We start from the raw sequence: 230686 nt of genomic DNA on the forward strand, positions 1-230686 counted from the left end.
ACCGGGATTCGCTTCAATCAAAAATTAGCCGAATACCGCATCCAAAAAGCACAAGAATTGCTGAAGAAAAACTACAAAGTCTACGAAGTGGCAGCGATGACGGGCTTTAGTAATGCCCCCGAATATTTTGTTCAAACGTTCAAAAAGATTACCGGTATGACACCAAAGAAATTCTTGAAGCAGCAAGAAAAAGCACTTCTCTCTTAACGGTTCTTCTATCCGAAATGATTGTTTTGCTATTTCAACAAAAGAGGTAGTCCGCTCACATTCGTGAGCGAACTACCTCTTTGACTAACCAGTAATTGATGTCAAACAATTGATGCGACCGTGTTCGTTTTAAGAAATAAACATTTTTGTCTAGCTTACAGCGTAAAGACTTCCTTTAACTCCTGTGTCACTGGCGAATCATCCGGATTTGTTTCCATAAGTTCTGCCATGTAATGCCACCATTTTTGGTTGATCTCGGTTGCCGCTAACTGCTGCCAGCGGGTTTCATCTTCAATCTCAAGGTAGCCAAACAACGCAAGGCTTTCTGGATCTAAGAAAATCTGGTAGCTTTTCGCCCCGTGTGCTATGAGCTGCTCTTTTAGTTCTGGCCATAGTTCGCGATGCCGTTTTTCATATTCTGCTTCATAACCAGGATGTAGCTTCATCCGAATCGCTTTTTTGATCATCTTTGTCTGCTCCTCTCTTTATTACGTAAGGTGTTCTGCTTAACAAAATGAAACCAATAGTTCAGTAAATGCTAAAACTGTCAGTGATTGCCCGTAAGGCATTGCTGTAATCGCGATGTTTTTGTAGTACTCCAAGTCTTCTCCCATTCCAGTACCGATGGAAACATTTTGGACTTCTCCATCTTCTGCGACTTGTTCGATCAAACCGGCTAACGCTTTATAGGCAACATCTTCCCAAGCTTTGTCAATGTAACGCTTATGAACGGCTTTTAAAATCCCATAGGCAAAACCAGCCGTCGCAGAAGCCTCCACATACGAGCTAGGATCATCTAACAAGGTGTGCCACAGGCCACTTTCATCTTGCATTTCTTGCAAGGCAGTTAGTTGGTCTAAGAGGGTATTGATTAAGAAGCCACGTAACGCATCTCCTTCTTGCAAGTCGAGAATTTCAATGATCTCAGGAATCGCAATGGTGATCCAGCAGTTGCCTCTTGCCCAAAGCGCTTGTGCATAATTGTGGCGTTCTTCAAAGGTCCAGCCGTGGAACCAAAGCCCAGTTTTTTTATCCACTAAGTATTTGATATGGATCATAAATTGTTGTTTTGCTTCTTCGATATAAGCCGGACGATTCAGCAACATGCCAATTTTCGCCAAAGGCAAAGCGGTCATCATCAAGGTATCGTCCCAAAGCTGGTTGCGATTTTCTGGTCCATAGGTCGCATGCTGCAGACCATTTTCATCGGTTCGCGGCATATCATGCATGACCCATTCCGCCCATTGTTCAAGGTAAGGCAAGTAACGAGAATCTTTGGTGTCTTCATAAAGATACGCCATTGCCAAAAGCGGCGCCATCGTGTTGACATTTTTAGGCGGCGCGCCTTCTAACATCCGCTGCTCAAACCATTCTTCCACAACTTGGAGCGCTTTAGGATTTTTGGTGATTTGGTAGTTTTTATAAATGCCATATAGTCCCACCCCTTGCGGCCAGTTCCAAATCCCCCAGCTTTTATCATCAACGATCAAGCCGTCAAAGTCTAATAGAAATTCGCCATTATCATCCTTGATCGTCGTTAAATTTTCGATCATGCGATCAATTTTTTCTTCTACAACACGTTTTTCCACAAACAACTGTTCTAAAATCACCATTGGGTTCATCCTCTCATTTCTCTTTGATAGATTGATCGTAACACGCTTACATTTACACAAAAATAGCAGTTATTGACACTTTACTATCTATTCTTGTATGATAAAAACAAACGAGTACGAAAGGAGCCAATCATGGAGAAGCAAAGTGCGGATACGATGATCAACGATCGTTTTGAGGCCTTTCATATCAAAGACATCGTAGAAGAAAACAATACCCTTTATCATTACCATAGTTTTTATGAGATTCACTGTACCTTAAAAGGATCAGCGGTCTTCTTTATCGATGGCGGAGAATTCCCTCTAGAACCTGGTACGATCATCTTGATTCCTCCAAACGTCTTGCATCGAATCGTTCATCAAACTTCTGATTTTTTCGAGCGAACCTACCTGTATATCAATCCTAGTTATCTCGCTGCCCTCTCCACTACCCAAACAGATCTCACTGCCTGTTTTCGTAGCAACGGCGGTATCAACAGTCGTATTTTATCGATCGATGCCGACCAACTAGACCAGCTATTGCGTCCTTTACGCAAAAAAACGGATAGCAATTATGGCACCGACTTACTTTATCAAAACCATTTGATCGCGTTTTTGATTTCCATCAATACGATTGCCTATCAGGAAAAAGAACCGCTATTTTTATCCGACTCACTCTATAAAAATAAAGACATTTTGGCTGCTATTACCTATATCAATCAGCATTTGACCGCTGATCTCTCCTTAGATACCGTCGCCAAAGCCCTTTTCATGAGCCCATACTCGCTTTCAAGGACCTTCAAAAAAGAAACTGGCGTCGCCTTTCATGCCTATGTGGTAAAGAAACGACTCTTAAAGAGCAAAGAAATTTTACGTAAAACCAGAAGCGCCACCGCCACGTTCGAAGCTTGCGGCTTCAACTCCTATACCCATTTTTTACGCTGCTTTAAACAAGAATTTCAGCTGACACCAAAAGAATTTTTACAAGAAGAAGCCCAAAATCAGTTTGTCCGTTTTACGCATTTTGCAGGAAAAAAATAGCAAGCCGTTGCAAAGCGCCAATCATTGGCTCGTGAAAAAAGAGTTGCTGCTTCCCTTTCCTGATGTTAGATGACACAATACAAAAAGAATGACACGAGGAAATGTGTCATTCTTTTTGTATGCTATAAAACTTCCCCATTTGAAGCGATCACTTTTTTATACCACTCAAAGGATTTTTTCTTGGTTCGTTTCAAGGTGCCGTTGCCTTGATCATCTCGATCCACGTAGATAAAGCCGTAGCGTTTACTCATTTGACCGGTACTGGCTGCTACAAGATCAATACAACCCCAAGTAGTATAACCAAGTAGTTCCACGCCATCGATCATCACCGCATCTTTGAAGGCTTGAATATGTTTTTTTAAATAGTTGATCCGATAATCGTCTGCGACAAACCCGTTCTCATCAGGGGTATCGATCGCCCCTAACCCATTTTCTACGATAAACAACGGTTTTTGATAGCGATCATACAATTGATTCAATGAATTTCTCAGTCCTAACGGATCAATCTGCCACCCCCACTCAGTCGATGGTAGATGTTCATTTTTAATTGATGGAAAGAGATTCCCGGTCGCTTGCGCATAGTCTTCTGGATGGGCACTGACCGTTCGCGAACAGTAATAAGAAAAACTGACAAAATCAACAGGAGAAGCCGCTAAAATCGCCTCGTCTTCAGGTGTCATTTTGATCGTTAAGCCTTCTCGCTCAAATTTTTTCAAGGCATAATTGGGGTATTTGCCTCGGGCTTGCACATCGATAAAGAAATAGCCTTCGCGATCACGATTGATTGCTTCTTGGTAATCTTCAGGTCGGCAAGTATAAGGATAATGACTGCCGCCAGCCAGCATACAGCCGACTTTATTGGTCGGATCGATCTCATGAGCTTTTTTGGTTGCTAAGGCACTGGCGACTAACTGATGATGCGCTGCTTGGTATTTGATTTCTTGACGATTGTCCCCTTCTTTAAAGACGATCCCGCCACCTACAAAGGGCTGATGCAGCAAAATATTGATTTCATTGATCGTCAGCCAATATTTGACCAACCCGCGATAGCGCTGGAAGACGGTTTCCGCATAGGTCACATAGAAATCAATGAGCCGACGATTTTTCCAGCCCCCAAATTCCTTGATCAAATGCAGCGGAACATCGAAGTGGGCAATCGTGACCAATGGCTCGATTTGATGTTTTCTCAATTCTTTGAAGATTTTCTCATAAAAAAGCAGTCCTTCTTCGTTGGGCTCTTCGTCATTGCCATTTGGAAAAATCCTTGACCAAGAAAGTGACATCCGATACACTTTAAAACCCATTTCGGCAAAAAGGGTAATATCTTCCATATAATGGTGGTACATATCAATGGCCGTTTGGGCTGGATAAAAAGAATCTTCCTGCCATTCTAACATCTTCAACTCACCAGCAGCGACTCTTGCGCGATCAGGACCAGTTGGTAAGAGGTCGACATTTGATAAGCCACGTCCTCCTGCTAATACACCACCTTCTGCTTGATTGGCAGCCGTTGCACCGCCCCATAAAAAATCATCTGATAATCCCATGTTATTTCCTCCTAAACTTTGACCACAAGTACTTCCTCTTCTTTAGCTACCAAACCTTCTTTCACACGTTCGACTGCGGTATATTGTGGTGTATTGGTAACGATGATCGGTACTTGTGTGACATATCCTGCAGCTTTTATCTGCGGTACATCAAACGTCAGCAATCGCTGCCCTTTTGTAACTTTTTGCTCTGCTTCTACTAAAGCATCAAAATACTGACCATTTAGTTCCACTGTGTCTAAACCGACATGGATCAACAATTCGATTCCGGTGTCTGAAACCAAGCCAATCGCGTGTTTGGTAGGAAAAACAGCAGCGACTTTTCCATCAAAAGGCGCAATGACTTCACCGATGGGTTCATCGACCGCAAATCCTTTTCCGAGTGCTTCAGAAGCAAATGCGTCATCTTTGACTTGATTCAACGGAATCACGATTCCCGGTACAGGATTGATCAAGCCGGTATCTTCTAGTACTACTGCTTTCATCTCCGGAACATCAATTGTCACTTTTGTTTCATATTTGAAACTTAAGACATAGGTAACGGCCCCACTCACCACAGCTGCAATCACCAATGCGATAATGATGTTCCAAAAATAGCGCATCGTATCATCACCGATATATAGTAAGATTGCTGGGAGACCAGACGAACCGGTCGCAAAGCGATGCGTATTGGTCAAGCCAGCATACAAACCACCAGAAGCCCCACCAATCATTGCCGCAACCAACGGATATTTTTTGGGCAAATTGATGCCATATAAAGCGGGTTCGGTAATCCCCATGTAGGCAGTGATTGCCCCTGATACCGCCAACTGCTTAGTTTTTTTCTCTTTCGTACGCAATGCGACAACTGCTACTGCGGTTGCTTGAGCAATGTTTGAGACCAATGCCCCTGGACCAAAAATACTGTCATACCCAAGTTCTGCCATTTGCATCACCCCTAAAGGAGCAATCCCATTGTGCAATCCAAACATCACCATGATTGGCAAAAAGCCCCCAATCAAAACCGCTGGAACCCAGCTAGCATGGACACTTAAGAAGGTAAAGAATGTTGCCAAATAACCACCCAAGATACTACCGATCGGTCCAAATAGCGAGAAGGCTAATGTACCCATTATCAAGAATGTTAGCATCGGAACAAAAACCAGCTCCACTGATTTTGGAATCACTTTGTTCAAAAACTTTTCGACATACGATTGGAAAAAAATCACGATCAGGATCGGAATGACTGATCCCGTATAATTTGCTAATGTAAAAGGAATAACCCCAAAAAAGTGAACGGGTTCGCCTGCTGTGACCAAGGCACCCCAATTAGGATGCATCATCATAGCAGCCACTGAAGCCGCTAAAATCGGATTGCATCGCAATTTTTGTGCCACAGTGAAGGCCAGGATCATTGGTAAGAAGAAGAAAACACCATCTGCAAAAAGATTCAGCATGTAATAGGTTTGCGAATCAGCCGTGATCACATCAAAAACGATCAATAAAGCCAAAACTGCCTTAACCATTCCGGCACCGGACAGTGCGGGAATAATTGGTTGAAACGTTCCTGCCACAAAATCGATCACTGCAGCTGCTGGTCCTTTTTTCTCCCCAGGTTCCGACGCCCCTGATGATTGAAGCGAAACCAATTTTGTGACTTCTTCATAGACATCTTTGACATGTGTTCCGATCACGACTTGATGTACCCCTGCGTTATTGATGTATTTGGCAACCCCATCGAGCGCCTCTAGTTCTCCTTGATCTATACGCTTTTCTTCATTGACTTTAAAGCGCAATCGGGTTTGACAGTGATAGGCATCCGTGATATTTTCTTGTCCCCCCAGATACTGGACGATTTTTTTTGCTAATGATTGATAATTTTCACTCATACATTCCACCCCTAAATAAATTTCAAAGAAAATCTATGTTGTATGTGCTTACCGGTATAACATACTGTTCTTTCTGCCAGCAATGTACCATTTATAGAGAGCGTTTCCAATATATTTTCCCAAAGACGAAATGGATTTCATCTTTTCATTAAAAACCGCTCTTTTTTCGAAATCCATTCCATTAAAAGACCAAACATCGCCTTGACGAAGCCACTAGAAACAATGATATAATTTACTAGATGATTGTGTTACTTTTGATCTATCGCGATCATAATAGGCTTTTTCAACGTAATGGACCCACCAACCGAAAAAGAACGCCCCGATGATCCCGCAACAACGGATCAAACCACTGCTTCTTCCCCCAACCATTGAAGCAATCCTTACTGAATCAACGATTTGGTCTAGCCTGTTATGAACGGCTATTCTAGGTTGGATTTATAAAAAACAGGCGAAGGGAACGAAGAAACATGACAAACGCGAAACAAGCAATACCCCCAAAAACGATTCTCTTTCATGAAGAAGCTTTTCAAAAAACAGATCAAACGATCATTCGCTGGTTAGGAAACTCCGGTATTCTTCTAAACAGCCGTGGTACATGTATCATGGTCGATCCGGTCTTAGAAGGATTTGACCTGCCGTTACTGATCGATCTGCCAATCAAACCGGCGGCAGTCCCTCACTTAGATGCGGTATTGATCACCCATTCAGATAATGATCACTACGGCATTCCGACGATTGAAAAATTAGTCCCGGTTACCGATAGCTTCCATGGACCCAAATATGTTGCCGAACTTATGCAAGAGCACTTTCAAGTTGCTGCCCAAGGTCACGAAATCTATGATTCATTCACCGTTAAAAATTTGGAGATTTCTTTAACAAAGGCGTATCACCTTTGGCAAAATGAGACGACAAAATTTGACCGTGTCTTCCAAATTGAGGACTATTGCGGCTTTTGGATCGATACTCCGGATGGTTCCTTGTGGATTCCTGGCGATTCTCGTCTTTTACCAGAACAATTAGAGATGCCTCAACCAGATGCGATCTTGTTTGACTTTAACGACAACGCTTGGCATATCGGCTTTGAGAACGCCGTGAAACTGGCAAATACCTATCCTCATGCTGAATTGATCCTCTCCCATTGGGGAACAGTGGATGCTCCGCATATCGATGCTTTTAATGGGGACCCTGAAGCTTTGTACGATCGGATCGTCAATCCGAAACGGATTCGTCTAGTTGCTGCCGGTGAGCCGATCGAATTGAAATCAACCACTTCCAACAATTTAGAATAGGGAAAAAGGACCACACCGTTTTTGGTGTGGTCCTTTTATTCTTCTGCCATCTCTTTAAACGTCGTTTTGCGGCTCGTTTCTAAATAACGAGCGTTGCTGATTTTCATTTGGATATTCTCCTGATAATCGAGGGAAAAAATCTGAGCAAACAAAACCGTCAAAAGGAATTGAATCGATTCTTCTGTGGAAAAATTTCCGATTTTAGAATATAGTTTTTCTCGGCTAGCAATCGTCAAGACGATCGTCGAATAGTCCCGCAAATAGTTGTCCCCACCACTCGTAAGACTGATAATTGGCACACCATTTTTCAGCAATGTTTTCACATTTTTCATAGGATAGGTCTCTGAATTATTGCCAGAATAAGAGATAAGAATGGCACAATCCTGCGGGGTCAGCGTTTGGGAAATCAAGCCCGCTTCGTCCGTATCCGCAACAAAGGCTTTTTTATGAATCGTGTTTAAGTTGCGTTTAAACAGCTGCCCGAAATACGAATTTGGACTACGCCCATAGATGACAACGTTTTGAGCGCCATTGATGAGTCGAGCGGCTTGATTCAGGTCTTTTACCGTCATAAGTGCCGCTGTTTCTTTAATCGTCTGCATGCGCAAGTTCGCCAAGTTTTCAATGATTTCTAATGTGTCTGCCGCCTCACCAAAAGGGATATTCACATCGATCGTTGCTGAGCCATCATCAAAGTGTGCCAGTTCATGCACGAAGGCATACACAAATTCTTTCCAACCGGAAAAGCCAAAATATTTTGCAAAACGGACTAACGTCGGCTTTGAGGTATGGGTCAGTTTTGCGATTTCTTCCATAGTATACTCACTGACTTTTTCCCGATTGCCTAGTAAAAAATCACCGATCGTCCTTCTTGCATCATTTTGTTTAAACGCTGCTTCTTCAATTTTTTGAAAAAGATACATCTGGTTCTCCCTTCTGATTGCTGCTGTTAGTTTTACACGTCCCATTCATTCACGTTTCTTTCTATCTAAAAGCACTGAAAGTGATGAATTGAAGACAGAAAAGCGTGGAGCACGCCAGCGTATGCCTACCCTCGTTCAAAATACAAAAAGAATTTATTTCCCAAAAGGGCGATCATACCAATCAGACATAGCATGCCCCCTGATAAGATCATCTGCATCCCTGCTGTTTCATTGCCGCTGACTAGTATCAGCAAGCGTGATGCATAGGGTGCGAGCGTGACCCCTAAATTGTAAGCAACGATCGAGACGATCGTGCCAAACTTAGCTTCTGCTTCACCACCAGTCGTCAGCAAGTGGGTGAAAAAAGGCATGATGCTGCGAAAGGCAAAGCCTAATAATAAAGAACAACCCAAGAGTAGCCCCACTGTCTGCAATGGATAAGTCAAATAGATGCTGCTTCCTGCAAGCAATGCCGCAATGGGCAGCAACCAGCGATGTAGGCGACTGTATATCAAGCCAAAGGCATTGCCGGCGATAAATGCTCCCGTCGCAATGGCGGCAATCATGTTACTGCCTTCAGTGGCGTCCCCGATTCCTTTTTCCAATAACAATGGTGTGATCTGTAAATTGTAATTAATAAATAAGACAACGATTAGAAACAAGAGCACACCCAGAACGAATGATCGCTGTTTCCGTTCTTTTGAAACCGTGACGTTCGCCAATAACGTCTCATTAGTCACAGCCTGTGTTTCGTTTGGAATAAACAGCTGGACAAAGAAGAGACTGATCAGGGCAAAGCCATAAACCAAGAAGGACATTTCCCAACTGATTTTCACTAGCTGCCCAACCAGCAAAGTCATAAAGATACCACCTAAACCACCGACGGCACTTTCTAATCCAAGAGCTTTGGCTTTCTTTTGCGGCTCATTTTGAAACAGCAAACTAATCATTTGAATCGCCAAACGATTGAATAAGCCGATCCCGAAGCCAAGAATCCCTCGAGAAAGAAACAAGACGGGAAAGCTCCCCTGATACCATGCCGGCAGCGTGCCAAAAACCGCCACAATGACCAAGCCGGTGACCATCGTGTATTTTTTGCCGATCCTTTTTTCGATCATGCTGGTAGTAAAAATCCCCAGTAAAAGAAACAATGATGGAATCGTGGTCAGTAATCCAATGTAGACCGCATCAACTTCTGGAAAGCTTGCCGCAATCGCTGGGACATTGGCAGAAATCGCCGGTGCCGAATAGACGACCATTGCCACCGACAACAGTGCCAACAACTTCATAGAAAAAAATTTCATAATTACCCCTTTCCTTAAAAACACCTTTTCTTCCTTGTCTCGGAACCCAATAGCCCAAGATGACAAAGTGATCCTTTCACTACCTTATTATTCGCTAGATTGTCCTCGTTGACCAATGCTTAACGCGCTTGGGCTTTATGCTTGAAAAGCATTGGTCTTCTGTATTTTACTAGGTTTCTATGGCGATTGCTGGAACTCATTTATGTTTGTCTAAAAAAAAGAAACCTTGCAGTATGTTTTCTGCAAGGTTTCCTTCTTTTCATAAATCGACTGTAACTACTCAGAATGCTTTAGTGAATTGATTGCTGTAACTGTTCCATAACGTCTTTCGTAATTGTCTCAACGGTGATACCAAGTTCAGATAAAACGTCCGCTGCCTGGTAATTATCATAAAATTTCTTTTCTAAGCCATAGTTTTTGACGACAATCTCACGATCACCCAGGTAGCTGGCAATCATTTGTCCATAGCCACCCTCTCGTATGCCATCTTCCAACGTGACAACGAGTTTGTGCGATCGTGCCACAGCATCCAACAACTCTTTGTCGACCCCTGAAATAAACTTAGGATTGATCACCGTTGGCGTAATTCCATGTTGCATTTTCAATTGTTCTGCGATCTCTTCCGCTAGCGCATAAAAGTTCCCAACACCGACGATGGCTACCTGCGTGCCAGCTTGAGTCACTTCATTTTTTTGATCACTGTAGTCAGTAGAGACTGTCACTGCCATTTCGTTGACAGGTCCAACCGGTACCCGGATCGCAACTGGTGCGTTGGTTTGTTCCAGCGACCAATCCAACATTGCCAGATATTCTTCTTTAGAGGTTGGCGCAAGATAAATAAGGTTGGGAATATGTGCCAAAAATGGAATATCAAAAATTCCCAAATGGCTCTCGTCATTCATGCCGTGAATCGATGCACCATATACCAGAATCGTTCCAGGCAGATGATTTAAGGCCAAATCATGGGAAATTTGATCAAAACTACGTTGCATAAAGGTAGAAAAAACGGCCCAGACAGGTTTTGCTCCATTTTTTGCTAACCCAGCAACCATCGATACCGCATGTTCTTCTGCAATACCTACATCTACAAATTGTTTGCCTGCTTTTTCTCTTTGTTCCGGAGAAAAAAGCAGCATCGGTGTACCAGCGTTTACTGCCACGACTTTAGGATCTGACGCCATTTTTTCTAATAAATAATCCGTCGTTAAGCTATTGTACGTTACTTGATTGCCGCCAATAGAAATATATTCGCCGGTTTCTAAATGAAAGGGACCGCCTGCATGAAACTTTTCACGATTTTCTTCCGCAAACTTGAAGCCTTTGCCTTTGATCGTATGAATGTGTAATAAAACAGGATGATCAACATCTTTCACTTTTTCAAATAAAGCGATCAGTGCAGCGAGGTCATTTCCTTCATCTAAATAGTGGTACTCAAAACCAATCGCTTTGAACAGATTGTCTGCTACTTGCCCCTTGGTTTCCCGCAATGCCCGCAAATTCTGATACATCCCCCCATGGTTTTCTGCGATCGATTGGTCATTGTCATTGAGGATCACGATGGTATTGGTGCCTAATTCCACGATATTGTTCAAGCCTTCAAACGCTAACCCGCCTGATAGAGAACCATCACCAATCACGGCAACGACGTTATACGTTTCATTTTTTAGGTCACGGGCTTTCGCCACACCATTTGCCAACGAAACTGAGGTGGAGGTATGACCGACCGTAAAGAGATCGTGCTCGCTTTCTTTCGGATTCGTGTAACCAGAAACCGCACCATACTGCGCAGCATCAAGAAAGGCATGGGCGCGTCCCGTCAACATTTTATGGATATAGGTCTGATGGGACACATCAAAAATCAGCTTATCTGTGGGGGAATCAAAGACTTTATGCAACGCAATCGTCATCTCAACCATCCCCAGATTGGGGCCATTGTGCCCCCCATGGTGACTGATTTTTTCCAATAAAGCAGTTCGTGCTTCTACTACCAGTTCTTGAAGTTGCCCACTGGTCAATTCTTTTAACTCTTTGGGGCTTTTGATTTTATCTAATAACATGTACGTACCTCCTGTAGAAATGTTTGAATGGTTCGTGTGTTTACTCACAAGGAAAAAGACACGAAATCGAAATGAGTGGATCGTTCTCTAGAATGAAAAACGTGGCCATCGGAGCTAGACGCTCTTTTTAGAATTCCTGTCAAACCGAGAAATAGCAAGTTATCCTAAAGGGAAATCGTAATTTTTCTGAGTTTCAACAATCGCTGCTCATTTCTTCTATCTAAAAAGATACCACCTAGAGCTGACTTTAGGTCAAGCACTTTTTGTGAATTTATTCTATTTTGATCCTATCTTTACTGCGTGCCCGCCATAATGATACAAAAAAAGATAAGAAGCGCTTGCTTCTTATCTCGGGTTTTACTTGTTCAATGGTCATTCTTAAGAAACCTAAATTTTTTCATTGACCACTTATTCTTCTTTCTCTAAGCCAACAAGCACTCGCTGTTTACGGTTCGATTCTTCTGCAACAAAGTTTAAAACTGTTTTCAATTCGCTAGGCGTTGCCTTTTTCTGTAAGATCGAGAAGTTTCGATGATATTGTATCATGATTGTTTCTACTTTTTCTTTCTCAGTCATTGAGCTTCTCCTCCAATTCTTCCTTTGTGTATGTTAATGGCAAAGCGAACGATACATTGTCAACTGCCATCAACGTATGAGAATGGCGATTCTGAAAATCTTTTATAAAAATATTAACGGTCACATTTTCTTTATACAATTCCTTCATTTTAATCAAGTTATATCTTGATTGAAAAAAAGCATTTATAAAATGTTCTTTAGGAACAAAGCGTCCTTCTATTTTTTCACGTTGCTTCGTATAATTCCAAGCAATAAAAGGATCTTGATAGATATAATAGATAAGCACATCATAATTCTTTTTTAAGCATCGCGCAATATTTTGATCAGCTTTTTTAGTGGGTGAAACAAGAATCATTTATTGCGAGAAGTAAGATGGCAAAAATTTCTGTTAATGAACTATACGCAAAAAAACAGACTACATTTGTCATGCAGTCTGCTTTTCCAACTTTTTCTTTATTTAGTGTTTGTCCCACTGTTTTCCGAAAGATTGTTGTTGTGATTCGACATGTCCTCGATGGCCATATACAGGTATTTGATTCAATTGGTTTTCAATTACTTGAAACTCGGTATCTGTAAGCTGTACATCCCAAGCAGCTAGATTTTCCAAAATCCTGCCTCGATTTTTTGATCCAGGAATCGGCACTGCATTCGGGTACTTGTGAAGCATCCACGCCAATGAAATTTGGGCATTTGTCGACTGCTTTGCTTGAGCGACTTCTGCTAGCATATTTAAAATCGGTTGATTGGCTACGAGGTTTTCTTTAGCCAGCTGAGGGACGAATTTGCGAACATCATCCCCTTCAAAGGATGTATCTGGTGTGACTTTTCCAGATAAAAACCCACTAGCGATTGGTGAAAAAGGAACGACGGCGATCTCGTTCTCAAGACAATAGGGGAAAATCTCTCGCTCACAATCACGCTCAACCATTGAATAGAGATTTTGCACAGCACCAACGGGGGTAATCCCATGTGCTTTAGCAAGTGTCTCCACGGAAACTTGTGAGAGTCCCCATTCTCTGATCATACCTTCTTTGATCAATCGTCCCATCACATCAGCTATTTCTTCTAAAGAAAGCTGTTCATTGATTCGATGAAGATAATAGAGATCAACATAATCGGTGCGCAATTTTTCCATTGAAGCAATCAAATGGTTACGGATGGCTGTGTAAAGAGTTGTGCTTTCATTCACTTCTTTTTCGTCGAGATGATACTTGGTGGCAAGAACAACTTTGTTTCGAAAAGGCGACAGTGCTTTACCCACCAACTCCTCATTATGTCCAGAATAAAACATTTCTTTTCCATAAGCTTCTGCTGTATCAAAAAATGTACAGCCAAATTCGTAAGCTTTGCGAATAGATGCAATACTCTCTTTTTCTTCTGGCACCTTTCCATATCCGTGAGAAAACCCCATACACCCCATTCCGATTGGCGAAACTGCTAAACTTCTGATTTTTCTATTCTTCATATTATAATTCCCTCCTCCATCGATACTTTGTGTGCTCGCTAAGCTAGCTAAACTTTAGCATCTTCGAGTCACTCGAAGTCAAGGAGTTTCTAACAATCATTTTTCTTCCACCTTTTTTCTTTTTGAGGCTCTCAAATAGGAAGCTACTTTTCTCCACAAAATTATCTGTGCTATAATACGCGATATAAAAAGAAAATGATCTACAACAGTTTTTACTAATACGTTCAAACGACTTGCTTGACTTCAGCAAATTATGAAAGGCGTGACCAACATTTACTCTATCAAAGAAGCAGCCACGATCACTGAATTGTCTGAACACACGATTCGCTATTATACCGATATGGGTTTGGTTCCTAGTTTGATCAGGGACAAAAACAACAGACGGGTTTTTAATCAGACTTCCATCAATTGGTTAACTGGTATCAAGAATTTGCGCGAAACAGGCATGTCTTTAGAAGCCATTAAGCATTATATTTCGCTTTGCCTCCTTGGCGATTCGACGATCAAAGAAAGAGCCGACATCATTCAATCGCAAAAAGAAAAAGCGCTCGTTAAACTTACAGAAGCGCAAAAACGAGTCGCTTATTTAGAAAAGAAAAGCAATACCTATCAAGAGCTCATCAACCAGAAAACAGCTTCTAACGATCCATTGAATCCGGCAACTTGGGAGGAGGAAGCAGTATTGCGGAATAGAACTTGAATGAAGATATTTTACCAATGATTTGGATCAATAGACACTTAATTTTTTGATGATTATATTCGTATAGTGCTGAAATAGACTATTCATTACTAAAAAACTGCCATTAAACAGGATTCATTCCCTGCTTAATGGCAGTTTGCTTATTTCCGATACATCTTCAATTCCAAGAACAAATCATTATAGATGCCAAGATACTCAGCACCTAAGTTTTCATAGACTTCGAGGTGTTCCATCAATTCATCGGATGGATAGAACTGTTCGTCTTCGGTGATCTCGTCAGGCAGTAAGGCCATGGCTTCTTGGTTAGGTGTGGAATAGCCGATGTACTCTGCGTTTTGTGCAGCATTCTCGGGTTCCAGCATAAAGTTCAAGAAGGCATAAGCGCCGGCTTCGTTTTGTGAGGTCTTAGGAATGACCATATTATCAAACCACAAGTTGGAGCCTTCCGAAGGGATCACATAATGAATGTGTTCATTTTCGTACATCATGTCGGCTGCTTCCCCAGAAAATGTGACCGCAACCGATGCTTCTTCATTGGCCATGTACATCTTGATTTCATCTGCGACGATGGCTTTGATGTTTGGGGTCATGGTCCGAAGCTTATTGAATGCCTCTTGCAACTGATCATCGTCTTTGCTGTTTAGAGAATAGCCTAAGCTGTCCAAACCTAATCCCATTACTTCACGCGCGCCATCGATCAGCATGATGCTGTTTGCTAATTCGGGTTTCCAAAGATCGTCCCATTGGGTGATCTCACCTTCATCAAAGAATTTATCGTTATAGACGATCCCTAGTGTTCCCCAGAAATAAGGGATCGAATATTGATTGCCCGGATCAAAACTCAGGTCTAAAAAGCGAGGGTCGATATTGTCTAGCCCTTTGATTTTGCTGTGATCCAATGGTTTTAAAAGATTTTGTTCCATCATTTTCTCAATCATGTATTCACTCGGTATGGCGATGTCATAGGACGTACCGCCTTGTTGGATCTTCGTGAACATCGCTTCATTTGAGTCAAAGGTTTCATAATTGACTTTGTAGCCAGTCTCTTCTTCAAACTTACTGATCAAATCAGGGTCGATGTAGTCGCCCCAGTTGTAGATGTTGACGACCTCAGCACCTGCCATACCAGAGGTGCGTTCCAATTCACGGACACCAAAGAGCAAGATCAGGACGATCGCAACAATACCGATAATCAGAGATTGTAGTCGTTTCATCGCAGATTTGCCACCTCCACACGGCGGTTTTTACGTAATTTCTTCGCGCCGTTTTCTTTACTGATAAAGTAATAGCCTACCACCAGAATCATGGAGAATAAGAAGACAAGTGTGCTTAATGCATTGATTTCTAAACTGATTCCTTGACGTGCTCTAGAATAGATCTCTACTGATAAGGTACTAAAGCCATTGCCCGTCACAAAGAATGTCACGGCAAAATCATCAAGTGAATAAGTAAAGGCCATGAAATAGCCGGCGATGATGCCCGGTGTCAAGAAAGGCAAAATGATATTTTTGATGACTTGAAAATTATTCGCGCCTAAATCACGGGCAGCATCGATCATTGAATCGTTCATCTCTTGCAATTTCGGCAAGACCATCAATACCACGATCGGGATACTAAAGGCGATATGCGAAAGCAACACGCTGAAAAAGCCTAAGCTAAACCCACGGAACAAGTTGCCGATCATCGTAAAGAAAATCAAGAAACTGGCGCCAATGATGACATCTGGTGAAACCAGCAAAATATTATTCAAACTCAACAAGGCCGTTCTCGTTCGGCGCTTGCGGGTATAGTAGATGCCCATCGCACCAAATGTGCCAATGATCGTTGCCAGTAATGCTGATAAAAATGCCAGCATAAAGGTGTTCAACACGATGATCATCAAGCGGGTATCTTGAAAGACGGATTGGTAATGTTCAAAAGTGAAACCCGTAAAAGCATTCATGGTGCCTCCTTCATTGAAGGAATAGAAAATCAAATAAAAGATCGGCACGTACAAAAGAATAAAGACGACGATCAGATAAAGATTCGACCAGCGAAATTTTTTCATTTACGTTGCCCTCCTTTTTTCTTTTCTCCCGTAAACAACATCACGAGGAACATGGCGATGATCAAAATGACGCCGATGGTCGAACCCATGCCCCAATTTTGGGTAACGAGAAAGTGCTGCTCGATCGCCGTACCAAGCGTGATCACGCGATTGCCCCCAATCAAACGGGTCAACATGAAGAGGGAGAGCGATGGAATGAAGACGGCTTGGACGCCGCTTTTTACCCCGTTTAACGAAAGAGGGAAAATCACTCGTCGGAAAGTATCATAGCTGTTTGCCCCTAGATCGCGACTGGCACTGATCAAAGAGGGATTCATTTCTTCTAAGGCATTAAAAATCGGCATGATCATAAAGGGCAGTTCGATATAGACGGCAACCGTCAAAAAGCTGAAGTCAGTAAACAAAATCTGCTTTGGTCCAACCCCCATGATTTCTAGGAAGTTGTTGACACTGCCATGAATGCCGAAAATCCCAATAAACGCATAGGCTTTTAACAATAAGTTGACCCACGTTGGTAAGATGATCAACAGCAGCCACAAATCTTTGTGGCGCAGCTTAGTTAAGAAATACGCTGTCGGGTAGCTGATCACTAAGGTAATCAAGGTGATCAAAAAGGCATACCAAACCGAGTTTAAGGTCATGATCAAATATTTGCCAGAACCTAAGTAGCTTTGATAATTGACCAGCGAAAAGTTGCCGTTCATATCAAAAAAAGATTGGTAGATGATCAATAAGACTGGTGCAATAACAAATAGCAATAACCAAAAGACATAGGGTATCGCATAAAAACGACGCATTTTCGTCATTAGCTTTCCCTCCTAATCTTCGTAGCTCTCTAAACGAGCATCAAAATCTTCTTCGGACTCATTGAAACGCATGACGTGGATGTCTTCTGGTTCAAAGGAAAGACCGATCTTGCTTCCTTCAGTGGCTTTTCTTGTAGAGTGAACCATCCACTCGTTGCCTTGTTCGTCGTAACAAATGATTTCGTAATGCACGCCTCGGAACAATTGAGTATCCACTTCAACGACTAACTTGCCTTTCTCAACGGTCGTCAAATTCAAATCTTCCGGACGGATCACGATCTCAACGGCTTCATTCGGACGCATCCCGCCATCGACACATTCAAACTGCTTGCCGACAAACTCCACTAAGTTGTCTTCGATCATCGTACCTGTAACGATGTTGCTTTCACCAACAAAATCCGCTACAAAATGGTTGATTGGTTCATCGTAGATATCCACTGGCGTGCCACTTTGGACGATCTTCCCTTTGTTCATAACGAAAATCTCATCACTCATCGCCAACGCTTCTTCTTGGTCATGGGTGACAAAAATAAAGGTGATGCCTAGTCGCTGCTGCAATTCCCGCAGCTCGTATTGCATGTCAGTTCGCAATTTCAAGTCCAATGCGGACAATGGTTCATCAAGAAGCAATACTTTGGGTTCATTGACGATCGCTCGTGCGATTGCGACCCGTTGGCGTTGACCTCCTGACATTTCGCTGATTTCACGATTCTCATAACCAGGAAGTTGTACTAACCGTAACGCTTCTAAGACTTTTTTATTCACTTCATCTTTTGGTAATTTTTTGATTCGCAGACCAAATGCCACATTTTCAAAAACGTTCATATGTGGGAATAAGGCATAATCTTGAAAGACAGTATTCACTTGCCGTTGATTGGCAGGAACGTCATTAATTCTTTGTCCATCAAAATAAACGTCGCCTTCTGTTGCGTCCGAAAAACCCGCAATGATGCGTAAAATAGTTGTTTTTCCACAACCTGAAGGACCTAACAATGTATAAAAGCGACCTTCTTCAATATCAAAACTCACTTTTTTCAAAACTGTTTCATCATCATCAAATCGTTTCACCACATTGTTGAATGAAATTATTGTTTTTCCCACACTCTTTCCTCCTGTACTATAAATAAGAATCCGTTACGACTACGAGCACACGGCTTTTTTTGCCGGCGATATTTTTTAATTGATGCGGCTCAGTCGCCTGATAATAGATCGATTGGCCTTTACGAGCCTTGTACTGCGTTTCTCCTAACGACAACGCCACACTGCCCTCTAAGACATAGATAAATGTTTCTGCTAACGATGGTTCAAAGGTCTTGTATTCGCCGGCTTTATCAAAAGTCAGCAAGACTGGCTCCATTTCTTTTTCATTGGAATCGGGAATCAGCCATTTCAATTCATAGCCATTTTCTTCATCATAATAAAGCGTGCTGTCTTCTTCGCGATAAACCACTTGATGCTGCGCATTTTCTTCTCGGAAAAATTCCTCTGGTGTCACGCCTAAAACTTCTAAGATCGTAAAAAAAGTTTCCATAGAAGGCGAACTCAAATCACGTTCCAACTGTGAGATATAGCCTTTCGTCAAATCGGTCCGCTCGCCTAATTCTTCTTGGGTCAAATTCTTTTGAACGCGCAAATTGCGCAGCTTCTCGCCAATCTCCATGTTCATTCCCCCTTTTATTGACACAACTGCAAGTAAAAAAGTTTGCTATAAGTAAACTTCATGTTTAATTTCACTTTTTCTAGTATACAAATTATTGCAGAAAACACAAGCCTTTTTTCTGCATTTCTTTGAATTCTTTTCTTGCTGCTCAAAAAAAGGAGTGACGCTAAACGCTTGTGCTATAAAGGAAAGGATTGGCGGTCCCGTCATTTTCGCTTTTCACAGGTTTAAAAGAACAACTTCTATTTTAACGAAGAAAAGGTAGATTTAATAATGATCTGTTTTTACTGATTTTTTGATAAGAAGCCCTGCCTTTTCTTGCTTCACTGGTTAAAAAAATAAAACTTATGGTATTATGAGTACAAACCATCAAAGGAGTGTCTGAAATGATGAATTTCTCTACCTTTCGTGTCATGAATGAACCAAATTTTACTGCTTCACTCACAACTGCAACCCTTGACGAGCTGCCAGCAGGCGATGTGCTTGTCCGGGTTGATTACTCAGATGTCAATTACAAAGATGCCTTGGCAGCAAAAGAAAATGGCGGCGTGATCCGCACGTATCCGATGACGCCGGGAATCGATTTAGCAGGGGAAGTCGTGGACAGTCAGTCTGCTGATTTTGCCCCAGGCGATCAAGTTTTAGTGACTGGCTATGGCTTAGGGGTTTCTCACCCAGGCGGTTACAGTCAATTTCAACAGGTCCCGGCCGAGTGGCTCGTGAAACGTTCTGCTGGTTTTTCAGCGAAAGACAGTATGACCTATGGCACGGCTGGGTTCACAGCAGCTTTAGCGGTGCAAGAATTAGAGCAGCTGCACTTAGCAAAAGACGCTGCGATTTTGGTGACAGGTGCGAGCGGTGGCGTCGGCAGTGTCAGCATTGCCTTATTGAAAAAACTGGGCTATACAAATATAGTGGCGCTATCTCGTAAAACCGATGCGCAATGGTTGTTAGACCTAGGCGCAGCAAAAATCATCCGTCCGGATGAAGTGGTACCCGAAAAGGTCAAACCATTAGCAAAACAATCGTTTGCAGCGGTCATCGATACGGTTGGTGGTCCATTGCTTGCGGCAGTGCTTCCGCAAATCGCTTATGGGGGCGGTGCCTTCTTATGCGGCAATGCTGGTGGGATCAAAATCGAAACGACTGTCTTACCCTTTATTTTGCGTGGGATTCGCGTAATTGGGATCGATTCAGTCAATGTTTCCCATGAGATCCGCACGGCATTATGGGAGAAATTAGCGGGTGAGTGGAATGTGATCGATCAGCTTTACACGAAAGCCATCACTTTGGAAGACTTACCAGAAACGTTGGCAGCTTTATTAGCTGGCACGCACCAAGGACGGACGATCGTTGAGGTGTCACAAGGGCAATGAGAATTTTGATTACGGCTGGCGGTACTTCCGAAAAAATCGATGATGTCCGTGCAATCACGAATCATTCCACGGGTTCACTTGGTCAAGCGATTGCCAATGAATGGCTGCGGTACCTTGAGGTGACCATCGATTACGTTACGACGAAAACTGCCAAGCAACCGCCTACCGATCCACGAGTTACCTGTCATTTCATTGAAGGGACCACGGACTTGTTGGGGCAATTGACCGATTTATTGACGACCCATTCGTATGCTGCCGTGATCCACAGTATGGCAGTTAGTGATTTTACCCCTGCTGCTCATTTTTCAGAAGCAGCCTTTTATGAAGCAATCAACGATGCCCTACCGACTTATGACAACCAGGTCACTCCGGCATTGATGGCACACGTGCTCGAACAATCTGAAGCAACGGCAGGCAAAGTTTCTTCCAATACGGATCATTTGTTTTTAGTGTTGAAGAAAACCCCGAAAGTGATCCAAACCATCAAAGCATTACAGCCGACAACCTTATTAGTCGGATTCAAATTATTAGTAGCCGTCGCGGAAGACGAGTTGTTCGCGGTCGCACGAAAAAGTTTGCTGGCTAGCCAAGCGGATTATGTGTTGGCCAACGACTTGACGCAAATTTCAGGAAACCAGCATGTTGGCCACCTTTTGACACAAGAAGGACAAATCGGGACTGGTCGCACAAAAGCTGAGATCGCAACCTTGATCGTTGACACATTACGCAATGACCTGCGTGCTTAGCTAGATGTTTTTTTAGAAAAGGAGAAAGAATCATGAAACAAAAACACGTTCTGCTTGGCGTCAGCGGCAGTATCTCTGCATACAAAGCAGCCGACCTGACCAATGAATTAACCAAAAAGGGCTATGCAGTGGATGTCTTAATGACTCAAAATAGCACACAATTTATTACGCCTTTGACGTTACAGTCATTATCCAAACGCCCGATCCATGTGGATGTTATGCAAGAGCGCCAACCAGATCGGATCAATCATATTGAACTAGCCAAACAAGCCGATCTTTTCTTGCTCGCCCCAGCCAGTGCTAACAGTATTGGCAAGCTGGCGCATGGGTTAGCCGATGATTTGATCTCAACAGTTGCCTTAGCGTTGCCGTTATCCGTGCCCCGCTTGATTGCACCAGCCATGAATACCGTCATGTACGAAAACCCGATTGTTCAAAGAAATTTAGGGATTTTGAAAGAAGTCGGCTTCCAAGAGATTGAACCCCGTGAAGCGTTACTGGCTTGCGGTGATTTCGGCAGAGGCGCATTAGCAGCAACAGAAACGATTCTCGAAAAAGCATTGACTGCTTTGGAAGTACGGAGTGTCTAATAATGAAAAAAATATCAACTTTTGAACTTGTCTTAACAGCTTTCTTTTTAGGAATCTTGATTCTTTTAGCATCGGTACCCTTTCTTGGGTTTATTCCCTTAGGACCAATCAATGCGACAACGATGCACATTCCTGTGATCATCGCTTCCATTGTATTGGGCCCTCGGATCGGCGGCTTTTTAGGCGGCGCCTTTGGGATCATCAGTATGGTGCGTTCGACATGGATCATCACCCCGCTTTCTTTTGTCTTCTCTCCTTTCGTACCGATTTATGGGAGTGATCAAGGAAGTTGGAAAGCGATCCTCGTAGCGCTGATTCCCCGTATTTTGATTGGTGTCGTTCCTTACTTTGTTTATAAAGGCTGTCAAAAAATCTGGAAAAACAAACAGCAAAGTCTTTCGCTACTGATTGCTGGTGTTGCCGGAGGTTTGACGAATACGATCCTGGTAATGAACTTAATCTACTTCTTGTTCCAGCAAGAATATGCGGAGGTTGTGGGAAAAGCCGGCAATGCTGTTTACGCAGCGATTTTGGGTGTGATCTTCGCCCAAGGCGTGCCTGAAGCCATTGTAGCGGGAATCGCCACGATGGCAGTTGGAACCGTTCTTTTGCGCTTAGTCATGAACCGCAAAAAAAATCGAATCTAAAAAATAGCGACCGCCTAAAGTTAGCTTTTTGGCTAACTTAGGCGGTCGCTTCCCTTTTGAGTGACTCATAAACTTTGTGTCATCTGGAGTGCTTCGACAAGCTCTTGATACTGCTCTTGGGTCAAATACTCTTCATAAAATGTCAGATAATCATCGATATCTGCTTGGGTCAAATAAGGCAGCTCTTGCTTGATTTGCAGCAGCAGTTCTTCAAACTCCTCATCCGTCAGCATATAAGAAGACCAATCATCGGCTTCATCATAGCTATCCCAGTACTCATCATCATAATCATTCTCATCCCCATCGTCATAGCTGTCATCCCAGCCATAATCATAGGGAGAAAACAATTCTTCTGGGTCAATCAATTCTTCCGCTGTGGGAATCGCAACCGCAGTATCACTTTTCTTCCCTGTAAAAGTCACCGTGGCTCCGATAGTGGTTTGCAGCTCATCCGCTTGCACGAAGTGAAAAGCCATTTTCTGCTGATTTGTTTTCGTATTGACGGTCATAGCTAAGTCAAACTGTTCGACTTCTTCCAGCATCGCTTCTAATTCGGCGACTTGCTTTTGATCGGCGCCGTGTTCTTGGGCATAGGTTGCATAATCTGCCAATTCTTCTTTGGTAAACGTGTGGCTGATCGTATCTCCATCTCTTTTGAAAGCATCCGGTTCAAAGGTTTTCAAATAGTCTGCAAATGTCTCATTATGAAAAAGACTGTTCATGGTAAAGAGGTTTTCAGGCGCTTTTTCTGCTTCGGTTGTCCCCTCGCCGTCCTCTGCAAAAGTTTCTTCGCCAAAGTAAGAATCCAAGGTTTCTTGATCGATGCGCAGGTATTTGCCTTCATATTCCGCAGCGTCTGGATTTGTCCCATAACTGTCACTACCAAATGCGCTGATATACCCTTGCAGTGTTTCATAGATTTCAGCTGACACATACGCTTCTTGTTTTTCTGGATCGACGATCAGCTTGATCGGCAGCTCCTGACCGCCATAAGCAACTGCCAGATTGAGTAAAATCGCTTTGGTTTCTTTGTCCTGGACGAAATCCCCTTTAAATGACGAGCCGACTAACTGTGACATCAACATAGAGGCATACCTATCGGCTTCTTGACCGTATTCGCTGGTGCTACCCATCTCAAAGGTATCGATCGTCGCTTGGAATTCACCAGCATTCGTTGCTTGCTGATTCGTCAACTGTTCGGCAAACTGTTCTTGCGGTAATTTCGTACAGCCACCGAAAAGAAAGGCGAACCCAACAAACAAAATGATGCGTCCCCACTTTTTCATCCTGCTCACTCCTTTTCGTTTATTGTACCGAAGACTGCGAAAGCTTACAATCCTAAGCTCTTTTTATTAGCTCTCATGAAAAAAAGATTGCCCCGGGGGACAATCTTTTCGCTAATCTATTCTTCACCGATGATTCGGACTTCTGTTTCTAAGGTGACATCAAAAGTTTCTTTGATGACTTGTTGGATATGGGCAATCAGTTCAACGTAATCCGTGGCTGTTGCTTGATCGACATTCACGATAAAGCCCGCATGTTTTTCTGAAATTTGGGCACCGCCCCATTTCAGTCCTTGTAAGCCTGCATCTTGGATCAGCTTGCCGGTAAAATGACCGACTGGACGTTTGAAGACACTCCCACAAGAGGGGTATTCTAGCGGTTGCTTCAATTGCCGCAATTCTGTCAGTTCATCCATTCGCTTTTTGATTTGTTCTTGATCACCTTTTGTTAGATCAAAGCGACTGCTCAAAATGATCATCTTTTGCTCTTGCAACTTGCTATGACGATAAGCAAATTCCATTTCTTCCTTGGTATATGTCACGATTTGACCATCAGCCAGCAAAACGTCGCAGGACGCAAAGACATCTTGGATCTCGCCATCATAGGCGCCTGCATTCATAAAGACGGCACCGCCGACACTGCCGGGAATCCCGCAGGCAAATTCAAAACCAGTCAAGGATTCATGCAAAGCGACATAGGTGGTATCGATCAACTTTGCTCCAGCATCGACAATCAAAGAAGTGCCGTCTACCACGATTTGGTTCATTTCCGACAGCATGATCACCACGCCACGAATACCACCATCACGGACGATCAAGTTGCTGGCGTTTCCTAAGACGATCCAAGGAATCGCTTGTTCTCGGCAATAATCAAGCAGCTGTTTAGCCTCTTCTGCTGTTTTGGGAAAAGCCAAAATGTCTGCCGGTCCACCAGTTTTTGTATACGTATAGTTCAATAAGGGTTCATCTTTTAATAAGGCAATTTCAGGGAATTGCGCAATCATCAAGTCTTTATTCACGAGAAGGTTTCCTTTCACAATAAACATCTCACTTATTTTAGCATGTTCAAGGAAAAGTTGCTACCTCTGGTGAATCAAAGAAAAGCTTAATAATCGAATGACCTGATTAATAAAGAGTAAGCTTCAAAAAAAGTGTTTTGTTATTTCAGATAATCGTTCTTTCATCTCCGTTGTGACTTTATCGACTACTTCTAAGTTGCTGCGATGCAAGAGGTCCACACTGCGAATATGCTGACAAAGAATCGTCCCTTGAACTTTATTCTTTTGTGTTTCGGTAACTGTTTGAAACGCATTCGATCGAGCGAATTTTTCTTCTACATATTTTTTTGAGCTACTGATTGGCATCACTAAGACGGTATTGAAACTCTTGTTATAATAATCATTACTAACCACCACACACGGTCTTTTTTTTGCCATTTCATTTCCTTTGGTGGGATTTAAGTCAATAAAAAGAATATCTCCTTGTCTTACCATTCAATATTCTCCTCACCTAAATCTTCTCCAAAAAACATCTCACCTGTATCAAATTTCCCCGTTTCTTCTACGATCGCTAATTCTTGTTTCCAAAAATCTTCAAAGGAAGGTGCTGCTTTTTCGCCTGTTACCTTGATCTCGCCTTCTGGAGTAAATTCAAAAATTACCCGCTGATTCTCTTTTAAGCCTAACTTTTGCCGCACACTTTTTGGAATAGTTATTTGATTTTTCGAAGTCATTTTCGCTGAAACTTGCGCTTTGATCGTCATGTGAACTGCCCCCTTTTCAAAACGATTGTAACATAAAACGTAAGGAAAAGTAAGGATTTATTAATCCTTTTTCGTACCACAAACGAATTTTCTCTAGCATCCAAATTTAATCCTCATTCTTCCTCCTTGTTTTCCTTATTCCGCTCACTTGCTTTGCGCTTCTGGCTTTTTTAGGTAAAATGGGAGGCGTAGTGGAAAATAAGGAGGAGTCTTAATGAAATTTATTTCTTGGAATGTGAATGGTTTACGGGCCATCGTTAAAAAAAATTTTTCTGAAGTGTTTGAAGCCCTCGATGCTGATTTCTTTTGTTTACAAGAAACAAAGCTGCAAGAAGGTCAGATCGAATTGGATTTACCAGGCTATCATCAATACTGGAATTATGCGGAGAAGAAAGGCTATTCTGGCACGGCGATTTTCGCAAAAGAACCTGCGCTATCCGTCCGTTATGGATTAGGGATCGAAGAACATGATACGGAAGGTCGCGTCATCACGCTGGAGTATCCTGAATTTTTCTTGATTACTTGCTACACACCGAATTCCCAAAATGAATTGCGCCGCTTGGATTATCGCATGACTTGGGAAGATGCCTTTTTGGCTTACTTGACTGAATTGAAACAACAAAAGCCAGTGATTCTCTGTGGTGATTTGAATGTTGCCCATAAAAATATCGATATCAAAAACTGGAAAACCAATCAAAAAAGTGCTGGGTTTACACCTGAAGAACGGGAAAAGTTTTCAACTCTTTTGGCTGCTGGCTTTACCGATACGTTCCGTTATTTCTATCCAGATGCAGAAGGCATTTATTCTTGGTGGAGCTACCGTTTCAACGCTCGCAAAAACAATGCCGGCTGGCGCATCGATTACTTTGTCGTTTCGGATGACTTAAATGAGCGCTTGCTAGACGCCAAGATCCATACAGATATCATCGGCAGTGACCATTGTCCGGTGGAACTGGATCTCAACTAACCGTAGGAAAACTTCAGTTTTTCTTAACGTTTGTTCGCTTTTCATTCTTTGATTTTGTGCTAGAATGGCAATGAGGTGAGTCTGATGAATTTTATCGCAATGGACTTTGAAACAGCAAATTATCAAAAGCATAGTGCCTGTTCCCTTGCACTAGTCATGGTACAAGACAGCAAAATCGTGGGCGAATATTACACATTGATCCAACCGGAAACGGAATTTTTTTGGAAAAACATTCAAATTCATGGCATCCGTCCAGAAGATGTGCAAGAAGCGCCTAAGTTTCCTGACGTATGGAAACAAATCCAACAATATTATCAATTAAATAGTCTGATCGTTGCGCATAATGCTGGTTTTGATACCGGCGTTTTGGCGGGGTGTCTTGACTATTATGGGTTGTCACAACCAAACTATCTTTCCTTGTGCACGGTACGAACAAGCCGCAAACTGTATCCAGAATTTACGAACCACAAATTAAATACGGTTTGTGAGCAATTGCAGATTCCTTTACTAAACCACCATGATGCCTTGGAAGATAGCCGGGCATGTGCCCAAATCTTATTGCGTCAAGAAGAAGAATTTGGCATCGATCCATTAAAAAAATTGGTTTTAGTCAAATAAATAAGAACGTGCGTCCTAAAGTCAGCATTGCGCTAGACTTTAGGACGCACGTTTTCATTTAAGGAAGCATTCATTTCAGGTCAGGTCGATCCAATAATGACAGATTACAGCGCCATCTTCAGGATCAATGGCTTTTTCGGTTAGTTTACCGCCGTTATTTTCAATGACTTTGGCGGAGGCGCGATTGGCTTCTTCACAGGTTACTAACACGTTGTTCAAGCCAAATTGTTTGGCCTTTACCAATGACTGTGCCAGCATTGCCGAGCCGATGCCTTGCTTTCGATGATCTGGGTGCACCGAATACCCGATGTGTCCGCCAATTTGGCGCAAGTATGCATTAAGTGTCAGACGCAGATTCAAGAGACCGACCACTTTTTGATCTTGGATAGCCAGATAGGTACGGGCGGGAACGAATCCTTCTGGTACTGTTTCTGCTGTTTTAAAATCCGCCAATCCCTTTAGCCAGTCTTTGGCTGTCGGACTTTCTACAAGTCCTGCCCCACCATGGATGACTTCTTGATTCTTCTCGAACGCTTGCCGATACGCTTCGATTTGATCGCAGTCTGCGATCGTCGGTTCCCGAAACTCCATTTCCTTCACTCCTTTTTTATGATTCAAAAAGACGTGCCATCATCAAGACATCAACTTTTTGCCCCTCGCGGGTTTGCACTGCTTCTTTCATGCAGCCTTCTGTTAAAAAACCAAATTTTTGATACAGATGGATCGCTCGTAGATTTCTCGCTTGGACGGTCAACTCGATGCGGGTCAATTCGCCAACTTCTACTACCCAGTCCAGTAATTCTTCAATCAGGAGCGAACCTAAGCCCAAGCCCCAATAGTCTTTTAAAATCGAGATACCGATCTCCCCGACATGGGCTAATTGCCACTCTTCGTTGCCTTTGACTGATGCCATGGCGATCAATTGTTCTTGATCAAATGCCAACAACAGCAAATAGTCCTCCCGTTCATAGATAGCATCCAACTGTTCTGCCAATAGGGCTTCTGGCAACGCCAAGCCGCTTTCGTCCATTAAGAGAAAATCCGTTTCTTCTCCTAGCTGTTGACTGACTGCTAACACGGCTTTCGCATCAGCACCCTTAGCTTCTTTGATCTGTAATTGGATCTCACTCATGGGCTGCCTGCCATTTGGTTGTGATCCGTTGCAAAAAGGCGGTTGCTTTGGTGCCATATGCATGACATTTCACAAGACGTTTTTGTCCATCTGTATCATCTTTTTCCAAAATCAGTTCTAAATAATCCTCTGGCAGGGAGGCTTCTAAGAGATTGCCCCACTCGATCACACACAAGCCATCCCCTTCGAAATAATCATCCAGTCCTAAATCTTCTGCACCGTATTCCACCCGATAGACATCCATATGGTACAGGGGCATCCGCCCATTGGTATATTCACGAATGATCGTATAGGTCGGACTTTTGATCAGTTGCTCGATCCCTAACCCCAAGGCGATGCCTTTCGTCAATGTTGTTTTGCCAGCACCCAAGTCGCCCGTCAATACCAGATTATCCCCTGGCTCGGCTACTTCTCCAATGATTTTTGCAAATGCTGCGGTTGCTTCTAAGTCGTTAATGGTAAACATAGTCCCCATCCTTTGATCAATCTAATTTACTAGTTGCTAGTATAGCTTGTTTTTCAAGGAATTGTAAAGAAGGAGCTTAAGGAAAATTTCCCGACGACCACTGGATCGTTGATTCATATGGACGCCCCCTGCTTTGTTGCCCTCAACTTTCCAAAAGCAAAACAAAAAACTGACCCTCAACGGATCAGTTTTTCATAAGTGCAGCGATAGGCTGCTTATTTTTCCATTAATGTTTGTGCCGCAGTAATGATTGATAATTTGTAGACATCTTCTTCATTTGAACCACGGGACAAATCAGAGATTGGTTTGTTCAACCCTTGTAAGATTGGTCCAATCGCTTCAAAGTTACCGAAACGTTGGGCGATCTTGTAGCCAATGTTTCCTGATTGTAAATCGGGGAAAACAAAGACGGTTGCTTTACCTGCTACTTCAGATTCAGGAGCTTTCAATTGCGCAACTGCTGAGATATACGCAGCATCGAATTGCAATTCTCCATCGATTTGATATTCTGGTGCCAATTCTTTGGCGATTTTTGTTGCTTCAACGACTTTATCTACTTCCGGTGCTTTCGCAGAACCTTTCGTTGAGAAGCTTAACATAGCAACTTTTGGATCGATTTCAAATAATTCAGCGGTTTTCGCTGAGTCAACAGCGATTTCTGCTAGTTCTTGTGCATTTGGGTTTACATTAATGGCACAGTCTGAGAACAAGTATTTTTCTTGGTCACGACCACGAACCATTAAGAAAGCACCACTTGTACGGCTCACACCTGGTTTTGTTTTGATGATTTGTAAAGCGGGTCTTACTGTATCACCCGTAGAATGGATCGCTCCGGAAACCATTCCTTCAGTAATGCCCATGTAAGTCAACATTGTACCGAAATAGTTGACATCTTTTAAGATTTCTTCTGCTTGTTCTTTCGTTGCTTTGCCGTTGCGGCGTTCCACAAAAGCTTCAACCATTTCATCCCAACGATCATAATTTTCAGGATCTAAAATTTCAAAGTTTGATACGTTGATTCCGCGAGCTTCTGCTGCTTTTTCGATTTCAACCGGGTTACCGATCAAAACGGGTTCAATCAATTCTTCTGAACGTAGACGGCTAGCAGCACCTAAGATACGAGGATCTGTTGCTTCTGGAAAAACGATTTTGATATGACGACGCACGATTTTAAATTTTAAACTTTCGAATAATTCCACGGGTAAAGACCTCCAGTTTTTTTATACCCTTCCATTGTACAATAACTGCGAAAAAAAGAACAGATAAAAATCCTGTATTAGTCGATTATTTTAAATATCGTTACCTTTTTCACAAAATCATCAGTTCTAAATAATACAGTTTTACAACTGTGTTATTTTTTCCGGTAACGCCCAAGAAATCGGTTCTTCCCCTAATGCCAGCAACGCTTGATTGATCTTAGAAAAAGGCTTTGAACCAAAGAATCCTCGATGTGCCGACAACGGACTTGGATGAGGCGCTGTTATAATAATATGTTTGCTGGTATCTAGTAAAGCGGCTTTCTTTTGAGCGGGTTTGCCCCAAAGCACAAAAATGACCGGTTTTTCTCGTTGATTCAATTTTTCGATAATCGTATCTGTCAGCTGCTCCCAGCCATGCCCGTGATGTGAATAGGCTTGTCCCTCACGTACCGTCAATACGGTATTCAACAATAAGACCCCTTGCTGCGCCCATGGCACAAGATAGCCATGGGACACAGGTGCAATCCCTAAGTCATCGGCTAATTCCTTGTAAATATTGCGTAAGGAAGGCGGTATTTTGACCCCCGGCTGCACGGAAAACGACAGTCCGTGGGCTTGGTGAGGGCCATGATAAGGATCTTGACCTAAGATGACAACTTTTACGTCATGGTATGGTGTCAGTTTAAGTGCTTCATAAATATGATCCATCGCTGGATGGATCTTTTGCTGGGCATATTCTTGTTTCAAGAAAGCCCGTAGTTGTTGGTAATAGGGTTGCTCAAATGATTCCTGCAATTGTTCTTGCCAATCATTGTCCAATAGTCGTTTCATGGCGAATCTCCTTTGTTTTCTTCTAGGATAACAAATCCCTCCCCTTAGAAACAAGAATTACTCTTCGAAAGAAAAAAAATCCGTGATTTATGGTACACTATTTGTAGAAACGATTAAGAAAGGACGCTGACAATGATCAAATTAATTGCTTCTGATATGGATGGTACGCTTTTAAATGCCAGTATGCAGATTTCAGAAGAAAATATCCAAGCAATCAAATATGCCCAATCCAAAGGAATCGAATTTATGGTCGCAACTGGCCGTAACCGTAAAGAGGCATTGCCGCCGCTGCAAGAAGCCGGGATCGACTGTGCAATGATCACCTTGAATGGGGCCCAAGTCTATGACGAAGCGGGTAATTCATTATTTACTGTGCCGATCAGCCATGAACAAACTCGTTCGTTGATCGACCTACTAAAAGAAAACGACATCTATTTTGAGGTCTCAACGAGCAATGGGATCTATTCGGAAAGTCAGACACGTCGGATCGAAAATTTTGCGATCCATACGGCAGAAGCAATGCCCCATCTCACTCATAAGATGGCGATTGCTATGACAGCTGCCCGTTTAGAATTTTTACCGATCAATTATGTCGATGATTTCAGTGAGTTGTTTTCGATCGAAGAATTAGAATTTTTGAAAGTGATCTGCTTCCATCAAGATGGTGCGCGGGTATTGGGTCCTATCACGAAAATCATCGATGGGTACGGCGATTTAGTGGTGACTTCTTCTGGACAAAACAATATTGAGATCAACCACCGAAACGCGCAAAAAGGAATCGCAGTGGCACATGTCGCCAAAGATCGGATGATCTCACTGGCGGAAGTGATGACGATCGGTGACAACTTAAATGATGTAAGTATGCTGCAACTGGCAGGCGTTAGTTTTGCAATGGGAAATGGCGAGTTAGAGGTAAAAGAAGTCGCGAAGTATTTGACGGACACCAATATTGAGGCTGGTGTCGGCAAAGCAATCGTTCGGGCAATTGATGAAAATCTTTAAACCACGCAGCTTTTTGGGGATACATGAGGAGGCGTAAGTATGTCAGAATTTTTCATCCAAGATAGGCAACTTAGCAGAGTCACACGAACCATTGTCAAAGATGAAACAGGCAAATCACTATTTTTGATGGTGGGACGTTGGGGAACCAAGGGCGATGCCCTCTCCCTTTACCGTTTAAATGGGCAAATGGTCGCTAGTATCAAACAAATCAGCTTTACTTTTGGTACACGCTTTGAGATCTACAAAGACTTTGAGAAAGTCGGTACACTGCAAAAAATCTTTAACTGGCCAGGTGATTTCTACTATATCCAGCAGCTTCACTGGGCGGTCCACGGCGATATCTATAATCATCGCTATGGGATCCATCATTTCAATAAAAAGATTATGGAGATGGACAAAGCGACCTTGTTGACGGGGGATTATTATGTACTGGATGTTGTCGATGACCGGGATGCGCCGGTCTGCATCTGTATTGCGGCCGTCATGGATTACTGGCTGTACAATCGGCACCGCAAAAAAGACCATCCTCTTGAGCTTCGACTAACAAATGGAACCAGCTGAAAAATCAGCTGGTTCTTTTTTGCATATGGTCGTAAAGATGGCCACTGATCTCTCTTTGGGCCACGACTTCAAATCCGTGCTTTTCATAGAGCCGCTTCGCATGGGGATTTGCTCGGTCAACACTCAAGCCGATCACCTCATAACCATCTCTAGAAGCAATTTTCGGCAATGCTTCTAACAAGGCTGAGCCGACGCCTTTGCCCCGAAATTTCTCAGCCACACAGATGGTATCTAAGTACCATTCATTTGGTAAAGTCTCTTCATCGATAAACAGCTTCATGTCTTTACTCAAACCGTACTGTTCCAGCACTTTATCTAGAGGCTGATCGATCGTCGCCTCTTCTTTGTCTGGATATCCAAAGGCGACGCCAGCAACTTCTCCGTCGATCTCATTGACTAGCGCACGGCGAAAGCCGTAACGATAATCGGGTTCTAGCATGGCATCTGCCAATATCTCTAAGGTCTTGGCTTCTCCGATCTCTTTGACAAACGGCAATTCCATGTCCTTTAAAATGACTAAAACGAGTTCAGCCATGACAAAACGATCTTCTTCTTTTGCAAATCTTATCACGTTTTTTCCTCCTTGCTTCTATACATAGAATAACAATTCTCTCAAGAAAAACCAAGTTGAATCGACAAAGGATCAACACAAAGTCTTCCTTGTTTATTCATGTAATTCCAACGGCAAGCCGTCTGGATCTTGGAAAAAGGTCATCTTCTTATTGGTGAAGGTATCAAAACGAATCGGTTCGCACACAATCCCTTTAGTGGCTAACTCCGCTACGACTGCTTCAATATTTTCCACCGCAAAGGCCAAATGTCGCAAGCCGGCTGCTTCGGGAAAACTTGGTCTTGCTGGTGGTTTTTCCACCACAAACAGTTCTATTTCTGATTCCCCAAAGCGCAAGTCGATTTTTACATCTTTCTTTTCTGGGCGCGCATGTTCACGAATCACTTCAAAGCCTAATTTTTCTACATAAAACTCTTTGGTCTGTTGGTAATTACTAGCGATGATCGCCACATGATGCATTTTTGAAAACATTATTGCCACTCCTTTGTATTGGACTCCTCTCTCAGTTTAAAGCCTTTGGCTGCATTTTACTAGAAAAGACTGCCGAAGTTCTCCTCTTTTCATAAATGGTTTCTGTTATACTAGAAAGCGGAAGGTGATAAAAAAATGAAACTACTTTATATTTCAATCTCTGGAAATACCCGTGCATTCGTCAACCGCTTGTTGGCCTATGCAGATCAGCAAGACACACCGAGCACTTGGGAAGCCAAAGAAATTCATGACAATAGTGTCTTTGAACAAGAAGACGAACCTTATGTGGTTTTTGTCCCTACCTATTTAGAAGGTGGAAACGGCGTCGATAACGGCGATCAGGAGATCCTTACAGAAACCATGCGGGAATACATTGACTATGAAAACAACGCCGCTCTTTGCTTAGGCGTGATCGGCAGCGGCAACAAAAACTTTAATTATCAATATTGCTTGACCGCAAAGCAATATGCGGAACAATTTTCGATTCCGTTCTTAGCGGATTTCGAGCTGCGAGGCACGACCCAAGATATTGAACGGATCTATGCTTGTTTAAAAGAAATCGATCCTGCCCACAGCAACACTTAGCTTTAGCCAGCATTCATTAGCCATTAGGAGGACTTTTGCATATGGAACCACAAACGATGGTCATTTTGATCATACTCGCCAGCATTCTCATCTTGACCGCACTAGATATCTGGAATCGATACAAAGTACGCCGTTACGTTCGGCTTGCTTGGGGAAAACTTCCCCGTCAGCCCCGCTTTGATAAAGAAGCGAGTTTGAAAAAAGCTTGGCTGACTGAGAAGAAGTTTCACGATTTTGATAGCGAGGTCGATGACATCACTTGGTATGACTTGGATGGCTTTTCGTTGTTTGAGTCCATTAATCTGACGTTTTCCAGTGTTGGTTCAGAAGCGTTGTACCAGCAATTACGCAATTTCCACTTCAAGCCGGACAAACAGCTGACCAAATTGATCGACTTTTTTGCTGCTGACAGTGCCGCACGCGAACAATCCCAATATACGTTTGCTCGTTTAGGAAAACAAGATGATAATTTTTCGAAAGCCTACTTGGCCAATGAAGCGGCGCAATCGATCGGTTCTCTGCCGTTCTTTGTCTTTTTAGGTGTGCTGCCATTAGTCGGCATCTTGCTGCTCCTGCTGGGGATTGTCCAAGGCCTCCTGTTGACGTTGATTAGTGTCGTTTTCAATACGATCTATTACTCTATCAAAAAAGCCAAGCTGGAAACAGAACTGAACAGCATGCGCTATTTGGTTCAAACGATTGCCTGTGGCAGTCAGATCGCTAAAATCAACACGCCCCTCCAAGATGAGATCAAACAATCCTTGGCACCATTAAAGAAGATCACTCGTTTCGCTTTCTCGTTTCGTGCCAAAAACGGCAGCGAAGGAGACATGTTGTTTGAATACATCAATATCATTTTTATGCTGCCGTTTATTTCCTATCAAACGGTCACCACTACTCTGGCCAAACACCAACAAGCAGCCATCGATCTGTGGAATTTGCTGGGAAAATTGGAAGTCGCAGCCGCCATTTTAAATTTTCGCACGTATATGCCCATCACTTGCCTACCGACCTTCCAAACAAGCGGAGGTGTAGAAGCAACGGGTACGTATCATCCCCTTCTGAGTGAAGCAGTCATGAATGATGTCACTTGGAACCACAATACCCTTGTAACTGGCTCCAATGCCTCAGGCAAATCGACATATGTCAAAAGTGTCGCCATCAACTGTATTTTGGCACAAACGATCCAGACAGCAGTAGCTGAAACCTTTACGATGGTTCCTGGTCACGTCATTACCTCGATGGCTGTCGAAGATGATCTATTTGAAGGCGACAGCTATTTCGTGGCGGAGATCAAATCCATCAAACGCCTGCTAGATACCGTTGCCACGAAACAGCGCTGCTACTGTTTTGTTGATGAGATTTTAAAAGGAACCAATACGGTGGAACGAATCGCTTCTTCTGCCAGCATCATCCATTGGTTGCGAGCCTACCCATCATTGGCCTTTGTCGCTACCCATGATATTGAGCTGACTGAAATTTTGAAAAATGATTGCCGCAACATTCATTTTTCTGAACAAGTCACGGAAGATGACGGCATCTCCTTTGATTACAAGGTCAAATCCGGTCCTGCCTTGAGCCGCAACGCGATCGCCCTCTTAAAAGTCATGGGCTACCCTGAAACGATCGTTCAAGACGCCTACGCCGCCGCCAATGATTTTGATAAAAATCGTAAATGGCAGGAATTATAACTTCACACAAACAAAAGCGCCTTATCCCAGTGTCAGTCACAGGATAAGGCGCTATTTTATGTTTCATTTAGTCAAACAAACCAGTCGTTAAACTGTATTGCTCTCCTTGTAGCACATCATATTGGATCAAATTGTAGGCATCATAGATTTCTTGGGCTTCTTTATCCAACGCAAGAGTCGTCTGCCATTGTCCCTCTTGATAATATTGACCCAGTTCAAAAGCCGGCAACTCATCTTGCAAGGCCAACAACAACTGGTAAAACCCGCTGGTTGGTTGATCACTGGCTTCTAATAGGTTCGGCGCAAAATAAAAAGGACTTGTTACTGGTACATCTTCTGGCGCAAAATTCCCTTGCGAATCAACCATCAAAAATTCGGTTTCATGCAGGGCAGCCGTTTCATTTTGATCCTTGATCTCATCGTCATAAATGCCTGGTAAATGATCTCCCCAAAAGACGACCAGCGTTCGCCGATCCAGCTGCTCTAATTCAGCCACAAAGTTTTTCAACGCTGTACTGCTATAAGAGATATCCTGCAGGTAGTTTTCCAAAGAAGCCATATTGCCCGGACCGCTCGCTTGGTAATTCAACGTATCGTATTTGCCAGCATAAGGCATATGGGTCTGCATCGTCACTAAATGGACAAATTGCGGTTGCTGATCGTTTTCCAACAAAGCCAGCACTTCTTTGTAGGCCGCCTCATCAGAGATATAAGGATTATTTTCGATTTTGTCGGTATAGGTCATCGTATCTTGATCGATAAACTGTTCAAACCCCATCACCCCATAGACATCCTTGCGTTTGTACATCGATGTATCGTAAGGATGGATCGCCGTTGCCGTATACCCTGATTGTTCCAAGAAAGAAACCAAGGATGGCAGTTGCGTCAATTTCGGCACTAGCATCGTGTAAGGCGTTGTCATCTGTGGATTCAATAGGCCCATGGCAAAACCAGTCAACGCTTCAAACTCGATGTTTGCCGTACCGCCTCCATAATTTTGCGAAAGCATTTTTCCACTGATGGTTTGATCGGCGACGTGGTAATAGTCTTTCAACGGATCGCCGGTGATCGATAAGCCATTTAAATGGCTCGGGTCGGAAAAACTCTCGCTCATCACATAGACGATATTTGGTGCTTCACTTTCACGGTCTTGATTTTTCTCCGCCGCCTGTGCATTGTAGGTGTCCGCAATCGCTTGGATCGCTTCTTTTGAATACCCCTCAGGCTTCGTCATGGCATCTACCCGCAGGTTGTACAAAAACCCACCGATAAATCCCGTATTGTAGTAGTTCATTTTTTGTGAATACGGAATCCAGAGCGCCGTCTGATTGTAGGCTTTGCGTAAAAGGTTGTTGCTGTCGTTGAAGTGTGAAACATAGACTAAGCCCAGCGAGCATACGACCAGCACCGCTCCTCGCATCACTTGCAAACGCCGGTTTAATTTGCGGCTGCGATAGATACTCCAGCCGATCGCTCCGATCGCCACCAGAGCGAAGAGGATGGCTAAGAAAAAGGCGCCATTGCCGATCATAGTTCGTAGAAGGTCGAATTGAGTGACCATCTTTAAATCATCGGGATAGATTGGTTCTTGGCGATAGACCATCTTCGTGTGGTTGGCATACCCTAAGATTCCGATGACTACACTATAAAAGATGCCCCCAATCAGTACCGAACCTGCCAAGCTGGCAAACACCCCATACACCAGCAGTAGCACCCCACAAGCCAAGAAAAACTTTGCTGTATGCCACGAAAAGGCAAATTTCAAGGCTAATTCAACGGAAAGATTGTTTTGACACCATTGCAAATATAAATTACTGAAAATGATCAACAGGACGATGGCGATGCCTTTTAATGCGATCTTCAGATAAGGATGGCTATTTATTTTCACGAAGGAACATTCCTCCTTTTCTACACGTTCTAGGTACCCTCGTATTTTATGCTTTCAAGACAAGAAAGTAAAGCCAGGGCAAGAAGCTTTTGTTATTTTTAAAGAAAGCAACCCTCATAAAAAAGAGTCTAAGGTTTCTTGCCCCCTAGACTCTTCTTTCTATCCGAATGGAACTCAATCACTGGTTTCGTTTATTTCCAAAAATCATCAAAAATCGTGACTGGCAAGTGGCGTTTGTGTTGCGTTTTGTTCCACCAGTTTTCAATGGTTTGTTGGGCTTCAGCCGCAATTTCCTTGCCTTCTAAATAGTCATCGATGTCGTTGTAGGTCACTCCTAAAGCTGCTTCATCTGCCACTAAAGGTTTGCCATCTTCCAAGTCCGCAGTTGGGACTTTTGTATACAACGCTTCTGGCGCGCCTAAGTATTGCAAGAGTTGACGACCTTGGCGTTTGTTCAAACGAAACAGTGGTAAGATATCGGCACCGCCATCGCCGTATTTCGTAAAGAAGCCGGTGATATTTTCAGCAGCGTGATCCGTACCCAGAACAGCTCCTGCTTTTTCACCCGCAATGGCATATTGCGTAATCATCCGTTGACGGGCTTTGATATTGCCTTTATTAAAGTCAGAAACCGCTAAGCCTGCTTCTTCCACCGCTTGCACTTGGGCATCGACGGCGGCTTTGATGTTTACCCGCAGCTCAATATCTGGTTTGATAAATTCAATGGCTTTTTTTGCATCTTCTTCATCTGCTTGTTCCCCATAAGGTAAGCGTACCCCTATGAACTGATAGTTGGGATTCCCGGTTTCACTGCGCATTTCCTCCATCGTCAATTGCGCGATCCGGCCAGCTAATGTCGAATCTTGCCCACCACTGATCCCCAAGACAAACGTATGCAAGAACGAATTCTTTTGCAGATACGCCTTTAAAAAATCAATACTCTTACGAACTTCTTCTTTCGGGTCGATGGTCGGTAAGACTCCTAATTCTTTGATAATTTCTTGTTGCATGGTCATAGAAACGCCTCCTCTTATTTTTTGAAGCAGCTGACTGATCCTAGGACCAGCGCAGTTGCGGATTACAAAATCGCGCCATTGGTTTGTTTGCGTACTTTTTCAATCGTCCGCATTTTATGATCCCAACATTCTTGCGAGAGATCAACTGGGTACTTCTGTGGATTCAAATCACGTTTGTACTCATCCCAAAGGGAATCCAAGCAATTCGTCGCATAGGCTTTGACGTGTTCTAAGTCAGGTACTTGATACACTTGCTGGCCATCTACAAAGATATCTTGCAACAATGGTCGCGCATCAAAGTTCGTCACTGTTTTGTTGATAAAAGTGTGAACAGGATGGAACATGAACAGTTCGTCTGCTGCTTGCGGATTTTCTTCCCATAGCGTGACATAATCGCCTTCTGACTTGCCGTCCGATTTACGGGTGATCCGCCAGACTTGTTTTTTCCCAGGGGTCGAAACCTTTTCGGCATTGCTGGATAATTTGATGGTGTCGATCATTTCTCCCTGCTCATTTTCGATGGCAACCAGTTTATAAACCGCACCTAATGCCGGTTGATCGTAAGCGGTGATCAGCTTGGTGCCGACACCCCATACATCGATTTTCGCCTTTTGCATTTTCAAGCTTAGAATCGTATTTTCGTCTAGATCATTGGAAGCATAGACTTTGGCTTCCGTGAATCCCGCTTCATCCAACTGTTCACGGACTTTTTTCGAGATATAGGCCATATCGCCGCTGTCGATCCGCACACCTAAGAAATTGATCTTATCCCCCATCTCTTTGGCCACACGAATCGCATTTGGCACACCTAAACGCAAGGTATCATAGGTATCGACTAAGAATACGCAATCTTTGTGGGTTTGGGCATACGCCATAAATGCATCATAGTCATTGCCGTAGGATTGCACGAGGGAATGGGCGTGGGTTCCGCTGGCTGGGATGCCAAAAATCTTCCCTGCCCGCACATTACTCGTCGCATCCGCTCCGCCAATATAAGCCGCTCGGGTCCCCCAAATGGCTGCATCCAATTCTTGTGCCCGACGTGAACCAAATTCCAACAAGGGATCCGTGCCGATCACGGATTTGATGCGGGCCGCTTTCGTGGCGATCAAGGTTTGGAAATTGACCATATTCAGTAGCGCTGTTTCGATCAGCTGCGCTTGTGCTAACGGCCCTTCTACTTGAATGATTGGTTCATTGTTGAAGACTAAATCGCCTTCTAACGCTGAACGAACGGTACAAGCAAACTTGAACTCCTTTAGATACTCTAAAAAGGCTTCTGGGTAGCCGCCGATTTCTCGCAAGTAGGCAATATCCGTTTCTGAAAAGGATAAATCGTTCAAATAATCGATCAAACGTTCCAGACCGGCAAAGATCGCATAGCCATTTTCAAAAGGCATGTCACGGAAATAGCATTCAAACACCGCATTACGGTCGGCTCTGCCTAACTCCCAATAGGTTTGCATCATGTTGATTTGGTAGAGATCGGTGTGCAGCGTCAAGCTGTCATCTTTAAATAATTTCTGCATGTTCTTACTCCCTCTAGCTTACTTCTTCTCATTATAGCAAAAAAAACACAAAAGACAGAAAAACTTGTTTTTTCAAAAAAAAGTTGGGCTTTTGCCAGTACAAGGCAATCCATCTGAGAACAAATTGCTCCAAAGCATGGGTCAGCCTCCTACTTATTGCGCATTATTTGCGCGCTCGTATAAGGTCGCCCCTTTGTTCAACGTTTGATTGCTCTTGCAACGTGCATGTCCCAACTTCTTTCAACTAGTGTTCTTTCACAGGCAATTGAACAAGAATGACATCTTTTCTCGGTTTAGAAAAGGTGATGCCTCTTGCTTCCATTTCTTTACGAATATTGATATTGACGGTCACGTCTTTGCGATCGACCTTCAGCAAACGATGAATCGCTGTATCGACTTCTTCCCGACTGATTTTCTTTTTATTGTTGATCAATACTAAAGAAATCGTATCAAAACTATCCACATAGAGAATCTGCGTCCGATCAAGCGAATACAATTTATAGTATTTGATCGCTATTTTGTCGAATAGATACTTGGAGATGTTCGGGTAAAAAGTTTCCATATTTAGATTTTGGTTTACTGGGGTTTCAATCAACTTCATGCACAACATCCTCTCTCGAAACTAATTCTGTTAAAATAAAGCGGCCAACACCGCCGTCTTCCGCGCGCTCAATGGTTCGATCACAAACTGCTTTGATCGCTGGGCTGGCATTTGCTACAGCCAAAGAAACATCCACCGCTTCAAACATCGCAAGGTCATTTTCACCATCACCGATCCCGTAGCTTTTGGCAGCGGGAAAAGCTTCTAAAAAGCTACGGATCGCCGCACCTTTGGTCGCCAATGGATCAACGATTTCCAGTGTTTGGACAAAGGATTGAAAAATCGCTGCCGTTTCTGACTGGATCATCGCCCGCAGCCGTTCTCTTTTTTCGTCTGACGCTTCCATCAGTTCGATTTTGATGACCTTTATCTCTGGATGTTCCTTCATAAACTGCAACACGTCGTCTTTATGAAGGCATTCGTTGTAGAAGAACTCGTATTTGTAGTCAGCGATGATTTGCCCTCGCTCCCCTAACTCCGCGAGTAACTGCTTACGGCTTTCTTGAAATTGCGCTTCATACAAATGCGCTTGTGGGGAAATGATGCCATGGTCAGTATGTAAGAAATAAAAAACCGCTTCTGTCTCTAAGATACCAATCACTTGTGCCAATGTCTTATAGGGTAAGGTATGCGTCAAAACAGGCGCTTCTCCTTTTATCATCAGACCGGCGCCGTTTCCGAAAATCACATCGCAGGAAAGGCCTTCTTCCGCCATCATATCTTGAACAAGCTCAAATCCTCGCCCTGTGACAAACACAAAGTGATCCCCTTGGGCTTGCAAACAACGGATGGCTTCTTTATTGATCTCATGAATCGGGTGCCCCATTTCTTGAAACGTCCCATCAATATCAGAAAAAACTATTTGCATCTTATCTTCCTTTCTTTGTTATAATTATAGCACATTTTAAAAAACGCAAAAAAATTTTCTTGACTTTGTCGTTACGTCAACCTTTAGGATACAGGTGTAAGGAGGGAAAAGCCGATGGAATATACGATCAGTGCCTTAGCCAAACTGTCAGGAGTCAGCAGCCGTACCCTGCGGTATTATGATCAGATCAAGTTGTTACAACCGCAACGCACCAACTCAGCTGGTTACCGTATCTACGGGAGACAGGAAGTCGATCGCCTACAGCAGATTTTGTATTTTAAGTCTTTTGGGCTGTCATTAGAAACGATCCGCGGGATCTTGGATGAGCCGCAAGCATCGATCCAAACGGTCTTGTTGCAGCATTACCAACAGCTTTTACAAGAGCGAGCAGCCCTGGACAGTCTTTTGACCACCTTAGCGCAAACAATTGATTATTATGAAGGAGAAAAGACGATGACCGATCAAGAGAAATTCAGTTATTTTAAGAAACAAAAAATTCGTGAAAACGAAGCAAACTACGGTGCCGAGTTACGAGAAACCTACGGTGAGGAGATCATCGAAAAAAGCAACCAAAAGTGGCAGCAGATGACCCAAGTCAATTATCAAGCACTGACCGACAACGAAAACCGCTTATTACAGCTGTTAAAAGAGCTATTGACTGAAAAGGAAGGGAAACGAATCCCTTCTGACAAAGCCCAAATGGCTTTTGCTGCGCATCAAGCATGGCTTAAACAAGCAGCGCCCTTTTACTCAGCAGAATATCACCGATCTTTAGGGGAAATGTACGTTCAAGACGAGCGTTTTACCGCCTATTACGATCAAAAAGCAGGCGTCGGCAGCGCGCAGCTGTTGAAACAGATCATTGACCATTACACCAAATCCCATTAAAAAAACGATGCGCAAGCACTGCCCGCTCAGGGGCACTGTTTGCGCATCGTTTCGTCTATGCTATCGTTTGATGAACTCATAGGACATGCGATAGTTGCCGCTTTTTTCCATTATCGCCAATTGGACGGCAGTCTCCCCGCAAGCTTGCAAGTGATGATCGATCGTTGAAAGCTGTAGCAGCTCACTGATGTATAAATTGTCCCGTCCAATCACGAGCCATTCTCCCGGCGCCTGTGACTGGATCCCAGCAGCAACATGATCCCCATTGGTGAAAATCGCTTCGATCCCTTTATCTGCAAAATAAGCAGCTGCTTCTTTGCCATCTTCTTCCGTCAAACAATCCCAAAAGATCAAGTCTTCGGAAAAAGTCGAAAAATAGTCATGAGCCAAACGGACCGTGATTTTTGAATTGCTGCTGAGCTTGCGGCTACGTCCCAATGTCACGCCAATTTTCTGGATACCTTGTTCCTTAAAATACGTAAAGACTTCTTTGATCGATTCCTCTCGATCAATATAGGTGCAACCGTCAGTCAAATACGAGATATTCTCACAAAAGACGATGCGACCGTAAGAACGATAAGGCAATAAGGTTTCGATCGGATTCGCCCGCGAGGCAATGATCAAGGCATCAAAGCTTTTCGCCGCAAATTCTTGCAAATACGCTTCCTCTACTTGCGGATCATAGTTCGTGGCTAAAAGCGTAACCTTATAGCCCCGAGCAAACGCTGCTGTTGTGATGCCGCTCAACAAGCGATCGAAGTACGGATGATTGACAAATGGCAGAATCACACCAATATTTTGGGTTTTGCCAACACTCAATGCCCGCGCGGTGTAATTTGGAATATAGTTGACCTCTTTCATGACAGCCAGGATCTTACGACGCTTTTCTTCACTGACATACGGATTGTTATTAATGACTCGTGAAACCGTTGAGACCGAATAGCCAGTCAAGCGTGCAATATCCCGAATGTTTGCCATGACTCACTGCTCCTTAAACGAATAATTGTTCTTTCATATAGTCTATCACACTTAGCCCACATGTATAAAATTCATAGTAATCGTTGTGATGAATAAATCCGATGCGCTGAGACCCGAAGTGTTCATCACACGTCAAGTGACTGATCTCATCCACAGGAATTTCTACTAATCGTTCTTGAAAGAACCCTTTTGGCTTCGTCAATACCAGTTGTTGTCCATCAAAAGCCAACGTTACATAACAACATTCCGCACCATTTTTCTTCATGTATGTATTCATTTTTTCATCCCGCCTTCCTTTTTATAAATCAAGCATACTGTATGAAACGCGTCTCAGAGCAAGTCATTTGTTTCACTTTTTAACAAAAACCGTTCGACCTTCATGTGAATTACTTCGCATATTTTGCTTTTGTTGGTACAATAAAAAGAGAACAGTGCGAAAGGAAGCGCAATTTTTTAAGGAGGACCGCAAAGTGACATTAGAAGAAGCTTTTTTATTAGACACCTTGCGTTGCCGCTTCAAGTTTTTAAGAGAAGAACGCGGATTGAGCCCAAAAGAAGTATGCCAGCATCTCGATGTGTCTTACCCCGATTACACCTTATACGAAGCAGGCGATCGCTTACCCGATGTATTGACGCTGTTACACGCAGCTTCCCTCTATAATGTCTCTGTCGATTACTTACTAGGACAGACAGAACGACCAGAACGGTATTTATGCTAACAATCGACTTTATCGAAAAAACGATCAAATGGTCGTTTTTTCTTTTGCCTCTTTCCCACTTCTCATCGATTAGCAACAATTGTTATCTAATCAAATGAAAAAAATCAAATCATGCGGTTCTTCTTGAAAAAAAATGATAGAATAAACCATCATACATAGAAGGAGTTCAAACAAACATGACCTATGCACTAGAACTAACCGATTTACGCAAAGTCTATGCTACCGGCGTTGAAGCGTTGCGGGGCATAAATTTGACGGTGGAAGAAGGCGACTTTTATGCCTTGTTAGGCCCAAACGGCGCTGGAAAGTCCACCACTATCGGCATTATCACCTCTCTTGTCAATAAATCTTCCGGAAGTGTCAAAGTCTTCGGCTACGATTTAGACAAAGAATTGGTCCAAGTCAAACAACAGATTGGTCTAGTTCCCCAAGAATTCAATTTCAATCCCTTTGAAACGGTCCAGCAGATCGTGGTCAATCAAGCCGGGTATTATGGTGTTCCCCGCAACGAAGCCATCAAACGCAGCGAAAAATACTTGAAGCAGTCGAATTTGTGGGAAAAACGCAATGTTCGTGCGCGGATGCTGTCTGGCGGGATGAAACGCCGTTTGATGATTGCTCGTGCCCTGATGCATGAACCACGGCTATTGATTTTGGATGAACCGACGGCAGGTGTCGATATCGAATTGCGTCGGGAAATGTGGAGCTTTTTGCGGGAGCTGAACCAAAATGGCACAACGATCATTTTGACGACCCATTATTTAGAAGAGGCCGAAATGCTTTGTCGCAACATCGGGATCATTCAATCTGGTGAACTGATCGAAAACACCAGCATGAAGTCCTTGTTGGCAAACCTGCAATTTGAAACCTTTCTTTTTGATATCGCACCGATCAAACAAGCACCAACGATCAATGGGTATCCGATCCAAATGGAAGATGAACAGACCATTGCCGTTGAAGTCGCTCGGGACCAAGGCGTCAACGATCTTTTTGCTCAATTCAGCCAGCAAGGGATCAATGTCCTCTCCATGCGCAACAAATCCAATCGCTTGGAAGAACTATTTTTGAAAATCACCGAAGAAGCACACGAAGCGGAGGAAAACCATGTTTAGTCTTTATTTTACAGCCTTAAAAAGTTTAGCGGTCAAAGAGACCAACCGCTATCTACGGATTTGGGTGCAGACCCTCGTCCCACCCGTCATCACTACTTCCTTATACTTCATTATCTTTGGGAAAATGATTGGCAGCCGCATCGGCGAAATGGGCGGCTTTTCTTATATGGAATTTATCGTTCCTGGGCTGATCATGATGTCGACGATCACCAGCTCTTACTCCAATGTGTCTTCTTCCTTCTTTTCACAGAAGTTTCAAAAAAACATTGAGGAACTCTTAGTGGCGCCGGTTCCTACTCACGTCATCATTTGGGGCTTTGTCTTTGGCGGACTTGGCCGTAGTATCTTGGTGGGCACATTGGTGACCATCATTTCCCTTTTCTTCGTGCCATTACATGTGTATTCTTGGGTCATCGTTGTCTTAACCCTAGTCATGACCGCCATCTTATTTTCATTAGCAGGGTTGCTAAATGGGATCTTCGCCCAATCCTTTGACGATGTTTCCATCGTGCCAACCTTTGTTTTACAACCATTGACCTATCTTGGAGGCGTCTTTTACTCCATCAGCATGCTGCCGCCGATTTGGCAAACGATCTCCAAAGTCAACCCGATCGTGTATATGATCTCTGGTTTCCGCTACGGCTTTTTAGGCACCATCGATGTCCCAATTTTCCTATCCATCGGTATTTTGGTCTTGTTCATTGTTGTCTTATACAGCGTATGCTGGTACTTGATCCAAAAAGGCCGCGGGCTGCGTAGTTAATTGAACTTAAAATTTATTTTATAGCTTCTTAGCGATTCCCAGTGGGGGTCGCTTTTTTTCATTTAATTTTAGAAACTACTCCTAAAGACTGATTTATTGGCAATTATTTGTGATAACCTTAACTTATTAACGTTTTTAGAGGAGGAATGAAATGATCGTTTTAGAAACAAGAAAGTTAACGAGGGTTTATGGAAAAGGAGAAACTAGATTCGATGCCTTGAAGGGCATTGATTTAGAAATCTATGCGGGTGAGTCAGTGGCAATTATCGGTAAAAGTGGTTCAGGTAAGTCCACATTGATGCACTTATTAGCCTTGTTGGACCAGCCGACTAGCGGAGATCTATTTTTACTTGGAAGAAATGTCAAAGGAAAAAAGGCTGCTGAATTAAACAAACTGCGAAACGAAACCTTTGGCTTCGTGTTTCAGCAATTTTTTATGAACGCCAAAGATACGGTTCATGACAACGTGATGCTGCCATTGAAAATCAGCGGTATGCGTCGAAATCAACGAAAAAAACTGGTAGATGAAGCGCTACAAGCCGTAGAATTGGGTGATAAAGCAAAAAATAAAGCATCTGACCTTTCTGGCGGTCAAAAACAACGGGTCTGCATTGCCCGAGCACTCGTCAACAAACCAAAAATCATTTTTGCCGATGAGCCCACCGGAAATCTTGATTCAGCGACGGGAGAAAAAGTCGAAGAGCTATTATTTGATCTTAACGAAAAAGAAAATATCACCCTAGTCATCGTCACCCACGATCCTGATCTAGCTGCTCGCTGTGATCGGCAGATCCATATTAAAGATGGTTTAGTGATTGAGGAGGACGATAAATGAAATTCAACGATTTGTTAAAAAATTCTGCGAAGAATCTGTTGCGAAATAAAGGCCGAACGATCCTGACGATCATTGCTATTTTTATTGGTGCCTTTACCATTTATCTGACTATGGGCATCAATACCGGTATTAACAATTACCTCGACCAACAAATTACAGCTGTCGGTGACAATAGCCTACTAGCAGTCTACAAAATGGATGGCAGCAATAATATGATGCCAACATCCAATATTCAAGAATATGATCCAAATAAATCTTCTGCAGAAGCTAACGTAATTACACCTGCAGATATGGAAGTAATTGAAAGTATCGAGCATATTGATACCGTTAAACCAATCAGCTTTTTAGTAGCAGATTACATTCAGGGAAGTTCCAATACGAAATATCAACTCAACGCAATGGCTTCTGGTGATATCGATTTAGAATTAGAAGCTGGTCGACAAGTCAATAATGAAGTTGATGGATTTGAAGTCATTCTTGATCAAGATTATGTGGAAATTTTAGGTTTTAAAGATGCCCAAGAGGCTTTGGAAAAAGAAGTTACTATCGGTGTTTCTTCACAAGCAACTGGCGAACAAGAAACTTTAACAGCAACAATTGTTGGGGTTCGCCACTTTAGCTTTGTTCAAGCTGGTAGGACTATTTTTAATCAGGCTTTGAGCCAAAAAGTGGTGGAGATTTATGAACTAGGCTTACCAGAAAATTTAAAAAACCAATCTTTTATTGTACAGGCTTATCTAGAAGAAAACTTATCCAGTGAAACAATCGATACCATCAAAGAAGCTTTACTAGAAAATGGCTTCCAAGGAATGACTGTGGAAGATGAAATCAATATGTTTCGTATGGTAATTGATGCAATTACTGGCGTCTTGACTTTATTTGGGGCAATTTCGCTGTTAGCCGCCAGCTTTGGCATCATCAATACATTGTATATGTCTGTTCAAGACCGCACCCGAGAAATTGGTTTAATGAAAGCCTTAGGGATGAGCCGCAGTAAAGTTTTTCTGACCTTTAGTTTCGAAGCACTCTTAATTGGTTTCTTCGGCGCTTTCAGTGGGATCATCGCCGCTTTTAGCTTAGGAAATGTCATCAATAACTATGCTTCAAGTACGTTTCTTGAAGCTTTGACCGGATTTCAATTAATTGGTTTTTCTTGGTCGAACACGCTGACTGTTATGGGTATCATCTTATTAATTGCCTTTTTAGCCGGCACATTACCTGCTAATCGAGCAGGTAAACTAGATTCAATCCAAGCTTTGCGTTATGAATAAAAATAAATAGTTACTGGACAAACAAAAAAGATGAACTTCGTTAACGAAGCTCATCTTTTTTCTTTTATTAGGCATTCAAAACGACTTTTTCCAGCAATGCACCGGCTTGGTGTCTGCCTTCTAAATCAGTACTTCCAGAAAATTGCTGCACGCGATCCATGTTGGTGATCAAAACGATCACCATGGTTTCTTTGCCTTGCTGCTTGATATAAGGTAGATCCATTTGTGCCAGTTTGGTTTGCGGAGTGACTTGCTCCCCAGCTTTGACAAAGACATCAAAGCCTTGTCCGCCAAGTGAAACTGTATCGATCCCCATATGCACAAGAACTTCAACGCCGTTTTGGGTTTTGATCCCGACGGCATGTTTTGAAGGGAACACAGTGGTGACTTCGCCACTGACCGGTGCAAAGATTTGCCCATCTTGTGACTCGATGGCATAGCCTTCTCCCATCATTTTCGTTGAAAAAACTTCATCTGGTACATCTTCTAATGGGACATATTCTCCATGGGTCACGGCATGCAGATCCACTTCGTTGGTGTAACGATCGCCTTCGGCTGCTTGATTTGGTACCAAGAACCAGCTCATTGCAAAGGATAAGCCGATTGCCAAGATGATCCCTAAAACAGCATAGATAAAGTATTCCCCAATATAGGCTGGCAAACTAAAGATACTTGAAAGAATGTACCCATAAATCCGAACACCGAAGAAACTGATGAAGGCAGACGCCACAGAACTACCAACTGTTGCTGCGATGAAGGCTTTTTTATACTTCGACAAAATCCCGAATAACGCAGGTTCTGTGATCCCTAACAAGCCCGAAACAGCCGAAGATAGAATGATCGATTTTTCTTCTTTGGTTTTGACTTTGAAATAAATAGCTGCTGTTGCGCCGGTGATTGCCATATTTGCCATAAACATCATTGGCATCAACATGTCATACCCTTGATTGGCGAAGTTTTGCAAAGCGATCGGGGTCATGGCATGATGCAGACCCGTGAAGATTGCGATTGGACGAATCGCCCCTACCACAATTCCTGCTAAGACAGGCGAGATAGTGAATAACCCAGCCACGCCAGCAGCCAGTAAGTTTCCTAGATGGATACTGATTGGGCCAATGACCGTTAATGTCAAGATACCAGCGACAAACAACGAAATCGTCGGTGTAAACACGGTACGCAGCACTTGTGGTAAGAGTTTATCGACCCAACGGTAAATATAGCTAAGCGCTAGCACGGCAAAGATAATGGGAATCACTGTCCCTGCATAGTTAAAGACGGGTACTGGCAGTACGCCGAACAAACGAAAGGCGGAAATGCTTCCTTCGGCTACCGCATTGGTCATCGTTGGAAATTGCAGCGTTGCCGCGATTGCGATCGCTAAATATTGATTGGTTTTAAAAATCCGAGCGGCTGAGGCAGCAACAAAAAATGGCAAGAATGTAAATACGCCGCTCGCGATCATGTCGATCACTAAATAGGTGTCTGTTTGATTAGAGATGACATTCAAAGCCACCAGTCCAGCCATTAATCCTTTGATCATTCCTGCGCCAGCGATAGCTGGAACGATCGGACCAAAAACGCCAGAAACGGTATCCATAAATAAGGAAACGGCTCCTTTTTTCTCTGATGTTTCCCCTTGGTTCGCTTCATCAAGACCTAATTCTTTGGCTAAAGGTGCATAATAATCAGCAACATCCGTTCCTATCACTACTTGCAGCTGATTGCTTTGATATTTTGTTCCTACGACTTTGGGTGTTTTTTCTAACGCCGCATAGTCGACTTTTTTCTCATCCTTTAAATCAAAACGCAAGCGAGTCATACAGTGCCATGCATTGTTGATATTTTCTGATCCGCCAACATCTTTAATAATCTGTTTTACGATGTCTTCTTTGGTCATCTTTTTTTCCCCCTGTTGTTTGCTAACGGTCCTGATCCTTTTGACGGGCGCCCTTTCAGGTGTTTCCGTTTTCACACACATAGTAGCATGCTCACACATACTTGTAAAACCAGTCCTTTTTTGATAAAAACAGAATAAAAACGCTATATATCAACGTTTTATTGTAAAACAGTAAAAAATTGGACTGGTTTTATGGTGTATATCTAGTTTTTATTAGACCAAATTGACAGCGGTTGCCAAGCATGTTTCAATGGCTATAGCAACTAGAGACAAAAATTGGAGTGAATGAAATGACACCAACGATCATCACCGACGTCAAAGCCTTTGCGATCAAACCTGATCGCCATAACCTTGTTGTCGTTAAAGTAGAAACGAACAAAGGCGTATCTGGGTTAGGCTGCGCAACCTTCCAGTTTCGCCCACTAGCCGTAAAAACCGTCGTTGACGAGTATTTACGCCCCCTCTTACTTGGCCGCGATGCCAATCAAATCGAAGATCTTTGGCAAGTGATGAATGTCAATTCTTACTGGCGGAATGGTCCAATCACCAACAATGCCATCTCAGGAGTTGACATGGCTTTGTGGGACATCAAGGGACAATTAGCCGATATGCCATTGTATCAACTGTTAGGTGGAAAAGCGCGTACGGCGATTCCCGCCTATACTCATGCCGTGGCAGATAATCTAGAAGATCTTTATCAAGAAATCGATCGCTTCTTGGCTGAGGGGTATCGCTATATCCGTTGTCAATTAGGCTTTTATGGTGGAAATCCTAGCCAACTGCAAACACCCGATCAGCCCATCGCTGGTTCCTATTTTGATCAAACAGACTACATGGACACAACACTGAAAATGTTTGCTGCGATCCAAGAACGATACGGCAATCAATTTCAAATGCTGCATGACGTGCATGAACGGCTGCATCCAAACCAAGCGATTCAATTTGCAAAAGCCGCTGAACCTTTTAATCTCTTTTTCCTAGAAGATATTTTGCCGCCGGATCAAAACAAGTGGTTGCAGCAACTCCGCAGCCAGTCGGCGACCCCGATCGCGACCGGCGAATTGTTCAATAATCCGATGGAATGGCAAGAGCTAGTCAAAAATCAACAGATTGACTTTATGCGTGCCCATGTCTCACAAATCGGTGGGATCACGCCAGCATTGAAATTGGCTCACTTCTGCGATGCGATGGGCATTCGGATCGCTTGGCACACGCCGTCTGATATCAGCCCTGTCGGCTTAGCCGTCAACACCCATCTAAATATCCATCTGCACAATGCCGCGATCCAAGAAACGATTGCGATCCCAGCAAATACCCAGTCGGTCTTTGGTGGCAGTCCGCAACCTGAAAACGGCTATTTTTATCCGATCGAGAAAAGTGGGATCGGAATCACGTTCGATGAAGCAGCAGCTGCGGAATTTCCCGTGGTTTACCGTCCTCATGAATGGACCCAGAGCCGTACACCAGACGGCACATTGATCACTCCTTAAACACAACAAAAGACATCCCCTGTCCAACCGACGGGGGATGTCTTTTGTTCTTTCTGGATAAAAAAGACGCAACTGGCAAATTTGCTTTTCCAAATCAATCGATGCGTGAGCGATGGATCTCACGGTCAAAGGGACGGATGTAGGTCACGGCATAATCAATGGCAACGATATTACTGAACTCATACACGCGGCCGTCTTCTAAAATCGCCCGATTGCTGATCTGCATTGCCGGCGTCCCCCGCTTGCACAATAAAATGCCCGACTGCGCAGTCGATGTGGTGATGGGGGTATAGCTGGTGATGTAGTGGGAAATGCGGTACCCGCAGCTTTCGACATAGCGTTGGATCGAGTGCTCCACGATTTCTTTTGTCAATTCGGGAAATAGGCTGACGGGCAATTTAGAGGTTTCCAGCTGTTCGATTTTGTAATTAACGATCCGCACTCGTTCAAAGGTCCAGACTTCCTCTTCTGGGCCTATTTGGAAAATCTGCTGTTCATCCAACGTTGCTGCCGCTTTACTCAATGAAATCATTTTGGAATGGATGCGGTCATAAGGGGTGCGGGTCAAGGAATTAAAGATCATTGGGTTTTTGACCCATTTTTCATGGATAAAAATCCCTGAACCTTGAACCACTTTGACGATCCCGATCTCTTCAAGGTTTTTGATTGCTTGCTGGATCGTAAACCGAGAAACGCCATAGGTTTGCGCAAGGGTTCTTTGGTTGGGTAGTTTGCCGGCAGAAAATTCTTCCTGATAGATTTTACTCAACAGATCTTGCACGATAAATTCACGTTTTTTCATAATGGCTCCTTCATTTGAGCGGGAGCGATCTCGCTCATGGACCAACTGCAAGCCTTCATATCGATACGACCACTGGCTTTGAAGACCACCCCTTCATCGACGAGTGCTGCTTTTCGCACATTGGCGGAGGGACCAACTAAGACGCCATCTGCCCGCACGACTCGATGAGCAGGGACATCCTGAGGGCTCAAGCGCATCGCTCGACCGACTGCCCGTGCGCCGTTGATTTGTCCCAATTTCCACGCAATCTGACTATAGGAGACGACTTTACCAAAAGGGATCTGCCGCGCCAGCGCATAGACTTCTTCATAGAATGGATTCATACTACTCGCTCCTTCTTTGATTCTTTCTATCATAGTAATGGATTCCCTGCCAATAGTAAATGACCAGACGCAACTTTAGCAATAGCCATCCAAACACTCGATTCCTTCTCTAGCAAGCCAAGAACGAATCGAGTAGTCATTAGTTTGGAAAATCAAAGTAGGTTTTCGCATTGTGATAGGAGATGTCTGCGACGATCTGCCCTAAATACATTTCATCTGCTGGCAGTTGTCCGTCTTCCACCCATTCACTGATCACCTGACACAAAATCCGCCGGAAATACTCGTGGCGTGGGTAAGACAAAAAGCTGCGAGAATCCGTCAGCATGCCGACGAAGTTTCCGAGAATCCCGCCTTCTGCTAGGGTCGTCAACTGATGCCGCATGCCAGAATACGTATCATTGAACCACCAAGCAGAGCCTAATTGCAGCTTACCTTTGCTTTCTTCTTGGAACGCCCCCATCAGCGCAGTCAACACCGGATAATCTTTGGGATTCAGTGAATACAAAATTGTCTTCGGCAGTAAGCTTTCCGCCTGAAGCTGCGCCAATGTCCGACTTAAGCCGTTCGCTAGACGGTCGTCCCCCATCGCATCACCGCCGCTATCAGGTCCTCGTTGTTGGAAAAGTTTTTGACTGTTGTTGCGAGTCGCCATCAGATGCAATTGCGCGGTCCAGCCTTGTTTCGCATATTGGCGCATCAAGTCAATCAGCAAGCCGGTTTGAAACTGTCTGATTTCTTCATTAGTCAGTATCCCAGTGGTCAAACGCTTCTGAAAAATCGCTTCAAGTGCAGCGGTATTGTAGGCTTTCTCTCCAAGACGTGACAGACTGTGATCTGCTAAACGACAGCCCTGTTGCTGGAAGTAAGAAATACGTACGGTCAATGCTTCAACTAGCGTTTGATAGCTAGTGATCTCTTTGCTCGCAGCTATAGCCAATTTCTTAAGGTATGCTGGAAATTCTGGATTCTGCAGATTGATTGCTTTGTCAGGACGAAAGGTAGGATACACGGCAAAGGATTCTTCTGCCAGCTTTTGATGATACGTCAACGAATCAATGGGATCATCCGTCGTACAGATCACCTCAACAGCCATCTTTTTGATCAGCCCTCGTGGTGAAAATTCCTTCGTTTGCAGCTGTTGATTGGCTTTTTCCCAAATGCTTGCTGCATTGGCTAGTGTCAACCGCTCATCAATACCAAAGATTCGCTTCAATTCCAAATTGGTCCAGACATATAAGGGATTGCCAATGCAAGCCTCCAAGGTCTGCGCCCAAGCACAGAATTTTTCGTAGTCGTCAGCATCGCCAGTGATCAAAGATTCTGCAACACCATTGGCACGCATCAAGCGCCATTTGTAATGGTCCCCCGCCAGCCATGCTTGGGTGAGATTGGTGAAGTTTTGGTTTTCGAAAATCTCTTTCGGCTCTAAATGGCAATGGTAATCAATGATCGGCTGCTTTTTTGCATACTCATGGTACAACTGTTTGGCAAAGCTGTTTTTCAAAATAAAATCGTCAGTTAAAAACATTTCTTCGCTCCTTTTCTTAACGCCCCACGCTCTTGTCGATGGCTTCCCACAACCCTAATAAGTAGGAAGCGCCGATCGCCCGATCATACAAGCCATAGCCTGGACGTCCCGTTTCTCCCCAGATCATTCGCCCATGATCTGGTCGAATGTAGCCGTCAAAGCCATTTTTGTACATCGCTTCTAGGATCTGATACATGTCTAATGAGCCTTCAGAGGAGAGATGCGGTGCTTCATAAAAGTCTTTGTCATTGCCCAAGTATTGAATGTTACGAACATGGGCAAAAGGAATCCGATCCCGGCGACAAAACTCAGCCAAAATCTCATAGACATTATTGGCTGGGTCTTCGGCGATACTGCCAGTACAAAGTGTGATACCATTTGACGGACTGTCGACCACGTTGCAGACCCAATCCAAATCATCGCGGTTTTTAACGATACGCGGCAGACCAAAAATCGAATAGGGAGGATCATCTGGATGAACAGCCATCTTGATGCCGACCTCTTCACAGGTGGGAATGATGGCTTTTAGGAAATAAGCAAAGTTTTCTCTTAATTTGTCATCATCGACATCCTTATACGCAGCAAACAATTCTTTGACATGTGCCAAACGTTCTGGTTCCCAGCCTGGCAAGGTATAGCCAGAGCTTGACTCCTCAACTTCTTTGACGATCTCTTCTGGGTCTTTGTCGATCCCTGCTTTTTCAAATGCCATCGTAGAAGAACCGTCGGCTAAGCGATAATCGAGATCCGTTTTGATCCAATCGAAAATCGGCATAAAATTATAGCAGATCACTTCGATCCCATATGCTGCCAAATTACGAATCGTTTTTTTGTAGTTTTCGATATACAGGTCTCTCGAAGGCAAGCCAATCTTGATGTCATCATGAATATTGACGCTTTCGATCACCTTCAGGGAAAGGCCAACTGCTTCGACTTCTTCCACGAGCGCCTTGATCCGTTCTTTCGGCCAAACTGCCCCCGCAGGCAAATCAAAGAGTGTGCCGACGATGCCTTTCATTCCAGGAATTTGACGGATATCTGCTAACTTGATTTTATCGTAGTCTTTTCCATACCAACGAAATGTCATTTCCATTTTTTATTCGATCCCTTCTACTGTTTCATGTAATGTTTTACGGACTGCGCCGGTTCCTGCCAGCATCTTAGCGAACAAGTGACCCACCTTTTCAGCGATTCCTGCTTGATAAAGATCCAAACCAAAAATCTGCGGATTTGCTAAGATTGGTCGAATGATCCCTGGAACATCGGCGGCTGTCCCTAACTGACACTCCCATAAAATCTCTTGTAATTCTGCTAAGAGGGGATCAGGACTTGGGTCAAATGGATGGCCTTCATCATTGATTGCTAATAGATAACGCAACCAGCCAGCAATCGCTAAGGGAATGTAAGTCAGTTCAGAAGCCGAGCCTTCTTTCTCCACATACTTTTTGATGGTTTCGCCAAAACGGATGGCGATTTTCTGTGAGGTGTCTGCGGCGATCCGCTGTGGGGTGTCAGGAATCAGGGGATTCGGTAAACGAAGACCGACCACCTCATCGATAAATTTCTCTGGCTGAATAATCTCAGGATCTTCCACTACCGGTAAGCCTTCACGATAGCCGATTCCTTTGATCAAAGCAACAATATCTGGATCGGTCATTTCCGCAGCAATGGATGTATAACCGAGTAAACAGCCGAACAAACTCATTGCTGTATGCAGTGGATTCAAGCAAGTTGTGACTTTCATACTGTCGGTTCTGTCGACGATCTCTCGACTCGTCAAGATCACCCCCGCTTTATCCAAATTCGGGCGACCATTTGGAAAATCATCTTCAATCACCAAGTAATGAGTCGCCTCTGTGTTAGCAAACGGAGCGATATTCGTTCCTTTATCGGTACGGATGACTGGCAGCTGCTCGATCCCAGCTGCTGCTAATTCTTCTGCAACTGCTGTTGAAGGATTTGGCGTGATCCGATCGATCATTGACCACGGAAACGTCACCTGCGCGTTGTTTTCTAAGTATCGGACAAACGCTTCTGAAACATGCCCCAGCTTTTGCCATTCTTTTGCAATGGTGACAATCGCCGTTTGGAAACGGAACCCATTTTGCGAAAAATTATCGGTGGAAACCATAGCGATCGGAAGTGCCCCTGATTGAAAACGATCCCATAAAAAGCTAGCCAAAATGCTCATTGTATGGTTGACCTGATGGGGACCCGCAGCGAGATCCGCTTGTACGACAGGTAAAAATTTCCCCTGACTGTCTTTTAAGCCATAGCCTTTTTCTGTGATCGTTACGGTAACCAACTGTAGTGACGGCTCCTGAAATACTTTGCGTATTTGCTCATAACTCGCAGCACGGGAAGGATGGCAATAATAACTAGCCGCCGTTGACTGGAGCAATTTTTTCTCCAACCGTCCCCCTTCATGCATGACCACTTCTAAAATATCATTCTCGTAAGGGGCATATACTTGATCAATCACCTGTTCATCAAAGGTTTCACAAACTACGATTCCTTTTGTCAGCGCTTGTTGATCGATCAACGTTTGGGCTACTTCTGCGTGAAATGCCCCATACAAATTTCCCCCACCAAAGTGTAACCATTGAAACTGAGTATCTGATTGATCCGTCACTTCTTTGGGAACGATCGGCATCGTAACTCCTGCCTGCTTCAAGGCAGCAAAATCAAACATCCTACTTCCTCCTTTTTCTTAAAACTGATATATTAGTATTCTAGTTCATTCTGTGCTGAATTGCAAGCCTTTACAAAAGGTTATTCAACTTATATACTAGTTTTATTACTCAAAACTATCCCTAGGCACCTTCCTTCAGAGTTTTTCTTTAGAAGGTAATTGAATGCCTGATACAGAAAGAAGCGTTTATGTTGAACCCTACAAATTTTCAATCACAAGCTTATGAATCAATCAAAGAGTTGATTTTAACCGCCAAACTGATTCCCGGTCAAAAAATATCTGAAAAGGAATTGGAGCAACGGCTAACCATTGGCAGGACGCCGATCCGTGAAGCAATTATTCGTCTGCGCCGTGAAGCACTGATCCATGTCGTTCCCCAAAGCGGCACCTATATTTCTAAAATCAGTATCAAACAAATTGAAGAAGCTCGTTTTGTCAGAGAGACGCTTGAAAAAGAAGTATTCGTAGCGGCCTGCCAAGCCATTACAGAAGAGCAGCTGAAAGAACTAGAAAAACTCGTTATTTTGCAGCGGACCTATGCACAATTGAAGGATGAAATCGAGTTTTTCCAACTCGACGAGGCCTTCCATCAGTTGATTTATAAAATCGCCGACAAAGAAAATGTCTGGAATTGGCTACAAACGATCAATCTGCCTTTAAATCGCTTCCGCTTCTTACGTTTAGAGGTGGAGGAATTGTCTTGGGAAATTATTTTGCGGGATCACGAAGAAATCTTAGCCACTTTAAAAGAAAAAGACCAAGCCAAAATTGCTCCCTTGGTCGGACAACACATTGATGTCATTGATAACGATTTGATTTTTGTGGAAAAGGCCTTTCCCGATTACTTTACGGAGTAAAGCTATTTGAAAATCATGGACCTTAAAAACCACCCTCGTCGAGTAGATTGCCTACTTGACGAGGGTGGTTTCATACGCTGAACAAGCGAGAATACGCTCATTCGATTGGGTGATAACTAAAGCCTTGGCCCAGTACTTCTGAGACATTATTGACGATCACAAACGCTTTTGGGTCAATGGTCTCAGTGATTTGTCTGATCTGCATAAATTCTTGGTCGCTGGCCACGATCAACAGTACTTGTTTGTCTGCTTGCTGGTAGCCGCCTTGGGCAGCCAATAGTGTGGCACCACGAGCTGTTTTATCAAAGACTGCTTCTCGAATCTCGTTCACGTGGTTCTCACTTAAGATCATGATGGATTTCTTCCGGTTAAAGCCCGTTTCAATGTAGGTCATCACACCAGAGGTGATCACGATCGATAATATCGCAAACAAGAACTCTTCAAACCCGAAAACGAACAAGTTCATGGAGACCACGATCGCATCGGTCGCCAGCAAGCCAATCGCTGGATTCAAATTAAAGTATTTCTTGAAAATCAGCGGTGGAATCGTTGTACCACCGCTAGAAGATTGATTTTTGTACAAAATCGCTACTCCTAAAGCAAAAATCGCACTGCCAAATATCACGGAAAGCAGCCGATCTTCAGCCACCATATATTCTGGGACTAAAGCAATTGCTACTGGAAAAGCAAAACTACCATAGAGGACTTTCAAAAAAGGCCCCTTCCCTAAAAAGGCATAGGCAAGAATAAGCATGAGAATATTCAAGACCATGATCACAGCCGCTCGATCCCAACCGAGGGCTGACTCTAATAAAATACCGATTCCGCTGACACCGCCAGCTGCCACATGATGCGGGCCTAAAAATAAATTGATGCTTGCCGCTAACAAGAAAAGTGCTGCGGTGATTTTTCCATAGGTTTTCAGAATTGTCATTTGTTTCCTCTTTTCTCTGTCATTTTCACGGTTTATTCAAGCCGCTTTGCAGCCATTCTTACTCCTCACTATACGCCCATTTGATGTCACCGACAAAATTTATGTTTAGCCAGAGGGAATAACCGGAAATCTGTTGGCTGATTGCTTGATTCAATCGTTCTCGCAAGGGATCTTGCCGCCCAACTGTATCGAGAGGTGTTGCAGGTAAAATCACCACATCTAATTCCACAATGACTTGATTGCCGACTTTGGCGGTACGTAACACAAAGTCCACCAATTCTTCTGCGCGCAGTTCTTTTTCAACGATCGTCATGATGGACTCTCGTAGTTCTTCTTTCGGAGTTGAAGAAGTCAATTCCAGAATGGCCGCTTTCAACTCTTTAATCGAAAGCTGAATAAAGAACAAGGTGATCCCGATGGAGATGATTGGGTCGACATACATCGCGAAATTTCCATAGGGACTGGCTTGAATCAGCCATGACACAAGAAATGAACCGACGACACCCAGACTAAAGAAAAAGCCGAAACGCCATTGTTCTAGTTCTACCCAGTAAAAGGGATGAGTCAGTGGTTTCTTTTTTAAGTACAAGTAAAAAGAGAAACAGTAGATCGTACCAATCAGCGAGAAATACAAACCGATTGGATCAATCATGCCATCACTGACGTGTAATAAACTAAAAGCAGATTCAATGACTCCATAAATTGAGATCAGCAAGATGATACTATATTGAATAAAAACAACCAACGGCATCAACGCTTCTTTGCCGAATGGGAAACGTTCAAAGTCTTGGGCTTGGATATATTTTGCCACATACAAAGCAATCAGTGACATCACTGCACCAATCAATGTATAAACACCATCTAACAAGAGGACGTTATAACTGACCAGTAACCCAAAAAGCAAGGCACCGCCGCCATAGATACTCCCAGCGACAATCGATGCCAGCAAAAGCTTGCGTATTTTTTTCTTTTCACTCATGATACTCCTCTTTCTTTTTTTCAAAGAAACTATCAATTTGATTGCATTCTTCTATCTATAAGCCTATCTTCCCATATAAATAACATAAAAAACAGTCAATTTTTTCATACAAAGCGGAAAAAAATAGTATTGCTGTCAATCATTCACTCTATTCTCAAGTGATGCATATTCGATCTTTCTATTCCACTCTTTTTACATTCTGGTGTAAATCCCCTTGACTACGCGGATTGATTCCCTTATCATCAAGGGTAACCATATTCAATCAGAATTTTCAGAATATTCCGTTATATTTTTCATAACGGCGATTCATTGGAAGACAGGGAGGATGAAGAGAGTGAATGAAGCAAAACAAGTCCCATGGACAGGAGAACCAAACCAACGAGCGATCAACTATTTGAATGAAGAAGGCAAAGTGATCGTCTGCCCAACCAAAGTCGGCTATATCATTGCCGTCTCTGATAAAAAAGGGCTGGAACGCAAGTTTTCAGCAAAGAATCGCAAGCGTAACAAACCAGGTGTCGTTCTTTGCAGCTCATTGGAGCAGCTACATGAATTAGCCGAATTAAATGCGGAAACCGCCGCCGTTTATGAAACGTGTTGGAACAATGACGTGTTATTCGGTGCGATTTTGCCTTGGAAAGAATCAGGAAAAGCCTATATCCCAAAAGATGGTTCAGAAGAATTGATGACGGACGTTCGGGGAACCAGCTGTTTCGTGATCAAATTCGGTGTCCCTGGTGAGCAGATCTCAAAAGAACTTTGGGATCAAAAAAAGAAATTGCTTTTCGCCAGCTCAGCGAACCCTTCAGGCAAAGGAAACCGCGGACTTGTTGAAGGGATCGGCGAACAAATCGCGCAAGAAGCCGATCTAATCATTGAAGGCAACGACTATGTTGCATCGATCCAACCAGACAAAACGCTGGAAACCCGCTACGAACAAGGAGTCATGGTTTCTTTCGTTGATAAAGACGGTAACTTGATTCCAGAGCAAGGAGACCAACGCTCCATCACTCCCGCACCTGTCTTGATCCGTAAAGGACTCGATGTTGAAAAAATCCAAATGTACCTTTCTGATCACTTCAACTCATGGGACTATCGCCACGGGGAGTATTATTAATCTTTCATCGTCAACAAAGAACCGAAGAACCAGCTAACGGCCCTCCTATTCAAGGAAAAACGCTCAGCTCGTTCTTCGGTTTTTCAATAGAAAAAAATACTTTTCTTCTATCGTGTTTCTTTCAAAAGCTGAATGATCTGTGCCTGTTGTTTGATGATCGTATCTTGTTGCTTGATTTTAATCCAGTTTTGGTCGATTTGGATAGCTGCTCCGAGATTTTTGTAACTAAGGTTGGGGATCTCCATGAAATGTATTCGGTGTGCAGATAAGTCATTAAAGATCTGAACAGACAGTTCCTCACTCAATTCATGAACCTCTTTTTCTACAATATACTGGTTGATCAGGTCTTCTACAGTCAAACGCTTTTTTCGTTTCTTGCCTTGTGTGCCATTCGAATTTTCAGATTTCTTGTTCGTACCAAACATTTTTGTTCTCCTTTCGTTAGGTCATCCTTCCTCCATTTTGTGATTCCGTGTCTCTTCTTCAGTGACCAAAATAAAATTGAGCGAAACCTACATACGAACATTTTGTCATAAAATAGCATTATAATCTACATTTTGTTGTTTTTAAAGATAAAAAAGGAGATAAATTACGATCAGGTTTTCTCTGTCATAGAATTCCAACTCTATTTCTGCTATAATCCCCTCATAAACACATAGGAGGGACTCTATGAAAAAGCATTCCTCAATTGCTTTCTAGGGGACGACGCCAATGACAGTGACTTTGGACTACACTTACTGCTGGGTTGTGGGCTGCCGCAACACAGTGCTTAGCACAAAACGAAAAAACTAAGCGTGGTACGGATTGCGAAATCGCATGAAGCTGGAAGCAGAAGTAATCGTTACGGACGGTGAATGTGTCCCTAGCCAAAGAAGCCTGATGAAGAACGAACGGAACCCTTTTCTCTCAAAAGAAATCATTCTTTTGGAGGAAAGCAAAATGAGAAAAGGTGAAAATACGACCTTTGTTTGTAAAAACTGCAGTACGCCTGTGGCACCCTTGACCAATGGTTCTTACCGCAACCATTGTCCCCAGTGTCTCTACTCGTTACACGTGGATATTCGCCCAGGTGATCGTCAAAATACTTGCCATGGCCTGATGCGACCCATCGATTATCGCCAACATTCCAAAAAAGGCTATCAGCTGCTGCATCAATGCACTCGCTGCAAAAACCAGCAGTGGAATATCGTGGCACAGGATACGCAACAGCCTGACCATTTTATTGAGTGGTTAGCTCAAACCGCTGCGTATCACTAAACAGCCAAAGAAGACCATGCTTCAGGCTGGTCTTTTTTGGTAATCAGAACAACGGCCCCCTTATACCACTAACTGCTCATAGACATTGTCGTCATAAGAAGTGCTTACTTTAACCTAAAAAAAACAGCTCGCTGTCTCGTCGATTGGTTGACGAAATCAGCGGGCTGTCCTGCTAGTGTCTTCTTGATGATTTTACGTTGGTTTGCGCTTATTCAAAAACGAATTGATTGTGATACAGTTCCGCATAAAAGCCGTCAGCCGCCACCAATTGATGGTGATTGCCTTCTTCAATGACTTCGCCGTCCTTTAAGACAACGATGCGATCGGCATTCAAAATCGTCTTCAAGCGATGGGCGATCACAAAACTGGTTCGTCCTTTGATTGCTTCATCCATTGCTCGTTGAATTTTCGCTTCGGTCACGGTATCAACATTACTGGTGGCTTCATCCAAAATCAACAATTCTGGATTGGTCAAAATCGTTCGGGCAATACTCATCAATTGTTTTTGACCAGTACTGAAAAGATTGTTCTCTTCGGTGATCTCCGTGTCATAGCCTTTTTCCAACGTCATAACAAACTCATGGATATTGGCTTGTTTCGCTGCTGCAATGACTTCGGCTTCAGTCGCTTCTGGTTTCCCAAAAGCAATGTTTTCACGAATCGTCCCTGAGAACAGCACGGATTCTTGCAAAACGATTCCCACTTGAGAACGCAGCAGATCCAAGTCTAGCTCCCGGATGTCGATGCCGTCAAAGGTCACAGAACCACCATTCACATCATAGAAGCGATTCAACAAGTTCATGATGGTCGTTTTTCCTGAACCAGTCGGTCCGACCAATGCGACCATTTCGCCTTTGTTGACCGTGATCGACACATCTTTTAGGACCAATTTTTGACTGTCATACCCAAAGTCCACATGATTCAAAGCAACCGCCTCTTTGATGCCCTTCACTTTGATCCCGTCTTTTGGTTTGACCTCATCAGGTTCATCAAACATTTCATTGATTCTGCGCGCACCGGTGATCGCCAACTGAATCATGCTGTAACCAGAAGAGATCTGCATCAATGGTTGGTAATACTGCTGCGAATACTGGACAAAGGTCACAACTAATCCTAAAGCAACGGAACGTTCTAAGTCACCGTTCAATGCTAACCAGCCACCAAAGAAAATCACGATTGCCGTGTTCAACAAGGACATCCCTTGCATCAAGGGGAAAAGCAGCCCAGAGTAGACTTGCCCTTTGTAGGTAGCTTCCCGGACTTGTTGGTTGTGGACCAGAAAACCATCGATGGTTTCTTCTTGCAGTCCATTGGTGATGATGATTCGTTGACCACTGATTTTTTCATCGATATAGCCGTTTAATTTTCCGACTTCATCTTGCTGCAGATCGACATATTTGCGGGCTTTTTGGATCACGATCACCGCGATCAACACCGCAATCGGGGTAGAAGCAATCGTTGCCCATGCCAATTCAACGTTTTGACGGAACATCATGATCAAGATCCCCACCATTAAGACTACATTGGTCAGCACTTGCAACAATGCTTGGTTCAGACTGTTTTGGATGTTATCCAAGTCACTGGTGAAACGGCTCAAAATATCACCGTCTTGATGAGAATCAAAGAATTTGATCGTCAATTTTTCCAGTTTATTAAATAAACCGATCCGCATTCTGTTGGTTGATTTCCCCACCACTTGCGTGAACAAGATACTATAGACAAAATTAGCTGCACTGGCTAAGACATAAAAAATCAACAGTTTCCAAATGATCGATAGAAAAGCCGATTTATCATCGACCCCTTGCATCAAACCGCCAACATAATTCGCCAATTCCTGGAACGCTTCTCCGATAAAGACTGGCGCTTGTACTTGCAGATACGTTGCCAGAATCACCGTCACAAAAATGAATAGAAACGACCACTTGTATTGTTTTAAGTAATGGTAGAAAAATTTACTCGCTTTGAACAAATCTGTCATGGTTACTCCTCTCCTTTCTGTGTTGCGAAGATTTCTTGATAGATGGCATTGTTATTGGCTAAAAATTCATGGCTTCCTTCACCAACCAAACGTCCATTATCTAAAACGAAGATGCGGTCGGCTTTCACAACAGAGGCAATCTTTTGCGCGATAATGATTGTTGTCGTGTCTTTTAATTGTTTTTCAAACGCTTCGCGAACCAATTTTTCCGAACGAGCATCTAATGCACTCGTACTATCATCCAAAATCAAAATTTTCGGTTCACCGATCACGCCTCGAGAAATCGATAAGCGTTGCTTTTGTCCTCCAGAAAAATTGCTGCTGCGCTCGGAGACCGGCGCTTCAAAACCCGCTGTCAATTTTTGAATAAATTCGCTGGCTTGAGCGATTTCTGTTGCGCGAGACATCTCAGACTCTGAGGCATCTTTTTTCCCTTGCCGTAAGTTTTGGGCAATCGTTCCTGAAAAGAGGATCGCTTTTTGCAAGACAAAAGCGACCGTTTTACGCAAGCTTTGTTCATTGACTTCTTTCAAGTCAACACCGCCAACCCGCACGACACCTTCTGTTGGGTCAAACAAACGGGGAATCAGTTGCGCCAGTGTTGATTTGCCGGCACCAGTCGCTCCTACGATCCCAATCATTTCGCCAGGTTTGATGGTAAAACTGATAGCCGTTAGGGCATTTTTTTCATCCCCAGGGTAACGGAAGCTGACGTTTTCAAAAGCGACACTTCCAGACAATTCTTGTTCTGGGACATCTTGGTATTGCAGATCCGGTTCGGTATCTAGAATCTCTTTGATCCGTTTTAGCGAAACTGCAGCCCGTGAAGTCATCATCATCATCATGCCGCCGATAATGATCGCCATCATAATTTGCATCAAATAATTCATGAATGAGGCAATTCCCCCAATCAAAGTTGGGTCATCTTTCGCTAGATCACTGACAAAGAAAATCGCGCCGACCACTGCTAAGTTGGCCGCCAGCATAAAGGAGGGGATCATTACAGAGAACAGGGTTCCTACAATAATATTATGCTTCGTTAACGTTTCACTGACTTTAGAAAAGCCTTGCAGTTGGTTGTCTTCTTGAACAAAAGATTTCACCACACGAATCCCCATCAAATTTTCTTTGGCAATCCCATTGATTTTGTCGATCAAGTTCTGGATGATCATAAAGTGTTTGCCCATCCGTGTAAAGGATAGTGCCGTAATCACTAGGACAGCGATAATCAGTAAGACGATGATCCACCACAGTTGCGGCATGGTTGTCATCGCCAAAATGAAGGCACCGATAAATAAGAACGGGATCCGAAACAACGATTGTAGCGAGATCATCACTAAGTTTTGAATTTGCGTGATGTCATTGGTCAAGCGCACCACAAGATTTCCCGCTGAGAAGGTTTCGATATTTCCAAATGAGAATGTCTGGATTTTCCGAAACATCTCTTCCCGAATATCGGCACTAACGCCTTGCGCCACTTTCGCAGAAAAAACCGTGTTGATGATCCCTGCAACAAGGCCTAGCAATGCTAGCCCAATCAACTGCACACCAATTTTTTTCATTTCATCATTGTTTTCGGTAATAATTGATTCTAGCACTTGCTGCAAGAGCTTTGGCTGCCATAATGCAGCAACGACCATTAAAATGACCGATAATAAGGCAATGCTGGTTGCCGCTTTGTACTTTTTGACATGGCGTAAGACCAGATCCATATACGTACCACTCCTTTGTGTTTAGCAGAAAAGACTGCCAAAAAATTTCGGCTGCACAACAATTTACCATGGATCACGACTAGAAACAAGCGAACAAATAAAACAAAAAGAGCTTTCATGAAAGCTCTTTGAAAATATTGCATAAATGTTGGCGAAAATAACGAATAATAAAGGGATTATGATGATCCTCAAGAGGGTCTTCCTTATTTTCTGGCGCTAAATCTTTGACTTACGATTCGCTGTTTTCCAGCTCACTTTTTTGTTTTTTTGTCAGTTTTTGTTTGACTAGATCGTAGGAAACCAAAATCATTTGTTCGATGTTTTCTTCCATCAAGGCATCAGATGCCAACTTGATGGTATTCCAATGGGTCTTATTGGCATAATACCCCGGAATGATGACGTCAGGAAATTGCTCTCGCAGCGTTTCGTTGACCTCGGGCAGATTTTTCAAAGTCAAAAATGCTGTTTCTTCTGCTTGCGGACTCATGATCCCAAACTGTTTTCCTACTAAATCAAAGTAGATTGCATCCCAATCTTCGCGGTAATAGACTTTGGCTCCCGGCAAGCCTTCCCCAAATGCTTGAAATCGCTGCATTTTTTGTGCAATTTTTTCTTCAATCGATGTACTCATTGTGTTTCCCTCACTTTCTACTATCAAAACCGTCATTTTCTGTCTCAATTTTGACAGATTGAATCGCTTTCTGCTCTATTTCCTACTATTATACATGGTTGCCGTGTAAAAAGGGATTTTTTATCAGTGGCATGTCGACTGATAATGACGTTACATGCAGCTGTAAGCGGCGTTACATTCATTCACCTTTCTCAGAAGACACAAAAAAGCCCTCATCAGCGAGTAAGTTGTACTCGCCAATAAGGGCAATTGATTACTAGATATCATGGCCAAGATTCATTTTAGAATCTTAGTACCAACCATTTGCTTCCCAGAATGCTTTGGCAGCAGACCAAGAACCATAACGTGATGCTACATATTCATCAGCAACCTTTTCTTGGTTAGCAGCTGAATAGTCACCATTTAAGTAAGAGTTGGTTAATTGGTAACGACCATAGTATTGTCCGTTTGTCGCTGTATAAGAACCACCAGATTCTTTGTTTGCGATCCATTCTTTTGCTGAAGCTTCTGAGCCGCTAGCTGAAGAGCTGTAGCTTGAGCTGCTTTGTGTGCTTGCAGCAGCAGATTGTGTGTTGCTTGATTGTGAAGCTGCTGGTTCACTTGGTTGTTGTACACTTGCTGCAGCAGTCGTGTTTGCAGATTCTGTATAAGTGGCAGTGCCATCTGTAGGGATGATCAATGCTTCCCCAACAAAAATCAAGTTTTTATCAGCAATCTCGTTTGCTTCAACGATCGCATTGATCGTATCATCAGAGCTATAACCGTAAAAGTTAGTAGCGATTGTTGATAATGTATCACCAGATTGAACAGTGTATTGTTCGTCTGCAAAGGCGTCTTTCCCACCTAAGAAAAGGCCGAAACCGGCAAGGACAGCTGTACTAAGTAAAACAGTTTTTAAAGACTTCATATAATTAAATCTCCTTCTTTGAAACTCATTTTGCGTCATTTGAGATGACTCAAGCGCATAAACAAGTCTAACACCGAAGAATATTTCATAGGTAAAGAAATCATTACAGATGATTACGAAAACGACAGTTGCCTTACGTTTCGTAAGAATTGAAAAAGACTATCATATCAAGCTTTTCTCTGCTGTAATTTTTAACATTACAGTTATTTTGTTTCTAGGTAAACCAGTTAACCTTAGAAAACCTTTCCTATATTACAAAAAACCCTCTTTTTACACAGATTTGTAACAAAAGAAGGAATGAGACCTTGTCTCGTTCCTCATTTACTTCCTATTTTTTCTTCACTGGGATCAATTTATTCATGACGATCGCCGCAATAGCGCTTAAAGCAATCGGTGAATCTAATAAATATTGTAAGAATTGAGGCGCAGATTCTTTGATTTCTGCTGGCAAAAACAACAAGCCGATGGCAATAATCAATGGTACCCCGATAATATACAACTCACGCTCGGAAAACTCTTCATTCTTAATGACCCGAAAGCCGCTCAACAAAATAATGACACAGACGACCGCGAACACGCCGCCGATGACAGCAGAAGGTACTGCGTGAATCAAGGCTGAAAGTTTTCCCATGAAGGACAATAGGATAAACCAGACGGACGCCATCACAAAGACTTTTTTACTAGCAACCCCGGTGATCGAAATGATCCCTGCATTGGTAGAATAACCAGTTACAGGTGTCGTTCCTACTAAGGCGGCAACCAAGCAGCCTAATCCTTCGCCGATCACGCCTTTATTGATCTGTTCATCCGTAACAGGTTCTTCTGTCACGGAACTGACCGCATACCAAGTACCTGTTGTTTCTGCTAGGAGCACCATATAGATCACTAGCATCGTTAAGATCGCTGAAACATCAAAGTGCAGGCCATAGTTTAGAAATACCAGTTTTGGCAGACTAAAGAAAGAAGCATCCGCCACCGACTGAAAATCAACGCCCCCCATAAAGGAAGCAATCACGGTACCGATAACCAAAGCAATAATGACCGAACTGATTCGGAAGTATTTTCCCATTCCCGGAAAATAATCGCCTAACATGGAAAACAAAATCAAAATCGCCGCAGTAATCGCAGCCAACAACATGTTTTGATTGGCACTTAGTGTTTCAGTGGCAGGATAGATATTGCTGGTAAAGGCCGTTGGCAGCAATGTCAACCCAACGATCATAATGATCGTTCCACTGACGATCGTAGGAATAAAATGACGAACGATATACTTATAAATGCCCGTAAAACCTAGTAAAATGACTGCTGCGGCACCAACGATGCTGGCTCCTAACACCGTGTCCATGCCGTTGGCACCAAAATAAATACCGATGATCGCTCCAACGGGGACAAAGGATGGCCCTTGACATACGGGTAATTTCAAGAAAAAGAGGACTTGGATCAAAGAAGCGATCCCTGCTCCTAAAAAGGTCGATTGGATCAAACCTGATGCATCTGAAGAGGACATCGCCACCGCCGTTGCGATAATAAATGGCGGCACATACACGTCCATTGCCAACACATGCTGCAACCCTAAAAGTACTGCTTGACCAAAGGGAATGTCTTCATTCATTCCGATCGTTAAATGTTTATTTTTCGTTGATTCCACTGTCTCATTCTCCTCGTTTTTCGTGTACTTTTTTTCCTTGGACCCAGACTTGGCGAATATTTTGCATCGTTGCTAAGTACAGGATTTTTTGTAATCTTGCTTCGGGTGAGGTGAACACACCGAAGTCAGGCAAAGGATTTTCTTTTTGTCGCGTATCGATCACTTGCACATCAAACGCATACCCTTCTTTGATGACACCTACTGGTAATTTCAGTGCCTCACCGCCGCCTTTTGTCGCCAATGAGAACGCATCGATCACGGATATACGAGAATCGGCTACTCCTCGTGTGTTTTGAGGAAGCGTGACATCCACGCCATCTTCTAACATTCTCGAAGACATCACAGCTTGTTTGATGTTGTCATACAAACTCGGTGAAAAACCGCCGGAGATATCCGTTCCTAAACCAATCGTGACCCCTTGCTCTTTCAAGCGCTTGATTGGGATCACACCATTGGCAAAGTAGGCATTTGAGATGGGACAGTGCGCAACTGCGGCGCCGCTTTCGACAAAACGGGCGCCGTCAGCTGGGCTGATGAAATTGCCATGAGCCATCACTGCTTTTTCTCGCAACAAGCCGAAATCTTGCAGCACTTCGGTATCCGTTTTGCCAAATCGCTCTTGAACAAAGTCATGTTCCCATTGCCCTTCACTGCAGTGGGTCTGAACATGGACATCATATTTTTGAGCCAATGCGCCTAACCCTGCCAAGCCTTCATCGGTACAGCTCGGGACAAATCGCGGAGTAACCACAGGATAAACGCCTTGAGGTGCGGTCTTTGCGATTGCTTGTACTTCTTGAATAAAACGTTCTGTATCCGCTAATGCCTCTTCTGTTGATGCGTCCCGATAAAAAGCAGGATTGGCTTTGGGATCGTCCATAACGACTTTTCCGACTAATCCCCGTTGACCAAGAGCGGCACAAATCTTCGCCAATTGAAGGCTCGCTTCTAGATGGATCGTTGCAAAATAAAGAACCGTTGTCGTTCCTCTTGCCAACAACTGTGCCACCAAATCCTGATAGACAGCTTTGGCAAATGCTGGATCGGCATATTTTGCCTCCAGCGGAAACGTGCATTCATCTAACCAGACATTTAACGGTTCATCTAACGCGATCCCTGCTTGCGGCCATTGCGGTGCATGGACATGCAGATCAACAAACCCAGGTAAAAAACACTGGCCTGCAGATAATGCCTGCAGATTCTCTGATGCTTTCGCCAGCTCTGACTCATACCCTTGATCTGTTTTAGCAGTCACTTTTACGATGATCCCTGCGTCATCGACTTGAATCAAAGCTTCTTCTATATATTCTAGTTTTCCATCAGTTGGCGTATGGAAAACATCTCCTTTAAAATAGTGAATGGTTGCCATTTGTTTGATTTCCCCCGTTCTCTAAGACATTGTCAGGAAAAAGCCGTTCATTTAATGTTCCTTTTTCACTAACACGATGTTCTTATTTTAACGCTATTCGAAAATAGTGCAATAAAATTCACTATCATAAAGGAAGATAAAACGCTGAACGTTCGGTTTTTATGCGATTTCAAAAAAAAGCAGCCACTGTCTTGAATCAAGATAGTGACTGCTAAAGACGCTTATTCTTTTGTTTTCTTTGATTGTCGGCGAAATACCACCAATCCACCTACTAGCAAACAGAGTACTCCTGCAATCGAGCCCCATTTTGCTGGCTCTAAAAAGCTTTGGATCCTTGAGGTCTGATTCGTTGCCGTCGTTCCTGATAGCTGAAACAAGAAAGCCAGCGGCTGATGTTCAAAACGAAGAATGACGAACAGGAGTGTCATCAAAAGAAATTGATGTACCAGACTCCCTTTGTTTTGTGTGGCATACTTGGCTAAACTCTGCTGCTCAATTGCTTCCGGTTTTGCCGCCAAATACTGTTTCGTAAGCCATTGATTCAATCCCGCATTAAAGAAGCTAATGACGAATAAACTTATTGGGATCAGTGTGTCGCTGCTGAACAGAAGAACACCTGCCATCAGCCCAAGTAAATATGTTGGTACCAGCTGTTTTTCTAAACGATGAGCGAGTTTTCCTCCGAGAAACATCGCGCCAAAAAGGCCCAGTGCATATGGTAAGTAAACGTGCGTGCTTAGCGCTTGTGCTCCAAGTCGACCGGTAACATACACCGAGCCGAAAAGAAAAAGAAAGTTTCCGATCACCCCACGAATGAAGGTGAGCACATTTAGATGAAGTGGCTGTTTCCACGACTTACTGCGTTTCGTTAAAGTGATCAGCAGCAAAGCAAAGAGAAACAAGAAACCAGTGATCGCCCACTCAAAGAGGGCATTCGACTTGATCAGCCTGGCTGCTCGCAAGCCAAACAGTAAGAGAAAGAAAAAGAAATACAACAAAAATTGCTTGTTGAATAACTGGTTGCGCTGCATCAGCGGTCTTTTCGGTAGGTTTTTGAAGGTTTGACTACTCTTAGCCGCCAGCACAAAGAGTGCAAGATAACTGCCAAATAGACCAATGCCTCGAAGGTCATCAGGCAACCGTAAGGCAAACAATAAAACGAAAAGAAAGAACAGCGCCTCCTTCCAATCATTTTTCAGCGGCTGTTCAGTGAGCTTGGCTTTTTGGCGTACCATCAGGTCAGCTGGCGGCAACCAAGAAGCACTGATCCCCAACAAACCAGCAGCTGGCAAGAGTGCAGCGCTCCACCAAGTGCTCAAGATACCTACCAATGCGCCGGCGCCGCCGATCAAGACACTGGCTGCTAACAATGATGGTGCAAAAAGCGCCGTAAGCGTCTGTAAGAAAAAGACCCCTGTCATGCGAAAGGTATAAAAGAGCGCAAAGGCTAATGCTGCACTTAGCGACTGCTCTTTGCTCAAAGATAAGAAATAAAGATACGGGATGATCGTGATCGTATTGCTGATGATCAAAAGTGCGGTATGGGATTTTAAAACTTTCATCGTCCGACTCCTTGCCTTGATTTAAAGTTCCATCTTTCTTCTATCCTACACTTTCAAGCAATCCTGTCAACTTGCGTGCCAAATTTAAGCAAAAAGAAACCAAGTGTATTGTCAAAAGACTGACACTTCGTTTCTTTTTCTTATTGCGATTTTCGGCTAGGAGCCAGTAGACTGAATCATTTGCTTAATTGCCTGAATTTCTTCATACAACCCTTGAAACTCTTTTGCAAGCTCACTCATGATGTCTGCGCTCATCAAAAGATCTTCCGCATGACTTAATAGTAAGGACATCCAAACTTTGTCCCCTTGAGCTTCTTGTTGAACTAACTTCCGATGTGCCAAATGGGCTTCATGATAGTGTTCTTTTCCTTTTTCGATTGCTTGCAGTGCAGCCAGATTCTGGGCTTCTCTTCCTTTTTGAATACTTTCAAAAAAGCAACTTCTTGCCATACCCGCTTGCGAGATAATCTGAAAACAAATTTGTTCTTTTTCTTCCATTCTACTCTCCTATTAGTTCAAGTGCTTGTTCCAATGCTTTTTTTCCATCCATCATGCCATAGGTGCGCATGTCGATACTGGCTGCTGGACAAGCAACTAAGCCTTGGACTTCATTTAATCGGTAAGAAACTTGCGGTCCTAACAGTACGCAATCAGCATCTTTTGCTGCAGTCGTGACCGATTCAATGGAGAACGCATCGATCGCCACCGCTTCTCCTTTTTCTTGCGCTGCTTTCTTCATATTATTTACTAAGACGCCAGTAGACATGCCGCCAGCGCAAACTAACACTATTTTTTTCATCATTTTTCCTCCATTTTCTCGTTATTTGTTACTCAACGACTGCCGCTTGGGTTTGCAGATTCTTTTCTTCAGCTAGTGCTGCTTTGTCTTGCAGACGCATAAAAGGGATGTAGATGATGACACATAAGACAAATTGAATCAATTGTGCAATGATCCCTTGCCAGCCATTCACTAAGAAGCCACCGAAAATAATCGGAAAGCCAGTCGGGATATTGACTCCATTGTGATAAGGCAAAAAGCCGACAATTGTTAAGAGATATGCTGACAACACGGAAACAGCCGGTGTTACCATCAAGGGAAGCAGCATTCTGATATTCATCACCTGAGGAATCCCAAATTTGATTGGCTCAGAAATACCAAACATGGAAGGGATCAATCCAATTTTACCAACAGCTTTTAGTTGCTCTGATTTGCAGCCAAAAATAGCCAGTAAAGCGACTGCAAATGAACGAGCCCCGCGATTGTTCAAAATAAACCCAATCGTAAACAGATGTGGTAATGCTTGGCCGGCACTGTACGCCGCCAGATTATCAAGCCCTGGTTGGTAAAAGACCAACATCAAGATCGGATAAACAGCCAACACTCCGTGAATGCCAAAGAACCAAAGAAATTCGATAAACGCCACAATGATCATACAAGCAAAAATATTCGCTCCTAATAAGGTCAATGGAGCTTGTACCCAAGTATAGATCATATCTGTCAGTGTGCCGTAAGGAGTTGCCGCCATACCCACGTAAATGATGCCCATAATGGCTGAAACAATAATTGCTGGCACGATCGCTGCAAAGGATTTGTTGACGATCGGCGGTACCGAATCCGGCATTTTGATCATCAAATTCTTCTGTACACATAAAATGTAAATTCTGGCACCCAACAATCCGCCAAACATGGCGACAAACATCCCACCGGAGCCAAGGGTCGACAACTCCATCGTACGGGTTTCTTCTAAAGTCGAAATCGGACTCAAGATCAAAAATGATACCAAACTCATGATACCGGCATTTAGTTGATCCGCATTTAAATGCTCGGCTAATTTATAGCCAACTAGAAAGGCGACATAAACGGAAACGACATCGATCGTCATCGCGTTGACTTGGGTTAATAATGCTTTCACACCAATTTGTTCCATTATCTGTTGCGTTGCCCCAATGTCGATCGCATTGATCAAGGAAGCAATGGAACTGATCATCATGACGGGCATTAAGCCCATCATTGCATTGGCAATGGCTTTCATATAAATATTGTTTTGTACTTGAACGGCTGCAGCTAGTATTTTATCTTTCAGTGTATTCATAAGGTCCTCCTTCACTTAATCCCGCAAGTATTTATCTTTAAGCAGCTGGATTTTCTGCTGTGAAAAACCCAGTTCTTCTTTTACATACGTTTCAATCCCCCCATGAGCCTCAATCAAATCCAAAGCGGTTTGTAAAAAACACCGATCAGCTTCTTTGAAGTATCGCATTGCTGCCACAAAATCGGGGTTGTTCGTTTCTTCTTGTATCTGCTTGAGACTCTTGGTATTTTTCTCCCTTTTGTACTCGTTGGTCAGCAGGTAATCTTCCATGACCTCTTCATAACTGACACCCAACAGTAACTGAATCAGGGCAACCCCATACCCGGTGCGGTCTTTGCCACCACGACAGTGCTGAACCACTGCACCTTCAGCTTCCAAATGAATGGCCAATACTTCTTTAAAAACGGTCTTGCATTGACTGTTTTCAACAAATTCATAATTTTGCCGAATCATCAATTCTTTTGCAACTTCGGCGGTGATTTTTTCTGCAGAAAGCGCCATTGGCTCCCCTTCTTCTGAAGAAGCTAAAGCAGCAATATCAGCAATTGGCGTCAAATAAAGTATCTGAGCATTCCCAATGGGTTTGTCTTCATTGTCTGCTCTTTCTTGGGCATTGCGGTAGTCAATAATTTTCTCAATTCCCAGAGCTGCTAATTTTTTCTGATCAGCTTCTGTCAATTTGCTCAATTCGTCTGAGCGGTATAGTTTTCCAGTCACTACGTATTTGCCCTCTTTGGTCCGATAGCCGCCAAAATCGCGAAAATTATACGCACCTTCTAAGGTTACTTTTTCATTTGTCATACACTACTCCTTTAAATAATTAATGAACGTCATAAAGTCCGTTGTCGCAGCTAGTTTGTTTACTTTATCCAACGAAGAACATTGTTTGATCAAATGATCATTCAGCGGTTTCACTTTTAAGTGATCTTGTTCAGCAATCACTAATAAGAAAACGAGACGAACCGTCTGTTTGTACCAGAACACTGGCTTTTTCAAGTTTGCAACGGCAATCACCGTTTCTGCACCAATCAGCGCATTGGGATGAGGGAAAGCGACTGACGGTAAGAAATCGGTTCCAAAAAAGGCTTCTCGTTCAAAAACCAACGTTTCAAAATTCTCAGGCATTGAATACTGTTCTTTGATTTGTTGGCATAAAAAATGCAACACCGCTTCTTTTGTTTCAAATTCTTGTTCACAGATGAATAACGATTCCTTAAAGTAGTTCAAAAGCACTTCTTCTGTGAAGACAGCGGCCAATGCGGCTTCGATCTTTTTGATCATATCCGGTTGCATAAAATAATCAACACTCATAACAGGAATCGTTCCTTCGTAAGGAAGTGGAATCGAAGAAAAGATAAAATCGAACTCCTGCTCTTCGATCATTTGCAAAAATTCATATTGATTGCATACCGTGACTTTCTTGATATAATTGCGAAAATAAAACTCAAATTTCTCTTTAAGGAAGGTATTGGCCGCTCGGCCTAGGTCATTGACCACTAAAATATACTTGCGCTGTGTTTGCGAATTTTTCTTATTTAAAGCCACATCAAAGTGCATCGCCAAATAGCTGAGTTCATGATCACTGATGGTCTTTTCAAATTGCTTTGCAATGACTTGACCGGCAATGATGGCTAAATCATAAGCGACATTACAGTGTACCTTCACCTCATTCAACAAAGGATTTTTCAGCTCGATCCCCAATTCGATCCGATCGATCAGCGGAGCAAAGTGCAACATCAACATCGTTTGCAGATCCAAGTCTTTGCTGAAATCGATTTGGCGGCTTTCCTTGATCGCTTTTAAAATTTTGCTGACCAATTCTGCTGCTTCATCTGAAACAGTCATCTTTTCATTTCTAGGGACTACTCGTTTGCCAACGATTTGCCCTAAAACATAATTTCGCTCGTATTCGGTAAAATGTACAGCACACTCTTTTTCAATTCTGGCGATGATTCGCTCTCCTAGTAATGTCTGCTCATCATTGGTCCTGCCGCTGATCGGTAGGTTTCGATCTAAGTAGCGGCCGCTTTGCATGCGTAAGACAGCAATCGCTAAATGATTCACCAGATTGTTCAAAATAGCCTCCGACATGGGGTAGGCTTTTTGCGAAAACTCCGACGAAACGATCGCTTTTATCTGCTGGTGAAGAAGCGACGGTGTATCTTCGCTGATTGTGCCCTCTTCTAACTGCTTGATATGGGTTCTTTGCAAATAATTACTAGCCATAAACCGTCTCAAGTCAAATTCGCTACCGCTAAGTTTCATTCCGTAATACGGCTTCGTTTGAATGGAGAGCTGGTAATGGCTTAGTATCCGTCGCAGCTTTTTCAATTCTTGAGATAGCTTACTCTGAGAAATGAATAAGCGTTCGCAAAGCATTTCGGATTTAATATACGTTTCTTCTTGAATAAAGAATTCAATAATTCTAGAAACAAAGTCGTCATTGTGGGACGCTTGTTCTTTCCTTCGCTGAAAAGCTTCTTCGTTCGTTATTTGTAAATACAACCCACTCCCTTTTTTCGCTTGAATCATACAACCGTATCGTTCTTGATGCTGGTTGATTTCTTCTGCATAACGGCGAACGGTTTTTCTGCTAACACCCAACTCGGCAGCAGCCGCTTTACTCGTCATAAAACCGTCATGCTCCGAAAGTGTTCTTAACAACAATAGGCTTAATTTTTCCATCTCTCTCTCCCTCGCTTACTAGTTTAGAGTCAAACCCAAGCAACCTCCATAGGTATATCTTCCCTTTCATTAAGGGAAATTTCTACAAGAAGTTGCTTGCCTTGTGCTTTGCTTCTTATCAAAAAAACGAATGGTCGTGACTTTCACTTTGTTGTTGCCACATATGACCGACCAATTTGTTTGAGTTTTCTTCTCCACAAAAAAAGACATGATCTTCACTCAATGAAGGTCATGTCTTTTTTATTTAGCGAACCTCGCTGATTTTCTCTACCGACTGTCGCACTTTTAATTGATGGGGACTAATTTTTCGATGGCTCGTTTCTGCTTGATTGGTGATGATGTCTGCTAGTAATTCAGCTGCTTCGTAACCGATTCGTTCCATATCTTGGGCAACGGTTGTTAATTCAGGCGTTACGTAGCTAGCCAAAATAATATCATCGAACCCGATGACCGAAATATCTTCAGGAACCCGCAAGCCCATGTCTTTGATTCCTCGTATCGCTCCGATTGCCATAATATCACTAGCACAGAACAGTGCAGTGATTTCTTGATTGTTTTCTAACAGATTTTTACAAATCAAATAGGCAATTTCTTCTTCATAGTTGGCGTACTGGATATACGACTCATTCACTAACAAGCCATGCGCTGCCAAAGAAGCGCGGTAGCCTTTTTCTCTAAGTTCACTGACATTGGCATCACGACTCCCGTTGATCATGCCAATTTGTCGATGATTATTGGCAATCAAAAAATCCACAGCTTCTTGCGCCGCTTTTTCATTGTCAATCGAAACCAAGCCGATCTTAGGATTGTCGATTTCCATATCAATCAGAACTGTCGGCAAAGAGGTTTGCTGTACTTCCTGGTAGTAAGGATCGGTGGTTTTTAACCCTTGGATCACTACACCAGTGATATTGTGCTCATTGCAGAACTGACTAAACGTCTTTTGCTTTTGTTTCTCAGTACTTGTCCCATAAAAGACAAACTCAAAATCTGACTGATCCGTATAACGATAGACCCCATTCAACACTTCCAAAGGCATCGTTGATTTTCGGTTGAAATTCAACTCATTTAAAATCAAGGCGATGGTTTGTTGTTTCTTCGAAGACAGTGTCCTTGCTGCCATGTTTGGGGAATAGTCTAATTCTTTCGCTATTTTTAAAATTTCTTGCTTGGTTTGTTGGTTGATATCACTATACCCGTTAAAAACTTTGGATACAGTCGCTATTGATACACCGGCTGCCTTTGCCACATCGCGAATCGTTGTTCGCATTTGCTATCTCTCCTTTATCCAAATACCACCATCAGTCTTCGTAGCGAGCAATTGGGTTGTCTCCGCTAACTGACAGTCAATATCGCGATCCTTTAAACTGATTTTAACAGGTTCTCCTTGATAAAAGAGCGTAAATTTTAGTTCTTTTATTTTCTGTGGCAAATGATTCGCTAATCGCAGGCCTTGATCGTAATACAACCCTGCAAAACCGTAAATCAAGCTCAGCCAACTTCCCCCCATATTTGCTGCGTGAATGCCATCGACAACATTTTTTTGGAGATCCGTTAAATCCATCAAAGCCGTATCCATAAAATAACGATAGGCTTTTTCAGAATCCCCAATTCGACTCGCCATCACGCTAAAAATAGAACGAGACAAGGAGGAATCATGCGTCGTCACTTGTTCGTAATAGTCATAATCTTTTTTTAATTGCTCAAGACTGAAGTCTCCTGTATAGAGCATTTGGGCTAAAACCGTATCGGCTTGCTTACAGACTTGATGTTTGTAGATGACCATTGGATGATAATGCAGCAGGAGAGGATACTTTTCAGCAGGTGTAGTCTCAAATGGCCAGACTGCTTGTTCTAAGAATCCATCGTCTTGCTTCGTAATCCCTCGCTGTTCATCGTAACCAAAGTACATTAAGTCGGCTGCTTGCTGCCAAGCACTAATTGTTTCTTGGTATTTACCATACCGCTGTGCTAACTCAATGGCATAATATAGATTATTTTGAACCATTTTATTCGTATAAAAATTATTATTAACAAGGGCACTGTACTCATCAGGTCCAGTCACTCCATTGATGCAAAAGGCAAGTTTGCCCTCTTTTTCTACTAGATCGCCATAGCTCAACCAGAATTTCGCCGTTTCAAAAACAACTTCACTGCCAACCGTTTCGATGAATGCCTGGTCGCCAGTCACTCGTTCATACAATTGGAATGCATAAACGATATCCGCATTGATATGGACTTGGGCAGTTCCCGCTGGATAATAAGCACTCGTCTCATTTCCATCAATTGTTCGCCAAGCAAACAAAGCACCCTCTTGGCTTAGCTCCTGCGCCCGTTGTTTGGCTTGCGGCAAGATCTTCCCGCGATAGGAAAGCAATGCCTTGGCTATTTCAGGGTTCGTGAAAATAAAAAATGGCAACAGATACATTTCCGTATCCCAGAAGTAATGCCCTTCATATCCCTCGCCAGTCAATCCTTTGGCTGCGAAATTTGTTCTGCCGTCTCGCCCCGCACCTTGATTCAAATGAAACAAATTGAACCGAATGCCTTTTTGAAGAACTGGATCTCCTTCGATTTGGATATCACTTGCCGCCCAAAATTGCTGATAACTTTGTTGCTGCTCTTGCAAGAGAACTTCAAAATCGGCTAACTCTTGGTTAAAAGGTGTTTCGTGATTTTGATTATCTTCAAGTAGTTTCATTTGGAAAACCGTCGTAAGCGTTTCCTCTGCTTGTAATTGCTTTTCGCCATTGATCACTCGAATTGCTATACTTCGTTGACTATTTTCAGCAGTCCAAATCGCATAATCCTGATAATCAGCTTTTCGTAAGTGATGTGCTTTACTAGCAACCCGAGGATCATCTGTTTGAACAATTGCTGCTTTTTGTTCTAACGGATGTGTTATGGAAATTGGCTCTGAGAAATTGGTGTTCTTAATTTGATACTGACAGACGTAAAGTTCACTTCGTGTCACAGAGGCAAACGACTGCATCACCAATTCAAAAGTTTTACCTAGTGGCGTTACTACTTTATAGGATTCATCCAACACGCCTTTTTCCAAATCCAAAGTCATTTGTATAGGCTTTACTTGCCATTCTGAAGCACTAGAGTCCTCGTCACCAATCTGTAAACGTACGCCTCTTAGATTCGGCAGCTTGATGATCGTCTGATGCTCTTTGGCATAGCCGTATGCCCATTCACCATATTGGATCGTCTCACTATCAAAAAAACCATTAACAAAGGAGCCTGGGTTTCCCTCGTAAAGCTCATTGACTTTTAAGGGGTGACCTGCACGCACGCCAATTTGACCATTGCCAACTGCAAACAATGTTTCTAAGTATTCAGGGGTTTGATGAGAAAGTTCCTGTGCTCTTACTTTAAATGAATCATTTTTCGCCATCCATTCGCACTCCTTGTAAGAAATATTTGTTGAACAGCAAGTAAATGATCACAATGGGAATGATCGTGATCACACTTGCCGCCATCGTCTGATCCCATCGTACACCACCATTTCGACTTTGGAAAGTCTGCAACCCTAGAGTCAAAGTATATTTACTTGGCGTGGTCAAATAGAGCATTGGTTTCATGAATTCGTTCCAAAAGCCCATAAAAATAAAGACAGCTTGTGTTGCGATGGATGGTTTTGCTAATGGCATCACGATACGAAAGAATGTTTGAAATCTGCCGAGACCATCGATTGCCGCAGCTTCTTCCACATCTTTTGGAAAAGATAAAAAGAATTGACGCATCATAAAGATATTCCCGATGTTGATCGCAGCTGGTAAAATCAACGCTGAAAAACTATCTAACATTCCTAGATTCATCAAGATTAAGTAATTTGGAATCAACAAAACCTGAGCTGGCACCATCATCAATGCCAAAAACCCATAGTAAATTCGTTCACGCCCCGGAAAATTTAATCTTGCTAAGGCATAACCTGCCATCGTATTTAATAAAATATTGATGGTCGTTCCAATAACGGATATAATCACGGAGTTTAGAAACCAGCGCATAAACAAAGAAGAGCGCCCCAAGACATATCGAAAATTGTCTAAAGTAAACTCATTGGGGATCAAACTCATATCCCCAGAAACAATTTCTCTATAGGGTTTGAAAGATGCAGCAATTGCCCAGACAAAAGGATAAAAGGTCAGTACTGCATAAAGAATCAAGATCGTATAAAGCAAGATCTTTAAAATTTTTGTTTTCTCTTTTCCTCTCACGGACGTTACCCTCTTTCTTTGTTCAATTTTTCTGCTAAAAGTGACGTGATAAAGATAATAATTGCTAAAACGATCGCTAATGCTGCCGCATACCCCATCGTGTTCATTTGTCCAAAGGCGTATTGGTAAATCATTAGTGACAAGGTCAGAGTCGAATTGTTGGGTCCCCCTGATCCGTTCGAGAAGATATACGCCTGGTCAAACATCTGAAAGGTACCAATGATCCCCGTCAGCAGTACATAGGTAGTGATTGGGCGTAGATAAGGAATCGTGATATACCGTAATTTATCCACGGTTGTCGCACCATCGATCTCTGCTGCTTCGTACAAAGAATGAGGCAGATCAACTAAAGAAGCCAAATAGATCGTCATATAATAAGGCACGGTCGACCAGATATTCATTACCATAATCACTTTCAACGCATAGGCCGGTTCTTGTAAAAAATTGATTGGTTCTGAGTAAAATCCTAAATTCATAAATAAGTCATTGACTGGACCGTAAATATTAAAAATAAACATAAAGATGATCGTCAATGCTGAACTAGAAGTTAAAGTTGGCAAAAAATAAACCATCCGAAACAGTTTCTTCCCCTTGATTCCTTTGCTGCTTAAAATATACGCGATAATCAAAGCAAAAATCGTTTGTAACGGAACGACGACCAAGGCAAACGTGGCCGTATTTCTAAGAGCGATTCGCGCTTTTTGATCGGTGAAGATACGTAAATAGTTTTCTATCCCTTTAAAAGAAAATGTATTGGTAAACAAATTGACGTCGTTGAAAGATAGATAAAAAGCAAAGAGAACAGCTAAGACGAAAAAGATTCCTACGACAATGATTGCTGGAGCCAGAAAGAGCCAAGCTTGTCGGATTTCTTGCCATTGGCTTTTTGTATAGTTAGTTTTTTTTCGTTCCATCATGTTGTCACCTTTCCCAAAAGAAAAGAGAGAGGAGTTCCTCTCCCTCGTTCAAATTCAGACTAGTTTGCTGTAATATCTGCGTTCGCTTGTTCATCAGCAGCTTCCATTGCTTCTTCAAAGGTCATGTTTCCATTTAAAGCATTCGGTAAAAAGTTTTGATAGGCTTTGTTGATCGTATCTAAAGTGGTGCCCTTTTGCCAAATCGTTGCATAATCCCAAGCCTCTAGGTGAACATTCAAGTCACTGTTTTCTGTGATTTTGGCCGCATCTGCTACATCTTGACGACTAGGTAATGTCCCGGTTCCTTCAACCCATGCTTGCATACCGCTTTGACCAGTAGCGTGTTGAATCCATTTATCTGCCAAGGCACTTTTTTCGGTCCCAACATATTTTCCCCAACCGACAGAAAACATCATTGACCCTTCCGTTCCTTTATACGTTGGCATTTCTTTTACAACAAAAGGAATATCAGGAAATTCTGTCTTAAGTGTCTCATACACCCAGTTTCCTTCATCCATGATCGCAATTTTTCCAGAACCAAAAGCTTCGCCGTTCCAACCTGTTCCGATATCTTGCGGTGTAACAGCTGCTTTCGTATCGACCAACTCTTTTAAAATCGAAAGATTATCAACTACTGCTGGATCAGCCAAATTAGCCGTCCCATCTTCATTGATTGGTTGAGCATTTTCCCGCGTTGCAAGATGATAGTTGCGAGCCATATCTTGGTTATAGCTCATGGCAAAAACATTTCCGTCACCATACGCCTCATTGATTTTTTCTTGGAACGACGGCAGCCACTCAACATACGCTTCAAGTGTGTCTGGCACTTCATCGATCGACACACCCGCTTCTTCAAAAATCGCTGTATTGAAATAGAGTGCTAAAGTTGACATATCTTTGGGAACAGCCTGCAGTTGTCCATCCGAAGTCGTAAAAGCATCGATCAAGCTATCATAAAACTGCTCACTTTCAAAATTAGCCGGATCCAGCTCTGCAAGTGTGCCATTCTCTGAGAACCATGGGAACATATAGGCATCCACGTAAAAGACATCTGGTGCCGTTCTACCAGCCATGTCAGCTTGAATTTGGGTATTATAATCGGTATATACTTTCTTTTCAACTGTTGCACCCGTTGCTTCTTCAAAAGATTGGATCATCTCATCCAACGATTTTTCTTCTGCCTCGTTGCCACCCCAAACACCGATCGTTAACGAATCCCCCGTGAAATCCGTCTGATCTGTCGAACTACTGGTGTCTTCGTTTCCCCCACAAGCTGCCAGCACCACTGCTCCAGACAATAGAAGCCCTGTTCCTACTACTTTTTTCCATCCAGTCATTTTATTTCCCCCTAAAAAGTGATTTTGATTTGTTCTTCAAGCAGATAAACCTTATCAAAAGCGATAAACTCAATCGCTTGCTCCCCATGGTTGGTGACCGTAAAACCTTCCTGTGTGACCTCAATCTTTAATGGCTGTTGGTGCCACATAATACCAAATTCAAGTGCTTCCCAAGCCTTTGGTAAATGTGGTTCGATTCTTAACTGGCCGTCTAAACAACGGATACCACCATAGCCGAAGACCGTCATTTGCCAAATACCGCCGAGTGATGCTGCATGAATCCCTTCATTGGAAGACAGCATATTTTCTCCCATATCAATGTTGATTGCTTGTTGAAACAAATCATAAGAAAGTGCTACTTCCCCTAAATCAGCAGCGAGGATGGCATGTGTCGATAAGGATAAGGAAGAATCATGCAACGTTTTCGGCTCATAGTAATCCCAATTCAACCGTTTCTCTTCTTTTGGAAAAAGGTTCTCAAATAAGAACAAGAGCAAAAGAACATCCGCTTGTTTCGAAACTTGCATCTCGTTGACCTGTTCTAAGTTATACTCATGGAACAGTGTGCCTACTTGCGAATCATTTTTATATTTCGTGAGATCGATCTCTTTTTTCGTCAAATAGGTATCATCTTGCGGGATGATTCCCGCTTCATTCGGTTGCGGTAAATAAATAGCAGCTACTTTTGCTTGCCATTCTTGATAAGCTTCATTTAATGGTAATTTTTCAGCTAGTTTCGTAAATTGTTCTGGCTGGTTCTTTTTCAACTCTTCATACAATGAAATAGCTAATTGAATGTTCCAGTGCGCAGTATGATTCGTGAAAGCATTATTATCGACATGCTCCTTATATTCATCTGGTCCGACTACGTCTAAAATTTCAAAGCGCTGGTTTTCTTCGGACCACTCTAAACGACTCGCCCAGAAGATCGCCGTATCAAAAATCACTTCATAGCCTTTTTCCCATGCAAATTGTTGATCATTCGTTACATCAATAAATTGTTTGATGCCGTAGGTGACATCGCTGGTAATATGCTGTTCAATAAATCCTGACCAAATTTTCGTTGGTAAGCCCGTAAGGATATCCGCAGCGCCCCAAACTGGCGTAGTCTCACCATCTTCAGGCCAAGCAGCTTCCCACGGAAATTGGGCGCCTTGATAGCCGTTCTCAGTAGCTTTTTTATGGGCACCAGCCAAACCTAAATAGCGATAAGTCACTAATTTTTTGGCGATTTCTGGGTGTGTGAAGGTAAAATATGGCAGCATAAAAATCTCTGTATCCCAAAAGGTATGTCCTTTGTACCCTTCCCCAGATAGGCCTTTGGCACCTATGTTCATGCGTTCGTCATGGGCTGGTGTCATCACATGTAGATGATATTTTGCAAAATGAATCGCTAATTGATCTAGTGTGTTCTCTGTCTTGATTTTGATTGGAAAGACGGACCAGACTTCTTTGTCCCATGCCGTTGCTGAAGCTTTTGCTAATTCCTGATAGCCGTTTTTGCGAATCTCTTTCAGCTCTTCAAGGGCAATCTTCTTCAAATCTTGTGGTGTCTTTCCTAAATGCTCTTTATCGATCGTGGTATAAACAGAAGAAAACTTCTCAAGCTTCAACGTCTCATTAGGTGCCAAGGTTTGCCAGTAACGATTGTAGATTTTCCGTCTTCCCATCTCGATCCGCTTCTTGGTTCCATCATAGCAATCTTCTGTTTTTTCTAGATTATGTGCTGTCGAAAGAACAAAGGCGATCTTAGATTGAGTGGTCTTTGGCATCATTTGTAAGAAACGATTTTCTGTTAATGATTTGTCACCTTCAGTAAAATGCTGCGAGCCGCTATTTGTCTTTTGTCCGTCAATACCAGAAATAATTTCCAACGTGACTTCTTTTCCTAAATTTTCGACCAGCACTTGTTGCGCAAACACATGCTTTTGGGCAAAGGAAACACATCGCTTAAAGGTCAGTTCGACATTAATCTGACCATGTTTCCATTGAAAGGAGCGCGTGAGTTCCCCAGTTCTCAAATTTAAGACACGTGAATAGTTTGAATATTTGCCTTTTGATAAATCTAATCGTTCGCCATCAAAAAGGAGCTCCATTCCAATCATATCCGGCACATTAGGAAGCTCAGTCACTTCATTTTCGTCGAATTTATTAAAGGTTCCTGCAACAAAAAGATTACGCGTTTCGCCAACATATTTCTCTTCTGTCACAGAGCGCATCCCCAGATACCCGTTGCCCAAACACATGATGGCTTCTGCTTTGCCTAACCATTTTGTATCAAAGGTCTTTTCCGTAATTTTCCAAGGGTCTTCTTTTAAATACTGCATCGCTGTCTCCATTTTTTCCTCCTATTTCTTCAGAAAACGTTTTAGTTTCTTTCAAAAATTTTTTATTTATAAAAATAGTTATTGGACCGAAACAAAAGTACAATCAAGCCCATGAAATAACTACCAATTACTAGGACAATTGCTGCGTTAAGAAACACCCATCCTACGATCAAGTGGAGTGGCGCATAGTAAGCATAATCTCTAATTATTTTTGCGGCTTGGTATTCGTTTCGCCACTTCCAAGCAATAAGACTAGCACTAGCCCAAGCAAAAATAACTAACAAAAGTAGCGCTTGTGTATTGATCTCCAATAAAGGATTCCCTGTTAACAACTCATCGAAGGAGGTTTCGTTCATACTGATCATTCCCCTGTTTCTTATTGAACCCCACTACACTTTGTCCTAAAATGTCGTGTAACGTTTTTTTCGTACCTAGATAGAGGAAGAAAGAACCAGTGAAAAACAACCAACCGATCATTGGTAAAAAGTAGAGCAATTTTGCTACTTCCCTCATTCCTACAGTTAATAAATTACGTTGATTCGTAAAAACAACGAGTTTCGCAAAATGTTTGCCAATCGTTTTCCCCTCAAAACTACTCAAACAAATCATGTTGTAGACCACAAAGAGAAGTTGTGGCAAGACAATCGTTACTCCAGGAGGTACCATTAGGAGATAGCTAAGCATGGTACTTGGTAAAAAAATGATCATGCAATCAATCAAAAATGCTAGCAATCTTAGTAACAGCATATTTGTCCCCCTTTTTTCGAAAACCTTTTCGTTACATTCACATATTACCAGACATCTTTTCTCTATTCAAGCGTTTTCATAAAAAAATAATGTTTATTTTTTCCGATTTCCTAATGGAAAATCGCGTAAATACTAAAACGTTTTAGATTGTCTGTTTTTTTGCAAGCGATTTGGTTGGGAACCAGCTTTACTTGTGATACCATGAAGCAAATACGAAAGAAGGCGATTTCTTGGATTTATGGCTTACAAATGTACAACTTGAGACGAGTTATTTAAAAGAAGGCGATTGGTCTTATGGAACCAAAACAGAAAATACAGCAATCGGAATCAATGATGGAAAAATAGCGAAGATCGTGCCGATGACCGAATGGCAGGCATCAAGCGAAGCGACGATCATTGATGGGGGAAATCAGTTATTGTTGCCAGGATTGATCGAAAAACATTGTCATTTGGACAAAAGTAAATTAGGTACTCCTTGGCGTCCAGTAACGCCGGCAGCTAGCTTGGTGGAACGATTTGAAACTGAGATTCCCCAATTAGATGCCTTGCCGTTATCGATCAAAGAACGCGGACAAGCGCTAATCGATTTAGAACTGCCTCATGGTGCGGTGATGTTCCGCTCACATATTGATATTGAACCAATGACTCAGCTGCGTTATTTTGATGCGATTACCGAATTAGTTGCCGAACAACCTTTTGGCTCGGAGTTGGTCTTATTCCCACAACATGGCTTATTGCGCTCAAATGCTGCTTCTTTGATTGAAGAAGCCTTAGCAACGGGCAAAGCATCTTTTATTGGCGGTGTTGATCCTTATACACTCGATCAAGATTACCAGGCTTCCTTACGGACAACTTTTGAACTTGCTCAAAAAGGACATGTCGGGATTGACCTCCATCTTCACGATCGGCAAGAAGCTGGCAGAGCGACCGTCAAAGAAATGATTCGTTTGACGAAGGAATTCAATATGCAAGGAAATGTGGCGATCAGTCACGCCTTTGGTCTAAATGACTTTGAAGGCACAGAACGCAAAGAAGTCTTTCAAGCCTTAGCAGATTTAGAGATCCACATCATTTCAAGTATTCCCATCAGCCCTGGCACGATTCCACCGCTTAAGGAATTGCAAAGCTATGGCGTTGCTGTTCATATTGGTTGCGACAACGTCTATGATTCTTGGTCTTCTCTAGGAGATGGTTCTTTACAAGAAAAACTGGCCCGCTATTTAGAGATTTTTGCCGTCAAAAGTCAGGAAGACTTGACGCAAGCATTAGGTTTAGTCACGGATGGCAAAGTCCCGTTGGATAAAAACGGTGTGCAGCAATGGCCTAAGGTTGGTGATTCGGCTGATTTCTTACTGACACCAGCTACTTGTACGGCAGAATTCGTTGCCCGTAAAGGCTTCGTCAGCAAAAGCTTTTATCAAGGAACAGTTGTTTTCACCGCATAAATCTTACCTATATAAAAGGCATCTGCGCTTCTTTTTAGAGGCGCAGATGCCTTTTTTCAGGAATAGTCGTTTGCTAATTGTACATAGCCTTTCAGGTAAATGAATCAACCTGCTGCTTCATAAACTCTTCTATTTCACTTCTTAGTGGCATTCCTGTTTGAGCCCCCAGCTTTTGAACGGACAGACTAGCTCCATTATTCGCCATAGAAACGGCTTCATAAAAATCGGCTCCTTCCCCTAAAGCTGCTGCCAAGATGCCATTAAAGGTATCCCCTGCACCGGTAGTGTCTACAACTGAAACTTTGTTCGATGGAATCGTCACAACTTGTGACTTTTCTACAAATGTTACCCCTTTGCTTCCTCGTGTGACAACGATTCGCGTGGCATATTTTTTTTGCCAATCAGCAATGACCTGCTCAATTTCGTCTTCCAAAATGGCCTCTTTACCGATCAAAGCGGCAAATTCCGTTTCATTTGGTGTCAAAATATCAATATACGGCAGGAGTTCCGGTACGATTTCATTGTAAGGAGCAGGATTCAAAATCGTTAGAACTCCTTTTTTCTTGGCAAGAATCAATGCTTGTTTGATTGTTTCCACAGGAATTTCCAGTTGAGTAAGTAAGATATCCCCTTGTGAAAGTTCACTGATTGTTTGCTGAACGTAGGCTTCATCGATCAGTCCATTCGCACCGGGGACGACAGTGATACAATTATCCTCTGCTAATTTAAAAATACTCGCAATTCCTGTGAACATATTTTTTTCACGGGAAACAGCCGATAAATCGAGAGCTTCTCTGCTGAGGTGCTGAAGAACCTTTTCCCCAAAAGTATCTTCCCCGATTTTCCCTAAAAATTTTGTTGATGCACCGTAACGAGAAGCTGCCACTGCTTGATTTGCTCCTTTGCCCCCGACAAAATAATCAATTTGCTCCCCAATGATCGTTTCGCCGATCCTCGGCATTCGTGTTGTCGTGATCACGATATCCATGTTCACACTACCTAAAATCGTTATCTTACTCAAAAAATCACCTATTTCTCTTGAATATATAAAAAGGACCAAAGGCTTCCCGACCCTCAATGGTCGTTTCACCAACCTTTAAAAACCCTGTTTTTACAAATAATCGCTGCATGGGCAGATTGGTATGATTTGTGATTGAAAGAAGTGTTTCCCCTTCATCACACTGTTGTTCCAAACAGCTTCTGATCCACTGGCGGCCAAAGCCTTGCCCCGCTTGAGATGGTCTCGCAACGAGTCGCTGAATCGTTCTTATCCCATGATATTCTTTGCTACAATTTGACAATGAGTCAACTGACAAAACACCGACACTTACAATGTTTTTATTTTCATCCTTCAACACCAACAGTTCCTTTTTCTCGATATCCTTCGCTAAGATTTCTAGGGAGGGATAAGTATCAGTCCACTGGTAGATTTTCCTTCTATTCATCTGCTGCTTTGCTTCGATGAACAGTTGAAAAATCTCTGCTAATTCTTGCCGTGACGCCCTTTGTAGTTCATTCATGACTCTAGTAAGGGAGCAATACCAACGACAAAATGACCACTGCTATAATCCCAACGATCGTTGGAACGCTGGTTCGTTTCAGTAACCGAACAGGGCTGACGTCGATTGAAGAAGACACAATCATAATTACAGCGGCAACTGGTGAGATCGTTCTGCCAAGATTGGCGATCATCTGCATTGGCAAGGCGATCAAAATCCCGTCAATTCCCGCTTTAGCGGCAATATCGGGAATCAGTTCAATCACAGCGTAAAACATCGCCAATCCTCCGCCACTCAAAATACCGAACAATGCGGTTGCGCCGCTGAATATCAATGCCGTTAACACGCCAGCAGATTGAGAATTTTCTACCGCACTCATTAGTGAATCAATCACTCCTAAGCTTTGGATAGCTGTGGTAAATAATGATCCACCCACAACCAACATGACTACTTGACTAAACCCTTGTCCCATTCCTTTGAATAGTTCCACTGCACTTTCTTGCGCGATTTTGAAAGATTTCTTTCTCAAACATTCAATCAGTAATGCGACAAAAAAGGAAATCATCGTTAGGACGAAAATATCCATTGTTACACCTTCTTTGAATATACCGATTATACCAACGATAATGATCAACACCAAAGGAAGGAGTGGTAAAATTGCATAAAATCCAGGAACAGCCGTTTCTTCTGACTTACTTTCAATTTCTTTTAGTTCTACAAAGGCATCTTTGCCTTCTTTTTTATCACAATACGTTTGCCAAAAGTAATGAACAATGGCCATGATCAGCAATGTTGGGATGGAAATTTTCGCATGGTACAGAACATAAGTTAAGATGTTGTAATTCAATGTCTGAGCCGCAATCACATTATCCGCACCTAATGGCGTCGGCATGATCGTGGCAGTCATTGCGATAACACCGGCTGCTGTTAAGGAAGAGATACCAATCCCTTGAAGCAGTGGATAAAGGATTGCCATCAAAATTATTGCCAAACTAGATGCACTTGGGACGACTAATGACATCAAATTCCCTAATAAGAAAACGATCGGAATAAATAATGCCTTAGACTTGATTTTGGTCATTGGCTGAACCAGGATATTGACAGCTTTTTGATTGGCACCAATGAGATTCATATAACCTGAATATCCGAATAAGATCATGATCACTAGACCAGCAGAACTTACTTGAGAGATGATCGTATCTTTAAGCTTTAAAAAAATATCGAATAAGGCCAAGCCAGTCCCTTCGCCTTCTGGGTAAAGCGGATTTCCTAAAGCAACGGATGCACAAAGCAAGACAAGTGCCCCAATAATCAAAATCAATGCTGGATTATAACTCTTAATAATAAAATATCCGACGATCCCCAAAACAACGAGTACTAAAATCGCTTCTATCATTTCTTTCCCCTCCTATTTACACTTGCTGATTGCCTGTAAAAACCATTCTTTAAAGAGCGCTTCATCGATATCGACACAAACACGGCAATTGTTTTTCTGCTTCAGACGATTGTTGAGATCGACAATTGTCGCACCTGCTGTGTAGGCTCCTTGTGTTTCGATCGCAACAAAAGTCTCTTGAACAGTGAACATCTCTGGACACAAAAGATAAGCGATCGCACAACTGTCATACATTTTCAGCCCCGTGCCAAAACTGCCACCACGGTATTTTTTGAATAATTGAACCATCATATCTCCGGTTTGATTCATTTCTTTGATTTTTGCGCTGTCTTCTGGGTAAACAAGCGCTTTTGCGCCCACATCTAATGGTGCTACAGAAAGTGGTAAGCCGCTCTCAAAAACAATCGTTGCAGCCTCGGGGTCAATCGCAATATTGAACTCTGACAATACACCAAAGTTTCCTCTGCCTAAGGCTCCGCCCATTAAAACGATCTCATCGATTTTTTCTTTGACTTCTGGATAAATCTTAAGCAAAAGAGCAATATTCGTTAGAGGACCTAATGCGACAATTGTGATTTTTTCTTTATTCTTTTTGATCGTTTGATACATCGTTTCCACAGCTGAAGTTTCCAGCAGCAATGAACGATCTGGTTCTGGAAATGAATAGCCGGCCATTCCTGTGACCCCATGAACATCGCTGGCATCTTTGACTGCTCGCGTTAGTGGCTGAGATGCACCTTGTGTTGCTGGAATCGACAAATCCCAAAAGGAAAGCAGTTTCAGTAAATTATTGGTGACATGTTCAATACCGACATTTCCGGCCACTGTCGTGATCAACTTGACCTCCAAGCCTTCACTAAATAGAGCAATTCCCAACGCAACTGCATCATCGATCCCCGGATCCGTATCAATAATGACTTCTTTTTTTGACATACGTATTCTCCTCTCACCTTTGATAAAACGTTTTATCATTTTTCTAAAAAAAGCGAACATCTGATAAAGCGTTTTATCTAATGTTCACACAAAGAATAGCATCGTTTTAAAGCGCTGTCAATAGTAAAAAAAGAGTTTCGCTAGGAAACTCTTTCAGTCACACTGTTCTTTTTTATCAATCTAGGTGTCAATTGGACGTAACGTGGCTTCTGTCCGCTGATTGCATTCATCAAGGCAAGAACCGTTTTTTCACCTAAATCATTTACATCTTGTTCCACAGACGTTAGAGATACTTCTAAAAGATCATTCAAAACAAGATTGTCGTATCCTACGATCGAAACATCCTCTGGAACCTTGATTCCTAGTTCTTTGGCACGCTTCATAATTCCCAATGCAATCAAGTCGTTGCCAGCAACAATGCCGGTTACATCTCGGTTTTTTAAGAGAATGTCTGCTTTTTCATAGGCGTCTTCAAATTGGAACTTTGTTACCACATGCCAACTGTCTTTTCGTTGGAGATTGAATTCCTTCAGCGCATCTAAATAGCCTTGGTATCGATACACACAATTGATATTTTTATCAGGGTTCATCATCGTACCAATCTTTTTGTGTCCTTTTTTTATTAGCTCACTGGTAGCAATGTATCCCCCATGCCGATTATTATAAATGACTTGATCGACCTCAAAGTTATCTATTCCTCTATCAACCAAAACGATTGGAACCGAAAGATTCTTCAATCGTTCTTTGGTTTGTACCTCATCCGCGTAGGATTCGGTTGAAAGGGCGATGATCAACGCATCAACGTTGCGGTCAATCAGGAGCTGAATCAATTCCTTCTCAACGTCAACTTTATCATCTGAGTTGACCAAAATCAGCAGATACCCCTGTTTTCGCAGCAAATCTTCTAAGACCTTGGCCAAGTTGGCAAAAAAAGGATTGTTGATATCTGGGATGATCAGTCCGATCGTATTGGTTTTTTTCAAAACCAGGCTTTTAGCCGCAGCATTCGGCGTATAATTGTTTTCTGCCGCCAAGCGCTTGATTTGCTGTTTTTTTTCTTCTGTGATCCGAATCGGTTTGTCATTTAACACTTGAGAAACGGCTGCGATCGATACACCTACTTCTTTTGCAATGTCTTTTAATCTGACTTTCACTGAATACCCCTTTCGCTTTCCTAATTTTGTAAATGAACCAAGCACTCAATCTTATGTTTTCAGTAAATCCTTTTTATACTGCTGAAAAAACGGATTTGAGAATTAGACAAAGATGATTGATTAAAGATTATACTGTTTTTTTGAATTCCTCTTAGATGTTCCACCTCACCCAATCAGCAAACAATTCTGGCCAACGGACAACCGATGCTTCGATCCCGTGTTGATTGCCGTTGGCGGTTTCCGGTGTTCCTAAACTTAGTCCATGACCACCGCGAGGGAAAATGTGCAGCTCATAAGGTATATTAAATTTGCGCAGCTGTTCGGCAAAAAGGAGGCTGTTTTCCGCCAAGACTAATCCATCTTCTAACGTATGCCAAAGAAACGTCGGCGGTGTCTGTTCATTGACTAAAGTCTCTAAAGACAAAGCGGCTTTTTCTGTTTCATAGCGATCTGCTAATAATGAACGGAAGGAATCTTGGTGCCCAAGTTCACCACTAGATAAGACCGGATAACTCAACAGTAACCCGTTAGGTCGCCATTCTTCATTGGCTCCTTGTAAAGCCTCTGCTAGAAAAGGTTGCTGCCAAGACACACCCAGATTAGCAGCTAAGTGACCACCAGCTGAAAAACCGGCAACAATGATTTTTTCAGGATCGACGTGCCAGACCTCATGATTGGTGCGCACAAGACGAACGGCAGCCGCCAATTCCTTTAAGGCTAACGGATAGACAGCCGGTTTGATACTATAATGCAACACAAAGGCTTGGAAACCAAAGCTCATCATTTTGATGGCGATGGGTTCCGCTTCGCGATCAGACAACATTTCATAGCCGCCGCCAGGACAGATGATGACCGCTGGTCGAACACGATCTGGTTCCATTTCAGGAGAATTTTCCATGACATACGTGGTTAAACTGGCTTGGCTTTCTGGTAAAAGTGCGGTTCTTTTTTCATGTATCACGGATTGCGCCTCATTTCATTGTAATTTTATAGACGATTGGTTGGTCGGTTTCAATTGGTTCAAAAGTTAGTTGCAAGCCTTCATCGGTCACTTGCCAATCAATAGGCTGTTCTTCGTGTCCTAGAATCGTCACGGTTTGGATGATGCCGTGAAATTCTGGCAAATTTTGATCTTTAGACTGGGCCAGTGCTTGGATCCTTGCGTGTCCATTCTCAGGACTTGCCATGCCAATAGCATACAACGAATCCCCCTGAACCGTAAAGCGGAAATCCTGGCTCGTGTATGTCGTCGCCTGTGCCTCTTGAAATTGGCCTGAGACAACGGTCGTGGGTCCTTCCCCGGCTTTGCGCCATGGTTTCGCTTCATAAATGGCTTCACCGTTTACATCCAGCCACGCACCGATTTCTTTTAAGATCGTTTGATCTTTTTCTGGGATCGAACCATTCCCTTTCGGCCCGATATTCAAAAGAAGATTGCCATTTTTACTGACGACTTCGATCAAATCCTGTAAAATCTCACGCGTTGTTTTGTAATCCAACGTTGTGGTATAACACCATGAATTGCGAGCGATCGCTGTATCTGTTTGCCAGTAAAAAGGTTGTGGTTCGGCAAATTTTCCCCGTTCGATCTCCACAATACCACTACCAAACATCATGGCATCGTGTTTGTAGCAGATACCAACTTGTTTGCCCCATTCAGCCCCACGATTGTAATAGTAAGCAGCGAAAACTTGCAGGTGCTCCTTGAAGGCTTCGTGTTGGATCCACCAATCAAAATACAGCAGCTCTGGTTGATAGTTGTCGACGAGTTCACAGGTTCGCAGTAGCCAATCATCTAAAAACTCTTTTGAGGGATATGGCTCGCTATACAAATCTTGATTATCAGGTTCTGGCATAGCAGGCCAATAAAAGTCGCCTTTTGCTAACGGTTCCTTGATGTCGCTGTCAAATTCCTTACCATGTCCCATGAAAAACCAATGTTCGGCACGATGAGATGAGGTGCAAAAATGCAGGCCTTGTTCCTCAGCTGCTTCTTTTAATTCCGCAAGAATATCTTTTTTCGGTCCCATAACTGCCGCATTCCATTCAGAAAGCTCGCTTTTGTACATCTGAAACCCATCGTGATGTTCTGCAACGGGAAAAAGATAATTGGCACCGGCTTGTTTGATCAGTCGAATCCACTCATTTGCATCGAATTTTTCTGCAGTAAATATGGGAATAAAGTCTTTGTAGCCGAAGTTTTTTTGCGGACCGTAGGTGTTGATATGGTGATCGTATTCCGGATGGTGTTTGATGTACATATTTCTGGAGTACCACTCGTTATTAAATGCAGGAACACTATACAATCCCCAATGAATGAAGACCCCAAATTTTGCTTTGGGGAACCATTCCGGTAGAACAAAAGCGCCCAAAGATTGCCAATTTGGGAAAAAGGGGCCTTGATGCGCGACTTGGTGGATCGTTTCTACTGTGATCATGGTCTTTCCTCCAAAATACCGACTGTTTCCAGCCATGTTTTTGCAATCAACACATGTCCTGCAGTCGACGGATGCACACGATCACTGCTTAAGACATAGGATGACTGATAAAGCAAAAAATCATCAAACTTTTCCTGCGTATCTCCTAAAAGGATACCATACTCTTGCGCTACTTTAGCAAGCACGTGTTGGTAGTTGGTAAGCATTTCTCTTAGTGGATCTTCTTTGTTGGCTTCAACCATAAACGGGGTCAAGAGAATCATTCCTTTGACACTCGGTAATGTCTGAGCGATCAAATCACGCAACTCTGATTCAAATCTTTCAATCCCCACCAGTTCCGTTTGAGCAAATGTGCCATCAAAATGCCGCCACACATCATTTACACCGATCATGATCGTTACCCAATCTGGTTGAAATGCCAATACATCATCCTTCCAACGCTTCTTCAAATCGACGACTGTATCTCCACTGATGCCTCGGTTAACGATCATTAATTCCATTTGTGGGAGTAATGCTGTGGTATAGGCGTTGATCAGATGAACATAGCCGTCCCCCCATGACGACCATCCCGCAGGTATCGCTTGATAATTTCGATTACTATCTGTGATCGAATCCCCCATAAAAAGCAGACGATCTTTTTTATCCACTATCATTGTTTTCCTCCTTAAAGAAAGAAGACTGATCCGCTGGTGCTGGATCAATCTTCTTAAGTGATTGCTTAACCAAACGCTGTTTACTCACTTTTGTCAAGGAACCGTTGACCAACCATTTTTATGATTCTTTGTTTTTGATTAGTCCCCAAATTCTTTCGCTACTTCTACCCGTTTTTCGTTTTGATCTTTCGCATTATTCATGTCAAATTCTAGCACTGTTTGATAGCCTAAGCCGTCTGCTGTTTCTTGCATTTCTTTTAGCAATTGGTCAAATTCTGCTTCATCTTTGGCAAAAACCATTCGCCAAGAGTACTCGATGATTGTCGCTTTGGCTTGGTTCCGCAACGTAGAGATCTCTGAACTATCTTCTGGCGCTACATAGCTGGCACCAGGGGCAACTAACAATTGGTCGTTCTCCTCTAAATAGCCAATGGTCGATTCTGCACCACCCATATTTTTTGACCAATCTTCTTTTACAGGATCGGTTGTTTCATTTTGATAGCTTTCCCACATCGTATAAGCATATGGGAAGCCGGTATCAGGATTGATATCGATCGGTAATACCGTATTGACGTTTAGCGCGGATACACCATCTTTGTAACTTCCGCCACCATATTCTTCTGGCACATCCCCATCGCCATCTAGCAACGCTTGTTTCCCAAACTCAGTTAAGACAGGCTCGCCATCTTTCATTTCCCAAGTTAAGCCTTCAGGGCCACTACTACCGCTTGTTTGAGAAGAATTTGCTAACACGCCTTCTGAAGAGTAGAGCCAGTCAATAAAGGCTGCGATTCGCTCTGGGTCTTCGGCATTTGAACCGATCCCGATAAATTGTTTGCCACCGTAAACTTCCGCACCATAAGAGAAGATTTTTTGGTCTTGAATCGGTGCCAACATAAAGCCTTTTCCTTCATTCAAGTTCGTAGTCGTATTAAAAGCCGCTTGACCTAACCAAGGCCACCATGAGAATAAGACTTGTCCTTCTTGGAATTTGGCAAAAAGTGTATCGTAATTTTGCGTCGTTGATTCTGGATCCACTAAGCCCATTTGATTGGCTTGGAAATAAAACTTAAGTGCGCGAATATATTCAGAATCACTATCGAGAATGCTTTGATAATCAGAACCATCCGCTTTTGCCAAGACAAAACCTGATTCATCGTACCCATAGTAGGTGACCAGCTGTTTGCCTGCATTCATCATGTTGCCGTCCCAATCGCTGAATAGAGAAAACCCATAAACTTTTTTCCCAGAATCTGTTGTTGGATTGTCTTCTTGCATTTTTTGAATCACAGGAAGCAGGTCTTCCAATGTACCGATTTCTGGATATCCTTGATCCCCATAAAGATCCCAACGCACATAAGCACCAAATGTAGGATCTAATCCTTCTGAAGGATCGGTGGCTTTTAATGTAGAAACGGAAGTTGGAAAGCCATATAGACCATCGGCATCTTTGTTTAGATTTTGAACAGCCGCATCGAAGCGCTGAACATTTTCCATAGTTTCATAATACTCGCTCGCATCGGTCAACAAACCAGCTTCAACCAATTCGTTGTATTGTTGGCCATTATCAACAATGATCAAATCGCCCAAATCACCTGCTGCCGTCCTCGTTTGATAAAGAGTGTCTCCGTTTCCAGCAACGTTTGGTGCGATGATGTTCAATTCCATATTGAATTTATCCCGCACGATTTTGGCAAACCAACCTTCTTGCATCCCCATATAGTTGGCTAGCCCATTATAGACATCGATCGTGATCGTTTCATCGTAGCCACTTTCGCTGGAAGCAGCGTCTGTGTCAGAGTCAGCCGCTCCTCCACAGCCGGCTAAACTACCTAGCAATGTCATGCCTAACAAACCTGTTGTTACATATTTCGACATTTTTTTCATTTTCTTCCCTCTTTCTTTTTATTAACCTTTCACCGCACCCAACATAATTCCTTTGACAAAATATTTCTGGAAAAGCGGATAAATAAACATGATTGGTAAAACAACAATGACTGAAACGGTCATGCGAATCGAAGTCGGTGTCTGCGTTGTTGCAGCTGAAGCGATACTGGAAAGTGATCCCGATGTATTTTTGACCATTTGTGCCAACGAATTGGCTTGATTGATATACGTATAAAGAAGGTATTGCAAGGAGTAGAGACTTTGATCCGTAATGTAAATCAGTGTATCTTGGAAAGAATTCCATTGACCAACTGCCGAGAAGATCGCGACTGTTGCTAAAATCGGCGTACAGTTGGGTAAAATTACCCGAAAGAATACTTGAATGATGCCAGCTCCATCCATTTCAGCTGCTTCTTGCAACGATTTGGGGATTGACTCAATATAGGTTTTCACTAAGATGATGTTAAAAGGCTGAACGACAGCCGGCAAAATATAGACCCAAAAATTATTCGTTAAACCTAATGTCTTCATCGTGATGAATAATGGAATCAGCCCTGCATTGAAATACATTGTAATCACGACAAAGCGATACCAAAATTTTCGTTTCCACATTTTTTCTTGGGTAAACATAAAGCCTAAGAAGGCTGAAGCTAAGACGGTTGCTGCTGTTCCGATCACCGTTCTAGCCACCGAAACGGTTGCGGCTAATGGCAACCCTTTTAGTTGTAACACTTGACTGTAGTTTTCAAAATGGATCTCTTGTGGAAAAAAGCGAATTTGTCCTAACGCACTCAACTCATTATTACTGATTGAATTAATAATCAAGTAATAAAAAGGATACGCACAAATCAACGTAATCAGAAAGAAAAAGGTATAATTGAGGATACTAAACGTCAGGTTTTCACGTTTGGGTACTTTTTTCGCCTTTTTCTTTTCACTAATCGATAGTTCCATAGATATCCTCCTCTCCTAAATAATGGAAGTCCCCCGAATTTTTTTCGAAGCAATATTGACGATGGCTAACAAGGCAACAGAAATGACACTTTTTAGCATACTGATCGCGGTAGCCAGAGATAGACTATTTCCACCCATCCCTAAATTGTAGACATACAAATCGAGGACTTGGATCGTATTTCGATTGAATGCATTTTGGAAAACAAAGTACTGATCCATCCCGTTGTTCAACAAGTTGGCGATAGACAGCATCAGCATCACAAGGAACGTCGGCATCAAGGCAGGCAGTGTGATATGACGCATCAGGTGGAAACGATTCGCCCCATCGATTCGTGCCGATTCATACAATTCGGGGTCAATTCCTGAAATGCCTGCAAGATACATGATGGCACCCCAGCCCAAGCCTTTCCAAATATTCCAAAGACACATCATAAGCCACGTATGATTGCCGCTATCCAAAAATTTGACTGGATCTGTAACGAAGCCCCATTCTTGCAGCAACGTGTTTACCAGCCCTGTTGAAGAAAACAAGCTAAAGGCGATCGTATACACCAAAACCCAACTGATAAAATTCGGCAGCGTGGTCAGCGTTTGGACCAAGTTTTTAAACCATTTGCACTTGATTTCGTTCAATAAAATGGCGAAGCCTACTGGTAGGATCGAAGTGGCGATCCCTAAAAAACTCATGGCAAAGGTGTTTTTCATTACTTGTACGATCTGATCCACTTGTGTTGGACTAGAGACAAGAAGTCGAAACCATTTGAAGCCTACAAACTCGCTGCGCGCTAAACCTAATGCTGGTTTGTAATCATAAAGTGAATAAATCCATCCGTGCAAAGGAAAATAAGAGAACAAAAACACGAGAATCAGAAAGGGAACGATACATAAAAACAAAATCTTCCCTTCTCGTGTCACCCGCTTATTTTTTCTTGGGACACTGCTTAGTTTACTTTCCATTTTCCTCCCCCTTTTTTGTAACCGCTTTTACATTTTTAATACTAGCACCTGAAATCTCATTTGCCACCTGTTAAAAATAGAGGTCAATCCGTACATTTTAGACTTTATTTTTCTTTTATTTATAAAGAATGCTGATACATCAAGGTTTCAGATAAAAGACACCTAAATGGCAAGGCTTTCAAAATTTGTTTTTTGCGAGTACTATAGGAATATATCAATTTTGGAGGGATAAAAATGAAGTACAATCCTGATGGTCAACTGTACAAAATAACCACCGTTTTTTCACAATTCACATTGTTAAATTTACTATATATCATTAGCTGTTTGCCAATTATTACGATTGGAGCTGCGACAGCTGCCCTTTATGAAGTGACGATTCGTTATGCGGATGAAGAGCGTGGTGAATTGATCGTGGGCTATGTCCGAGCGCTACGAGCAAACTTTATGAAAGCCACCGGTAGTTTTCTCCTTCTTGGATTGCCCATGGTAGCACTACTGTATAGTAGCTTGTTTTGGTTTTCCTCAAAAACCATTCTTGCCAGTATTTTTGCCTTCGTTCTAATTGTTACAGCTATTTATCTGTTTATTGTGTTAGTCTATTGCCTCGCGTTAATTGGACGTTATGAAAACAGCTTTAGGCAAACATTAAAAAACGCGTTTCTGTTACCGATTGCGGACCCTATCCGTTCGTTAGCCCTCGCGCTTATTCCTATCGCTGCGTTTTGTTTTGTTGTTTTATTTCCATTGTTTAAATTCCTCTTGTTGATTTTTGGTTTTTCTTTCGTTATTTATTGTAGTTCGTTCCTGTTGCTTTCTATCTTTCGTAATCAACAAGCATGAAAAAAATCAGTCATCTCTCACTTTTTCGTCGTCTGAGTCAGTTTTCCATTCGGCGACAATTATTCATTCTTTATCTGCCTGTTGTTTTTTTATCCACAGTGACTATAGGTCTCTTATTGGTCTACGATTCAACCAAACAGCTGACAGGCAATTACCAACACTTGGCAGAGTTGAATGCTCAGCGTGTCAAATCTGTTCTTTTTGATACAACAAACACGCTGACCAACACGGCGAGTTCCTTATCAAACGATACTCATCTACGTCAGCTTTTAACTGCCAATTACCTTGACGACCAAGAAGCGATCGTGGACATCAATAGCTATGATCAGCTAGATGAGATCAGAAATCTTCAAACCTCGATTGCGAAATTAACTATCTATACGACGAATCAAACCATTCCGAACTATAAATATTTTCAACAGGCAGATGACACAATTCAAGCGACCGCCTGGTACCAACGAGCCCTCAAGCAACCCGATGCTTTTTTGATGACGATGCCAGAGGATTACAAAGCAAATCGTTTGAGTCTTTATAAAACGTTGCCTTTGCCTTTATCAAAAGAAACTGCCGTTTTGGAGATCCAAGTCGATTATAATTATCTCAGCAACCGACTTCGTAATTCATCCTATGAATTGGAATTACAGTTAAATGATGATGTCATCTTTTATAGCGACAAAATCAATCAAGTCGGTGAACCGGGACAGCTTACAACTCTTTCTGAGCCGCAAACGAGTGCTGCCTTTTTAAAAGATGATGGTACCAAGGTGATGCTCACCAAAAGCACCTTACCCATGAGTAACAAAGAAGACATCATCACAATTTATAGTGCGGATACAAATGCCTATCGCAATCTACGCGCCAATCTGATCCGTTGGAGCACGATCGTTTTGGTGATTTTGATCACTACTTTCATCATCGTCTTTCTGTTTGCTCGATTCTTTACCAAACGAATTTCTCAACTGCAGCAGGCGGTCTACTTTGCCTCGATCGAGGATTATGATTTCTTTCAAAATATTAGCGGCGAAGACGAAATTTCTCAGATCTCTCTTGATTTCCATAAGATCATTCAACGAATCAAGAAAAAAGAAGAAGAGATCTACCGTTCGCGTCTGGCGCAGCAAGAGCTGTTGACTCAACAACAGCAAATGGAATTTAATATCTTAGCGGGGCAGATCAATCCCCACTTTTTGTTCAACACGTTAGAAACGATTCGCATGATGGCGCTGACTTCCGGCAATTCTGACGTCGTTTACGCCATCAAATTACTGGCAAAATCGATGCGCTATACGCTAGAAGCCCACGGAACCAAGCGAACGAGTTTAGAAGAGTCCTTAGATGCCGTTCACGTATATGTCAAGATCCAGCGGATGCGCTTTGGCGATCGAGTCAACTTTTCCTATTCAGTCTCCAATGAGATCGACCAAAAAGAAGTCCAAATATTGCCCCTCCTGATTCAACCATTGGTGGAAAACGCCATCTCCCATGGCTTGGAAGGCATCACCTATCCAGGGTTTGTCCGTTTGACGATCACCAAAGACGGCCATGATCTGGTGATCGTGGTACAAGACAACGGCAGCGGGATACCGCCAGAAAAACTCGAAGGCTTGCAGCAAAAAATCAAGACGCCCTCCACCCATGCCAAAAAGAACATTGGGCTAGCCAACGTCAATCATCGGGTCAAAATGTTTTATGGACCTGAATACGGCTTGACGATCGAGAGTGTGCTGGGTAGCGGCACACAAGTCATCTTGCGCATCCATGATCTAAGCCAAGATTCATTTTCTCTTCACTAAAACAGTAAAGCCCCCCTTCGATTCCTGTTTCAGAAATCGAAAGGGGGCTTTTGCTTGGTTAGAAATCCCACACACGAACTGTTTGTTGTGGTGAAGAAGCACTGGCGTAACAGCCCACCATGATCCCAGTAAAGACACCACCGACTTCAGTGGTCAGATATTTTGTTTCTCCACTGCCTAAAAGCTGTGCTTGTCCTTGTTCATCAAGAACAGAAAAACGATAGGTTTCTTTATCGGCGCTCAGCTGCAAGGTGACCATATCTGCTGCATAAGGCAGTTTCTTTTCAACTTTCCATAAGGAACCGATTTGTCGGCGGAAAACCAACTGTCGACTGATGGCTGTTTTTTCCAGGTAACCCTCATAGTGATGGGTGGCATTTAAGAAAACCGTCAATCCTGCTTGCCCATCCGTTAGTTGCCGACAATCAAAGGTTGCCTGAAATTGTTGCTCAAAGGCGGTTTGCCGTTGGAACACTGCGGCAAGTTTGCCTTGATCGGACAGACCCGTCTGATTAGGATGCAGCAAGAAGCCATGTGGCTCTTCTTCAATCAACGTCGGGGCCCATTCGAATAAAGTCACGTAATCAGGCTTGCTGCTCTCCTTCCGTGTTTCCTTTGGTACCACCGCTGTGTCTATCTGAACGGTTTCTGGCAAGTGACCTTCCTCGCCAAACACCGGCCATTGGTTTGACCAGTCCACCGGTAGCAGGCATGTTTCCCGACCTAACAAATGCCTCAAAGGATAGCTGATGGGGCGTACTGCCAGACAAACTGCCCACCAGTTGCCTTGGATATCTTGCACGAGGTCCGCATGCCCTGCAGCTTGCAGCGGCAGATTCGTACTGCGATTGGTCATCACTGGATTATTGGAACATGCTTCATAGGGTCCCGTCAAGGAACGGCTGCGGGCCATGGTCAGCATATGACCATAGGACGTTCCACCTTCGGAGATCAACAGGTAGTAATAGCCGTCTTTTTTATACAAGTGGGGGCCTTCTGGATCAGCCGCTCCGCTGCCTGTCCAAATGTTTTGGCGCGGACCTAATTCTCCAGAAGCCAAATTGATCGTCCGCAGATAGATCTCCTTATGGGTGCCTAAGTAATAGGTCTGCCCATCGTCATCTGCGAAAATCGTCGGGTCGATCCCAGGGGTGTCCAGCCAAATCGGGTCAGACCATTCACCGGCGATGTCATCTGTCCAGATCAGAAAGTTGCCTTCTCTTCCTTCGTTTGCCCCAACGTTGGTACAAACGAGGTAAAAGCGGTCCTTGATAAAACGCAAGGTTGGGGCATACAGACCAAAAGCGTTGGGGTTTTTCGTCGATAACTGCAGCTGCTCAGGTCGCGAAAGTCCATGACAAATCAGCTGCCAGTCTGCCAAGTTTTTACTGTGATAAATTGGTAATCCAGGAAAATATTCAAAAGTACTCGTCACCAGATAAAAGTCTTCACCGACACGGCAAATACTGGGATCTGGATGAAATCCAGGTAAAATTGGATTCGTGATGGTTCGCATCGGCATCTAGAACTCCTTTATCGTGGTTTGGTCAGCCGTCAGCTTATGGCTCGTTTTTCCAGCAGTCGTGTGAATCTGCAAGGATGCTTGCTGGATCCCTGTCAGCTTGACGATCAGTTCTTGATCGACTCTTTCAACAGCCACCTCGCCAATCCACTCACCGTGGTGATCATAGATAGCCGCAGCGGTCTTGTCTTGCGGATCAAAGAGATGGATCGTTGGATGTTCGGCATAGTCATAGACTGCTTTGGTTTGTTCATGGCCTTCGATAATCAGTTGATTTGGTCGGACTAACAGTGGCAAGTGGAAATAATCATAGGTTTCTTGGTACCAACGTCCGCCCTCGTAAGCTTTGCCAGATAAATAGTCGATCCAATGCCCCTTCGTCTTCGGTACGTAAAAGGAGACCGTTCCTTGATCATTAAAAATAGGCGCAACTAAAAGGTGTTCCCCCAGCATGTATTGGCGATCCAAATGATGGGTCATCTCGTCTTCAGGAAACTCTAAGACCATCGCCCGCATCATCGGAATCCCCGTTTGGGCGGTTAGCACCGATTGAGCTTGCAAGTAAGGCATCAAGGACAATTTTAACTTGGTAAAGGCTTTGGCTACCGCCACGGCTTCGTCGTCATAAACCCAAGGCACTTTGTATTCCCAGCTGCCATGGTAACGGCTATGGGAAGACAGCAGACCAAATTGTGTCCAGCGCTTGTAAAGGTCTGGGGTTGAGCCAGCTTCAAACCCTGAGATATCGTGGCTCCAATACCCAAAGCCGCCTAACCCAAAGGACAGACCTGCCCGCAGTGACTCTGCCATTGATGGATAATCTGAGGTACTGTCGCCACCCCAGTGTACAGGCAAGCGTTGCGAACCAACCGAAGCTGCCCGCGCAAAAACGATGGCTTCTTCTGCTCCCTTGACTTCTTTCAGCAAGTCAAAGACGACTTTATTGTATAGGTAGGCGTAATAATTGTGCATTTTTTCTGGATCAGAGCCGTCATAGTACACCGCATCGGTGGGAATCCGTTCACCAAAATCCGTTTTGAAGCAATCCACACCCATGTCTAATAAGGCACGCAGCTTGCTATTGTACCAAGCGACCGCTTCAGGGTTGGTGAAGTCGACGATCGCCAAACCTGCTTGCCATTTGTCCCATTGCCAGACATCTCCATTGGCGCGTTTCAAAAAGTAGCCATTGGCCATCCCTTCGTCAAACAAGGGTGATTTTTGCCCAATGTACGGATTGATCCAGACACAGATTTTCAATCCTTTGGCTTTCAAGCGCTGCAGCATTTTTTCCGGTTCTGGGAAAGTTCGTTCGTCCCACGTGAAGTTGCACCACTCGTATTCCTTCATCCATAAGCAGTCAAAATGAAAGACCTCAAGGGGAATCTCACGTTCTGCCATACCGTCTACAAAAGATGTTACGGTTTGTTCATCATAATCCGTCAAGAACGAGGTACTTAGCCACAACCCAAAGGACCACGCAGGTGGCAGCGACGGTTTCCCCGTCAAATCAGTGTAGCGCTGGATCACTTGTTTTAACTCATCACCGGCGATCACAAAGTACTGCAGCGTTTGTCCTGGATTGCTGAATTGAACACGAGAAACTTTTTCACTCCCCACTTCAAATTGCACCCGGTCGGGTGAATTGACAAAGACGCCATACCCTTTATTACTTACATAAAACGGAATATTTTTGTAAGCTTGCTCCGTACCAGTGCCCCCGTCGGCATTCCAGATATCAACACTTTGGCCGTTCTTCACGAAATTTGTAAAGCGTTCCCCTAAACCATAAATCGTTTCTCCCACATCCAGGGTCAACTGTTCGCTGATATGGGTATTTGCTTGCGGATCAATCACTAAGGCTTTGCTGCGAGGTTTGCTTTGGGTAATCAGCTGTTCTTTGTAATAAAACGAAGCTGTCACATTTTCCTCTTTGCTGATCACGACTTGCAAGTCTCCCGAGCGAAAAACATACGATTGCTCATCTTCTGAAATATCAGGAGTGATCTCTTCTGTCATCAATTCAAAGTTGGGGGCTTTGGCTTGGACCCCTTTATAATTGTAGAGGGTGATCCCAATGATATTGGTTCTAGGGGTAGTAACTTCCATCGTTAACAATCCGCCATCCAGTGTTGCCCCTTTATGCCCGACATAGCTATAAGGCAGATATAAGACCAATTTGTTTTCTTCTTTACGGGCATCGTAGACATGCACCGCAAATTTCACATCAAATCCTTCACGAAATAACCAACCGCCATCTGAAAATTTCATTTTTTTCCTCCTTGTTGGATCAATGTCAACGCCCCTAACAGACCAGAATCATTATAGTAACGACAAGTCTCTATCGGCACTTGGAAATCCGGCCAATGGGGGTTCTCATTGATTGCTTGTTTGATTATAGCTAATAGATCAGGGTTTTGGCTGATGCCGCCGCCGATCAGTATTTTTTCGGGATTCATCGTGACAGCTAGGTTGTAAATCGCAAGTGCGACATAACGTGCCCACTGTTTCAGAATCTCTTGCGTTTCAGGATCACTCGACCGCTGCTGCATGATGGTTTCGCCTAAAATCTCCTCTGATTCAGGAATCGCTTTTGCCCGTCGATAGGCATCAATCAGTCCTCTCGTTGAAGCTAGGTCATGGAGGGTCGCAAAAGAAGATGCTTGAAAATCAGTGATCATCATTCCGAATTCTCCTGCCCGAAACCCATTTCCGTGAATCAACTGGCGCTGATGAACGAGCGCGCCACCAATACCGGTGCCTAATGTGATCATGACAAAATCTTGTACGTCAGTAGCATTGCCGGTCGAGAGTTCTGCTAAAGCAGCACATTTCGCATCATTTTCGATCCAGATCGGATAAGACTTGGTTAAACGCTGCTGTAGCTCTTGTACGACAGCACAGCCGTGTAAAGGAGCCAACGCCCCCGCCATGATCGCTCGGCCATTGACTGAATCAATGAAACCAGGAAAACTCAGCCCGATCCCTTCGATAACATGCGCTTGCTCGACTTCTTGTATTTTGGCAGCTAAGGCAGCAAAAAATTCATCCCGCGTATTACTCGGGGTTTTGATTTTGCCTCGGTCCAGCCATTGATTCTTCTCGGTAAAAACCCCGAATTTGATATAGGTCCCGCCTACATCAAAGCACAGGCGTACATCTGTCATTTCTCCTCCTCCGTTCAAAAAGCGCTTACAGTTTCATTTAAATTATATAAAAGAAAAAAAAGAAAGCCTACCAAGCAATTTAGTCATCGTTACCCTAAAAAATAGATGTCCGTAGAAAATCACGGACATCTTTGTGGTTATTCATTTTTCCGAAACTCATTCGGTGAAACCCGATGGTATTGTTTGAACTTTTTATAGAAATAATCAACATTGCTGTAGCCCACCAATTCAGCAACTTCGTAGACCATTAGATTGGAATGACGTAAGATTTCCACCGCTTTTTCCATTCGTACTTCATCCAAGAACGCCAAATAATTTTTACCGGTTTCTTTGCGAAACTTCTTGCCTAGATAGGCACTATTGTAATTGAAACGTTCCCCGATTTTTTTCAAGGTCAAATCTTCTTGATAATGCTTTTTTGTGTATTGGATCAATTCTGCAATGATATCGATTTGGTTCAAACTGCTGGCGACTGTTGCTTGCAAGTCTGCTAGTTTTTCGGTGATCACCTCTTGTAGCATCGGAAACGTTTGGGCGAGAAAAATCTGCTGATGCACTTCGTCTGTCGACCATTCGATCGCTAATGCTACTTTTTCACTGATTTGATGCTGCAGCCATTCGATGTCGCCATTGACTTGCCATTTGATCTCTTCTTCCAATGCCAATAAATGATAAAAGGTTTGATAATAGCGGAATAACGGCTGTTCCAACGGATCGTTTGCCAAAATCGCTTTTACTAATTCTTCACGCAAATCGCTTCGTTCTTCTGCTTCTTGGGTCGTATCCAAAACATGGTGAGAAATGACTTGATTGGGAAATAAGAAAATCAATTTACTTAATGTCTGGATATCGATCATCAATGGCTTCAAGTTCTCTTGCGCCGCAAACCAGCGGGAGATCAAGATCTCTTGATGAGCCATTTTTTTGCGGCACCACGCATCGATCGCCTCGTCGGGAAAGCGTTCCTCGTTTAACAAAACCAAATACCGATGATGCCGATGGATCAAGGTGATGACTTGCGCCACTTGCTCCTGCAATTTCTCAACCAGCTTTTGGGCATCTGCCTCCTCGGAAAGTCGCAATAGCTTGATGGCTTGTGCGTCTTTGATCCCCGTTTGATCCCCGCCAAACAATTTCTCCATCAACTGACTCTTCTGATTTTTCTGCTGATCGGTCTTGGCTTTTTGATCGATTTTCGTCAAAATACCGATCAGCTCTTCTTCATCAACTGGTTTCAGCAAATAGGTCACAGCGCCCAGTTGCAACGCTTGCTTGGCATAGTCAAAATCTGAGTAGCCGGACAAAATAATGGCAAAAAACAAAAGCCCTTCCTCCGATGCTGCTTGCACCATCTCAAGACCATTTTTTCCCGGCATACGGATATCAGCGATCACAACGTCTGGCTTCAATTCGCGGATCATTGCCAAGCCATCTTCGCCGTTTTCCGCCGACCCGACAATTTGATACCCCAGACATTCCCAATCGATGATCAGAGGCAGTCCATTTCGGATCGATGCTTCATCATCAACGATCAACACTTTACGCATTTTCCAACCTCCATTTTCAGCTACTCCTTCGTTACATCATGTTTCACTTGTCAAACTTGCCCCATTGGTGCGAATCACCTCTTGATACCAATAAAAACTATCCTTCGGGATGCGCGCCAACTGACGTTCGTTTTGATTGTCGCGATCGACATAAACAAACCCATAGCGTTTTTGGTATCCATTCAACCAACTTAGTAGATCTGTAAAGGACCAAGCACAATAGCCGATCAGCTCAACCCCATCCGTGATAGCCTTTTGCAGTTCCGCCAGATGTTCCTGCAAATAGGTAATGCGGTATGGATCATGGATCTGTTTGTCTTCTGTCAATTGATCGATGGCGCCTAACCCATTTTCAGTAATAAAAATCGGCAAGTCATAATTGGCTTGGATACGTCGCAAGGCTACACGGAAACCAACGGGATCGATCTCCCAGCCCCAATCTGTTTTTTTCAAGTGGGGATTTTCCGCCGTCGCAAACATGGTTTCTTCTGGTGAGAACTCGCCAGCTGCCGCTTGCATCAAATACGGATCGACTTTAGAAAATTCTTTCTTTTCAGCTGACTGCTTTTGCAAATTGTTTTGTTGGGCCGTTCCACCGTGATAGTAATTGATCCCTAAGAAGTCAGGTTTTGCCTGTTTTAATAGTGCTTGATCTTCTGAAGTGACTTCAGGAGCCAGACCGACTTTGGCTAATTGCTTGTAGACAAATTTCGGGTATTCGCCTTTGCAATAGACATCTAAAAACCACGCGTTGTTGAAGGCTTCGCCATTTTCTGCAGCCAGCACATCTTCTGGGTCACAGCTAAACGGATACATCGGACCATAGCCAAAACTTGGACCAATCTTGCCCTGTGGAACCAGCTCATGGAACAAATTAATTGCCTTTGCATTGGCAAGGTTGATGATATGATTGGCTGCATACATCCGTTTTAAGTCCTTCAAGCCCGGTGGATGTGCCGCCCAACGGTACCCAAGAGAAGTGAAGACATTTTGTTCATTCATGGTGACCCAATAGGTGACTTTCTTTCCTAAGCGTTCAAAAAGGATTCGGCAATACCGTTCAAATGCCGCTGCTGTTTCTCGTCCCTCCCATCCTTGGTATTTGTCTTGCAAAGCCTGAGGAAGATCCCAATGATACAGCGTCAAAATCGGTTCTACTCCTTGCCGAAGCAATTCGTCCACCAGCTTTTCGTAAAACGCCACACCAGCTTCATTGACCGCACCTTCGCCATCAGGCACGATTCGCGACCACGCCACGCTGAAGCGATAGGCTTTCAAGCCCATTTGCTTCATCAAGGCAACATCTTCTTTGTATCGATGGTAGTGATCGATCGCCACTTTGCCGTTGGTTTCCTCAAAGGTATTGCCGGGAATTTGGGCATAGGTATCCCAAATCGACGGACCTTTGCCGTCTTCTGCCCATGCACCTTCAATTTGATAGGCCGCCGAAGCCGCCCCCCATAAGAAGTTTTCTGGGAAAGGATCTAAGTTTGTGTGAAACATCAAGTTGCCTCCTTCAATTCCTAAACCGAGTTAAATCGGTTACATTTTATCGTATCATAATTTGGTTGATTCGTAACAATTGCCAAAAGATATTTTTTAGGTGAAAAAACTGTCGCTCCTCAGAACGACAGTCGTTTCTTATTAAAACAGGTAATCATTCAAACGAGATTTCACATATTCAATGTGGCTGGATTCTAATTCGATTTGATCATGCGCCAATGCGTAATCTGTCAGTGTTTCTAAGTTTTCCTCATCAGCAACGATCTTCGCTCCGATGCCTTCTTGGAACGAGGCGTACCGTTTTTCCTTCAACTCGTCTAAGAAGCGGTCTTCTTTCAGTTTCGCTGCTGCTTTTAACGCTCGGGCATACGTATCCATACCAGCGATGTGGGCTAACAACAGATCTTCCATTTCAAATGACGAACGACGGACTTTAGAATCGAAGTTGATTCCTCCCGGTGCGATGCCGCCGTTTTCTAAGACTTCGTATAAAGCGAGTGTCGAGTCAAAAACGTTGGTTGGAAATTCATCCGTATCCCATCCTAACAGCATATCTCCTTGGTTGGCATCCAGTGAGCCTAATGCGTTATAGCTACGGGCAACGGCGATTTCATGTTCAAAGGTATGGCCAGCTAATGTTGCATGATTGGCTTCTAGGTTTAATTTGAAATCTCCTTCTAAGCCGTAGTGCTGAATGAAGGCCATCGTTGTCGCTGCATCAAAATCATATTGGTGCTTTGATGGTTCTTTTGGTTTCGGCTCTAATAAGAACTGCGGTTTATGACCGATTTTTTCGCCATAAGCGATCGCCATTTTGAATAGACGGGCGATGTTGTCTTGTTCAAATTTCATGTCTGTATTCAACAAGGTTTCATAGCCTTCACGGCCGCCCCAGAAGACATAGTTTTCACCGCCTAATTTTTTCGAGATATCTAAGCCTTTTTTAACTTGGGCTGCTGCATACGCGTAAACTTCCGCATTATTGGTGGAAGCAGCGCCGTTGTTGAAACGAGGGTGTGAGAACATATTTGCTGTATTCCATAAGAGTTTGATCCCCGTTTGTTCCATTTTTTCTTTGATCAAATCGGTGATTTCGTCTAAGTTTTGGAAAAATTCTTCTAACGTTTCTCCCGCAGGTGCCACGTCAACATCATGGAAACAGAAGAACTCTGCCCCTAATTTTTCGCAAATCTCAAAAAAAGCTTCTACTCGATTTTTCGCCGTTTCCATTTCGGTGTCACCGATCCACGTCCGTTTGTTGACGGGTGCGCCGAAAGGATCGGAACCATCTTGCGTCATGGTGTGCCAATAGGCAATTGCAAAACGTAGATGATCTTTCATTTTCTTGCCTAAAACAACTTCTTCGGCATCGTAATGGCGAAATGCAAACATATTGTCTGTTTTAGGACCTTCGTAGCGGATTTTTTCGATTTCTGGGAAATAAGTCATTGTTGTTGCCTCCATTTTATGTTTTTTAGTGTAATAAACTAACTTACTTAGTTCCAATCATTTAGAACCAATAACGATTCCTCGCTTTGATCAAACAAATTGTCTGCTGCCATTACGCTATTCGAGCTGCGCCAACGCATGGCAGATAGGCGCGGTCTGCTGGTAGACGGTCCGGTAGATCGCATAAATTTCTTGGTATTTGGCGACATTTTCAGGAATCGGTGCAATTGCCTTGCTGTATTTGACAAAGGTGTTAACACAAGCGGCCGCATCTGGATAAATGCCACTGCCGATTGCTGCCAGCATTGCTGCGCCCATACCTGGACCTTGTTCAGTAGATAAAGTCAGCATTTCTGCATTAAAAATATCGGCTTGCATTTGCAGCCATTCGGCATTTTTCGCACCGCCCCCCACAGAAACGATCTGGGTGAATTTCCGCTGTGCTCGTTCTTCCATGATCATTTGGGAATCTTTCAGAGAGAAGGTGATCCCTTCTAAGACGGCACGACTGAAATGCTTTTCGCGATGCCGTGTGTCAATACCAATAAAACTTCCCCTGATTTGGCTGTCGGTATGTGGTGTGCGTTCGCCCACGATATAAGGCGTAAACAGCAGGCCTTCTGCCCCCGGTTTTACCTCACTGATCGCTGAAAGCAATTCCTGAAACGATTGGTTTGGGGCAAACGTATCACGATACCAGCTTAAGGAATTTCCAGCGGCTAAAGTGACCCCCATTGAATACAACTTGTCTTTGATCGCATGACGGAAAAGGTGTAGATCGCCTTGATAATCAACCTCTTGCGCTTCTTCAAAGGATAAGAACACACCGCTAGTGCCAATCGACACCATGCCGACACCTTCGGCGATGATCCCGGACCCTAATGCAGCACAGGCATTGTCTGCGCCACCTGCATAGATCGTCACCTCTTGTTCAAAGCCAAAGGCTTCTTGCAGTTCTTTTCGCATTTGCCCTACAGGCGCTGCTGATTCAAAAAGCGGCGGCAGTAAATCCGATGCGATTGCGAATTTTCCTAGAATGGCTTCAGACCAGCACTTCTTTTCGATATCCAGCAGTAACGTACCCGCCGCATCAGAATAATCCATCGAATAGTTACCTGTCAGCCAAAAAGCCAAGTAGTCTTTTGGCAGCATCATGTGACGAACTTGTTGCCAATGTTCAGGCTCGTGTTCTTGGACCCATAAAATTTTGGGTAAGGTGAACCCTTCCAAAGCAACATTCTTGGTGATTTCTTTTATTTCCTCTCCAAAGGATGCCATGATCGCTTGACATTGTTTGGTGGTTCGAACGTCATTCCATAATATTGCCGGGCGAATGACTCGGTTTTCTTCATCCAATAAAACAAGACTATGCATTTGCCCGGAAAAGCTGATGCCGATCAATTCTTTCTGCAACGTTGGAAGCTGCTGGATCAAGGTTTTGATTACCTTATCTGCCGCCTCTTGCCAATGCACAGGCTCTTGCTCACTGAACCCCGGTCTAGGGGATGACAATGGATAGTCAACACTTGCTGTTCCTTGGAGTTCCCCGGTTTGATCAAAAACTAAGCCTTTTAACGCACTTGTTCCTAGATCCAACCCTAAAAAATAAGCCATCTCTTCTCTCCTTCCTCTGTTTGAAGCAGTTAACCATTGCCTCTCAATCGGTTAATTAGCATTCAAAACTAACTAATTGGATAGTAAACGATTCTCGCATTCCTGTCAAGCGCTTTCAACAAATCTTTCTATGATTTTCGTTCTCAAACTGCTGCTTCTACATTCTTCGTCTTTTCTTTATTCTTCAGCTTGCACAATATTAATTTGCACGGTAAACTAACACTAATCACATCTATGAAGAGGAGAACACATGATTATCAATAAAATGGGCATACGCGAACAAAATGAAGCGGCTGTATTGAAGACGATCATTGACAATGAAAATGTGTCACGAGCGGAAGTGTCAAATTTGACCCATCTCAATAAAGCGTCTGTTTCTCAAATAACAAAAAAACTGATCGACACGGACTTCGTTCGCGAAGTCGGCATTGGGGATTCCACTTCGATCGGTGGTCGCAAACCGATTCAATTGCAATTCAATCACCGCAGCAGCTTAGCTGTTACCTTTGACATCGGCTATAACTATGTTCGTGGAATGCTTTCTTATATCAATGGCGAGATGATCGCCTCCGCCGATCATTCCCATGAATTGATCACCAAAGAAAATGTACTGGCGACGATCGATTCTATGATGAAAGAATTTTGGCCGCAAATGCCGCAAACCACTCATGGATTAGTAGGAATCTGTTTGGCGATCCACGGCATCGTTCACAATCAGACGGTCACCTTTGCCCCCTACTACGACTTGGAACACTTTGATTTGATCGCCCCTTTGAGCCAAAAATACAATACGGCGGTCTATATAGAAAACGAAGCCAATCTGACGGCTTTAGGCGAGTACTGTTTTTCTTCTGATTCCACGAATTTACTGAGCGTCAGCGTCCATAGTGGGATCGGTGTCGGAATCATCGTTGATGGGCAGCTACAAACCGGTACTCACGGCATGGCGGGGGAAGTTGGCCATTCTACGCTCTTTCCTCACGGCAACTTGTGCCCTTGCGGCAATCGAGGCTGCTTAGAGCAATATGCGTCGAACAAAGTCTTGTTTGACACCTACAGTCACTATACAAAAACAGCGTTCGTTAATTCGGATACCTTTGCACAAGCCTATCATGCCGGAGAAAAATCAGCAGTCGAATTGGCGCAACAAAATGTTGAGTTTCTTAGTATTGGGCTAAACAATGTCATCACTTTTTCTGATCCCGAAGAAGTCTATATCAACAGCTCGGTCTATCGCAAAATTCCTGATTTATTACTGGCGCTGCAACAAAAATTGACCAGCCAGTTCACCAAAAACACGAAGATCAAAAACAGCCGATTAGGCGATCAAGCCCCGCTGTTTGGCGGTAACGTTTTAGTGGCGAAACATTTCTTGAATATCAACGATTTGCGCTTTGCAGCACTTGATCTCTCCCGTGTGATCCATTAAATGAATGCTGGACTGAAGACTCAGTCCAGCGTTTTCTTTTGGGAAAAAAGGTCTCGCTATCCTTTGATTCCGCCAGCCGTCACACCGCCCACGATGTATTTCGATAGAAACAGGTAAATCAGCAATAAAGGAATAATACTTAATGAGATCCCTAGATACATACTGCCAAATTCAGTACGGTAAACATCAGTTTTCAGCAATTGGACCAGCATCGGCAACGTATACTTTTCCGTATCGTTGATCAAGATCAAGGGCATCAAGAAATTATTCCACGAGGTCACGAACGAGAAAATCGCCATGGTGGCTAAGCCCGGTTTCATCAAGGGCAACATGATGCGATGGAAAATTTTGATTTCGCCGGCTCCGTCCAAACGAGCAGAATCTGCCAAATCAGGATGATAGATCGTTTCTAAGTATTGCTTTAAGAAAAAAACGGTAGCAGGTGATGCGATCGCTGGTAAAATCAATGGCAGAAAATTATTTAAGAGCCCTAAGCGATTCATAAATTGATAAAAACCGATCATGCTAATTTGCTGAGGGATCATGATCAGCCCAAGAATGACAGCAAACAGGACTTTCTTGCCACGAAACTCATAGGCGATCACGCCATAAGCTGTCAATGCCGAAAAATATACATTGAGAACGGTAGCGCCAGCCGCAATCAAGAAACTATTTTTAAATCCATTGAAAACATTGAAGCCTCTGCCCATTAAGACGGACCAGTTGTATTGGAGATTACCGCCAGGCCACAAGGACAGCCCTTGCTGGATCTGTTCTGCTGAACGGGTCGCATTGACTAAGACGACCCAAAACGGCAGAATACTTAAGATGGTCAGCAACACCAAAAAGACATAGATCAACAATCGTTTTGCTCGATAGCTATTTTCCATTTATTTTCGCCCCACTTTGCTGTTTTCTTTGAAAAATTGAAACAATAACGTGCTTAATACGATCGAAAGTACCAATAATAGCACCGACGCGGTTGCGGCAACGTTGAAATTCCGACTCCCGGTAAAGGCTTGGTTGTAGATAAACATCGTGATCGTTAAGACACTATTGTTGGGATTGCCGTTTGTCAGCAAAAAAGGAATGTCGAACATTTGCAAGCCGCCAATCAAAGACGTCACCAATGTATAAAGCAAGATTGGTTTTAACAAAGGCAGCGTGATCTTGCGGAAAATTTGACCATCATTGGCTCCATCGACCATTGCTGATTCAAAAAGAGCATCATCAATGCTCAAAATGCCCGAAACCAAAACGATCGTTGTCTGACCATACCACATCCAAAATTGGATAAAGGAAACGATCAGCCGAGTGCCCGTTTCACTACGGAAAAAGTCATAGGGCTGGTCCAAAACACCGAAATGCTGCAAGACTAGGTTGATCGGACCTAACGGAAAACTGAACAAAACGAAAAATAAGATTGCTACTGAAGCGGCAGTAATGATGTTGGGTAAGTAAAAAGCGACTTTGAAGAAGCCTTTCCCCCGCAAACGCAACTTGATATTGGTAAACCATGCCGCCAGCAACAGAGCCAAGCCAATTTGAGGGACAAAGTTTACGCCCCACAAAATAAAGGTATTGCTGATCGATTTTAAAAATAACGGGTTGCGAAAAATCGCAAAATAGTTATCCAGTCCGACAAGATTGGCAGCTGGATTCCACCCTTTTAGATCCGTAAAGCTTAGGTAAATCGTATAGAGAATTGGATAAAGCTGAAAAACCAAGAATGCTAGAAAAAATGGTGTGATAAATAATAGCCCATAGCGATGATACTGTTCAAATCTTCTCTTATTCTGCATCGTAATCCCCCTGATTTTTTTCTTCTACTGCCAACTTCTGCCTGTAAAGACAAGCCATTTAAGCAGCGCATAGTACCTAGAAAAGGTTGAAACCGACCCCGTCTTCGGTGCCGGTTTCAACAACACCTAATCTACTTGAACATCTGGATAAGCATTGACGACCGCATCTTTAAAGTTTTGGATCGCCGTTTCCTGATCCACTTCACCTTTTGAATATGGTGTCAAACAACTATCCGTAAAGAGGGTTTCAATCGTCTGGTCATACTCGGTCAGAATTTTCGCGTTGATGTCTTGAACCATATCGGCAAATTCTGCATAGTGGTTTTGACCGCCTAAAAATTCCTCTTCATATTCGCCTTTAATTTCTTCAACGACTCGCTCATTTGATACAAAATCACCGGTATCTTCGGCCCATTGTTTTAAAAATGCTTGATCTGTGGTCAAGTAAGCCACCAATTGCGCAGCTTCTTCTTGCATCTCAGAATTTGCCGTAGCACCGATCCATGTGCCGCCCCAGAACCACGACGAAGGTCCTTGGATCATGCGCCAGTCGCCTTCTGTTGAGCTGGAGTTATCGGCAGCTGTCGCATTTGGTTTTAACCAATAGTGCAGCCCCCATGTCGGCAAACTATAACCGAATACATTGTCGCCATTCATTCCAGCAAACCAAGCTTCTGACTGTCCTTCTGTATCTTGTGTCAGGCCTTCTTCTACAAATTTTCGTGATACATCCAACAAGTCATACAAACTGTCGTCGATCACTAATTTGCCGTCTTCAACCCAGCCATGTTCGCGTTGACCATAAAAAGGCTTCGCCAAATCTTGGACACTAGAGATCATATAGGTGGTTCCACCACTTTTTTCTTTGACTGCTTTGGCTTGCTCATAGAACTTGTCATAGTCTGACAAGGCCGCTTGCGCAGCCGCTGGATCATCGATTCCTAGCAGCTCTTCTGCCATCGATGCCCGGTAATAAAACCCGCCAGGAGCAGCTTGCCAAGCCAAGGCATGAAGAACCCCGTCTTTTGAAGTCCCTACGTCTTTGACATATTGATACGTATCTGCTGAGGCTTCATCAAGCCCCAGTGAACCAAGGTCTGCCATCATGCCTGATTCCACATATTTTTTGACAAAGGCAGATTCTAAAGCAATCACATCTGGTGCATCTTTGGAACCGAGAATCGGATCGAGCTTGGTCTCGAATTGGTCAGAAGGAATCTCCACGATCCGAATGTCATAGGCCAAGTCGTCATGCGCCGGCAAATAGTAATCATTGATCATCGTTGATAATTCTGAAGTAAAGGTCCAAACCACGAGTTCATCCTTGCCACTACTTCCCGTTGCGCTATTATCTGAGCTGCTGTTTCCAGAACCATTCCCGCAGCCACTAAGCATAAAAGCTGCTAAGCCCGCCAATGACACTGTTTGTAAGACCCGTTTCCAATTTTTCATCTTTCTTCCTCCTCGATTTTTTGATAGTCAAATGAATCAAAATCAGCCGCCAAACGATTGCCGGTCGTATCAATCGCAAACATCCCTACAAAAGCCCCTGTAAAGAACCCACCGTAATGTTCTGCTACATAGTCGTCAGACAATTGCAAGCTGTCAAATAGCTGATCGATGACCTGCCACTCTTTTTGATCAAACGAGTACGCGTATTGATAGTGGGCATAATTAACGATCGTTTTGAAGTAGACTGTTTGTACATCGGCTGGTATCACAACTTCTGGTGCTTTTTGACTCTTCAGTTGGCCCTTTTCGCTTGTCAATACAGTGATGATTCTGCCTTTCGTCTCATCATGAGTGATGTAGATCGCCGACCAGTTTTGTGTATTGTAGTAATTCGTCATGCCTGCTAACTGTAGAAACGAGTTCGGTGAAAATTCGACGGCAGTCGTTGCTTCGAAACGAAAATCGCTCCATCTTCTTGCCACCAGTGCTTGATGGAACAAGGAATTGAACGACTCTCGCCCATACAAGCGCAAGTACCCTGGTCGTGCGGTCAAACTACCGATTTCCTCAGAAAAAGGAATCCGCAAGGTTTGAAACACTGGTGCCAACGACGCCTCTTCAAAATCATCAAAGCCTGATTCTGTTTCCCACGGATGTTCGGGCAGCTGTGGCTGTGGGACTTCCTCTTTTGGAAAGTTTCCGCCTGTGATATACGGCCAATCATTTTCCCAATAAACAGACTGGATCGCTGTTTCTCGTCCGAGCGGGCAATAGCCGCGATTTTCTAAGAGGGGCGTTTCTGGATACTTCAGCGCTCGCCCTGTTAAGTGAACAAAATACCATTCATCGGTCTGCGTTTTCACAAATGAACCATGGCCAGCTTTTTGTAGCAGGATCTCTGGCTGTCCCCAGGAACTGATCAGAGGGTTTTGAGGATGAACTTCATAAGGCCCTTCGATGTGCGTCCCACGAGCGATGGTACTTGCATGTTCAAACTTGGTGCCGCCTTCTGCCGTCAATAAATAATAATAGCCGTTCACTTTATACATAACCGGTGCTTCCGTCAATTTGCGCTCTGTTCCTTTGAAGATGATTTTGGGCTGCCCCACCAATTTCTTGGCTTGCCAATCAAACTCTTGGAGAGCGATCCCATAAAAGGAATGGTTTGTCGGACGATAATCCCAAACCATGTTCAAAAAATATTTTTTGCCGTCGTCGTCATGAAATAACGAGGGATCGAAACCAGAAGAATTCATATAGATTGGTTCTGACCAATCCCCATCAATGGTCTCACAGGTGATCAAATAATTGTTCACATCTTTCCAACTATTAGATTGTGTTTTGACATCTGAATAAATCAACCAAAAACGACCATCACTGTAACTTAAGTTTGGCGCCCAAACACCCCCAGAATCTGGGTTTCCCAGCATATTCAACTGACTGACACGATTGACTGGTGTACTGATCAAGCGCCAGTTCTTCAAATCCTTCGAATGGAAGATGCGCACACCTGGAAACCATTCAAAGGTCGACGTAGCAATGTAATAATCTTCTCCTGCACGACAAATACTCGGGTCTGGATGAAAGCCTGTTAGTATCGGATTGGTAATCAAAAAAATTTCCTCCTCTTTCCCTTTTTGGCATTTTGTGATTCAACTGAGTGTCAGTAGGAATGAGCTTCATCCAGTTAGTAAGTTTTCTTTACTAATATACCTAACAAAAAAAAGAAACTTGCTGCTGCAGCTCATTTTAAAAATATTCACTAATCATTGTTCTATTTACTTTCTTCAGCTGAACTGTCATAATTATAGAATGAAATCGCTATCATTCACAGGACGATTTCCACACATCGATAGACAAAAAATGGAGGATAGATCGCGTGACTATTTTAGAAGAATACCATTTCGGCGAATACCTAGGCGTTTCCAGTTACCATCCCTACTCGCTTAATTACATGGAACATTTTCATCGTTCCTTTGAATTGCTTTTTTGTAGTGACGGCGAAGCGGTTGTCAAAATCGAAGAAAGTCCCTATGTCCTTACAACTGGCCAAGTGTTATTAGTCATGCCTTACCAGACCCATGCCATCGAAACCCCTAAGGAATCACAACTGCATATTCTGGTTTTTTCGCCGGAGTTTATTCCAGATTTTTATGCCAAAACCAAAGATTTCGCTTTGTCAGATCCCGTTATCACCATTGATTCGTCTGTCGCAAATCAGCTGTATTATCCTTTATTTGAAACGGATTCCCTCTATTTACGAAAATCGGCACTGTATCAAGTCCTTTACCTTTTTGAGCACCAAACGACTTTACTACCAGCCAAAAACCAAGAGGATATCCTGATCCAGCTGCTTGCCTATATCGAGTCACACTTCAAAGAAGAGCTGACGCTCGAAAAACTAAGCAGCAGTATCGGTTATAGTAGCGTCTACGTTTCCAGAATGATCACTGAGAAATTGAAAAGCACCTTTCCTCGGCTTTTGAATCAAGCAAGAATTCGCCATGCCTCTTTTTTGCTGACTCATAGTCTCTTGCCGATTACGGAAGTAGCAGAACAGGCTGGCTTTCAAAATGTGCGAACCTTCAATCGAAATTTCAAAGCTTTGACCTCACTGACTCCGAAAGAATACCGCTTAACACACAATGCTCATTTTTCGTTGCTGAAGGAATAGCGCAAAAAAGCAGCTTCACTTACCTATAAAGTGAGCTGCTACAATCTTACTCGTTTTTCTAGTCAGCCTTTTGCCACGTTCCCAGAAAGTAGTGAAAAACATTCTAACTCTCCCCTTCTTCATAGAGAAATGAGCAGGAAAAGACCAATTGCCAAAATGAACCTTTGTTGTTTTACCGATTCCGCAACGCTATGCCTGATTTATAGCACCGTATGTTCTTGCTTAATGCCGTTTGCTTTATCGAAGCTTCTTGGAACATCGATCAAGGCCAAGAAAAATGATTCACGACTAGCCAGTCTCTGACTTCCGTCAGATCAGAAAAAGTTTTCACCTGTGCAGCTACTTCTTGCTCAAGTTTTGGCTGTTTAAGCAAAGGATACTTCCCATTTTTCTTGACTGGCAAAATACTCAAATCATCCGCAATCAGAAAAGCTGGGATCTTGGCTTGTTTTGCGGCTCTTATGCCGGCTAGAGAATCTTCTAATACCAAGGCTGCTTCAGGCTTTACGCCTAATTGTTGGCATGCTGTCAGAAAGATTTCTGGATCAGGTTTGCCCTTTCGCACTTGATCCCCAGAAACCACCGTATCAAACCAATCTGGCATCTGTTCCATTTCAAAATACGCCTTGATTTTTTCTTTCGACGAAGAGGACGCCACGGCTATCAAGCAATCTTGTTTTTTTAATGCTTCCAATAGTTCAAGAAGGCCGGGCTTTTTGAACACCCGTTTTTCTTCAGCTAAAATCACTTCTTTCTGACGATTCATCGCTTCTCGCCACCTATCCGTTGGTACCGTACTGCCATAGAGTTCCTGCATCCCTTTACGAATATCTGCTTCCGTTCTGCCAGTCAGGTAATAATAAACATCTTGGCAAACTTCAAAATCATACTCCTCCGCGGCTCTTAAATAGGCGCGGTAAGCTAACCGACCAGTTTCAAACATCAAACCGTCCATATCAAAAATCACCAGTTTTATCTTCTCCATCCTATGGCCTCCTTTGCTTTTCTGCGAATAAAAAAGCAATGGTACCAAAATCCTTTGGCACCCATTGCTTCATCTTGTTTATATACAGCTGACTGCTCAACTTAGCAATGATTTTACATGCGCCAAATGGCTGTCAGCCTTTTCCCGCCCTTCTTTTACTAGCGCTTCTGACAGAATGAAGGAGCCGCCAACCGCTAATACTTGCGGATCAGATAAATAGTCTTGAACATTTTCGAGAGTGATTCCGCCAGTTGGGACAAATCGAATATCGTAAAACGGACCACTGAGGGCTTTGATTGCCGACAAGCCCCCGTAGATATCCGCAGGGAAAAATTTCACAACTGATAAGCCATAATCCGTTGCCCGTTGAATGTCATTGGGGGTAGCTGTCCCTGGAAACACTGGAATGTTTTCGGCAAGACAAAATTCCACCACATCAGGTATAAGAGCAGGGGAAACAATAAAGCGCGCCCCTTTCTCAACCGCTGCTTTCGCTTGTTCTAAGGTGCGGACCGTGCCTGCGCCTACGATCAATTTGCCCGATTGAGAGAGTTTTTCAATCGCTTCTAAAGCAAGGTCACTGCGGAAGGTCACTTCAATAAAATACAGTTCATGCTCAATCAGCAGTGATTCTACTACTGGCAAATAGGTAAGGTCTGTTGCAGTGTAAAGAGGCAACACCCTTGTTTTTGCCAATTGTTCATAGAGTGTCATACGCTCTCTCCTCCCTTCGTTCCCCTCGATTGCATTTGCTCTTTCAAGACGGCTTCATGAAGCCCTTGAAGATAACTGATACCAATCGCGCGATCATACAGACCATAGCCTGGCATCGCCACTTCCCCCCAGATCGTCCGCCCGTGATCAGGACGGATGACACCATCAAAACCGACCTCAACCAAGGCTTTCATAATGGCATACATATCTAACGATCCTTCAGTGGAAAGATGGGCAGATTCTTTAAATTTGCGTTCCCCCATAAACAACACATTGCGAAAATGAACAAAGTTGATGCGGCCTTTTAAGCCATGAACGATCTCCACCATGTCGTTTTCTGGATCGGCACCTAACGAACCGGTGCACAACGTCACCCCATTATAAGGCGAATCCACGATGGCCATGATTTTTTTCAAGTCCTCTAAATTTTTGGTGATCCGTGGCAAACCAAAAATTTCCCAAGGTGGATCGTCCGGATGGATCGCCATTTTCACATCTACTTCTTCACACACAGGAATGATCCGCTTTAAGAAATAGCTTAAGTTATCAAAGAGGATCTCTTGAGTGACCCCTTCATAAGTTGCCATCAAACGCTGGAACTTTTTCAGTCGTTCTTCTTCCCAGCCTGGCAATTTAAAGCCTTTTGATTGGCTATGGATTAGCGTATACATCTCACTAGGTTCCATATCATCCACAACGGCTTGATCATAGAGCAAGGAGAAGCTGCCATCCTCGTTTTGATAAAATAGGTTTGTTTTTGCCCAGCCGAAGATCGGTTTGAAGCTATAGCAGATCATATGTACATCACAAGCTGCTAAATTCCGAATCGTTTGAATATATTGATCGATGTAGTGATCCCGTTCCTCTGTTCCAGCTTTGATCGCATCGTGGATCGCGACACTCTCAATCCCTAATAGCGAAAGATGCTCTTTTTCAATTGATGCTTTTAGTGCGTTGATTTCGGAAATCTCCCAGACATCTCCGGGCATTTTATTCAGAAGTGTTCCTACAATGCCGTGCATTCCTGGAATTTGTCGAATATTCGTTAACGGGATCGTATCCCCTTCCCCGTACCATCGAAACCCCCATTGCATTTGCTGTCACCCTTTCGTTTTTAAAAATCATCGTCCTCATCAGTTTCTTCGCTACTATCACCTGCTGAAGAATTGTGCCAAATCGCTACACTGTTTTCTCCTTGCTGGATCACTGCTGCCACCGCCTGTTCAATCGGTGTCGCCAAAAATTGATGATTGATTGCTTCTAATACCATCGGTAGATTCACTCCGCCGATCACATACGTCTTTTCCTGAAGTGGTTCATCTAATTGATTGATCGTTACAACCGACTGATTGTAGGGACTGGCACTCAATAGATCAGCAAACACCACGACACCGTCCCCTTGATCTGTTTCATGGATTGCTTCATGGATTTTGTTTCCCAGAAGTTGAATATCCTCTCCGTGGTTCAAATTAACGACCGCAATATTTTCGACACTGCCCATGATCACCTCTGCGGCATCTTTAAAACCAGTACTCAGCTGTCCGTGAGTTGCCAATACGATTCCTAACAAATGTTGTTCCTCCTTTTTCGCTTCCTAACCAAATAACGCAAGGACTTTTTGCATATTCCTACTATTCAGCTCTTTTTGCTTTAATTGTTTTTTAGGCAACACATACGTCTGATCCTGTTGCTTTTCTGCACAAAACAGATAGTTGATGCTGCCCATTGCTTCACTACTGTGTTCGATTGACAACTGCTGGAGTTGCCCTTCATTGAATTGCTTGCCGATAGCTCGAATCGGAGCATCGGCACCAATAGAATCTAAATAATAAATCTTCGCATTCGGCCTTACTGAATCACGTAACACTTCCAACCCGCGTTCTCCGTAACTTCCTTCATCAAGAAATGCGAAGGCCGTCGTTGTTTGACTGTTTTGACTGATTAGGGACAGCAGCGCTAAGATAGAGGAGGTATTGCGGGTTAGATTTTGCTGAAATCCTGCCCCGCGGCTTACGCGATTTAATAGCAGAAAATAAATACCGACCCCTGAAGCAAAAAGCGCTGTTTGCCAAGACAATAAGGGAAATCTCCCTGAGGCAAAGTGGATATAAAGCCAGGTACCTAACAACCCTAAAAGAATCATCACTGCTGAAGCAGTCAGAATAAATTGATTTGTTTTACGGCCTTGCTCTTGCCGATCAAAAAAATGGTAATCGCCGAAATGCTCTGGCGGTGTATCATAATATGTGCAGATGATCCGTTTTGCTTTGGTCAGATCACCAACATACAAATTGCGTGAGGCGTTTTTTTTCGTGTGATCATACTCGATCACCTGAAGGTCTTTGCGAAATGGAATGATATCCGCGATGAGTGCCTTCAAAAATCTTTGTTTGCTTTTATCCGTTGATCGCGACCGATAGACATATCGATAACGAAAAAGCCAATCACGAAATGCTTCTGTTTGATTCATGGCGGATTCTCCTATTCACAAATTACTGACAAGGAAGGAGGAACTCTATTTTTATAAGACCCTCCGCCTTCCTCTTCAACAGATGACGAACGCGCTCAATGATTACAAATTGAACTGCTTCAACACATCTTTAAGGGTTGATTTCGGTGCAGAAGGTGTTGCTTGAAAATAGATTGATTCCACACCGTACGCTTCGTTCATTTCTTTGAGTTTTTGCGCATCAGCTTGATTTAAATAAACAGATTTTGTTACCAAGAGATCTTTCTCGGGATCTTTTTGGGCGATACCGCCTATGTTCAATTCTTTCATTGGCACGCCGTGTTTGACTAAGTCGTACATCACACTGACGGTTTTAGCGATCAAAATACAGTTGTAATCTTTGAAGTTGTATTCATCCCAGTAAAATTTGGCTTTTTCTGGTGTAACGACGATCGTTTTTTGCCCTGTGCGGCTACCGGCATTTTTGTATAATTCCCGCATGAACTTATCCTTAGCTACTACCTCATCCACTACAAAGATCGAGTTGACTCCGCTTTTTTGCGACAAGGTCATCATGACCTGCCCATGGATCAATCGTTCATCTACTCGTGCTAAATTTACTACACCCATTGTTGACACTTCCTTTTCTTATAAAATACCGACACCGGCTAAAATAATCAGAATCAAAGTCAGCCATAGCAATGCTTGCGTGACTTTTAATCCTTTCTTTGTATAGAACCAGTAGACGCCCATTACAACTGCTAACGGCAAGATCCCTGGTACAATCTGATCAAGGATATCTTGGATAATAAATTCTCGTCCAGAAATATCAAACTGCAGCGAAGAACTGACTTTGACATAGTTTCCAGCCAGAACCCCCATCATAAACAAACCGAGAACCGACAGTGTTTCAATGGCAGTTTGAACACCTGTACTCTGCATCAAGCCAGTTGCGTTGCGTCCCATTGAGAACGCTTGGCGGGCAAAAAACATTCCTAGAGAAACTTGATACAGTGCAAAGCAAATGAACGGAAACAACGCACCTAGCGGACTTCCTTGCTGTGCCCAAGGGACGGCAATCGCAATAAAGATATATTGAACGGTTCCTGAGTCGATGGCATCCCCGATTCCTGCTAAAGCACCCATCAAACCAGCTTTCGTGTTGTACATTAGATCATCCTGCATCAAGATCTCTTTTTTCTCATGCTCTTCCTCGGCTCGCTGTTGTTCCATTGATGACATCAGCCCAGTAATAACACCGCCACCCCAACTTAGCTGGGTATTGAAAAACAACAGTTGGCGTTTGTAGGCAGCTTTCAGTGCCTCATCGTCTTTGTAAAGTTTGCGCAAAATCGGCATCATGGCGTATAAAAGCGATGGTGATAAATACCGTTCAAACGAATGCGGGATCTCATTGGCGAAATGCCATCTTAGGTATGCTTTTGTGACATCTTTCTTCGTGATTTCTTCCGGTGCGCCTTGCGCTTTTTGAATTATTTCGGTCATTACTGCTCCTCCTTATCGATTAGAACCCGTCATCATAGTCATCGTCATCATCAAAGGATGGTGATGCTGTATTCGTTTCTGGGGCTGGGGCCAATTTTCCTTTTTGTGACTGAACAAAAATCAACGCGATCAAAATACCAAAAATCGCATAGGTGACCATGGTAATTTCCAGCGAACTGAAAACTACACTCATGAAATAGGCCAAGAAGAAAAAGACCATATAATCTTTTCGACCGATCACATAGACGGTAGTTGCAATCCCGATCGCTGCCAATCCGCCGCCGACTACTTCTAAAATATGGATAACGACTGTCCCCTCAAGAGCATTGATGACATCAGCAATCAGTGGAGCGCCTAAATAAAGTGCAATAAATACCAGCGGAACAAATAAAATAAATGAAGCCAGCGTTGGGTATAAAATTATTGAACGAGTCATTGCTTTGTCATTAAGATCTTCCACTGCTTTATCCGTATATTTTCCTAAGAAGGTATTGATAAAGAAACGGAACTGATATAAATAACTCCCAAGCAAACCAACAGGTACGGCAACAGCAATCGCTGCTTCTGGTTGCAGATTTCCTAGCAAAGCTACCGGTACGGCAATCGCCGCTGCAATCGAAGGTTCCGCCGGCATGGATCCGCCGGGAGAAAATACCCCCATGTAAATCATTTGTAAAGCGGCAGTGACGATCATGGCTTGAGGCACATTTCCCATCACCAGTCCGACAACTAATCCCGTCATCAACGGTGAAAAACGTAAAGTCAGTGTGGCGCCTCCGCCGAGCCAACGAGACATGACTGCTGCAACCCATAGCGCAATCAGTAAACTTTGTGTAACACTTAATGTATCCATTTTTCCTCCTCCTAAACTTCTTTCAAATAGTTTTCTAAATCAAGAACAGCTTCTTTCAAGCGTTCTTTGGTGATTAAGACTGGAATCAAGTGTACTTTTTCTTTTGAATCTATGAACTGCACCAACTGATCAATGACTTGTGCATCTTCAGGAAAAATACCCATTTGATGTAAACTCATTGGTAAGTGCAATTCTTGATAAAAGGGGATCAACTGATCGATGACCGTCCATTTTTCTTCAAGCGCTAATTGATAAAACATCCCATAGGCAACCTTTTCCCCGTGAAGAAAACGATGACTCTCAGGAAGATATTTACTGATGGCATCATGCATCGCATGCGCCGCTGCATTGCGGGCATATTTATCGCCTAGCCCGCCTACCATTCCAGCAACTGCAATAACGATCTCCGACAAATGACAAAAGGCGTCTGTCACTTCCTGCCGCTTCATATCTTCAATCGCTTGTTTCGATTGTGTCAAAATAGCTGTTTCGCATAATTTTGCTGTATAGCCTGCCATTTGCAAGAAAGGCTCATTTTTCAAATGTGGTTGGGCTAAGATTGCTTCCGATTCAATCCACTTTGCCAACGTATCTGCTAAACCGGCGATAAAGTAGGAGACTGGTGCATCGATCACTAACGTCGGATCGGTAATCAAAAAAGCAGCCTGTCTTAAATAGTGTTCCGACTTCCCTTCAGATTCTCCCGACTCTTTATACATGACAGACAAGGGTGTCCATGGTGCACAATTACTGGCCAATGTTGGGATCAGTCCAAAGGGTCGATTGACTACATGTGCTGCATATCCCACTAAGTCGGCTAACTTCCCGCCACCAACCCCCAGAATAAAATCGATCGCCAGTTCTTCAACAAGATCAGCAATCAGTCCAGCGCCATAATAGCTACATTCTCCTGTGTAGCGATGATAAAAAATTTCCAAATGCGCATCTTCTAAAAAGGGTAATTTTGGTTTCGCTTTTTCCCATGAAACCGTTCCATGTACGAGCAGCAGTCGTTTTACTTTGTACTCTTTTAATACTTCCGGCACATAGTCGATCGCGCCTTCATGGTAACGATAAACTTGCGGTCCAACCTTTACTTTTAAATCCGTTAGCACGAGCTTCACTCTCCTTTATACAGCCAAAAACCGACTTTCCGCTTGAACAGCACGGTCTGGCAGCAGTCCCTTAACGATTCGTTCAATATCCGTTACACATTTGTTTCCCATCTCTTCTAAGCATTCCATAGTATAAGCTGATGTATGCGGTGTCATAACTATATTTTCAAAAGCTAAATACGGATGATCTTTATGACCAGGCTCTTCCTCTAAGACATCGGTGGCAAGACCAGCGATTTTCCCACTTTTTAATCCGCTTACAATTGCCTCTTCATTCAAAAGTGCGCCACGGGCACTATTGGAGAGATACACTTGATCTTTCATTTTTGAAATTTCTTCAAAGGAAATCATATGATAATTTTCCTCCGTCAAGTTAGCACATAGACAAATAATATCTGATTTTGCTAGCAGCTCGTCTAGATCGACTTTTTTTCCGCCATAGCTTTGAATATGCAAAGCGGACTTATATGGATCGTATGCCAAAATCTCGCAGCGGAAACCATTTCTCAATATTTCTACTACACAACTTCCAGTATTGCCGACACCAATCACGCCTACTGTCTTGTTAAATAGTGCGCGTCCGACAAAGTTCGCTCGTTTTTCCCATTGATCTTCGCGGACTTTTGTATTCGATTCAACTGTACAGCGCAGAAGCGCCAATAGATTGGTCACATTATTTTCTGCTACTGCATCACGCTCGACCAAAGCTGGAATGATCGAAACAATCGTTTGGTGGTCCTTCGCTGCTTCTAAATCAATATTGTTATAGCCGATCCCGTGGCGTGTGATCAGTAGCAATTCATCTTTGTACTCAAAAAATTCTTTGGTAAAAAATGGGGTAACACTTGCTATAATGATGTTGTATCCCTTAAGCTTTTCTGCCAATTCTTTCCCGTTGATTTCGCTATCGAACGTGAAAGGACTGACAGTTCCGATTGCTTTCAACCGCTCGATATGTTGCGGAAAGATTTTTCCAAAGCTGCTGGAATTCACTATAGCGATCTTAAACTGTTCCATATTCTTCCTCCTTACTCTTTTGCAACAATCTCATGACCACCAAAACCATTCCTTAGCGCAGAGACGACTTTTGCTGAGAAACTGTCTTCTTCTTGGGACAAATTTCTCATAAACAAACTCATAGCGATCGTCGGTACAGCAACATTCATCTCCAAAGCCGTTTCCACTGTCCACCTAGCTTCACCAGAAGCTGCAACAACCCCGCGATATTCCTCCAACTTAGGGCTCTCATTAAATTGGGCCGCTGCGATTTCCATCAGCCAGCTGCGAATAACCGATCCATGATTCCATACCTCCGCGACGGAAGCCAAATCAAAGTTATAGGCACTTTGTTCAATCAATTGAAAGCCTTCACCGATCGCTTGCATCATTCCATATTCGATACCGTTATGGACCATCTTTAGAAAATGACCGCTTCCTGATTCCCCTGCGTAAAGGTAGCCTCCTAAAACAGCCACATCTGCAAACAAAGATTCCACCTCTAAAAAAGCGATCTCATTCCCGCCAATCATCAAACATGCATCTTTTCTAGCTCCGGAAACCCCACCAGAAGTCCCACAATCAAAGTAATGCACCTCTTTTTCTTTAAACCAGGCTGCTCGGCGAATCGAATCTTTGTAATTAGAATTTCCGCCTTCAATCACGATATCTTTCGCTGATACAAGGGTCCATAGTTCTTCAAGAACCCCCTCAGTCACCGTTCCCGCAGGAAGCATCAACCATAAAATCCGTCGGCCGCTAAAGGAATTCGTCAAATCAGCTAGCGTTTGATAGAGTGTGATTCCAGCTTCTTGCGCTGTTTTCTGCGCATGTACCGAAAGATCCAGCCCTTTTACTTGATAACCTTGATCTTTTAAATTGAGGGCTAAGTTCAATCCCATTTTTCCAAGTCCGATAATTCCTACCTCCATGATAGCGCCTCCATTTCATACTTCCATTATACAAAAAAATATTTTTTTGTAAACAATAAAAATAAAAATAATTTTTATTTGCTTTTTTTCTTTAAAAGAGGTAACGTAACAATACAAAGATGATAATGTTCATATAAAGGAGGTAACCGTCTTTGACTGTTTCGATTCGACTGCAAATAAAAACGCTTTATAAAGACTTAAGTCTCAAAGAACAAGCGATTGCCGACTACATTTTGGAAAATCCTAGTAAAGTCAGCCACAGTTCAATCAGTGATTTATCCAATGAATTAGGCATCGCTGATTCGACCTTTTTTCAATTCACAAAAAAACTCGGTTACAACGGATTTAAAGACTTCAAAATGGCAATGCTGATGCAGGAAAATGATTTTTCTGCCATTTCGATCCATGAAAATATCCAGAAGTCTGATAATGAATTGACTATGGCTCAAAAAGTATTTGATTCCAATATGACCACACTGACTGATACCAAAAATCTTTTAAAAGAAGAAGATTTAAAGATTGCTGCTGCAATGATCAATCAATCTAAACGACTTTTTTTCTTCGGCGTTGGTGGTTCAGAAATCGTGGCAACCGATGCCTATCACAAATTTTTGCGCTCGCCGATCACTGTTTTCCACAGCAGTGATTATCACATCCAACTGATGGAGGCTTCATTGTTGACGCCAGATGATTGCGGCATTTTTATCTCTCATACTGGAAAATCAAGAGAAACCATTGAACTAGCTCAAGTTGCCAAAAACAATGGTGCCAAAATTATCGTCATTACTAGCCATGCTGCTTCTCCTTTAGCCAAACTCGGCGACGTGGTTTTCATCTCTATTTCCGAAGAAACTGAGTTTCGCTCAGAGGCATTGGCATCCAGAATCGCTCAACTGAGCATCATGGATTCCCTCTATGTCATCTTAATGTTTATTAATCGAGACAAAGCACAACAATCGATTGCCAAAATTCGGCGCTCCATTTCAAAAATCAAAGAACCCTGAGAAGGGAAGAAAAAAACTTAACATTTTTCTGTGTTTCGCTAAATCTTTTGTGAATCACGGTTGATATGCAAAAAAACTTGTGTGTTTTTTCCTGTCCTCTTCTTTGGTTTCTTAACAACTTTTTCAGTTCTGAAATTCAACTGCGGTGAGCCTGCCAAAAATCTTGTCCCTTACTCTTGCTGATATTCGCAAAAAAACCACATCACAAAGCTATCCGCTCTGTAATGTGGTTTTTTAAGACTATTTTTTGGGGTAAATCAATAACGACTAGACACAATCTCTGCTCCAAAGGGCATCAACGCTAAGCGCGCCATTTTCAATGATTGCGCCGCAAATGGAATGCCGATGATCGTGATGGCTAGAAGGACTGCGCTAGCTAAATGTCCTAAAGCCAGTGGTATACCAGAAAAAATCAACCATAAAATATTGAGAATCACGGACACGCCACCGCCACGGTAAACGATGTCTTTCCCAAATGGTGCTAATGACAAAGTCGCAAACTTAAAACATTGCAGACCAATGGGAATGCCGATGATGGTAATACACCATAAACACCCAGCCAAAAACCATGAGATCGCACCGATCAAGCCGCCAAAGACAAACCAAATCACGTTGCCTAAAAAATTCATCTGATTGCCCTCCTTCTCTTTTAATAAAGACTGCTCCTGTTTTAGCAAAGAAAGCAGAGGACATCGTTAGCACTCAGATGTGCACTAGCGTCCCTGCTCCTTCCCCTGCGCTCTTCTCTTTTTTCTTAATACAAGCGAAATACGTTATTTTGTAAAATGCTTATTGTCCAGAATCAACCGTTGATTCGCTGCTGTTATTTGATTCATTTGAGTCATTGCCGAAGACACCGGTGATCGAAGACCAGATGCCGCTAAAGAAGCTCTTGATATTTTCCCAAAGGCCCTTAGAGGTTTCTTCGATTTGCTTGCGAGCTTCTGAAAGATCCAATTCTTTGATGAAGTCATCGAAGATATTGTTGTCTCGCATGTCGCTCATCAAAGAGGTCAATTCAGAAATTTGATTTTCCGTAACGATTCCTTCAAGTCCGTTGTCCTTCAAGGCTTTTTCTACTGTCTCTTGAATATCTGCTTGAGTCAATTCCGTACCATCTGCGGTTTGAGCAGCCAAATCGGTTTTCGCTTGTTCTTGCGCAGCATTCAAAGCTTCATCGGAATAGCCTTCTTTGTCTTTGTTCTCTTCGGTGATCGTAGAAAGCACATCCATCTCATCTTGAGCTACAGCTACTCGATTCTGATTGATGACGCCGCCTGATTCTTCAACGATTTTGTAAACCCCAGCTAAAGCACCGGAACCGTCGATCGGTACAGCAGAAGCAACCGTTAGCTTCGCATCAGTGATCCCTGCCGTCAGCGCCGCATTTTGATACTGGGCTGCGGTGATGCGGGTAATGTTATCTGGTGTCGCGATATCGACAGTGATTCCTGCCCCGCTTTCTAGCGTCTGCATTCTGACCGAGCTATAGACCGCCCAATCTGCGGTAAAGCCACCATCGGGAATGTATTTCATCAAGTCATTACCGTTTGTCGTATAAATCGGTGTTTCGCCTTGGATGCCTAAGCGCTCAAGTGTGTAGTCTTCTTGTGCTTTCGTCAAGGCATTTCCGATCGCCACAGCATTGACTTGCAAACGATCTGAACTGCTGTCAGAGGTACTTGTTTGACTGTCGGTAGTGGCTGTCGTTGCGGTAGAACTGCTTGTTGCAGTGGAACTGCTCGTCGTTGAATTGGTTTCGTCAGCAAAAACTTGTGGTGCTGCTAATAAAACTTGGCTAGATACCAAGAGAGTCGCTAAAATCATCGCTGGTTTTCGAGTCTGTTTTTTCATCACTATATCCTCCAAGTGTTGATCTCTTTTTCAGGGATTTTCCCCTCTTACTGCTGTTATTGTACTATAGGTTTTCTTGCAAAGCCTACGTCTAGGGTCTGAAATGAAGAAAAACTTAGAACTCTGCTGCTATTTAAAAAAGGCGCAATTTGGTATTATCCTTGGTACAGCAATACTTTAGGCGCTTTTCTTTTCATCAACTGTTTTTTTAGCAAACCCAACAGCATAGGATTTTAAACGGCTGCCCACTTTCCTCAAGCCGAGAAAGGCTCCCGTTAAAACTATCGTATAAAAGAACAACGGAAACCCTCCTAGTGAAAAAAAGACTTTCCCGGATTCCAGAAACAGCGGGTGACTCAGAAAGATCAATCGACTAGCCTCAGCTGCTTGTTTTGCTTGCCAAGTCCGCTTTTGTGGTTGCTGCTTGATCAGCCAAGCAAGGAAAAAAAGAGTCGTCGGCACAAAGAACAGCATGAAATTCTTATCGTCCCCCTGATTGAGATACACCAGTCGACCTTCAATGCCTAATAAGCAAAGAGAGACCGCGAATTTTCTGCCAAGATGCTTCGTGAAAAAAGGACGTTTCTGGTGTTCACCTAAACAAAACCCGCACAGCAAAAAAAGAAACCCATAAAAAAGACCGTTTCTCGTTGTAAAAAATAGGGTCCGATAATTTTGATAAAATACCAATAAAGGTCCACTTAAATAACTGCTGTACGTTTCAAGACAGCCAATCAAATACAAACTGATCGCCAGTAAAAACTGCCACCGATAGCCAAGAAAACGGGTTTTCCTTACTAACCACATGCCAAAGAGCAACGCTGGAAAATACCAAAGATGGTACCAGACCCCTACTGTTAAAAAGCCAGCAGCCAAACCGATGACCCGTAATGGATCGGCAAGATTTTGCTGTCCTAAATAAAACCAACCTAAGGGAAGATACACGATCGACCAACGCAAATAAAGCTTGAGTTGTCGTTTGCACCATTGCTGCCATGAACAGGTGCTCTTTTGAAAAAAATAGCCATTCAGCAGCAGAAAAAAAGGAACCGCCAAACGACATAAGAGACTCTTTAACAAAAAATGAAGCCCGTTGTTTTCTGCCAGTCGACCACAGTGAACGAGAATCACCAGTAAGGAAGCGAAGAATTGGGTATAGCCAATTGGAACCATAAGGTGTTTTGTCTTCATTCGATCGTTTCTCCTTTCTCCGTCAAATTTGATCAAACATACTTCACTCTACTGGACCTTTCTTTTTCTGACCAGCACTGAAAGCTTCCAGAATAGAAAGACAGTGCAACAAGTAGAAACATTGATAAATAAAGGATGTTACCCTTTGTTGCATCGTTAATTTCATAGATCCTCGTTCGCATAGAAAAGAGTTTGCTATAATATATAAGAAGAATGATGGAGGCAAAACAGACACATGGATATTGGGAAAATTATTAAAGAAGAACGCACCAAACGAAATCTCACGCAAGAACAATTGGCGCAGGAATTTTTTGTCACTCGGCAACTGATTTCAAAATGGGAAAACGGCAAGAGCTATCCTGATCTAGACCAAGTAGTCAAACTGAGCAACTATTTTGAATTGACCTTGGACTATTTATTAAAAGAAGACAAACAGATGGTCCAAGAACTCAATCTGACAACCCACCGAAAACGAATTGGCCTCGTATTGATCGCCCTTTTGACTGTTCTCAGTATTAGCTTAAGTACGATTTTGCTGGCAGGATTTTGGATCGATCCAGTCTTTTTCACAAAAGAAGACCTAACGATCACTTCTATTAAAAAGTACCACTTGCCTGCCACTGAGATAACGAATCAGGAAACCGGACAAGTGATTCAGCTGCCTGAAGATACGGAATACTTGATCACTTATACGATCGATCGGCCAATGGTAAAAACGGGCCGTCTATCGGGTTATAAAGAATACAGCAGCGAAAATGCCAGCCAATTAATGGTTTCGGGTTATCACGGTTTTCATTTTGGCACGCAAACAAGCAAAATCGTCATTCGCAGCAATCGCGAAGACAATTTAGCTGCACCAGAATTAAATGCAAACAAGGATCTTTATCTTCGTAATATGAATAAAGCGCGCGCCTATCAAAAATCTGCAGCAGGTGACGCATTTTCTATCGAAGACGAAGGCGATTTCCTCTTTACTGCAGAAGAACTGGAACAATTACCCTTTGAACAAGGACAACTGCCAGAGTAAACAAAAACCACCGAATCGTTTTGATCGGTGGTTTTTTGCTGACTTCTTAACCTAACAAGATCATTGCGATCGCCGCCAAGGCATTATTGAGAAAATGCATGGCGATGGCTGTTTCTAAGCGCTTGGTTTTTACATAAATCAACGCCATGATCAGCCCCATAGCACCGTAGATCAAAAACTCGACCAGATTGGTGACGGAATGGATGATACTAAAAACGGCTACACTTGAAATGATCCCGACTATCGGGTATTTCTTGAATAAAAGGCCGATAAACCCACCACGGAAAACAATTTCTTCCATGATTGGCGCCGCCACAGCGATCAATAGGAAGATCAAAAGCGGATTTTCGCCTGTAAACAGTTCCCCTAACAATGCATCATTCGCGGTCGCCTCTTGATCGGATATATGCTGCAGATACATGGTACCACCAACAGCAACGAATCGACCTAAAACAAAACCACCGATGATCCATAGCCAGTTGCGCTTCGTTGACCAGCCAAAGTCAAAGGTGGCAAGTCCTAGCTTCCGAGCCAAATACATCAGTAGGCCAATGTTTGCCAAAAGCAAGGCAATCAACCCGTAGCTCATCATCGCAGGAATCCTCGGCTCTCCTGCTTCCAAATAATAGATTTTTACCACACTGAATACGGTCATCCCTACTTGACTTAGTAAGAATAAGCCAATCAAAATAAATAAGTTCTTTACTGCTTTCATGCTCTCCTCCATTGTTTGCTCATTGCATTTTGCAGGATTGGGTTACGACAAATCATGACACAGTCCATCACTTGGTTCCCCATATATCCAGAAACTGCTTAGCCGCTATCGGCTTGTTTCTAATGATACTGAGTTTCCTCAGTATTTACAACAAATAAAAAATAAAAACAGTTATTTTGCGTATTTTATCCAACAAACCACGTTTTTTCTTTCGCTGCCCTCAAAAAAATATAAGTAGTGTTTGAAAAAAGCGCTCTCTTATGCTACACTGTTCCTACTTTTGTTTGGCTGACGAACCGCTGCCCCAACCATGTTCGTTTGGACCAACTCGTTGCGAGTATTCGATTTCGAATGCTCTTTTTGTCGCGTTTGTCAAAAGAAAGTGAGTGAATCCAAATGATCCAAGTAGAACACCTCAGCAAGACCTTCCAAGTGTCCAAGCGAAAAAGCGGCTTTCGCCAAGCAGCCAAAGCATTTCTTTCTCGTGAAACCACCACCGTCCATGCGTTGCAAGACATCAGCTTTACCATCAATGAAGGCGAAATGGTTGGCTACATCGGGCCTAATGGTGCTGGAAAAAGTACCACCATAAAAATCATGTGCGGGATTTTGACCCCTGATCAAGGCATTTGTCACATCAATGGTCGTACGCCTTGGCAAGAACGTATTCAACATGTCAAAGACATCGGCGTCGTCTTCGGGCAGCGCAGTCAACTCTGGTGGGATGTCCCCGTCAATGACAGCTTTGATTTGATCCGTGATATCTACAAAGTCGACGCTGCTAGTTATCAGCGCAACCTAGAAGAATTAGTCACCTTACTAGATTTAGGTGAGATCTTAAAAACCCCTGCTCGGTCCTTGAGTCTCGGTCAGCGTATGCGCTGTGAGATCGCCGCCTCCTTACTCCATGACCCCAAAATCTTATTTCTTGATGAACCCACCATCGGTTTAGATGCTGTATCAAAGATTGCCGTGCGTCAGTTTATTAAAAAAAGAAACCAAGAAAAAGGCACCACAGTCATCCTGACGACCCACGATATGCAAGATATCGAGGCGCTGACACAGCGAATTCTGTTGATCGGCAAAGGGCAAATTTTGCTGGATGGTCGCCTCGATGAACTAAAGCATCGTTTTTCTGATGTCAAAACGCTGGAGATCGACTATCAAGGGAATGAACCTCATCTGCCAGAAAACGTCCAGCTGCTTCAAAAAGACGTTGGTCGCCTTGTTCTGAAACTTAATCCCAAAGAAGTGTCGGTCGCTCAGCTGCTCAGTCTGCTCAGCAATCAAGTCGAGATCACCGATTTGGCCGTTGCCAGTATCACCGCCGAAGAAATGGTCGCTAAGCTGTATCAGGAGTATCAAATATGAGGAAGTATCAGGCATTTTTCCGCATTCGCTTTATCAATACCTTGCAATACCGCTCGGCGGCGATTGCCGGGATGGCTACGCAACTAGCTTGGGGCTTGATGGAAATTCTGGCATTCCACGCCTTTTACCAAGCAAATCCTAGTGCCTTTCCCATGACCTTTCAACAAACCGTCTCCTATGTTTGGCTCCAGCAAGCCTTCTTGTCTTTATTTATGTTGTGGTTCTTTGAGGCAGAAATTTTCAATACCATCACCACAGGGACGATCGCCTACGAACTTGTGCGGCCGATGGATCTATACAATCGCTGGTTTTGCCAATCGGCTGCCAATCGCTTAGCAAAAGCCCTCTTGCGTTGCGGACCGATTTTTGTGATTGCCTTTTTACTGCCAGCACCTTATCGCTTGATTCTGCCAACAAACATCGTTGCCCTGTTCTTGTTTCTTTTGTCTATGGCGCTGAGTTTAGGTGTAGTGATCGCTATGTCGCAGCTGGTCTATATCTCGACTTTTTACACATTTTCCTCCATCGGGGTGCGGATCGTCATCAGCTCCATCGGTGAATTTTTAGCTGGCGGGGTCATTCCTCTGCCTTTCTTTCCACAGCCTTTTCGCCAATTCGTGGAACTATTGCCTTTTGCTTCCATGCAAAACGTCCCGCTGCGAATTTACAACGGGGATCTGACTGGCTTTGCGCTTGTTTCAGCATTGCTCTTACAAGCGTTTTGGCTCATACTTTTGATCGTGATCGGAAAAATTTGGCTGCAGCAGGCACTCAAGCGTGTCGTTGTGCAAGGAGGTTAAGGAATATGGTTTATTGGCATTATTTTTGTATTCATCTCAAAAGTCAGATGCAGTATAAGGTTTCCTTTGTGTTAACTGCTTTGGGACAATTTCTAGGTTCCTTTACCGCTTTTTTAGGCATTTGGTTTATGTTTGCCCGGTTTCATCAAGTGGATGGCTTTACCTTTGAGGAAGTCCTGCTTTCCTTTGCGACGGTTTTGTTTGCCTTTTCGATTGCGGAATGCTTCTTTCGCGGGTTCGATCTTTTTCCACAAATGATCAGTAATGGCGAGTTCGATCGGGCACTCGTGCGTCCTCGATCCTTGATCTTTCAAGTCTTAGCTTCCAAAATGGAGTTCTCTCGTCTCGGTCGTTTTATTCAAGCCTTGCTGTTGTTTGCGTATGCGATTCCCAATAGTGGAATTGCTTGGCATTTTGGAAATGTCCTGACTCTTTTTCTAATGATCGTCTGCGGCGCCCTCTTTTTCGCCCTATTGTTCTTAGTGTATGCCGCCATTTCCTTCTTTACGATCCAAGGACTTGAATTTATGAATATTTTTACCGATGGTGCCCGAGAATTTGGTCGCTACCCATTTAGTATCTACGGAAAACACGTCTTGCGTTTGTTGACCTACGTCGTGCCGATGGCTTGGTTTCAGTATTATCCATTCTTGTATGTCATTGGTCGCATAACTAATCCTTGGTGGATCTTATCGCCGTTGGTTTGTCTGCTCTTTGCCTTTCCCGCCTTCTTCTTTTGGCGAGTAGGTTTGAAGAACTATATTTCTACGGGTTCGTAAATAAAAAGGAGCGCCTCTCTTTGAAACTAAGAGAATGCGCTCCTTTTTTATTCGGTTATTTCAAGTGAAAAACAGCTTCTCCTTGCTGAATATCGCCGTCAGTTCGCAGGCACTTCCCGCCTTGTTCCTCCATGAAGACAACGATCACCATGGTCTCTTTGCCCATTTCCTCAACTGCTGCTACATCCATTTCTGCCAGCAGCTCACCTGTCGTGACTGACTGGTTTTCTTGGACCGCGATCGTGAAGGGCTCCCCTGCTAACGCCACTGTTTCAATTCCCATGTGGATCAAAAGGGAACGGCCATCCACCAACTCAACGGTTAAGGCATGCTGTGTTGGAAAAATCGTTCGAACCGTCCCGGCTGCTGGTGCATAGATTTTTCCGTGATGATGAGAAACGGCAAATCCATTTCCCATCATTTTAGACGAAAATACCTCATCTGGTACTTCTTCGATCGGTAGCAGTCGGCCTGTTGCCGGTGCACAAATTTCTATTTTTCTTTTAAAAAGCATCCGTAATTCCTCCTTAGATTGCCGACAGTGTTCTCTGACAGCTAGAATAGATAAGAAAAGCTACGAAGGGCAATAAACCAAAGATAAAGATGGCAGTATCGAGGGACAGCACCTGCGAAAGAAAGCCGCCAGCTAATGGCGAAAGAAACGATGCCGCACCAATGTACACACTGATCGATATCAGTTGTCCAGAAGAAAAAACAGCTGGCGGTGTAATAGCACTGATAATCATTCGACTGCCGATGGTAAATGCCGGTACAGTGAAAAACTGCAGAAAACTGGCTGCCAAAAGTAAGAATGGGCTACTAGCAAGCCAATAGACAAAAAATTGTAAGGTTAAAAATATGCCTGCAATCAAAATCAAGCGCTCATTTTTCCATTTAGCAATCATGCGATTCAGCAAAAGGTACGCTGGAATTTCACAAAAGGATTGGATCGACCATTTCAGACCAACAAATTCACTGCCTCTTTCCATTGTAATCAGCTTGTCGATAACGACCGTATTGTTCGCAACGATCGTCAAGTACAAGAGAAAGAACAGTCCCGTATAAACCAAAAAGCGTCGGTCTTTGCATAACAGAAGAATGTCTGCCAGCGAGACACCGCTGTTTGTTGCTGTTCCTTGCTTTTGCGGTAAGGCGTTTTTCTCTGGGATCGTTCGTGAAAATGTATAATTGATAAGCAAAAAGAGGAGCAGCGGCAAACTAAACCAGCGATAATTATTGGAAAATAAAAAGAATGGCACGCAGACACTCATCATACTCCACCCTAAAGAGCCGTTTGCTTTGATTGAAGCAATTCTTTTTGAAGTACTGGACTCCGATAATACCCAGTTATCGAGCACCGTTGCTGTTGTATTGGCTAATCCACCCGCAATAGCCAATACCAGAAAATGGATCAGCCAGTGGTCTTTTCCTAACCAATAAAAACTAATGGAGAAGAAAACCAGAAAGATCATCAGAAGCAGCGAAATACGTTTTAATCGTTTGCTCTTGTCCGAATAATAGCCGATCACTAACTGAAAAAGAATTGTCGTGATGCTGTAGGAGGCTAAAAACCAGCCTCTTTCAAACGCATCATAGCCTTGCTCAGTTAAAAAAGGAACGATTTGTGTCATCAAAATCGCCATCGTTGCATATTGAACAAAATAGATTACTTGAAATTTGTGTTTGATTTCCATTCTTTGTTTATGATCGGCTGAAGGAAATTCCTTCAGCCGATCCCTTTCCTTTTTACCTGCTGGACCTATTTAAGTTCTGGCCAATATGGTTCGTTCGCCACAATCATTTCATCTAATATTTCTTTGGCGACTTTCGCACTTGGTACAGTTTTGTTCATAGTAAAGGACTGCCACAATTTTTGGTAAGACTCTTGTTCCCAAGCATCAACTGCCAATTTTTCAGATGCGATCTGCTGCTCCATCAATCCCTTTTGGAATGTTGGAATATCACCGATCGACAAGACTTCGTAGCCATCTTTTCCAACTAGACAAGGCAGTTCCACCATTGCATCATGGGCAAAGTTGGCAATTGCGCCGTTGTTTTCAACAATAAGAATCATGCGTTCTTTCGTATTAAAGGTTAGTGCGCAAGCAAGGTCTGTAATAAAGGAAGCATGTTCGTTTGAGGCAAATGTTGTATCAACTGCTGTGTTGTTTGCAACGATTCGTCGGCATTCATCAAACACATACTTCTCTCGTCCGTCAATGATCTCATTGGCACGGGTATACTCTTTGTCCGCATGAGCCACCGTTTCATCAGCCATCAAATAATATTTCAGATAGGTATTCGATAAAAATTCTGGTTCAATTTCGTGCAGATCTTTAGCCGCCCACATCGTTTCCAGCCAACTGCTTTCTTTATGCTGGCCTTTTTGTGTTTGTTCGGTGTAGCCGTACTTTTGAACATGCGCACTGATTTGTGGCATCAAGTCATTGCCGTCATGGTCTTTGATGCTGGTCCACCAGCCAAAATGATTCAAGCCGAAATAGCTCGTCTCAAATTCTTTCCGATCCTTCAACCCAATCACTCGCGCCATGATATCTTCCAAACAAACTGGCATATCACAAATATTGATGATTCTTGAATTTGGTCGGAATCTTCTGGTCGCTTCGGCAACGACTGCTGCTGGGTTGGAATAGTTCAAAAGCCAGGCATCTGGCGAGTATTTTTCCATGTAGTCGACTAGTTCTAAGATCGGTCCAATCGAGCGCAGGCCATAAGCTAAACCACCAGGTCCGCAGGTCTCTTGTCCGACAACATTATGCCTGAAAGGAATTTTCTCATCTTGTTCCCGCATAGCATATTTGCCGACACGAAGCTGTGCCATTACGATATCGACATCCGTAAAAGCTTCCTTTGGATCGGTTGAATATTCGAACTGTACTTCTGGCGCTCGCTCGGCAATAATGATCGCACAAGCTTTTGCTACGGTTTCTTGTCGCTTTTCATCGTTGTCATAAAATTTGATTTTTCTAACTGGAAAGCGCTCTTGACTTTCTAATAACATCATAACTAGCGATGGTGTATAGGTACTTCCGCCACCTGCAATTAAAATTGAACTTTTTTTCTTACTCATGGTACTTGTTCCTCCTTGTGATTCTGTTTTATTCGGCCATTAGTTCTTCGAATGATTCTCTAACCGTTGGTACCGTTAATCCTACAATGATTTGAATGCCGCCATTTCCAGGGTTGACCAATCCTGAGGCACCTGCTTCTTGAAACTGCGTACTATCTGCAACTTTGTCGGCATCCTTAACAGTCAAACGCAGCCGTGTCGCACAATTCGTTACATCAATGACATTGTCTTTCCCACCTACCAAGTGCATATAGGCCTGTGCTTGCCGCACATGTTTTGGTAATTTTTCATCTTGTTTTTTGTTGTCATAATCTGCTTTTGTATACAACTGCATTGCTGCAGTATCATCCTCACGTCCAGGCGTTTTTAAGTTGAACTTCTTGATCATAAAGGAGAACACAAAATACCAGATAGCGGTAAAAATCAGCCCGATAATGATTTGGGTAATATAAGTTGAACTGTGAAATTTCCACAAGGGCAGCCAATTTAGACCTAACCAGTTGATCAATCCGCCGCCAAAGTCCCCGACAACCCCGAAAGCATAGGAGATTGTGGCGATCGAAGCATCCAGTAAAGCATGAACAAACCATAATGCTGGTGCAACAAACAAGAAAGTAAACTCGATTGGTTCAGTGATTCCGGTCAAAATAGCCGTCAATGCTGCCGGTGCAATCAATGCGATCACTTTTTTCTTTTTATCAGGCCGAGCCGCTTGGATCATCGCTAAACTCAGACCTGCCGTTCCAAAGACTTTCGACATTCCTGATAGTGAGAAACCGCCAAACGGATAGAGCTCTTTCAGCGAAAACGCAGTAGTTTGGAACTCGCCAATGTGGGAGGCCCAATAAACGGCCATTCCCCCTTCGACAACCGCACTGTCATAGGCAAACGGTGCATAAACAAAGTGATGCAAGCCTGTTGGAATCAGTATTTTTTGCAAGAACTGATAAATAAAGACACCGAAGTTTCCTGATTCAATGAAAAAGCCTTGCATGCTTCTCATTCCCTCTTGGATAACTGGCCAGACAAAACACATGAGTACTGCCAAAGGAACCATGGCAAAAAAGGAAATCATGGTTACAAAGACTGATCCGCTGAAATTCGACAGCATTTCTGGCAATTCTTTTTCATAGAAGCGATTGTGGAGATAGACAACGATTCCCGAAATCAGCAAGCCGCCCATCATGCCGGTATCTAAGGTGATGATTCCTGCAATCGAGGTCAACCCAGAACCAGCAGTTGCCCCTTGAGCTAAATCTACCGCAAATGATTCTGGCCACAAAGTTAAAATTGCATTTACAAAATAATTAAAAGCGATATAAGTAACGAGTGCCTCCATCGTAGCGCGAGCGGCGTATTTTTTAGCTAGACTGATCGGCAGCCCTACTACAAATAAAAGCGGTAATTGGAAGAAGGGCGTCCAGCCTCCTGCTGCGATCACATTCCAAAATTTGAACCAGAGGGTATCTGGTGCTGCGATATCCCCCATAATCGTCTGATTCGAAAATAGCAGAGAAAAGCCGATAACGATCCCGAAAAAGGAAAACAGCATGACCGGTGCCAGCATCGCTCCGCCGAACCTTTGAATTTTTTTCATCATAGTTTTTCGTCCTTCACGTTTTTTAGTTAAGCGCTTTACTGATTCTCATTTTACTATTAAAATGATGCTATGAAACCCTTTTCCGTTGTTTAAAAGTTTCTCACATTTGAAAGGTTTTTTTCACATAAAATGTGAATTGTCACACAGAATCAATGGAGAGATAAAATGAGGAGATAGCCTATGCTGCAAGACCGTATCACTACCTACCAGTCAAGATTAACCGAGAATGACTTTTTGATCTGGTCCTACATCACCACTCACAAAAAGCACTGCTTGGCAATGTCCATCAATGATTTAGCCAAGGAGTGCATCGTTTCTAGGACGACGATTATGCGCTTTTGTCAAAAAATCGGCTTTGATGGCTTTTCAGAATTCAAATACCATTTAAAGAACGAGGTACAACAAGAAAATGCCCTACTCTCTGAGATTGAAGGCGAAATTCTAGACAATCATATTCAAACGATTGAAAATTTAAAAAAGAAAGATTTTACAGCATTGTGCAAGATGATGGCTCATGCCAAACGAATCTTTGTCTATGGTTCAGGGGACATTCAAAACCTTGTTTCCAATTATATGAAACTCTTATTTTTGCCTAATGGACTACTTGTCTACGATTTTGGTGCGATCTCAGTCAATGAACAATTTTATCGCATCATCGAGCCAGATGATTTAGTGATTTTGATTACTTTAAACGGTGAGTCACCCACCGTTGTCAAACTAGCAAAGCAACTGAAACAGCGCAATATCAACACGATCGGGATCACGAAGCTGAGAAACTCAACGGTTTCTAAACTCTGTTCTGAAACGATTTTCTTTTTAAATCCAGAGATCCAGTCAACCGAAAATGCGATCGCTCCCTTTGAAACGACCGCCACACTTTTCTTTGTGATCGAGTACTTATTGTTAAAATATGATGCTTGGCAAAAACAAGCCGCAAGCGTCTCAGAGCCATAAAAGTTCTCTTGGTTTTCCTTAATTCATTTAACTTACAGTATTTTGAAAGACGCTTGAATAAGCCATTTTCAGCCAATTTCTGCTAGGAAAAGCAGCCAATCTCTGGTAAGATAAATAAAAACGTAAAAGAGGACCAGTTATGGAATATTTAGCGATTTTACTTGTTTTCTTTCTATTGAATGTAGTGATACTTGTACTTGGATTGAAGAAGAAACGAATCATGCTGCTTTTTCTGTCACTCTCTGGTTTATTGTTGGTTTGCTTGATTGCCATTTCTTACGTTTTCTTCTATTCAAATACACTTTAAGTCGTCAAAAACACGGGAAGCTGGCTACGAACCTACCGAAACAAACGAGGCTGTTTTAGTCATTACACCCGACGTATAGGACACATTTGTTAAAATTAATTTGAGAAAAAAAATGACTGTGACATAAGTCGCGAAAAAAGCGTAATGAATAACGGATATCCGTTCATTCATTACGCTTTTCTCTTGTTTTTTTTCATGACGAATAATGAAAAGAGCTATACTCACCGCACGTTTCGCAGATATAGTAATAATTGCGCTTCTTCTTATTGTAGAGTTTCAACTTCTTCCCATTTTTACAACTCTTGCATTCTTCTAATTCCGTCAAGGTTTTATAATAAAACAACTCACTGATCATCTCTGGATAAAAATGTGCAAGAAGCTCAATCAGTTTTTTTCTATCAACCAGCAGTAGATTATCACCGGCTATTTCTAATGCTTGATCTGTAAAAAAATGTGTAGTGATGAAAAGCCCATTGGGAAACCCTTTGTCTGGAAAAATCCCTTTAAATGCGGCAACAAGTGGCTTACTGATCCGCTCCGTTGTCTTTTGCGGATTCCAGGCTTTACATTGGACCGCTATTGCCTTTTTATTATTAGAAAAAGCATACACATCAATACCACCATCTTTGTAACCATCGATGTTTTGGACGGTATATCCCATCTTTTGTAAAATACATTCAGCAATATAATTCAAATCCTCTGATTTACAGGTTTCTAATTGAGCCACAATCTTTTTCAATTTTTTCGGGTATGTACGTTCATTATGGTTGCTTAGTTCTGGGAAATTAATGACTTCCTTCTTTTTCTTAAATGAAAACATGTCTCTTCCTTTCTTGATTGTTTTGGATGTGATTCGTTAAAGCATAGCTAGTGAGTGGTCTTTAATTATGTAGAATAGAAACTGGTTCTTAAAGAGAGAACTATCTACTTTTCTCAATAAAAATCGTGTGAACTCGATAAAATAAGTCAAAAATAAGAAACTTATAACGGAATATTATTAATTTAATGATAATTTTATTCAAGATAAATGTCAATTGAAGTTTGAATATTCAATAATAATCGATGATTAAATCAAACCACTCTTGATCATTGCTCCATTTCGAAAATTACTAGATAGGATTCGTTACAGTGCTAATTTCCACATTCTTGCCTACAGATTTATTGATTCCTTTTACTTTGTTTGTAACAGATTCTGAATGGTTTCTTTCGGTTTAGCAGTTGAGTGTCTATTACCTATAAAAACAAAAAAGGTTTCCCTCGTAAAAGGGAAACCTCAGAAATGTTATCGAAACAACATTTACATTTATTTGTCTTATTCTGCAGCGTTGTTGTCTTTGAGACCGTATTTTTTGTTGAAACGGTCCACACGTCCGTCTGCTTGTGTGAATTTTTGACGTCCAGTGTAGAATGGATGTGAATCAGAAGTTACTTCGACACGGATCAATGGATACGTGTTGCCGTCTTCCCACTCAACAGTTTCTTGAGAATTCTTTGTAGAACCTGATAAGAATTTGAAACCAGTAGTTGAGTCCATGAATACAACTGGATGATAATCTGGATGGATATCTTGTTTCATTTCTTCTTCTCTCCTTTGCCCTGGCTCATTTGCTTCACCAGAGTTGATTTGTCGATTTTACAACATGACTATCTTACCATGTTTGGATTTTAGATGCAATTATCTTTTTATATTTCTTTTTGGCCGCTTGTCTCCGAAATGGACATCATGAAAAGCCGCTAAAAACTCTTCATTCTTTTTCGTTTTGCGCAAGAATTGAATGAATTGTTCTGTGAACTCCAAGGAATCCCCCAACATGTTGTTGCGTATGCGCCAAGTTTCCTCCAATTGTTCACTGCTCATCAGCAATTCTTCTTTACGGGTACCAGATTTCTTGATGTCGATCGCTGGGAAGACCCGGCGTTCTGCGAGGCTGCGAGAAAGCTGCAGCTCCATATTGCCGGTTCCTTTAAACTCTTCATAGATGACATCATCCATGCGGCTGCCGGTATCTACCAAAGCTGTGGCAAGGATCGTCAAACTACCGCCTTCTTCAATATTGCGGGCAGCGCCAAAGAATTTCTTCGGTTTGTACAAAGCAGCTGGATCGATCCCGCCGCTTAGTGTACGTCCGCTTGGAGGAACGACTAAGTTATAAGCTCTCGCCAAACGAGTGATACTATCCATCAAAATCACGACATCACGCTTGTCTTCCACCAAGCGCATCGCCCGTTCTAGTACCAATTCTGAAACACGGGTATGATTGCTAGGCTGTAGGTCAAAGGTTGAAGAAACCACGTCACCCTTGACACTACGTTCTAGATCAGTTACTTCTTCTGGACGCTCGTCGATCAAAAGTACGATCAATTCCACCTCAGGATAGTTGTCCGTAATCCCATTGGCAATTTCTTTCAATATACTGGTTTTCCCAGCTTTAGGCGGGGCAACGATCAGTCCCCGTTGACCAAAACCCACTGGCGCCAGCATATCGATCATCCGAGTCGAAAGACGTCCTGACGTTGTTTCTAATTTTAAATGACGGTTCGGATAAAGGGGCGTCAGCGCTGGAAAATGCGGGCGCTCTTTGGCATCTTCTGGATCTTTGCCGTTAACAGACTCAACGTGCATCAATCCATAATAGCGTTCAGATTCCTTAGGCGGGCGCGCCTTACCGGCGACTTTATCGCCATTACGCAAACTAAACCGACGAATCTGTGAAGAAGAAATATAGATATCTTCTGCACTCGGTCCATAGTTGATTGGACGTAAAAAACCATAGCCTTCTTGGCCTACGATATCCAAGATTCCTTCCATATAAAAGAAGCCTTGTTTTTCCGCCTGCGCCCGTATCACAGCCAATGACAATTCTTTTTTATTCATTTGGCTGTAATAAGGAATTCGAAACTCTTTGGCAAAGGTGTAGATCTCTTTTAAGGTTTTGTTTTCCAACTCTGCCATCGTAAGATAATCGCTCATAATTACTCCTCTATCATTTGAATATCAGCTCCAAGAGCCGTTAGTTTTTCGATGATATGATCATAGCCGCGCAAAATGTACTCGACATTAAAGACGCTAGTCGTGCCAGTCGCCATCAATCCGGCAATAACTAGACAAGCCCCTGCCCGCAAATCAGAAGCGACAACTTCTGCTCCGTGCAATTGGCTCGGTCCGCTGACAAAAATCATGTTGCCTTCTGTCGTTGCTTGTGCGCCCATCCGTGCTAATTCAGGAATATGGTTGACCCGTTTGGCATAAATCGTGTCCATAATCTCCGATGTTCCCTTTGCTTTTAGCAATAATGGTGTGATCGGCTGTTGCAGGTCTGTGGCAAATCCCGGATAAGGATAAGTTTTCACAGTCGCTGGTTTCAACTCTTTTGAGGGATGCACATAGATTTCATCTTCGCTGATATCCATTCGCACACCGATTTCTTCCAATTTCGCAATGTAGCTTTCTAGATGCTCATAAATCACATTTTTGACTGTAATGCCTTCGCCCGCTGCTGCGGCTAAAGAAAGATAGGTTCCTGCTTCGATTCGGTCTGGAATAATAGAATGACGACAACCGTGCAGTTCTTCCACACCTTCGATACGAATTTCATTGGTACCTGCACCTCTGATTTTCGCTCCCATATTATTTAAAAGGGTCGCGACATCAATGATCTCAGGTTCCCGTGCAGCATTTTCAATGATCGTTTTGCCTTTGGCTCTTACTGCTGCCAGCATTACATTGATTGTTGCTCCGATGGAGACCATATCTAAGAAAATCCGTTCGCCAGTCAAGCCTTCTTCTTCGGTACGCAAATACATGGCGCCATGCTCGTTGGTGACTTTTGCGCCAAGTGCTTCGAAGCCTTTGATATGCAAATCGATTGGTCGCGGGCCTAAGAAACAGCCGCCAGGCAACCCAACGACGCCTTCACCAAACTTCGCCAATAATGCCCCCATGAAATAATACGAAGCCCGTAGACTATTGATTTTTCCGTTAGGCATCGGGATCGAAACGATATTGGTTGGATCGATCTCTAGCGTATTGTTTTCAAAATGGGTCTTCACGCCCATGATTTCGATAATCTCAATTAATGAGTGCACATCTTGGATGTCGGGCACTCCTTCTAAAATGACCGGTGAATCAGCTAAGATCGCTGCCGGGATCAATGCGACTGCACTGTTTTTTGCGCCGCTAATGGTGACTTCACCTTTTAAGGGACGATTGCCGTTGATGACAATTTTTTTCATTGAATTCCACCTATACTCTTTTTTAATTTATGTGTATCATTCCAATTTTAGCACAGATTACACAAAGAAAAAAGATGCAGTATATTTTTGATCCCCGCATCAAGAATATTTTCTTAGAAAACAAAAAAACTCTTAGAATCAGTGATTCTAAGAGTTTTGATCTTTGATTAAGATTAAGCTTTACCAGCTGAACCGAACCAGTCGATGTGTTCTTCTGCATCTTTAACGATTGCAGCAACACCTGGTGCTAATAATTTACGAGGGTCGAATCCTTTGCCTTCTTTATCTTTGCCAGCTTCGATGTATTCACGAGTTGCTTTAGCAAATGATAATTGGAATTCAGTATTTACGTTTACTTTAGAAACACCCATTGAGATTGCTTTTTCGATTTGGTCTTGAGGAATACCAGAACCACCGTGTAATACTAATGGTACATCAGAACCTACTGCATCAGCGATTGCTTGTAAGTGGTCAAAAGCAAGGCCTTTCCAGTTTTCAGGGTATTGACCGTGAATGTTACCAATTCCGCAAGCTAGGTAATCAATACCAGTTGCAACCATTTGTTTACATTCTTCGATGTCAGCTAATTCGCCAGAACCGATGATTCCATCTTCTTCTCCGCCGATTGAACCAACTTCACACTCAACAGAAACGCCTTTTGCGTGTGCTTTTTCGACAACTTCTTTAGCCAATTTCAAGTTTTCTTCAAATGGTAAGTGAGAGCCATCAAACATAACAGAAGTGTAACCAACTTCGATACATTCCATTGCTGCATCGTAATCACCATGGTCTAAGTGGATTGCAACTGGAACAGTGATGTTCATTGAATCAACCAAGTTTGTAACGATGTCTTTAGCAACTTTGTATCCGCCCATATATTTGGCAGCACCCATTGAAGTTTGGATTAGAACTGGCGCTTTTTTCGCTTCAGCAGCTTTTAAAATCGCTTGTGTCCATTCTAAGTTGTTTGTGTTGAATCCGCCGACTGCATATCCGCCTTGACGAGCAGCTTTTAAGAATTCAGCTCCTGATACTACTGGCATAAAAAATTCCTCCTAAGTTTTGAAAAACTTTATTTGTTAAGCAATGCTTAACCGACAATGCTATTTTAGCAAAGATTTGCGGTATTTGCTACTAAAAAGAGGAATTTCTCTTTTCAAAAAAAGATTGCACAAATATAAAAATCCAGCATTTTCATCATCTTTTCTGAAAGTCTACGATTCTGTAAGGTTTTGCTCTCCTATATGCGGTCGTTAGATAACAAATCAGCGTGTGAAAATTCGAGAAAAATTTCACATATTTTTTCGTCATTTTATCATAATTTTCCAGTAAATCCTTCCTTCTTCTCCTCTGAGCATAAGAATAGCCTTGTGAAAGCAGCTATATTATCATGTAAAAAAGGAGGGATAAAATGAAAAAAGCGCTTATTGGATTTTTGGCAGTCATCGGGGTTCTTTTCTTGGCAAGTTGCAGCTCGGGGGCCAAAGAAGAAACCAAAACATTCACAATGGATCAAAATGGGGTTTCGATGGAACTGGTCTTCACTTATGAAGGCGATAAAGTAAAAACCCAGACTGCGAACAATGTCATGCCGTATTCAGCGATTGGGGTAACGACCAAAGAAGAAGCACAGACGGTACTTGATCCGATCGCAGAGCAGTATCAGCAAGTCAAAGGGTTGGACTATTCCCTCGACTATACAGATAGTGAAGCGACTGAATCATTGACCATCAATTATGATGAGTTGGATTATGATTCAGCGAAATAATTGCCTGGGGTTAGTTTTGAAGGAAACACCGAAAATGGGATCAGCATGGAACGTACAGAGGAAATGCTCTTAGACCAAGGGTATAAGCTAAAAGAATAATCCTCTCTAGGCACCAGCAAATCAACATGCGTTACCGCTGGCGGATTTCATTCGAACTGTTAGCGAAAAAAATAATGCATCAGTCAGAAACTTCCGGTCGCTTTGACGGAAGTTTTTTTGTGTGCAAAAAGGGATAGCTTCTACCAACGCTCAAGCAAGTTTCAACCTTTTACGGATTACTGGGATCGCGCAACTCAAAAAACTCCCCATCTTGAGATGAGGAGTTTCGCACATTCATTGCTTGATTTTGCCGCTAGCGATTATTATGCTTGGCGGTTATCTAATGAAGCTCCAACAAATGCTTTGATCAAGCGTTGTGGGCGAGTTGGACGAGAAATCAATTCTGGGTGGAATTGGCAACCCACGAAGAATTTGTTTTCTGGAATCTCAACGATCTCAACCAAACGATTGTCTGGTGACACACCTGAGAAGACCATACCATTTGCTTCAAAGATTTCACGATATTTGTTATTAAATTCATAACGATGACGGTGACGTTCTTGAACAACTTCCTCCCCATCATAAGCTGCAGCTGTTTTGGTGCCTTTTTTCACTTTACATGGATACAAGCCTAAACGCAATGTTCCACCTAAGTTTTCGATGTTTTCTTGGTCAGCCATCAAGTCAATGATGTTGTTGGCTGTTTCAGGATCCGTTTCTGCGGAATTGGCATTTTCCAAGCCAACGACATTGCGGGCATATTCCACACAAGCCATTTGCATCCCAAGACAAATCCCTAAGAATGGCACATCATTTTCCCGAGCATAACGGATCGCTTCGATTTTCCCTTCAATCCCGCGATCACCAAATCCACCAGGAACAAGGATCCCGTCTACTTCACCTAAGTAAGAATCCACGTTTTCTCGTGTAATTTCTTGGGCTTTGATCCAATCGATCTCGATGTCTGCATCAAAGGCAAAACCAGAATGTTTCAAGGCTTCGACAACTGATAGATAAGCATCTGGCAATTCCACGTATTTTCCGACTAATGCAATGCGTACTTTTTTCTTCAAATTCAGTACCTTTTCTTCCAATGCTTGCCATTCAGTCATGTCAGCAACTGGTGCAGTCAGTTTCAAATGATCACACACGATTTGATCCATGCCTTGCGCTTGCAGTGCCAATGGGATCGAATACAGGGTCTCAACGTCACGAGATTCGATCACGGCTTCTGGTGCCACGTCACAGAATTGTGCCAATTTGTTTTTTGTTGATTGTCCTACAGGTTGTTCTGTCCGAACGACCAAGATATTTGGTTGAATCCCTAAGCCGCGCAGTTCCTTCACACTATGTTGTGTCGGCTTTGTTTTCATTTCGCCTGCTGCTTTCAAATAAGGAATCAGCGTCGTATGGATGTACATCACGTTGTCCGCACCTACGTCTGCCTTCATTTGACGCAAAGCTTCTAGAAACGGCAATGATTCAATATCCCCTACTGTTCCGCCGACTTCTGTGATGATCACATCTGAATCAGTCATTTTGGCTGCCCGCATGATTTTTTCTTTGATCTCGTTGGTGATGTGCGGGATCACTTGAACAGTCGCGCCTAAGTATTCTCCTTTACGCTCTTTCCGCAAAACTTCTGAATAGATTTTTCCAGTTGTTACATTTGAGTATTTGTTCAAATTGATATCGATAAAGCGTTCATAGTGACCTAAGTCTAAGTCGGTCTCTGCTCCATCATCGGTTACGAATACTTCACCATGTTGATATGGGCTCATCGTTCCTGGATCGACGTTGATGTACGGATCGAATTTTTGAATGGTTACTTTCAAGCCGCGATTTTTCAACAAACGTCCTAATGATGCTGCTACGATCCCTTTACCAATAGAAGAAACCACACCGCCGGTTACAAAAATATATTTTGTCATAAACTGAAAAACTCCTTTAATCTATTTTACAGGAAAAGCATTTAGAAAATAATAAAAGCTCCCTATCCATAAATGAATAGGGAGCGAAAATTCTAAATCACTTTCTGACTCTTGTAAAGAGTGCCCAAACAGAATGATACATTCTCACCTCACAAATGTCAAGAAAACTTTATCTGATTTTTTCAGAAAAAACGGAGGTTTCCAAACGAAGCGCTTTACGCTTCGATGCAGCTGATTCCTCCTTTTTCACGCTGGCATTCTAAGGTTACTCTTTCTTAAACAACCTTCATGTTTTCTGCACAACTTTTTGCAATTTTTTCATTGCTTCTTACGAAATCGTTGAACTCTCTTTGGCATAATACAAAGTGTAGATGAAGTCTGGCGCTTTACTCGTTTTGGTAAAAATGATCGGAACGTATTTCTGGTTATTTTTGGCAAAGACGAGGTGCAGGTTCGATTCCTGCCTTCTACGCTAAGATAATTTTTCTTTTGCAGGATAGAGCTAACTATTCTGCTATTTTTGTCTGCCAAGTAATGTGCTCTGAATGATTATTCCCCAATAAGGAGTGCCCTCAATAAATATCAAAATTTGATTGCGCTTTTTGGTTATCTTTGAGATTATAGATATATATTTAAATTATTTTTTTATGACACCTTCCGGTAATCATTTTCCGATAAGGAAACAATCAGATTCTATTGTCTCCCAAAAGAGATTCTATAGAAGCCACAATTTTGGAGGAAGAAGACAATGACTGCTAAAAACCAAAAAGCACCAGATACTGTCAAGACACTAATCCGGTCTCGAAATCCTTTACAGATTTTTTTCGCATTCTTGCTCGTGATAGGGCTACCTACCATGCTTTATTGTTATTACTATAATTACAGTCCTTTCCCTAGTAAAAAAGTAGCTGGCGTCCCCAATAATCACCTTGTTCAGCTAGAGAACCCTATGGACCTTTCTAGTTTATTGTTGGATTTTGGCTCACAACTGAAATTTAACACAGTGGCTGAGTCCATGACGGTTTACTTTGATTATTATCAAAAAGGGGAGATAAAAGAACACAAAATAGTCGCTTCCCTGATAACAGAGCCAAGAAGTGACTATAATGGCTATTTGAACATAGGAATTACTAAGAGCGATTCTCTCCTCTTCGTTGATTTATTTTCAAATGGTTCCTCATCAAATACAATGACCGACTTATCTAAATTCCACTATACGTCCCTTGGAGAAGATAGTTTATCTCCCACTGGAGCTAGCACTAGTATTCCCAATAACGAGCTTAACATTGAGAAAAAACAAGAAATTCCATTGCTTTATATTGCCAAGGGCGGTGACGTCAAACTATATGCTGAAATGGAAAACAATCTATCTGAAGAAAATTTAAAAAGCGTTGAAAATGTCTATTACGTTTACTTAATAGTAGAATAACGAAAAAAGACCAGTTCAGGATGCTGAGCTGGTCTTTTTTCTGTCACACTGTCGATTAATTCCGACGGTTGTTATTACCAAATAAAATAATCAAACGTAAGAGTTGCAATAAGGTTGCTACGGCAGCTGCGACATAGGTCAACGCTGCGGCAAAGAGCACTCTTCTCGCTTGTGGTACTTCCTCTTCTGTTAACAAGCCACCATCTGCCAAAATACGGATCGCCCGTTTTGAGGCATCGAACTCGACTGGCAAGGTCACTAATTGGAAAATAAACGCCAATGAGAAAGCCAACAAACCTAAGTTGATCAGAAACGAGCCTCGTAATAGTACCCCGATCAAAATCAACGGGATCGAGATGCTGGTTCCGATATTGGCGATCGGTACGATCGCATGACGCAAGCGCAAAGGAAAATAGCCTTTGGCATCTTGGACTGCGTGACCACACTCATGGGCCGCAACACCGATTGCTGCTACCGAAGTTGATTGTGCGGTGGATTGCGATAAACTCAACATTTTGTTGCCAGAATTGTAATTATCCGTCAAATCACCAGCGATCGCTTGCACACCAACATTATTGATTCCTTGGCTCTGCAAGATGTACTGCGCCGCTTTTGTGCCGGTAATATTATTTTTACTTCTGACTTTGTCATATTTGTTAAAGGTACTTTTGACATACGCTGACGCTGCTAGCGAAATCACCATACCGATAATTACGAGAATGAAAGTCGGGTCATAAAAAAAGCCGAACCCGTATCCGCCCATACCATACACGATAAAATTCCCCCTTTTAATCTTTGACCTTATTTTACCATTAAAGTGGTGAAAAAATTATGAAGATGACTGGAAGATTTTGTTTTTAACCTTTTTTTACAAATTCTGATTTTAGTTTCATTGGGCCGAAGCCATCGATCTTGCAATCAATGTTATGGTCGCCTTCGACTAATTTGATGTTTTTCACTTTCGTTCCTTGTTTGATGGCGCCAGATGCGCCTTTGACTTTCAAGTCTTTGATGACCGTTACTGTATCACCATCTACTAAAATATTGCCATTGGCATCTTTGTATACGGGTGCTTCTTCCGCCGCTTGTTGCTCTTGCCATTCGTTTCCGCATTCAGGACAAACAAACAGCCCGCGATCTTCATAAGCGTATTCAGATTGGCAATTTGGACAATTAGGAATTTGAGTCATAGTGTTGCTCCTTTAAAATATAATTTTCGCTGTAAAAAACAACTCACCATCAGCATACCGAAAAACCACTAGTGGCGCAACCAAAAATCAGTGACCGATAAGCAAAAAAATCGCTTCTGTAGAGTAATAACAGAAGCGATAATTCAAGTGTATCCGAAAAGGAACTACACAGAATTCATTTTTATTTCGAGAAATAATTTGCACAAGCATCGCCGATCCATTGGATGAGTTGTACCAAAAGGATCAACAAGAGAATCACCACAATCAAAATCGCCGTTTCATAGCGATAATAACCATACTGAATCGCTAAATCGCCAATGCCGCCTGCGCCAATCGTTCCCACCATCGCCGAGTAGCCTAAAAGACTGATCAAAGTTAACACAAATCCGCGAATCAAAGCTGGCAGACTTTCTGGTAAAATCACTTCGCGAATAACTTGCCCCGTCGATGCTCCGGAAGCGACACTAGCTTCAAGGACGCCATAGTCGATTTCGGCAAATGCGGATTCAGCGATTCGGGCGTAAAAAGGAATCGCGGCAATCGATAAAGCAATCGCTCCGCCCGCCGGGGTATAAGGATCACCGATCAGCACCGCTGATAACGGAATCAACGTAATCAATAAGATCAAAAATGGTAGCGAACGGATTGCATTGACGACAAAATCGGCCAGATGATGCAAGAAAACATTTTTATGAAAAAGGTTACTGCCGACTAAAAACAGGACTAATCCAATCAATAAGCCGAAAACTACTCCTATAATTGCTGAAGTTCCCACCATGAAGAATGTTTCCCATAGTGCTTGGGGCAGGTTTGTTTTTAAAATCTCAAGCGTATCAGCCATTTTCTTCACCTATCTTTCTTAAAGAAAAGACGTTCGCAGCCAAGTGTGCTCGGGCTTTTGCTGCTTCTTCGGCGGGTCCGGTCAAATAGATATATAAAATACCGATCACATCTTTTTTGATATACTCAATTTTTCCGTGGATAATATTGACCGACACATCGTAGGCTTTAGCTACAGTCGAAATCAGCGGTTCTAACGTATACTCACCTTGATAGCGCAATTCCAGCAAGTCGCCTTCAGTGAAGGATGCTAGAATCTCCTCGGGAAGCGTCAGATCCAAGTAGCGACCTACCAGTTTTTTTGTAATAGGCTGTTTAGGCTGACTGAACAAGCCGTAGGTCGTTTGTTCTTCAACGATGCGACCCTTTTCCATCACTGCTACCCGATCAAAAAACTTGCGAGCAACATCCAATTCATGGGTGATAAAGACGATGGTGATGCCTGTCTGTTCCTTGATTCGGATCAATAATTTCAAAATTTCTTCAGTCGTTTCAACATCTAACGCACTGGTAGCTTCGTCACACAACAAAATCTCAGGTTCGTTGGCAATCGCTCGTGCAATGCCGATCCGTTGCTTTTCTCCCCCAGACAAATTATTCGGATACTCGTGAATTTTGTGAGGCAGATCCACCATTTCCAACAGTTCCTTGATCCTCGCTTCTTGCTGATCTTTCGGATAATGCCCAGCGCGCAAAGCAAAGGCTAAATTTTCCTTGATGGTTCGATTATGGATCAGATTGAAATGCTGAAAGATCATCCCGATTTTTTGTCGTACTTCACGCAAGTGCTTGCCTTTGGCTTGCGTGATGTCTTGACCATCAATCAGAATTTGACCGCTAGAGGGCACCTGCAGTAGATTCAACGTACGAACCAAGGTACTTTTCCCAGCCCCGCTCAATCCGACGATCCCGTATACTTCTCCAGCTTGAACGGAAAAATCAACGGAATCCACTGCTTTTTTGATTTGTTTTTTATGAGTGAATGTCACTGATACTTGTTTTACTTCTATTTTTGCCATAAGATATGCCCTTCTTACTCAGTCCAAAATTTCGGTTGATCAAAGTTGCTGAACGGTGATTCGGCAATCGCTTCTTTAAATGCATCACTTTCTAATACTTCCGTAACTGCCTTAGCAAAATCACTGTCTTCTTCTTCGGAGGACACCACAAAGACATTTTTATATTCTTCTTTCAACGACTCCAACGCCAAAGCATCTGCAGGATCAAGAGAAGCCGCCCAAGCGAAGTTTCCTGGTACTAAAGCTAAATCAACTGTATCTAACGAACGAGCCAATTGGGCTGCGTCTAATTCTTTAAATGTCAGATTCTTCGGATTTTCTTCGATATCATTCACCGTTGCCTTCGTTTCGTCAATATTGTCTGCGATGGTGATCAACTCATTGGCAGCTAACAGTTGCAAGGTCCGAGCTAAATTTGAGGCATCATTGGCAATCGAAACAGTCGCCCCGTCTGCTAACTCATCCAAGCTGGACAGTTGCTTCGAATAGATGCCCATTCCCAATGTTGGCACTTTTTGTAATGCCGTAAGAGATAACTGGTTATCTGCCGAAAATTTTTCTAGATAGGCCGTATGCTGAAACAAATTGGCATCGATTTGGCCATTCGCCAAGGCATTGTTCGGCTGAATATAATCATTAAACACTTTGGTCGTTAGTTGATACCCTTTTTCTTCCAGTAATGGAGAGATCACCTCTGTCACCATATCCCCATATGGTCCTGGTGCCACTCCAACGACTTTTTCTTCCACTGCATCTACACTGTTTTCACCAGACTGTGTATCCTCTGTGCTGCTAGTATTGCCACAAGCTGCCAATGTAATTAAGACAGCAGCAGCAACTAATCCAACGACTCCCTTTTTCAACTGTTTCATTTTTTTGTTCCCCCTTTTTATAATAAAAAAACGTCCTTTCTCCATCATAGAGAAAGGACGAAACAACCTTGTTCGTGGTACCACCTTTGATTCATTGGCACAATCAGCCAACCTTATCAGTTTATCAACTGCTTTGCTATAACGGGCAATCCCGCTGCACGCTTGCTTTTGCTCACGTCCAAACGCTCCAAGGCCATCTTCAGTCAAACGGCTGTGCTCTTTCTCACCAATCCGAGCTCTCTGATCCAATCGAAACTGACTTACTCTTCTTATCATCGCGTGTTTTTTAATTTGTGTTTAACTATACGATAGCCTCAAATGAATGTCAATTCTTTTTTTCACGAAAATATCATCTTTTTGCAATAACTTTCACAGTGTTTACAGAGTCAAATTCTCATCTAGAATCAAGCCTTCAGAGACCATAACCGCATCACCGATCAATTCTAATGCGCCCTGATCAACATCAACTTCTACCGTTAACTCGCCACCTAACACGTGCAGCAAGACATTCGCTGCCGCTTGCTGGTGACGTTTGGTCACGACATACGCAGTGGCACCAGAACCTGTGCCGCACGCATAGGTAAAACCTTCCACCCCTCGTTCATACGTGCGAACGATCAGCTCACCTTTCTCGTCTTCTTCATAGAAATTGACATTGGCCCCTTTTGGGAAAACTTCCCAATAGCGAATTTCTTTGGCAAGTTCAGCTAGCTGTTCCAACTCAGTTTCTGCCAGACCAGGATAGTGAACCACCGCATGAGGGATTCCTGGATCACCCAATTCCACATAGTCCACGAAAGAAACCATTGGATTCGGGTACGCTTGATCAAATGTAGTCACGGTCGGTGGATTCAAGGTTACTTTGTAGTGTTTTGCCGACAAGCGCCATGCGGGGACATCGCCAGCAACTGTTTCGATGGTCATCTGCTCGCCAGCAATTCCCTTCTCAAAGGCATAACGGGCAATACAGCGAGCGCCGTTGCCGCACATTTCTGCTTCGGTCCCATCAGCATTGTAAAACCGCATCCGAAAATCAGCGGTTCCTGTGGGAAAATCCACTGCCATGACTGCATCCGCGCCGACAGAAAATTTCCGATGGCAAACTTGAGCAGCAAATTGCGACAGTTGTTCATGGGAGAATTTCAATGTGCGGTTATCGATTACGATAAAATCATTCCCCGCACCTTGCATTTTTGTATAAGGAATCGTCATGTTGTCACCTGCTTTTCAAAATTTTACTTGCTGGAAGCTTCTTCTTTTAGAAACGAAGGAACCACTTCATTTTGCAGCATTTGCTCGTAGGACTGGCGTTTAACGGCTAATTCCGCTTGGCCATTTTCCACAAAGACGACTGCGGGTATCTGTAAATTATTGTAGCTGCTGGCCATCGAATAGCCGTAAGCTCCTGTTGCGAACGTAGCAAACAGATCCCCAGTTTCAACGGGCGGTAATGCAAGATCTTTTACTAAGATGTCTGTGCTCTCACAAGCTTTACCAGAAATGGTGATCTTCTGTGTCGCTGCTTCGGAAGCGCGGTTGGCTAAGATCCCAGTATAAGTTGCTTGATAAAGACCAGGACGAATATTGTCTGTCATGCCACCGTCAATGCTGGCGTATGTTCTGATTCCCGGCAATGTCTTGATACTGCCGATGGTGTGCAAACTAATGCCTGCTTCTGCGACGATACTGCGACCGGGTTCAATAACGATGGTCGGACGTTCGCTCTGGTGCTGCGCATAAAAGGCGTCGATTTTTTCCATCACAGGATCTAAAAAGTAGCTGTAGGGTTGGCGAATATCTGCATCTGTGTATCGAACGCCAAAGCCGCCGCCAACATTTAGTTCTTTGATCCAATAATCAAAACGTTCATGAATGGTTTGGACAAGGGCCAAAGCCGCATCAACTGCCGCTAGATGTGAGCGATTGTCCGACAATTGACTGCCGACATGAAAATGCAGGCCATAGAAATCCAATTCAGGTGCTTGAATCACTTCTTCCACTAACGGAAATAAGATTTCTTCATCTAAAGGAATCCCGAATTTTGAATCTTTTTGTCCGGTCGAGATAAATTGATGGGTGCTGACCGAAACCTCGGGTGTGATGCGCAACAAGATTTTAGCAACGACTTGCTTTTCTTGACATAACGCGCGGATCAAGCCGACTTCTTGAATGCCATCAACGATGATCCGTCCCACGCCATAATCAAGGGCGGCTGCTAATTCTTCAATGGATTTGTTATTGCCGTTAAACTCGATGTGTTCTGCTGGAAAATCAGCTTGGATCGCTGTATACAGCTCCCCACCGCTAACCACGTCTAATGAAAGTCCTTCTGACTTGATCACTTGCAGCATCGCTGTAGTACAGAAAGCTTTGGCGGCATATGCTGCTCGTGTCTTGCTGTAGCGCGTCAAAAACTGCGCCTGAATCTTTTGGCATTCTTCGCGAATCTCCGAAACGGAATACACGTAAAGGGGGGTTCCAAAGGTTTTTGCCAGCTCAACGGTATCGCAACCGTCAATGTATAAGTGATTGTTCTTGATTTCTTTTGCCATCGCTTTACTCCTTGTCTGTCGGCTCGTTCAACGCCTCGATCAAACGAACGTAGCATTCGATGCCTTGCAATAGATTTTTTTCGTCAAAATTCATTTTGCTGCTGTGTAAAGGGTGGACATAGCCTTTTTCTTCATTTCGGGTACCCACAAAGAAAAAGACGCCTGGGATCTCCTTTTGGTACATCGAAAAATCCTCTGCCAACATATATGGCGGTGTTTCTCGGTAGCTCTCCCCGACCACTTTTTCTAACACTTCCACCATCTCAGGATCATTGTCCACGACACGATAAAGATGTTCGAATTCAACATCCGCCGTGCAATCATATCCTTTGGCGATTTCTTGTGCGACAGTGGTGATTCTGCGCGTCATCGTTTCATAGACTTCATCTTCAAACGCCCGCATCGTTCCTTTTAAAACGACCTTGCCGGGAATGATATTTTCCGCATCTCCCCCATGGATCTTCCCAAAAGTGATGACCCCAGCAGAAAGCGGGCTGATATTGCGTGAAATGATCGAATGCAATCCTTGAATGATCGCAGCCGCAGCTAAAATGGCATCATGTCCTTGATGAGGCTGGGCACCATGGGCACTCGTGCCGTTGATCGTTAGATTGATCTCGCCGTTACGGGCCATCATCGGACCTTTCCGACTCGCAATGACTCCTTCGGGAAAATCTGGGAAGACGTGCAGCCCCACGATTTTTTCCACGCCAAAATCTCGTAAGATGCCTTCATCGATCATCAATTGAGCACCACCGGGGCTTTCCTCGGCTGGTTGGAAAATCAAAACGATCGTTCCACGAATCACTTCAGGATGCGTCGCTAAGTATTTGGCAAACCCTAGCATCGTTGCCATATGGCCATCATGACCGCAGGCGTGCATTTTTCCTTCATGTTTGGAAACAAAGGAAACACCGGTCTCTTCTTTGATCGGCAGTGCATCGATATCCGTTCGAAAGGCCAGCGTCTTTCCTGGGCGATTGCTGCGAAAGACAGCAATCAAGCCGGTTTCAATCACTGGATAGATTTCTTTGATCCCAAAGGATTGCAACTGACGCAGCAAGTATTCCTTTGTTTTGAACTCAGTTAACCCTAATTCAGGGATTGTATGTAATTCACGACGAAAACGAACCACGTCTTCGGTTAATTCTTTGACTGCTTGCGATACTTGCATGTTAAAACACCTTTCTATACATTCCTTTTAAAAATATCCATAAAAACCAGCGAATATTCAGTTTTTCATTGATATTGTTTAATATTATAGTATATAATTCGAATAATCTATAGTATAAATTGTCGAAATGTTTCGATTTTTATTGAAAAATTTACCCCTCGTTTTGGTACACTTATACGTAGAGTTACGAAAAATAAATTGGTTGAAAGGATGTGTCGTAGTTTGACAATATTCAAAGGTTCTGGCGTTGCGTTGATCACCCCTATGCTTCAAGATGGTTCGGTGGATTTCGATAAGCTGAAGGAGTTAGCGGAGTGGCATGTGCAGCAAGGAACGAATGCAATCATTGCATGCGGTACGACCGGTGAAGCATCCACGTTAGACGATGAAGAACATATCGCGGTGATCGAAGCGGTGGTAAAACAAGTTGCTGGTCGAATCCCCGTCATCGGCGGAACAGGCTCCAACAACACCCAACATGGGATCCATCTTTCAAAAGAAGCACAGCGCGTTGGTGCTGACGCATTATTGGTTGTAACACCCTACTACAACAAAGCGACCAAGAAAAGTTTAGTCGCTCACTATGAAGCAATCTGTCAAAGCGTTGAGCTGCCAGTGATCTTATACTCCGTCAGCTCAAGAACCGGCTTAAATTTAACACCTGAAGCCGTGGCAGAACTGAAAAAAATCCCTAATATCAAAGGCATCAAAGAAGCCAGCGGTGACATTTCGCAAATCGCAGAAATCGCTCGTCTTGCGGATGATGACTTTGCGATCTATTCAGGAAATGACGATCAAGTAACCCCAATTTTAGCTTTAGGTGGCTCTGGCGTGATTTCAACGATCGGCAATATCGCTCCGAAACAAACGGCACAACTCGTTGCTGATTTCTTAAATGGTGATGTAAAAGCAGCTATCAAAGAGCAGTTGCGACAAAAACCGTTGATCGATGCGATTTTCAGTGAAGTAAATCCTGTGCCGATCAAAGCAGCGGTCTCCTTGCTAGGCAAATGTGAATTGCATTATCGTTTGCCTTTGGGTGTCCCAGAAGATGCGACTCTCGTTCATTTAGAAGAAGAAATGACCAATTACGGATTGCTGTAAGGAGGAGTTTTTGGTGAAACAAATTTTATTAAGCGGTGCAAACGGTCGCATGGGCAAAGTGTTGCAAATCCTGATCGCAAAGCACCCTCAGTTAGAAGTGGCCGCCGGCTTGGATCGTACCGAGCAGTTAGATGGTCCGTTTCCGATCTATGATCGTCCAGAAAAAATCACGCAGCCGATCGATTTGGTGATTGATTTTTCTCATTATAGCAATGTCCCTGCCTTGTTGAACTATTGTGTCGAACAGCAGCTGCCAATCGTGGTTGCTACAACTGGTTTGACGGAAGACACGCAGATGATGCTGCCGTTGGCTGCTAAAGTGATTCCGGTTTTCTATTCTGCCAATATGTCGTTGGGGATCAATGTACTGATCAAAGCACTACAAAGTATCACCCCCGCATTAGAAGCTGACTTTGACATTGAGATCATCGAAAAGCATCATAATCAAAAACTTGATGCACCAAGTGGTACAGCTTTGCTGTTGGCAGATAGTATCAATGACAGCTGCGAAACAAAAAAAGAGTATCTCTACGGGCGTGAAGGCAGTGATCTAGTAAATGACCGCAAGCAGATGGGCATCCATGCCGTTCGCGGCGGAACGATCCCTGGGGAACACATTGTCATCTATGCTGGGCAGGATGAAATCATTGAATTAAAACACACTGCGCTCTCCCGCGAAATCTTCGCCAATGGTGCGCTAAAAGCAGCGGAATTTTTAGCCGATCAACCAGCCGGTTTTTATTCCATGCAAAATCTAATCGACAAGTAAAGGTGGTCTCTCATGACAGAATTACAATTTTCCGATCCTTATCAATTAGCAAAATATATCAAAGAAGCAAATAAACAAACACCTGTAAAAGTCTATATCAATGGAGATCTTGGCGACGTCCAAGCAGACGGCATCCAATTGTTTGGTAACGGCACCTTCTATTTCGTGGTTGGTGACAGTCAAAAAGTAGCTGAGTTTTTAACCGCGCACCAAGACAAAATCACCGATCACTATCTGGAAAATGATCGCCGCAACTCAGCGATTCCTTTGTTGGACTTGACGAAAGTCGATGCCCGTATCGAACCAGGTGCCTTTATCCGGGACCAAGCCATCATTGAAAAAAATGCCGTTATCATGATGGGGGCAGTGATCAACATTGGTGCTGTGGTTGGTGAAGAAACCATGATCGATATGGGGGCGATTTTAGGTGCCCGGGCAACCGTTGGGAAAAAAGCCCATATTGGCGCTGGTGCTGTCTTGGCTGGCGTTCTTGAGCCACCTTCAGCAAACCCAGTCATCATTGAAGACAATGTTTTGATCGGCGCAAATGCCGTCGTCCTTGAAGGCGTCCGTGTCGGCGAAGGTGCAGTCGTTGCTGCCGGTTCTGTGGTGACTGAAGATGTCCCTGCTGGAGCAGTCGTTGCTGGCTCACCAGCTAAAGTCATCAAAATGAAAGACGAGAAAACGAAAAGCAAAACCGAATTTTTAGACGATCTACGGGGGTAAACTTCTTATTTTCTCGTAAATACGCAACAAAAAAACGCAGTGCCGGTTCAGTGATGAGCCTGCGCTGCGTTTTGTCTAAAAAAGGGCGTGCCGAAAGCTTTTGGCACGCCCTTTTTCTATTGGCAAATGTGCTTGTAAAAGTGTTTATTCTGCTTGAAATTCTTTGATCGCTGCTTGGATCTCTTGATAGATCACTGCAACTTCTTCAAGGTCTTTTGCATTTGCTCCACTGGCAAGCGGATGTCCACCACCATGATGGCGTTTGGCGATCTCATTGATCACTGGACCTTTCGAACGCATCCGCACCCGGTAATAGCCTTCTGGTTGTTCGACAAAGATCGCCCAAGCCATCACTTCGTCGATTTTCCCTGGTAAGGAAACGACTGCTGAGGTTTCCGAATCTACTACGCCAAAACGCTGCTGCAATTCTTGTGATAGGATCACTTTGCCAGCACCAATCTCATCAATCTCGATGTTTTCGTAGACATACCCTGAAAGGCGAGCAACACTGCGAGAGACTTGATCCAATTGACGATTGATCTTCGGAGCATCAAAGCCGTAATCCAATAGTTCAGCCGCTAAGCGCAGGGTTGTCGCTGTCGTTGCCGGATATAAAAACCGTCCAGTATCACCAACAATGCCCGCATATAACAGACGAGCCGCTTCTTGCGTCATCGTCAGCTCGTTTTGAAACATTTGCCAAAACGAAACGATCATCTCACTACAGCTGCTGGCTTTCGTATTGACCCAAACCAGCTCTCCGTAAGGTTCATCATTAGGGTGATGATCGATTTTGATCAATTTCGCCCCTTGATCATAGCGTTGGTCACTGATCCGTGGTGCATTGGCCGTATCTGTAACGATCACCAGCGCCCCTTTATACAAATCATCAGGGATCGTCTGCATCAGCGCCAAGTAATCCAATCCTTCAACGGGTCCGCCAACTTGATAGATTTCTTTTTTGGGAAAACTAGCTCGTAAAATTTCTGCCAACCCCACTTGTGATCCTAATGCATCTGGATCAGGGCGCTGGTGCCGATGGATAATGATCCGATCGAATGCTTTGATTGTTGCAAGTATTTCTTCTTGTACCTTCATGAATGGTCTCAACTTTCTCTCTAAAATTTTTCCATAAGTGCCGTTTTCGATGATTTATGGGCGTTCCATTACTTGGCATACCACGATCGCTTTTGCCACTAAGGAATTTTCGATCGATACTTCGATATCGATTTTCGCCGAACGTCGCCCCAGTTCTAGAATCTTCGGTTGAATGATGATCTCGCTTTCTAATTGGATCAAACGGAAGTAATGCAGATTGACTTGCTCGATCCAGCTATTGCGTCGTTGATTCAACTGCATCGTACGTTTCGCCGTATTAGCGATTACTTCACTCAAGACACCAAAAGAGATCGTTCCGACTTCATTAACCATTTGGGGCGTCACCGCAAAGCTGAAATACGGCTGCGGCAATTTGTTCCCTTCAAAATCTTGTTCGATAACTTGCATCTGTCCCGAGATTTGGTCAGAAATCGTATCTGAAATTTGCGTTTGTCGTTGGACCATCTGCATCGCTTTCATAATGTCTTGGCGTGTGACAATCCCAATCAAAGAAAGGTCATCAGCTACGACGGGCATCACTTCTAAGCCATCCCAAATCATCTGATGGCTGGCAGAGGCCACACTCATCTCTTTTTTTACGACCCGTGGTTCCCGGGTCATGATTCGTTCGATGATCTGCGTATCAGGCTTTTCTAAGACATCTTTGGCTGTGATGATCCCAACGACCCGCATATTCTTGTTGACGACTGGATAGCGGGAGTGATTGGTAGACTCCGAGAGCAGTTTGTAATCCTTGACCGTATCAAAGGTGTGCAGATACTTGGTTTTTTCCAATGGCATATAAATGTCACTCACCAGCATAATGTCCTTTTTGATCAGCTGGTCGCTTAAGGCACGGTTGATCATCGTTGCCACGGTAAAGGTGTCATAGGTCGTTTGTAAAATCGGCAACTCCAATTCGTCTGCTAAACGACAGATTTCCTCTGTTGTTTCAAAGCCTCCCGTGATCAAGACGGCTGCGCCATCCTCCAGTGCCAACTTGTGGACTTCGTTGCGGTTTCCGACGATCACTAAGGAGCCAGGCGTGATGTAGCGTTCCATTGCTGATTCTTTCATGGCGCCGATAACAAATTTGTTCAAGTCTTTGTCCAAACCGGCAGCGCCGCCCAAAACATCACCTTCAATGATTTGGACGACTTCGCCGAAAGTTAGTTTTTCAATGTGTTTTTTTAGTTTTCGTTCGATACGGATGGTTCCGACACGTTGGATCGTTGAAACCAAGCCGATATTTTCCGCATCTTTGATCGCCCGATAGGCTGTTCCTTCACTGACATTCAAGTCTTTTGCGATTCCCCGCACCGAGATGCGATCGCCTACAGGCAGATTCTCGATATGCGCTAAAATCAAGTCGTGTTTTGTCGCCATAATTATCCCCTATTCCTACTACGAATCTTCCTGTTGCTTAAACTTCTAATGTCTCACCGACTGCAAGGATCTGGCCCACACCTGCCGGCAATAAATTCACGAAGGTTTGCGGATCTTGCTTGATCATTGGAAACGTATTGTAATGGATCGGTACTACTTTGCTCGCGTTTAAAAGCGCCGCTGCTGTTGCGGCATCTTGAACGCCCATCGTAAAATTATCCCCGATCGGTAAAAATGCCACATCGATGTCGAAACGTTCACCGATCATCGCCATATCGCTAAAGAGTGCAGTATCTCCAGCGTGGTAGATGGTTTTGCCTTCTGCTTCTAAAATGATTCCAACAGGATTGCCCATATAGATCATCGTTCCGTCTTCTTCAAGGCCAGAGCTGTGTTTTGCTTCCACCATTGAGATTTTGCCAAACGGAAACTCAAAAGAACCTCCCATATTCATGCCATGCGTCTCAGCAACGCCTTTGTGGGCTGCATAGCGGCAAATTTCAACGACACTGATCACTGGCGCTTCATTTCTTTTGGCGATCGGCACCATATCCCCAATATGATCACTATGACCATGCGTGATCAAAAGCCAATCGGTTTCCACTGTCTCTGCATCTAAATCAGTCAGAGCATTTCCAGTAATAAAAGGGTCAAACAACAATTTTTGGCCATCCGCTAATTGGATAGCAAGCACTGAGTGTCCGTGATACGTGAGTTTCATACAACATTCCCCTTTCCATCTAAGTAATACAGTCTAATATTTTTCATTATAACAGATAACGCCAGAAATCCAAAAGCACAAATTCTGGCAACTTTAATACATCCGTCCTTTTTCTGGTTCTTGTCAAGAAAAATAAAAAAACTGTTCTACCCTTTCTGAATAAGGAATAGAACAGTTCGACCTGATGACTTCAAGCGATCATAGCGTTTTCTTACGCCCGCCTTGTTTATAGATGCGCCAGACGGTTAAGAATAACGCTGTGATGCAAAGAAGGAACGCACCAAAGAAGGTGATTTTCATGCCATAGGCAAAAATATCTGCCCGACCTGCGATATAGGTCGTCACATGCTTTCCATACGCTTGACTCATTGCTGCATAGAGAATCGTCGTTGCTAAGGATATCCCTAACACCATGCCCAAATTGCGGGCAAAGGAATTTAGACTACCTGCCACCCCAAGATTTTCTTTGGTGACACTGCTCATTACCATCGTATTGTTTGGGGATTGGAACAACGAATTGCCAAGTCCCATGATGGCAGTGGCAACTATATAATACCAAATCGGCGTATCCTGATTCATAAACATATACATCAGCTGAGTGATGGACAGCAACGCTAAGCCAGCTAAGACCAAAATCTCCGGTCCTACACGGTCCGTCAAATACCCGCTAAGTGGTGAACCAATGACCATCATCAAAGGAAAGACCATCATCAGCATTCCTGCCACGCTCGGCGTTAAGCCTCGGGCACTTTGCAAATAAAAGGGAATCACGACATTGACAAAAAAGTTTGCAGAAAAGATCAGCAACGCCGTGATCAGGCTCATGGTGAAAATTTTATTACGAAAGATCCCAAAGGTAATCAGCGGTTTGCTCACACGCGCTTCTACTCGCAAAAAGACGATGAATGCCACTAAAGCGATCCCACCCAACAGCAGCGGCAGCCACGTTAGAAAGCCACGCTCTTGTCCAAGAAAAATGCCGCCGAAGAAGCTGATAATTGCAATTGAAAACAGCACAAACCCAGTTTTATCGATGGAATCATGACTCATGGTAATATCTTTTGGTAACACCTTTTCTCCAGCAATCATCGTCAGAATACCGACAGGAACATTGATCCAAAAAATAAACGGCCAAGAAAAATGCGCCAAAATCACTCCGCCTAATCCAGGACCGGCGATGGAGCCTAACGAAACAAAGGCACCAATCATCCCTAAGGCGCGTCCTCGTTCACTCATAGGAAAAACTTCAGTAATGATTCCGGTATTCGTCGCCATCGTCATGCTAGCACCGATCGCTTGCACCACTCGGGCAAATAAAAGAAATGCTAAGGAGTGATTAAACCCGCATAACAGCGAACCGATAATAAAAATTAGCATTCCCAAGCGGAAAACTTTGATTTTGCCCCAACTGTCCCCTACCTTACCGAATAATAAAAGGCAGGCACAAACGATCATCAAGTAAACGGACACGACCCATTCCGCTTGATTCATAGGGACACCCATATCTGCCGAGATCGTCGGCAATGCGATATTTACGATACTCCCATCCAGTGTTGACATAAAGGTAAACATCGAAACAGCAATGAGAATCCACCACTTTCTCTGTTGTACTACGGGGTTTTCTTGATAACTATTCACAAATCGACCATCCTCTCTTTGCTTATTTTGTTCCTCTAGTCTTAGGGGGACAACTTTGTATTATTGATCGAAATCCATTCGCCGTCAATCCTTATCTGCCCATTCACGATCAAAATAAGGGGCATTTATTGAAAAAACGTCGCCTGTTTCTTGCACAAAAAAAGACAAAAGCTTCGGTGAAAAGAAATCGGCCGTCAAACGGCTATTCTTTCACCTGCTTTTGTCAGTAGGTCAAAACGAATTATTTACGGTTGCGATTTCTTTGGCTTGATTCCATGATGACCGGCAAGATGACTGGACGGCGTTTGGTTTGTTCAAACAAGAAACGACTCAAACGATCACGGATATCTTGTTTCAATTTGCTCCATTCAAACTCTTCATCATGAAGGTGTTTTTCTACGATTTCTTCCACGATCTCGCCACTTTCACGAATCAGGTCACGGCTGGCTTTCACGTATACAAACCCGCGAGAAGTGATTTGAGGCGCAGAAATAATTTTCTTTTCACGACGATTGATCGTCACTACCGCAACGAAGATTCCGTCTTCAGATAAGACTTTGCGGTCTCGCAGGACGATATTCCCAATATCACCGACACCGATCCCATCGATCATGACGTTTTCAGCTGGGACCGCACCTGCGGCGATCATTTCGCCTTTTTTGTATTCTAAAACATCCCCACGCGCAGTAATGAAGATATTTTTCATCGGAATCCCGACTTCTTGCGCCAAGTCCACATGGGCGGCTAATTGGCGGTACTCGCCTTGAATAGGGATAAAGTACTTCGGTTTCATCATATTCAACATCAGCTGCAGATCATTCGGGTTGGCATGACCAGAAACACGGAAATTATCCGAGATCTGTTTCACGGTACCGCCAGCGCGATAGATGATATCTTCCGTTTTCGCAACCACCGTTTCCATTGCCGTTGTCGGCGTCGTTGTGATGTAAACAAGATCTCCTTCTTTGATGCGCAGCGTCCGGTGAGAGCCGTTGGCCATTTTTTGCAACGCTTTGATTGGTTCGCCCATACGACCTGTTTCTAAAATCAACAACTGTTCGTCTGAGTATTTTTTCATTTCTTTTTGGGTGATCAGCAAGTCTTCAGCTGGTAATTTTAATTTCCCTAACTTCATAGCCGTTTTAATGATCCGACCAAAATCTTGCCCGGTCAAAACGACTTTGCGATCAGAACGAAACGCCGCATCTAGTACTTGTTGCACCCGTTGCAAATTGCTAGCAACACTAGCGACAATGATCCGACCTTCCCAGTAACGGATATTGTCATAAACTTCATCTTGGATCGTCAATTCAGAAGCAATCGGCGTTGGATTTTCGGCATTTGAGGACGTACTTAGCAATGCTAAGACTCCTTCTTTTCCAATTTCCGCTAAGCGGCCAAAATCGGTTTGATACATAGGGATCGCTGTTTGGTCAAACTTGAAATCTCCTGTATAAACGATATTGCCAGCTTCTGTTTTTACGCTGATTCCAACAGAATCAGGGATAGAGTGGGTCGTACGGAAAAAGCTGATGGTCGCATGGCCAAAGTCGATCTCCGAATGTTCATCGATCACATGAAAATCTTTGAAGCGCTTGGTAGCTTCATTTTTATTCACGGTCAATTTTGCTAGTTCGATCGTTAACTCGGTCCCAAAGACCGGTACTTGGATATTCTCCAAGAAATAAGGCAATGCACCAATCGCATCTGCATGCCCGTGGGTCAAGAAGACACCAGCCACACGGTCGGCATTTTCTTCTAAATATGTGAAGTCTGGAATCACTGTATCGATCCCTAATAATTCATTTTCTGGATAACGGACACCGCAATCCAGCACAAATATATCCTCGCCAACTTCAGCAATGTACATGTTCTTTCCGTTTTCGCGTACACCGCCAAGAGGAATGATTTTTATCGTTTCCACTTTTATTCACCTCTTAATTTTTTTCTACTGTATTATTTCCCAAGCATAAGCCGTCCCTATTATTATACAACAAAAAAAAGAAAAGCGTGGCATTCACCACACTTTTCTGAAAAACTTATGGTTTACACATGAACTAATCCTTGCTGATGCAGGCTTTCGGCGATTTGAACAGAGTTCCATGCCGCACCTTTCAGCAAATTATCAGAAACGACCCATAAATGCAAGCCGTTTTCGACATCCAAATCTTTGCGAATCCGACCAACAAAGGTTTCCGTTTTGTCCACACTGGTCAAAGCTTGCGGGTACACTTGTTGACTCGGATCATCTTGCAAGACAGCTCCTGGGGCTTCGCTGATCCACTGCCTAACTTCCTCAACACTGGCATGGTCTTTGGTCTCGATATAAATCGACTCCGAATGACCACTAAACACAGGGATTCGCACACACGTAGCTGCTACTTTGATCTGCGCATCTTCCATGATCTTCTTCGTTTCATTGATCATTTTCCACTCTTCGTAAGTATAGTCGTCTTCAGCAAAGACATCGATTTGTGGCAAGGCGTTAAACGCGATTGGGTAGTGCTTTTTATCGCTGCCTGCTGGTAAAATCTCAGGATTTAGTTCATCAGCGGCTTTGCCGGCTAATAGTTCTTGAGATTCACGAGTCAATTCAGCCAATGCTTGTGCGCCAGCACCTGAAACTGCTTGATACGTTGAAACCAAGACCCTCGATAAACCGACTTTTTGACGAATCGGTTCTAATGCCACCATCATTTGAATCGTTGAACAATTCGGATTGGCAATGATTCCTTTATGTTGCGCTAATGCATGAGGATTCACCTCAGGAACGACTAGAGGAACATTCGGATCCATCCGAAAATGACTGGTATTGTCGATTACGACTGCACCGTGTTTGACTGCTTCTGGAGCAAATTGTTTTGAAATGCCACCACCGGCACTGAACAATGCAATATCGACTCCCGCAAAGGAATCTGCGGTCAGCTCTTGAATAACGAGTGGTTCATTTTTGAACACAAGGGTCTTCCCAGCAGAACGTTTGGATGCCAACAACGTTATTTTTTTGATCGGCAACGTGGTCTTCTCCAACATCTCAATCATTTTTGTTCCTACTGCGCCGGTAGCTCCGACAACTGCTATGTGATACCCTGTACTCATCAAATCACTCCTCGAATAAAAATACATTTTTACTAGTTTATCATATCTTGTAAAAAAGAAAAGGCCTTTCGTGGAAAGAAGCGCAAAAAGAAGGCAGAACTATCTAAATTTTCAATCGTTTTCCCCGTTTCAGGAAAAAACTACCTATATTTAAGGGTTATCATTTGTCACATTTAGGTGTTATAGGATATAATACCGACAGAAGGAATTTTGGGGAAGATTCTTTCCAACGTGCATGGGGAAATTAAAAATACCCAAAACATTGAATGAGGCAAGAATTGCATATGCAATTCTTGCCTCATTTTTATGCTTCATTCGATTCTTCGTTATTTACTTTCACGATAGCAAAGCCTTTGTTATCGATGATCATCGTCTCATCTTCCAGTTGGACAAACTGTTCCATCAAAATTGAATCAGGACGAGAGAGTGTAAGTTGGTCCTCGCCAGTGTTGAAAATACCGATGATCCGCTGTGCCCCCAACTCTCGTTCGAAAATGATCAGGCCATCTTCTTCTGAAACCCAGTTCCAACTCAAGGAACCTTCAGATAAGACTTTTTGGTTGTCTTTGCGTAGTTTGATCAATGACTGGGTGAAATGCAGCAAATCACGATCTTGCTTTTCCTCATCCCAAATCATACATTTACGACAATCCGGATCCATATCACCGGTCAAACCAATCTCATCGCCGTAATACAGGCAAGGAACTCCTTGTTGCAGATACGTAAAGGCCATCACTTGGCGCATCAAGTCTTTGTCTCCCCGAGCCAAAGTTAACAAACGCGGGGTATCATGAGAATCCAAAATATTGAACTGCACTTGGTTGGTTTGCTCCCGATACAACATCAGCTGGTTATTTAATTCCGAGACCATTTTCGTCATGGAGATCTCGTCTTTGACAAAATATTCAATAATTGCATCTGTAAAGGCGTAGTTCATCACTGCATGAAACTCGTCGCCTTGTAACCAGCGTTGAGAAGAATGCCAAATTTCCCCAAGGATATAAAAATCATCTTTGGCCTCATCACACACTTGGCGGAATTTTTTCCAGAAGAAGTGACTAACTTCATTAGCCACGTCCAAGCGCCAAGCATCGATATCAAATTCTTCGATCCAATAACGAGCGATCTTCAACAAATAATCTTGCACATCGGGATTTTCCGTATTGAGTTTCGGCATATGCGGCGTAAAGGCAAAAACATCATAGGTGATGTCATAAGCATCTTCAAAGTTTTCCCCTTCTTTGTAGTTGACAGGAAACTCATTGATGTGGAACCAATCAGCAAACGGCGAATCTTTGCCGTTTTTGATGACATCTAGCCATTGATGCGAAGTATCCCCCATATGGTTGAAAACAGCATCCAGCATAACTTTGATGCCGCGTTTGTGACATTCCTCCACTAATCGTTTAAAGGTATCGTTATCACCAAAAGCAGGATCGATGGCCAAATAATCGATGGTATCATACTTGTGATTCGAATATGCCTCAAAAATCGGACAGAAATAAATCCCATTGATTCCTAGATCGACAAGGTAATCCAAATGATCGATGACTCCTTGTAGATCCCCACCGAAAAAGTCTTGGCGATCGGGATTTTTTGAGCCCCATGGCAACACACCTTCAGGATCATTTGATGGGTCCCCATTTGCAAAGCGCTCAGGGAAAATTTGATACCAAACCGTTTCTTTCGCCCACTCGGGAATTTTGAAACGATCGGCTTCTTGGAAGTAAGGCATCCGAAAATAATTGTTGTTCATTTCTAAATATTGCTGTTCAAAGGGGTAGACCCCGTGATCCCCATAGAAGACATGCAACCCATCGTAACTTTCGATGGAAAAGCCGTAAGACAAACGGCGGAATTCTGCTCCGACCGATACTTGCCAATAATCATGCAAGTCCGTGGAAAGAATTTTTTGCATTTCAATTCTTTGTTGGTACCAAGCTTCTTTATACAGTGTGTAAGGATCACCGCAAAGCAGCTGGACATGGCGGACGTCTTGACGGGCGGTACGCAAACGGATATGCATTTTATCCTTCTCGTACAAATACGCAAATTCACTTTCGGGACGATGATAGATGGCAGTAGTATTCATAGCAGACTCCTTTGACTTGTTTGATATACCCATTGTCGCACAAATCAGAAGTCAAAACAAGAGAAAAACGCAATCGGTTGCTTTATCTAATAAATCGATAATATAGGTCAATATGAAATTAATTCAGCAATTAAAAAGCAAACGATTGCTTCACCCTTTTTTAATCAAACGGTGTCTTCTTCTCACATTGATTGCCAGTCCGTAAAATGTCATATTTCCGCAAGATCCCCACTGCCTCCGTCAACGACTGACTCAACTGCTGGATATCTTCCGCAGCCATTTGAGCGGTTTTGGCATTCAAGCGGTCTTCCACTTGTTTTTTCTTTTGGACAAACAACTGCTTCCCAGCTTCTTCCAAATAAACATTGACGTTGCGACGATTGACGCCGTTGGTTTTGCGTACCACAAAGCCAGCCTTTTCCAACCCCGAGATCGAACGACTGATTTGGACTTTTGATGTACCGATTTGCTGGGCCAACTCGGACATCGTAATTCCTTCATTACTAGAGATCACCACGAGTTCCAAGATTTCCATTTTGGTCAATTTTAAATCTTCCAGACCGATTTCTTCAAACAATATGTTTCCCATCAGCGAAAATATCTCCGCAAACACTGCCATATTGAATGTTCCTAACGCTTTTTCCATACTCTCCCTCTTTTCTGTCTTTAGTTTAGTATAAATTATTTGTTTAAACAATGATAATCGTTGATTTTTGTTAACCATTATGATAGCGTGGTTACATAATGAAAATAATCGTGAAAACGGCAAGAAAAGAGTGACCCCATGTTAGAATTAAAAGATATCAAGAAGTATTATACAGTTGGCGCCAGTACTACGAAAGCCCTCGACGGCGTCACCGTCGCCTTTCGTAAACAAGAGTTTGTTGCCATTTTAGGGCCAAGCGGCTCTGGGAAAACAACCATGTTGAACGTGATCGGCGGCTTAGATAATTACGACTCTGGTGATATGATCATCAATGGCAAATCAACCAAGTCCTTTAAAGACCGCGACTGGGATGCCTATCGGAACAATTCGATCGGCTTTGTCTTCCAAAGCTACAATTTGATCAGTCATTTAGGCATCATCGACAACGTCGAGCTTGGAATGACCTTGAGCGGTGTGTCAAAAGAAGAAAAACGCGCCAAAGCAACCGATGCTTTGACGCGTGTGGGCTTAGCTGAGCATATGCACAAAAAACCAAATCAGCTTTCTGGTGGTCAAATGCAGCGGGTAGCGATCGCTCGTGCCTTAGCAAATGATCCTGATATCCTCCTTTGTGATGAACCTACAGGTGCCTTAGATTCAGAGACAAGTGTCCAAATCATGGAACTGATCCAAGAACTATCAAAAGAAAAATTGGTCATCATGGTTACTCATAATCCTGAATTGGCCCACAAATACGCTGGACGGATCATTGAATTCAAAGACGGACGAATCATTAAAGATTCGAACCCCCATGTTGAAGGACAAAAGAAAGACCAATTCGAATTAAAGCACACAAAAATGAGTTTTATGACGGCCTTACGTTTGTCGTTTAACAATATCCGAACCAAAAAAGGGCGCACCTTCTTGACAGCCTTTGCTTCTAGTATCGGAATCATCGGAATCGCCATTGTTTTGTCACTATCAACGGGATTCCAAAAACAAATCGACAATACCCAGTCAGAAACATTAGCTCGTTTTCCGATCACGATCTCACAAGTGGCCACTGAACAAGATCCATCAGCGATGGGTACGCGGGATAAATCTGAAGATTTCCCTTCAGATAAAGAGGTCACTGCCAAATTAAGTGATACGGATCGTGCAACTCATATCAACAAAATCGATCAAGAGTTTCTCGATTACATCAACGACATTGATCCTGAGTTAAGTAACAATATCGGCTACACTCGTTCAACTTCATTGAATCTTTTCCGCAAGATCGATGACAATGTGGAACAAGTCAGCTTCTCCAATGCATCACCTGACAATGAACAGACCAATGCCATGATGTCTGCCATGAGTGCCTCCACCGGGATTGGGGTTTCGACTTTCCCCGAGCAGTTATCAGAGGATAACGGCAATTTCTTAAAAGACAACTACGACCTTTTAGAAGGCAGCTACCCAAGTGCTAGCACAGATGTCGTTTTGATCGTCGATGAAAACAACGTAACGAATGTCAATGCATTGATCAATCTCGGTTTTGACATTGAAGATGGCGACAAGGTGTCCTTCGACGATATCGTGGGAACAAAAATCACATTGGCGTCTAATGATGCCTTTTACACCGAATTGCCGACTGGAAACTTCATTCCAAACCAAGATTTAAATGAAGTTTTCGATAACAGCAACAACAAAGAATTAACGATCAGCGGAATCTTACGTATCAAGCAAAACTCTACGATGAACTTGCTGTCAACCGGTATTGCCTACAGTGATGCCCTCGCGCAAGAAGTGATCAAAGAAAACCAAGACTCAGCGATCGTCCAAGCCCAAAAAGACAGCGACACCAACGTGATGACGAATGAACCCGTTGACGAAAGTGCTAAAGATTCATTGATCGCTTATCTTGGCGGCAGTGATTTACCAAACAGCATTATGATCTATCCAAATGATTTCAGTGCCAAAGAAAAAATCCTTGATTACTTGGATGACTTCAACAAAGGCAAAGACAAAGAAGACCAAATCGTTTATTCCGATTTAGCCGGTACGATGACTCAATTGACTGGCGGCTTGATGGATGCGATCACCTATGTCTTGATCGCTTTTGCAGGAATCTCCTTGGTAACCAGCATGATCATGATCGGTATCATCACTTATACCTCTGTACTAGAACGCACGAAAGAAATTGGGGTCTTAAAAGCATTAGGTGCTCGTAAAAAAGACATCACCCGCGTCTTCGATGCCGAAACCTGTATTTTAGGGATCGCTTCAGGAGCTTTAGGTGTCCTCATTGCTTGGTTAGCCACATTCCCGATCAACGCAATCTTATATAGTATGACTGATCTCGAAAATGTTGCTCAATTAAATCCGGTCCACGGCCTGATCTTGATTGCCGTCAGCACCGTTCTAACCATGATCGGCGGCCACATTCCAGCTCGAATGGCAGCGAAAAAAGATGCAGCGATCGCTTTACGCGCCGACTAATTTTATAAGAAAACCTAACAGGCAGCAGCCATCCCCTTGGCTGCTGTTTTTTTGTCCTTCCTTCTGACTTCCAAAAGGTTTCTCTTGAAAAATCCATAAATGAGGAATACAATAGATTTGTTTTTAGGTATACCTAAAAAGATAGGGTGTGAAACGATGAATGAAGAAAAAAAATTGATCCAAGCGGCCAACGGTCCTAGCTTGGAAGAAATAAATAATACAGTTGCCATCCCAAAAAACGGCAGCTTTTGGCGCAATCTCTTAGCGTTCTCTGGTCCTGGGGCATTGGTAGCCGTGGGCTATATGGACCCAGGAAACTGGATCACCTCGATCGGAGGCGGTGCTGAATATGGCTATCTCTTACTTTCTGTGATCTTGATTTCCAGTTTGATCGCTATGCTACTGCAATACATGGCAGCCAAGCTAGGGATCGTGACCCAGATGGACCTTGCGCAAGCAACTCGTAAACACACCAGCAAAGGTTTAGGCTTTGTCTTGTGGATCGTCACCGAATTGGCTATCATGGCAACGGATATCGCGGAAGTGATCGGAGGAGCGATCGCTCTCAATCTACTATTCGGCTTACCGTTATTAGTTGGGGTCATCTTAACGATTTTCGATGTATTGCTTCTGCTCTTTTTAATGAAACTAGGTTTCCGTAAAATCGAAGCGATCGTCATGACACTGATTTTGGTCATTATGCTGGTCTTTTGTTACGAAGTCATTATTGCTCAACCGGATCTACCGGCTGTCTTGCAAGGCTTTATTCCCCAAAAACAAGTCTTGAACCATGGGCAGCTGACAATGGCATTGGGGATCGTTGGTGCGACTGTGATGCCCCATAATCTCTATCTGCATTCTTCGATCTCCCAGTCACGAAAAATCGATCGCAGCGATACTCAAGAAGTGGCAACGGCCGTGCGGTTCGCTACTTGGGATTCCAATATCCAATTATCCGCTGCGTTTTTGGTCAATTGCCTGCTTTTGATCTTAGGAAGCGCCTTGTTCTTTGGTCATAGCGAAGAAGTCGGCACCTTCTCCGCGCTGTTCAATGCATTGCAAGATTCCTCCATTGCTGGTGCTGTCGCCAGTCCAGTCTTGAGCGTTCTGTTTGCCGTAGCGCTCTTGGCATCCGGTCAAAATTCAACGATCACTGGGACACTGACAGGCCAAGTCGTGATGGAAGGATTTATCCATATGAAGATCCCTACTTGGGCGCGACGTCTGATCACCCGTGGCTTATCGGTGATCCCCGTCTTGCTTTGTACAATTTACTTTGGCGGCAACGAACAAGCTCTGGACGATCTGCTGATCTATTCGCAAGTCTTTTTAAGCATCGCCTTACCCGTTTCGATGATTCCGCTGGTTCTTTTTACCAGCTCAAAAAAAATCATGGGGGAACGCTTCAAGAATCCGCTATGGGTCTCTACCTTAGGCTGGATTTGTGCCATTGCACTGACGGTCTTGAATGTCCGCTTGATCATCGAAACACTCGGCAACTTCTAATATCGAAAAAAGCTTACGAGGTAGCCTCGTAAGCTTTTTTGGTTAATTCGTTTCTAAATCATGTAAAAACAGACCGCTCAACAGTTTTGGTTCAAACCAAGTTGATTTTGGCGGCATGATTTCTCCCGCATCGGCTACTGCCAAAAGATCGGCCATTTGCGTTGGATACATGGAAAAAGCCAATGTCCATTCTCCGCTATCCACCAAACGTTCCAATTCTTCTGGACCACGAATCCCGCCGACAAAATCAATGCGTTTGTCTGTCCGCACATCTTGGATCGCGAAAATATCAGCCAGCACGTATTGTTGTAAAAGCGACACATCCAGCTGTCCTACCGCATCTTGCGGCACAGCTTCCGGTTTGATGGTCAACTCCCACCACGCATGGTTTAGGTACAGATGAATCGAACCACGTTGCGCTGGTTTCTTCCTTGTAGTTTCTTGAATCGTAAAATGCTGGGCTGCCTGCTCAAAAAAGGTTTCTGGCACCGGTACCCGCAAGACCCGATTGTATTCCCAAATCGCTAATTCATTTTCTGGGAATAAGATTGCTAAAAAGCGGTCGCTTTCTTGGCTGCTTTGGCCATCGGCTCGCTTTTGCAAGCCAACTTTAACTGCTGACTCTGTACGGTGATGTCCATCCGCAATATAGAGGGCATCTACAGCTTGAAACTGCTGGGCAAAAGAGGCGACTAGCGCTGGATCATCGATCAGCCAAACACGATGCTGCACCTCATGATAGCTGACAAAATCATAGATCGGCGCATGCTCTGCTTGCCACGCATCGATCGCTTCTTTGACTGCTGCTGGTTGGCGATAGCTCAAGAAAATCGGACTTGTATTGGCATCACATGCCAGAATATGATTGATCCGATCGATTTCTTTTTCTGGACGGGTAAACTCGTGTTTCTTGATTTTCCCAGCGACATAATCATCGATCGAGGTACAGGCGACAAGCCCAGTTTGACTTCTGCCAGCCATCGTCAATTCATACAAATAATATGCGGGCGCCGTTTCTTGAATCAACCAGCCTTCTTCTTGAAAAGATGCAAGATTTTCAGCCGCTTTTTGATACACCTGTGGATCATAAGGATCGATTCCTGGCAAGTCGATCTCCGAACGGTCGATGTGGAAATAGCTGTAAGGATTGCCTTGCGCAAACGCTGCGGCTTCTTGTGAATTGACCACGTCATAAGGCAGCTCGGCCACTTTTTCTGCCAATGAGGCTTCTGGACGAATGGCTTTAAACGGAAATACTTGAACCATTAATACCCAACCTCCTGATTTTTGATGACCCGTACACGAACGATATTTTCGTTCTCCCGCAGTTTATCGGCTAATTGATTCAACAATGCCTCATCTTCAGAAGCGACATCTGCTAGGGTGTAAGCAAAGTCTTCCCGTCCACGATTCAGCATATTGTCGATATTAATCCCAGATTCCGCAATGATCGACGAAATCTGACCTAACATATTCGGTACATTGCGATTGATGATCGTCAGACGATAAGGCGAATGAAAAGCCATCTCAACGGTTGGAAAATTCACCGAGCGCTTGATGGTCCCGAATTCCAAGAATTTTTTCAATGTTCGGGCTGCCATCTTGGCACAGTTGACTTCAGCTTCTTCTGTTGAGGCACCTAAATGCGGCAAGACGAGTACTTTTTCATTGTGCAGCAATTGTTCATCCGCAAAATCAGTCGTATAGCCAGCTAAACGGTCGGCTTTTAACGCACGTAAAACGGCATCTGTATCGACGATTTCTTTACGAGAAAAGTTGAATAGCTTCGTTGTTGGTTTCATTTTCGCAAGTTCGGCTTCCCCGACGAGATGATGCGTGTTTTCCATTAGCGGCACATGAACCGTAATAAAATCACAGGTTGAAAAGACTTCCGCAATATCATTGGCACGCTTGACCCGACGAGAGATCGTCCAAGCAGTATCCACTGACACGTAAGGATCATAACCGACTACTTCCATCCCTAGACGATAAGCATCGTTGGCAACCATCGCTCCAATAGAACCAAGGCCGATGATTCCTAACTTTTTACCTTCTAACTCTGTTCCAGCAAATTGACTTTTTTGTGCTTCTGCTTGTTCTTCCACATTATCACCGTTCAAGGTTTGGACCCATTGGGCACCTCGTAAAATCGGGCGGACACTTAAGAGCAGACTAGCAATCACTAATTCTTTGACCGCATTGGCATTGGCACCGGGTGTATTAAAGACGACGATCCCTTTTTCAGTACATGCTTTGACGGGAATGTTGTTGGTCCCAGCCCCTGCACGAGCAATACCTAAGACACTTTCAGGAAAAGCGTAATCGTGCAATTTCTGGCTGCGCAGCAAAATCCCTTGCGGTTGGTCGCTCTCGTTGATGGCATACTTTTCTTTTTCTAAACGCTGTAATCCTTCTGGTGCGATCGCATTGAATGTTTTGATTTGGAACATTTATTTGACCTCCGCTTCAAATGATTTCATAAAGTCGACTAACGCTTGAACGCCAGCTAATGGAAAGGCATTGTACAAGCTTGCTCGCATTCCTCCAACGGAACGATGCCCTTTCAAGTTCTCAAAACCAGCTTTGACAGCTTCTTCATTGAAGCGCTGATCTAATGCTTTATCCCCTGTTACAAAAGGAATATTCGTTAGTGAACGGCTATCAACAGCCACAGGACTACTGTAAAGAGCAGAGGCTTCGATCGTTTCGTATAAAAACGCCGCTTTTTGGCGGTCTTGTTCTAAAATTGCAGGAATGCCGCCTAATTCTTCCAACCATTCAAACACCAATTTAGCAATATAGATAGCATACGTTGGTGGTGTATTGTACAATGAGTCATTTTTAGCCTGTAGACGATAATCCAGCATTGGAGCGAAAACAGCATCATCATTGAGTAAATCTTCTCGGATGATCACTACCGTCAACCCTGCAGGACCAATATTCTTTTGGGCCCCAGCATAAATCACACCGAAGTCTTCTACGCGATAGTCATTGGCTAAAATATTTGAGGACATGTCTGCTACGATCGGCACATTGCCAGCCTGCGGAATCGTTTGAAAGGCCGTCCCTTCAATGGTATTGTTCGTGGTGATATGCAAATAAGCCGCTTCTTGATCGATCGCATCTTCTGAAATTTCTGGAATATAAGTAAAGTTTTGATCCTCACTAGAGGCAATGACTTCCACCGTCACGTTTCCAAGCGCTTTTGCTGCTTCAATAGCTTTCTTCGACCAAGAACCGGTATTTACGTATAAGGCTTTTTTGTTTTGTGCAAGATTCAAAGGGATCATACTGAATTGGAGACTCGCGCCGCCTTGTAAAAACAGTACCTGATAGTTTTCAGGAATCCCCATTAATTTTCGTAAAAGTGCTTCTGCATCTTTAATGATTGCTTCAAACAAGGAGGACCGATGACTCAGCTCCATAACGGACATCCCACTTCCGCGGTAATTCAAAAGTTCGGATTGTGCTTTCTCCAATACGGGACGGGGCAATACGGCAGGACCAGCTGAAAAGTTATAAACTGTCATACAAAAAATCTCTCCTTTATGTTAGATGTGAAAATCATTATAACAGATAGCCGAAAATGAAAAAAGCCTTAAAAGAGAAAATAATTTTGAATTTTCAGAAAAGACTACCAATTTCTTAACGTTCGTCATTTCGGCATTTTTTCAAATAGCCAGCGAGAAATTTCATTGTAAACGATCTCGCGGTTGCGCTCATTCAAAATCTCATGACGGCCATGTTCGAGCAAATACATCGTCACGTCAGCATTTTGCTTCAGTTGCTGAGCCAATTGGCGGACGCTTTTGCCATAGTGCCCAACAGGATCGTCTCCACCTGAAATCAGCAGCAGCGGCAATTCTGAATCAATCTTGCGCAGTTGATCCGGATCACTGGCAGCTTGTGTCAATGTAAAGAGATCCTTGTAAGCTGCTAAAGAAAAATGAAATTGGGTGTAAGGGTCCTTCAAATAGCGATCCACTTGCTGCGGATCACTGGTCAACCAATCTTTGGCGGTCCGATTGGGACGAAAACGCCGGTTGTGCTGGCCAAAAACTAGCTGTTCCATTACGTGATAAGGCCATTGCTGAGCGGCAAACGGCCGCAACAAGTTCGTGACGAGTTTGCCTCCTTGCATCAGCACGGCTTTTTCCATCGTGGTGCCCATGATGATCGCTCCTGTCAATGGATGTGGCTGACTAAACAAATAATTCCGCAAAACCAGCGATCCCATACTGTGACCTAAGATAAAGTATGGCCTGTCTGGATAGCAAGCAGCGGCGTACTGATGGACTATTGCCACATCTGCCACTAAATGTTTGGCGCCCTCTTTTTCACCAAAATGCCCATAAGCCTGTGTGTCCTTCACGGATTGCCCATGCCCTAAGTGATCATGACCGACCACCGCATAGCCTTGTGCAGTTAAACATTCCGCAAACTCATGGTAACGTTCAATGTGCTCAATCATTCCGTGGACGATTTGCACGACTGCTTTTGGCTGTTCTTCTGGCAGCCACGTTTTGACAAAAAGCTGATCCTTCCCATTTGATGAAGTCAGCTTTTCTTGATTCATCCTCATAGTTTGCACCTCTTTTGCTTTTTCTTTTCCCTCCGCCAAATAAAACGGTCGTTTTCTTTATTATACATGGAATTTTAGGCTATGGCGGTAGGAGTTGGGAATTTGCGAGGATAAAAAACTCCTGCCACATTGTCTAGAGACAAAGTAGCAGGAGTCAAACGATCATTCCCCATCGCTTGGATTGGAAAACTTCCTCACTATTTTTTATTTGAATTTGACGATTTCTAAACGATCAATACTTAGCGTATCCACCCCAATCTCAGACGAAAGGGTGATTTCCTGCGCCCCTTTCGGTAACTTCATGCGGACTTGTAGCGGTTGATAATATTCGGAAGGATAGACATCCACCACGTGGTTTGCTTGTTTCGTTTCAATCCTGACCTGAATTGGGTCATTCAAGGAGAGATAATCAGTGGTTTTGACATAGGCAATCACCAGAAATTCGTCTGCTTCTTCAATCTGCGGGGCAAAGATAATTTTGTCAGTCGTTGATTCAAAGCCTTGGACGACTTTCTTAGAGAGTGCTGCCTCATCTTCGACAAGCACTAAATCGCCCTCCAGCAAAGCACGGCTAGCAGTTAATCGCAGTCGATTGGGCTCAGCTTTTGGCAACGCTTGAACATGCCATTCATCCAAAGGAGCTTCCATTAGAATTTTATCCTCTTGATCCCAACCAAACTTTTGTAAGCGGATCGAACGGTTCCAGCCCGAATGATCCCACCGAGCAGCATGATAAATCAGCCAGTCTTCAGAACCATCTTTTGATTTAGCAAATCCATTATGACCAGGTCCATAGACAGTGTTTGTCTGTTGGAAAATCGGCGCTGGTTCCTTTTGCCAGTTCGCTCTTTCTAGCGGATCATCAGCCACATCTAGGGTCATAAGACCAAGAGCGTAATCATTGTCCCAGCTTCCACTGGCAGAGTATACCAAATTGACTGTTTCGTCTTTGATCATCACTTGAGGGGCTTCATTGATCAATGGTGTTTGCCGCATTTCCCATTCATATTCTGGTTCTGAGATAAGTCGTTTCTCCCCAATCACTTCCGTAGGGGAGGCCATTTCCGCTAAATAAAGATTTTGCGCAACATTTTCATACCCTTTCCAGCCCGACCAAAGGAAATAGCGTTTGTCATTGATCTCTAAGACTGTTCCATCAATCGCAAATTTATCATCCATCCCTTTGATCTCTTCCAATTGCCACTCACCCATGTATGGATCTTTTTGATGATTGACTAATGCGTACATACGATGCGTTTCTGAAGGACGATTAGCCGCGAAATACATCACCCAGCGATCATCTAAGTAATGAAGTTCAGGTGCCCAGATACTTTCAAATTCTGCTGGCATTTCCCAGATGATCTTTTTTTCACCAGCAGCAACGTGAGAGAGGTTTTCAGCACGCCAAAGCGTTAAATTATTCCCAGTCGTTTTGGTATAATAAAAGAACGCTTCCGTTTGCAAGATCCAAGGATCTGCCCCATCATTATCGATAATTGAAGTAAAATCGGTCACTTCTTCCCCTGGATCAGTTCCAGCGCTACAACCGGTTATCATAAGCGCAGCAATCAAGATACTTACTCCACTGAGCCAAGCTGCTGATTTCCCCATCGGACATCGCCCCTTTCCTTACCAATCATTTTATTCTACCTGCGGTGGATGAAACTGCTCATTGATCTCTTTAATTGCTGCCAAATCAACTTTTGGTTGGCGATCATAGGTCAGTAACCCATTGATTTCTTGTTCGACATCTGTCAACTGAGTGTAGCAATAGCCCCAGAGTCCGACAGAGTCATAAACAGCCACCATGATTCGCTGATAATCCTTCAAGAAATCTTGTTGATTTTCCACTGAGGTATAGCCCCAACCGGGTTGCCCCGAAACATCGAAGCCAATACCACCAAACTCGGTCAATAAAATAGGCTGATCCTGATAAGAAAATCCTCCAGCGAAAATCGGCCACGGGGTCGATACTCGACTCACCAATTTTTCTCTCGTGCTGAGACTGTCTTTGAAGTATAGATATTTTTGCCGTTCGGATTCTTGCCCATGCGCATAATTATGAATCGCACAAATATCGGTCTCCGTCATCGCCCAACCATCATTTGAAATAACCAACCGTTGCTGGTCTAACGAATGGATAAAGTGATACATCGCTTGAGAAAAATGCTGTTGCTGACGATCAAATGAGATTTTTGGCACACCCCAGCTCTCGTTGATTGGGACCCAAGTAACGATCGAAGGATGACTATAATCCCGAGTAATGATTTCTGCCCACTCTTGCATCAAGCGCGTTACCGAAAGATCTGTATAGATTGCCGGCGCCGCACACTCTCCCCAAACAAGAAATCCTAATTTATCTGCCCAGTATAAAAAGCGTGGGTCTTCTGTTTTTTGGTGTTTCCGGCAACCGTTAAATCCCATTTCTTTGGCCAATGAGATGTCTTGTTTAAAGTCCTCATCTGTTGGTGCAGTTAACAAGCCGTTCGGCCAATAGCCTTGATCGAGAACCAACTTCTGGTAGTAAGGCTTGTTATTTAAGTAAATCATACCGTTTTCTGTATGTATTTTACGCATACCAAAATAACTTTTTAGCTGATCGATGGCCTTCCCTGCTTCTCTAAGAGTCAATTCTACATCAAATAATTGCGGTTTTTCAGGTGTCCAAGACCAGCCTTCGTGGTGAAAATTCGTCCGAAAAATTTCTTGCTGGAAAATATCAACCGCCAAACTCAACTTAGAAGTGATAAAGTCTGCCTTTCCGCTGGTAACTAAAGCACCTTTAAAATAGATTTGATATTCTAAGACTACTTGTGGCTGTAACTGATTCAGTTCTACATCGATCTTAACGGCGCCAGCATCAAAATCACTCGTAAATTTCACCTGTTGCAGATGGGTTTCGGCAACTACTTCAAGCCAGACTGGCTGCCAGATCCCTGTTGAGTTTGTGTACCAGATTCCTGCTGATTCTTCTTCCCAAAATTGTTTCCCCCGTGGAATGCTTTCATCAAAATGTGGATCAAATGCTCGCACACTTAGTATTTGCTCTTGTCCAGATACTAAAGCATCCGTGATGTCTATATCAAAAGAGGTATGCCCTCCGCAATGATTTTTCACATGATTGCCATTGACAAACACATCTGCTTCATAGTCCACCGCCCCAAAATGCAAAAGGACACGACTTTTTTCAAGGACTTGCACATTGAAGGTCCGATAATACCATACAACGTCGTGCACTTCTCGATGATCAATGCCGCTCAATGCACTTTGATAGACAAAGGGAACATTGATCTTGTACGGATAGTTTGCTTCATTTGTGTACCACTTTTCTTTTAAACCAAGATTTTGGTCATCAAAGGCAAATTGCCATTCACCATTTAAGCTTAACCAATTCTCTCTCTCAAATTGCGGTCTCGGGTATTCTTCTCTACTCATATTTCCTCCAAAAACAAATTATTTTATGCCACTTTGCAACGACATTGACGCCATAAAGCTTTTTTGCGCCACCAAATACAATAAAAAGGTAGGGATCAAAGCCAAGATTGCTCCGGCAGTTCCAATTCCCGGATAGGTCATGTATTGCCCTTGTAGCAACTGCAGCCCCGGTGTAATCGGTAATTTATCAATATCGTTTATCACGATCGATGGCCACAAGAAGTCATTCCATGAGCCAGTAAAACTAAATAACGCAACCACCGTCAATACAGGTTTGATCAGTGGTAAGATAATATGATAAAAGATTTGAAACTCGTTGGCCCCATCGATCACAGCCGATTCATCCAATTCTTTAGGAATCCCTAAAATGAACTGCCGAACGAGGAAAATGTTATAAACACCTGCAGCCCCAGGAACGATGACTGCCAGAAATGTATTGGTCCAACCTAACGTATCAACGATTTTAAAATTCGGGATCAAATTGACCACCCCGGGAAACATCATCGTTCCTAACAATAGGGCAAAAATCAAATCTCTCCCCTTAAAGGTGAGTCGTGTATAGCCATAGGCTGCAAACGAGACGATCACCATAACCAACAGCGTATGTGAAGTTGAAATAATCATTGAATTCACAAACCAGCGGAACACAGGAGAAGAATCATTGCCTTGTAACAAGCCCAAAAAGTTAGCCAGCGTCCAATCTTGTGGAATCAAACTGAACCCAACCTTTTGAATCTCTGCCTCCGATTTAAACGAGGTAAAAATTGCCCATATCAAAGGAAAGAGCCAAATCACACAGACGATTGCTAGCAAAATAAAGGCAATTCTTTTCCCTAGCTTGTTTTCTCGCATCTTCTTCCCTCCTATCTTTCCATTTTTTTGATGACCATAAATTGCACAATCGAAACTGCCATGATTACAAAACCTAGTAAAATAGCCATCGCTGAAGAAATCCCTGCAACCGAGGTACTACTACCAAAAGCATTTTCTTGGATGTACATCATCAACACGCGAGTAGAATTGTTGGGTCCGCCACCCGTCAACATTAGTGGCTGACCATAAATATTAAACTGAGCGATGGTCGTCATGACCGTGGTAAAAACAAGCTGGTTGCGAATACTCGGCAAAGAAATACGGAAAAATTTCGTTATACTATTTGCACCATCTAATTCTGCTGCTTCTAACTGCTCTTTAGAGACGCCATTTAATGCAGCAACATAAATAATTAGATTCCCACCTAATGTCCACCAAATCGTCACGATCAAAATAGCGATCCATGCCCATGGTTGCGTGCCTACAAAATTGATGTCGATACCGAATACTTCTTTGATTGGCCCAAAAGATTTGCTCAAAAGGAACCCCCAAATAATCATGACGGCAGAGATTGCAAATAATGTTGGCAGGTAGAGAATCGATTGAAAAAAACGCATCATTTTTGGTTTAGCAGATAATGCAACCGCTAGTAACAAGGGAATTACAATACATAACGGAACGGAGATTGCCGCAAAAAACAGCGTATTTTTCATTCCATTAAAAAATTGCGTATGATACAACGAGTCTTGATCAAACAAAATCGTTTGAAAATTATCAAACCCGACAAAAATCGGTGTACTGAACAGATCCCATTCAGTAAAAGAAACATAGATCCCAATCACTGCAGGAACTAAAAAGAATAAAAGAAAAAGGAGCATATGCGGACCAATAAAAACGATTGGCCAGCCATTTAACCTTTTTTTCATCAATACCCATCCTTCCTTGTATTTCTAGTGCAGCTCTCAACAAGAAACAACTGTGACAGCCCTTTAAGCCTATCAGAATTCCTCCCCTATCAAAAAATGGACTGAATTCTTTTTATGGTCGCTCTTCCTTCTGCCACAGCCTCTATGTGAGAAGATTATTTCATCTTTTCTTCTACAACTTTTTGGATCTCACCAAAAGTCGTTTGAATATCTGCTTTTCCTGTGATCATGTCCCATGAGCGATTATCATATTCACCAAAGATATACGATAAGCCATCAACTGCGTTAACAGAAATTGCCGCTTGTCCTTTTTCTGTCTTCAATAAGAAGGATTGTGGCATCTCAACATATTCTTCATTGTCTAGCATAGCTAAGGAAGTAGGATTTGCACCTGATTTGACCCACTCTAATTGGTTTGCTTGTAACCAAGTCAGAAAGTCGACCATGCCACTTTTCTTTTCATCGGAACGTTCCTCGTTCGTTTTGAACATTGCAAACTGATCGACGCCTGAACCTTGAATGATATGTTCCGCATCCCATTGAGGAGTAAATGTTTGGCCCCAAGTGAAGTCACTGATTTCTTCCATATTACTTAGCATCCATGTTCCTTCTGGAAGAAAAATCAGTTGCTGGTTTGCAAAAAGTTTATTTGCATCTTCACCATCTGGGACCATGTAGCCGGCATCGTACAGATCCTTAAACTCTTGAACGGCATTGTAAGAATACTCATTATCGATATTGATGTTTCCTTGTGCATCTTGCCATTCCCCACCCATTTGTTGGTAGAGATTCGAATAATTCTGCATGCCCCATGTATAGCCAAAACTATAGATACCATCTGCTTTTGCTTTTTCCCCAGCTTGTCTGATTTCTTCATACGTCACTACGCCATCATCCAACGCTCCTGGAACATATTTATCCACCAAATCTTGGTTGTAATACATCACCCACGAACCCATGGTTGCCGGAATCCCATATTGACTATCATCCACTACACCAGTGTCCCAAGCAGCTTCAACGTAGTTTTCCCGTGCCAATTCTGTCCCATCGATCATGTCATCCCAGGTTTCAAGCATGTCTTGGTGTTTGTACGTAGGCAAAGCTTCTGAGGCAATCAAAGCCAAATCAGGAACACCTTTCCCCGATTTCCCCGCAGTCGTCAACTTTGAAGTAAAGGTATCACCTTGCATGCTTACTAACTTCACTTTAAAGTCTGGGTCTGTTTCATTGTATTGATCAATCGTTTTTTTGATTTTTTCACCGTCTGGTCCTGTCGTCGAAGACCAAAGCAAAATTTCTGAATTATTACTTGAGCTACCACTCCCGCCACAAGCAGCTAACAACACTGTACATAATAAGCTTGTCCCTACTAAAACAATAGATTTACTTACTTTCATTTTTTACACTCCTTTTAATTTAACTAAAAAGTAAAATGACATCCAATTATCAATAAACATAATCGTTAGACTATCGTCAAATAATGTTTACACCGTAAAGTTACTATAAATATAAAGCGCTGTCAACATTATTTTAACAAGGTATAACCAAAAATTATATCATTTTACTATTTTGTAAATCCACAAGGTTGTGTTATAATTAAACCATCTTTTCATTAAACATTTTAGTATAACGAGGTGATCGCTATGGAATTGGATTTAACAAACGCATCTTTACCGATCTACGAAGCACTGGCAAATGAAACTCGCTTAGCGATTTTAAGAGAATTAGGCGATAAGAAGAAAAGCATCAGTGAAATTGGACAAAAATTAGCAATCAGCAATGCTTTAATGACCAAACATATCCGTAAACTCGAAGAAGCTCAGTTGATCAAAACCGAAAAAGGATCGGGGCAAGACTGGAAGAAAAAATATTTGTCTCTAAAAACTGATTTCATCAATATCAATTTCCCAGCAAAAGTGTTTCCAGAAATGAATCTAACCTCCCAATCTGTGAAAATCGGCCACTTCACCGATTTTAAAGCTGAGCCTTCTTGTGGAATGGCGACCAAAGACCGCTTGATTGGCGCCTTAGATGATCCAAAATCTTTTCTGGATCAAGAACGTGTTGATGCAAGTATCATCTGGCTAAATAACGGTTTTTTAGAATACAAAATCCCAAATCCTTTGAAAAATGGTGAAAAAATCGAATTACTCGAAATCAGTATGGAGATCGCTTCAGAGTTCCCAATTTCGAATAACTATTGGCCCAGTGATCTTTCCTTTTACTTAAACAATCACTGCATCGGTAGTTACACCGTACCAGGAAACTTTTCGGATGTCAGAGGTTCTCTGACTCCGCAATGGTGGATCGATGAGTTCAGTCAATATGGATTGCTTAAGCATTTACGCATCAATCGCTATGATACTTCCCTCGATGGAGAAAAATTAACAGATCACAACCTGAATGAAATCGACTTAGACCACAGTGACTTTTTCACCTTTAAAATTGCTGCACCTGCAACTGCCGAAAACGCTGGTGGTTTGACCATTTTCGGCGATCGATGGGGAAATTATCCTCAAGATTTATTGTTCAATTTTTACGTATCGGAATGACTGTTGTCGTTTCATTACACAAAAAAAGCACGTAGCGAAGAGAGATCACTCCCTCAGCTAGTGCTTTTTTCTATTCTCTTACGCTGTGGCAAAAATGCGTTCAATCAACTGCATCACTGCTCGGACTTCTTCGTTTTTAACGATAGGTTCGGCACCGTTGCGTACAACGTTGTAAAAATTCTTGTAGAAAGGTTCAAAATCCGCTTCGGCTTTCGGGAAAGGAATCTCTTTGGCTGCCAATTCCGATGGCGGTGCCATCGTTTTCGTCAAGCCAACGCCTGCTTGAACTGGTTTTGGTGCGGCCACGTCTTCGCGACCTGTTGCCTGAACCATTTCACCATTTAGATCCCAATCGGTGATGGTGGCTGTTCCTTCCGTTCCTTTGATGTACCAGCGAGGCAATTGCGTGTAATTGGAGGTTCCAACTTCCACGATTGCTTTGACCCCATTTTCAAAGGTAATCAAAGCGAAGAACCCATCATCGACTTCTTCCCCCAACACAAAGCTAAGATCCGCTTTGACGTCTTTCACTGGGCTGTCGATCAGCCATAGCATTTGATCCAGCAAGTGAACGCCCCAGTCTAAGAGCATTCCCCCGCCTTGTTTTTTCACATGACGCCAGTCTCCTGGGATGCCGTTTGCCCCTTGGACCCGTGATTCTAATTGGAACAAATCGCCGATCTGTCCATTACGGTACAGTTCGCGTACAAGTAAAAAATCAGGATCCCAACGGCGGTTTTGGTGAACCATAAAGGTATTGCCGGTTTCTTGGGCAACCGCCACGATCTCATCTAGTTCCGCAGTATTCAGCGCAACAGGCTTCTCGCAAACAACATGTTTGCCTGCTCTCAATGCAGCGATCGATAACTCTTTATGCAAGTCATTAGGTGTGGCGATCAATACTGCTTCGATCGTCTCATCGGCTAAGACTTCATCATAGCTTTTAAAGATCTTATGGCCTTTTTCTTGTGAGATCGCTTGACGTTCTTCATTGATATCGTAAGTTCCTACGATGTGGATTCGTTCGTTTTCATTTGGTAAGATATTGTGGACATGGTACGCACCCATGCCGCCATATCCGATTACTGCAAAATTGATTGCACTCATGTCTGACACTCCTCGGTTTTCTTCTTATGCCCACCACATGGATGAAGCTTCTTCACGGATCATAATCGTCTTCAAGTTGCTGATGGCACGATTCAGTCCTTCATCAATGGACATGATTGGATCTTCATGCTCAATACTCAAGACATAATCATACCCATAAATTCTAAGTGCAGAAATAATATCTGACCAGATTTGTAAGCTGTGGCCGCAACCGACTGAACGGAAGGTCCAAGCTCGGGTTTTGACATTGCTATATGGCTGCATGTCCGTCAAGCCATGCATGTTGATATTGTCTTGGTCCAAATACGTATCTTTGGCATGGAAGTGATGGATCGCATCGGCTTCCCCTAAGATTTTGACCGCTGCCACTGGGTCGATCCCTTGCCACCATAAATGACTTGGATCCAAGTTACAGCCGATGGCTTTACCCGCAGCATCCCGCAGTTTCAACATCGTATAAGGGGTATGTGCCAAAAAGCCGCCATGAAGTTCGATCCCAATTTTAACACCAGCCGCTTCCGCTTCCGTGTTGATGCCTTTCCAATAAGGAATCAGTTTTTGTTCCCATTGATAATTATAATTGTCATCGTATTCCGTCGGCCATGGCAATACTGGCCAGTTGACTTGTGTATCTGTTGCATTTCCGCCTGAAACGCCTGAAAATCCGTTCACAACAGGTACATTCATTAAGCTGGCTAATTTGATGGTTTTGCGCAAAAGTTCATCGGCTTCTTGCGCTTCTGCTTTTAATGGAGAGATTGGGTTGTTGTGACAGCTCAAAGCTGAGATTTCCAATCCTTTATCAGCTAATTTCGCTAAGTATTCTTTTCGCTCTGCTTCACTTGCTAGTAAACGGTCAATGTCTAAGTGGGCATTGCCGGGAGAACCACCGGTACCGATCTCGACGGTTTGGAGCCCTTTTTTCGCTACTTCATCGATCATTTCTTCAAAGCTAAGTTGATTGAATAACGGGGTAAAAACACCTAATTTCATTTTCTTTCCTCCTCAATTGCTTGAAAATGCCCATATGTTGGGTAACGATTTTCTGTTGGTGCACACCAGCGAGCCGCATTTTGGATCACTTTTTGCACTTTGGGATTGTAATAGCTGGGGAATGTCTCATGACCAGGCTGGAAATAGAAGATTTTGCCATTCCCACGGCGGAATGTACAGCCGCTACGGAAAACTTCACCACCAGGGAACCAGCTGACAAAGATCAATTCATCCGGCGCTGGAATATCAAAGTGCTCGCCATACATTTCCTCTTGCTCTAGTTCGATCCATTCGCCGACTCCTTCAGCGATTGGGTGGCTTGGATTAACATTCCAGATCCGCGCATGCTGATCGTCTACCCGCCATTTCAAATCGCACGACGTTCCCATCAACGTTTTAAAGATTTTCGAAAAGTGGCCAGAATGCAAGACGATCAGTCCCATTCCTTCCCATACACGCTGCTGCACACGAGCAACGATAGCATCATCGACTTCTTCATGCGCCATATGGCCCCACCAAACCAACACATCCGTGTCAGCCAATACTTGCTCCGTCAACCCGTGTTCTGGTTCATCAAGGGTCGCCGTTCGTACTTGAAAATCATCCTCTGCTAAAAAATTGGCAATTTGACCATGGATTCCTTCTGGATACATTTTTTTGACGGTCTCATTCGTTTTTTCATGACGAAACTCGTTCCATACCGTAACATGGATCATTGGTAGACCTCCTCTACGATGTCTTTTAATTGCAGATAATCAATCCCGCTGGCTTCTAAAGGAGCGAATTTTTGAAACGCTTCCTGCTCGACGATCAGCCATGGTAGTTCTAATGCTTTAGCTGCTTCTACATACGACTTAATTGGTAAAATCCCATTGCCGATCTCGGTGCTTTCCTGCGGCTGCTCTTGCATATCTTTGATATGAACCAAGCCGACCTTCGTTTCGCGTTCCTTTAGCCAAGGTAAAATAGCCACATTTGCAAAGGCTAACCAGTAAAGGTCGGCTTCCAAACGCAGTTGCGGATTGTCTTTGATCAGTTCATCGATCATGGATTTTCCAGCAACTTCAGTAAATTCATGGGCATGGTTGTGGTAGTAGCAAGTCAGCCCTTCTGCCTGCAATTTTTGGGTGATCTGGGTCAGCTCCGCAGCAAAGGCTTGCCATTTTTCCAAAGAATCAAAGCTGGCATACGGAATCACGATTCGTTGATTGCCAATCGTTTTTTCAAAAGCGACGGTTTCTTCAAAACGATCTTGCAATGCTTCAAACGGGATATGGGAAGCCGCGACCGCCAAATCCAACTGCTCCAGCATTTCTTTGATCTGAACAGCGCTGTGTCCATGATAACCGGCAAATTCAACACCGTCATAGCCGTTTTGTTTTACTGTTTTCAACGCATCAAAAAGATTTGTCTTGCAGTCCTCTTGAATACTCCAAAGCTGTAAAGCGATTTTCGGTTTTGTCATTTGTGCTCGCTCCTTTTCTTCCAGCAGTTCTTATAGGTAGACTGGCTCACCGGTTTGCGATGATTTGTAGATCGCTTCTAGAATCTCCGTCACGACCATTGCTTCTTCAGGTTTGACCACTGGTTCGGTATCGTTGATGATCGCATGGATCCACGATTGTGCTTCTAAAATTTCTGGCGTCTCCCCGTTTCCTTCATAAAAATCAACGCCGCCTGTTTCAAGTTCGATATTTTTTTCATACAGCAAGCTGTGGTCTTCCCCATTGATGGTCAAACCGTTGTTCATATCCGCACCGGCTTTGCTACCCATCAGTGTCGTTTTGGCTTCTTTCACATCCAAGCTGTTGAGCGCCCAGCTGGCTTCTAAGAAAATCGTTGCGCCATCTTCCATGACCACAAAACCAAAGGCCGAATCTTCTACTGAGAATTTCTCTGGGTCCCAAGGGCCCCAAGCATTTGCGGCATTTTTGGTTTGCGACAACTCATGATACGCTTTTCCGACAACAAATTTTGGTTTGTAATTGTTCATCATCCATAAGGTCAGATCCAATGCGTGGGTACCGATATCGATCAAAGGACCGCCGCCTTGCGCCTCTTCATCAAGGAAAACACCCCAAGTTGGCACAGCCCGACGACGGATCGCATGAGCTTTCCCAAAATAAATGTTTCCTAATTGTCCTTCGGCGCACACTTCATGAAGATAACGAGAATCTTTTCTAAAACGGTTTTGGTAGCCGATCGTGAGTTTTTTTCCTGTTCGGTTGGCTGCTTCGATCATTGCTTTGGCTTCTGCCGCTGTTTTTGCCATTGGTTTTTCACACATGACATGACAATCCGCTTCTAGTGCAGCAATCGTCAACTCAGCATGTGAGGCGTTTGGTGTACACACATGGATCACATCTAGATCAGCTTGTGCCAACATTTCTTGATAATCGCTGAATACTTGAGCATCTTCGGTCCCAAATGCTGATTTCGCTTCAACTGCACGTTCAACCAGCAGATCACAAAAGGCAACCATTTCTACTTCCTCTACTTGAGACAAGGCAGGCATGTGCTTGCCGTTTGCGATCCCACCGCACCCAATGATTCCAACTTTAACTGTCATATCTTTCCTCCTGAAAACGCTTATTATTTTCTACCCCCTCATTATAGCGAAACATCGAAAGCAGTTCTTCCCAGTTTCCATTGAAAAAATTCCCGAAAATTATCTTATGAAACTTTAACAAAAAGAACCACTCCACAATTTATGCAAAGCGCTTAAAAAAACACTATCGAGAAAAAAATAGTGCCAGATCAACAAAAAAACAGTCGACAAGCAAAGGCTCATCGGCTGTTTCTATCAATTTTGATTCAATTGTTTCTGGTACTGCAACGGTGATTGACCAACAGCTTCCTTAAAGACATGATGAAATGTTTTGACACTGGCAAAGCCTGCTTTTTCAGCGACTTCTGCCATCGGGATCTTTTCATTTGCCAAGATAAATTTGGCTTGATTGATGCGGTATTCCGTCAAAAACTGCATGAAGGTCTTGCCAGTATTGGTTTTAAAGAAACGCGTGAAATAATGGGGACTAAACCCTACATGTCTTGCGGTGTCCTCCATCGTCAAGACTTCTTGGTAATGGGATTCGATGTACTCAAAGACATCATTCAGACGCTGCAAGGTTTCTTTGTATTGTGCGGCCGTTCGTTTTAGTGGATTGACGGCTCGTTTTCGCTTTGGCAAGCTTTGATAGCACTCCCCGATCAACTGGTAAAGCAGCCCGAGAGTCAAATAACGCTTCCCAACAACATTTTCCTCTTCCAACTGATACAACTCGATCAAGAGACCTGTTATTTTTTCCGTAAAACTCGCTGGCCAATTTTTGCTGTGGGGCTCCCCTTCTTCAAAGAGTGTCATCAAGGATACTTCATTTTCTCGCAGCAACGGCTCTTCAAAAAGCTGCATATCAAATTGATAGACATAGCGTTCACTCTCAGGCGATGCTAGAAAATAGTGGGGTTGCCCGCTGGAAAAAAGATACAGATCCCCTTCCTCCAACTCAATGATCGTATCGTCAACACCAATATTCACCGTGCCACGCTTAGCGTAAATGATCTCGATTTCTTTATGGACATGGGGATAAACGATGGTCAAACCATCATTTAGAAACGTTCGAAAACGAAATTCACTTTCAAATTCAGGAATTTCAAGATACATACTCATGGCTGACCGACTCCTTCGCTCTATTCTTATTTATTATAAGCGAAAAATTGCCTAAGAGAAAACCTTTTCTCAGCCAATCATAGTTTCTTCTGCTTTTTTGTGGTATCGTATTCAAGAAAAGGAGTCTTGTTTATGAATTATTATGATCAACATCTGCATACATTTTTGTCTTTTGATTCAGATGAACAGTTTGAGAATTATCTAGCTTACCAGCCTGCCTACTTCGTTGCGACAGATCATTTCGATTTGAAGAACCCCTATTCGGGATTCCGTGATGATATTCCTGACTATGAATTACTAGTAAAAACCCACCAGAAGCTGCAAGAGACCACAGCGACGAAACTCTTAAAAGGCATCGAGATTGGTGTCGTGCCTGGTCAAGAACAAGAAATCTTGCGCTATCTTGAAAGCCATCCTTATGACTTGAAATTGATCAGTATCCATCAAAACGGTACCTTTGATTATATGGACGATGCCGTGTTGAAGAAGGACAAATTTGCAGTCGCCAAACAATACTTTGACCAAATGGCCCACGTGTTGGACTCGTTTCCAGACGGGCATATCGTGACCCACTTTGATTATGGCTTGCGTCGTTTCCAATTTACGGCTGAGGAGTTGGCCGCCCATTTTGAAACAGAGTTAACGACGATCTTCAAAAAAATCGTTGCCCGTGACTTAGCGATGGAAATCAACGCTAAGAGCTTTGGCCCCTATCAAAATGCCCACCTTTACCAATATGCTATCCCGCTGTATCAAAGTGTCGGGGGTAAATTGTTCACCCTCGGCTCTGATGCCCATAAAGCCAGTGATTATCGGTTAGATTTTGCAGCGATGAGCGATCTGCTGCGTTCCTTTGGTGTCAATCAATTAGCGGTCTTTCAAGGTAGCGAACGGTTTATGGCGGATCTGCCTGCTCAATAGCGTCACCTTTGAATGCACTCTACAACAACACATTTTCAATAAATGGACAAAAAAAACGGCGAACCCTAAAAGGATACGCCGTTTTTGCATGTTTAGAATAGATTTACTTAGGTTATTCTGCTGCTAAAATATCTTCCTTAGCATGGATCATTTGAGTCAAAAAGTCACAATAAGGCGTTGGCACTTGGTACTTGCGGCCTTTTCGCGAGATTGCGCCATTGATATAATCGATCTCGGTTTTGCGATGATTATTGATCAAATCTTGATACATGGATGGATAGTGCATTCCGATGCCTTCTGGATCATAGGTTTCTTCAATATGGTGGACTACTTCGGATACATCCAGTTCAACAGATTCATGGGCAGCAACTGCCGCAAATTCTTCCACGATCGTTTGGACCATCGCACGCGCCGTTGAGGTTTGTCCGAATTGGGCAATATTCACATTTAAAATCGAACACAAGCCATTTAGGGTGCCGTTGACACAGGCTTTGCGATAGATGGAGTAACGGATGTTCTCAGAATAAGACGCATTCAACCCAGCATCAGCCAAGACTGCCGCCAATTGACGGGCATCTTCTTCTTTCCCCGGTTCGATATTTTGCAGTTCTACAGAACCATCCCCAAACAAGCGAACATTACCAGGACCAATCAAGTCCGCCGTCCAAATGGTATTTCCTAAAAAGATTTTATCCGTGCTGACATATTTTTCAATCGTGTCCTCATGACCGATCCCGTTTAATAAGCATAAGACTTTCGTTTGCTCTCCGATCATCGGTTTGATCGTTTGCATCATTTGATCCAGTTGCATCGCTTTAGTAAAGACCAGGATCAAGTCTGCTTGTACAGTCGTTGGGATCTCATTTTGCGAATAGATCGAAAAAGGGACTGCGATCTCTTCACCGTTTAAGTTCGCTCGTAATCCGTGTTCACGGATCGCTTCGATATGCGCCGGCCAGCCGTCGATCAACGTGACGTCATTTCCGCCTCTTTTTAGCATAATAGCAAAACGGCTGCCCATAGCACCTGCACCAGCAATAACAATTTTCATCTGAATTCCTCTTTCCTCTTCCACAATTAGGTATAGTTTACTCTAAAATCGTGAAATATGCGAGAGCCTTGCGTTTTTTCTCGATAGGAAAGAAAAAAGAACAATTGGAATAGTTAGATTTTTCAGATAATTAAAAAACGGTCGTTTCCAATTTTGTCCATTCAAAAAGTCGCACGGAAGATTGAAAACTTGACTGAGCTAAACCAGTTTTCGGACTCACGTGCGACCCTTCTATTCAATTATTTCCTGTGAAACAGTTGTCGTTTTAGGCAGTGACTGTTTCATTGTTTGTTGCAAAGTTTTTTAGCCGTTCAGCTTTTTCCGCTTCTGTGATCCCATGTTGTTCCACGTAACGGTTGTGTTCGTGGATGGCACAATCATAGCTACAGGCACCTAAATGGGCAGCTTGATTTTCTTCAGAAGTCAAAAATTGGCGATTGCATTCTGGGTTGGCACAGTTTACATAGCGCTCGCAAGGTGTGCCATCAAACCAGTCGCGACCGATAACTTTTTTATCCACATGATTGATTTCCACACTAATGCGTTCATCAAAGACGTACATTTTGCCATCCCAAAGCTCGCCTTGAACTTCTGGGTCATTCCCATAAGCAAAGATACCACCATGAAGTTGGGCCACATCATCAAAGCCTTCTCGCAGCAACCAGCCTGAGAATTTTTCACAACGGATACCACCAGTACAATAAGTAACGACTTTTTTATCCATAAATTTTTCTTTATTATCGATGATCCATTGCGGCAACTCACGGAAGCTGCGGATATCGGGACGAACGGCTCCTCGGAAATGGCCTAAGTCATATTCATAATCGTTACGGGCATCGATCACCACGGTATCTTCATCTAACAAAGCTTCTTTGAACGCTTTAGGATCTAAATATTTTCCAGTCATTTCTAATGGATCGATGTCATCTTCCAGGTTCAATGAAACCAATTCTTTGCGCGGACGAACGAATAGCTTTTTAAACGCATGTTCTTCTACTTCATCGATTTTATAAAAAATCCCTTTAAAACGGGGATCAGCTTCCATTTTTTCCATATAGCGATTTGTTGCTTCAACCGTTCCAGAAAGCGTGCCATTGATCCCTTCATTGGCTACTAAAATACGGCCCTTGATGCCAATTTCTTTTCCAAATGCTAAATGCTCCTTGGCGAAGCTTTCCGGATCTTCAATTGTTGTATATTTATAAAATAATAAAACGCGGTATGTCAAACCAATTCCTCCTTTTTTTGCACCCTACAGTATAGGTTATCGCGTGACAAAAAACGAGTTTTATGCTTGTACCTTTTCACACAATCTTTTTCTTTGAGCAAACAGTGTCATGGATTGGTTTGATTGAGCTCTGCCACGAAAAAAGCTGTGACTTGATCCATCGTTTCTCCACGCACCAGATGGCGTTCTTCTCGCGAGATAAACTGCAGATTTGCTTCTGGATTTTCTGCCACAAAGGCTTCCACATCAGCATAAGGAATTTTCTCGTCTTGGGTACCATGCCAAAACAAAAGAGGACGCTGTCCTAATTTCTCTGGTTGAGAAGACAGATCGTAAGCATCCATCCAGCTTAAAAGCTGACCATAATCCTCGGGTACAAAGAACCCAGCAGCGCCAGCGTGCATTTGGATGCGGTCACGGTATTTCAACATGGAAGGAGAACCCATGATACAAGCTGCCGCTGTGATTTCTGGATGCTGGCACAATAAACCGCACGTGGTCATCCCTCCCATAGAGACTCCGCCAACTGCGATCTGCCCGTTGACCAAACCAAGGTTTTCAAAAAAATCGACTAAGTAAGAAAACTCAAATAGATTGGTTTGGATACTTTGCCAAAAAGTTAAAGAAGGAATCTCCGATAGCTGGGTCTTGCGCTCCCCATGATTGGCTGCATCGGGCAAGACCACCCGAAAACCTTCTCTAGCCAACTTTCTGCCTTGTGTCAAAACTAATTCTTTACTCGTCTGCCAGCCATGATAGTAAATAATCAATGGCAGCGGCTCATAAATCATTTCTTCAGGTACGACTTCTAAGACCGGAATATTTCCGATTTTTCTTTTTCGAACAGCTAATTTCATTCTTTTTCACCTCAGCTTAAGTATACAAAAAGTCGCCAAAAGCGCCACTGATACGCTGTAAAAAAAGATCATACCCGAAGAGTATGATCCGTTTTTTCGTTTATGAATGTAAGACCGCTTCTCGAGCCAATGCCAAACAACCGAGGGTTCCAGCGTTGTCTTCCAATGCTGGGGTCACGATATATTTGCTTAACTCAGGTGTTTCAACATACCCATTGACCAATTTTGCAAATGCGTCGTGGACGTTTTGCAGCATATGGCGTTGCTTCATCACACCACCACCAAAAATGATCACATCTGGAGAAAACATCAAAGTTGTATTGTAGGCACATTGAGCAATATAGGAGGCTTCGATTTCCCAATAAGGATCATCTTCTGCAACCTCTTGTCCTTTTTTCCCTAAGCGTTTTTCGATGGCGGGTCCAGCGGCCATCCCTTCTAGACAGTTGCCATGAAATGGACAGCTGCCAGCAAAGTCATCTTCTGGATGAGGGACGACCAGCATATGCCCCATTTCTGGATGACTAAACCCTTCGATAAAGCGCCCTTCTTGTAAGGCACCGCCGCCAACACCTGTACCGATCGTATAGTAAACGACACTGCTCAATCCTTTGCCAATGCCGAAGACATACTCACCATAGGCAGCCGCATTGACATCTGTTGTCCAAGAAATCGGGATCGGAAATTCTTTTTTCATGGTACCGATGAAATCAAAATTTTGCCATGCCAATTTCGGGGTTGAGGTAATGTACCCATAAGTGGCAGAATCGCGATGGATATCGATGGGCCCAAATGAGCCAATCCCAATCCCTGCTAAATCTGCTTGGTATTGTTTGAAGAAATCAATGACTAAAGGCATTGTTTCCTCAGGTGTCGTTGTCGGAAAGCTCATTCTTTCCTTGATCGTCATTTCTTCATCGCCAATGGCACACACAAATTTTGTGCCGCCTGCTTCAATCGAACCGTATAACATGCACATCGCTCCTTTTTTTCTAACTACTTGCTGAACTTGATGCTGCGGCATCATCTGCTTTGACGCGATCGATGGCTACCACTAATGCAATGATCAGGTCATCTAGATCTTCTTCATAGATCACGACTTCATAGGTATCGCCCCAAGAGATCCATTTTTTGTGGATCTCTGCGATCCGCTTGCCGTTGCGGTTGACCACAAAATCCATATCCCACCAATTGCCGTCCACATCGATGCCTTCTGCACTGATGGAATAGCGGGCTTTAAAAAATGTGAAATGTTTTTCTAAAACGATCGCTTCTTGGCCGTGGACTTCCACAAAAAATTTTGGTAATAAACTGAACACTTTTTTGGTGATCTCCGCGATCGGTCGCTGCTGCTCATTGAAGATCGTAAAACTTTTCGGGATCTTAAAAAAACTGCCTTCGACATAATAGCGAGGGTTTTGTAAGTCATCGGTCACGGTAAATTTTTCGCCGATGCTGAAAACCTTCTGTTTGATGTAAAGTTTCTTCAAATACTACACTCCTTTCTCTTTGACATCGCCCGTATTGATCACCGGCTGCGTGCCTTTATCGGTAATGATCGACACCAATAAATTATTGATCAGTTGGACTTTGCGGTCATCTGTGAAATTGATGTCCTGTCCGTCTTCGATTTGTTCTAACGCCATTTGTGTCATGGAGACGGCTCCTTCAACAATGATTTGCCGTGCTGATAAAATTGCTTTAGCTTGTTGGCGCTGCAGCATCGCACTAGCGATCTCAGTCGCATACGCGAGGTGATTTAAGCGGGTCTCTATGACTTCGACCCCAGCAACAGCTAATCGTTCCTGCAATTCTTTTGCCAGCTCCTCCGAGACTTCACTTGTATTGCCTCGCAACGTCAGATCATCGTCATTGAACGTGTCATAAGGGTATTGCGTCGCAATATGACGAATCGCTGTTTCACTTTGGATCTCAATGAAGTCTTGGTAATAATCGACATCAAACAATGCTTTAGCGGTATCTACAACTTTAAATACCACCACTGCCGAGATCTCGATCGGGTTTCCGTCTGAATCATTGACCTTCAACAGCGAACTGTTAAAGTTGCGAACTTTCAATGAAACATTGATTTTTTGGGTTAATGGGGTTGTCACAAACAAGCCGTTGTCTTTAATGGTTCCTAAATATTGCCCAAAAAAGAGGATCGCTTTGGCTTGGTTGGGTTGTACGATCGTTAACGAACTAAGGAAAAGAAACGAAACGATCCATAAAAGAAAACTGAGAACGATTTCGAGAACGCTCTCATTTACGAACCCATGATAAAACAAATAACCGCCGCCAACTAATAACCCGATTAGCACAACCAGTGCTAAATACCCATTCACATGAAATGTCTGTTTTTCTGTCATTTTTATTCCTTCCCTTCTTGCTCTTATCTTACCTTGGTTAAAGCCGCTGTGCAAATGTTCTTGCGCATATCAGCGACGATTCCCAATCAAGCTATTTTGTTTTCTGCAACTTTCCCGTTACAATTAAGGTAGGACAAAATTTTTCACAAAAAGGAGTAATTCTTATGGCACAAAAAATTGACTTAGAAACGAGTAAATGGTCGTTGGAATCGATCATTAAAACGGTCGGCACCGATCTTTCCTCTGTTGTGGAGATACAAAACAAAGACGGCATTGACGTTGTAGTGATCTCGAAAGACGAGTGGCAACATCTTTTGGAATTACTCGATGCGCGTCATGCAGAAGGCTATCGGTTAGAACAAGAGCTTCCTGAAGAAATTTTAATTGACGTTGCCGATACCGACAATCAGTATACAGAAGACGGCGAGTTAGAAATGGAACTGCCTGAGCGTGTGCATCCAGCACCTGATTTTGAACTGGATTCAGAAGAAATCGTCGAAAGTGATGACGTACTAGATTAAACAAAAAAGCAAAACGGCCCCGGGCTCGTTTTGCTTTTTTATATCTTTTTTTCTTGCCTTTTGGTAATGACTGCTTGCAATCGTTCGATGGCAGGCTGCAATTCTTGTAGCGCCTCTTCTTCGGGTTCTAACTCTGCACACCGTTGCAGTCGCTCTAACCACATTTCTGGTTCTTTGACGCCCAACTGGCCAATGGCCCAATAAGCCGTTCCTCGAATCACTGGGCGCACGTCTTCTGTCGCACAGCGCCAAATCGCTGGCAAGGCACTGCGATCCCCTACATTGGCTAAGGCGATGATGGCATTACGCTGCAACGGTTTTTTCCCCCGCCAAGAGCCAGATAGATGGCCAAATTGTGCCTTGAAGGCTTTGTTTGATAAAGACAGCATCGGTTGCAGTTTTGGATAAACGGTATCGACTTCAGGCTCCATCTCTTGATGAAAATGGAAGTCTTTCCCCCGATTATAAGGGCAGACCAGCTGACAAATATCGCAGCCGTAAATCACGTTATGCATCTTTTTGCGGTACTCTTCTGGCATCATACCCTTCGTCTGGGTTTGATAGGACAAACAGCGCTGGGCATTCATTCGACCATCGCCCAATAACGCTTTGGTGGGGCAAGCCGTCACACAACGCATGCAATCACCACAACCAAACGGGACTTCTTCATCTGGTTCAAGAGAGATATTAGTGACGATCTCCCCTAGATAAACAAACGAACCAAATTCTTCCGTAATCAGCAAGCCATTACGACCGATAAAGCCAAGACCCGCCCGCTGCGCTGCCGCCACATCCACCAATTCCCCTGTATCGACTTGCGGTGCGAAACGCCATTCGACTTGTTCTTCCATCGTTTGCGCTTGTTCTTTGATAAAGGCGATCAAGCGATCCAATCGTTCTCGCAAAATATCATGGTAATCGATGCCCCACGAGGCACGGGCAAACATGCCGCGTTTTTCATCCCGCGGGACTTTCTCTTTGATTTTTGTCGGATAAGCTAAAGCGATCGCAATGATCGTTTGCGGATTTTCAAATGTCCGTTCAGGATAGATACGCTCTTCGATCACGGGATGCTCAAAACCAGACGTATGACCTTTGGCTTTTTGTTCCCGCAAGGAAGGCTCCAATGCCAAAAACGGCTCCGCTGAAGCAAACCCGATTTTGTCAATGCCAAGCCGCTTGCTTTCTGCAATAATTTTTTCTTTTAAAGACATGCTCGCTACCCTCTTTTGTCCGCTAAGCATCTGCTTCTCGGCTTTTTCTCTTCCCCTATTATACGTAAGCACCTGAAAAAAGTCGATGGTGCGGTTTGTTCCCCCCGTTTTTTTCTTTCTTTAAAAGAACACGTGTTGATTGTTTAAGATTTTAATTAATTTTATCGTTATTTTCCTCGCAACGATTGCATTGCCTTTTTCGAATGCTAGACTAGATAAAGGAATTAGAAAGAAATGAACAAATGAAATGGAGATGCTTATGACTCAATTACCCACCGGCTTGACTGCAGCAGAAGTCGCCAAGAAAACCCAAGAGGGGTTGCACAATGATTATGAAACAAAAACCAGTAAATCAACTGCTGCGATCATCAAAGACAATTTACTGACATTATTCAATTTTCTCAATCTATTGATTGGCGTTTTTTTATTTGCCGTAGGCGCCTATTCCAACATGTTCTACTTAGCGATTATTTTTGTGAATATCACCATTGGGATCAGCCAAGAATTGCACGCGCGTAATTTAGTAAAAAAACTCTCACTTGTTTCACCGCAAACGGTACGAGTGATTCGAGATGCCCAAATCCATGAGATTTCAGCCAAAGAATTGGTCTTAGAGGACGTAGTTATTCTTGGTGCTGGGGACCAAATCCCCGCTGATATGACTGTGCTTTCTGGACTAGTCGAAGTCAATGAAGCGATGCTGACTGGTGAAGCCGATCTGGTTGTCAAAGAAGCAGGTGCTTCCTTACTCTCAGGGAGTTTCATCGTCAGCGGTGAAGTGACAGGAACAGTCCTTCATGTCGGTGCAGAAAACTACGCAGCAAAACTAAGCAATGAGGCAAAGGTCCACAAACCGATCCGCTCTGAGCTGCTTGCTTCGATCCGTAGTGTATCCAAATTCACCAGCTATGTAATCGTTCCTTTAGGGGTGATTTTGTTCTTCCAAGCCTTTATGATGCGAGATGCTGGGATCAAGGAATCCGTCGTCGTTTCTGCCGCTGCCTTATTAGGAATGTTACCAAAAGGACTTGTCCTGCTGATCAGTATCGCCTTGACGACAGGTGTCATTAAATTGGCCAAAAAACGGATTTTGGTCCAAGACATGTATGCCGTTGAAACCTTAGCGCATGTCGATACCCTTTGTCTGGATAAGACGGGGACGTTGACGGAAGGCCATATGGTTCTCGAATCGATCGTTCCTCTCCAAGCCGACAGCGACCCTAACATGCTCTTAGGGAATTATTTGGCAGCCAGTACGGATAACAATTTGACGATGCAAGCATTGCGTCAAGGCTGTCCTGAGCTAACGGATCATCAGCCGATCGACGTCGCTGCCTTTTCTTCACAGCGCAAATGGGGTGCTGTGGCTTTTGAACATCTAGGAAATGTCTATCTTGGTGCACCTGAAAAAGTCGCCGGCTCTGCTGCCTTGCCGCAAGTCATAGAAGCGCAAGAAGCTGGTCTACGGGTGTTGATTTTAGCCGTAGAAACTGATCCAAAAACGCCGACATCCTTTGACCCAACCAACGCACAAGCGGTGGCTGTCTTGATTTTATCCGATATCATCCGCCAAAACGCAGAAGAAACCTTGGCTTACTTAGCGGATCAAGGCATCGATCTAAAAGTGATCTCTGGCGATAATCCAATAGCTGTCGCAGCGATCGCCCATCGTGCAGGCCTAGCGAATGCCGATCAAGCCATCGATCTTTCTACCTTAACGACCGAAGCAGAAGTCCGAGAAGCTGCGACACGCTATACGGTCTTTGGTCGTGTGACTCCTGAACAAAAGAAACTACTCGTTCAAGAATTAAAAGCCAATCAACGGACCGTTGCCATGACGGGTGATGGCGTCAACGATGTGTTGGCACTACGGGAAGCCGACGTCAGCATTGCAATGGCTGCTGGCGACAGTGCGGCTCGTCAAATCGCTAACTTTGTCTTATTGGATTCTGACTTTACTACGTTGCCAGATGTTTTATTTGAAGGACGCCGCGTCGTCAATAACGTGACCAAAGCGTCGGGAATCTTCTTTATCAAGACGATTTACAGCTTCTTGCTCTCATTGGTTTGTATCCTGACATCCAGCGCCTTTCCGTTCTTGCCGATCCAAATCACATTGATCGACTTAGCAATTGAAGGTTATCCATCTTTCTTCCTTTCCTTTGAAGAAAACAAAGCACCGATCAAAGGTCGTTACTTGCCGACAGTCTTGCTCAATGCGTTGCCAAATGCCTTGTTGGTGTTAGTCAATTACTTTGCGATCCGCTTTTTACAAACCGATTACGGTTGGTCGCAATTTGATACGACGACCTTGTTGTACTATTTGTTGATCGGGATCAGCTGTATCGCTGTGATTCGCGCTTGCTTGCCATTAAATCCATTGCGATTGTTCTTAGCGATTACCACTACCGTGGGGATCTATGTCGCAGCAATGCTTTTCCACGGATTGCTGGAAGTCGGTTTCTTGACCGCCGTAACATTACCTTACTTCCTTGGCATGATGGCATTGAACATCTGCCTGTACGTGGGGCTTTCTTTCCTAACGAAGCGCTTTTCAGCCAAAGTGCTCGTTAAACAATCCTAATTGATTTTGCAGCATCGCTCTTTCTTGCTTTGTCCAGAAAGACGATGCTGTTTTTTTATCCTCTCCATAGGTGCAACCATACAAGAAGAAAGAAATTTGGTATACTGAACCTGTAGGCGGTTTCAACAAGGACGGTGTTTCTTTGGAAAAGGCAACCCCCTTGTCAAACAGCCAAATTTAATCAGAAAGTGTTGGTGAAATTGGATGAAAAAAAGTATTTTACTCGTTTCTCACAGTCAGCAACTCACCGAAGGATTAAAACAGATGATCGAAGAAATGGCTGATGGCGAGTCAGTCACGATCTATTCTTTAGGCGGGACAGCAGAAGGAGAGCTGGGTTCTGACGCCACGAAAATCGTGGATGCCGTCAACGAATCCGCAGATGCTGAACTGATCTTAGTCTTTGCCGATCTAGGCAGTGCCGTTTTGAATGCCGAACTTGCTTACGACATGCTGGAACCTCAGCAACAAGAACGCTATCACCTGATCGACGCGCCGCTGGTGGAAGGTGCCTTTGCTGCAGCAATCACCGCTGGTTTTAGTGATGATTTGGCGCAAATCGTTGCAGAAGCAAAAAAAGCAGCCGAGAAAGGATGGCATGAAGCATGAAAAAAATCATTAATGATCCCTCAATGATCGTAGAAGAAATGTTGGCTGGTATCGTAGGCAGTTATCCTGAACTGGTCCATCAAGTCGCCGACTCACGGGTGATCGCTAAGAATAATCAAAAAGAACAAGTCGGTCTTGTTTCTGGCGGTGGGAGCGGACATGAGCCGGCCCATGCTGGCTTTGTCGGTGATGGGATGCTTAGCGCCGCCGTTTTAGGCGATGTCTTCACCTCCCCGACCCCCGACCAGATTTTGACGGCTATCCAAGATTCTGATCAAGGACAAGGCGTCTTGTTGATCGTCAAAAACTATACTGGCGATATCTTGAACTTTGAGATGGCCAAAGATATGGCAGAAATGGAAGAGATCACAACGGAGATCGTGGTCGTTGATGATGATATCGCTGTTGAAAATAGCACCTATACTGCTGGGAAACGAGGAGTTGCCGGTACGGTTTTAGTCCACAAGATTTTAGGCGCAGCTGCACGTAGTGGTGCCAGCTTAAGTGAATTAAAAACACTGGGCGATGCCTTGGTTGCATCGATCAAAACCATTGGGGTCGCATTAAAAGCGGCAACAGTTCCTGAAGTTGGGAAACCAGGTTTTGACTTAGCCGATAATGAGATCGAGTATGGCGTGGGTATCCACGGCGAACCTGGTTACCGTCGAGAAAAACTGAAACCCTCACGTGAACTAGCAAAAGAGTTGGTGGAAAAAATCTTGGCGGATTATGAAAAGACCCCAGAAAAAGTCGGTGTCTTGATCAACGGTATGGGTGGTACGCCGCAAATGGAGTTATTCGTTTTTGCCAATGATGTCGCGAAATTACTCGCAGAAAAAGACATCCCTGTCTCCTTCCATAAAGTCGGCAATTTCATGACTTCCATCGATATGCAGGGACTTTCACTGACCTTGATCGACTTCAGCGAAACGGATCACACCGATGCGTTAAATGAAACCGTCACAACAATAGCCTGGTAAAGGAGCGAATAGAGATGCAATTGACAACAGAAACGGTGCAAGCATGGTTAGATACCTTCACGAAAGAAATCGAAGCAAACAAGGCCTATTTAAGCGATTTAGATACACCGATCGGCGACGGTGACCATGGCAACAATATGGCACGCGGCGTAGCCGCTTATCAAGAAGCTTATGCCAAACAACAGCCAACGACGATCAGCGATACCTTTAAAGTCTTCTCGATGGCAATGATCTCAAAAGTCGGCGGCGCTTCGGGTCCCCTTTATGGTTCGGCGTTTATGAATATGACCAAAGCAACGAAGGAACTAGAAACAATCGACTCCTTTGAACAATTAGGTACGATCGTTGAAGAAGGCTTGACCGGTATCAAAATGCGGGGAAAAGCTGAGTTTGAAGACAAAACGATGGTCGATGTGTGGCAACCTGTCGCAGAAGCCTTGAAAAAAGGTGAATTGACCAAAGACACGATCGAAGCAGCGAAAGAGCATACCAAAGAACTAGTGGCTAAAAAAGGCCGTGCCTCTTATGTTGGTGAACGTGCCATCGGTCATATCGATCCCGGATCGGCTTCTAGTGCGATTTTATTTGAGTCTTTGTTAACGGTGATAGAAAAGGATTAAAAAAACGATGCTCTTACAAAATACCGTTTAAGACAAAAGACAAACCTTATGATTGCATAAGGTTTGTCTTTTTCTTGTTTATTCCTCTTGTAAAATCGTTTGGGCAACTAGCTTCACGTATTGATCCATGCCATCTGGATTTGGATGGACCCGATCTTCATAGAACCAGGACTCTTGATCATTACTCAAATCATACCAATCGATCAAGGTCATATTGTCGTATTTTTCCGCCATGCGCTCCAACATCCGATTGACTTCATTTTGCCAACGCTGTGTCGGTACCCGTACATTGATCCAGTAGACTTTGCGATCACCGATCTCGTTCATAAAACTGTCAAATTGGGCTTCTGTAAAGGAACCATTCGTCCCTAGCCCCACAAGGACGGTATCCCGCAAAAGATTTTTTTCTTTCAAGTCTTTGATCAATTCAGGGCTCGCATACAGCTGGCGCCCAACATCCCCATCAACTACCGCTTGGGTAAAGACTTCTTTCAAGTCAGCCGTTGCATCCAGCATCACAGAATCACCAAAAGCCGTGATTTCAAGAGATTCCGCTTTTTTCACTTGGGCTGCTGTTAAATCATACTTTTCCATGATATTTTTTTCATCTTCACTCGTGTTTGCCTCATCATCCGCTTCATTTCCTTCAGCATTCGCATTCTTTTGCGATTGCTCTGCCGCTTTTTTATTGGCAGCAATGTTGTCTTTCAACTGCTGCTGCTGGGCATCGACATAATTCGTCGGTGCAGTCACGACGCCAAACAAAGCAACGAGGGTAATGAGTAAGCTGGGCACTAACCACGGTTTTTTCCAACTAAAAATTGGTTTACTGAACCAACCGCGGACCGTTCTGAATGTATCTTTGTACTGGAATTTACGCATTGGGTTTTCGATAAACCGATAGGACAATTCACTGATAAACAAGATCAAGAATAGTTCCACTAACGTGTGCATCAGCACGTTCTCACCGATATTTCCCACTTTTGCTTCGTAAAAAATCATCACTGGAAATTGATACAAATAGATCCCATAACTGCGCTTGCCGATATAACTGAAAATCGGATTACTCAATACACGATTCAAACTGGCTCCGGGATGAGCGGTGACTGCCACAAGAATCGTACATAGGATACTGATCAAGAACATGCCGCCATAATAGACAAAGGTCAAATGATCATCTAAGAAAAAGAACGCTGCGATCAGACCAGCCAAGGAAGCAAAACCAGAGATATTTAAGACCCGTTTGGCTTTTTGCGGTATCTCTTTCTTCAAGTGGGTACTTGGCCAAATGAATGCTAAGGCACTCCCCATCCAGATCGAAAAGAGCCGCGTATCTGTTCCATAATAGACCCGTGTCGGATCAGCGCCTGGTGTGTAAAGGACCGCTAACAGAATTGCCGATAAAATCGTGACTGCGGCAGTAAATTTAAAGGCGCGATGCCTCTGCTTGCCGATTTTCATCAACAAAATAAACACTAAAGGCCAAATCAGATAGTTCTGTCCCTCCACAGCCAGTGACCACAGATGGGTAAAGGGGGATTCATTGCCGAACCGATCAAAATAGGATAACCCATGATTGATCTGCCACCAGTTGTTGTAATACAGCAGCGAGCTAACAAAAACCCCGCGCAAATTATTCAGCAGGTTTCGCTGGAACAAAGTGATATACGCTGCTGAGATAAGCAGCATCACCACCATTCCTGGATAGAGCCGTTTCATCCGCCGAATATAAAAATCTTTGACTTTGATTTTGCCGTTTTGATCCCATTCTTGCCTCAGCAAGTCAGTGATTAAATAACCTGATACGACAAAGAATACTGGAACTCCTAAATACCCGCCTCGCATATGAGTAGGTAGTAAATGATATAAAATAACGCCGATGACTGCCAAGGTTCGAATGCCGTCAAACCCGGTAATATAGCGGCTTGTGCTTAAACGTTTATTCATTTTTCAACCACTTTTCTCTAATTGATCCAATTGTTTCATAAAAAAACAATTTCAGCATGAACGCTATTGATTCCATACTCTCATAATTTACCAGAAATCCCCCATATAAAGCTAGCAACATCTGCTATATTTCAAAAAAATTAATTTTTGGCGAAAAAAAAGTACTTCTATAAAGAAATACTTTTTTCAACTCCTTTTTTACAGTTCTTCTTCATAAAACCGACCCAAAATCTGGACATTTTCCGCAATACTAACAAAGGCTTTTGGATCGGCTTCTTTCATAGCACTGCGCAGCATCGGCAGTTCAAAGCGTGTGACTACCGTCAGCAAAACCGTTTGTTTGTCATGCTTGTAGGCTCCTTCGGCTTCATTGATGATGGTAATGCCTCGCCGCATATGTTTTTGGATCGTTTGAATGACTTCTTCTGGGTTGCGAGTGATGATCGTCACCTGCATTTTCTTTTGCTTCGTAAAGACCGCATCCGTCACTTTTCCACTGACAAAAATCGCGATTGCACTATACAACGCATATTGCCAGCCAAACAAGATTCCGGCGGCGAACAAAATAACAATGTTAAAGAAAATCGATATCGAGCCGATCGTCTTCCCTGTCCGTTTGCGGATGGCAATGCTGACAAAATCCAGCCCTCCGGAAGAAAGACCATTCTTCAAGGCATAGCCGATCCCCACTCCATTGATGGCACCACCGAAAATCGCACAGATCATCGGGTCCGTCGTGACGGTTTCTTCTGGCAAAATTTGCACGAATAAGGATGTCAATAAAACAGTGATTCCAGTAAAGATCGTAAATTTGTGGCCGATCTTAAACCAGCCAAGAAAAAATAATGGCACATTCAACAATAATAGCGCAAGGGATAAGGGGATATAAAACCCGATCCATTCTCTTGAGATCGTAGTAATGATCTGAGCGACACCGGTAATGCCGCTGGAATAAATATTGCCCGGCTGATAGAAAAAATTGACCGCAATCGATGCCAGCAGTGCGTACACGATCGAGAATGAAAGTTTGTTGGCATATTCCGGATGAGGGAGCCATTTAAACAGAGGAGTCATTGCATTTCATAGCCTCACTTTTTTGATTTGCCTTTATTATACTTCAGCACATAAAAAAAGAAACGAGCAATGAAAGAAATGGGTGAATTCTCATGAACTTTTTTCATTCATTCACCAATTTCTATTTCATCACTCATTTCATCATGGGTTTAACGCTTATTCGTTTTCTTCAACCGTTGTTACATCAATGCTCAAGTCAAACAGTTGCATTGGCGAAACGGTACTTGGCGCTTGTGACATTGGATCAGCCGCTTTCCCATTTTTAGGGAAGGCAATGACTTCGCGAATGTTTTCTTCACCAGCCAAGAGCATGACTAATCGGTCTAACCCAAGGGCGATGCCGCCATGTGGTGGGAAACCATAATCCAAAGCATCCAATAAGAAGCCAAATTGATTTTGCATCTCGCGACGTGAGAAGCCTAGCGCTTCAAACATTTGCTCTTGCACTTCCCGTGTATGGATACGCAATGATCCGCCACCTAGCTCGTAACCGTTTAGCACGATATCGTAAGCTTGCGCATAGACTTTTGAAGGGTCTGTCGTTAACAACGGCAGATCGCTTTCTTTTGGCAATGTGAACGGATGGTGAGCAGAAACATAGCGACCTGCTTCTTCATCGTATTCAAATTGCGGCCAGTCAGTAACCCATAGGAAGTTGAATTTGCTCTCGTCGATCAAGCCTAATTCTTTTCCTAATTTATTACGGATCGCACCTAACGTCGCTGAAACGATCTCAAAGGAATCGGCACCAAACATCAGAATATCGCCAACTTCCGCATTGGCTGCTGCAATAATCGCGTCGGTTGCTTCCGTCAAGAATTTAGCGATAGGTCCTTTCAATCCATCTTCTTCAACTTTGACCCATGCCAATCCTTTGGCACCAAATTGGCCAGCGTAATGGCCTAGATTGTCCATGTCTTTTCTTGAGTATTTGTCTGCAGCCCCTTTGGCATTCAAGACTTTCACAACGCCGCCTTTTTCAAGAGCCATTTGGAAGACTTTAAAATCAACGTCTTTCACAACTTCTGATAAGTCGATAAGCTCCATGTCAAACCGTGTATCTGGTTTGTCACTGCCGTAGCGTCCCATTGCCTCATCATAGGTCATCCGTGGGAATGGCAAGGTAACTTCGATGCCTTTGACTTCTCGCATCACTTTTGCCAATAGCTCTTCCGTATAGGTTTGGATTTCTTCTGCCGTCAAGAAAGAGGTTTCGATATCGACTTGGGTAAATTCTGGTTGACGGTCGCCCCGCAAATCTTCGTCACGGAAGCAACGTACGATTTGATAGTAGCGATCGAAGCCGGCGCCCATCAATAACTGTTTAAAAATTTGTGGTGATTGCGGCAACGCATAGAAATGACCTGGATAGATCCGTGAAGGAACCAAATAATCCCGCGCGCCCTCTGGTGTTGATTTTCCTAGATAAGGTGTTTCGATATCCAAGAACTCGTTCGTGTCTAAGAAATTGCGGATCACTTGCGTCGTTTTCGCCCGCATCACGATGTTGTTCGTCATTTTTGGACGACGCAAGTCTAAATAACGGTATTTCATGCGAATCTCGTCGCCAACGGTTTGATCATCTTCAATCAAAAAGGCTGGTGTTTTTGCAGTGTTTAAAATCGTGATTTCGCTGATCATCACTTCATAGGCACCTGTCACCATTTTCGGATTGATGGCTTCTGGTGCACGATTGATGACTTGACCCGTTACTTCTAATACATATTCGCTGCGGCATTTGTCCGCGATTTCCCAGGCTTCTTTCGAAACCTCAGGATTGAAGACGATTTGCACGATCCCTTCCCGGTCGCGTAAGTCAATAAAAATCACGCCACCTAAGTCACGGCGCTTTTGCACCCAGCCTTTTAGTGTCACTGTCTGGTTTAAATGGGTCTCATTTACTAACCCGCAATATACTGTACGTTTTGTCATTCTTTTTCTCCTCACTCAAACATTTTGGTTGTCATTTCATCGTAGATCTCATCGAAGCGGGCATAAAGATCCGCTAACGGAAATTGTTTTTCTTCACGGCTTGCCATGGATTTGATATTGATCACTTGTTCTGCTAATTCTGTTTCGCCTAGAGTCAGAACCAACCGTGCCCCTTGTTTATCAGCAGATTTGAACTGGGCTTTGGCTTTACGATCCATGAAATCACGATCGGCAGAAAAGCCGAAATTACGAATCGCTTGCACGACTTTCAGCGCTTCTAAATTGGTTTCTTGTCCCAGACCAACCACATACGCATCTAACTCATTCAAAGCAGGAATCACAACTTCTTCGGCTTCCATAGTGATCAATAAACGTTCGATCCCCAAAGCAAAACCAAAACCAGGTGTTTCTGGTCCACCTAGCTCTTCCACTAAATGATTGTAACGACCGCCGGCACAGATGGTGGCTTGCGCCCCCATTTTTGGTGCATCACTCATGATCTCAAAAATCGTGTGGGTATAATAATCCAGACCACGCACCATATTCGAATCGACCTCATAAGGGATCTCCAACGCATCCAGCATACTCGTTACGGTTTCAAAATGTGCCTTGGCATCTGGCGTTAAGTAGTCTAAGATCGATGGCGCATCTGCCACAAATTTTTGGTCTCGCTTGTCTTTGCTGTCAAGAACCCGCAAAGGATTCTCATGCAAGCGGCGTTTTGAATCCTCACTAAGCTCCGCTTCATGGGGCGCTAGATAATCGATCAACGCTTGACGATAGTTTTGGCGTGTCTCTTTGTCACCTAATGAATTGATGACCAAGCGCAATTGACTAAGTCCTAATTGACGATAAAAATCCATTGCCATCGCCATTGTCTCAACATCGGTCGCTGGATTTGCTGAACCGAAAACTTCGACACCGATTTGGTGGAATTGACGCAAACGGCCTTTTTGCGGACGTTCATAACGGAACATTGGTCCCATGTAAAACACTTTATAAGGCTTCGTATGTTCTGGTCCGAATAGTTTGTTTTCGACATAAGAACGAGCGATCGGTGCGGTGCCTTCTGGACGCAACGTCACATGCCGCTCTCCTTTATCGTAAAAATCATACATTTCTTTTGAAACGATATCCGTTGTGTCACCGACACTGCGGGCAATCACTTCAAAGTGCTCAAAAATCGGTGTCCGAATCTCGTTGAATTGGTAATCGCGAAACACTAAACGTGCTGTTTCTTCCACAAATTGCCATTTTTCGGATTCTCCTGGCAAAATATCGTTGGTTCCTTTTGGACGTTGGTAACTCATCGTATGCATCCTCCTATTTGTTTCATGGTTGCCCATGTTCTTTGCTTTCATTGCTTGTTTGCTTATTCACCTATTGCTTGTTACTCATTGATGTGGGTGGGTTGTTCTCGTGTTTGGCTTTTGGGTTATTGCGCTTTTAGTGGTTGGTTGCTGCTGGTCATCATCTATTCTGTCTTGCTCCAAAAGACAATCCCAGTGATTCCTAGTATGGTTACTACGCTCCCTGTGGTCGCCTAGTACTGTTCATCATCTATTCTGTCTTGCTCCGCAAGCCAACCCCAGTGATTCCTAGTATGGTTACTACGCTCCCTAGGGTCGCCTAGTACTGTTCATCATCTGCTCTGTCTTGCTCCGCAAGCCAACCCCAGTGATTCCTAGTATGGTTACTACGCTCCCTGTGGTCGCCTAGTACTGTTCATCATCTATTCTGTCTTGCTCCGCAAGCCAATCATAGTGATTCACAGCAAAAAACTCGCCCTTGTTTTTTTATACAAGGGCGAGTTTTGATTACACGCGGTACCACCTAAATTCGAGAAATGTTCTTCTCCTCTCGATTAACGCTCGGTCACGGAACAGCTTTTCTTCTGTTCATCTCCAGATTGTCTTTCCTTTACACGTCCTAAACTGCTTTCAGCCGGGGCAGTTTTCTCTTTTAAGGAATAGAATAAAGTACTCGATCCTTCACTGATTTTTGATATTATCTATAAACTACAAGAAAGCTATGAAAAAGTCAAGGTGTTTCACTGTCTTTTTCACTCCGCTGCTTTCCAGTAGCGTTTTCTCTAGTGATCAACGCAAAGAAGTTCTCCTTCTGTTTGCTTTTCTTTCTTTTTGCGTTATGCTGAATAACGAAGGTTTTGTTTCTATGAAAGGAGCTGTTTTTATGTCTTTATATTCAGGCTATATCCGTCAACCACACTACTATGAGACCGATCAAATGGCGATCATCCATCACGCCAATTATATCCGCTGGTTTGAAGAGGCCCGCGTGGAATTACTGGCGTTTTTGGATTTACCATATCATACCATCGAAGAAGCTGGCTTGATCGTTCCTGTGCTGGAAGTCAGTGCGCAATACAAAACGATGATTCGTTACGAAGATGAGGTGCGAATCGATGTTTTGGTCGACAAATATACGGGCACGCGTTTGGATTTTCGCTATGAGATCTACAAAACTAGCGATGGTCAGTTGGCTACGACAGGGACTTCAAAGCATTGTTTTTTAGCAAAAGAGACCAATCGCATCGTGCAGCTGAAGCGTAGTTTTCCTGAAATCCATCAACGATTTGCTGATTATGCTGCCCTGTCAGGAGAATAATCAATTCTGATCACTTATTTAAGTCAAAATCCTTGCTTTTTGAAACGGCTTTCGTATAATCAAAAGTAATTTCAGGGAAGGATGATGGCGATGTACGTGATTAAAGTTTTGCATGGTTACATTGGCAAAGATGGTCGTCGCACTCGTGAAAAAATTCCAGACAAGTTATGGGTCTTTGAAGATCGGAAGCAGTCCGAAGCATTTGCAGATAAAATTGGTGGTCGCGTCAAACCGTTAACTGAAGTCAAACAGCATACGTAAAGAAATAAGCCGTTATCGTCTTTTGCGCATAGACGATAGCGGCTTATCTTTTTTACTGCGTAAAAGGATTAGTCATCCAATTCTGTTTCAAGTACTTCACCTGTTTGGGCATTGATTTTCACATCTGTTTGTTTGTTGCCATCTTCTACTTTGACTTCCCAATAGGTTACATTCATTTCTTTGTCTAAGGACCAATCTGTTGCTTGACCACCGCCAGCTTCTTTCACGGCGATATCAGAAATTTCTTCCAATGAAAGCAAGTTGGTTAGGTCCAATTGATCGGCATCTTTTTTGACACCGTTTTGTTCATCGGCATCCAATTTTTCCGTTCTTTCTTCAGAAGTTTCTTTGGTTTCTGCATCGATCTTTAATTCAAACTCATTCGTTTCATCCACGCCTTCTACTTGGTAGAAGTAATTGCCAAAAGAAGTATCCAAATCAATCGAAGTGATCGCTGCATCTGGGTATTTGTCTTGGAATACTTGGATCGCTTCTTCTACGGTCACCGTAGGCAAGCCCCCATTGGCGATCGCTGCACTGCTTGAAGAGCTGTCCGCTGCTTGTGATGAGGTTGTTTCACTTGATGAGGCAACTGCTGTGCTTGAGCTGCTGTTTTGCGCAGGTTCTGAATTTCCCGTGTTGTTTTGTGTACATCCTGCCAATAACCCTAATGCGGCAATTCCGAATAAAATAGTTGTTTTTTTCATGTTTCATTCCTCCAATTGTTTGTGTATTCCTTTTTTCTATATATTTAGAATAACAAGTTCCCAAAGAAAAAGAATCAAAATTGCTTGAAGAAAATCTAAAAAAATCTTCATCTTTCTCTTTCATTTGGAAAGGCCAGCTTAAAGATACTGCCTTGCGGTTGATTGTCTGTCACGGTGATTTTGGCATGATATTTGTCTGCCAGCTGTTTTACCAGTGAAAGCCCAATGCCTGAACCGGCAATCTGGCTAGAACGAGAATCTTCTACCCGATAGAACCGTTCAAAAATCAAGGCTTTCTTATCATCGGGAATCCCAATGCCAAAATCGACGACGGTTAAAGACAACTGCCTTTGCTCTTGTGTCAAGGTCACATGAATCGGCTGATCAACAGGCGAATACTTCGCGGCATTTTCTAACAGGTTTTGGATGATTTGCTGGAAGTCACGTTTATGTCCTCGCTTCATACACTGGTTCTCCACAAAATATTCAATCGATTGCGGAACGATCGTCGCTTGTTTTTCACACTCTTCTCGGACGATCTGAGAAACATCAACGAGGGTCATTTCATCTTGGGATTGATTTTTTTCTAGGTCCAGCAATTGATTGCTCAATGTTTCCAAACGCTTCGACTCTTTGTCGATAAACGCCATTGAGGAAGGAATGACTTCGGGATGTTTGGTTCCACGCCGCTGGATCAATTGGACATGTCCGCGAATCGCAGCCAAAGGTGTTCGCAGCTCATGGGAAGCATCGGCAACGAATCGTTTTTCCCGTTCGATCGTCTCACGCTGTTCTTTCAACAATTTATTGAAAGCCAATGCCACCGAACGAATCTCGATGGGCTCTTCAGAAACCGTCAGTTCTCCTGTTCGACTTTGTTCAATGGCAGCAATTTCTTGCGCCATACCAGTAAGCTTCTGACTCCATTTCCCGACACTCCAATAAATCAGCAGGCTGCCAATCACAACAGCGATCAGATTCAAGAAACTGCTGATCATAAAGAGGCCATAGGCTAATTCCACACTATCCTCCCCATTGATAGCGATCGTCACCTGATCCCCATCGACTTCTTGGGTTTTCGTGTAATAGATGCCCTCCTCTGTAAAAACGATGTCTTCGAGAAAAGGAATCACTCGCCCTTGATTGATATCGGCAAAAATCTCTTCCGCATCTTCTGATGAAACGACACTGCCGTCGGCTAAGATCACTTGCAGGACGTCTTCTTCATCTGCCGAGACATAGGCATTGACGAGAAAGTCCCAGGCATCCCCTGATGCCTCACCTTTTTCGATGGCTTCAAGGATGTTGCTGGCACGATTTTCGATATGTTCAAACAAATAACCTACGGATAATAAAATAAACAGCAGATTGAAGAGAATCAGCAGACCAAAGAGAATCAAGGAAAAGCGGCTCGTCAATTGAAATTGGGCTGTTTTTCTACGTTGGTTGGCTGATTTATTCTTCATGATCGGTCCTCAAGACATAGCCTAATCCACGAACGGTTGCGATCATTTTGCCTTTGCCGCAAACATCCAGCTTGTTCCGCAGTGTGCGGATATAGACATCTACAACATTCGTTTGGCCGTCGTATTCATAGCCCCAAATCTCATTCAATAGGTCATCTCTCGTTTTGACGACCTCGGGTTCTTTCATCAATTCATATAAAATGCCAAACTCTTTGGGCGTCAACTCAACGGTTTCACCGGCAACCTGAACCAAGTGCTTGGCGATGTCCATCATCAGCTCCCCCGCCACTAATTGGTTTTGCTGGTTCTTTTGTTGTTTGGCTTCTCGTTGCAACCGCCGCTCGATCACCCGAATTCTGGCAAACAGTTCTTCTATTTCAAAAGGTTTCGTTAAATAATCATCTAATCCGACATCAAGCCCCGTCACCACATCGGCGGTTTGATTTCTGGCGGTCATCATCAAAATCGGGATGTCGCTTTCTTTACGTATCCGCCGCGCCACTGTGATGCCGTCATAGATTGGCAGCATCCAATCCAATAAAATCAGATCAAAAGCATTTGCTTGCTGATTGAACAAGGTCAATGCCTCTTGCCCATCTTTGGCCCAGACCGTGTCATATCCCTCAAAAGTCAATTCGGTCTGGATAAAACTGGCTAAACTTTCTTCGTCTTCTACTAGCAAGATCTTCAAAGTCATATGCGCTCCTCCTCTGGTTTTGCTTCTATCATAACGGATTTTTTCAAAACTTCCTAACTGATTGAAAGAAAAAAAACATGAAGATTTTTTCATGTTCGACCAAAAAAAGACGGCATGAACCAAGGTTCACTCCGTCTTTCAGTTATTCCATATTTTTTGCCAGCTGATACGTGCCAACAAGTTCTCCTTTTTCGAGTTGAATCATGTAAGGACATGTTTCAGCTAAAAACTCACGATCATGACTGATCACGGCTAATAAATCAACTTCTTTGGCAACTATTCGCAACAGTTTTGCGACTTCTTCCATTTGCTGCAAATCTAACCCACTCGTTGGTTCATCGAAAAACAACAAGCGTTTACCAGAAAGCAGGGCACTGCCGATGGCAACTCGTTGTTTTTCCCCACCCGACAAGCTTTGCGGATGTCGGGCAAGGAGTGGTGTTAAGTGCAACAATGAGACAATTTCTTCAAAACGCGCTGGGTTTTGAGCTTTGATCAGCAGCTCTTTTTCCACCGTTTCAAAAAACAGCTGCAAGTTAACATCCTGCATCACAAGAAAGCTTTCCTGCAGCAGCTGCTTTTGGGTCCGCTTTTGTCCATTGATGGCAAATACTGCTTCTGGGCATTTTTTCAATCCTGACAGGACTTGCACCAACGTACTTTTGCCAGCACCATTTGGTCCAACGATCCCCACAGCTTGCTTCGTCGGCAATTGTAGTTCAGGCAAGTTAAGCGCCCAATTTCTGCTGTTTGCTGAACGTTTCGATTGCTTGATCTGCAGATGCGTTGCCCTTAATCCAGACTTTTCTGGCAAAGATTCTCGGCAGTGCTGATTTTCCAATGCCGCCTCGCCTACTTTTCGCAATCCCAACTCGTGAATTGCCTCCTCGGGCAGTGACAAAAGCTGAGCTGCTGGATAAGACGCCCGCAATCGTCCTGCTTCTAATAGACAGAAGCGATCTGCCAGTGGCGCCAAATACGCCAAGCGGTGTTCGGCGATCACAATGGTTTTCCCTTGTTGTTTTAAAGAAGCCAATCCTTTAGTCAACTTTTGGATCGCTTCTTGATCCAAATTACTGGAAGGCTCATCCAATAGGAACACATCATGGGGCAGCATCGTGGCTGCAGCGAGAGCAATCAGCTGCTTCTCCCCACCAGATAGGTCAAAGACACTAGCATCAAGCAACGGGGTCAGGGAAAACTGCTGTGCTACTTCGGTGATTCGCTGCCGAATGTTTTCTGGTGCGACGCCCGCATTTTCCATCGAAAAAGCTAACTCCGAATAGACATCCGTGGTGAAAAATTGAGTCTTGGGGTTTTGAAAGACGACGCCAATCGTCTGGGCATAATGGGAGAAATCGGCAACTGGCAAGTCTGTTTCTCCGACACGGATCTTTCCTTGCACTTCGGCGGGATACAGCTCAGGGATCAAGCCATTCAAAACATTGAGCAAGGTCGATTTTCCGCTGCCGCTAGCGCCGCACAAAACGATGACTTCCCCAGCTGCGACTGTCAAAGAAAGCTCAGATAATACGGTTCGATTTTCTCGTTTCACTGACACTTGTTCTAGTGTGATCATCCAAGCCACATCCTTTTCACGATAAAGCCGCCTAATGCTAAAAAGACCAAGCCATCCCACCAGCGCAGCTTCAGTTCGTGGACGGTGGTATGGGGAGTTTCTGATGCTAACCCGCGAACCAGCGCCGTAGCCGACAGTTCGGTTGCGGTCTTTTCAGCCGACATCAGTAATGGGATCAAAAAATACTCCGCACTTTGCAGTGGATGAAGCAAGATCGATCCTGCCGACAGCGAGATGCCGCGAAAGCGCATCGCTTGGCGAATACTTTTGAAATCTTGTACCAATGTGGGGAAAAAACGAAATAAGACTGCCAGCGGGACTAATAATACATTGGGCACGTGCATTTTTTGCAACGCCGCCATCCACTCACTGTTCTTCGTCCCACTAATGGCAAAAGCCGCCGCCATGATCGTTGGCAATAAGCGGCGATAACCGACGGAAAAGAAATCCAGCAACACGATCAATAGGTGGTTTCCTTGGCGAAACAAAAAACTATCTGCCAGTGTCAGCAAGACAAACACGCCATAGAACATCAGGCCTTTTTTCCAAAAGCCGCTGACTAAAAATAGCAGCAGCAAGAACGTGACAAAGACAAACTCATCGATCCAGCTAATGGACACCATCATAGTAAAACTAGCAAAGAGAATCACCGCCAATTTGCTGCGGGGATCAAACCTTGTTTTCGACACATTCCTCACCCTTTATGCGATTGGATCGTTGGTTGAAAATGTTTTTCCATCAAGCGGCTACCAATGCCTAAACCAGCCACCGCACCAATCAAAACGGCCAATGCACAAAGCCCCAACATCACATTGGAGGTATGAGCAAACACACCGGCAATGTAGGTTTCATCTTTTCCGCGAGCCACTAATGAATCGATGTAGGCATTTTTCATAAACCACAGGGGCAAGATCGGGCCCATCAAGCCAAAACTAAAGACGATATAACTCGCCAGTACGCGAACGTTCTCTTTGAGCTTTGTTTTGTATTGAATCAAATCAGCTGTTAAGGCACAAATCATATTGGGCAAAAAGGCCAATGGAAAATGTCCTGAAATCAAAAAAAAGAGCCCTACCACGGTACCCATAATGGTGATTGCGCCAAATTTCGGTACTTTATTCAATAAAATCAGATAGATAATGCCAGAAAACAAAGCGGTGACTGCTGGAATAAATAAATTATGAAAACCTGGGATCACAAAACGCAAAATCAATAGACAGACGCTCATTAAAAGAAAATAGATCGCTGTATAGATCCCCACTGCAATTAAATCTTGAACCTTTAGTTTTTTCACTGCGTATACGCTCCTTCTTGCAAGCAATCAATGAAAAAACCGTTGCTGCTTGCTTGTACAAACTTATTTTTACAAAGCCTCAGTATAGCACAAAGCAGACGTTTTTATGGGGAGATATGCTTATCAACAGTCGATTTTCTTCTAGAACAGAACCAACAAACAGACGTGACTTCTGAATGGCTCCATTTCAACACACAGGGACCTTTAAAGATCCACTAATGGAAAAATGATGCTTTCACACGCTTAGTTGTTTTCTCCTCTTCCCATCTTTGCGAAATTAATGAATAATAGATAAAGACAAACATTAAAAATCAGCACAGACTCTTCATCATTTTCTTTATTAAGAAACCAGCAGGTGCTTCTAAAAAAAAACAATAAGAAAGCTGACTGTCGCTTATTCGTTGAAGAAAATCAACGCTGTACTGCTGTGTAAACAGCATAAACCCAACTGTAAAAACATTTTGACACTTGATTTCAAGGCATTGTCAAAGACATTTGATCGTTAGAACACAGACATTGGCCTAAACTAATGATAGAAGGAGCGGATAAAATGAACTTAAGCAAACAAATAAAAAAACATCGGGAACGATTAAGTCTCTCTATTAAGGTAGCTCAATGATATCTTCTCGCACGCCGAGAAACAGATAGCTGATGGTTTTACTTGCTTCATCGACAATCTTAAAAAGTTTGGTATTGCGTTGCTCTGTCCAGCCATTCTCTGGTTTATGGCTAAAAAGATAGCATGCTTTCTTGAGCTCCATTTCCCACTCTTCTTGTGAGAAGGCTTGAATTTCCAGTTTATGGTACTGAATAGCAACTGTCTGCTTTATATTTGGATAGTATTATTTTCGATCAAGAAAATGGGCATTTTGTTTCTGAATCCACTGATCATAAAATTTCTGCCATTCTTCAGCATTTTTTATTGTTATCGTTTCAACGTCTTCATTGAATAGATGTCGAAAACCATCGTATTCTTCTGATTTATGCTTCTCAGCAACTGTTTCAGTACCGGAGAATTTTTTATCTTTTCCCCCTATCACTGGTTCAAAACAATAGAATATATAGCCAACTTTATCTTTAAAACGTTCAATATAAGACCCCTTTACAAAAATTGTCTCAGCGAACAAAAGAGTGCGTTCTTTTTCCTGTGCAGGGGTCCAATGATCTTTTTTTCTATGCCTAAATTGATAGTAAAGCGGACGGATATGTTCTTCTAGCTTCTCCGTTGTTTCTTCATCATAGAAATATCTCCATCCTTCAAGATAAAAAACATAGTCTTGATCCTTTTGGTCTTGATTGGCTCTATAGGTTTCTTTTTGCCCTTGATAATATTTGCTTTCTTTTTTCTCCATTTGGGCATACCAGTTTAGTAGGTTTTGCATATATGTTAAATCTTTTTCTTCTATGTCTTCATAATATACGTTGCGCATTTATTTTCTTCCTTTGTAGTAATTTCAGCTCCCCATCAACACTCTATCTCTTGACTATAAAACCACACATTTGCACCTTCGTTATTCAGCAAATCAATAATGTCTTCTCGAATGCCTAGAAAGACATAGTTGATCACCGTGCCACTTTCATCAATCACTTTAAATAACTTGGTACTTCGCTGTTCGGTCCAGCCGTTTTCTGGTTTGTGACAAAAAATATAGCCGACTTTCTTGAGTTCTGCCTCCCATTCTGGCTGCGTCTTTGCTTGAATTTCTCGTTTATGGTATTGAACAGCTACTGTTCTGTTTATCGCCTTATTATACCTTCTTTTTTCTATGAACCATTGGTTTTGATCTATGAGCCATCGATCGTAAAACATACACCATTCTTCCCATTCATGGATAGTAACTGTCTCAATATCTTCGTAAAACAAATGGCGGAATCCATCATATTCTTCTTTTTTCTCTTGCTCCTCAACAGCTGATTGCATTGGAGAACCTGAATTGTCATCATTGGAGAAATTTTTATTCTCTATCCTAATAATCGGTTCAAAACAACAAAATAAATAAGTAATACGATCTTTAAAACGTTCAATAGGTGAGCCCTTCACTAAAATTGTTTCCGCAAATAAAAGCTCTCGCTCTTTTTCCTGTTCTGGCGTCCATTGGTCTCCTTCTCTGTGGACAAACTGATAACGAAGACTTTCGATATGTTTTTTTAGCTTCTCTGGTGTTTCTTCATCATAACCATATCTCCATCCCTCAAGATAGAAAATATAGTCTTGATTCTCTTGATCTTGATTGGCTGTATAGGTCTCTTTCTGTCCTTGATAGTACTTACCTTCTTTTTTCTCCATTTCGGCATACCAGTTTAGTAGGTTTTGCATATATGTTAAATCTTTTTCCTCTATGTCTTCATAATATATGTTACGCACTTGTACTCTTCCTTTCATTATTCGTTTAATCACCCATTTTATAAACTGGATAACTCGTCAATACTCTAAATCCTTTTTCAGAGGATGAAGGCATCAGAAACAGTTGATTATTCCTTAGCGGACTCCAAGGAACATTATTACTATTATATCCTTTCCCCAACGCAAACGGAGTATCTACAAATTGTCCTTTCTGCTTACCTACATTCTGAAAAACTTCTGGATGTTTCAGCTTGGTCACATTGATGGCAATCAATGCTTCCACTACCCCGTAGTAAGTGGAACTAAACAAGAGATTGTCTGTATTCAGACGATTTTTCAAGTATGCATCCGACTTCATTACATGTTTTTCAATTGTATGTCCTCGTTTATTGCCTTGTCCTTCCAACTCGTCTTGGACTAAGTCTTTGAATGTATACCATTCATATTCATCCTCAATATTATCAATTCCTAATTCATCAAGATCTGCCAAAATCTTATAGATAGCCAATTTACTGGCCCCTGCAGCAGATTTTCGGATATCATCTGGGATAACACTTTTAGGCAGTTCTTCTCCAGTTTCGGTGTTTTTGATTTCACCCGTCTCATCATTTACTCCATAGGTTTTCCCCTCATAGGAAACGATCCCGTGGTAGGTGAATTTTTCAAGCTCTTCCCAACTACCAGTTTCAAATTCTCGAAAAATAGACGGGGTTGTTAATTGTAACTGATTGGTATGGATCAGATGTGCTGCGTAGTAAACGACCAGCGTTCCAGCCATCGCTAGAAGTAAGGTTGACCCGGTAATCACAAATCGCTGTTGTGGACCAAAATTGACTATTTGAGCATCTGTATAGAACTGACCATTTCCAACATATTGTAGCGGCGCCGAAAGGGACGTACTTCCTAATGGCAGATTGCCAACATTAGGAAATGTTTGCTCTCTTAAATTGGTGCCCAATAAGTAGTTTTTACCAAACATTGCATCTAAAACTGGATGGCTTCCTCGCGAGGTTCGCCAAATTGAATTTAACTTATTTGAAACACTTACTGCTGTTGGTAATTGAAGTGGTCGATGGTGGGGAGCATATATGTCGGTCAATTCTTGATGAAACACACCATTTAAGTAGATATGTGTTCGCTCTGGATTGGTATCAATTGAAAGCTGGAAATCATTGAACTGGTGTCGCCTGATTTGTAGCGTTGTTTCAGCCGTAATATCCGTCATCGCAATATAGTAGCTGCCAGCAGGTAAATCAAGGGTAACGGTATTGTTAGAGCCTGAGTACTTTCGATCAAATACCTTCGTTTCATTTTCTTGATAGACTGTTAATCTTTGACCTGATCTACCTCTCATATCAAAATCTAGTCTGGTTGTCTCATCTAGTGTAAGTGAAAAATATTGGTTTTTGATAGATCGACGACCCTCGTTAAAGAAACGCCAAGGTTGGATATGATTATTCTTTTTAGCAACAAGCAAATCAATACTGTTCGGAATAACAATACTGATTTCATCTTCTGACCAGTGATTAATCCAATTCAAAAAATAGTTTAAGTCCTTGTCTGCACACGGATCATAGCCGCTTGGAACATCTTTATAAAATTCAAAAAATTCTGGTCGCATTGTAAAGTAATAGCTTTGACTTGATTTATACCTGATTTGGTTTGCTCCAGGATCTCCTCCTGTAAGCGTAAAACGAGGTCTTTCCATTTTTATTCTTGAAGGAGGCATTCGGTTGATTACTTTTCCATAGGAATATCTTCCATCTTTAGAACGAATCAAGAAGTAACTTTCTTCGTTTAAAAGAAGATACTGAGTACCAGATACATTATTATTACTTTTTACTTCCAAGTCCTTCGTATGGTCTTTTTCTTCAAAGCGGTCATCTATTCCTTTATTCGACCTTCTCACATAATGATCAAGCGTCATATACTCTTTTTCTACAATACTGATTTCATCTTCCGACCAGTGATTAATCCAATTCAAAAAATAGTTTAAATCTTTATCTGCACATGGGTCATAGCCTTTTGGAACATCTTTATAAAATTCAAAAAATTTCGGATGCATCTTAAAATAATAACTTTGACTCAATTTATATCTGCTTCGATGGGCTCCAAGTTCTCCTCCTATATGCGAGAATCGCGAGCCGGATATACTCCCGACCGAAGAAGGAAGATACACAGTTTTTCCATATGAATATTTCCCGTCTTTAGACAGAACTAGGAAGTATGCTTCTTGTTTTAAAAGAGTATGTTGGTTTCTTTCTGAGCGTATGTCTGTTTCTAAGTTCAAATTATTCGTATAATCCTTATCACCCCAATCACTCTGCAAATTACTTCTAAATAATTCATCGAAATCAGCGTGTCTTACTGTGGTATAAGAATTTTCACCATTTACTTCATTTGGTTCTGAGTATACTTCTTCATCAGATTCCGATTTTTTGTCACTTTTATCAGAATCACTAGATGTCGCATCCTCAGAATTTTCATCCATACTAACCCCTTCAACATTTTCTTTTGACTCTTCCGATTGTTTATTTTCCTGCGATTCTTTACTAGTCGAAAAATCGTGATTGGTTTCTTCTCTAGAGGATGTACTTTGTTGTGAAGATTCAAGTGCTTTTTGATTTGACTGTTCTTGCTTTACTTGGTCCTGATAATCAGTAAATAAATCTCGAATAATTATCGTTTCCTCTAAATCGGAAAGCAATTCAGATAAATCAGCTGGTTTGTTCAAATACAGGTCGTACCAAGTTTCATCAAAAAAACCATACCAAGCATAGTTGACGATAATAAAGGTCATAGGTGAGGTTGGTTTTGTCGTTTTACTATGATTTTGGATAAAGTCAGCTACTTCTGATGGTGCTAGTTGCCAACTGCTTTCATCAATCAATTGATGAAAGTCCCCATCTTTAAAAACGGGAAAATATTTTTGGTAATCCAACTGTCCTTCTACATAAAATCGAATATTGATTGGATTTAAGAATACCCAGTCTTCCTCTTGAAAAATCTCGGACAGTTGCTCTTTCTCAGTCGAGAAATCTACTTGTTCTGCTGGCTCAGATAAAAAGTAAATTCCTCTGCTTGTTTCAATTTCCTCTGCTACAACGATGGATGCTGGTAAAAAATAAGGAATCAATAACCCCAATACACTCCATAAAATCAACAAACGCTTTTTCATTTTTCATCTACTCCCATTTTGAATCAGTTTATTCATCCTGTCCTATTCCTATGGCGAGTATTTTTTTGAATATTCTGAAAAATGCACCTATTTAAAATTCTAATTTTCTATGTATTACATATATTTTGCAAAACCCGATTCACATTGGCTATCCAATGTTCTTTCCATAACCTCCTTGTATCATCCTCTTTTCGAACTAAGAAAGCCATTGACACAGCCATAAAACATTGTACATCGACTGCTGATAATGACTTAAAGTTAATCCTATATTCACAATAATTATATTATTTGGGTATTCTTTTGTCAAAAAATACTTTTATTTTTATTTTTCACAGCAAATAACGACCTATTTATTAACAATAAACTACTTCCGACACCTTAAATTATGCGACAAAATCGATCAGTTTCTTTATATATTTATCCGCTTGATTTCTATGATTAATAAAAAATTTTTAATCAAGAAACACGCTTTATTCCTTTGATTTGCGTACTAAAGAAAGTACATCAGTAAAGGATCGCACTGTTTTGTAAAAAAGTATAAAAAAAACCCCGCTCAAAGAGCGGGGCTAACGTTGTTGCCAACGATTGATTATTTGTTTAAAGCGTCTTTTGCTTGGTCAGCTAATGCAGTAAATGCTGTTGCATCGTTTACAGCCAAGTCAGCTAACATTTTGCGGTTGATGTCGATTTCAGCTAATTTCAAGCCGTGCATCAATTTTGAGTAGCTTAAGCCATTCATACGAGCCGCTGCGTTGATACGAGCGATCCACAATTTGCGGAAGTCGCGTTTCTTTTGACGACGATCGCGGTATGCGTAGTTGTATGAATTCATTACTTGTTCTTTTGCTGTTTTAAATAGAGTGTGTTTAGAACCGTAGTAACCTTTTGCTAATTTAAGCACTTTTTTACGACGTTTACGAGTTACTGTTCCACCTTTAACACGTGCCATGTATAATTCCTCCTAATATGAAAATCGATAATTGTTTGTATACGTGAAGCTTGGGTTACGCAATTATTTCATGCGTGCTAGTTGTTGACGGATACGTTTGTAATCGCCAGCTGAAACCATTGAAGCTTTACGCAATTGACGACGTTGTTTTTTTGTTTTGCCGTGGAAACGGTGACTGGTAAAGGCACGGAAGCGTTTCAATCCGCCGCCGCCAGTGCGTTTTACGCGTTTTGCTAATCCGCGGTGTGTTTTTTGTTTTGGCATAACTAATTTCCTCCTCAAAATCTTTCGTTATCTGACTTTAAACTGAAACTCAGTGAGTCATTATTTATCGTTTTTTGGTGCTAATACTAAGAACATACTGCGGCCATCCATTTTTGGCTTTTGCTCAACAGTTGCCAAATCAGCAGTTTCTTCCGCCAAACGATCTAACACTTTCTGACCAATTTCTTTATGGGTAATGGCACGGCCTTTGAAACGGATCGAAGCTTTCACTTTGTCCCCTTTTTCAAGGAATTTACGTGCATTACGCAATTTTGTGTTGAAATCATTGACGTCGATCGTTGGACTTAAACGAACCTCTTTAATGTTGATTACTTTTTGTTTCTTACGAGCTTCACGGTCTTTTTTCTGTTGCTCAAAGCGGAATTTCCCGTAATCCATAATTCTTGCTACTGGCGGCTTAGCATTTGGTGCCACCAATACCACATCAAGGTTTGCTCGTTCTGCAATTTGCAATGCTTCAGCTTTACTCTTTACACCAAGTTGTTCGCCGTTTTGATCAATCAAACGCAATTCACGTGCACGAATGCCGTCGTTTACCATCATATCCTTTGCTATGGTCATTCACCTCCGAGTTTTTTGAGAGAAAGAAAAG

General features: G+C 43.1%; 217 protein-coding genes and 2 other annotated features (1 of these 219 cut by a window edge). Of the genes, 51 read left to right on the forward strand and 166 right to left on the reverse strand.

Annotated elements, in window-relative coordinates; translation table 11 throughout:
• Window positions 1-207, forward strand: partial view of a response regulator gene (locus tag IGI94_RS12595; RefSeq protein ID WP_005234181.1) — the end only. Its footprint begins 1245 nt before the window's first position; the window shows 207 of its 1452 coding nt (coding positions 1246-1452); the start codon falls outside the window, past its left edge; its stop codon occupies window positions 205-207.
• 155 nt (window positions 208-362) lie between these two features.
• Here IGI94_RS12595 and rhaM read toward each other — a convergent pair whose 3' ends face one another.
• Together rhaM and bglB are read right to left on the reverse strand one after the other, a co-directional pair.
• Window positions 363-674, reverse strand: coding sequence for an L-rhamnose mutarotase (gene rhaM / locus IGI94_RS12600; RefSeq protein ID WP_008380743.1), 312 nt, complete (start codon window positions 672-674; stop codon window positions 363-365).
• Between the two features lie 39 nt (window positions 675-713).
• Window positions 714-1820 (reverse strand): beta-galactosidase BglB, encoded by a 1107-nt coding sequence (bglB, locus tag IGI94_RS12605; protein WP_074933334.1) that lies wholly within the window; start codon window positions 1818-1820, stop codon window positions 714-716.
• A gap of 132 nt (window positions 1821-1952) precedes the next feature.
• On the opposite strand from bglB, the gene IGI94_RS12610 reads away from it, so the two are divergent.
• Complete coding sequence (locus tag IGI94_RS12610) at window positions 1953-2837, forward strand: AraC family transcriptional regulator (protein ID WP_016612700.1); 885 nt, start codon at window positions 1953-1955, stop codon at window positions 2835-2837.
• Between the two features lie 122 nt (window positions 2838-2959).
• On the opposite strand, the gene IGI94_RS12615 is transcribed toward IGI94_RS12610, so the two are convergent.
• The 3 genes from IGI94_RS12615 to IGI94_RS12625 form a co-directional block, all read right to left on the reverse strand.
• The gene (locus IGI94_RS12615) at window positions 2960-4384 is read right to left on the reverse strand and encodes a 6-phospho-beta-glucosidase (RefSeq protein ID WP_194193364.1); all 1425 of its coding nucleotides are present in this window, start codon (window positions 4382-4384) and stop codon (window positions 2960-2962) included.
• An 11-nt stretch (window positions 4385-4395) separates the two neighbouring features.
• A complete protein-coding gene (locus IGI94_RS12620; protein ID WP_315037105.1) occupies window positions 4396-6252 on the reverse strand; it encodes a beta-glucoside-specific PTS transporter subunit IIABC in 1857 nt (618 codons plus the stop codon).
• A gap of 213 nt (window positions 6253-6465) precedes the next feature.
• Window positions 6466-6621 carry a hypothetical protein gene (locus IGI94_RS12625; protein ID WP_181409180.1) on the reverse strand — a complete coding sequence of 52 codons (156 nt, stop codon included), beginning with the start codon at window positions 6619-6621 and terminating at the stop codon, window positions 6466-6468.
• A 98-nt stretch (window positions 6622-6719) separates the two neighbouring features.
• Here IGI94_RS12625 and IGI94_RS12630 point away from each other — a divergent pair, with 98 nt between their 5' ends.
• Window positions 6720-7541, forward strand: a complete 822-nt coding sequence (locus IGI94_RS12630) for an MBL fold metallo-hydrolase (RefSeq protein ID WP_086316505.1) — start codon at window positions 6720-6722, stop codon at window positions 7539-7541.
• 35 nt (window positions 7542-7576) lie between these two features.
• On the opposite strand, the gene IGI94_RS12635 is transcribed toward IGI94_RS12630, so the two are convergent.
• The 6 genes from IGI94_RS12635 to IGI94_RS12660 all read right to left on the reverse strand — a co-directional run bounded on the left by IGI94_RS12635 (window position 7577) and on the right by IGI94_RS12660 (window position 13866).
• Window positions 7577-8464, reverse strand: coding sequence for a MurR/RpiR family transcriptional regulator (locus tag IGI94_RS12635; RefSeq protein WP_429968766.1), 888 nt, complete (start codon window positions 8462-8464; stop codon window positions 7577-7579).
• A gap of 125 nt (window positions 8465-8589) precedes the next feature.
• Entirely contained in the window at window positions 8590-9768 is a 1179-nt protein-coding gene (locus IGI94_RS12640; protein WP_034872112.1) for an MFS transporter, read from the reverse strand.
• Between the two features lie 290 nt (window positions 9769-10058).
• Complete coding sequence (locus IGI94_RS12645) at window positions 10059-11825, reverse strand: 1-deoxy-D-xylulose-5-phosphate synthase (protein WP_438899848.1); 1767 nt, start codon at window positions 11823-11825, stop codon at window positions 10059-10061.
• Window positions 11826-12233: 408 nt separating this feature from the next.
• Window positions 12234-12401 carry a hypothetical protein gene (locus tag IGI94_RS12650; protein ID WP_086316508.1) on the reverse strand — a complete coding sequence of 56 codons (168 nt, stop codon included), beginning with the start codon at window positions 12399-12401 and terminating at the stop codon, window positions 12234-12236.
• Window positions 12394-12756 (reverse strand): zeta toxin family protein, encoded by a 363-nt coding sequence (locus IGI94_RS12655; protein ID WP_016621603.1) that lies wholly within the window; start codon window positions 12754-12756, stop codon window positions 12394-12396. The genes IGI94_RS12650 and IGI94_RS12655 overlap by 8 nt, the downstream gene beginning before the upstream one ends.
• 102 nt (window positions 12757-12858) lie before the next feature.
• Window positions 12859-13866 carry an aldo/keto reductase gene (locus tag IGI94_RS12660; RefSeq protein WP_086316509.1) on the reverse strand — a complete coding sequence of 336 codons (1008 nt, stop codon included), beginning with the start codon at window positions 13864-13866 and terminating at the stop codon, window positions 12859-12861.
• Window positions 13867-14119: 253 nt separating this feature from the next.
• On the opposite strand from IGI94_RS12660, the gene IGI94_RS12665 reads away from it, so the two are divergent.
• On the forward strand, window positions 14120-14566 hold the full coding sequence (locus IGI94_RS12665; protein ID WP_016612709.1) for a MerR family transcriptional regulator: 447 nt from the start codon (window positions 14120-14122) through the stop codon (window positions 14564-14566).
• Window positions 14567-14706: 140 nt separating this feature from the next.
• Here IGI94_RS12665 and IGI94_RS12670 read toward each other — a convergent pair whose 3' ends face one another.
• From IGI94_RS12670 to IGI94_RS12690, 5 genes are read right to left on the reverse strand one after another with little or no spacing between them, the layout of a single operon-like run.
• Entirely contained in the window at window positions 14707-15780 is a 1074-nt protein-coding gene (locus tag IGI94_RS12670) for an ABC transporter substrate-binding protein (protein ID WP_005234158.1), read from the reverse strand.
• Window positions 15777-16613, reverse strand: a complete 837-nt coding sequence (locus tag IGI94_RS12675; RefSeq protein WP_005228535.1) for an ABC transporter permease — start codon at window positions 16611-16613, stop codon at window positions 15777-15779. The genes IGI94_RS12670 and IGI94_RS12675 overlap by 4 nt, the downstream gene beginning before the upstream one ends.
• Window positions 16610-17419, reverse strand: a complete 810-nt coding sequence (locus tag IGI94_RS12680; RefSeq protein ID WP_005234157.1) for an ABC transporter permease — start codon at window positions 17417-17419, stop codon at window positions 16610-16612. Before IGI94_RS12680 ends, IGI94_RS12675 begins: the two co-directional genes overlap by 4 nt.
• A gap of 12 nt (window positions 17420-17431) precedes the next feature.
• Window positions 17432-18520: an ABC transporter ATP-binding protein gene (locus IGI94_RS12685; RefSeq protein ID WP_005234156.1), complete on the reverse strand. Its 1089-nt coding sequence runs from the start codon at window positions 18518-18520 to the stop codon at window positions 17432-17434.
• Between the two features lie 16 nt (window positions 18521-18536).
• Window positions 18537-19079 (reverse strand): helix-turn-helix domain-containing protein, encoded by a 543-nt coding sequence (locus IGI94_RS12690; protein WP_008380724.1) that lies wholly within the window; start codon window positions 19077-19079, stop codon window positions 18537-18539.
• A 386-nt stretch (window positions 19080-19465) separates the two neighbouring features.
• Between IGI94_RS12690 and IGI94_RS12695 the strand changes: the two genes are divergently transcribed.
• The 4 genes from IGI94_RS12695 to IGI94_RS12710 are packed head-to-tail and all read left to right on the forward strand — an operon-like array spanning window position 19466 to window position 22438.
• The gene (locus IGI94_RS12695; RefSeq protein WP_438899849.1) at window positions 19466-20455 is read left to right on the forward strand and encodes an acrylyl-CoA reductase family protein; all 990 of its coding nucleotides are present in this window, start codon (window positions 19466-19468) and stop codon (window positions 20453-20455) included.
• Window positions 20452-21201 carry a phosphopantothenate--cysteine ligase gene (gene coaB, locus IGI94_RS12700; RefSeq protein ID WP_438899850.1) on the forward strand — a complete coding sequence of 250 codons (750 nt, stop codon included), beginning with the start codon at window positions 20452-20454 and terminating at the stop codon, window positions 21199-21201. Before IGI94_RS12695 ends, coaB begins: the two co-directional genes overlap by 4 nt.
• Window positions 21202-21233: 32 nt before the next feature.
• Window positions 21234-21791, forward strand: coding sequence for a phosphopantothenoylcysteine decarboxylase (coaC, locus tag IGI94_RS12705; protein ID WP_008380717.1), 558 nt, complete (start codon window positions 21234-21236; stop codon window positions 21789-21791).
• Window positions 21792-21793: 2 nt separating this feature from the next.
• Window positions 21794-22438, forward strand: coding sequence for an ECF transporter S component (locus tag IGI94_RS12710; RefSeq protein ID WP_005228527.1), 645 nt, complete (start codon window positions 21794-21796; stop codon window positions 22436-22438).
• Window positions 22439-22503: 65 nt separating this feature from the next.
• On the opposite strand, the gene IGI94_RS12715 is transcribed toward IGI94_RS12710, so the two are convergent.
• The 4 genes from IGI94_RS12715 to IGI94_RS12730 all read right to left on the reverse strand — a co-directional run bounded on the left by IGI94_RS12715 (window position 22504) and on the right by IGI94_RS12730 (window position 25483).
• The gene (locus tag IGI94_RS12715) at window positions 22504-23724 is read right to left on the reverse strand and encodes a hypothetical protein (RefSeq protein ID WP_438899851.1); all 1221 of its coding nucleotides are present in this window, start codon (window positions 23722-23724) and stop codon (window positions 22504-22506) included.
• A gap of 116 nt (window positions 23725-23840) precedes the next feature.
• Window positions 23841-24725 carry a UDP-N-acetylmuramate dehydrogenase gene (gene murB / locus IGI94_RS12720; protein ID WP_196043984.1) on the reverse strand — a complete coding sequence of 295 codons (885 nt, stop codon included), beginning with the start codon at window positions 24723-24725 and terminating at the stop codon, window positions 23841-23843.
• Between the two features lie 138 nt (window positions 24726-24863).
• The gene (locus IGI94_RS12725; protein ID WP_422705647.1) at window positions 24864-25214 is read right to left on the reverse strand and encodes a type II toxin-antitoxin system PemK/MazF family toxin; all 351 of its coding nucleotides are present in this window, start codon (window positions 25212-25214) and stop codon (window positions 24864-24866) included.
• A complete protein-coding gene (locus tag IGI94_RS12730; protein ID WP_005234145.1) occupies window positions 25208-25483 on the reverse strand; it encodes an AbrB/MazE/SpoVT family DNA-binding domain-containing protein in 276 nt (91 codons plus the stop codon). The genes IGI94_RS12725 and IGI94_RS12730 overlap by 7 nt, the downstream gene beginning before the upstream one ends.
• A gap of 214 nt (window positions 25484-25697) precedes the next feature.
• Here IGI94_RS12730 and IGI94_RS12735 point away from each other — a divergent pair, with 214 nt between their 5' ends.
• Together IGI94_RS12735 and IGI94_RS12740 are read left to right on the forward strand one after the other, a co-directional pair.
• A complete protein-coding gene (locus IGI94_RS12735; protein ID WP_005234144.1) occupies window positions 25698-26450 on the forward strand; it encodes an exodeoxyribonuclease III in 753 nt (250 codons plus the stop codon).
• Window positions 26451-26534: 84 nt separating this feature from the next.
• Complete coding sequence (locus IGI94_RS12740) at window positions 26535-27068, forward strand: 3'-5' exonuclease (protein WP_010749886.1); 534 nt, start codon at window positions 26535-26537, stop codon at window positions 27066-27068.
• Between the two features lie 75 nt (window positions 27069-27143).
• On the opposite strand, the gene IGI94_RS12745 is transcribed toward IGI94_RS12740, so the two are convergent.
• The 5 genes from IGI94_RS12745 to IGI94_RS12765 all read right to left on the reverse strand — a co-directional run bounded on the left by IGI94_RS12745 (window position 27144) and on the right by IGI94_RS12765 (window position 30696).
• Complete coding sequence (locus IGI94_RS12745; protein WP_034872117.1) at window positions 27144-27659, reverse strand: GNAT family N-acetyltransferase; 516 nt, start codon at window positions 27657-27659, stop codon at window positions 27144-27146.
• 16 nt (window positions 27660-27675) lie between these two features.
• A complete protein-coding gene (locus IGI94_RS12750) occupies window positions 27676-28200 on the reverse strand; it encodes a GNAT family N-acetyltransferase (RefSeq protein ID WP_016612720.1) in 525 nt (174 codons plus the stop codon).
• On the reverse strand, window positions 28193-28666 hold the full coding sequence (gene tsaE, locus IGI94_RS12755; RefSeq protein ID WP_034872118.1) for a tRNA (adenosine(37)-N6)-threonylcarbamoyltransferase complex ATPase subunit type 1 TsaE: 474 nt from the start codon (window positions 28664-28666) through the stop codon (window positions 28193-28195). Before tsaE ends, IGI94_RS12750 begins: the two co-directional genes overlap by 8 nt.
• Window positions 28667-28881: 215 nt before the next feature.
• Window positions 28882-29865 carry a phosphate acetyltransferase gene (gene pta / locus IGI94_RS12760; protein ID WP_008380699.1) on the reverse strand — a complete coding sequence of 328 codons (984 nt, stop codon included), beginning with the start codon at window positions 29863-29865 and terminating at the stop codon, window positions 28882-28884.
• Window positions 29866-30006: 141 nt separating this feature from the next.
• A complete protein-coding gene (locus tag IGI94_RS12765) occupies window positions 30007-30696 on the reverse strand; it encodes a uracil-DNA glycosylase (protein ID WP_005234138.1) in 690 nt (229 codons plus the stop codon).
• A 132-nt stretch (window positions 30697-30828) separates the two neighbouring features.
• Here IGI94_RS12765 and IGI94_RS12770 point away from each other — a divergent pair, with 132 nt between their 5' ends.
• Window positions 30829-31698, forward strand: coding sequence for a Cof-type HAD-IIB family hydrolase (locus tag IGI94_RS12770; RefSeq protein ID WP_016612723.1), 870 nt, complete (start codon window positions 30829-30831; stop codon window positions 31696-31698).
• Between the two features lie 39 nt (window positions 31699-31737).
• On the forward strand, window positions 31738-32259 hold the full coding sequence (locus IGI94_RS12775) for an LURP-one-related/scramblase family protein (protein ID WP_005228514.1): 522 nt from the start codon (window positions 31738-31740) through the stop codon (window positions 32257-32259).
• Window positions 32260-32263: 4 nt separating this feature from the next.
• Here IGI94_RS12775 and IGI94_RS12780 read toward each other — a convergent pair whose 3' ends face one another.
• Window positions 32264-32830, reverse strand: a complete 567-nt coding sequence (locus IGI94_RS12780; protein ID WP_005234129.1) for a GNAT family N-acetyltransferase — start codon at window positions 32828-32830, stop codon at window positions 32264-32266.
• A gap of 93 nt (window positions 32831-32923) precedes the next feature.
• Window positions 32924-33301 carry an SMU1112c/YaeR family gloxylase I-like metalloprotein gene (gene gloA2, locus IGI94_RS12785; RefSeq protein WP_429960199.1) on the reverse strand — a complete coding sequence of 126 codons (378 nt, stop codon included), beginning with the start codon at window positions 33299-33301 and terminating at the stop codon, window positions 32924-32926.
• Window positions 33302-33436: 135 nt separating this feature from the next.
• On the opposite strand from gloA2, the gene nrdI reads away from it, so the two are divergent.
• Window positions 33437-33886, forward strand: coding sequence for a class Ib ribonucleoside-diphosphate reductase assembly flavoprotein NrdI (gene nrdI / locus IGI94_RS12790; protein WP_005228511.1), 450 nt, complete (start codon window positions 33437-33439; stop codon window positions 33884-33886).
• A 41-nt stretch (window positions 33887-33927) separates the two neighbouring features.
• Window positions 33928-35577, forward strand: coding sequence for a MutS-related protein (locus IGI94_RS12795; protein ID WP_438899852.1), 1650 nt, complete (start codon window positions 33928-33930; stop codon window positions 35575-35577).
• A 67-nt stretch (window positions 35578-35644) separates the two neighbouring features.
• On the opposite strand, the gene IGI94_RS12800 is transcribed toward IGI94_RS12795, so the two are convergent.
• From IGI94_RS12800 to IGI94_RS12820, 5 genes are all read right to left on the reverse strand, one after another.
• Complete coding sequence (locus tag IGI94_RS12800; RefSeq protein WP_005234123.1) at window positions 35645-37465, reverse strand: LTA synthase family protein; 1821 nt, start codon at window positions 37463-37465, stop codon at window positions 35645-35647.
• 191 nt (window positions 37466-37656) lie between these two features.
• Complete coding sequence (gene nadE, locus IGI94_RS12805; RefSeq protein WP_016612726.1) at window positions 37657-38481, reverse strand: ammonia-dependent NAD(+) synthetase; 825 nt, start codon at window positions 38479-38481, stop codon at window positions 37657-37659.
• 62 nt (window positions 38482-38543) lie between these two features.
• A complete protein-coding gene (locus IGI94_RS12810) occupies window positions 38544-40010 on the reverse strand; it encodes a nicotinate phosphoribosyltransferase (RefSeq protein WP_005234120.1) in 1467 nt (488 codons plus the stop codon).
• 244 nt (window positions 40011-40254) lie between these two features.
• Window positions 40255-40611 carry a DUF1827 family protein gene (locus IGI94_RS12815; RefSeq protein WP_008380681.1) on the reverse strand — a complete coding sequence of 119 codons (357 nt, stop codon included), beginning with the start codon at window positions 40609-40611 and terminating at the stop codon, window positions 40255-40257.
• Entirely contained in the window at window positions 40598-41479 is an 882-nt protein-coding gene (locus IGI94_RS12820) for an HAD-IIB family hydrolase (protein WP_005234118.1), read from the reverse strand. The genes IGI94_RS12815 and IGI94_RS12820 overlap by 14 nt, the downstream gene beginning before the upstream one ends.
• 114 nt (window positions 41480-41593) lie before the next feature.
• Between IGI94_RS12820 and IGI94_RS12825 the strand changes: the two genes are divergently transcribed.
• Complete coding sequence (locus IGI94_RS12825; RefSeq protein ID WP_016612729.1) at window positions 41594-42367, forward strand: MerR family transcriptional regulator; 774 nt, start codon at window positions 41594-41596, stop codon at window positions 42365-42367.
• A 60-nt stretch (window positions 42368-42427) separates the two neighbouring features.
• On the opposite strand, the gene IGI94_RS12830 is transcribed toward IGI94_RS12825, so the two are convergent.
• Window positions 42428-43345 (reverse strand): LacI family DNA-binding transcriptional regulator, encoded by a 918-nt coding sequence (locus IGI94_RS12830; protein ID WP_016612730.1) that lies wholly within the window; start codon window positions 43343-43345, stop codon window positions 42428-42430.
• A gap of 13 nt (window positions 43346-43358) precedes the next feature.
• Window positions 43359-43622: a hypothetical protein gene (locus IGI94_RS12835; protein WP_005228502.1), complete on the reverse strand. Its 264-nt coding sequence runs from the start codon at window positions 43620-43622 to the stop codon at window positions 43359-43361.
• Window positions 43623-43815: 193 nt separating this feature from the next.
• Between IGI94_RS12835 and IGI94_RS12840 the strand changes: the two genes are divergently transcribed.
• From IGI94_RS12840 to IGI94_RS12860, 5 genes are all read left to right on the forward strand, one after another.
• Window positions 43816-44064: a helix-turn-helix domain-containing protein gene (locus IGI94_RS12840; protein ID WP_005234115.1), complete on the forward strand. Its 249-nt coding sequence runs from the start codon at window positions 43816-43818 to the stop codon at window positions 44062-44064.
• 176 nt (window positions 44065-44240) lie between these two features.
• Entirely contained in the window at window positions 44241-45176 is a 936-nt protein-coding gene (locus IGI94_RS12845) for an ABC transporter ATP-binding protein (RefSeq protein WP_061053183.1), read from the forward strand.
• Entirely contained in the window at window positions 45169-45939 is a 771-nt protein-coding gene (locus tag IGI94_RS12850) for an ABC transporter permease (RefSeq protein WP_005228499.1), read from the forward strand. Before IGI94_RS12845 ends, IGI94_RS12850 begins: the two co-directional genes overlap by 8 nt.
• Window positions 45940-46090: 151 nt before the next feature.
• Window positions 46091-46774 (forward strand): ABC transporter ATP-binding protein, encoded by a 684-nt coding sequence (locus IGI94_RS12855; RefSeq protein WP_086332652.1) that lies wholly within the window; start codon window positions 46091-46093, stop codon window positions 46772-46774.
• A complete protein-coding gene (locus IGI94_RS12860) occupies window positions 46771-48045 on the forward strand; it encodes an ABC transporter permease (RefSeq protein ID WP_061053185.1) in 1275 nt (424 codons plus the stop codon). The genes IGI94_RS12855 and IGI94_RS12860 overlap by 4 nt, the downstream gene beginning before the upstream one ends.
• Window positions 48046-48112: 67 nt before the next feature.
• Here the strand turns inward: IGI94_RS12860 and IGI94_RS12865 are convergent, their stop codons facing one another.
• A complete protein-coding gene (locus IGI94_RS12865; protein WP_061053186.1) occupies window positions 48113-49942 on the reverse strand; it encodes a glucose PTS transporter subunit IIA in 1830 nt (609 codons plus the stop codon).
• Window positions 49943-50232: 290 nt separating this feature from the next.
• Here IGI94_RS12865 and IGI94_RS12870 point away from each other — a divergent pair, with 290 nt between their 5' ends.
• Complete coding sequence (locus IGI94_RS12870) at window positions 50233-51432, forward strand: enolase C-terminal domain-like protein (RefSeq protein WP_005234111.1); 1200 nt, start codon at window positions 50233-50235, stop codon at window positions 51430-51432.
• A gap of 94 nt (window positions 51433-51526) precedes the next feature.
• Here the strand turns inward: IGI94_RS12870 and IGI94_RS12875 are convergent, their stop codons facing one another.
• The 5 genes from IGI94_RS12875 to IGI94_RS12895 form a co-directional block, all read right to left on the reverse strand.
• The gene (locus tag IGI94_RS12875) at window positions 51527-52234 is read right to left on the reverse strand and encodes a GntR family transcriptional regulator (protein ID WP_061053187.1); all 708 of its coding nucleotides are present in this window, start codon (window positions 52232-52234) and stop codon (window positions 51527-51529) included.
• Window positions 52231-52557: an MGMT family protein gene (locus IGI94_RS12880; protein WP_005228493.1), complete on the reverse strand. Its 327-nt coding sequence runs from the start codon at window positions 52555-52557 to the stop codon at window positions 52231-52233. Before IGI94_RS12880 ends, IGI94_RS12875 begins: the two co-directional genes overlap by 4 nt.
• A 139-nt stretch (window positions 52558-52696) precedes the next feature.
• Window positions 52697-54085, reverse strand: coding sequence for a glucuronate isomerase (uxaC, locus tag IGI94_RS12885; protein WP_061053188.1), 1389 nt, complete (start codon window positions 54083-54085; stop codon window positions 52697-52699).
• Window positions 54086-54101: 16 nt separating this feature from the next.
• Window positions 54102-55178, reverse strand: coding sequence for a mannonate dehydratase (gene uxuA, locus IGI94_RS12890; protein ID WP_061053189.1), 1077 nt, complete (start codon window positions 55176-55178; stop codon window positions 54102-54104).
• Window positions 55179-55181: 3 nt separating this feature from the next.
• Complete coding sequence (locus IGI94_RS12895) at window positions 55182-56777, reverse strand: mannitol dehydrogenase family protein (protein WP_438899854.1); 1596 nt, start codon at window positions 56775-56777, stop codon at window positions 55182-55184.
• Window positions 56778-56965: 188 nt separating this feature from the next.
• Between IGI94_RS12895 and IGI94_RS12900 the strand changes: the two genes are divergently transcribed.
• On the forward strand, window positions 56966-57634 hold the full coding sequence (locus IGI94_RS12900; RefSeq protein ID WP_005234106.1) for a GntR family transcriptional regulator: 669 nt from the start codon (window positions 56966-56968) through the stop codon (window positions 57632-57634).
• A 97-nt stretch (window positions 57635-57731) separates the two neighbouring features.
• Here IGI94_RS12900 and IGI94_RS12905 read toward each other — a convergent pair whose 3' ends face one another.
• Window positions 57732-58568 (reverse strand): YitT family protein, encoded by an 837-nt coding sequence (locus IGI94_RS12905; protein WP_061053191.1) that lies wholly within the window; start codon window positions 58566-58568, stop codon window positions 57732-57734.
• 58 nt (window positions 58569-58626) lie between these two features.
• Window positions 58627-59547 carry a cation transporter gene (locus tag IGI94_RS12910; RefSeq protein ID WP_061053192.1) on the reverse strand — a complete coding sequence of 307 codons (921 nt, stop codon included), beginning with the start codon at window positions 59545-59547 and terminating at the stop codon, window positions 58627-58629.
• 325 nt (window positions 59548-59872) lie between these two features.
• Here IGI94_RS12910 and IGI94_RS12915 point away from each other — a divergent pair, with 325 nt between their 5' ends.
• Window positions 59873-60664 (forward strand): L-threonylcarbamoyladenylate synthase, encoded by a 792-nt coding sequence (locus IGI94_RS12915; protein ID WP_005234103.1) that lies wholly within the window; start codon window positions 59873-59875, stop codon window positions 60662-60664.
• A gap of 107 nt (window positions 60665-60771) precedes the next feature.
• On the opposite strand, the gene IGI94_RS12920 is transcribed toward IGI94_RS12915, so the two are convergent.
• Window positions 60772-61089 (reverse strand): hypothetical protein, encoded by a 318-nt coding sequence (locus tag IGI94_RS12920; protein ID WP_008380648.1) that lies wholly within the window; start codon window positions 61087-61089, stop codon window positions 60772-60774.
• 514 nt (window positions 61090-61603) lie between these two features.
• Here IGI94_RS12920 and IGI94_RS12925 point away from each other — a divergent pair.
• Complete coding sequence (locus IGI94_RS12925; RefSeq protein WP_008380645.1) at window positions 61604-61921, forward strand: RNHCP domain-containing protein; 318 nt, start codon at window positions 61604-61606, stop codon at window positions 61919-61921.
• A gap of 208 nt (window positions 61922-62129) precedes the next feature.
• On the opposite strand, the gene IGI94_RS12930 is transcribed toward IGI94_RS12925, so the two are convergent.
• The 20 genes from IGI94_RS12930 to IGI94_RS13025 all read right to left on the reverse strand — a co-directional run bounded on the left by IGI94_RS12930 (window position 62130) and on the right by IGI94_RS13025 (window position 86057).
• Window positions 62130-63899 carry an ABC transporter ATP-binding protein gene (locus IGI94_RS12930; RefSeq protein WP_005234100.1) on the reverse strand — a complete coding sequence of 590 codons (1770 nt, stop codon included), beginning with the start codon at window positions 63897-63899 and terminating at the stop codon, window positions 62130-62132.
• A 2-nt stretch (window positions 63900-63901) separates the two neighbouring features.
• Window positions 63902-65611: an ABC transporter ATP-binding protein gene (locus IGI94_RS12935; RefSeq protein WP_005234099.1), complete on the reverse strand. Its 1710-nt coding sequence runs from the start codon at window positions 65609-65611 to the stop codon at window positions 63902-63904.
• 229 nt (window positions 65612-65840) lie between these two features.
• Window positions 65841-66242: an MmcQ/YjbR family DNA-binding protein gene (locus IGI94_RS12940; RefSeq protein WP_008380641.1), complete on the reverse strand. Its 402-nt coding sequence runs from the start codon at window positions 66240-66242 to the stop codon at window positions 65841-65843.
• Window positions 66243-66531: 289 nt separating this feature from the next.
• The gene (locus IGI94_RS12945) at window positions 66532-67149 is read right to left on the reverse strand and encodes a LysM peptidoglycan-binding domain-containing protein (RefSeq protein ID WP_008380639.1); all 618 of its coding nucleotides are present in this window, start codon (window positions 67147-67149) and stop codon (window positions 66532-66534) included.
• Window positions 67150-67477: 328 nt separating this feature from the next.
• Window positions 67478-68761 (reverse strand): uracil-xanthine permease family protein, encoded by a 1284-nt coding sequence (locus tag IGI94_RS12950; protein ID WP_077452248.1) that lies wholly within the window; start codon window positions 68759-68761, stop codon window positions 67478-67480.
• A 40-nt stretch (window positions 68762-68801) separates the two neighbouring features.
• Window positions 68802-70166 (reverse strand): guanine deaminase, encoded by a 1365-nt coding sequence (gene guaD / locus IGI94_RS12955; protein WP_438899855.1) that lies wholly within the window; start codon window positions 70164-70166, stop codon window positions 68802-68804.
• Between the two features lie 221 nt (window positions 70167-70387).
• Window positions 70388-71728 carry a hypothetical protein gene (locus IGI94_RS12960; RefSeq protein WP_438899856.1) on the reverse strand — a complete coding sequence of 447 codons (1341 nt, stop codon included), beginning with the start codon at window positions 71726-71728 and terminating at the stop codon, window positions 70388-70390.
• Window positions 71729-71884: 156 nt separating this feature from the next.
• A complete protein-coding gene (locus IGI94_RS12965; protein ID WP_375838592.1) occupies window positions 71885-72226 on the reverse strand; it encodes a PTS lactose/cellobiose transporter subunit IIA in 342 nt (113 codons plus the stop codon).
• A 1-nt stretch (window position 72227) separates the two neighbouring features.
• Window positions 72228-72527: a PTS sugar transporter subunit IIB gene (locus IGI94_RS12970; protein ID WP_034872120.1), complete on the reverse strand. Its 300-nt coding sequence runs from the start codon at window positions 72525-72527 to the stop codon at window positions 72228-72230.
• 28 nt (window positions 72528-72555) lie between these two features.
• Window positions 72556-73821 carry a PTS sugar transporter subunit IIC gene (locus IGI94_RS12975; RefSeq protein WP_086372340.1) on the reverse strand — a complete coding sequence of 422 codons (1266 nt, stop codon included), beginning with the start codon at window positions 73819-73821 and terminating at the stop codon, window positions 72556-72558.
• Window positions 73822-73836: 15 nt separating this feature from the next.
• Window positions 73837-74622, reverse strand: coding sequence for a tyrosine-protein phosphatase (locus tag IGI94_RS12980; protein WP_008380628.1), 786 nt, complete (start codon window positions 74620-74622; stop codon window positions 73837-73839).
• Between the two features lie 3 nt (window positions 74623-74625).
• On the reverse strand, window positions 74626-76506 hold the full coding sequence (locus tag IGI94_RS12985) for a BglG family transcription antiterminator (protein WP_142437425.1): 1881 nt from the start codon (window positions 76504-76506) through the stop codon (window positions 74626-74628).
• 244 nt (window positions 76507-76750) lie between these two features.
• Window positions 76751-77776, reverse strand: a complete 1026-nt coding sequence (locus IGI94_RS12990; RefSeq protein WP_005234088.1) for a LacI family DNA-binding transcriptional regulator — start codon at window positions 77774-77776, stop codon at window positions 76751-76753.
• Window positions 77777-77779: 3 nt separating this feature from the next.
• Window positions 77780-79906 (reverse strand): glycoside hydrolase family 65 protein, encoded by a 2127-nt coding sequence (locus IGI94_RS12995; RefSeq protein WP_061053199.1) that lies wholly within the window; start codon window positions 79904-79906, stop codon window positions 77780-77782.
• Window positions 79893-80729 (reverse strand): carbohydrate ABC transporter permease, encoded by an 837-nt coding sequence (locus IGI94_RS13000; RefSeq protein WP_016612747.1) that lies wholly within the window; start codon window positions 80727-80729, stop codon window positions 79893-79895. Before IGI94_RS13000 ends, IGI94_RS12995 begins: the two co-directional genes overlap by 14 nt.
• A gap of 5 nt (window positions 80730-80734) precedes the next feature.
• Window positions 80735-81643 carry a carbohydrate ABC transporter permease gene (locus tag IGI94_RS13005; protein WP_008380619.1) on the reverse strand — a complete coding sequence of 303 codons (909 nt, stop codon included), beginning with the start codon at window positions 81641-81643 and terminating at the stop codon, window positions 80735-80737.
• A 62-nt stretch (window positions 81644-81705) separates the two neighbouring features.
• Window positions 81706-82983, reverse strand: coding sequence for a sugar ABC transporter substrate-binding protein (locus tag IGI94_RS13010; RefSeq protein WP_005234084.1), 1278 nt, complete (start codon window positions 82981-82983; stop codon window positions 81706-81708).
• Window positions 82984-82994: 11 nt separating this feature from the next.
• Window positions 82995-85322 carry a glycosyl hydrolase family 65 protein gene (locus tag IGI94_RS13015; RefSeq protein ID WP_142437426.1) on the reverse strand — a complete coding sequence of 776 codons (2328 nt, stop codon included), beginning with the start codon at window positions 85320-85322 and terminating at the stop codon, window positions 82995-82997.
• Between the two features lie 50 nt (window positions 85323-85372).
• Window positions 85373-85666 carry a hypothetical protein gene (locus IGI94_RS13020; protein WP_005234082.1) on the reverse strand — a complete coding sequence of 98 codons (294 nt, stop codon included), beginning with the start codon at window positions 85664-85666 and terminating at the stop codon, window positions 85373-85375.
• Window positions 85644-86057, reverse strand: coding sequence for an RDD family protein (locus IGI94_RS13025; RefSeq protein WP_438899857.1), 414 nt, complete (start codon window positions 86055-86057; stop codon window positions 85644-85646). Before IGI94_RS13025 ends, IGI94_RS13020 begins: the two co-directional genes overlap by 23 nt.
• A 230-nt stretch (window positions 86058-86287) precedes the next feature.
• On the opposite strand from IGI94_RS13025, the gene IGI94_RS13030 reads away from it, so the two are divergent.
• Entirely contained in the window at window positions 86288-87502 is a 1215-nt protein-coding gene (locus tag IGI94_RS13030) for an amidohydrolase family protein (RefSeq protein WP_429961512.1), read from the forward strand.
• A 91-nt stretch (window positions 87503-87593) separates the two neighbouring features.
• On the opposite strand, the gene rbsK is transcribed toward IGI94_RS13030, so the two are convergent.
• The 11 genes from rbsK to IGI94_RS13085 all read right to left on the reverse strand — a co-directional run bounded on the left by rbsK (window position 87594) and on the right by IGI94_RS13085 (window position 99373).
• Window positions 87594-88523 carry a ribokinase gene (rbsK, locus tag IGI94_RS13035; RefSeq protein ID WP_081487936.1) on the reverse strand — a complete coding sequence of 310 codons (930 nt, stop codon included), beginning with the start codon at window positions 88521-88523 and terminating at the stop codon, window positions 87594-87596.
• Between the two features lie 4 nt (window positions 88524-88527).
• On the reverse strand, window positions 88528-89022 hold the full coding sequence (locus IGI94_RS13040; protein ID WP_086297989.1) for a GNAT family N-acetyltransferase: 495 nt from the start codon (window positions 89020-89022) through the stop codon (window positions 88528-88530).
• A 4-nt stretch (window positions 89023-89026) separates the two neighbouring features.
• The gene (dcuC, locus tag IGI94_RS13045; RefSeq protein WP_005234077.1) at window positions 89027-90397 is read right to left on the reverse strand and encodes a C4-dicarboxylate transporter DcuC; all 1371 of its coding nucleotides are present in this window, start codon (window positions 90395-90397) and stop codon (window positions 89027-89029) included.
• Window positions 90398-90409: 12 nt separating this feature from the next.
• Complete coding sequence (gene rihC, locus IGI94_RS13050) at window positions 90410-91330, reverse strand: ribonucleoside hydrolase RihC (protein ID WP_438899858.1); 921 nt, start codon at window positions 91328-91330, stop codon at window positions 90410-90412.
• 140 nt (window positions 91331-91470) lie between these two features.
• Window positions 91471-92484: a LacI family DNA-binding transcriptional regulator gene (locus tag IGI94_RS13055; protein WP_438899859.1), complete on the reverse strand. Its 1014-nt coding sequence runs from the start codon at window positions 92482-92484 to the stop codon at window positions 91471-91473.
• Window positions 92485-92635: 151 nt separating this feature from the next.
• Window positions 92636-93445, reverse strand: a complete 810-nt coding sequence (locus IGI94_RS13060; protein ID WP_008380605.1) for an alpha/beta hydrolase — start codon at window positions 93443-93445, stop codon at window positions 92636-92638.
• A gap of 10 nt (window positions 93446-93455) precedes the next feature.
• Window positions 93456-94922, reverse strand: a complete 1467-nt coding sequence (locus IGI94_RS13065; RefSeq protein ID WP_438899860.1) for an alpha-L-fucosidase — start codon at window positions 94920-94922, stop codon at window positions 93456-93458.
• Window positions 94919-95575: an SGNH/GDSL hydrolase family protein gene (locus IGI94_RS13070; protein WP_005234072.1), complete on the reverse strand. Its 657-nt coding sequence runs from the start codon at window positions 95573-95575 to the stop codon at window positions 94919-94921. The genes IGI94_RS13065 and IGI94_RS13070 overlap by 4 nt, the downstream gene beginning before the upstream one ends.
• A 138-nt stretch (window positions 95576-95713) precedes the next feature.
• The gene (locus IGI94_RS13075) at window positions 95714-97462 is read right to left on the reverse strand and encodes an ABC transporter substrate-binding protein (RefSeq protein ID WP_005234070.1); all 1749 of its coding nucleotides are present in this window, start codon (window positions 97460-97462) and stop codon (window positions 95714-95716) included.
• A gap of 21 nt (window positions 97463-97483) precedes the next feature.
• Window positions 97484-98416, reverse strand: coding sequence for a carbohydrate ABC transporter permease (locus IGI94_RS13080; RefSeq protein WP_005234069.1), 933 nt, complete (start codon window positions 98414-98416; stop codon window positions 97484-97486).
• Window positions 98417-98431: 15 nt separating this feature from the next.
• Window positions 98432-99373, reverse strand: a complete 942-nt coding sequence (locus IGI94_RS13085; RefSeq protein ID WP_005228459.1) for an ABC transporter permease — start codon at window positions 99371-99373, stop codon at window positions 98432-98434.
• A gap of 234 nt (window positions 99374-99607) precedes the next feature.
• Here IGI94_RS13085 and IGI94_RS13090 point away from each other — a divergent pair, with 234 nt between their 5' ends.
• Both IGI94_RS13090 and IGI94_RS13095 read left to right on the forward strand, forming a co-directional pair.
• The gene (locus tag IGI94_RS13090; protein WP_005234068.1) at window positions 99608-100213 is read left to right on the forward strand and encodes a YesL family protein; all 606 of its coding nucleotides are present in this window, start codon (window positions 99608-99610) and stop codon (window positions 100211-100213) included.
• The gene (locus tag IGI94_RS13095; protein ID WP_016621641.1) at window positions 100210-102006 is read left to right on the forward strand and encodes a sensor histidine kinase; all 1797 of its coding nucleotides are present in this window, start codon (window positions 100210-100212) and stop codon (window positions 102004-102006) included. Before IGI94_RS13090 ends, IGI94_RS13095 begins: the two co-directional genes overlap by 4 nt.
• A gap of 58 nt (window positions 102007-102064) precedes the next feature.
• Here the strand turns inward: IGI94_RS13095 and IGI94_RS13100 are convergent, their stop codons facing one another.
• From IGI94_RS13100 to xylB, 7 genes are all read right to left on the reverse strand, one after another.
• Window positions 102065-103528 carry a family 43 glycosylhydrolase gene (locus IGI94_RS13100; RefSeq protein WP_438899861.1) on the reverse strand — a complete coding sequence of 488 codons (1464 nt, stop codon included), beginning with the start codon at window positions 103526-103528 and terminating at the stop codon, window positions 102065-102067.
• Window positions 103529-105799 (reverse strand): alpha-xylosidase, encoded by a 2271-nt coding sequence (gene yicI / locus IGI94_RS13105; protein WP_016612766.1) that lies wholly within the window; start codon window positions 105797-105799, stop codon window positions 103529-103531.
• Window positions 105796-106695 carry an ROK family protein gene (locus IGI94_RS13110; RefSeq protein WP_016621642.1) on the reverse strand — a complete coding sequence of 300 codons (900 nt, stop codon included), beginning with the start codon at window positions 106693-106695 and terminating at the stop codon, window positions 105796-105798. The genes yicI and IGI94_RS13110 overlap by 4 nt, the downstream gene beginning before the upstream one ends.
• A gap of 137 nt (window positions 106696-106832) precedes the next feature.
• A complete protein-coding gene (locus IGI94_RS13115) occupies window positions 106833-108242 on the reverse strand; it encodes a response regulator (protein ID WP_061053206.1) in 1410 nt (469 codons plus the stop codon).
• A 36-nt stretch (window positions 108243-108278) separates the two neighbouring features.
• The gene (locus IGI94_RS13120; protein WP_438899862.1) at window positions 108279-109745 is read right to left on the reverse strand and encodes a glycoside hydrolase family 1 protein; all 1467 of its coding nucleotides are present in this window, start codon (window positions 109743-109745) and stop codon (window positions 108279-108281) included.
• 141 nt (window positions 109746-109886) lie between these two features.
• Entirely contained in the window at window positions 109887-111194 is a 1308-nt protein-coding gene (gene xylA, locus IGI94_RS13125) for a xylose isomerase (RefSeq protein ID WP_008380597.1), read from the reverse strand.
• A 117-nt stretch (window positions 111195-111311) separates the two neighbouring features.
• A complete protein-coding gene (gene xylB / locus IGI94_RS13130) occupies window positions 111312-112808 on the reverse strand; it encodes a xylulokinase (RefSeq protein ID WP_061053208.1) in 1497 nt (498 codons plus the stop codon).
• Window positions 112809-113058: 250 nt separating this feature from the next.
• Here xylB and IGI94_RS13135 point away from each other — a divergent pair, with 250 nt between their 5' ends.
• Window positions 113059-114237: an ROK family protein gene (locus tag IGI94_RS13135; RefSeq protein ID WP_016612770.1), complete on the forward strand. Its 1179-nt coding sequence runs from the start codon at window positions 113059-113061 to the stop codon at window positions 114235-114237.
• 56 nt (window positions 114238-114293) lie between these two features.
• Here the strand turns inward: IGI94_RS13135 and IGI94_RS13140 are convergent, their stop codons facing one another.
• From IGI94_RS13140 to IGI94_RS13155, 4 genes are all read right to left on the reverse strand, one after another.
• Window positions 114294-115127, reverse strand: a complete 834-nt coding sequence (locus tag IGI94_RS13140; protein ID WP_005228444.1) for a carbohydrate ABC transporter permease — start codon at window positions 115125-115127, stop codon at window positions 114294-114296.
• Window positions 115128-116039: a carbohydrate ABC transporter permease gene (locus tag IGI94_RS13145; RefSeq protein ID WP_016612771.1), complete on the reverse strand. Its 912-nt coding sequence runs from the start codon at window positions 116037-116039 to the stop codon at window positions 115128-115130.
• Between the two features lie 126 nt (window positions 116040-116165).
• A complete protein-coding gene (locus tag IGI94_RS13150; RefSeq protein WP_008380593.1) occupies window positions 116166-117491 on the reverse strand; it encodes an ABC transporter substrate-binding protein in 1326 nt (441 codons plus the stop codon).
• Window positions 117488-119104 (reverse strand): glycoside hydrolase family 43 protein, encoded by a 1617-nt coding sequence (locus IGI94_RS13155; protein WP_008380592.1) that lies wholly within the window; start codon window positions 119102-119104, stop codon window positions 117488-117490. Before IGI94_RS13155 ends, IGI94_RS13150 begins: the two co-directional genes overlap by 4 nt.
• Window positions 119105-119370: 266 nt before the next feature.
• Here IGI94_RS13155 and IGI94_RS13160 point away from each other — a divergent pair, with 266 nt between their 5' ends.
• Window positions 119371-120165 (forward strand): AraC family transcriptional regulator, encoded by a 795-nt coding sequence (locus tag IGI94_RS13160; protein WP_008380589.1) that lies wholly within the window; start codon window positions 119371-119373, stop codon window positions 120163-120165.
• A 262-nt stretch (window positions 120166-120427) separates the two neighbouring features.
• On the opposite strand, the gene IGI94_RS13165 is transcribed toward IGI94_RS13160, so the two are convergent.
• The 11 genes from IGI94_RS13165 to gnd form a co-directional block, all read right to left on the reverse strand.
• Window positions 120428-121150, reverse strand: coding sequence for an HAD family hydrolase (locus IGI94_RS13165; RefSeq protein ID WP_438899863.1), 723 nt, complete (start codon window positions 121148-121150; stop codon window positions 120428-120430).
• Between the two features lie 96 nt (window positions 121151-121246).
• The gene (locus IGI94_RS13170; protein WP_438899864.1) at window positions 121247-121864 is read right to left on the reverse strand and encodes a bifunctional 4-hydroxy-2-oxoglutarate aldolase/2-dehydro-3-deoxy-phosphogluconate aldolase; all 618 of its coding nucleotides are present in this window, start codon (window positions 121862-121864) and stop codon (window positions 121247-121249) included.
• On the reverse strand, window positions 121861-122958 hold the full coding sequence (uxuA, locus tag IGI94_RS13175) for a mannonate dehydratase (RefSeq protein WP_005234052.1): 1098 nt from the start codon (window positions 122956-122958) through the stop codon (window positions 121861-121863). Before uxuA (IGI94_RS13175) ends, IGI94_RS13170 begins: the two co-directional genes overlap by 4 nt.
• 20 nt (window positions 122959-122978) lie before the next feature.
• Window positions 122979-123434 carry a PTS sugar transporter subunit IIA gene (locus tag IGI94_RS13180; RefSeq protein ID WP_008380583.1) on the reverse strand — a complete coding sequence of 152 codons (456 nt, stop codon included), beginning with the start codon at window positions 123432-123434 and terminating at the stop codon, window positions 122979-122981.
• 24 nt (window positions 123435-123458) lie between these two features.
• Entirely contained in the window at window positions 123459-124334 is an 876-nt protein-coding gene (locus IGI94_RS13185; protein WP_008380581.1) for a hypothetical protein, read from the reverse strand.
• 102 nt (window positions 124335-124436) lie between these two features.
• Window positions 124437-124943: a PTS system mannose/fructose/N-acetylgalactosamine-transporter subunit IIB gene (locus IGI94_RS13190; protein ID WP_005228434.1), complete on the reverse strand. Its 507-nt coding sequence runs from the start codon at window positions 124941-124943 to the stop codon at window positions 124437-124439.
• 18 nt (window positions 124944-124961) lie between these two features.
• Window positions 124962-125819 (reverse strand): PTS system mannose/fructose/sorbose family transporter subunit IID, encoded by an 858-nt coding sequence (locus tag IGI94_RS13195; protein WP_008380577.1) that lies wholly within the window; start codon window positions 125817-125819, stop codon window positions 124962-124964.
• 19 nt (window positions 125820-125838) lie between these two features.
• Window positions 125839-126672 (reverse strand): PTS mannose/fructose/sorbose/N-acetylgalactosamine transporter subunit IIC, encoded by an 834-nt coding sequence (locus IGI94_RS13200; RefSeq protein WP_008380575.1) that lies wholly within the window; start codon window positions 126670-126672, stop codon window positions 125839-125841.
• Between the two features lie 11 nt (window positions 126673-126683).
• Complete coding sequence (locus IGI94_RS13205) at window positions 126684-127787, reverse strand: iron-containing alcohol dehydrogenase family protein (RefSeq protein WP_034872125.1); 1104 nt, start codon at window positions 127785-127787, stop codon at window positions 126684-126686.
• A gap of 15 nt (window positions 127788-127802) precedes the next feature.
• Window positions 127803-128804 (reverse strand): D-isomer specific 2-hydroxyacid dehydrogenase family protein, encoded by a 1002-nt coding sequence (locus IGI94_RS13210; RefSeq protein ID WP_016612775.1) that lies wholly within the window; start codon window positions 128802-128804, stop codon window positions 127803-127805.
• Window positions 128805-128815: 11 nt separating this feature from the next.
• Window positions 128816-129715 carry a phosphogluconate dehydrogenase (NAD(+)-dependent, decarboxylating) gene (gene gnd, locus IGI94_RS13215; RefSeq protein WP_008380568.1) on the reverse strand — a complete coding sequence of 300 codons (900 nt, stop codon included), beginning with the start codon at window positions 129713-129715 and terminating at the stop codon, window positions 128816-128818.
• 152 nt (window positions 129716-129867) lie between these two features.
• Here gnd and IGI94_RS13220 point away from each other — a divergent pair, with 152 nt between their 5' ends.
• Window positions 129868-130719 carry a MurR/RpiR family transcriptional regulator gene (locus IGI94_RS13220; RefSeq protein WP_429960215.1) on the forward strand — a complete coding sequence of 284 codons (852 nt, stop codon included), beginning with the start codon at window positions 129868-129870 and terminating at the stop codon, window positions 130717-130719.
• 257 nt (window positions 130720-130976) lie between these two features.
• Here the strand turns inward: IGI94_RS13220 and IGI94_RS13225 are convergent, their stop codons facing one another.
• The 3 genes from IGI94_RS13225 to IGI94_RS13235 form a co-directional block, all read right to left on the reverse strand.
• Window positions 130977-131348 carry a YccF domain-containing protein gene (locus IGI94_RS13225; protein ID WP_008380564.1) on the reverse strand — a complete coding sequence of 124 codons (372 nt, stop codon included), beginning with the start codon at window positions 131346-131348 and terminating at the stop codon, window positions 130977-130979.
• 160 nt (window positions 131349-131508) lie between these two features.
• Window positions 131509-132573 carry a DUF1002 domain-containing protein gene (locus IGI94_RS13230; RefSeq protein WP_008380562.1) on the reverse strand — a complete coding sequence of 355 codons (1065 nt, stop codon included), beginning with the start codon at window positions 132571-132573 and terminating at the stop codon, window positions 131509-131511.
• Between the two features lie 177 nt (window positions 132574-132750).
• Window positions 132751-133764, reverse strand: coding sequence for an acyltransferase family protein (locus tag IGI94_RS13235; protein ID WP_144330909.1), 1014 nt, complete (start codon window positions 133762-133764; stop codon window positions 132751-132753).
• A 235-nt stretch (window positions 133765-133999) separates the two neighbouring features.
• On the opposite strand from IGI94_RS13235, the gene IGI94_RS13240 reads away from it, so the two are divergent.
• Window positions 134000-134791: a helix-turn-helix domain-containing protein gene (locus IGI94_RS13240; protein WP_438899866.1), complete on the forward strand. Its 792-nt coding sequence runs from the start codon at window positions 134000-134002 to the stop codon at window positions 134789-134791.
• Window positions 134792-134837: 46 nt separating this feature from the next.
• Here the strand turns inward: IGI94_RS13240 and IGI94_RS13245 are convergent, their stop codons facing one another.
• Window positions 134838-135506: a CPBP family intramembrane glutamic endopeptidase gene (locus tag IGI94_RS13245; RefSeq protein ID WP_144330908.1), complete on the reverse strand. Its 669-nt coding sequence runs from the start codon at window positions 135504-135506 to the stop codon at window positions 134838-134840.
• A 396-nt stretch (window positions 135507-135902) separates the two neighbouring features.
• Here IGI94_RS13245 and IGI94_RS13250 point away from each other — a divergent pair, with 396 nt between their 5' ends.
• Genes IGI94_RS13250 through IGI94_RS13260 form a run of 3 tightly spaced genes read left to right on the forward strand, consistent with a single transcriptional unit; the run spans window position 135903 to window position 138456 of the window.
• Window positions 135903-136877 carry an ABC transporter ATP-binding protein gene (locus tag IGI94_RS13250; protein ID WP_016612782.1) on the forward strand — a complete coding sequence of 325 codons (975 nt, stop codon included), beginning with the start codon at window positions 135903-135905 and terminating at the stop codon, window positions 136875-136877.
• On the forward strand, window positions 136874-137677 hold the full coding sequence (locus IGI94_RS13255) for an ABC transporter permease (RefSeq protein WP_438899867.1): 804 nt from the start codon (window positions 136874-136876) through the stop codon (window positions 137675-137677). Before IGI94_RS13250 ends, IGI94_RS13255 begins: the two co-directional genes overlap by 4 nt.
• A gap of 5 nt (window positions 137678-137682) precedes the next feature.
• Entirely contained in the window at window positions 137683-138456 is a 774-nt protein-coding gene (locus tag IGI94_RS13260; RefSeq protein WP_016612786.1) for an ABC transporter permease, read from the forward strand.
• A gap of 55 nt (window positions 138457-138511) precedes the next feature.
• Here the strand turns inward: IGI94_RS13260 and IGI94_RS13265 are convergent, their stop codons facing one another.
• The 4 genes from IGI94_RS13265 to IGI94_RS13280 form a co-directional block, all read right to left on the reverse strand.
• The gene (locus IGI94_RS13265) at window positions 138512-138970 is read right to left on the reverse strand and encodes a PTS sugar transporter subunit IIA (RefSeq protein WP_016612787.1); all 459 of its coding nucleotides are present in this window, start codon (window positions 138968-138970) and stop codon (window positions 138512-138514) included.
• Window positions 138971-138983: 13 nt separating this feature from the next.
• Window positions 138984-140150: an MFS transporter gene (locus IGI94_RS13270; RefSeq protein ID WP_438899868.1), complete on the reverse strand. Its 1167-nt coding sequence runs from the start codon at window positions 140148-140150 to the stop codon at window positions 138984-138986.
• A gap of 65 nt (window positions 140151-140215) precedes the next feature.
• Entirely contained in the window at window positions 140216-141547 is a 1332-nt protein-coding gene (locus tag IGI94_RS13275) for a 6-phospho-alpha-glucosidase (RefSeq protein WP_010749959.1), read from the reverse strand.
• A 28-nt stretch (window positions 141548-141575) separates the two neighbouring features.
• Window positions 141576-143147, reverse strand: a complete 1572-nt coding sequence (locus IGI94_RS13280; protein ID WP_016612789.1) for an alpha-glucoside-specific PTS transporter subunit IIBC — start codon at window positions 143145-143147, stop codon at window positions 141576-141578.
• Window positions 143148-143327: 180 nt separating this feature from the next.
• Between IGI94_RS13280 and IGI94_RS13285 the strand changes: the two genes are divergently transcribed.
• The gene (locus tag IGI94_RS13285) at window positions 143328-144101 is read left to right on the forward strand and encodes a MurR/RpiR family transcriptional regulator (protein WP_010749961.1); all 774 of its coding nucleotides are present in this window, start codon (window positions 143328-143330) and stop codon (window positions 144099-144101) included.
• 27 nt (window positions 144102-144128) lie between these two features.
• Here IGI94_RS13285 and IGI94_RS13290 read toward each other — a convergent pair whose 3' ends face one another.
• The 6 genes from IGI94_RS13290 to IGI94_RS13315 all read right to left on the reverse strand — a co-directional run bounded on the left by IGI94_RS13290 (window position 144129) and on the right by IGI94_RS13315 (window position 149684).
• Window positions 144129-144374, reverse strand: a complete 246-nt coding sequence (locus tag IGI94_RS13290) for a hypothetical protein (RefSeq protein ID WP_016608418.1) — start codon at window positions 144372-144374, stop codon at window positions 144129-144131.
• A gap of 227 nt (window positions 144375-144601) precedes the next feature.
• On the reverse strand, window positions 144602-145228 hold the full coding sequence (locus IGI94_RS13295) for a restriction endonuclease (protein WP_008380529.1): 627 nt from the start codon (window positions 145226-145228) through the stop codon (window positions 144602-144604).
• 492 nt (window positions 145229-145720) lie between these two features.
• A complete protein-coding gene (locus tag IGI94_RS13300; protein WP_008380527.1) occupies window positions 145721-145984 on the reverse strand; it encodes a type B 50S ribosomal protein L31 in 264 nt (87 codons plus the stop codon).
• 99 nt (window positions 145985-146083) lie between these two features.
• A complete protein-coding gene (gene rho / locus IGI94_RS13305) occupies window positions 146084-147379 on the reverse strand; it encodes a transcription termination factor Rho (protein WP_144330902.1) in 1296 nt (431 codons plus the stop codon).
• A gap of 2 nt (window positions 147380-147381) precedes the next feature.
• Window positions 147382-148641, reverse strand: coding sequence for a UDP-N-acetylglucosamine 1-carboxyvinyltransferase (locus tag IGI94_RS13310; RefSeq protein WP_005233977.1), 1260 nt, complete (start codon window positions 148639-148641; stop codon window positions 147382-147384).
• Window positions 148642-148814: 173 nt separating this feature from the next.
• The gene (locus IGI94_RS13315; RefSeq protein ID WP_005228297.1) at window positions 148815-149684 is read right to left on the reverse strand and encodes a class II fructose-bisphosphate aldolase; all 870 of its coding nucleotides are present in this window, start codon (window positions 149682-149684) and stop codon (window positions 148815-148817) included.
• A 368-nt stretch (window positions 149685-150052) separates the two neighbouring features.
• Here IGI94_RS13315 and IGI94_RS13320 point away from each other — a divergent pair, with 368 nt between their 5' ends.
• On the forward strand, window positions 150053-150409 hold the full coding sequence (locus IGI94_RS13320) for a YehR family lipoprotein (RefSeq protein ID WP_438899869.1): 357 nt from the start codon (window positions 150053-150055) through the stop codon (window positions 150407-150409).
• 362 nt (window positions 150410-150771) lie between these two features.
• Here IGI94_RS13320 and IGI94_RS13325 read toward each other — a convergent pair whose 3' ends face one another.
• Window positions 150772-152379 (reverse strand): CTP synthase, encoded by a 1608-nt coding sequence (locus IGI94_RS13325; protein ID WP_008380521.1) that lies wholly within the window; start codon window positions 152377-152379, stop codon window positions 150772-150774.
• A 748-nt stretch (window positions 152380-153127) separates the two neighbouring features.
• Here IGI94_RS13325 and IGI94_RS13330 point away from each other — a divergent pair.
• On the forward strand, window positions 153128-153808 hold the full coding sequence (locus IGI94_RS13330) for a hypothetical protein (protein ID WP_008380519.1): 681 nt from the start codon (window positions 153128-153130) through the stop codon (window positions 153806-153808).
• Between the two features lie 55 nt (window positions 153809-153863).
• Here IGI94_RS13330 and IGI94_RS13335 read toward each other — a convergent pair whose 3' ends face one another.
• The 8 genes from IGI94_RS13335 to IGI94_RS13370 all read right to left on the reverse strand — a co-directional run bounded on the left by IGI94_RS13335 (window position 153864) and on the right by IGI94_RS13370 (window position 161455).
• Entirely contained in the window at window positions 153864-154571 is a 708-nt protein-coding gene (locus IGI94_RS13335) for a zinc metallopeptidase (RefSeq protein WP_016612795.1), read from the reverse strand.
• 94 nt (window positions 154572-154665) lie between these two features.
• On the reverse strand, window positions 154666-154998 hold the full coding sequence (locus tag IGI94_RS13340; RefSeq protein WP_005233964.1) for a zinc ribbon domain-containing protein YjdM: 333 nt from the start codon (window positions 154996-154998) through the stop codon (window positions 154666-154668).
• Between the two features lie 181 nt (window positions 154999-155179).
• The gene (locus tag IGI94_RS13345) at window positions 155180-155839 is read right to left on the reverse strand and encodes a methionine ABC transporter permease (RefSeq protein WP_005233963.1); all 660 of its coding nucleotides are present in this window, start codon (window positions 155837-155839) and stop codon (window positions 155180-155182) included.
• Window positions 155832-156857: a methionine ABC transporter ATP-binding protein gene (locus IGI94_RS13350; protein WP_016612797.1), complete on the reverse strand. Its 1026-nt coding sequence runs from the start codon at window positions 156855-156857 to the stop codon at window positions 155832-155834. The genes IGI94_RS13345 and IGI94_RS13350 overlap by 8 nt, the downstream gene beginning before the upstream one ends.
• 14 nt (window positions 156858-156871) lie before the next feature.
• Window positions 156872-157729 carry a MetQ/NlpA family ABC transporter substrate-binding protein gene (locus IGI94_RS13355; protein ID WP_438899870.1) on the reverse strand — a complete coding sequence of 286 codons (858 nt, stop codon included), beginning with the start codon at window positions 157727-157729 and terminating at the stop codon, window positions 156872-156874.
• 50 nt (window positions 157730-157779) lie between these two features.
• Window positions 157780-158014: a binding site (T-box leader), on the reverse strand.
• A gap of 93 nt (window positions 158015-158107) precedes the next feature.
• A complete protein-coding gene (gene dapF, locus IGI94_RS13360; RefSeq protein WP_086298072.1) occupies window positions 158108-158941 on the reverse strand; it encodes a diaminopimelate epimerase in 834 nt (277 codons plus the stop codon).
• 23 nt (window positions 158942-158964) lie between these two features.
• Window positions 158965-160281, reverse strand: a complete 1317-nt coding sequence (gene lysA, locus IGI94_RS13365; protein ID WP_005233959.1) for a diaminopimelate decarboxylase — start codon at window positions 160279-160281, stop codon at window positions 158965-158967.
• Window positions 160282-160285: 4 nt separating this feature from the next.
• Entirely contained in the window at window positions 160286-161455 is a 1170-nt protein-coding gene (locus IGI94_RS13370) for a M20 metallopeptidase family protein (protein ID WP_016621702.1), read from the reverse strand.
• Window positions 161456-161677: 222 nt separating this feature from the next.
• Between IGI94_RS13370 and dapA the strand changes: the two genes are divergently transcribed.
• From dapA to dapD, 3 genes are read left to right on the forward strand one after another with little or no spacing between them, the layout of a single operon-like run.
• Entirely contained in the window at window positions 161678-162559 is an 882-nt protein-coding gene (dapA, locus tag IGI94_RS13375; RefSeq protein WP_008380503.1) for a 4-hydroxy-tetrahydrodipicolinate synthase, read from the forward strand.
• 13 nt (window positions 162560-162572) lie between these two features.
• Window positions 162573-163328 (forward strand): 4-hydroxy-tetrahydrodipicolinate reductase, encoded by a 756-nt coding sequence (dapB, locus tag IGI94_RS13380; protein ID WP_086316561.1) that lies wholly within the window; start codon window positions 162573-162575, stop codon window positions 163326-163328.
• A gap of 12 nt (window positions 163329-163340) precedes the next feature.
• Entirely contained in the window at window positions 163341-164054 is a 714-nt protein-coding gene (dapD, locus tag IGI94_RS13385) for a 2,3,4,5-tetrahydropyridine-2,6-dicarboxylate N-acetyltransferase (protein WP_086316562.1), read from the forward strand.
• A 144-nt stretch (window positions 164055-164198) separates the two neighbouring features.
• Here dapD and IGI94_RS13390 read toward each other — a convergent pair whose 3' ends face one another.
• The 8 genes from IGI94_RS13390 to IGI94_RS13425 form a co-directional block, all read right to left on the reverse strand.
• Entirely contained in the window at window positions 164199-165152 is a 954-nt protein-coding gene (locus IGI94_RS13390) for a DHH family phosphoesterase (RefSeq protein WP_008380500.1), read from the reverse strand.
• 54 nt (window positions 165153-165206) lie between these two features.
• Window positions 165207-166538 carry a DRTGG domain-containing protein gene (locus IGI94_RS13395; RefSeq protein ID WP_005233948.1) on the reverse strand — a complete coding sequence of 444 codons (1332 nt, stop codon included), beginning with the start codon at window positions 166536-166538 and terminating at the stop codon, window positions 165207-165209.
• A 37-nt stretch (window positions 166539-166575) separates the two neighbouring features.
• Entirely contained in the window at window positions 166576-167259 is a 684-nt protein-coding gene (locus IGI94_RS13400; protein ID WP_086316563.1) for a metal-dependent hydrolase, read from the reverse strand.
• A 198-nt stretch (window positions 167260-167457) separates the two neighbouring features.
• Window positions 167458-168897: an MFS transporter gene (locus IGI94_RS13405; protein WP_016612801.1), complete on the reverse strand. Its 1440-nt coding sequence runs from the start codon at window positions 168895-168897 to the stop codon at window positions 167458-167460.
• A 241-nt stretch (window positions 168898-169138) separates the two neighbouring features.
• On the reverse strand, window positions 169139-170821 hold the full coding sequence (locus IGI94_RS13410; protein WP_005228243.1) for a ribonuclease J: 1683 nt from the start codon (window positions 170819-170821) through the stop codon (window positions 169139-169141).
• A 122-nt stretch (window positions 170822-170943) separates the two neighbouring features.
• A complete protein-coding gene (locus tag IGI94_RS13415; protein ID WP_005233942.1) occupies window positions 170944-171996 on the reverse strand; it encodes an aspartate-semialdehyde dehydrogenase in 1053 nt (350 codons plus the stop codon).
• A 304-nt stretch (window positions 171997-172300) separates the two neighbouring features.
• Window positions 172301-174088: a glycoside hydrolase family 13 protein gene (locus tag IGI94_RS13420; RefSeq protein WP_034872136.1), complete on the reverse strand. Its 1788-nt coding sequence runs from the start codon at window positions 174086-174088 to the stop codon at window positions 172301-172303.
• Between the two features lie 160 nt (window positions 174089-174248).
• Window positions 174249-174734, reverse strand: coding sequence for a MarR family winged helix-turn-helix transcriptional regulator (locus tag IGI94_RS13425; protein ID WP_061053279.1), 486 nt, complete (start codon window positions 174732-174734; stop codon window positions 174249-174251).
• Between the two features lie 138 nt (window positions 174735-174872).
• On the opposite strand from IGI94_RS13425, the gene IGI94_RS13430 reads away from it, so the two are divergent.
• Together IGI94_RS13430 and IGI94_RS13435 are read left to right on the forward strand one after the other, a co-directional pair.
• Complete coding sequence (locus IGI94_RS13430) at window positions 174873-177215, forward strand: ABC transporter ATP-binding protein/permease (protein WP_438899871.1); 2343 nt, start codon at window positions 174873-174875, stop codon at window positions 177213-177215.
• A gap of 156 nt (window positions 177216-177371) precedes the next feature.
• Entirely contained in the window at window positions 177372-178721 is a 1350-nt protein-coding gene (locus tag IGI94_RS13435) for an Nramp family divalent metal transporter (protein WP_008380385.1), read from the forward strand.
• Window positions 178722-178763: 42 nt separating this feature from the next.
• Here IGI94_RS13435 and IGI94_RS13440 read toward each other — a convergent pair whose 3' ends face one another.
• The 9 genes from IGI94_RS13440 to IGI94_RS13480 form a co-directional block, all read right to left on the reverse strand.
• Window positions 178764-179987 (reverse strand): DUF1015 domain-containing protein, encoded by a 1224-nt coding sequence (locus IGI94_RS13440; protein WP_429972312.1) that lies wholly within the window; start codon window positions 179985-179987, stop codon window positions 178764-178766.
• A complete protein-coding gene (locus IGI94_RS13445; protein WP_005233935.1) occupies window positions 179987-181171 on the reverse strand; it encodes a phosphoglycerate dehydrogenase in 1185 nt (394 codons plus the stop codon). Before IGI94_RS13445 ends, IGI94_RS13440 begins: the two co-directional genes overlap by 1 nt.
• The gene (gene serC, locus IGI94_RS13450) at window positions 181172-182251 is read right to left on the reverse strand and encodes a 3-phosphoserine/phosphohydroxythreonine transaminase (RefSeq protein ID WP_438899872.1); all 1080 of its coding nucleotides are present in this window, start codon (window positions 182249-182251) and stop codon (window positions 181172-181174) included.
• 125 nt (window positions 182252-182376) lie between these two features.
• The gene (locus tag IGI94_RS13455) at window positions 182377-183303 is read right to left on the reverse strand and encodes an alpha/beta fold hydrolase (protein ID WP_034872138.1); all 927 of its coding nucleotides are present in this window, start codon (window positions 183301-183303) and stop codon (window positions 182377-182379) included.
• Between the two features lie 204 nt (window positions 183304-183507).
• Window positions 183508-184914, reverse strand: coding sequence for a glycoside hydrolase family 43 protein (locus IGI94_RS13460; protein WP_196043760.1), 1407 nt, complete (start codon window positions 184912-184914; stop codon window positions 183508-183510).
• Between the two features lie 30 nt (window positions 184915-184944).
• The gene (locus IGI94_RS13465) at window positions 184945-186738 is read right to left on the reverse strand and encodes a glycoside hydrolase family 2 protein (RefSeq protein ID WP_196043761.1); all 1794 of its coding nucleotides are present in this window, start codon (window positions 186736-186738) and stop codon (window positions 184945-184947) included.
• Window positions 186739-186756: 18 nt separating this feature from the next.
• Window positions 186757-187590, reverse strand: coding sequence for a carbohydrate ABC transporter permease (locus tag IGI94_RS13470; protein ID WP_042890647.1), 834 nt, complete (start codon window positions 187588-187590; stop codon window positions 186757-186759).
• 11 nt (window positions 187591-187601) lie between these two features.
• A complete protein-coding gene (locus IGI94_RS13475) occupies window positions 187602-188477 on the reverse strand; it encodes a carbohydrate ABC transporter permease (RefSeq protein ID WP_016612866.1) in 876 nt (291 codons plus the stop codon).
• Between the two features lie 155 nt (window positions 188478-188632).
• Window positions 188633-189874 carry an extracellular solute-binding protein gene (locus IGI94_RS13480; RefSeq protein ID WP_061053285.1) on the reverse strand — a complete coding sequence of 414 codons (1242 nt, stop codon included), beginning with the start codon at window positions 189872-189874 and terminating at the stop codon, window positions 188633-188635.
• 246 nt (window positions 189875-190120) lie between these two features.
• Between IGI94_RS13480 and IGI94_RS13485 the strand changes: the two genes are divergently transcribed.
• Entirely contained in the window at window positions 190121-191029 is a 909-nt protein-coding gene (locus IGI94_RS13485; protein ID WP_008380365.1) for an ArsR/SmtB family transcription factor, read from the forward strand.
• Between the two features lie 78 nt (window positions 191030-191107).
• Here IGI94_RS13485 and IGI94_RS13490 read toward each other — a convergent pair whose 3' ends face one another.
• From IGI94_RS13490 to IGI94_RS13515, 6 genes are all read right to left on the reverse strand, one after another.
• On the reverse strand, window positions 191108-192136 hold the full coding sequence (locus IGI94_RS13490; protein WP_060791480.1) for a Gfo/Idh/MocA family protein: 1029 nt from the start codon (window positions 192134-192136) through the stop codon (window positions 191108-191110).
• Between the two features lie 24 nt (window positions 192137-192160).
• Entirely contained in the window at window positions 192161-193129 is a 969-nt protein-coding gene (locus IGI94_RS13495; RefSeq protein ID WP_438899874.1) for a sugar phosphate isomerase/epimerase family protein, read from the reverse strand.
• Window positions 193126-193845, reverse strand: coding sequence for a ThuA domain-containing protein (locus IGI94_RS13500; protein ID WP_196043763.1), 720 nt, complete (start codon window positions 193843-193845; stop codon window positions 193126-193128). Before IGI94_RS13500 ends, IGI94_RS13495 begins: the two co-directional genes overlap by 4 nt.
• Window positions 193842-194594 carry a sugar phosphate isomerase/epimerase family protein gene (locus tag IGI94_RS13505; protein WP_196043764.1) on the reverse strand — a complete coding sequence of 251 codons (753 nt, stop codon included), beginning with the start codon at window positions 194592-194594 and terminating at the stop codon, window positions 193842-193844. The genes IGI94_RS13500 and IGI94_RS13505 overlap by 4 nt, the downstream gene beginning before the upstream one ends.
• Window positions 194595-194624: 30 nt before the next feature.
• Window positions 194625-195698, reverse strand: coding sequence for a Gfo/Idh/MocA family protein (locus IGI94_RS13510; RefSeq protein WP_005228203.1), 1074 nt, complete (start codon window positions 195696-195698; stop codon window positions 194625-194627).
• A 234-nt stretch (window positions 195699-195932) separates the two neighbouring features.
• Window positions 195933-196799: an AraC family transcriptional regulator gene (locus IGI94_RS13515; RefSeq protein WP_005233920.1), complete on the reverse strand. Its 867-nt coding sequence runs from the start codon at window positions 196797-196799 to the stop codon at window positions 195933-195935.
• A gap of 132 nt (window positions 196800-196931) precedes the next feature.
• Here IGI94_RS13515 and IGI94_RS13520 point away from each other — a divergent pair, with 132 nt between their 5' ends.
• Window positions 196932-197720, forward strand: a complete 789-nt coding sequence (locus IGI94_RS13520) for a PHP domain-containing protein (RefSeq protein WP_438899876.1) — start codon at window positions 196932-196934, stop codon at window positions 197718-197720.
• A gap of 112 nt (window positions 197721-197832) precedes the next feature.
• Here the strand turns inward: IGI94_RS13520 and IGI94_RS13525 are convergent, their stop codons facing one another.
• The 6 genes from IGI94_RS13525 to IGI94_RS13550 all read right to left on the reverse strand — a co-directional run bounded on the left by IGI94_RS13525 (window position 197833) and on the right by IGI94_RS13550 (window position 203225).
• The gene (locus IGI94_RS13525; protein ID WP_005228196.1) at window positions 197833-198771 is read right to left on the reverse strand and encodes a 2-dehydropantoate 2-reductase; all 939 of its coding nucleotides are present in this window, start codon (window positions 198769-198771) and stop codon (window positions 197833-197835) included.
• Between the two features lie 265 nt (window positions 198772-199036).
• On the reverse strand, window positions 199037-199999 hold the full coding sequence (trhO, locus tag IGI94_RS13530; RefSeq protein ID WP_087664604.1) for an oxygen-dependent tRNA uridine(34) hydroxylase TrhO: 963 nt from the start codon (window positions 199997-199999) through the stop codon (window positions 199037-199039).
• A gap of 107 nt (window positions 200000-200106) precedes the next feature.
• Window positions 200107-200856, reverse strand: coding sequence for an alpha/beta fold hydrolase (locus IGI94_RS13535; RefSeq protein ID WP_176257009.1), 750 nt, complete (start codon window positions 200854-200856; stop codon window positions 200107-200109).
• A 100-nt stretch (window positions 200857-200956) separates the two neighbouring features.
• Complete coding sequence (gene scrK / locus IGI94_RS13540) at window positions 200957-201829, reverse strand: fructokinase ScrK (protein WP_438899877.1); 873 nt, start codon at window positions 201827-201829, stop codon at window positions 200957-200959.
• A gap of 19 nt (window positions 201830-201848) precedes the next feature.
• On the reverse strand, window positions 201849-202346 hold the full coding sequence (locus IGI94_RS13545; protein ID WP_005233908.1) for an LURP-one-related/scramblase family protein: 498 nt from the start codon (window positions 202344-202346) through the stop codon (window positions 201849-201851).
• 3 nt (window positions 202347-202349) lie between these two features.
• On the reverse strand, window positions 202350-203225 hold the full coding sequence (locus IGI94_RS13550; protein ID WP_438899878.1) for an SPFH domain-containing protein: 876 nt from the start codon (window positions 203223-203225) through the stop codon (window positions 202350-202352).
• 164 nt (window positions 203226-203389) lie between these two features.
• On the opposite strand from IGI94_RS13550, the gene IGI94_RS13555 reads away from it, so the two are divergent.
• The gene (locus tag IGI94_RS13555; RefSeq protein WP_087664602.1) at window positions 203390-203746 is read left to right on the forward strand and encodes a hypothetical protein; all 357 of its coding nucleotides are present in this window, start codon (window positions 203390-203392) and stop codon (window positions 203744-203746) included.
• 38 nt (window positions 203747-203784) lie between these two features.
• Here IGI94_RS13555 and queG read toward each other — a convergent pair whose 3' ends face one another.
• A complete protein-coding gene (gene queG / locus IGI94_RS13560; protein ID WP_087664601.1) occupies window positions 203785-204960 on the reverse strand; it encodes a tRNA epoxyqueuosine(34) reductase QueG in 1176 nt (391 codons plus the stop codon).
• A gap of 259 nt (window positions 204961-205219) precedes the next feature.
• On the opposite strand from queG, the gene IGI94_RS13565 reads away from it, so the two are divergent.
• The 4 genes from IGI94_RS13565 to dhaL all read left to right on the forward strand — a co-directional run bounded on the left by IGI94_RS13565 (window position 205220) and on the right by dhaL (window position 209753).
• Window positions 205220-207544, forward strand: a complete 2325-nt coding sequence (locus IGI94_RS13565) for an HAD-IC family P-type ATPase (RefSeq protein ID WP_034872141.1) — start codon at window positions 205220-205222, stop codon at window positions 207542-207544.
• 204 nt (window positions 207545-207748) lie between these two features.
• Window positions 207749-208153 (forward strand): dihydroxyacetone kinase phosphoryl donor subunit DhaM, encoded by a 405-nt coding sequence (gene dhaM / locus IGI94_RS13570; RefSeq protein ID WP_005228160.1) that lies wholly within the window; start codon window positions 207749-207751, stop codon window positions 208151-208153.
• Window positions 208150-209133, forward strand: coding sequence for a dihydroxyacetone kinase subunit DhaK (gene dhaK / locus IGI94_RS13575; protein WP_438899879.1), 984 nt, complete (start codon window positions 208150-208152; stop codon window positions 209131-209133). Before dhaM ends, dhaK begins: the two co-directional genes overlap by 4 nt.
• Before the next feature lie 14 nt (window positions 209134-209147).
• On the forward strand, window positions 209148-209753 hold the full coding sequence (dhaL, locus tag IGI94_RS13580) for a dihydroxyacetone kinase subunit DhaL (RefSeq protein WP_005233893.1): 606 nt from the start codon (window positions 209148-209150) through the stop codon (window positions 209751-209753).
• A 78-nt stretch (window positions 209754-209831) separates the two neighbouring features.
• On the opposite strand, the gene IGI94_RS13585 is transcribed toward dhaL, so the two are convergent.
• From IGI94_RS13585 to hisS, 4 genes are all read right to left on the reverse strand, one after another.
• Window positions 209832-211700 carry an acyltransferase family protein gene (locus tag IGI94_RS13585; protein WP_005233891.1) on the reverse strand — a complete coding sequence of 623 codons (1869 nt, stop codon included), beginning with the start codon at window positions 211698-211700 and terminating at the stop codon, window positions 209832-209834.
• A 198-nt stretch (window positions 211701-211898) separates the two neighbouring features.
• Entirely contained in the window at window positions 211899-212774 is an 876-nt protein-coding gene (locus IGI94_RS13590) for a YitT family protein (RefSeq protein ID WP_005233887.1), read from the reverse strand.
• A 156-nt stretch (window positions 212775-212930) separates the two neighbouring features.
• On the reverse strand, window positions 212931-214706 hold the full coding sequence (gene aspS, locus IGI94_RS13595) for an aspartate--tRNA ligase (RefSeq protein WP_008379543.1): 1776 nt from the start codon (window positions 214704-214706) through the stop codon (window positions 212931-212933).
• A gap of 11 nt (window positions 214707-214717) precedes the next feature.
• Window positions 214718-216016 carry a histidine--tRNA ligase gene (gene hisS, locus IGI94_RS13600; protein ID WP_034872142.1) on the reverse strand — a complete coding sequence of 433 codons (1299 nt, stop codon included), beginning with the start codon at window positions 216014-216016 and terminating at the stop codon, window positions 214718-214720.
• Window positions 216017-216505: 489 nt separating this feature from the next.
• Window positions 216506-216710, reverse strand: a binding site (T-box leader).
• Between the two features lie 189 nt (window positions 216711-216899).
• Here hisS and IGI94_RS13605 point away from each other — a divergent pair.
• Window positions 216900-217334, forward strand: coding sequence for an acyl-CoA thioesterase (locus IGI94_RS13605; protein ID WP_008379539.1), 435 nt, complete (start codon window positions 216900-216902; stop codon window positions 217332-217334).
• Window positions 217335-217424: 90 nt separating this feature from the next.
• Window positions 217425-217595, forward strand: a complete 171-nt coding sequence (locus IGI94_RS13610; RefSeq protein WP_008379536.1) for a hypothetical protein — start codon at window positions 217425-217427, stop codon at window positions 217593-217595.
• Window positions 217596-217663: 68 nt separating this feature from the next.
• On the opposite strand, the gene IGI94_RS13615 is transcribed toward IGI94_RS13610, so the two are convergent.
• The 13 genes from IGI94_RS13615 to infC form a co-directional block, all read right to left on the reverse strand.
• The gene (locus tag IGI94_RS13615; RefSeq protein WP_061053303.1) at window positions 217664-218302 is read right to left on the reverse strand and encodes a PepSY domain-containing protein; all 639 of its coding nucleotides are present in this window, start codon (window positions 218300-218302) and stop codon (window positions 217664-217666) included.
• Between the two features lie 107 nt (window positions 218303-218409).
• Window positions 218410-219768, reverse strand: coding sequence for a sensor histidine kinase (locus IGI94_RS13620; RefSeq protein ID WP_438899880.1), 1359 nt, complete (start codon window positions 219766-219768; stop codon window positions 218410-218412).
• Window positions 219758-220465: a response regulator transcription factor gene (locus IGI94_RS13625; RefSeq protein WP_438899881.1), complete on the reverse strand. Its 708-nt coding sequence runs from the start codon at window positions 220463-220465 to the stop codon at window positions 219758-219760. Before IGI94_RS13625 ends, IGI94_RS13620 begins: the two co-directional genes overlap by 11 nt.
• A gap of 142 nt (window positions 220466-220607) precedes the next feature.
• Window positions 220608-222044, reverse strand: coding sequence for an ABC transporter ATP-binding protein (locus IGI94_RS13630; RefSeq protein ID WP_061053305.1), 1437 nt, complete (start codon window positions 222042-222044; stop codon window positions 220608-220610).
• Window positions 222041-222742, reverse strand: a complete 702-nt coding sequence (locus tag IGI94_RS13635; RefSeq protein ID WP_008379524.1) for an energy-coupling factor transporter transmembrane component T — start codon at window positions 222740-222742, stop codon at window positions 222041-222043. The genes IGI94_RS13630 and IGI94_RS13635 overlap by 4 nt, the downstream gene beginning before the upstream one ends.
• The gene (locus IGI94_RS13640; protein WP_005233871.1) at window positions 222739-223338 is read right to left on the reverse strand and encodes an MptD family putative ECF transporter S component; all 600 of its coding nucleotides are present in this window, start codon (window positions 223336-223338) and stop codon (window positions 222739-222741) included. The genes IGI94_RS13635 and IGI94_RS13640 overlap by 4 nt, the downstream gene beginning before the upstream one ends.
• A gap of 602 nt (window positions 223339-223940) precedes the next feature.
• Window positions 223941-224099: a hypothetical protein gene (locus IGI94_RS13645; protein WP_225869312.1), complete on the reverse strand. Its 159-nt coding sequence runs from the start codon at window positions 224097-224099 to the stop codon at window positions 223941-223943.
• Window positions 224100-224180: 81 nt separating this feature from the next.
• A complete protein-coding gene (locus IGI94_RS13650; RefSeq protein ID WP_008379520.1) occupies window positions 224181-224768 on the reverse strand; it encodes a hypothetical protein in 588 nt (195 codons plus the stop codon).
• Between the two features lie 35 nt (window positions 224769-224803).
• Window positions 224804-225703, reverse strand: a complete 900-nt coding sequence (locus IGI94_RS13655; protein WP_008379518.1) for a hypothetical protein — start codon at window positions 225701-225703, stop codon at window positions 224804-224806.
• Window positions 225704-225728: 25 nt separating this feature from the next.
• Window positions 225729-228860 (reverse strand): RNase A-like domain-containing protein, encoded by a 3132-nt coding sequence (locus tag IGI94_RS13660; protein WP_008379516.1) that lies wholly within the window; start codon window positions 228858-228860, stop codon window positions 225729-225731.
• A gap of 589 nt (window positions 228861-229449) precedes the next feature.
• Entirely contained in the window at window positions 229450-229809 is a 360-nt protein-coding gene (gene rplT, locus IGI94_RS13665) for a 50S ribosomal protein L20 (RefSeq protein ID WP_003128653.1), read from the reverse strand.
• Between the two features lie 63 nt (window positions 229810-229872).
• The gene (gene rpmI / locus IGI94_RS13670) at window positions 229873-230073 is read right to left on the reverse strand and encodes a 50S ribosomal protein L35 (RefSeq protein ID WP_003128650.1); all 201 of its coding nucleotides are present in this window, start codon (window positions 230071-230073) and stop codon (window positions 229873-229875) included.
• Window positions 230074-230133: 60 nt separating this feature from the next.
• On the reverse strand, window positions 230134-230655 hold the full coding sequence (infC, locus tag IGI94_RS13675) for a translation initiation factor IF-3 (RefSeq protein ID WP_005228103.1): 522 nt from the start codon (window positions 230653-230655) through the stop codon (window positions 230134-230136).
• Between the last annotated feature and the right edge of the window lie 31 nt (window positions 230656-230686).

Origin of the sequence: Enterococcus sp. AZ149 (assembly GCF_051714285.1) — a bacterium.
In the GTDB taxonomy this organism is placed as follows: domain Bacteria; phylum Bacillota; class Bacilli; order Lactobacillales; family Enterococcaceae; genus Enterococcus_D; species Enterococcus_D entomosocium.

What these genes read in the sequence shown, in the direction of transcription:
- IGI94_RS13005 (WP_008380619.1), bottom strand. Translation starts at nt 81,643, where the DNA reads ATGGAACGAAAAAAAACTAACTATACAAAAAGCCAATGGCAAGAAATC.
- IGI94_RS13535 (WP_176257009.1), bottom strand. Translation starts at nt 200,856, where the DNA reads ATGAAATTAGCTGTTCGAAAAAGAAAAATCGGAAATATTCCGGTCTTA.
- IGI94_RS13565 (WP_034872141.1), top strand. Translation starts at nt 205,220, where the DNA reads ATGACTCAATTACCCACCGGCTTGACTGCAGCAGAAGTCGCCAAGAAA.
- dhaK (WP_438899879.1), top strand. Translation starts at nt 208,150, where the DNA reads ATGAAAAAAATCATTAATGATCCCTCAATGATCGTAGAAGAAATGTTG.
- IGI94_RS12880 (WP_005228493.1), bottom strand. Translation starts at nt 52,557, where the DNA reads ATGAATCCATTCTATGAAGAAGTCTATGCGCTGGCGCGGCAGATCCCT.
- IGI94_RS12820 (WP_005234118.1), bottom strand. Translation starts at nt 41,479, where the DNA reads ATGCAAATAGTTTTTTCTGATATTGATGGGACGTTTCAAGAAATGGGG.
- queG (WP_087664601.1), bottom strand. Translation starts at nt 204,960, where the DNA reads ATGTCTTTAAAAGAAAAAATTATTGCAGAAAGCAAGCGGCTTGGCATT.
- IGI94_RS13355 (WP_438899870.1), bottom strand. Translation starts at nt 157,729, where the DNA reads ATGAAACAGTTGAAAAAGGGAGTCGTTGGATTAGTTGCTGCTGCTGTC.
- dhaL (WP_005233893.1), top strand. Translation starts at nt 209,148, where the DNA reads ATGCAATTGACAACAGAAACGGTGCAAGCATGGTTAGATACCTTCACG.
- IGI94_RS13250 (WP_016612782.1), top strand. Translation starts at nt 135,903, where the DNA reads ATGATCCAAGTAGAACACCTCAGCAAGACCTTCCAAGTGTCCAAGCGA.
- IGI94_RS13345 (WP_005233963.1), bottom strand. Translation starts at nt 155,839, where the DNA reads ATGGCTGATACGCTTGAGATTTTAAAAACAAACCTGCCCCAAGCACTA.
- IGI94_RS12935 (WP_005234099.1), bottom strand. Translation starts at nt 65,611, where the DNA reads ATGGATCTGGTCTTACGCCATGTCAAAAAGTACAAAGCGGCAACCAGC.
- IGI94_RS13255 (WP_438899867.1), top strand. Translation starts at nt 136,874, where the DNA reads ATGAGGAAGTATCAGGCATTTTTCCGCATTCGCTTTATCAATACCTTG.
- bglB (WP_074933334.1), bottom strand. Translation starts at nt 1,820, where the DNA reads ATGGTGATTTTAGAACAGTTGTTTGTGGAAAAACGTGTTGTAGAAGAA.
- IGI94_RS13660 (WP_008379516.1), bottom strand. Translation starts at nt 228,860, where the DNA reads ATGAAAAAGCGTTTGTTGATTTTATGGAGTGTATTGGGGTTATTGATT.
- rho (WP_144330902.1), bottom strand. Translation starts at nt 147,379, where the DNA reads ATGAGCGATTATCTTACGATGGCAGAGTTGGAAAACAAAACCTTAAAA.
- IGI94_RS12875 (WP_061053187.1), bottom strand. Translation starts at nt 52,234, where the DNA reads ATGAAAAAACGTGAATTTATCGTGCAAGATCTGTTGAGTAAAATCTAT.
- IGI94_RS13390 (WP_008380500.1), bottom strand. Translation starts at nt 165,152, where the DNA reads ATGAAGGTACAAGAAGAAATACTTGCAACAATCAAAGCATTCGATCGG.
- IGI94_RS13240 (WP_438899866.1), top strand. Translation starts at nt 134,000, where the DNA reads ATGGATATTGGGAAAATTATTAAAGAAGAACGCACCAAACGAAATCTC.
- yicI (WP_016612766.1), bottom strand. Translation starts at nt 105,799, where the DNA reads ATGAAATTTTCAGATGGCGGTTGGTTATTTCGTGAAGGATTTGATGTG.
- IGI94_RS13485 (WP_008380365.1), top strand. Translation starts at nt 190,121, where the DNA reads ATGGAATTGGATTTAACAAACGCATCTTTACCGATCTACGAAGCACTG.
- IGI94_RS12905 (WP_061053191.1), bottom strand. Translation starts at nt 58,568, where the DNA reads ATGACAATTCTGAAAACCTATGGAAAAATCACCGCAGCACTTTTCTTG.
- IGI94_RS13500 (WP_196043763.1), bottom strand. Translation starts at nt 193,845, where the DNA reads ATGATCCATGTTACGGTATGGAACGAGTTTCGTCATGAAAAAACGAAT.
- IGI94_RS13310 (WP_005233977.1), bottom strand. Translation starts at nt 148,641, where the DNA reads ATGAAAAAAATTGTCATCAACGGCAATCGTCCCTTAAAAGGTGAAGTC.
- IGI94_RS12865 (WP_061053186.1), bottom strand. Translation starts at nt 49,942, where the DNA reads ATGACCAAAGAAGACATCGTAAAACAGATTATTAAAGATGTTGGCGGA.
- IGI94_RS13335 (WP_016612795.1), bottom strand. Translation starts at nt 154,571, where the DNA reads ATGGGCGGATACGGGTTCGGCTTTTTTTATGACCCGACTTTCATTCTC.
- IGI94_RS13615 (WP_061053303.1), bottom strand. Translation starts at nt 218,302, where the DNA reads ATGAAAAAAACAACTATTTTATTCGGAATTGCCGCATTAGGGTTATTG.
- IGI94_RS12665 (WP_016612709.1), top strand. Translation starts at nt 14,120, where the DNA reads ATGAAAGGCGTGACCAACATTTACTCTATCAAAGAAGCAGCCACGATC.
- IGI94_RS13430 (WP_438899871.1), top strand. Translation starts at nt 174,873, where the DNA reads ATGTTAGAATTAAAAGATATCAAGAAGTATTATACAGTTGGCGCCAGT.
- IGI94_RS13495 (WP_438899874.1), bottom strand. Translation starts at nt 193,129, where the DNA reads ATGAAATTAGGTGTTTTTACCCCGTTATTCAATCAACTTAGCTTTGAA.
- IGI94_RS13200 (WP_008380575.1), bottom strand. Translation starts at nt 126,672, where the DNA reads ATGGATACATTAAGTGTTACACAAAGTTTACTGATTGCGCTATGGGTT.
- IGI94_RS13195 (WP_008380577.1), bottom strand. Translation starts at nt 125,819, where the DNA reads ATGACCGAAATAATTCAAAAAGCGCAAGGCGCACCGGAAGAAATCACG.
- IGI94_RS13100 (WP_438899861.1), bottom strand. Translation starts at nt 103,528, where the DNA reads ATGCCGATGCGAACCATCACGAATCCAATTTTACCTGGATTTCATCCA.
- IGI94_RS12970 (WP_034872120.1), bottom strand. Translation starts at nt 72,527, where the DNA reads ATGAAAAAAATAGTGTTAGTTTGCGCTGGCGGCATGTCTACTGGCGTC.
- IGI94_RS13350 (WP_016612797.1), bottom strand. Translation starts at nt 156,857, where the DNA reads ATGGCAAAAATAGAAGTAAAACAAGTATCAGTGACATTCACTCATAAA.
- infC (WP_005228103.1), bottom strand. Translation starts at nt 230,655, where the DNA reads ATGACCATAGCAAAGGATATGATGGTAAACGACGGCATTCGTGCACGT.
- IGI94_RS12990 (WP_005234088.1), bottom strand. Translation starts at nt 77,776, where the DNA reads ATGCGAACAACGATTCGCGATGTGGCAAAGGCAGCCGGTGTATCAATA.
- IGI94_RS12675 (WP_005228535.1), bottom strand. Translation starts at nt 16,613, where the DNA reads ATGAAAAAATTTCGCTGGTCGAATCTTTATCTGATCGTCGTCTTTATT.
- IGI94_RS12940 (WP_008380641.1), bottom strand. Translation starts at nt 66,242, where the DNA reads ATGAGTACATCGATTGAAGAAAAAATTGCACAAAAAATGCAGCGATTT.
- IGI94_RS13610 (WP_008379536.1), top strand. Translation starts at nt 217,425, where the DNA reads ATGTACGTGATTAAAGTTTTGCATGGTTACATTGGCAAAGATGGTCGT.
- IGI94_RS13425 (WP_061053279.1), bottom strand. Translation starts at nt 174,734, where the DNA reads ATGGAAAAAGCGTTAGGAACATTCAATATGGCAGTGTTTGCGGAGATA.
- IGI94_RS12930 (WP_005234100.1), bottom strand. Translation starts at nt 63,899, where the DNA reads ATGACAGATTTGTTCAAAGCGAGTAAATTTTTCTACCATTACTTAAAA.
- IGI94_RS12620 (WP_315037105.1), bottom strand. Translation starts at nt 6,252, where the DNA reads ATGAGTGAAAATTATCAATCATTAGCAAAAAAAATCGTCCAGTATCTG.
- IGI94_RS13505 (WP_196043764.1), bottom strand. Translation starts at nt 194,594, where the DNA reads ATGACAAAACCGAAAATCGCTTTACAGCTTTGGAGTATTCAAGAGGAC.
- IGI94_RS13525 (WP_005228196.1), bottom strand. Translation starts at nt 198,771, where the DNA reads ATGAAAATTGTTATTGCTGGTGCAGGTGCTATGGGCAGCCGTTTTGCT.
- IGI94_RS13330 (WP_008380519.1), top strand. Translation starts at nt 153,128, where the DNA reads ATGACTGCTAAAAACCAAAAAGCACCAGATACTGTCAAGACACTAATC.
- IGI94_RS13480 (WP_061053285.1), bottom strand. Translation starts at nt 189,874, where the DNA reads ATGAAAGTAAGTAAATCTATTGTTTTAGTAGGGACAAGCTTATTATGT.
- rihC (WP_438899858.1), bottom strand. Translation starts at nt 91,330, where the DNA reads ATGTCAAAAAAAGAAGTCATTATTGATACGGATCCGGGGATCGATGAT.
- IGI94_RS13145 (WP_016612771.1), bottom strand. Translation starts at nt 116,039, where the DNA reads ATGCAGAATAAGAGAAGATTTGAACAGTATCATCGCTATGGGCTATTA.
- IGI94_RS12920 (WP_008380648.1), bottom strand. Translation starts at nt 61,089, where the DNA reads ATGTTTGGTACGAACAAGAAATCTGAAAATTCGAATGGCACACAAGGC.
- IGI94_RS13470 (WP_042890647.1), bottom strand. Translation starts at nt 187,590, where the DNA reads ATGCGAGAAAACAAGCTAGGGAAAAGAATTGCCTTTATTTTGCTAGCA.
- dapF (WP_086298072.1), bottom strand. Translation starts at nt 158,941, where the DNA reads ATGACGATTCCTTATACAAAAATGCAAGGTGCGGGGAATGATTTTATC.
- IGI94_RS13445 (WP_005233935.1), bottom strand. Translation starts at nt 181,171, where the DNA reads ATGTTCCAAATCAAAACATTCAATGCGATCGCACCAGAAGGATTACAG.
- IGI94_RS13555 (WP_087664602.1), top strand. Translation starts at nt 203,390, where the DNA reads ATGGCACAAAAAATTGACTTAGAAACGAGTAAATGGTCGTTGGAATCG.
- IGI94_RS13210 (WP_016612775.1), bottom strand. Translation starts at nt 128,804, where the DNA reads ATGGAACAGTTTAAGATCGCTATAGTGAATTCCAGCAGCTTTGGAAAA.
- IGI94_RS12670 (WP_005234158.1), bottom strand. Translation starts at nt 15,780, where the DNA reads ATGAAACGACTACAATCTCTGATTATCGGTATTGTTGCGATCGTCCTG.
- IGI94_RS13650 (WP_008379520.1), bottom strand. Translation starts at nt 224,768, where the DNA reads ATGCGCAACGTATATTATGAAGACATAGAAGAAAAAGATTTAACATAT.
- IGI94_RS13015 (WP_142437426.1), bottom strand. Translation starts at nt 85,322, where the DNA reads ATGGAGACAGCGATGCAGTATTTAAAAGAAGACCCTTGGAAAATTACG.
- IGI94_RS13225 (WP_008380564.1), bottom strand. Translation starts at nt 131,348, where the DNA reads ATGAATTTTTTAGGCAACGTGATTTGGTTTGTCTTTGGCGGCTTGATC.
- IGI94_RS12745 (WP_034872117.1), bottom strand. Translation starts at nt 27,659, where the DNA reads ATGGAGTTTCGGGAACCGACGATCGCAGACTGCGATCAAATCGAAGCG.
- IGI94_RS13230 (WP_008380562.1), bottom strand. Translation starts at nt 132,573, where the DNA reads ATGAAAAAACAGACTCGAAAACCAGCGATGATTTTAGCGACTCTCTTG.
- IGI94_RS13110 (WP_016621642.1), bottom strand. Translation starts at nt 106,695, where the DNA reads ATGACAGATGTACGCCTGTGCTTTGATGTAGGCGGGACCTATATCAAA.
- IGI94_RS12860 (WP_061053185.1), top strand. Translation starts at nt 46,771, where the DNA reads ATGAAATTCAACGATTTGTTAAAAAATTCTGCGAAGAATCTGTTGCGA.
- IGI94_RS12915 (WP_005234103.1), top strand. Translation starts at nt 59,873, where the DNA reads ATGAAGAGAGTGAATGAAGCAAAACAAGTCCCATGGACAGGAGAACCA.
- IGI94_RS13475 (WP_016612866.1), bottom strand. Translation starts at nt 188,477, where the DNA reads ATGAAAAAAAGGTTAAATGGCTGGCCAATCGTTTTTATTGGTCCGCAT.
- uxaC (WP_061053188.1), bottom strand. Translation starts at nt 54,085, where the DNA reads ATGTTTTTAACTGACGATTTTATTTTGAAAAACAGCTTTGCCAAACAG.
- IGI94_RS13515 (WP_005233920.1), bottom strand. Translation starts at nt 196,799, where the DNA reads ATGAGTATGTATCTTGAAATTCCTGAATTTGAAAGTGAATTTCGTTTT.
- IGI94_RS12625 (WP_181409180.1), bottom strand. Translation starts at nt 6,621, where the DNA reads ATGGTTGGGGGAAGAAGCAGTGGTTTGATCCGTTGTTGCGGGATCATC.
- IGI94_RS13085 (WP_005228459.1), bottom strand. Translation starts at nt 99,373, where the DNA reads ATGGAAAGTAAACTAAGCAGTGTCCCAAGAAAAAATAAGCGGGTGACA.
- IGI94_RS13235 (WP_144330909.1), bottom strand. Translation starts at nt 133,764, where the DNA reads ATGAAGACAAAACACCTTATGGTTCCAATTGGCTATACCCAATTCTTC.
- coaB (WP_438899850.1), top strand. Translation starts at nt 20,452, where the DNA reads ATGAGAATTTTGATTACGGCTGGCGGTACTTCCGAAAAAATCGATGAT.
- IGI94_RS12815 (WP_008380681.1), bottom strand. Translation starts at nt 40,611, where the DNA reads ATGAAGTTGATTGAAACCCCAGTAAACCAAAATCTAAATATGGAAACT.
- IGI94_RS13260 (WP_016612786.1), top strand. Translation starts at nt 137,683, where the DNA reads ATGGTTTATTGGCATTATTTTTGTATTCATCTCAAAAGTCAGATGCAG.
- IGI94_RS12715 (WP_438899851.1), bottom strand. Translation starts at nt 23,724, where the DNA reads ATGAAAAAGTGGGGACGCATCATTTTGTTTGTTGGGTTCGCCTTTCTT.
- IGI94_RS12610 (WP_016612700.1), top strand. Translation starts at nt 1,953, where the DNA reads ATGGAGAAGCAAAGTGCGGATACGATGATCAACGATCGTTTTGAGGCC.
- xylA (WP_008380597.1), bottom strand. Translation starts at nt 111,194, where the DNA reads ATGACTTATTTCCCAGAAATCGAAAAAATCCGCTACGAAGGTCCTAAA.
- IGI94_RS13140 (WP_005228444.1), bottom strand. Translation starts at nt 115,127, where the DNA reads ATGGAAAATAGCTATCGAGCAAAACGATTGTTGATCTATGTCTTTTTG.
- murB (WP_196043984.1), bottom strand. Translation starts at nt 24,725, where the DNA reads ATGATTGCGCAATTCCCTGAAATTGCCTTATTAAAAGATGAACCCTTA.
- IGI94_RS13395 (WP_005233948.1), bottom strand. Translation starts at nt 166,538, where the DNA reads ATGGCGACAAAACACGACTTGATTTTAGCGCATATCGAGAATCTGCCT.
- IGI94_RS12960 (WP_438899856.1), bottom strand. Translation starts at nt 71,728, where the DNA reads ATGAAAGTTTTAAAATCCCATACCGCACTTTTGATCATCAGCAATACG.
- dapD (WP_086316562.1), top strand. Translation starts at nt 163,341, where the DNA reads ATGACAGAATTACAATTTTCCGATCCTTATCAATTAGCAAAATATATC.
- IGI94_RS13065 (WP_438899860.1), bottom strand. Translation starts at nt 94,922, where the DNA reads ATGATCACAGTAGAAACGATCCACCAAGTCGCGCATCAAGGCCCCTTT.
- IGI94_RS13245 (WP_144330908.1), bottom strand. Translation starts at nt 135,506, where the DNA reads ATGAAAGCAGTAAAGAACTTATTTATTTTGATTGGCTTATTCTTACTA.
- IGI94_RS12925 (WP_008380645.1), top strand. Translation starts at nt 61,604, where the DNA reads ATGAGAAAAGGTGAAAATACGACCTTTGTTTGTAAAAACTGCAGTACG.
- IGI94_RS13275 (WP_010749959.1), bottom strand. Translation starts at nt 141,547, where the DNA reads ATGAGTAAGAAAAAAAGTTCAATTTTAATTGCAGGTGGCGGAAGTACC.
- IGI94_RS13070 (WP_005234072.1), bottom strand. Translation starts at nt 95,575, where the DNA reads ATGATAGTGGATAAAAAAGATCGTCTGCTTTTTATGGGGGATTCGATC.
- IGI94_RS12630 (WP_086316505.1), top strand. Translation starts at nt 6,720, where the DNA reads ATGACAAACGCGAAACAAGCAATACCCCCAAAAACGATTCTCTTTCAT.
- IGI94_RS12615 (WP_194193364.1), bottom strand. Translation starts at nt 4,384, where the DNA reads ATGGGATTATCAGATGATTTTTTATGGGGCGGTGCAACGGCTGCCAAT.
- IGI94_RS12950 (WP_077452248.1), bottom strand. Translation starts at nt 68,761, where the DNA reads ATGAATGAAGACATTCCCTTTGGTCAAGCAGTACTTTTAGGGTTGCAG.
- IGI94_RS12850 (WP_005228499.1), top strand. Translation starts at nt 45,169, where the DNA reads ATGTTTAGTCTTTATTTTACAGCCTTAAAAAGTTTAGCGGTCAAAGAG.
- IGI94_RS12985 (WP_142437425.1), bottom strand. Translation starts at nt 76,506, where the DNA reads ATGGAAAAATTAAGCCTATTGTTGTTAAGAACACTTTCGGAGCATGAC.
- serC (WP_438899872.1), bottom strand. Translation starts at nt 182,251, where the DNA reads ATGACAGTTTATAACTTTTCAGCTGGTCCTGCCGTATTGCCCCGTCCC.
- IGI94_RS12895 (WP_438899854.1), bottom strand. Translation starts at nt 56,777, where the DNA reads ATGTTTGATTTTGCTGCCTTGAAGCAGGCAGGAGTTACGATGCCGATC.
- IGI94_RS12660 (WP_086316509.1), bottom strand. Translation starts at nt 13,866, where the DNA reads ATGAAGAATAGAAAAATCAGAAGTTTAGCAGTTTCGCCAATCGGAATG.
- uxuA (WP_061053189.1), bottom strand. Translation starts at nt 55,178, where the DNA reads ATGGAAATGACATTTCGTTGGTATGGAAAAGACTACGATAAAATCAAG.
- rpmI (WP_003128650.1), bottom strand. Translation starts at nt 230,073, where the DNA reads ATGCCAAAACAAAAAACACACCGCGGATTAGCAAAACGCGTAAAACGC.
- IGI94_RS13135 (WP_016612770.1), top strand. Translation starts at nt 113,059, where the DNA reads ATGATTATCAATAAAATGGGCATACGCGAACAAAATGAAGCGGCTGTA.
- IGI94_RS13325 (WP_008380521.1), bottom strand. Translation starts at nt 152,379, where the DNA reads ATGACAAAATATATTTTTGTAACCGGCGGTGTGGTTTCTTCTATTGGT.
- rplT (WP_003128653.1), bottom strand. Translation starts at nt 229,809, where the DNA reads ATGGCACGTGTTAAAGGTGGAACAGTAACTCGTAAACGTCGTAAAAAA.
- IGI94_RS13075 (WP_005234070.1), bottom strand. Translation starts at nt 97,462, where the DNA reads ATGAAAAAAATGTCGAAATATGTAACAACAGGTTTGTTAGGCATGACA.
- IGI94_RS13460 (WP_196043760.1), bottom strand. Translation starts at nt 184,914, where the DNA reads ATGGGGAAATCAGCAGCTTGGCTCAGTGGAGTAAGTATCTTGATTGCT.
- IGI94_RS12795 (WP_438899852.1), top strand. Translation starts at nt 33,928, where the DNA reads ATGGAACCACAAACGATGGTCATTTTGATCATACTCGCCAGCATTCTC.
- IGI94_RS12750 (WP_016612720.1), bottom strand. Translation starts at nt 28,200, where the DNA reads ATGAGTGAGATCCAATTACAGATCAAAGAAGCTAAGGGTGCTGATGCG.
- IGI94_RS13455 (WP_034872138.1), bottom strand. Translation starts at nt 183,303, where the DNA reads ATGAGGATGAATCAAGAAAAGCTGACTTCATCAAATGGGAAGGATCAG.
- IGI94_RS13300 (WP_008380527.1), bottom strand. Translation starts at nt 145,984, where the DNA reads ATGAAACAAGATATCCATCCAGATTATCATCCAGTTGTATTCATGGAC.
- IGI94_RS12825 (WP_016612729.1), top strand. Translation starts at nt 41,594, where the DNA reads ATGGAATATACGATCAGTGCCTTAGCCAAACTGTCAGGAGTCAGCAGC.
- IGI94_RS13295 (WP_008380529.1), bottom strand. Translation starts at nt 145,228, where the DNA reads ATGTTTTCATTTAAGAAAAAGAAGGAAGTCATTAATTTCCCAGAACTA.
- IGI94_RS12870 (WP_005234111.1), top strand. Translation starts at nt 50,233, where the DNA reads ATGACACCAACGATCATCACCGACGTCAAAGCCTTTGCGATCAAACCT.
- IGI94_RS12830 (WP_016612730.1), bottom strand. Translation starts at nt 43,345, where the DNA reads ATGGCAAACATTCGGGATATTGCACGCTTGACTGGCTATTCGGTCTCA.
- IGI94_RS12775 (WP_005228514.1), top strand. Translation starts at nt 31,738, where the DNA reads ATGTCAGAATTTTTCATCCAAGATAGGCAACTTAGCAGAGTCACACGA.
- IGI94_RS12725 (WP_422705647.1), bottom strand. Translation starts at nt 25,214, where the DNA reads ATGGTAAGACAAGGAGATATTCTTTTTATTGACTTAAATCCCACCAAA.
- rhaM (WP_008380743.1), bottom strand. Translation starts at nt 674, where the DNA reads ATGATCAAAAAAGCGATTCGGATGAAGCTACATCCTGGTTATGAAGCA.
- uxuA (WP_005234052.1), bottom strand. Translation starts at nt 122,958, where the DNA reads ATGCAATGGGGGTTTCGATGGTACGGGGAAGGGGATACGATCCCGTTA.
- IGI94_RS12945 (WP_008380639.1), bottom strand. Translation starts at nt 67,149, where the DNA reads ATGAAGTCTTTAAAAACTGTTTTACTTAGTACAGCTGTCCTTGCCGGT.
- IGI94_RS12810 (WP_005234120.1), bottom strand. Translation starts at nt 40,010, where the DNA reads ATGCAGAAATTATTTAAAGATGACAGCTTGACGCTGCACACCGATCTC.
- IGI94_RS13550 (WP_438899878.1), bottom strand. Translation starts at nt 203,225, where the DNA reads ATGACAGAAAAACAGACATTTCATGTGAATGGGTATTTAGCACTGGTT.
- IGI94_RS13605 (WP_008379539.1), top strand. Translation starts at nt 216,900, where the DNA reads ATGTCTTTATATTCAGGCTATATCCGTCAACCACACTACTATGAGACC.
- IGI94_RS13185 (WP_008380581.1), bottom strand. Translation starts at nt 124,334, where the DNA reads ATGAATCAAACAGAAGCATTTCGTGATTGGCTTTTTCGTTATCGATAT.
- IGI94_RS12640 (WP_034872112.1), bottom strand. Translation starts at nt 9,768, where the DNA reads ATGAAATTTTTTTCTATGAAGTTGTTGGCACTGTTGTCGGTGGCAATG.
- IGI94_RS12680 (WP_005234157.1), bottom strand. Translation starts at nt 17,419, where the DNA reads ATGACGAAAATGCGTCGTTTTTATGCGATACCCTATGTCTTTTGGTTA.
- IGI94_RS13440 (WP_429972312.1), bottom strand. Translation starts at nt 179,987, where the DNA reads ATGGTTCAAGTATTTCCGTTTAAAGCCATTCGTCCAGAAGCCTCATTG.
- IGI94_RS13150 (WP_008380593.1), bottom strand. Translation starts at nt 117,491, where the DNA reads ATGAAAAATTGGAAACGGGTCTTACAAACAGTGTCATTGGCGGGCTTA.
- xylB (WP_061053208.1), bottom strand. Translation starts at nt 112,808, where the DNA reads ATGGCTTATTTTTTAGGGTTGGATCTAGGAACAAGTGCGTTAAAAGGC.
- IGI94_RS13630 (WP_061053305.1), bottom strand. Translation starts at nt 222,044, where the DNA reads ATGATCACACTAGAACAAGTGTCAGTGAAACGAGAAAATCGAACCGTA.
- IGI94_RS13435 (WP_008380385.1), top strand. Translation starts at nt 177,372, where the DNA reads ATGAATGAAGAAAAAAAATTGATCCAAGCGGCCAACGGTCCTAGCTTG.
- IGI94_RS12710 (WP_005228527.1), top strand. Translation starts at nt 21,794, where the DNA reads ATGAAAAAAATATCAACTTTTGAACTTGTCTTAACAGCTTTCTTTTTA.
- IGI94_RS13420 (WP_034872136.1), bottom strand. Translation starts at nt 174,088, where the DNA reads ATGAATACTACTGCCATCTATCATCGTCCCGAAAGTGAATTTGCGTAT.
- IGI94_RS13025 (WP_438899857.1), bottom strand. Translation starts at nt 86,057, where the DNA reads ATGCTGTTACTAAGATTGCTAGCATTTTTGATTGATTGCATGATCATT.
- IGI94_RS12645 (WP_438899848.1), bottom strand. Translation starts at nt 11,825, where the DNA reads ATGTTATTAGATAAAATCAAAAGCCCCAAAGAGTTAAAAGAATTGACC.
- IGI94_RS13520 (WP_438899876.1), top strand. Translation starts at nt 196,932, where the DNA reads ATGAATTATTATGATCAACATCTGCATACATTTTTGTCTTTTGATTCA.
- coaC (WP_008380717.1), top strand. Translation starts at nt 21,234, where the DNA reads ATGAAACAAAAACACGTTCTGCTTGGCGTCAGCGGCAGTATCTCTGCA.
- IGI94_RS13590 (WP_005233887.1), bottom strand. Translation starts at nt 212,774, where the DNA reads ATGACTCCTCTGTTTAAATGGCTCCCTCATCCGGAATATGCCAACAAA.
- IGI94_RS12965 (WP_375838592.1), bottom strand. Translation starts at nt 72,226, where the DNA reads ATGGAAGAAAAAGAACAAATTTGTTTTCAGATTATCTCGCAAGCGGGT.
- IGI94_RS12740 (WP_010749886.1), top strand. Translation starts at nt 26,535, where the DNA reads ATGAATTTTATCGCAATGGACTTTGAAACAGCAAATTATCAAAAGCAT.
- IGI94_RS12910 (WP_061053192.1), bottom strand. Translation starts at nt 59,547, where the DNA reads ATGAGTGAAAAGAAAAAAATACGCAAGCTTTTGCTGGCATCGATTGTC.
- lysA (WP_005233959.1), bottom strand. Translation starts at nt 160,281, where the DNA reads ATGGCAAAAGAAATCAAGAACAATCACTTATACATTGACGGTTGCGAT.
- IGI94_RS13120 (WP_438899862.1), bottom strand. Translation starts at nt 109,745, where the DNA reads ATGTTTCACACAAACTTAGATCCTTTCCCAGAAAACTTCTTATGGGGG.
- IGI94_RS13400 (WP_086316563.1), bottom strand. Translation starts at nt 167,259, where the DNA reads ATGAAACTCACGTATCACGGACACTCAGTGCTTGCTATCCAATTAGCG.
- IGI94_RS12855 (WP_086332652.1), top strand. Translation starts at nt 46,091, where the DNA reads ATGATCGTTTTAGAAACAAGAAAGTTAACGAGGGTTTATGGAAAAGGA.
- IGI94_RS13280 (WP_016612789.1), bottom strand. Translation starts at nt 143,147, where the DNA reads ATGATGAAAAAAATTCAAAGGTTCGGCGGAGCGATGCTGGCACCGGTC.
- IGI94_RS13320 (WP_438899869.1), top strand. Translation starts at nt 150,053, where the DNA reads ATGAAAAAAGCGCTTATTGGATTTTTGGCAGTCATCGGGGTTCTTTTC.
- tsaE (WP_034872118.1), bottom strand. Translation starts at nt 28,666, where the DNA reads ATGTTTACCATTAACGACTTAGAAGCAACCGCAGCATTTGCAAAAATC.
- IGI94_RS12695 (WP_438899849.1), top strand. Translation starts at nt 19,466, where the DNA reads ATGATGAATTTCTCTACCTTTCGTGTCATGAATGAACCAAATTTTACT.
- IGI94_RS12835 (WP_005228502.1), bottom strand. Translation starts at nt 43,622, where the DNA reads ATGAATACATACATGAAGAAAAATGGTGCGGAATGTTGTTATGTAACG.
- gloA2 (WP_429960199.1), bottom strand. Translation starts at nt 33,301, where the DNA reads ATGTTTTCAAAAATGCATCATGTGGCGATCATCGCTAGTAATTACCAA.
- IGI94_RS13415 (WP_005233942.1), bottom strand. Translation starts at nt 171,996, where the DNA reads ATGAGTACAGGGTATCACATAGCAGTTGTCGGAGCTACCGGCGCAGTA.
- hisS (WP_034872142.1), bottom strand. Translation starts at nt 216,016, where the DNA reads ATGAGTTACCAACGTCCAAAAGGAACCAACGATATTTTGCCAGGAGAA.
- IGI94_RS13010 (WP_005234084.1), bottom strand. Translation starts at nt 82,983, where the DNA reads ATGACTGGATGGAAAAAAGTAGTAGGAACAGGGCTTCTATTGTCTGGA.
- IGI94_RS12975 (WP_086372340.1), bottom strand. Translation starts at nt 73,821, where the DNA reads ATGAATACACTGAAAGATAAAATACTAGCTGCAGCCGTTCAAGTACAA.
- IGI94_RS13270 (WP_438899868.1), bottom strand. Translation starts at nt 140,150, where the DNA reads ATGGAAATCAAACACAAATTTCAAGTAATCTATTTTGTTCAATATGCA.
- IGI94_RS13340 (WP_005233964.1), bottom strand. Translation starts at nt 154,998, where the DNA reads ATGACTCAAATTCCTAATTGTCCAAATTGCCAATCTGAATACGCTTAT.
- scrK (WP_438899877.1), bottom strand. Translation starts at nt 201,829, where the DNA reads ATGTTATACGGTTCGATTGAAGCAGGCGGCACAAAATTTGTGTGTGCC.
- aspS (WP_008379543.1), bottom strand. Translation starts at nt 214,706, where the DNA reads ATGACAAAACGTACAGTATATTGCGGGTTAGTAAATGAGACCCATTTA.
- IGI94_RS13490 (WP_060791480.1), bottom strand. Translation starts at nt 192,136, where the DNA reads ATGAGTGCAATCAATTTTGCAGTAATCGGATATGGCGGCATGGGTGCG.
- dhaM (WP_005228160.1), top strand. Translation starts at nt 207,749, where the DNA reads ATGAAAAAAAGTATTTTACTCGTTTCTCACAGTCAGCAACTCACCGAA.
- IGI94_RS13080 (WP_005234069.1), bottom strand. Translation starts at nt 98,416, where the DNA reads ATGGAACTATCGATTAGTGAAAAGAAAAAGGCGAAAAAAGTACCCAAA.
- IGI94_RS12655 (WP_016621603.1), bottom strand. Translation starts at nt 12,756, where the DNA reads ATGATTCTTGTTTCACCCACTAAAAAAGCTGATCAAAATATTGCGCGA.
- IGI94_RS13315 (WP_005228297.1), bottom strand. Translation starts at nt 149,684, where the DNA reads ATGCCAGTAGTATCAGGAGCTGAATTCTTAAAAGCTGCTCGTCAAGGC.
- IGI94_RS13465 (WP_196043761.1), bottom strand. Translation starts at nt 186,738, where the DNA reads ATGAGTAGAGAAGAATACCCGAGACCGCAATTTGAGAGAGAGAATTGG.
- IGI94_RS13040 (WP_086297989.1), bottom strand. Translation starts at nt 89,022, where the DNA reads ATGAATGAACTACAAAGGGCGTCACGGCAAGAATTAGCAGAGATTTTT.
- IGI94_RS13370 (WP_016621702.1), bottom strand. Translation starts at nt 161,455, where the DNA reads ATGCAAGTATCGCAAGCAGTCAAAGAATTAACCGAAGACGTGGTTCGT.
- IGI94_RS13095 (WP_016621641.1), top strand. Translation starts at nt 100,210, where the DNA reads ATGAAAAAAATCAGTCATCTCTCACTTTTTCGTCGTCTGAGTCAGTTT.
- IGI94_RS13190 (WP_005228434.1), bottom strand. Translation starts at nt 124,943, where the DNA reads ATGGGTGTAGTAAATTTAGCACGAGTAGATGAACGATTGATCCATGGG.
- IGI94_RS13020 (WP_005234082.1), bottom strand. Translation starts at nt 85,666, where the DNA reads ATGAACGAAACCTCCTTCGATGAGTTGTTAACAGGGAATCCTTTATTG.
- IGI94_RS13265 (WP_016612787.1), bottom strand. Translation starts at nt 138,970, where the DNA reads ATGCTTTTTAAAAGAAAAATAGAAATTTGTGCACCGGCAACAGGCCGA.
- IGI94_RS13115 (WP_061053206.1), bottom strand. Translation starts at nt 108,242, where the DNA reads ATGCGTAAAGTGTTGATCGTTGATGATGAAGCATCGATCCGAAATGGA.
- IGI94_RS12900 (WP_005234106.1), top strand. Translation starts at nt 56,966, where the DNA reads ATGTTGAACCCTACAAATTTTCAATCACAAGCTTATGAATCAATCAAA.
- dcuC (WP_005234077.1), bottom strand. Translation starts at nt 90,397, where the DNA reads ATGATAGAAGCGATTTTAGTACTCGTTGTTTTGGGGATCGTCGGATAT.
- gnd (WP_008380568.1), bottom strand. Translation starts at nt 129,715, where the DNA reads ATGGAGGTAGGAATTATCGGACTTGGAAAAATGGGATTGAACTTAGCC.
- IGI94_RS13625 (WP_438899881.1), bottom strand. Translation starts at nt 220,465, where the DNA reads ATGACTTTGAAGATCTTGCTAGTAGAAGACGAAGAAAGTTTAGCCAGT.
- nadE (WP_016612726.1), bottom strand. Translation starts at nt 38,481, where the DNA reads ATGACCATGCAACAAGAAATTATCAAAGAATTAGGAGTCTTACCGACC.
- IGI94_RS12735 (WP_005234144.1), top strand. Translation starts at nt 25,698, where the DNA reads ATGAAATTTATTTCTTGGAATGTGAATGGTTTACGGGCCATCGTTAAA.
- IGI94_RS12730 (WP_005234145.1), bottom strand. Translation starts at nt 25,483, where the DNA reads ATGACGATCAAAGCGCAAGTTTCAGCGAAAATGACTTCGAAAAATCAA.
- IGI94_RS13585 (WP_005233891.1), bottom strand. Translation starts at nt 211,700, where the DNA reads ATGAATAAACGTTTAAGCACAAGCCGCTATATTACCGGGTTTGACGGC.
- IGI94_RS12635 (WP_429968766.1), bottom strand. Translation starts at nt 8,464, where the DNA reads ATGTATCTTTTTCAAAAAATTGAAGAAGCAGCGTTTAAACAAAATGAT.
- IGI94_RS12770 (WP_016612723.1), top strand. Translation starts at nt 30,829, where the DNA reads ATGATCAAATTAATTGCTTCTGATATGGATGGTACGCTTTTAAATGCC.
- nrdI (WP_005228511.1), top strand. Translation starts at nt 33,437, where the DNA reads ATGAAACTACTTTATATTTCAATCTCTGGAAATACCCGTGCATTCGTC.
- IGI94_RS13510 (WP_005228203.1), bottom strand. Translation starts at nt 195,698, where the DNA reads ATGACAGTTAAAGTTGGAATCATTGGGTGCGGTGGGATCGCAAACGGC.
- IGI94_RS13165 (WP_438899863.1), bottom strand. Translation starts at nt 121,150, where the DNA reads ATGGAGAAGATAAAACTGGTGATTTTTGATATGGACGGTTTGATGTTT.
- IGI94_RS13285 (WP_010749961.1), top strand. Translation starts at nt 143,328, where the DNA reads ATGCTGCAAGACCGTATCACTACCTACCAGTCAAGATTAACCGAGAAT.
- IGI94_RS12650 (WP_086316508.1), bottom strand. Translation starts at nt 12,401, where the DNA reads ATGACTGAGAAAGAAAAAGTAGAAACAATCATGATACAATATCATCGA.
- IGI94_RS12995 (WP_061053199.1), bottom strand. Translation starts at nt 79,906, where the DNA reads ATGGCGAAAAATGATTCATTTAAAGTAAGAGCACAGGAACTTTCTCAT.
- IGI94_RS12845 (WP_061053183.1), top strand. Translation starts at nt 44,241, where the DNA reads ATGACCTATGCACTAGAACTAACCGATTTACGCAAAGTCTATGCTACC.
- IGI94_RS12765 (WP_005234138.1), bottom strand. Translation starts at nt 30,696, where the DNA reads ATGAAACGACTATTGGACAATGATTGGCAAGAACAATTGCAGGAATCA.
- IGI94_RS13170 (WP_438899864.1), bottom strand. Translation starts at nt 121,864, where the DNA reads ATGACACTCTATGAACAATTGGCAAAAACAAGGGTGTTGCCTCTTTAC.
- IGI94_RS12690 (WP_008380724.1), bottom strand. Translation starts at nt 19,079, where the DNA reads ATGGAGATTGGCGAGAAGCTGCGCAATTTGCGCGTTCAAAAGAATTTG.
- IGI94_RS13090 (WP_005234068.1), top strand. Translation starts at nt 99,608, where the DNA reads ATGAAGTACAATCCTGATGGTCAACTGTACAAAATAACCACCGTTTTT.
- IGI94_RS13290 (WP_016608418.1), bottom strand. Translation starts at nt 144,374, where the DNA reads ATGGCAATCAAGCAAACCAACAATAAACCAGAGAGTGACAGAAAAAGC.
- IGI94_RS12980 (WP_008380628.1), bottom strand. Translation starts at nt 74,622, where the DNA reads ATGACAAATGAAAAAGTAACCTTAGAAGGTGCGTATAATTTTCGCGAT.
- IGI94_RS13645 (WP_225869312.1), bottom strand. Translation starts at nt 224,099, where the DNA reads ATGGAGCTCAAGAAAGCATGCTATCTTTTTAGCCATAAACCAGAGAAT.
- guaD (WP_438899855.1), bottom strand. Translation starts at nt 70,166, where the DNA reads ATGGCAACCATTCACTATTTTAAAGGAGATGTTTTCCATACGCCAACT.
- IGI94_RS13620 (WP_438899880.1), bottom strand. Translation starts at nt 219,768, where the DNA reads ATGAAGAATAAATCAGCCAACCAACGTAGAAAAACAGCCCAATTTCAA.